This window comes from Streptomyces sp. NBC_01428 (assembly GCF_036231965.1).
Classification (GTDB): Bacteria; Actinomycetota; Actinomycetes; order Streptomycetales; family Streptomycetaceae; genus Streptomyces.
Map to the genome: position 1 here is coordinate 5,031,762 of NZ_CP109499.1, position 229,276 is coordinate 5,261,037.

The 229,276-nt window shown below is 72.4% G+C and carries 201 protein-coding genes, 1 tRNA gene and 1 riboswitch (2 of these 203 only partly in view); of the genes, 100 read left to right on the forward strand and 102 right to left on the reverse strand.

Features of this window, described 5'->3' with window-relative positions; all coding sequences use genetic code 11:
- Positions 1–1,457 carry the 3' portion of a glycosyl hydrolase family 28-related protein gene (locus OG406_RS21885; RefSeq protein ID WP_329187311.1) on the forward strand. It extends 238 nt beyond the left edge of the window, so the window shows 1,457 of its 1,695 coding nt (coding positions 239–1,695); its start codon lies off the left edge, out of view; its stop codon occupies positions 1,455–1,457.
- 38 nt (positions 1,458–1,495) lie between these two features.
- Here OG406_RS21885 and OG406_RS21890 read toward each other — a convergent pair whose 3' ends face one another.
- A complete protein-coding gene (locus OG406_RS21890) occupies positions 1,496–2,287 on the reverse strand; it encodes a helix-turn-helix transcriptional regulator (RefSeq protein WP_329187313.1) in 792 nt (263 codons plus the stop codon).
- 184 nt (positions 2,288–2,471) lie between these two features.
- Here OG406_RS21890 and OG406_RS21895 point away from each other — a divergent pair, with 184 nt between their 5' ends.
- Positions 2,472–2,915: a DUF2000 domain-containing protein gene (locus OG406_RS21895; RefSeq protein ID WP_329190915.1), complete on the forward strand. Its 444-nt coding sequence runs from the start codon at positions 2,472–2,474 to the stop codon at positions 2,913–2,915.
- Between the two features lie 122 nt (positions 2,916–3,037).
- Here the strand turns inward: OG406_RS21895 and OG406_RS21900 are convergent, their stop codons facing one another.
- The gene (locus tag OG406_RS21900; protein ID WP_329187314.1) at positions 3,038–4,480 is read right to left on the reverse strand and encodes an MDR family MFS transporter; all 1,443 of its coding nucleotides are present in this window, start codon (positions 4,478–4,480) and stop codon (positions 3,038–3,040) included.
- A 198-nt stretch (positions 4,481–4,678) separates the two neighbouring features.
- On the opposite strand from OG406_RS21900, the gene OG406_RS21905 reads away from it, so the two are divergent.
- On the forward strand, positions 4,679–5,440 hold the full coding sequence (locus OG406_RS21905) for a phosphoglyceromutase (RefSeq protein ID WP_081218054.1): 762 nt from the start codon (positions 4,679–4,681) through the stop codon (positions 5,438–5,440).
- A gap of 165 nt (positions 5,441–5,605) precedes the next feature.
- Here OG406_RS21905 and OG406_RS21910 read toward each other — a convergent pair whose 3' ends face one another.
- On the reverse strand, positions 5,606–7,141 hold the full coding sequence (locus OG406_RS21910; RefSeq protein WP_329187316.1) for an ATP-binding protein: 1,536 nt from the start codon (positions 7,139–7,141) through the stop codon (positions 5,606–5,608).
- A gap of 130 nt (positions 7,142–7,271) precedes the next feature.
- The gene (locus tag OG406_RS21915; protein WP_329187317.1) at positions 7,272–7,766 is read right to left on the reverse strand and encodes a hypothetical protein; all 495 of its coding nucleotides are present in this window, start codon (positions 7,764–7,766) and stop codon (positions 7,272–7,274) included.
- Between the two features lie 238 nt (positions 7,767–8,004).
- On the opposite strand from OG406_RS21915, the gene OG406_RS21920 reads away from it, so the two are divergent.
- On the forward strand, positions 8,005–8,142 hold the full coding sequence (locus OG406_RS21920; RefSeq protein WP_329187318.1) for a hypothetical protein: 138 nt from the start codon (positions 8,005–8,007) through the stop codon (positions 8,140–8,142).
- Positions 8,143–8,203: 61 nt separating this feature from the next.
- On the opposite strand, the gene cpt is transcribed toward OG406_RS21920, so the two are convergent.
- The 4 genes from cpt to OG406_RS21940 all read right to left on the reverse strand — a co-directional run bounded on the left by cpt (position 8,204) and on the right by OG406_RS21940 (position 13,093).
- Positions 8,204–8,740, reverse strand: coding sequence for a chloramphenicol phosphotransferase CPT (gene cpt / locus OG406_RS21925; RefSeq protein ID WP_329187320.1), 537 nt, complete (start codon positions 8,738–8,740; stop codon positions 8,204–8,206).
- A gap of 104 nt (positions 8,741–8,844) precedes the next feature.
- A complete protein-coding gene (locus OG406_RS21930; protein WP_329187321.1) occupies positions 8,845–10,806 on the reverse strand; it encodes a YncE family protein in 1,962 nt (653 codons plus the stop codon).
- Positions 10,807–11,029: 223 nt separating this feature from the next.
- Positions 11,030–11,278 (reverse strand): hypothetical protein, encoded by a 249-nt coding sequence (locus tag OG406_RS21935; protein ID WP_329187322.1) that lies wholly within the window; start codon positions 11,276–11,278, stop codon positions 11,030–11,032.
- Between the two features lie 396 nt (positions 11,279–11,674).
- On the reverse strand, positions 11,675–13,093 hold the full coding sequence (locus tag OG406_RS21940; RefSeq protein WP_329187324.1) for an FG-GAP-like repeat-containing protein: 1,419 nt from the start codon (positions 13,091–13,093) through the stop codon (positions 11,675–11,677).
- 243 nt (positions 13,094–13,336) lie between these two features.
- On the opposite strand from OG406_RS21940, the gene OG406_RS21945 reads away from it, so the two are divergent.
- Entirely contained in the window at positions 13,337–13,732 is a 396-nt protein-coding gene (locus tag OG406_RS21945; protein WP_164374227.1) for a hypothetical protein, read from the forward strand.
- A gap of 31 nt (positions 13,733–13,763) precedes the next feature.
- Here OG406_RS21945 and OG406_RS21950 read toward each other — a convergent pair whose 3' ends face one another.
- From OG406_RS21950 to OG406_RS21960, 3 genes are all read right to left on the reverse strand, one after another.
- Positions 13,764–14,684 carry a hypothetical protein gene (locus OG406_RS21950; protein WP_329187328.1) on the reverse strand — a complete coding sequence of 307 codons (921 nt, stop codon included), beginning with the start codon at positions 14,682–14,684 and terminating at the stop codon, positions 13,764–13,766.
- A 271-nt stretch (positions 14,685–14,955) separates the two neighbouring features.
- On the reverse strand, positions 14,956–15,093 hold the full coding sequence (locus tag OG406_RS21955) for a DUF397 domain-containing protein (RefSeq protein WP_329187330.1): 138 nt from the start codon (positions 15,091–15,093) through the stop codon (positions 14,956–14,958).
- Positions 15,050–15,964: a helix-turn-helix domain-containing protein gene (locus OG406_RS21960; RefSeq protein WP_329190917.1), complete on the reverse strand. Its 915-nt coding sequence runs from the start codon at positions 15,962–15,964 to the stop codon at positions 15,050–15,052. Before OG406_RS21960 ends, OG406_RS21955 begins: the two co-directional genes overlap by 44 nt.
- Positions 15,965–16,119: 155 nt before the next feature.
- On the opposite strand from OG406_RS21960, the gene OG406_RS21965 reads away from it, so the two are divergent.
- From OG406_RS21965 to OG406_RS21975, 3 genes are all read left to right on the forward strand, one after another.
- The gene (locus tag OG406_RS21965; protein WP_329187332.1) at positions 16,120–16,605 is read left to right on the forward strand and encodes an ATP-binding protein; all 486 of its coding nucleotides are present in this window, start codon (positions 16,120–16,122) and stop codon (positions 16,603–16,605) included.
- Between the two features lie 98 nt (positions 16,606–16,703).
- Positions 16,704–17,171 (forward strand): VOC family protein, encoded by a 468-nt coding sequence (locus OG406_RS21970; RefSeq protein ID WP_382752217.1) that lies wholly within the window; start codon positions 16,704–16,706, stop codon positions 17,169–17,171.
- Between the two features lie 143 nt (positions 17,172–17,314).
- Complete coding sequence (locus tag OG406_RS21975) at positions 17,315–18,082, forward strand: calcium-binding protein (protein WP_329187334.1); 768 nt, start codon at positions 17,315–17,317, stop codon at positions 18,080–18,082.
- A 138-nt stretch (positions 18,083–18,220) separates the two neighbouring features.
- On the opposite strand, the gene OG406_RS21980 is transcribed toward OG406_RS21975, so the two are convergent.
- Both OG406_RS21980 and phoU read right to left on the reverse strand, forming a co-directional pair.
- Complete coding sequence (locus OG406_RS21980) at positions 18,221–18,373, reverse strand: hypothetical protein (protein WP_203661146.1); 153 nt, start codon at positions 18,371–18,373, stop codon at positions 18,221–18,223.
- Between the two features lie 151 nt (positions 18,374–18,524).
- Positions 18,525–19,226: a phosphate signaling complex protein PhoU gene (gene phoU / locus OG406_RS21985; protein WP_081218029.1), complete on the reverse strand. Its 702-nt coding sequence runs from the start codon at positions 19,224–19,226 to the stop codon at positions 18,525–18,527.
- Between the two features lie 246 nt (positions 19,227–19,472).
- On the opposite strand from phoU, the gene OG406_RS21990 reads away from it, so the two are divergent.
- Positions 19,473–20,750, forward strand: coding sequence for a sensor histidine kinase (locus OG406_RS21990; protein WP_081218027.1), 1,278 nt, complete (start codon positions 19,473–19,475; stop codon positions 20,748–20,750).
- Entirely contained in the window at positions 20,747–21,427 is a 681-nt protein-coding gene (locus OG406_RS21995) for a response regulator transcription factor (protein ID WP_009340348.1), read from the forward strand. The genes OG406_RS21990 and OG406_RS21995 overlap by 4 nt, the downstream gene beginning before the upstream one ends.
- Before the next feature lie 132 nt (positions 21,428–21,559).
- Here the strand turns inward: OG406_RS21995 and OG406_RS22000 are convergent, their stop codons facing one another.
- Positions 21,560–22,234, reverse strand: a complete 675-nt coding sequence (locus OG406_RS22000) for a DUF461 domain-containing protein (RefSeq protein WP_267051196.1) — start codon at positions 22,232–22,234, stop codon at positions 21,560–21,562.
- Between the two features lie 724 nt (positions 22,235–22,958).
- On the opposite strand from OG406_RS22000, the gene OG406_RS22005 reads away from it, so the two are divergent.
- The 6 genes from OG406_RS22005 (at position 22,959) to OG406_RS22030 (ending at position 29,592) form a co-directional block, all read left to right on the forward strand.
- Positions 22,959–23,441 (forward strand): CarD family transcriptional regulator, encoded by a 483-nt coding sequence (locus OG406_RS22005; protein ID WP_003953493.1) that lies wholly within the window; start codon positions 22,959–22,961, stop codon positions 23,439–23,441.
- 380 nt (positions 23,442–23,821) lie between these two features.
- Positions 23,822–24,574, forward strand: a complete 753-nt coding sequence (ispD, locus tag OG406_RS22010; RefSeq protein WP_266847848.1) for a 2-C-methyl-D-erythritol 4-phosphate cytidylyltransferase — start codon at positions 23,822–23,824, stop codon at positions 24,572–24,574.
- A complete protein-coding gene (ispF, locus tag OG406_RS22015) occupies positions 24,564–25,088 on the forward strand; it encodes a 2-C-methyl-D-erythritol 2,4-cyclodiphosphate synthase (RefSeq protein ID WP_266614753.1) in 525 nt (174 codons plus the stop codon). Before ispD ends, ispF begins: the two co-directional genes overlap by 11 nt.
- Before the next feature lie 275 nt (positions 25,089–25,363).
- Entirely contained in the window at positions 25,364–26,764 is a 1,401-nt protein-coding gene (cysS, locus tag OG406_RS22020) for a cysteine--tRNA ligase (RefSeq protein WP_164374234.1), read from the forward strand.
- A 119-nt stretch (positions 26,765–26,883) separates the two neighbouring features.
- Positions 26,884–27,828, forward strand: coding sequence for a 23S rRNA (guanosine(2251)-2'-O)-methyltransferase RlmB (gene rlmB, locus OG406_RS22025; RefSeq protein WP_164374235.1), 945 nt, complete (start codon positions 26,884–26,886; stop codon positions 27,826–27,828).
- Between the two features lie 117 nt (positions 27,829–27,945).
- Complete coding sequence (locus OG406_RS22030; RefSeq protein ID WP_267051194.1) at positions 27,946–29,592, forward strand: DoxX family protein; 1,647 nt, start codon at positions 27,946–27,948, stop codon at positions 29,590–29,592.
- A gap of 253 nt (positions 29,593–29,845) precedes the next feature.
- Here OG406_RS22030 and OG406_RS22035 read toward each other — a convergent pair whose 3' ends face one another.
- The 3 genes from OG406_RS22035 to OG406_RS22045 form a co-directional block, all read right to left on the reverse strand.
- Positions 29,846–30,577 carry a nucleotidyltransferase family protein gene (locus tag OG406_RS22035; RefSeq protein ID WP_164374237.1) on the reverse strand — a complete coding sequence of 244 codons (732 nt, stop codon included), beginning with the start codon at positions 30,575–30,577 and terminating at the stop codon, positions 29,846–29,848.
- Between the two features lie 188 nt (positions 30,578–30,765).
- Positions 30,766–31,215 carry a hypothetical protein gene (locus tag OG406_RS22040; RefSeq protein WP_081218011.1) on the reverse strand — a complete coding sequence of 150 codons (450 nt, stop codon included), beginning with the start codon at positions 31,213–31,215 and terminating at the stop codon, positions 30,766–30,768.
- A gap of 233 nt (positions 31,216–31,448) precedes the next feature.
- Complete coding sequence (locus OG406_RS22045; RefSeq protein WP_267051193.1) at positions 31,449–32,585, reverse strand: ABC transporter ATP-binding protein; 1,137 nt, start codon at positions 32,583–32,585, stop codon at positions 31,449–31,451.
- Positions 32,586–32,827: 242 nt separating this feature from the next.
- On the opposite strand from OG406_RS22045, the gene OG406_RS22050 reads away from it, so the two are divergent.
- Positions 32,828–32,901: transfer RNA gene (locus tag OG406_RS22050), tRNA-Thr, on the forward strand.
- 207 nt (positions 32,902–33,108) lie between these two features.
- Here OG406_RS22050 and OG406_RS22055 read toward each other — a convergent pair.
- Positions 33,109–34,899, reverse strand: coding sequence for a hypothetical protein (locus tag OG406_RS22055; protein ID WP_329187341.1), 1,791 nt, complete (start codon positions 34,897–34,899; stop codon positions 33,109–33,111).
- A gap of 269 nt (positions 34,900–35,168) precedes the next feature.
- Between OG406_RS22055 and OG406_RS22060 the strand changes: the two genes are divergently transcribed.
- Positions 35,169–38,105 carry an AfsR/SARP family transcriptional regulator gene (locus OG406_RS22060; protein WP_329187343.1) on the forward strand — a complete coding sequence of 979 codons (2,937 nt, stop codon included), beginning with the start codon at positions 35,169–35,171 and terminating at the stop codon, positions 38,103–38,105.
- Positions 38,106–38,213: 108 nt separating this feature from the next.
- On the opposite strand, the gene OG406_RS22065 is transcribed toward OG406_RS22060, so the two are convergent.
- The 6 genes from OG406_RS22065 to OG406_RS22090 form a co-directional block, all read right to left on the reverse strand.
- The gene (locus OG406_RS22065) at positions 38,214–39,785 is read right to left on the reverse strand and encodes a glycosyl hydrolase (protein WP_164374239.1); all 1,572 of its coding nucleotides are present in this window, start codon (positions 39,783–39,785) and stop codon (positions 38,214–38,216) included.
- A 103-nt stretch (positions 39,786–39,888) separates the two neighbouring features.
- Positions 39,889–41,217 carry a hypothetical protein gene (locus tag OG406_RS22070; protein WP_329187346.1) on the reverse strand — a complete coding sequence of 443 codons (1,329 nt, stop codon included), beginning with the start codon at positions 41,215–41,217 and terminating at the stop codon, positions 39,889–39,891.
- Positions 41,218–41,303: 86 nt separating this feature from the next.
- On the reverse strand, positions 41,304–41,522 hold the full coding sequence (locus tag OG406_RS22075) for a hypothetical protein (RefSeq protein WP_326842913.1): 219 nt from the start codon (positions 41,520–41,522) through the stop codon (positions 41,304–41,306).
- 157 nt (positions 41,523–41,679) lie between these two features.
- Positions 41,680–42,576 carry a hypothetical protein gene (locus tag OG406_RS22080; RefSeq protein ID WP_267051168.1) on the reverse strand — a complete coding sequence of 299 codons (897 nt, stop codon included), beginning with the start codon at positions 42,574–42,576 and terminating at the stop codon, positions 41,680–41,682.
- Between the two features lie 197 nt (positions 42,577–42,773).
- Positions 42,774–43,268: a DUF4913 domain-containing protein gene (locus OG406_RS22085; protein WP_164374243.1), complete on the reverse strand. Its 495-nt coding sequence runs from the start codon at positions 43,266–43,268 to the stop codon at positions 42,774–42,776.
- Between the two features lie 91 nt (positions 43,269–43,359).
- Entirely contained in the window at positions 43,360–44,406 is a 1,047-nt protein-coding gene (locus OG406_RS22090; protein ID WP_329187349.1) for a C40 family peptidase, read from the reverse strand.
- A gap of 140 nt (positions 44,407–44,546) precedes the next feature.
- On the opposite strand from OG406_RS22090, the gene OG406_RS22095 reads away from it, so the two are divergent.
- The gene (locus OG406_RS22095; protein WP_266614736.1) at positions 44,547–44,957 is read left to right on the forward strand and encodes a hypothetical protein; all 411 of its coding nucleotides are present in this window, start codon (positions 44,547–44,549) and stop codon (positions 44,955–44,957) included.
- Positions 44,954–46,186 (forward strand): DUF418 domain-containing protein, encoded by a 1,233-nt coding sequence (locus OG406_RS22100; RefSeq protein WP_329187350.1) that lies wholly within the window; start codon positions 44,954–44,956, stop codon positions 46,184–46,186. Before OG406_RS22095 ends, OG406_RS22100 begins: the two co-directional genes overlap by 4 nt.
- Here the strand turns inward: OG406_RS22100 and OG406_RS22105 are convergent.
- The 8 genes from OG406_RS22105 to OG406_RS22140 form a co-directional block, all read right to left on the reverse strand.
- Positions 46,104–47,915 carry a type IV secretory system conjugative DNA transfer family protein gene (locus OG406_RS22105; protein WP_443067098.1) on the reverse strand — a complete coding sequence of 604 codons (1,812 nt, stop codon included), beginning with the start codon at positions 47,913–47,915 and terminating at the stop codon, positions 46,104–46,106. The genes OG406_RS22100 and OG406_RS22105 overlap by 83 nt on opposite strands.
- Positions 47,903–49,393, reverse strand: a complete 1,491-nt coding sequence (locus tag OG406_RS22110; protein WP_203661194.1) for an ATP/GTP-binding protein — start codon at positions 49,391–49,393, stop codon at positions 47,903–47,905. The genes OG406_RS22105 and OG406_RS22110 overlap by 13 nt, the downstream gene beginning before the upstream one ends.
- Before the next feature lie 329 nt (positions 49,394–49,722).
- The gene (locus OG406_RS22115; RefSeq protein ID WP_081217976.1) at positions 49,723–51,216 is read right to left on the reverse strand and encodes an SCO6880 family protein; all 1,494 of its coding nucleotides are present in this window, start codon (positions 51,214–51,216) and stop codon (positions 49,723–49,725) included.
- Positions 51,217–51,387: 171 nt separating this feature from the next.
- A complete protein-coding gene (locus tag OG406_RS22120; RefSeq protein ID WP_266614731.1) occupies positions 51,388–52,626 on the reverse strand; it encodes a hypothetical protein in 1,239 nt (412 codons plus the stop codon).
- Position 52,627: 1 nt separating this feature from the next.
- Entirely contained in the window at positions 52,628–53,383 is a 756-nt protein-coding gene (locus OG406_RS22125; protein WP_266847859.1) for a hypothetical protein, read from the reverse strand.
- 13 nt (positions 53,384–53,396) lie between these two features.
- Positions 53,397–53,684, reverse strand: a complete 288-nt coding sequence (locus OG406_RS22130; RefSeq protein ID WP_329187355.1) for a hypothetical protein — start codon at positions 53,682–53,684, stop codon at positions 53,397–53,399.
- Between the two features lie 76 nt (positions 53,685–53,760).
- Positions 53,761–54,042, reverse strand: coding sequence for a hypothetical protein (locus OG406_RS22135; RefSeq protein ID WP_081217966.1), 282 nt, complete (start codon positions 54,040–54,042; stop codon positions 53,761–53,763).
- Complete coding sequence (locus OG406_RS22140; protein ID WP_326842917.1) at positions 54,039–54,674, reverse strand: hypothetical protein; 636 nt, start codon at positions 54,672–54,674, stop codon at positions 54,039–54,041. Before OG406_RS22140 ends, OG406_RS22135 begins: the two co-directional genes overlap by 4 nt.
- Before the next feature lie 842 nt (positions 54,675–55,516).
- On the opposite strand from OG406_RS22140, the gene OG406_RS22145 reads away from it, so the two are divergent.
- The 3 genes from OG406_RS22145 to OG406_RS22155 all read left to right on the forward strand — a co-directional run bounded on the left by OG406_RS22145 (position 55,517) and on the right by OG406_RS22155 (position 58,320).
- Positions 55,517–56,335: a transglycosylase SLT domain-containing protein gene (locus OG406_RS22145; RefSeq protein ID WP_081217960.1), complete on the forward strand. Its 819-nt coding sequence runs from the start codon at positions 55,517–55,519 to the stop codon at positions 56,333–56,335.
- Between the two features lie 11 nt (positions 56,336–56,346).
- Positions 56,347–57,459 carry a hypothetical protein gene (locus OG406_RS22150; RefSeq protein WP_329187357.1) on the forward strand — a complete coding sequence of 371 codons (1,113 nt, stop codon included), beginning with the start codon at positions 56,347–56,349 and terminating at the stop codon, positions 57,457–57,459.
- Positions 57,460–57,642: 183 nt separating this feature from the next.
- Entirely contained in the window at positions 57,643–58,320 is a 678-nt protein-coding gene (locus tag OG406_RS22155; protein ID WP_442813816.1) for a sigma-70 family RNA polymerase sigma factor, read from the forward strand.
- On the opposite strand, the gene OG406_RS22160 is transcribed toward OG406_RS22155, so the two are convergent.
- Positions 58,321–61,224 (reverse strand): AfsR/SARP family transcriptional regulator, encoded by a 2,904-nt coding sequence (locus OG406_RS22160; RefSeq protein ID WP_329187359.1) that lies wholly within the window; start codon positions 61,222–61,224, stop codon positions 58,321–58,323.
- Between the two features lie 255 nt (positions 61,225–61,479).
- Here OG406_RS22160 and OG406_RS22165 point away from each other — a divergent pair, with 255 nt between their 5' ends.
- Both OG406_RS22165 and OG406_RS22170 read left to right on the forward strand, forming a co-directional pair.
- Positions 61,480–62,133 (forward strand): rhomboid-like protein, encoded by a 654-nt coding sequence (locus OG406_RS22165; RefSeq protein ID WP_329187361.1) that lies wholly within the window; start codon positions 61,480–61,482, stop codon positions 62,131–62,133.
- Positions 62,134–62,143: 10 nt separating this feature from the next.
- On the forward strand, positions 62,144–63,550 hold the full coding sequence (locus OG406_RS22170) for an NAD(P)/FAD-dependent oxidoreductase (protein ID WP_329187363.1): 1,407 nt from the start codon (positions 62,144–62,146) through the stop codon (positions 63,548–63,550).
- Between the two features lie 32 nt (positions 63,551–63,582).
- On the opposite strand, the gene OG406_RS22175 is transcribed toward OG406_RS22170, so the two are convergent.
- From OG406_RS22175 to OG406_RS22185, 3 genes are all read right to left on the reverse strand, one after another.
- Complete coding sequence (locus OG406_RS22175) at positions 63,583–65,013, reverse strand: MFS transporter (RefSeq protein ID WP_382753249.1); 1,431 nt, start codon at positions 65,011–65,013, stop codon at positions 63,583–63,585.
- A 149-nt stretch (positions 65,014–65,162) separates the two neighbouring features.
- Positions 65,163–66,146: a zinc-binding dehydrogenase gene (locus tag OG406_RS22180; protein WP_329187365.1), complete on the reverse strand. Its 984-nt coding sequence runs from the start codon at positions 66,144–66,146 to the stop codon at positions 65,163–65,165.
- Positions 66,147–66,329: 183 nt separating this feature from the next.
- Positions 66,330–67,496, reverse strand: coding sequence for an NAD(P)-binding protein (locus OG406_RS22185; protein ID WP_329187367.1), 1,167 nt, complete (start codon positions 67,494–67,496; stop codon positions 66,330–66,332).
- Between the two features lie 149 nt (positions 67,497–67,645).
- On the opposite strand from OG406_RS22185, the gene OG406_RS22190 reads away from it, so the two are divergent.
- A complete protein-coding gene (locus OG406_RS22190; RefSeq protein WP_164372117.1) occupies positions 67,646–68,347 on the forward strand; it encodes a pentapeptide repeat-containing protein in 702 nt (233 codons plus the stop codon).
- On the opposite strand, the gene OG406_RS22195 is transcribed toward OG406_RS22190, so the two are convergent.
- A complete protein-coding gene (locus tag OG406_RS22195) occupies positions 68,344–68,844 on the reverse strand; it encodes a hypothetical protein (protein WP_081217946.1) in 501 nt (166 codons plus the stop codon). The two genes, OG406_RS22190 and OG406_RS22195, sit on opposite strands and share 4 nt — an antisense overlap.
- Before the next feature lie 472 nt (positions 68,845–69,316).
- On the opposite strand from OG406_RS22195, the gene OG406_RS22200 reads away from it, so the two are divergent.
- On the forward strand, positions 69,317–70,738 hold the full coding sequence (locus OG406_RS22200; RefSeq protein WP_443067099.1) for a M1 family metallopeptidase: 1,422 nt from the start codon (positions 69,317–69,319) through the stop codon (positions 70,736–70,738).
- Positions 70,739–70,802: 64 nt separating this feature from the next.
- On the opposite strand, the gene OG406_RS22205 is transcribed toward OG406_RS22200, so the two are convergent.
- Positions 70,803–71,378, reverse strand: coding sequence for a TerD family protein (locus tag OG406_RS22205; protein WP_164372115.1), 576 nt, complete (start codon positions 71,376–71,378; stop codon positions 70,803–70,805).
- Positions 71,379–71,570: 192 nt separating this feature from the next.
- On the opposite strand from OG406_RS22205, the gene arfB reads away from it, so the two are divergent.
- Positions 71,571–71,999 carry an alternative ribosome rescue aminoacyl-tRNA hydrolase ArfB gene (gene arfB / locus OG406_RS22210; RefSeq protein WP_081217943.1) on the forward strand — a complete coding sequence of 143 codons (429 nt, stop codon included), beginning with the start codon at positions 71,571–71,573 and terminating at the stop codon, positions 71,997–71,999.
- A gap of 49 nt (positions 72,000–72,048) precedes the next feature.
- Here the strand turns inward: arfB and OG406_RS22215 are convergent, their stop codons facing one another.
- Positions 72,049–72,558, reverse strand: coding sequence for a flavin reductase family protein (locus OG406_RS22215; protein WP_081217942.1), 510 nt, complete (start codon positions 72,556–72,558; stop codon positions 72,049–72,051).
- 534 nt (positions 72,559–73,092) lie between these two features.
- Here OG406_RS22215 and cdgB point away from each other — a divergent pair.
- On the forward strand, positions 73,093–74,790 hold the full coding sequence (gene cdgB, locus OG406_RS22220; RefSeq protein WP_081217941.1) for a diguanylate cyclase CdgB: 1,698 nt from the start codon (positions 73,093–73,095) through the stop codon (positions 74,788–74,790).
- Positions 74,791–74,906: 116 nt separating this feature from the next.
- Positions 74,907–75,890, forward strand: coding sequence for a carbohydrate-binding protein (locus OG406_RS22225; RefSeq protein WP_164372114.1), 984 nt, complete (start codon positions 74,907–74,909; stop codon positions 75,888–75,890).
- 62 nt (positions 75,891–75,952) lie between these two features.
- Here OG406_RS22225 and OG406_RS22230 read toward each other — a convergent pair whose 3' ends face one another.
- The 3 genes from OG406_RS22230 to OG406_RS22240 all read right to left on the reverse strand — a co-directional run bounded on the left by OG406_RS22230 (position 75,953) and on the right by OG406_RS22240 (position 79,175).
- Positions 75,953–76,882 carry a 1-phosphofructokinase family hexose kinase gene (locus OG406_RS22230; RefSeq protein ID WP_329187371.1) on the reverse strand — a complete coding sequence of 310 codons (930 nt, stop codon included), beginning with the start codon at positions 76,880–76,882 and terminating at the stop codon, positions 75,953–75,955.
- Between the two features lie 144 nt (positions 76,883–77,026).
- On the reverse strand, positions 77,027–78,172 hold the full coding sequence (gene nagA / locus OG406_RS22235) for an N-acetylglucosamine-6-phosphate deacetylase (protein ID WP_164372112.1): 1,146 nt from the start codon (positions 78,170–78,172) through the stop codon (positions 77,027–77,029).
- Between the two features lie 7 nt (positions 78,173–78,179).
- Positions 78,180–79,175 (reverse strand): ROK family protein, encoded by a 996-nt coding sequence (locus OG406_RS22240; protein WP_164372111.1) that lies wholly within the window; start codon positions 79,173–79,175, stop codon positions 78,180–78,182.
- Between the two features lie 156 nt (positions 79,176–79,331).
- Between OG406_RS22240 and OG406_RS22245 the strand changes: the two genes are divergently transcribed.
- From OG406_RS22245 to otsB, 3 genes are all read left to right on the forward strand, one after another.
- Positions 79,332–80,591 carry an ABC transporter substrate-binding protein gene (locus tag OG406_RS22245; RefSeq protein ID WP_442813818.1) on the forward strand — a complete coding sequence of 420 codons (1,260 nt, stop codon included), beginning with the start codon at positions 79,332–79,334 and terminating at the stop codon, positions 80,589–80,591.
- Between the two features lie 79 nt (positions 80,592–80,670).
- Positions 80,671–80,898, forward strand: a complete 228-nt coding sequence (locus OG406_RS22250; protein WP_081217935.1) for a DUF3263 domain-containing protein — start codon at positions 80,671–80,673, stop codon at positions 80,896–80,898.
- A gap of 91 nt (positions 80,899–80,989) precedes the next feature.
- Complete coding sequence (otsB, locus tag OG406_RS22255; protein WP_266614702.1) at positions 80,990–81,844, forward strand: trehalose-phosphatase; 855 nt, start codon at positions 80,990–80,992, stop codon at positions 81,842–81,844.
- Between the two features lie 89 nt (positions 81,845–81,933).
- Here otsB and OG406_RS22260 read toward each other — a convergent pair whose 3' ends face one another.
- Complete coding sequence (locus OG406_RS22260) at positions 81,934–83,385, reverse strand: alpha,alpha-trehalose-phosphate synthase (UDP-forming) (protein ID WP_164372109.1); 1,452 nt, start codon at positions 83,383–83,385, stop codon at positions 81,934–81,936.
- A gap of 77 nt (positions 83,386–83,462) precedes the next feature.
- The gene (locus OG406_RS22265; RefSeq protein ID WP_164372108.1) at positions 83,463–84,407 is read right to left on the reverse strand and encodes a glucosyl-3-phosphoglycerate synthase; all 945 of its coding nucleotides are present in this window, start codon (positions 84,405–84,407) and stop codon (positions 83,463–83,465) included.
- Positions 84,408–84,612: 205 nt separating this feature from the next.
- Positions 84,613–84,770: riboswitch (SAM riboswitch) on the forward strand.
- 17 nt (positions 84,771–84,787) lie between these two features.
- On the opposite strand from OG406_RS22265, the gene thrC reads away from it, so the two are divergent.
- The 4 genes from thrC to groL all read left to right on the forward strand — a co-directional run bounded on the left by thrC (position 84,788) and on the right by groL (position 89,039).
- A complete protein-coding gene (gene thrC, locus OG406_RS22270) occupies positions 84,788–86,086 on the forward strand; it encodes a threonine synthase (RefSeq protein WP_081217931.1) in 1,299 nt (432 codons plus the stop codon).
- Positions 86,083–86,358, forward strand: coding sequence for a MoaD/ThiS family protein (locus OG406_RS22275; RefSeq protein ID WP_329187378.1), 276 nt, complete (start codon positions 86,083–86,085; stop codon positions 86,356–86,358). The genes thrC and OG406_RS22275 overlap by 4 nt, the downstream gene beginning before the upstream one ends.
- 443 nt (positions 86,359–86,801) lie before the next feature.
- Positions 86,802–87,005, forward strand: a complete 204-nt coding sequence (locus OG406_RS22280) for a cold-shock protein (protein ID WP_005315736.1) — start codon at positions 86,802–86,804, stop codon at positions 87,003–87,005.
- Positions 87,006–87,413: 408 nt separating this feature from the next.
- On the forward strand, positions 87,414–89,039 hold the full coding sequence (gene groL, locus OG406_RS22285) for a chaperonin GroEL (RefSeq protein ID WP_081217929.1): 1,626 nt from the start codon (positions 87,414–87,416) through the stop codon (positions 89,037–89,039).
- 126 nt (positions 89,040–89,165) lie between these two features.
- Here the strand turns inward: groL and OG406_RS22290 are convergent, their stop codons facing one another.
- On the reverse strand, positions 89,166–91,664 hold the full coding sequence (locus OG406_RS22290) for a phospholipase D-like domain-containing protein (RefSeq protein WP_329187380.1): 2,499 nt from the start codon (positions 91,662–91,664) through the stop codon (positions 89,166–89,168).
- A gap of 301 nt (positions 91,665–91,965) precedes the next feature.
- Between OG406_RS22290 and OG406_RS22295 the strand changes: the two genes are divergently transcribed.
- Positions 91,966–93,084, forward strand: coding sequence for an NADH:flavin oxidoreductase (locus OG406_RS22295; RefSeq protein ID WP_329187381.1), 1,119 nt, complete (start codon positions 91,966–91,968; stop codon positions 93,082–93,084).
- 71 nt (positions 93,085–93,155) lie between these two features.
- Here the strand turns inward: OG406_RS22295 and OG406_RS22300 are convergent, their stop codons facing one another.
- Together OG406_RS22300 and OG406_RS22305 are read right to left on the reverse strand one after the other, a co-directional pair.
- Positions 93,156–93,362, reverse strand: coding sequence for a DUF397 domain-containing protein (locus tag OG406_RS22300; protein WP_266614693.1), 207 nt, complete (start codon positions 93,360–93,362; stop codon positions 93,156–93,158).
- Positions 93,346–94,185: a helix-turn-helix domain-containing protein gene (locus tag OG406_RS22305; RefSeq protein WP_329187383.1), complete on the reverse strand. Its 840-nt coding sequence runs from the start codon at positions 94,183–94,185 to the stop codon at positions 93,346–93,348. The genes OG406_RS22300 and OG406_RS22305 overlap by 17 nt, the downstream gene beginning before the upstream one ends.
- A 115-nt stretch (positions 94,186–94,300) precedes the next feature.
- Here OG406_RS22305 and OG406_RS22310 point away from each other — a divergent pair, with 115 nt between their 5' ends.
- A complete protein-coding gene (locus OG406_RS22310) occupies positions 94,301–94,537 on the forward strand; it encodes a hypothetical protein (protein WP_329187386.1) in 237 nt (78 codons plus the stop codon).
- Positions 94,534–94,734, forward strand: a complete 201-nt coding sequence (locus OG406_RS22315; RefSeq protein ID WP_329191118.1) for a hypothetical protein — start codon at positions 94,534–94,536, stop codon at positions 94,732–94,734. The genes OG406_RS22310 and OG406_RS22315 overlap by 4 nt, the downstream gene beginning before the upstream one ends.
- A 54-nt stretch (positions 94,735–94,788) precedes the next feature.
- Here OG406_RS22315 and OG406_RS22320 read toward each other — a convergent pair whose 3' ends face one another.
- The 4 genes from OG406_RS22320 to OG406_RS22335 form a co-directional block, all read right to left on the reverse strand.
- Positions 94,789–95,376: a hypothetical protein gene (locus tag OG406_RS22320; RefSeq protein ID WP_266847871.1), complete on the reverse strand. Its 588-nt coding sequence runs from the start codon at positions 95,374–95,376 to the stop codon at positions 94,789–94,791.
- Between the two features lie 34 nt (positions 95,377–95,410).
- Positions 95,411–96,811, reverse strand: coding sequence for a PTS transporter subunit EIIC (locus OG406_RS22325; RefSeq protein WP_329187388.1), 1,401 nt, complete (start codon positions 96,809–96,811; stop codon positions 95,411–95,413).
- Positions 96,812–96,827: 16 nt separating this feature from the next.
- Entirely contained in the window at positions 96,828–97,763 is a 936-nt protein-coding gene (gene murQ / locus OG406_RS22330) for an N-acetylmuramic acid 6-phosphate etherase (RefSeq protein WP_164372100.1), read from the reverse strand.
- Positions 97,764–97,921: 158 nt separating this feature from the next.
- Positions 97,922–98,842, reverse strand: a complete 921-nt coding sequence (locus OG406_RS22335; RefSeq protein WP_164372099.1) for a MurR/RpiR family transcriptional regulator — start codon at positions 98,840–98,842, stop codon at positions 97,922–97,924.
- A gap of 57 nt (positions 98,843–98,899) precedes the next feature.
- Here OG406_RS22335 and OG406_RS22340 point away from each other — a divergent pair, with 57 nt between their 5' ends.
- Both OG406_RS22340 and OG406_RS22345 read left to right on the forward strand, forming a co-directional pair.
- Complete coding sequence (locus OG406_RS22340) at positions 98,900–99,292, forward strand: hypothetical protein (protein ID WP_164372098.1); 393 nt, start codon at positions 98,900–98,902, stop codon at positions 99,290–99,292.
- Positions 99,289–99,555: a DUF4031 domain-containing protein gene (locus tag OG406_RS22345; RefSeq protein ID WP_081217919.1), complete on the forward strand. Its 267-nt coding sequence runs from the start codon at positions 99,289–99,291 to the stop codon at positions 99,553–99,555. The genes OG406_RS22340 and OG406_RS22345 overlap by 4 nt, the downstream gene beginning before the upstream one ends.
- 69 nt (positions 99,556–99,624) lie before the next feature.
- On the opposite strand, the gene OG406_RS22350 is transcribed toward OG406_RS22345, so the two are convergent.
- The 3 genes from OG406_RS22350 to OG406_RS22360 all read right to left on the reverse strand — a co-directional run bounded on the left by OG406_RS22350 (position 99,625) and on the right by OG406_RS22360 (position 102,808).
- Complete coding sequence (locus tag OG406_RS22350) at positions 99,625–100,728, reverse strand: GNAT family N-acetyltransferase (RefSeq protein ID WP_329187392.1); 1,104 nt, start codon at positions 100,726–100,728, stop codon at positions 99,625–99,627.
- A 20-nt stretch (positions 100,729–100,748) separates the two neighbouring features.
- Positions 100,749–101,957 (reverse strand): Cmx/CmrA family chloramphenicol efflux MFS transporter, encoded by a 1,209-nt coding sequence (locus OG406_RS22355; protein ID WP_329190924.1) that lies wholly within the window; start codon positions 101,955–101,957, stop codon positions 100,749–100,751.
- Between the two features lie 140 nt (positions 101,958–102,097).
- Positions 102,098–102,808, reverse strand: coding sequence for an HD domain-containing protein (locus OG406_RS22360; RefSeq protein WP_267051148.1), 711 nt, complete (start codon positions 102,806–102,808; stop codon positions 102,098–102,100).
- Positions 102,809–102,856: 48 nt separating this feature from the next.
- Between OG406_RS22360 and OG406_RS22365 the strand changes: the two genes are divergently transcribed.
- Positions 102,857–103,534, forward strand: coding sequence for a maleylpyruvate isomerase family mycothiol-dependent enzyme (locus OG406_RS22365; protein WP_267051147.1), 678 nt, complete (start codon positions 102,857–102,859; stop codon positions 103,532–103,534).
- Between the two features lie 170 nt (positions 103,535–103,704).
- Positions 103,705–104,427, forward strand: a complete 723-nt coding sequence (locus OG406_RS22370) for a copper homeostasis protein CutC (protein ID WP_081217915.1) — start codon at positions 103,705–103,707, stop codon at positions 104,425–104,427.
- 68 nt (positions 104,428–104,495) lie between these two features.
- On the opposite strand, the gene OG406_RS22375 is transcribed toward OG406_RS22370, so the two are convergent.
- On the reverse strand, positions 104,496–106,463 hold the full coding sequence (locus OG406_RS22375; RefSeq protein ID WP_443067146.1) for a HelD family protein: 1,968 nt from the start codon (positions 106,461–106,463) through the stop codon (positions 104,496–104,498).
- Between the two features lie 507 nt (positions 106,464–106,970).
- Here OG406_RS22375 and OG406_RS22380 point away from each other — a divergent pair.
- Positions 106,971–107,165, forward strand: coding sequence for a hypothetical protein (locus OG406_RS22380; protein WP_081217913.1), 195 nt, complete (start codon positions 106,971–106,973; stop codon positions 107,163–107,165).
- 72 nt (positions 107,166–107,237) lie between these two features.
- Here OG406_RS22380 and OG406_RS22385 read toward each other — a convergent pair whose 3' ends face one another.
- Positions 107,238–108,887 (reverse strand): DNA repair helicase XPB, encoded by a 1,650-nt coding sequence (locus OG406_RS22385; protein ID WP_164372094.1) that lies wholly within the window; start codon positions 108,885–108,887, stop codon positions 107,238–107,240.
- A 128-nt stretch (positions 108,888–109,015) separates the two neighbouring features.
- Positions 109,016–111,568: a helicase C-terminal domain-containing protein gene (locus OG406_RS22390; RefSeq protein WP_164372093.1), complete on the reverse strand. Its 2,553-nt coding sequence runs from the start codon at positions 111,566–111,568 to the stop codon at positions 109,016–109,018.
- Between the two features lie 163 nt (positions 111,569–111,731).
- Here OG406_RS22390 and OG406_RS22395 point away from each other — a divergent pair, with 163 nt between their 5' ends.
- A complete protein-coding gene (locus OG406_RS22395; protein ID WP_329187401.1) occupies positions 111,732–112,832 on the forward strand; it encodes a hypothetical protein in 1,101 nt (366 codons plus the stop codon).
- A gap of 81 nt (positions 112,833–112,913) precedes the next feature.
- On the forward strand, positions 112,914–113,534 hold the full coding sequence (locus tag OG406_RS22400) for an HAD family hydrolase (RefSeq protein ID WP_164372091.1): 621 nt from the start codon (positions 112,914–112,916) through the stop codon (positions 113,532–113,534).
- Positions 113,535–113,589: 55 nt separating this feature from the next.
- Here OG406_RS22400 and OG406_RS22405 read toward each other — a convergent pair whose 3' ends face one another.
- Entirely contained in the window at positions 113,590–113,841 is a 252-nt protein-coding gene (locus OG406_RS22405) for a hypothetical protein (protein WP_081217908.1), read from the reverse strand.
- A 271-nt stretch (positions 113,842–114,112) separates the two neighbouring features.
- On the opposite strand from OG406_RS22405, the gene OG406_RS22410 reads away from it, so the two are divergent.
- From OG406_RS22410 to OG406_RS22420, 3 genes are all read left to right on the forward strand, one after another.
- The gene (locus OG406_RS22410) at positions 114,113–115,729 is read left to right on the forward strand and encodes a recombinase family protein (protein WP_327409516.1); all 1,617 of its coding nucleotides are present in this window, start codon (positions 114,113–114,115) and stop codon (positions 115,727–115,729) included.
- 126 nt (positions 115,730–115,855) lie between these two features.
- Positions 115,856–116,137: a hypothetical protein gene (locus OG406_RS22415; protein ID WP_327409517.1), complete on the forward strand. Its 282-nt coding sequence runs from the start codon at positions 115,856–115,858 to the stop codon at positions 116,135–116,137.
- Positions 116,138–116,303: 166 nt separating this feature from the next.
- Positions 116,304–116,687 (forward strand): cold-shock protein, encoded by a 384-nt coding sequence (locus tag OG406_RS22420; protein ID WP_081217907.1) that lies wholly within the window; start codon positions 116,304–116,306, stop codon positions 116,685–116,687.
- Between the two features lie 42 nt (positions 116,688–116,729).
- Here the strand turns inward: OG406_RS22420 and OG406_RS22425 are convergent, their stop codons facing one another.
- The 4 genes from OG406_RS22425 to OG406_RS22440 all read right to left on the reverse strand — a co-directional run bounded on the left by OG406_RS22425 (position 116,730) and on the right by OG406_RS22440 (position 120,319).
- Positions 116,730–117,593 carry a 1,4-dihydroxy-6-naphthoate synthase gene (locus OG406_RS22425; protein WP_081217906.1) on the reverse strand — a complete coding sequence of 288 codons (864 nt, stop codon included), beginning with the start codon at positions 117,591–117,593 and terminating at the stop codon, positions 116,730–116,732.
- A complete protein-coding gene (locus OG406_RS22430) occupies positions 117,577–118,275 on the reverse strand; it encodes a futalosine hydrolase (protein WP_329187405.1) in 699 nt (232 codons plus the stop codon). Before OG406_RS22430 ends, OG406_RS22425 begins: the two co-directional genes overlap by 17 nt.
- Positions 118,276–118,301: 26 nt before the next feature.
- Positions 118,302–118,799: a DUF2771 domain-containing protein gene (locus tag OG406_RS22435; protein ID WP_164372088.1), complete on the reverse strand. Its 498-nt coding sequence runs from the start codon at positions 118,797–118,799 to the stop codon at positions 118,302–118,304.
- A gap of 95 nt (positions 118,800–118,894) precedes the next feature.
- Positions 118,895–120,319 carry an MFS transporter gene (locus OG406_RS22440; RefSeq protein ID WP_081217904.1) on the reverse strand — a complete coding sequence of 475 codons (1,425 nt, stop codon included), beginning with the start codon at positions 120,317–120,319 and terminating at the stop codon, positions 118,895–118,897.
- Between the two features lie 415 nt (positions 120,320–120,734).
- Here OG406_RS22440 and OG406_RS22445 point away from each other — a divergent pair, with 415 nt between their 5' ends.
- From OG406_RS22445 to OG406_RS22455, 3 genes are all read left to right on the forward strand, one after another.
- Positions 120,735–121,661, forward strand: a complete 927-nt coding sequence (locus tag OG406_RS22445) for a DUF3027 domain-containing protein (RefSeq protein WP_329187408.1) — start codon at positions 120,735–120,737, stop codon at positions 121,659–121,661.
- 250 nt (positions 121,662–121,911) lie between these two features.
- On the forward strand, positions 121,912–125,166 hold the full coding sequence (locus OG406_RS22450; protein WP_329187410.1) for a sacsin N-terminal ATP-binding-like domain-containing protein: 3,255 nt from the start codon (positions 121,912–121,914) through the stop codon (positions 125,164–125,166).
- A gap of 222 nt (positions 125,167–125,388) precedes the next feature.
- Complete coding sequence (locus tag OG406_RS22455; RefSeq protein ID WP_329187412.1) at positions 125,389–126,246, forward strand: DUF5707 domain-containing protein; 858 nt, start codon at positions 125,389–125,391, stop codon at positions 126,244–126,246.
- 25 nt (positions 126,247–126,271) lie between these two features.
- On the opposite strand, the gene OG406_RS22460 is transcribed toward OG406_RS22455, so the two are convergent.
- Positions 126,272–128,671, reverse strand: a complete 2,400-nt coding sequence (locus OG406_RS22460) for a cation-translocating P-type ATPase (protein ID WP_266847879.1) — start codon at positions 128,669–128,671, stop codon at positions 126,272–126,274.
- Between the two features lie 132 nt (positions 128,672–128,803).
- Complete coding sequence (locus OG406_RS22465; RefSeq protein ID WP_164372083.1) at positions 128,804–129,076, reverse strand: DUF2530 domain-containing protein; 273 nt, start codon at positions 129,074–129,076, stop codon at positions 128,804–128,806.
- Positions 129,077–129,316: 240 nt separating this feature from the next.
- Here OG406_RS22465 and OG406_RS22470 point away from each other — a divergent pair, with 240 nt between their 5' ends.
- A complete protein-coding gene (locus OG406_RS22470) occupies positions 129,317–130,768 on the forward strand; it encodes an NCS2 family permease (RefSeq protein ID WP_081217898.1) in 1,452 nt (483 codons plus the stop codon).
- 33 nt (positions 130,769–130,801) lie between these two features.
- On the opposite strand, the gene OG406_RS22475 is transcribed toward OG406_RS22470, so the two are convergent.
- Entirely contained in the window at positions 130,802–130,984 is a 183-nt protein-coding gene (locus OG406_RS22475) for a ribbon-helix-helix protein, CopG family (RefSeq protein ID WP_081217897.1), read from the reverse strand.
- Positions 130,985–131,128: 144 nt separating this feature from the next.
- On the opposite strand from OG406_RS22475, the gene OG406_RS22480 reads away from it, so the two are divergent.
- From OG406_RS22480 to thpR, 3 genes are all read left to right on the forward strand, one after another.
- Entirely contained in the window at positions 131,129–131,566 is a 438-nt protein-coding gene (locus OG406_RS22480) for a MarR family winged helix-turn-helix transcriptional regulator (RefSeq protein ID WP_081217896.1), read from the forward strand.
- A gap of 344 nt (positions 131,567–131,910) precedes the next feature.
- Positions 131,911–133,185 carry an MFS transporter gene (locus OG406_RS22485; RefSeq protein ID WP_164372124.1) on the forward strand — a complete coding sequence of 425 codons (1,275 nt, stop codon included), beginning with the start codon at positions 131,911–131,913 and terminating at the stop codon, positions 133,183–133,185.
- A gap of 146 nt (positions 133,186–133,331) precedes the next feature.
- Positions 133,332–133,922 carry an RNA 2',3'-cyclic phosphodiesterase gene (gene thpR, locus OG406_RS22490; protein WP_164372082.1) on the forward strand — a complete coding sequence of 197 codons (591 nt, stop codon included), beginning with the start codon at positions 133,332–133,334 and terminating at the stop codon, positions 133,920–133,922.
- A 139-nt stretch (positions 133,923–134,061) separates the two neighbouring features.
- On the opposite strand, the gene OG406_RS22495 is transcribed toward thpR, so the two are convergent.
- A complete protein-coding gene (locus tag OG406_RS22495; RefSeq protein WP_164372081.1) occupies positions 134,062–135,054 on the reverse strand; it encodes an aldo/keto reductase in 993 nt (330 codons plus the stop codon).
- Between the two features lie 135 nt (positions 135,055–135,189).
- Between OG406_RS22495 and OG406_RS22500 the strand changes: the two genes are divergently transcribed.
- Positions 135,190–135,708 (forward strand): nuclear transport factor 2 family protein, encoded by a 519-nt coding sequence (locus OG406_RS22500; protein WP_329187415.1) that lies wholly within the window; start codon positions 135,190–135,192, stop codon positions 135,706–135,708.
- On the opposite strand, the gene OG406_RS22505 is transcribed toward OG406_RS22500, so the two are convergent.
- Complete coding sequence (locus OG406_RS22505; protein WP_329187417.1) at positions 135,698–136,381, reverse strand: SGNH/GDSL hydrolase family protein; 684 nt, start codon at positions 136,379–136,381, stop codon at positions 135,698–135,700. The two genes, OG406_RS22500 and OG406_RS22505, sit on opposite strands and share 11 nt — an antisense overlap.
- A 177-nt stretch (positions 136,382–136,558) precedes the next feature.
- Here OG406_RS22505 and OG406_RS22510 point away from each other — a divergent pair, with 177 nt between their 5' ends.
- Positions 136,559–137,569, forward strand: coding sequence for a WD40 repeat domain-containing protein (locus OG406_RS22510; RefSeq protein ID WP_267051136.1), 1,011 nt, complete (start codon positions 136,559–136,561; stop codon positions 137,567–137,569).
- 127 nt (positions 137,570–137,696) lie between these two features.
- Here the strand turns inward: OG406_RS22510 and serC are convergent, their stop codons facing one another.
- From serC to OG406_RS22545, 7 genes are all read right to left on the reverse strand, one after another.
- Positions 137,697–138,815: a phosphoserine transaminase gene (gene serC, locus OG406_RS22515; RefSeq protein WP_164372077.1), complete on the reverse strand. Its 1,119-nt coding sequence runs from the start codon at positions 138,813–138,815 to the stop codon at positions 137,697–137,699.
- A gap of 215 nt (positions 138,816–139,030) precedes the next feature.
- A complete protein-coding gene (locus OG406_RS22520; protein WP_081217891.1) occupies positions 139,031–140,263 on the reverse strand; it encodes a cytochrome P450 family protein in 1,233 nt (410 codons plus the stop codon).
- Positions 140,264–140,363: 100 nt separating this feature from the next.
- A complete protein-coding gene (locus OG406_RS22525; RefSeq protein ID WP_164372076.1) occupies positions 140,364–141,578 on the reverse strand; it encodes a cytochrome P450 in 1,215 nt (404 codons plus the stop codon).
- Positions 141,575–142,213 carry a GTP-binding protein gene (locus OG406_RS22530; RefSeq protein ID WP_239155265.1) on the reverse strand — a complete coding sequence of 213 codons (639 nt, stop codon included), beginning with the start codon at positions 142,211–142,213 and terminating at the stop codon, positions 141,575–141,577. Before OG406_RS22530 ends, OG406_RS22525 begins: the two co-directional genes overlap by 4 nt.
- On the reverse strand, positions 142,194–142,550 hold the full coding sequence (locus OG406_RS22535) for a DUF742 domain-containing protein (RefSeq protein ID WP_164372075.1): 357 nt from the start codon (positions 142,548–142,550) through the stop codon (positions 142,194–142,196). Before OG406_RS22535 ends, OG406_RS22530 begins: the two co-directional genes overlap by 20 nt.
- Entirely contained in the window at positions 142,547–142,954 is a 408-nt protein-coding gene (locus OG406_RS22540) for a roadblock/LC7 domain-containing protein (RefSeq protein ID WP_081217889.1), read from the reverse strand. Before OG406_RS22540 ends, OG406_RS22535 begins: the two co-directional genes overlap by 4 nt.
- A complete protein-coding gene (locus tag OG406_RS22545) occupies positions 142,951–144,918 on the reverse strand; it encodes an ATP-binding protein (protein ID WP_329187420.1) in 1,968 nt (655 codons plus the stop codon). Before OG406_RS22545 ends, OG406_RS22540 begins: the two co-directional genes overlap by 4 nt.
- 229 nt (positions 144,919–145,147) lie before the next feature.
- Between OG406_RS22545 and OG406_RS22550 the strand changes: the two genes are divergently transcribed.
- The 11 genes from OG406_RS22550 (at position 145,148) to OG406_RS22600 (ending at position 161,228) form a co-directional block, all read left to right on the forward strand.
- Positions 145,148–148,348 carry an FAD-binding and (Fe-S)-binding domain-containing protein gene (locus OG406_RS22550; RefSeq protein ID WP_443067100.1) on the forward strand — a complete coding sequence of 1,067 codons (3,201 nt, stop codon included), beginning with the start codon at positions 145,148–145,150 and terminating at the stop codon, positions 148,346–148,348.
- An 80-nt stretch (positions 148,349–148,428) separates the two neighbouring features.
- The gene (locus tag OG406_RS22555) at positions 148,429–149,553 is read left to right on the forward strand and encodes a lipid II:glycine glycyltransferase FemX (protein WP_164369279.1); all 1,125 of its coding nucleotides are present in this window, start codon (positions 148,429–148,431) and stop codon (positions 149,551–149,553) included.
- Positions 149,554–149,760: 207 nt separating this feature from the next.
- Positions 149,761–150,723, forward strand: a complete 963-nt coding sequence (locus OG406_RS22560; RefSeq protein ID WP_266847886.1) for an EamA family transporter — start codon at positions 149,761–149,763, stop codon at positions 150,721–150,723.
- Positions 150,724–151,073: 350 nt separating this feature from the next.
- On the forward strand, positions 151,074–151,877 hold the full coding sequence (locus tag OG406_RS22565; RefSeq protein ID WP_329187425.1) for a TIGR03084 family metal-binding protein: 804 nt from the start codon (positions 151,074–151,076) through the stop codon (positions 151,875–151,877).
- Positions 151,874–153,592, forward strand: coding sequence for an acyclic terpene utilization AtuA family protein (locus tag OG406_RS22570; RefSeq protein WP_329187427.1), 1,719 nt, complete (start codon positions 151,874–151,876; stop codon positions 153,590–153,592). The genes OG406_RS22565 and OG406_RS22570 overlap by 4 nt, the downstream gene beginning before the upstream one ends.
- On the forward strand, positions 153,589–155,187 hold the full coding sequence (locus tag OG406_RS22575; RefSeq protein WP_164369283.1) for an acyl-CoA carboxylase subunit beta: 1,599 nt from the start codon (positions 153,589–153,591) through the stop codon (positions 155,185–155,187). Before OG406_RS22570 ends, OG406_RS22575 begins: the two co-directional genes overlap by 4 nt.
- Before the next feature lie 8 nt (positions 155,188–155,195).
- Positions 155,196–157,067 carry an ATP-binding protein gene (locus OG406_RS22580; RefSeq protein ID WP_329187429.1) on the forward strand — a complete coding sequence of 624 codons (1,872 nt, stop codon included), beginning with the start codon at positions 155,196–155,198 and terminating at the stop codon, positions 157,065–157,067.
- Positions 157,068–157,145: 78 nt separating this feature from the next.
- Positions 157,146–158,309, forward strand: a complete 1,164-nt coding sequence (locus tag OG406_RS22585; RefSeq protein WP_164369285.1) for an acyl-CoA dehydrogenase family protein — start codon at positions 157,146–157,148, stop codon at positions 158,307–158,309.
- Between the two features lie 17 nt (positions 158,310–158,326).
- On the forward strand, positions 158,327–159,892 hold the full coding sequence (locus OG406_RS22590; RefSeq protein WP_164369286.1) for a 4-coumarate--CoA ligase family protein: 1,566 nt from the start codon (positions 158,327–158,329) through the stop codon (positions 159,890–159,892).
- Positions 159,889–160,623, forward strand: coding sequence for an enoyl-CoA hydratase family protein (locus OG406_RS22595; protein ID WP_329187432.1), 735 nt, complete (start codon positions 159,889–159,891; stop codon positions 160,621–160,623). Before OG406_RS22590 ends, OG406_RS22595 begins: the two co-directional genes overlap by 4 nt.
- Positions 160,611–161,228: a TetR/AcrR family transcriptional regulator gene (locus tag OG406_RS22600; protein ID WP_081217877.1), complete on the forward strand. Its 618-nt coding sequence runs from the start codon at positions 160,611–160,613 to the stop codon at positions 161,226–161,228. Before OG406_RS22595 ends, OG406_RS22600 begins: the two co-directional genes overlap by 13 nt.
- A 171-nt stretch (positions 161,229–161,399) precedes the next feature.
- Here the strand turns inward: OG406_RS22600 and pdxH are convergent, their stop codons facing one another.
- Positions 161,400–162,038: a pyridoxamine 5'-phosphate oxidase gene (pdxH, locus tag OG406_RS22605; RefSeq protein ID WP_329190926.1), complete on the reverse strand. Its 639-nt coding sequence runs from the start codon at positions 162,036–162,038 to the stop codon at positions 161,400–161,402.
- 444 nt (positions 162,039–162,482) lie between these two features.
- On the opposite strand from pdxH, the gene OG406_RS22610 reads away from it, so the two are divergent.
- The gene (locus OG406_RS22610; RefSeq protein ID WP_266847891.1) at positions 162,483–163,583 is read left to right on the forward strand and encodes a citrate synthase 2; all 1,101 of its coding nucleotides are present in this window, start codon (positions 162,483–162,485) and stop codon (positions 163,581–163,583) included.
- A 39-nt stretch (positions 163,584–163,622) separates the two neighbouring features.
- Here OG406_RS22610 and OG406_RS22615 read toward each other — a convergent pair whose 3' ends face one another.
- Positions 163,623–164,687 (reverse strand): isopenicillin N synthase family dioxygenase, encoded by a 1,065-nt coding sequence (locus OG406_RS22615; RefSeq protein WP_329187435.1) that lies wholly within the window; start codon positions 164,685–164,687, stop codon positions 163,623–163,625.
- Between the two features lie 903 nt (positions 164,688–165,590).
- Here OG406_RS22615 and OG406_RS22620 point away from each other — a divergent pair.
- The gene (locus tag OG406_RS22620) at positions 165,591–166,973 is read left to right on the forward strand and encodes a PAS domain-containing protein (RefSeq protein WP_266614629.1); all 1,383 of its coding nucleotides are present in this window, start codon (positions 165,591–165,593) and stop codon (positions 166,971–166,973) included.
- Positions 166,974–167,056: 83 nt separating this feature from the next.
- Here the strand turns inward: OG406_RS22620 and OG406_RS22625 are convergent, their stop codons facing one another.
- The gene (locus OG406_RS22625; RefSeq protein WP_329187437.1) at positions 167,057–167,812 is read right to left on the reverse strand and encodes an SIS domain-containing protein; all 756 of its coding nucleotides are present in this window, start codon (positions 167,810–167,812) and stop codon (positions 167,057–167,059) included.
- 383 nt (positions 167,813–168,195) lie between these two features.
- Here OG406_RS22625 and OG406_RS22630 point away from each other — a divergent pair, with 383 nt between their 5' ends.
- Together OG406_RS22630 and OG406_RS22635 are read left to right on the forward strand one after the other, a co-directional pair.
- Complete coding sequence (locus OG406_RS22630; RefSeq protein WP_081217872.1) at positions 168,196–168,888, forward strand: metal-dependent transcriptional regulator; 693 nt, start codon at positions 168,196–168,198, stop codon at positions 168,886–168,888.
- A 776-nt stretch (positions 168,889–169,664) separates the two neighbouring features.
- Positions 169,665–170,531 carry an alpha/beta fold hydrolase gene (locus tag OG406_RS22635; RefSeq protein ID WP_266847894.1) on the forward strand — a complete coding sequence of 289 codons (867 nt, stop codon included), beginning with the start codon at positions 169,665–169,667 and terminating at the stop codon, positions 170,529–170,531.
- Positions 170,532–170,582: 51 nt separating this feature from the next.
- Here OG406_RS22635 and OG406_RS22640 read toward each other — a convergent pair whose 3' ends face one another.
- From OG406_RS22640 to OG406_RS22650, 3 genes are all read right to left on the reverse strand, one after another.
- Positions 170,583–172,196: a transporter gene (locus OG406_RS22640; protein ID WP_267051128.1), complete on the reverse strand. Its 1,614-nt coding sequence runs from the start codon at positions 172,194–172,196 to the stop codon at positions 170,583–170,585.
- Positions 172,193–172,990 (reverse strand): ABC transporter ATP-binding protein, encoded by a 798-nt coding sequence (locus OG406_RS22645; RefSeq protein WP_266614619.1) that lies wholly within the window; start codon positions 172,988–172,990, stop codon positions 172,193–172,195. Before OG406_RS22645 ends, OG406_RS22640 begins: the two co-directional genes overlap by 4 nt.
- Positions 172,991–173,123: 133 nt before the next feature.
- The gene (locus tag OG406_RS22650; RefSeq protein ID WP_329187441.1) at positions 173,124–173,777 is read right to left on the reverse strand and encodes a bifunctional DNA primase/polymerase; all 654 of its coding nucleotides are present in this window, start codon (positions 173,775–173,777) and stop codon (positions 173,124–173,126) included.
- A 306-nt stretch (positions 173,778–174,083) separates the two neighbouring features.
- On the opposite strand from OG406_RS22650, the gene OG406_RS22655 reads away from it, so the two are divergent.
- Together OG406_RS22655 and OG406_RS22660 are read left to right on the forward strand one after the other, a co-directional pair.
- Complete coding sequence (locus OG406_RS22655; RefSeq protein WP_266614616.1) at positions 174,084–175,469, forward strand: transcriptional regulator; 1,386 nt, start codon at positions 174,084–174,086, stop codon at positions 175,467–175,469.
- A 368-nt stretch (positions 175,470–175,837) separates the two neighbouring features.
- Positions 175,838–177,550, forward strand: a complete 1,713-nt coding sequence (locus tag OG406_RS22660; protein ID WP_329187443.1) for a hypothetical protein — start codon at positions 175,838–175,840, stop codon at positions 177,548–177,550.
- 161 nt (positions 177,551–177,711) lie between these two features.
- Here the strand turns inward: OG406_RS22660 and OG406_RS22665 are convergent, their stop codons facing one another.
- Positions 177,712–179,013: an ABC transporter substrate-binding protein gene (locus OG406_RS22665; protein WP_329190927.1), complete on the reverse strand. Its 1,302-nt coding sequence runs from the start codon at positions 179,011–179,013 to the stop codon at positions 177,712–177,714.
- A 117-nt stretch (positions 179,014–179,130) separates the two neighbouring features.
- Here OG406_RS22665 and OG406_RS22670 point away from each other — a divergent pair, with 117 nt between their 5' ends.
- A complete protein-coding gene (locus OG406_RS22670; RefSeq protein ID WP_081217865.1) occupies positions 179,131–179,631 on the forward strand; it encodes an SCO4402 family protein in 501 nt (166 codons plus the stop codon).
- 102 nt (positions 179,632–179,733) lie between these two features.
- Entirely contained in the window at positions 179,734–180,618 is an 885-nt protein-coding gene (purU, locus tag OG406_RS22675; protein ID WP_164371529.1) for a formyltetrahydrofolate deformylase, read from the forward strand.
- A gap of 167 nt (positions 180,619–180,785) precedes the next feature.
- Here the strand turns inward: purU and OG406_RS22680 are convergent, their stop codons facing one another.
- Together OG406_RS22680 and OG406_RS22685 are read right to left on the reverse strand one after the other, a co-directional pair.
- Positions 180,786–182,165, reverse strand: a complete 1,380-nt coding sequence (locus OG406_RS22680) for a zf-HC2 domain-containing protein (RefSeq protein ID WP_267051126.1) — start codon at positions 182,163–182,165, stop codon at positions 180,786–180,788.
- Positions 182,162–182,743, reverse strand: coding sequence for an RNA polymerase sigma factor (locus OG406_RS22685; RefSeq protein WP_081217862.1), 582 nt, complete (start codon positions 182,741–182,743; stop codon positions 182,162–182,164). Before OG406_RS22685 ends, OG406_RS22680 begins: the two co-directional genes overlap by 4 nt.
- Before the next feature lie 539 nt (positions 182,744–183,282).
- On the opposite strand from OG406_RS22685, the gene OG406_RS22690 reads away from it, so the two are divergent.
- Together OG406_RS22690 and OG406_RS22695 are read left to right on the forward strand one after the other, a co-directional pair.
- Positions 183,283–183,651, forward strand: a complete 369-nt coding sequence (locus OG406_RS22690; protein WP_081221637.1) for an STAS domain-containing protein — start codon at positions 183,283–183,285, stop codon at positions 183,649–183,651.
- A 226-nt stretch (positions 183,652–183,877) separates the two neighbouring features.
- A complete protein-coding gene (locus OG406_RS22695; RefSeq protein ID WP_267051125.1) occupies positions 183,878–184,390 on the forward strand; it encodes an EF-hand domain-containing protein in 513 nt (170 codons plus the stop codon).
- A gap of 105 nt (positions 184,391–184,495) precedes the next feature.
- Here OG406_RS22695 and OG406_RS22700 read toward each other — a convergent pair whose 3' ends face one another.
- Positions 184,496–186,028 carry a class I adenylate-forming enzyme family protein gene (locus tag OG406_RS22700; protein ID WP_164371532.1) on the reverse strand — a complete coding sequence of 511 codons (1,533 nt, stop codon included), beginning with the start codon at positions 186,026–186,028 and terminating at the stop codon, positions 184,496–184,498.
- A 208-nt stretch (positions 186,029–186,236) separates the two neighbouring features.
- Between OG406_RS22700 and OG406_RS22705 the strand changes: the two genes are divergently transcribed.
- The 4 genes from OG406_RS22705 to OG406_RS22720 all read left to right on the forward strand — a co-directional run bounded on the left by OG406_RS22705 (position 186,237) and on the right by OG406_RS22720 (position 190,438).
- Positions 186,237–187,424 (forward strand): amidohydrolase family protein, encoded by a 1,188-nt coding sequence (locus OG406_RS22705; protein WP_164371533.1) that lies wholly within the window; start codon positions 186,237–186,239, stop codon positions 187,422–187,424.
- Positions 187,424–188,578 (forward strand): acyl-CoA dehydrogenase family protein, encoded by a 1,155-nt coding sequence (locus tag OG406_RS22710; protein ID WP_164371534.1) that lies wholly within the window; start codon positions 187,424–187,426, stop codon positions 188,576–188,578. Before OG406_RS22705 ends, OG406_RS22710 begins: the two co-directional genes overlap by 1 nt.
- A 7-nt stretch (positions 188,579–188,585) precedes the next feature.
- Positions 188,586–189,497, forward strand: coding sequence for an acyl-CoA dehydrogenase family protein (locus tag OG406_RS22715; protein WP_329187448.1), 912 nt, complete (start codon positions 188,586–188,588; stop codon positions 189,495–189,497).
- 479 nt (positions 189,498–189,976) lie between these two features.
- Entirely contained in the window at positions 189,977–190,438 is a 462-nt protein-coding gene (locus tag OG406_RS22720; RefSeq protein WP_164371536.1) for an ATP-binding protein, read from the forward strand.
- Positions 190,439–190,901: 463 nt separating this feature from the next.
- Here OG406_RS22720 and OG406_RS22725 read toward each other — a convergent pair whose 3' ends face one another.
- Complete coding sequence (locus tag OG406_RS22725) at positions 190,902–191,828, reverse strand: cyclase family protein (RefSeq protein ID WP_164371537.1); 927 nt, start codon at positions 191,826–191,828, stop codon at positions 190,902–190,904.
- A gap of 95 nt (positions 191,829–191,923) precedes the next feature.
- On the opposite strand from OG406_RS22725, the gene OG406_RS22730 reads away from it, so the two are divergent.
- The 3 genes from OG406_RS22730 (at position 191,924) to OG406_RS22740 (ending at position 195,236) form a co-directional block, all read left to right on the forward strand.
- Positions 191,924–192,835 carry an SDR family NAD(P)-dependent oxidoreductase gene (locus OG406_RS22730; RefSeq protein ID WP_164371538.1) on the forward strand — a complete coding sequence of 304 codons (912 nt, stop codon included), beginning with the start codon at positions 191,924–191,926 and terminating at the stop codon, positions 192,833–192,835.
- Between the two features lie 44 nt (positions 192,836–192,879).
- Complete coding sequence (locus OG406_RS22735) at positions 192,880–194,115, forward strand: acyl-CoA dehydrogenase family protein (protein WP_329187453.1); 1,236 nt, start codon at positions 192,880–192,882, stop codon at positions 194,113–194,115.
- A 71-nt stretch (positions 194,116–194,186) separates the two neighbouring features.
- Entirely contained in the window at positions 194,187–195,236 is a 1,050-nt protein-coding gene (locus OG406_RS22740; RefSeq protein WP_329187455.1) for a Zn-dependent alcohol dehydrogenase, read from the forward strand.
- 81 nt (positions 195,237–195,317) lie between these two features.
- On the opposite strand, the gene OG406_RS22745 is transcribed toward OG406_RS22740, so the two are convergent.
- On the reverse strand, positions 195,318–196,361 hold the full coding sequence (locus OG406_RS22745; protein WP_329187457.1) for a GlxA family transcriptional regulator: 1,044 nt from the start codon (positions 196,359–196,361) through the stop codon (positions 195,318–195,320).
- Positions 196,362–196,432: 71 nt separating this feature from the next.
- Between OG406_RS22745 and OG406_RS22750 the strand changes: the two genes are divergently transcribed.
- Positions 196,433–197,767, forward strand: a complete 1,335-nt coding sequence (locus tag OG406_RS22750; RefSeq protein WP_329187459.1) for an MFS transporter — start codon at positions 196,433–196,435, stop codon at positions 197,765–197,767.
- Between the two features lie 29 nt (positions 197,768–197,796).
- On the opposite strand, the gene OG406_RS22755 is transcribed toward OG406_RS22750, so the two are convergent.
- Positions 197,797–198,408, reverse strand: coding sequence for a flavin reductase family protein (locus tag OG406_RS22755; protein ID WP_329187461.1), 612 nt, complete (start codon positions 198,406–198,408; stop codon positions 197,797–197,799).
- 157 nt (positions 198,409–198,565) lie between these two features.
- Between OG406_RS22755 and OG406_RS22760 the strand changes: the two genes are divergently transcribed.
- Entirely contained in the window at positions 198,566–199,534 is a 969-nt protein-coding gene (locus tag OG406_RS22760; RefSeq protein ID WP_329187463.1) for a hypothetical protein, read from the forward strand.
- 122 nt (positions 199,535–199,656) lie between these two features.
- Here OG406_RS22760 and OG406_RS22765 read toward each other — a convergent pair whose 3' ends face one another.
- From OG406_RS22765 to OG406_RS22800, 8 genes are all read right to left on the reverse strand, one after another.
- Positions 199,657–200,592 (reverse strand): enoyl-CoA hydratase/isomerase family protein, encoded by a 936-nt coding sequence (locus tag OG406_RS22765; RefSeq protein ID WP_267051114.1) that lies wholly within the window; start codon positions 200,590–200,592, stop codon positions 199,657–199,659.
- A 58-nt stretch (positions 200,593–200,650) separates the two neighbouring features.
- Entirely contained in the window at positions 200,651–202,876 is a 2,226-nt protein-coding gene (locus OG406_RS22770; protein WP_329187465.1) for an acetate--CoA ligase family protein, read from the reverse strand.
- Between the two features lie 110 nt (positions 202,877–202,986).
- Positions 202,987–203,433, reverse strand: coding sequence for a profilin (locus tag OG406_RS22775; RefSeq protein ID WP_267051113.1), 447 nt, complete (start codon positions 203,431–203,433; stop codon positions 202,987–202,989).
- 64 nt (positions 203,434–203,497) lie between these two features.
- Positions 203,498–205,207: a HoxN/HupN/NixA family nickel/cobalt transporter gene (locus tag OG406_RS22780; protein ID WP_329187467.1), complete on the reverse strand. Its 1,710-nt coding sequence runs from the start codon at positions 205,205–205,207 to the stop codon at positions 203,498–203,500.
- Positions 205,204–206,535 carry a tetratricopeptide repeat protein gene (locus OG406_RS22785; protein ID WP_329187469.1) on the reverse strand — a complete coding sequence of 444 codons (1,332 nt, stop codon included), beginning with the start codon at positions 206,533–206,535 and terminating at the stop codon, positions 205,204–205,206. Before OG406_RS22785 ends, OG406_RS22780 begins: the two co-directional genes overlap by 4 nt.
- Before the next feature lie 79 nt (positions 206,536–206,614).
- Positions 206,615–208,177: a DUF4331 domain-containing protein gene (locus OG406_RS22790; RefSeq protein WP_329187471.1), complete on the reverse strand. Its 1,563-nt coding sequence runs from the start codon at positions 208,175–208,177 to the stop codon at positions 206,615–206,617.
- Between the two features lie 937 nt (positions 208,178–209,114).
- The gene (locus OG406_RS22795) at positions 209,115–210,548 is read right to left on the reverse strand and encodes a flotillin family protein (protein WP_164371550.1); all 1,434 of its coding nucleotides are present in this window, start codon (positions 210,546–210,548) and stop codon (positions 209,115–209,117) included.
- A gap of 99 nt (positions 210,549–210,647) precedes the next feature.
- Positions 210,648–211,163 (reverse strand): hypothetical protein, encoded by a 516-nt coding sequence (locus OG406_RS22800; RefSeq protein WP_329187473.1) that lies wholly within the window; start codon positions 211,161–211,163, stop codon positions 210,648–210,650.
- Positions 211,164–211,373: 210 nt separating this feature from the next.
- On the opposite strand from OG406_RS22800, the gene OG406_RS22805 reads away from it, so the two are divergent.
- Positions 211,374–211,799, forward strand: a complete 426-nt coding sequence (locus tag OG406_RS22805; protein WP_329187475.1) for an SRPBCC family protein — start codon at positions 211,374–211,376, stop codon at positions 211,797–211,799.
- Between the two features lie 140 nt (positions 211,800–211,939).
- Here OG406_RS22805 and OG406_RS22810 read toward each other — a convergent pair whose 3' ends face one another.
- Positions 211,940–213,154, reverse strand: coding sequence for a flavin-containing monooxygenase (locus OG406_RS22810; protein ID WP_329187477.1), 1,215 nt, complete (start codon positions 213,152–213,154; stop codon positions 211,940–211,942).
- A gap of 427 nt (positions 213,155–213,581) precedes the next feature.
- Here OG406_RS22810 and OG406_RS22815 point away from each other — a divergent pair, with 427 nt between their 5' ends.
- The 4 genes from OG406_RS22815 (at position 213,582) to OG406_RS22830 (ending at position 216,139) form a co-directional block, all read left to right on the forward strand.
- On the forward strand, positions 213,582–214,034 hold the full coding sequence (locus OG406_RS22815; RefSeq protein ID WP_081217843.1) for a DoxX family protein: 453 nt from the start codon (positions 213,582–213,584) through the stop codon (positions 214,032–214,034).
- Positions 214,035–214,042: 8 nt separating this feature from the next.
- A complete protein-coding gene (locus OG406_RS22820; RefSeq protein ID WP_329187479.1) occupies positions 214,043–214,489 on the forward strand; it encodes a Zn-ribbon domain-containing OB-fold protein in 447 nt (148 codons plus the stop codon).
- 31 nt (positions 214,490–214,520) lie between these two features.
- Positions 214,521–215,126 (forward strand): GNAT family N-acetyltransferase, encoded by a 606-nt coding sequence (locus OG406_RS22825; protein WP_164371554.1) that lies wholly within the window; start codon positions 214,521–214,523, stop codon positions 215,124–215,126.
- 104 nt (positions 215,127–215,230) lie between these two features.
- Positions 215,231–216,139 carry a GNAT family N-acetyltransferase gene (locus OG406_RS22830; RefSeq protein ID WP_329187482.1) on the forward strand — a complete coding sequence of 303 codons (909 nt, stop codon included), beginning with the start codon at positions 215,231–215,233 and terminating at the stop codon, positions 216,137–216,139.
- A 27-nt stretch (positions 216,140–216,166) separates the two neighbouring features.
- Here OG406_RS22830 and OG406_RS22835 read toward each other — a convergent pair whose 3' ends face one another.
- Entirely contained in the window at positions 216,167–216,823 is a 657-nt protein-coding gene (locus tag OG406_RS22835; RefSeq protein ID WP_329187484.1) for a pyridoxine/pyridoxamine 5'-phosphate oxidase, read from the reverse strand.
- Positions 216,824–216,889: 66 nt separating this feature from the next.
- Positions 216,890–218,083 (reverse strand): thiolase C-terminal domain-containing protein, encoded by a 1,194-nt coding sequence (locus OG406_RS22840; RefSeq protein WP_164371557.1) that lies wholly within the window; start codon positions 218,081–218,083, stop codon positions 216,890–216,892.
- Between the two features lie 143 nt (positions 218,084–218,226).
- On the opposite strand from OG406_RS22840, the gene OG406_RS22845 reads away from it, so the two are divergent.
- Together OG406_RS22845 and OG406_RS22850 are read left to right on the forward strand one after the other, a co-directional pair.
- Positions 218,227–219,414 carry an acyl-CoA dehydrogenase family protein gene (locus tag OG406_RS22845; protein ID WP_329187486.1) on the forward strand — a complete coding sequence of 396 codons (1,188 nt, stop codon included), beginning with the start codon at positions 218,227–218,229 and terminating at the stop codon, positions 219,412–219,414.
- A 473-nt stretch (positions 219,415–219,887) separates the two neighbouring features.
- On the forward strand, positions 219,888–220,544 hold the full coding sequence (locus tag OG406_RS22850; protein ID WP_329187487.1) for a nitroreductase/quinone reductase family protein: 657 nt from the start codon (positions 219,888–219,890) through the stop codon (positions 220,542–220,544).
- A 179-nt stretch (positions 220,545–220,723) separates the two neighbouring features.
- On the opposite strand, the gene OG406_RS22855 is transcribed toward OG406_RS22850, so the two are convergent.
- Positions 220,724–221,371 (reverse strand): TetR family transcriptional regulator, encoded by a 648-nt coding sequence (locus OG406_RS22855; protein WP_081217837.1) that lies wholly within the window; start codon positions 221,369–221,371, stop codon positions 220,724–220,726.
- Positions 221,372–221,529: 158 nt separating this feature from the next.
- Here OG406_RS22855 and OG406_RS22860 point away from each other — a divergent pair, with 158 nt between their 5' ends.
- The 3 genes from OG406_RS22860 (at position 221,530) to OG406_RS22870 (ending at position 225,580) form a co-directional block, all read left to right on the forward strand.
- Complete coding sequence (locus tag OG406_RS22860; protein ID WP_267051100.1) at positions 221,530–222,285, forward strand: VOC family protein; 756 nt, start codon at positions 221,530–221,532, stop codon at positions 222,283–222,285.
- A gap of 264 nt (positions 222,286–222,549) precedes the next feature.
- Entirely contained in the window at positions 222,550–224,877 is a 2,328-nt protein-coding gene (locus OG406_RS22865; protein ID WP_266847919.1) for a serine/threonine-protein kinase, read from the forward strand.
- A 61-nt stretch (positions 224,878–224,938) separates the two neighbouring features.
- Positions 224,939–225,580: a hypothetical protein gene (locus tag OG406_RS22870; RefSeq protein ID WP_164371737.1), complete on the forward strand. Its 642-nt coding sequence runs from the start codon at positions 224,939–224,941 to the stop codon at positions 225,578–225,580.
- Between the two features lie 13 nt (positions 225,581–225,593).
- On the opposite strand, the gene OG406_RS22875 is transcribed toward OG406_RS22870, so the two are convergent.
- The 3 genes from OG406_RS22875 to OG406_RS22885 are packed head-to-tail and all read right to left on the reverse strand — an operon-like array spanning position 225,594 to position 228,005.
- On the reverse strand, positions 225,594–226,421 hold the full coding sequence (locus tag OG406_RS22875) for an enoyl-CoA hydratase/isomerase family protein (protein ID WP_329187490.1): 828 nt from the start codon (positions 226,419–226,421) through the stop codon (positions 225,594–225,596).
- A complete protein-coding gene (locus OG406_RS22880) occupies positions 226,418–226,855 on the reverse strand; it encodes a Zn-ribbon domain-containing OB-fold protein (protein WP_164371735.1) in 438 nt (145 codons plus the stop codon). The genes OG406_RS22875 and OG406_RS22880 overlap by 4 nt, the downstream gene beginning before the upstream one ends.
- Position 226,856: 1 nt before the next feature.
- Complete coding sequence (locus OG406_RS22885) at positions 226,857–228,005, reverse strand: lipid-transfer protein (protein ID WP_266614551.1); 1,149 nt, start codon at positions 228,003–228,005, stop codon at positions 226,857–226,859.
- Positions 228,006–228,104: 99 nt separating this feature from the next.
- Between OG406_RS22885 and OG406_RS22890 the strand changes: the two genes are divergently transcribed.
- Positions 228,105–229,276, forward strand: partial view of a FadD3 family acyl-CoA ligase gene (locus tag OG406_RS22890; protein ID WP_267051097.1) — the 5' portion only. It continues 427 nt past the right edge of the window; only the first 1,172 of its 1,599 coding nucleotides appear in the window; it begins with the start codon at positions 228,105–228,107; its stop codon lies beyond the right edge, outside the window.

The following is a 229,276-nucleotide window of genomic DNA, read 5'->3' on the forward strand; positions in this document are numbered from 1 at the left end:
TGCCCCGGCACCGTGTCGTGACCGACGTCCGCCACCACGGGGCCTTCGCCGCCGACGGGACGACCGACTGCGCCCCCGCGATCAACCGTGCCATCGCCGCCGCCGGAAGGGCCGGCGGTGGCACGGTCACCATCCCGCCCGGGACCTACCGCATCGACGACCTGATCCGCATCGGTCACTCGAACGTGGTCCTCCGGGGCGCCGGCAGCGGCCGGACGACGCTGTACGCGACGAAGAACCTCACGGAGCTGATCGGCGCCTACGGATCCCGCTACGGAGGCGACAAGTCCTCCTGGTCCTGGGCCGGCGGCCTCATCTGGCTGGCACCCACCGCCCGCCTGGACTCCCTCGTCGACGCCATCAGGGCGAAGGCGTGGCCCTTCGAGGGCTGGACCGGCAACACGCGCGACGCCTGGCAGACCCTCACCACCGTCGAGCCCGCCCGCCAGGGCTCCTGGACGGTGACCGTCGCGGACGCCTCCGGGCTGCGCCCGGGCGCCCTCGTCCTGCTCCGCCTCGCCGACGACGCGGACCACACCCTCCTGGAGCACATGTCCGGCGGCGGCCCCGGCCCGGAGGCGTACTACTGGGACGACAAGACGAAACTGACGTCGTACGTCCCCTACGAGTGGCCCGTCCGCGTGGCCCGCGTCAGGGGCCGCAGGGTGACGCTCGAACGGCCCCTGCCGCTCGACGTCCGCACCGAGTGGGACCCCCGGCTGACCACCCACGTCGAGGAACTGACCGGCTCCGGCGTGGAGGGCCTGACCCTGGAGGCCGTCGAGACACCGCAGTCCCCGCACCTCCTCGACAAGGGGTACAACGGCGTCGTCCTCCAGTGCGCCTACGACTGCTGGGTCGACGACGTCACCGTGCGCCACGTCGACAACGGCTTCGGCCTCGTCGCCGCCTCCGCCTGCACCCTGCGCCGTACCCGGGTCGCGGGCCGCGGCTCCCACCACCCGTACTTCTGCCGCGAGGGCTCGCACGACAACCTGATCGAGGACTTCACCATCGAGGAGCGCACCGTCCCGGCACCCGCCGGGACCCAGCTGCACGGCATCAATGTCGAGGGCCTGTCCTCCTACAATGTCTGGTCGCGCGGTGACATGCGGATGGGCACCTTCGACTCGCACCGCGGGCTGCCGTTCGCCAACGTCCGCACCGACATCACCGTGGACAACGACGGCCGGCACGGTGGCGACGCCTCCGCCGGACCGCTCTTCGGCGCCCGCTTCACCCACTGGAACATCCGGGTCGCCAACGGCCGCGCCGGCCTGATGAAGATCGACGGACTCGCCCCCTACAGCGCCACCGTCGGCGTCAACGAGGTCACCGAGTTCGACCAGATCGACGTCCCCGACTTCACCGGCGACCTGCACGCCCGCCTGGAGCTGTACGGGACGACCGACGCCGTACGCCCGCGCAACCTGTACGAGGCCCAACGCGGCCTCTAGAGAGGGAAGTCGGCCCCTCGGGTGGTCTGCGGCGGGTTTCACGACCGCGCGTACCGTCCCGGGGTCACCCCCACCAACCGCCGGAAATGACGGGTGAGATGGGACTGGTCGTAGAAACCGGTCGCCGCGGCCACCTCGCCCGGCGGGCGCCCGTCGAGCAGCAGCCGGCGGGCGCGGTCCACCCGGCGGGACATCAGGTACTGGTGCGGGGCGATGCCGAACGCGCCGCTGAACGCCCGTACGAGATGGGCGGGATGGGCGTGCACGAGCCGCGCCGCCTCGTCCAGGGCGACCCCCTCGACGAGGCGCGCGTCGAGGAGTTCGCGCAGCCGGTACGCGAGCGGCCGGTCGGGGCGCGCGAGGCCGGCCGCCGCCGCCGGACGCAGTCGGCCGTGCAGCCGCTCCGCGATCAGCGTCAGCCTGCTGTCGGCCTCCAGCTCGTCCCCGGGATGCGCGAGGGCGGTGTGCAGCTGACCGACGCGGTGGCGCAGCGCCGGGTCCACCAGGTCGGGTCCGTCCACGGCGGGCCCGATGAGGTCGTCGCCCAGGCGTGAGCTGTCGAGATAGAGGACCCGCTTGCGGAAACCGTCCGCGGTGGCCGGCGCGCCGTTGTGCGGGATGTGCGGGGGGAGCAGCGACACCGTGTCGTGCGGGGTGCCGTGCTCGTGCCGGTCCAGGTCGTACCGGACGGCGCCGTCGTCGACGATCAGCAGGGTCCAGGCCTCGTGCACGTGCATCGGGTACGCGTACTCGGTGTAGTGGGCGTGGAAGACCTCGACGACACCCGGGACACCCGGGCGCCACGCGGAGATCTCCCGTTGCGGGGCCATGCAAAGAACGTACAAGACCGCGGCGGACCCCGGTCGGCAGTCTCAGTGCATGAGCAGCGTGAGCAGCACGAACACCGCGAACGGCGACACCGAGATCACCGACACCGCGAACACCGAGAACACCGCGAACACCGAGAACACCGAGAACACCGCGAACACCGAGAACACCGGGAACAGCGGCACCGTGGACACCGCGAGCGTCTCCGGCGACGCACCCGTCCGTTTCGACACCAAGATCGTCGTCGTCCTGCGCGACGACCTGGAGCCCTGGCAGCGGCTCAACGTGACCGCCTTCCTCGTCAGCGGCCTGGGCACGGCCGTCCCCGAGGTGGTCGGCGAGCCCTACGAGGACGCGGACGCGGTCGCCTACCTGCCGATGTTCCGCCAGCCCGTCATGGTCTTCGAGGCGTCCAAGGAGACGCTGACCGCCGCCCACGGCCGCGCGCTCTCGCGGGCCCTGCCCAGGGCGATCTTCACGTCCGACCTGTTCGCCACGGGCAACGACCGGGACAACCGCGCGGCCGTCCGGGCGGTGCCGACCGGCGCCCTGGACCTGGTGGGCCTCGCGGTGCACGGGCCGCGGAACGCTGTGGACAAGGTGGTGAAGGGGGCACGGATGCATCCGTGAGGAGGCCGGGGCGGTCCCGGCCCGAGGATGCGGCGAGCCGCGAGCCGGTGTCGGCGCCCCGATGTCCGCGAAGGTCGCCCGCGCGGACCGGGGTCCGGGGTCCGCGACCCGCTGTCCGGCTCTCAGGCCGGGGCGGACTCCGTACGGGAAGCCGACGCCGACGCCGGAACCTGAGCGGGAGCGGGGACGGGGACGGGCGCGGCCTCCAGGGCGGGGCCGCAGCCCACGGCGGCGGGACCGACCTCGACGGTCACGTCGTCCGCGAGGGAGGCCGGCCGGGCCCCCGGCACGGACGCACGTGCGGAGTCCCGTACGGCCGGTGCCACGGAGTCCCGCGGGGAGTCCCGTACGGGCGCCAGGACGGAGTCCTCCGTGGGGAGCCGGCGCATGAGCAGCGCGTAGCCGAGGCCGGCCACCGTGCCGACCACCGCGCACAGGCCCCAGAGGTAGGCGGCGCCGAAACGGTCGATGACGAGGCCGGACATCACCGGGGCGACGAGCGAGGCGAGCGCCCAGGACAGGGTGTACATGCCCTGGTAGCGGCCGCGGCCGTGGACGGGGGAGAGGCGGACGACGAGCCCGGTCTGCGTCGGGGCGTTGACGATCTCGGCGAGGGTCCACACACAGACGGTCAGGGTGAAGACGCCCACGGACCCGGCGAAGGCGGTGAGCCCGAACCCGTACCCGGCGAGGATCGACGAGACGACGAGCAGCCGCCGGGGGTCCCGGTGCTCGATGAAACGGGTCACCGGGATCTGGAGCACGACGATCATCACGCCGTTGACCGCCATCGCCGTGCCGTAGTCCGCCGGGGTGAAACCGGCCTCGCCCATCGCGATCGGCAGTCCGACCGAGCCCTGCTGGAACACGAGCGCGACGAGGAACGACAGGCCGACGACGCTCATGAACCGTCCGTCGCGCAGCACCGTCCCGAGCCCGACGGCGGGCGCCGTCTCCTTGGCGACCTGCACCGGCTTCGACTCCGGGAGCTTCGCGAAGACGACGAACGCGCAGACCAGGGTCATGCCGGCCTCGATGAGGAAGCCCGCGAGGTAGCTGAACTCGGCGATGAAGCCGGCGCCGATCGAGGAGACGGCGAAGCCGAGGTTGACGGCCCAGTAGTTCAGGGAGAAGGCGCGGACACGGTCCTCGGGCCGGACGATGTCCGCCATCATCGCCTGCACGGCGGGCCGGGAGGCGTTGCTGGCCATGCCCACCAGGAAGGCGACCCCGGCGATGGCCACCGGGTCCTGCATGAAGCCGAGCAGCGCGACCGAGCCGGCCGTCGACACCTGGGCGACGAGCAGCGTGGGGCGGCGCCCGAACCGGTCGGTCATGACGCCGGCGACGAGCGAGGAGACGACCCCGCCGAGGCCGTGCAGGGACGCGACGAGACCGGCGTACGAGGCGGAGTAGCCCCGGTCGAGGGTCAGGTACAGGGCCATGAACGTGGCGACGAAGGCGCCGAGCCGGTTGATGAGGGTGCTGGTCCACAGCCACCAGAACTCGCGGGGGAGCCCGGACACGGTCTCCCGGACGGCACGTCTGACGACGGCGACAGGCATGGAAAATCCCCCACGGACGTAAGCGGCTCTGGCGGTGAGCACAACTTACGAGGGCCCGGCCCCGGAGAGCCACTCGATTAACAGATGCCGTCAACTGACGGGCGGCGGGGAGGGCGCGGGACGGCGAAGCGGGGGCGCGGGTGTCCGACTGGCGACCGAGCGCGCGAGCGGTCGGGGGGTTCGATTACGCTCGGAGGCATGGCCGACGCACCGTACAAGCTGATCCTCCTCCGCCACGGCGAGAGCGAATGGAACGCGAAGAACCTGTTCACCGGTTGGGTGGACGTCAACCTCAACGAGAAGGGCGAGAAGGAGGCAGTACGCGGCGGTGAGCTGCTCAAGGACGCCGGCCTGCTGCCCGACGTGGTCCACACCTCGCTCCAGAAGCGCGCGATCCGCACCGCGCAGCTGGCGCTGGAGTCCGCGGACCGCCTCTGGATCCCGGTCCACCGCAGCTGGCGCCTGAACGAGCGTCACTACGGCGCCCTGCAGGGCAAGGACAAGGCGCAGACGCTCGCCGAGTTCGGCGAGGAGCAGTTCATGCTCTGGCGCCGCTCGTACGACACCCCGCCGCCGCCGCTCGACCGCGACGCCGAGTACTCGCAGTTCGACGACCCGCGCTACGCCACGCTCCCGCCCGAGCTGCGCCCGCAGACGGAGTGCCTGAAGGACGTCGTCGTCCGCATGCTGCCGTACTGGTTCGACGGCATCGTCCCCGACCTGCTGACCGGCCGCACGGTCCTGGTCGCGGCCCACGGCAACAGCCTCCGCGCCCTGGTCAAGCACCTCGACGGCATCTCCGACGCCGACATCGCGGGCCTGAACATCCCGACGGGCATCCCGCTCTCCTACGAGCTGGACGCGGACTTCAAGCCCCTCAAGCCGGGCGGCACCTACCTCGACCCGGACGCGGCAGCGGCAGCGATCGAGGCGGTCAAGAACCAGGGCAAGAAGAAGTAACGCGACGTCAGTAAGCCCCCTGCCTGCGGGTTCTCCGCGGGCAGGGGGCCTTTTTGGTGGGTGTTGGGGTCGACAGCTCTTGGGCCGTGGAACCTAGATGCGGTCGTTTCTCGCTCGACGCTGTCTGGCGCGCTACCCAGCCTCATCCCAATCCATCCACTGACGTCAGGCTGTGTTCACACCTGTATGCCGGCCGAGTGCTTCCAGATCGAGTACAGGAGATCGTCGCAACTCGTCTCGGAATAGAGTGCTCTTCAATTTCTTCAAGGTATTAGCCTTCCCGCTCAACCTGAAAGTCCATTTTCCGTCCTCGAGGTCAAGCACGCGCAACCCCCGCTTCAGGCGTACGTCCGAGTATTGACTCAGGTCGAGAATGTACGCTTCGTACTTGACTCCCTGGCGGTGCTGGTCCGAGAGGGTAGCTTGAATTAGGTGCGCAAACCGGAGATCAACTAGCCGTGCAAGTGTCTCGTAGGCCGGGACGGACTTTTGAGAGACATCGACGCGGAAGTAGGTGTATCCCGCTCCCCGAACATGCGACGAAATGTACTCGAGGGCAGAGGTCAATGAATCGGCGTTATCTGCGGAGACGTCCTGTTCTAGATCTCTCAACTTTCCTCGCGCAGCCTTACCTGCAGCATCTGCGACGTCTTCCTGTCCGACTTCCCGAGCGTTTGTGCGAGATCTAGCTGCCACGATCGAAGAGGCGAAAAGGTTCAGGTAATCCCTGGGTACACCACCTGAACCGAGAATCAGTCTGCCAAGTGCTGCCTCACGAGTGATGGATGACGGCTTAGAAATTCCTACGGTTTCGGTGTAATTCGTAAGTACGGACTCCAGGAATTTCTGCGTGGCCTCGGGGTCTTCTAGGGTCACGTCCAGGTCAATCTTGGATGCGTCGTGTGGAATTTCAATACCGATATGCGAAGAAGGCTCGAAAGGTCGCGTCAAGCGTTCGATGCTCGCCACTTTTAGCCAGCCGTCGCAATCTCGAAGCATACTGGTCAAGTAGTCGAGTAGATGAGGTTGCGCGGAAATGGGGAAAAGATAGAAGTCGTCGAGATATAGGTAGAGGCGAACGATTCCCGTTCGCAGAACCGTACGCAATCCTCTATTCAAGTCGGCGATAGTTTCGCCGAGCCCCTCATCTCCGTCAGCAGCTCGGAGAGATGTGACTTTCTCGACGAGTTCCTTAAGGCGAGCGAAGGAATCAGCCTGAGAAGTGCCCGCGTGCTGAATCAAGGAGGTTAGTACGGTTTCCGCCACCATGAGGAAAGCGGAAGCCGGATTCATTAGGCGCAGCGTGTGCGCATTCATCCATGCCGTAACATGCCCTTCCCTCTCAGCGAGACGCTTAGCCTCAAGCAAGAGCGCAGTCTTCCCTACGCCGCGTCGACCGTAGACAAGGTGGTGACGTGAGGCACCGATAGCGGCCAGACTTGCCCTGGGATCTTCCATGTACTTGAGGCTGGGAAGTGCGTCAGATGTGCGCGACCTGGCTTCCAATAGCTGGATCAGCTGGTCAACTTTTGAAGAAGCGAGGGCGCTTTTTGGCGTCGAGCTCAGGGGTTTTTCGGTCTCGGTGCGATGCGGCCTAAAGGTGACAGCGAGAGACTCGTTCTCCATATCGTGGATGGAGTTTAGTTCCTGCTCGATAGTCCCAGCCAGACTCTGCGCTGCTGCTATCGTGTCTTCGTCCACCCAAACAAGAAACCATCGTTCGCCAGGGAATGACCTTTCCTCGACACGCACGATGTGGATGTCTGCATCGTCAAGCACCCGAGCGATACGGGATTCATAATCACTTGCCGACATCAGATATATCCGTTCGTCAGGGCGAAAGATTCACACATCTGGACAAAGTTGGCCGCCGTTGCTGAAAGAGCCCGAGCATCGGGTTCTCCCAATCAGATTCGTTGATTGGGTAGATGTCATAGTCGGCCTGATTGCGCAGCAAGCGAGCATCCATGAGTTCAGCCTCGCGTACGACCGGACTATCGATGCCCGGCGGGAGATTGCGCGGAAGAATGTTATGGCGCTCGTGATCGTCCCCTTTTGTTTCTGCAAAAGCGATGGCGCGTGCCGCTTGATACATTGCGTAATAGAAACGGCTGATGGCGGATCTGTATTGTGTCGCGAAAAGTAGCGCATCGCCGGCTCGGAGATGCCCACCTGAAAGGAGTAGTCGATCCGATACGATCTGCTGGAGCAGTTGAGCGGTGGGGAAAGGATATTTACTGCCACCTACTGGAAGTGCCGATATCGTCGCACTCTTGCTGGTGGAAATATGCAATAGCATTTGATCGGTGAGCGTGACTGTTGGCATGTAATCTGCGCTACCCCCCTGCGGAACCCTGGCCAGTGCCACAAGATTCGTCGGACCCGACGACCCCCCACAGTACCTACCAAGCGAGTGGCTCATCCGGTGTTTCCGGGATGGTTGGCAGGTGGGTGTGTCACAACTATCGCAATGCGTACAACGAGGGCGACTGGCCTTCGGCTTCCCTGGAGAGTCTCTGGGCTGGAAGCTCGGCGTCGACGGCGAGGGCATGGAGAGGTTCGGCATGATCGCCCTCGACGTGCCGCCCACCGCCGATCTCGCCAAGGTGCGACACCTCCTCGACCGCGGCATTGCCGAGGAGTGGTGGGACGTGGAGGAGGGGTGCGTCACCTCGGAGTGGTGTGCCGCTGGCGCCAGTTGATGCTGTCGACGGTGCCGCGCGCTTCACCGCACCTCGGTGCGGCCGACGGGCTCGGCGTTTGTCATCCGACCACTCGCCCCGCAATCACCCGCGCGCACTCGATCGACTCGGTGTGTGTGGTGTCGATCTCCAGGTCGTAGGTCACGCCCCGGTGGACCGCGGTTGCCTGGGATGCGGCCATGCCGATGGGTCGGTCGCCTCGGGCGAGTTCGCGGCCTGCTGCGACCGTGGCGTCGCAGTGGACGCCGATCCAGAGCACGGGCAGGTCGTGCAGGGCGTCGTGCCATCGACGTTGTGAGGCCGGGCCGCCGAGGAAGACCTCGTCGACGATGATCCTGGCCCCCGCGCGCGCCATCGCGGCGATCCCCTCGATCCACGCGGCTTCCAGCGTCCGGAACTCCGGCCCGACGATCACCTCGCCGTCCGGGGCGAACTCGATCCCCGTGTCCGAGGCCCGCATGGCCGCCGGCATCGCGTCGACGAGGGTGTCGGTCCCGAGCGCCAGCCACGGGTCCGGCAGGACCGCCTGCAGACACCGGGCGATCCCGGACTTGCCCGAGCTGGAACCACCGTTGAGAACGATCACCGCAGTCGTCACCCCGTCACCGTAGACACCGAACGGCCCCCCTCTCCACGGGTTTTCCCGGGAGAGAGGGGCCGGTGCTCAGTATCGGGCGTCGTTCTTCGACGCCTCCGCCGGGGCTAGTTGGAGAAGTACAGGTACTTCCACGAGCCGTACGTCGTCGAGTTGACGTTGTCGCCCGAGGAGTTGTTGATGTACGAGGAGCGCATGCGCACCTTGATGCCGGAGGTGCCGGGGGCCTCCAGGCGCACGCCGGACGTGCCGTTCGAGGCGAGCTTGAAGTACTGCGGGCTGCCGTCGGTGGTGTACCACGAACCGGCGTAGTAGACCTGCATGTCCATGCGCTGCTTGCGGCCCGGGTAGTACGTCATCGTCGTGGTGAGCACCGGGTCGGTGTTCTTGTGGAACCAGTAGTACGAGTGCGAGCCGATCTTGGCCGTCTTGTACTGCTTCGTCACCGCGGTGGAGTTCTTCACCTTGGCGTAGCCCGTGACCTTGACGGTCTTCGACTTGTAGCGGGCGTCGCCCTTGAAGATCGCGGTGACCTCGGTGTCGCGGGTCATGTCGATCTTCGCGGAGATGTTGCCGCCGGAGCTGACCGTCCCGGTCCTGACCAGCTTGTTGGGCTTGTCGCCGCCGTAGGGGTTGGCCCAGATCTCGACCGTGCGGTTCTTGTACGTCGTACCGAGGTGCGCCGTGAACGTCACGTCGGTGCCGTACGAGTACACCTTGCCGTTGTTGTTCAGGCTCAGCGAGGCCGAGGCGCGCGAGACGTCGACCTTGTCGCTCGCGGTGACGGCGGAGTGCCCGGCGTCGCCCGCGTACGCCACCTTGTAGGTGACCGTGCCGCCGGCGGGCGGGGTGTCGGAGAAGGAGTACGTGCCGTCCGACTTCACCGTGACGGTGGGCAGCGCCTTGCCGCTCGGGGAGTCCAGGTCGGTCCGGGTGACCTGGAGCTTCGCGCCGGACGGCAGCGGGACCGTCGCCGTGAGCTTGCCGGTGACCGTGAGCTTCTTGGCGCGGGTCGCGCTCGACGGGGCGTTGACCGTCAGGGTCGGGCTGTTCAGCGTCGGGCCGGTGAGCACCTTGAGGCCGTAGCCGCCGTCCGCGCTGACGAGCGCGAAGACCCGGGAGTCGTCCGGCGCCCAGGCGAGGTCGGCGGTCTGGGCCGTGCCCTGGTCGTACGTGTGCAGCGGCAGGGTCGCGTTGGGCTGGTACGTGAGGATCTTGGAGCCGTTGACCTGGGCGAGGAAGCCGTTGGAGGCGACGTCGGCGAACTGGCCGTTGGGGTAGGAGCCGGCGGCCTTGAACGCGCCGTCCGCGTAGGCGTCGCGGTCCTTGCCGTTGACCAGCACCTGCTTGCCGCCGGGCACCAGGTCGATGTCGCCGATGCCGCTGTTCAGCGAGTAGTCGCCGTTGTGCCAGGCGACCAGGGAGGGCTTGCCGCTGGAGACGTCGAGCACGGCCATCGAGGCAGTGGACAGCCCGGTCTCGCCGACGGCGAGGATGCCCGGCTGGGTCGGATCGGTGTCCAGCAGGGCCTGGCCCCAGATGCCGACGGAGGTGCCCTCGGTCGGTACCTGCTCCATGGTCACCGGGTCGGTGCCGCTCGCGGGGTCGACCGTCGGGTCGACGGAGCCGATGTTGCCGTCCCACTGGTCGCCGTAGGAGAACCACACCTTGCCGCCGCTGAACGCGACATGGCGCGGGCCGGTGGTGGTGGGGACGGTGTAGCGGGCCTTGAGGCCGAGCGTGCTCGCGTCGATGGCCCAGATCTCGTGGATCTCGGGCGCGGCCGCGTACACGGTGGCCCCGTCGTCCGAGACCGCGAGGTCGCTGACGCCCGTGACGCCCTTGATCGAGCCGAGGACCGCACCGGAGTAGTCGGCGGCCACGACGGTGCCGTTGGCGCTGTCGCCGACGAACACCCGCTTCACGACGCCGTCCACGGCCAGGCCGCCGGGCGTGGTGACCCGGGCGGCCGGAGCGGCCGAGGCGGTGGCCGCGGTACCGAGACTCAGAGCGGCCGAACCGAAGAGGACCGCGACAGCCGTCGCGATCGAGATGCTGCGCGTACGCACAGTGCTGTTACCCCCACGTGGAACCCGGTACGAGGCCGGGGAGACGAGTGCGCCGCGCAGCACCCGGACATGACCACGGGACTGCGGTGATGTGCGGGGCGCGGCTGCTGGGAGCAGCGTATGGCATGTCTGTGACAGTTGAGGAGGGGGTTTTCGGGAAGTGGGGAGATCGCGTGTATGCGCTTGCTTTCCCTACCCGGAGCGGGGCGGAGTCGACCGGCGGTCAGACCCTGTTGATCCGCCAGGTGATCATGCCGGTCGCGCTCGGCTTCCCCTGAACGTCCAGGCGCACTGAACTCTTGCCCGTGAACCGCTCGAAGGTCACCGAGCCGTCGCAGGGGACCGACTTGGTCGAACCTGCGTCATGCGGAGTGAACGCGATCTCGGCGGCACCGTCGCCGGCACACACCACGGTCAGTTTGTATGGGGTGCCATCCGCCAGGTCGGGCTGAGTGTGCACGCCGTCGGACACCCGCTCGGCACCTGACTCGACCATCGATCCGTCCGCCTTCGTGACGGCGTCGAGAGCCGCTTGGGCCTGCGCCGTCAGCTGCCTCTCGGAGTGTGAGTCGACGTTCCGCCGAGGGGCGGAGGCTGAGGGGTGGCCGGCGGGTACGGAACCGTGGGATGTGCAGCCTGTCAGGCAGAGGACCGTCAGCAGCGCGCGGCAGAGAGACCGGCGGGTCCCGCCCTTCACGGGAGGACGCGAACTGCGCTGAGCACGACGACAGTTCGGCGTACAGCCGGTGCCCATGGTCGATCCCCCTCGTGATGAAACGCCTGGCCGGCGATCGCAGTCCCGACACTGTGAGTGCGTGAACGACCCCGGCGGATGCCTGACCCGCCGGGGTCTGAGTGTGGCCTCGGGTCAGGGGCGGGTCGTTGCGCCCAGGGCCGAGCCGAACGCTGCCTTCAGGGTCGGGTGGTCCAGGTACTCCGGGTTGACCAGGATGGAGTTCGTGCCGGTCGGGCCCGTGGTGGAGCCCGGGAGGACGCTGACCGCGCCGGTGCCCAGGTACTTGCCCGGGACGCCCACCGTCAGGTCGGCCTTGCCGTCCGCGTCGTAGTCGCCCGCCGCCACCGCCCGGCCGAACAGGTCGTTGCCCTCGCTCGCGCCCGCCACCCCCGGTGTGTCCAGGGTGATCGTCTGCTGGTGCGCCGCGTCCAGACCCGAGCCGGTGCCCTTCACGACCGTCACCGCGCCTGCGTTGTTGAAGCCGTCCGGGTCGGGCGCGCCGGTGTCCGAGGTGACCAGGTCGGCGTGGCCGTCGCCGTCGAAGTCCGCGAGGCCGGTCACGCTGCCGGGCCGCGCCGACCCTCCGTAGGCCACGCCCGCGCCGAGGCCCGCCGTGGTGCCCGGGTACAGCCGGAGCAGGTAGTCGTCCGGGCCGTCCTCGAAGCTGGTGTCGATGACGATGTCGTCCTTGCCGTCGCCGGTGACGTCGCCCGCGACGATGCTGTACCCCTCGAACGGCAGCCCGGTCTTGCCCAGCGTCTTCGTGGTGAGCCCCGACGCCGAGCCGGCGAGGACGCCGAGCGTGCCCTCGTCCGCCGGGTCGTCGAAGGAGGCGACGGTGGCGAGGTCGGTGTACCCGTCGCCGTTCACGTCCGCCGCCGCGATCTGGCCGGTCGCGACGCCGCCGCCGGGCGGGGTGTACGCCTTCATGGCGGGCTTCGCCGTGTCGCGCAGCTTGGCCGCGCCCTTCACGACCTGCACCTTGGTCCCCGCGACGACCGCGATGTCGTCCCGGCCGTCGTGGTCGAAGTCGCCGACCGTGATCCTGTCGCCGAAGCCCTGACGGGCCGTCGGGGTCGGTGCGTTGAAGGCGATGGCCTTGTTGCCCAGTCCGCCCTTGGCGCCGAACACGACGGTGACCGAACCGGCGCCCTTCACCGTGCCGATCGCCTCGCCGCCCGCGCCGATGACGAGGTCCGCGTACCCGTCGCCGTCCACGTCGCCGACGGCCACCGCGGAGCCGAACCGGTCGCCCGCCTCGGGCGTGCCGGGGATGCCCGACGTCTGCTGGGTTATGCCCTTGTGCCGGGTGGTGCGTACGCCCTGCGCGGTGCCGTACATCACCGAGACATAGCCGGCCTTCGCGTACCCCGCGATCGTGCCGCTGGGCGAGCCGACGGCGAGGTCGCCGAAACCGTCGCCGTCGAGGTCACCGGCGCGGGCGGCGGCCGATCCACTGCTGGGTGCCGCGTGCGCGGGCATCATGCCCAAGGCCCCGCCCGTCACCGCCAGTGCCGTCGCACACGCCGCGAGGATCCGTCGCCGTCCCATGCCGTTCACCACTCCCGTGTCGTCCCGCTTCGTCCTGTGCCGTCTGCCTACGAGCCCGCCGGTACGCGTACGGTCCGTGCGCTGTACGCCGTACGGGCGTCACCACTCCAGACCCTCGGGACACATGAACGGTTGCCCATGTACGGGTAGAGAACGTGTGAACCCTGCTCGGTCCAGCGGCAGGCGAACGTCCGGCCCGAGCGGTGTTCAGTCGCCTCACCTGGGCGGATAGCATCCCCGTTCATGAAGCGTTCGATGATCGCGCTGCTCGGCGCGGCGGCCATGACCGTGGCCATAGGCGGGTACGCCGTCGGGGTCACGCGGCACGACACCGGCTCGGAGCGGTCGGCGAGCTGCGCACGGACCGGCCGGGACTTCGCCGACCGTGCCGCACAGCTCCGGAAGCAACTCCGGGAGACGGACGGCGACGAGACCGCTCTCACCGCCCGGGCCGCCTTCGCGACCACCCGGGTGAAGATCCTCAGCGCCGTGGTGGTGCAGAACCCCGCCTGCTTCGACGCCGGGACGCGTGCCACCGCCTCCTTCCTGCGGCAGCACCCCGCCGAGGACGAAAAGGAAGCGGCCACCTGTGATTTCGTCGGCGTCGCCGTCAAGGACTGCTACGTCTCCGAGGGCTGACGTCGGACCCGGGACCGGCGGCCCGTGCGACTCAACTCGCCGCGCTCAGACGGCCTCTCGCCCGGCAGTCCCGGCAGTGGCCCGCTGTCGGTGCACGGAAGACGCGTTCGCAGCCGTCGCAGGTCTGGAAGGGGTGAACCGACCGGTTCTCCAAGGGGAGTTCCGGCGCCCTGCGCGGAACCGGCAAGGGTGTCTCGCGCAGCCGGAACGCCAGGAGTCCCGACGGGCGGCCCAGGAAGTGGTCCGGGAGCCCCGTGGTCAGCAACTCCGTGACTCTGTACGGCTCCACGCCCGCCGCGAGCCACTCCGTCACCGCCGGAGCCAGGCGGCACGCCTCGGACTCCGAGAGGATCAGGCGCGGGTCGACCCTGCGCAGGGCGGCCAGTACGGCGACGGCCCCGGGGTCGGCGTCGGCGAGAGAGGCCCGGTCCCGCTGTACCGGCTCACCGGCCCCCTCCGGGTCCTCTGTGCCGTCCGGCCGCCCGGGCCGCTGCTTCGGCGTTGTCCGTACGGTCGCTCGCGCCGCCCCTGCCGTCGGCGTCCGCCGCCTCAAGGGACGCCGCGGGCGCGGTGGTTGGGGCGTGTCGTCCGGTTCCGGTTCGCCGCCGGGGACCGTGTAGAAGTACGTCCGGGTGCGGATCTGCCCGGTGGAGATCCGTTCGCGGCGACGCTCCAAGTACCCGGCGCTCTCCAGCTCCCTGAGGGCCCGTGAGATCAGGATCTCGCCCTCCGTGAAGTGCTCGCACAGTGCGGCGATGCTCACGGGGGAGCCGTCCGGCAGGGAGAGGATGTACGCCGCGACACCGATCGTGACCGCGCTGCCGCGACGCTGCGCGAGGGCGTTCGCGATCACGGTGAAGTCAGCGGTGAGGCGGGTGCGTACGTGGATCACGCCGGAGGTCGGAGCTCCGGCGTCGGCGCGCAGGCGCGCGTTAGACTGGGATTCAGCCATCGGGAAGTTCTGCTCTTCCTGATTGGTCAGGCCCTCGTTCGGGATTGCCGTCCCGGCCGGGGGCCGTATTCGTTTGCGGTTGTCGCGGCGAACGTAACGGTCCGTATCCCTCCGCCGCAAGCGCGTCACTCGGACGGGTGACATGCGCGGGAGGGTGGGTGGGCGGGTAGTTCTTTCTCCCGGTTCTTGGGGAGGTCAGCGGGCCGCCGGTCCCTCGCGGACAAGGATCCGGCGGAGCCGAAAGGCGGAGGGCGACCGGGGCCCGGTTCGCTCAGAGGTGGTGGTCACCGGCCTTCAACTCGCCTATGAACAGCGCCCATACGCCGGTATCGAAGGCGAGCGCGGGTCTGTGCGGCGCCTTGCTGTCACGCACGGGGACGATGCCGGGGACTCCGTCCTGCACCTCCACGCAGTCGCCGCCCGCCTGATTGCTGTAGCTGCTCCTGCGCCAGCCTGCGTCGTTCCGTTCGGGACGGGATATTCGCGCCACGGTAGGTGCCCTCCATCGCGGACCGGATCATGTCGAGCGACATGAGCGGAGGCAGAGCCGCCGCCCGCAGCCGATCGTAAATCACCGCGTAGCGGCTGACATGGGCCGTTTCTTCGGTGAGTTGGCCGTAGTCCGCTCCCTCCGTGTAGGCCGCCGATGTCCCGTCCGGAAGCGTCAGGATGGTGAGCGATCCGCCCATCGCTTCGTGCCCGCCCTGGTCGAACGGCAGGACCTGCACACCGAAGTGGGACGTGCCGGCGGCGTCGAGAAGTTGGGTCAACTGTTCACGCATCACCTGCGGTCCGCCGATCGGGCGCCGGAGCACGGCCTCGTCGAGAACGACCCAGAGGCTGGGCCGGTCCGGCGACCGCAGACGTTCCTGCCTGCCGAGCCGGGCGGCCACACGCTCCTCCAACTGCGCCTCACCGCTGAGGAGTACGTCGAGACTCAGGACCGCCCGTGCGTATGCCTCGGTCTGCAACAGGCCCGGGACCACGTGGGCCGCGTACTGGCTGATGGAGACCGCTCGCCCGGACAGCTCGATGAACTTCCTGGACCAGTCCGGAAACGCCTCCCGATACACGTAGGGCCACAGCTCGACGAGCAACTGGTCCGCGCCGAGCGCCTCGTCGAGGGCCCGCGTCAGCTGCAGCGTGGGCTTCGCGCCGGAGGCCCGCTCGATCTGGGTGATCCGGGTGCTCACCACGTGGGTCCTGCGGCCCAGTTCCGCCTGGGTCAGCCCCGCTTCCGTACGCAGGCGGCGCACCCGTGAGCCGAAGAGCGCCGCCATCGACGTACTGGGGTCGATTCCGTTGGCCAAGGCGTCACTTCCGTTCCTTACGAACCGAAAGGTAAGGCTCCGTCACCTACCGAGCGTAGGGGTGCCCGTCGATTCTTGAGTACGGAACGTGACGACTCGGGGACGACGGCAAGGACGGACACACCGTGCTGACAGGAACGACCACCTCGGACGACGAACCTCCGACGGAAGCGGAGACGGCGGATACCGGGGCACCGACCGCACCGACCACACCGTTCGCCTCCTCGCCGCGAGGCGCCCGGTTCGCCCGGCGTCGCGCCGTGCGGTGGATGGAGGACTGGGGGTATCCGCCGGAGTCGGACGCCTCCTGCGCGGTCGCCCTCGTCGTCGGGGAACTCACCGCGAACGCCGTACGGCACGGCCATGTCCCGGGGCACGGCTGCCGCATCCGGCTCGGTCTCGACGAGGAGGCCGGACTCGTCCGGATCGAGGTCTGCGACGCGGCCGCCGCGAAACGGCCGCCCGCTGCCCCGCCCCTGACCTGTCCCGACGGGGAGTCCGGGCGGGGTCTGCTCCTGGTGGACGTCCTGGCCGTGCGCTGGGGCTGGACTCCTCGACAGCCCGTGGGCAAGACCGTCTGGGCCGAGGTGTCGACGGAGCCGGCGACCTGACCGGGAAGCCGTACCCCTACCTCTGCCCGTGCCCCTACCCCTGCCCGTGCCCGTACCGCCTCCGGGCGAGCCGGCGCGGTGCGCGGCACAGTGGAGCCATGGACGCAGACAGCGCGCACAGCGGGGACGACAGGAGCGGGACCGGCGGCGGGGACGATCTGGGGGCCCGCGCGCGGGGCGTGGCGACGCGGTTGCCCGCTCAGGATCTGGAGCGGGCCCGGCGCTTCTACTCCGAGGTGCTCGGGCTCGACCCCGTGGACGAGCGGCCCGGCGGGCTGCTGTACCGGTGCGGGGACGGCGAGTTCGTGTTGTTCGCGTCGACCGGGGCCTCGCCGGGGACCTTCACGCAGATGGCGTTGGGCGTCGACGACATCGAGGCGGTCGTCGCGGAGCTGCGGCGGCGCGGGGTGGTGTTCGAGGAGGTCGACCTGCCGGCGTTGCGGACGCGGGGCGGGATCGCCGAGGTCGAGGGAAACTACCCGAGCAAGGGGGCCCGCGGCGAACGCGGAGCCTGGTTCCACGACAGCGAGGGCAACCTCATCGGCGTCGGGGAGCCCGTCGTCTGAGCCGAGCGGCCTCAGGCGAGCGCCCTCAGGAGCCGCCGCACCGGCGTACACGCAGGTCGCCGCCCTTTCCCGTACAACCAACCGGGCTCCCCAGGTGTCTCTCCCCTACCCGGACCACGATCCGGCCGAGTTCCTGGAGAACCATGCGCATACGTACCGCCGCGGCCGCCACCGCCGGCACCCTCGCCCTGCTGTCGTTCGTGACGCCCGCGGCGCACGCCGACACCAAGAAGGGCGACACCGTCTTCAGCTCTCTGTCCTTCAGCAGGACGACCGTCAACGTCGGCGTGAGCAAGACACAGGCGGTGACCGTCACGGCCACCGCCAAGGACGGGTCCGGGATCAAGGACATCTACGGCGCGAAGCTGGTCAGCCCCGACAGCCGGATCGTCCACCCCGACTCCGTCTCCTGCACCCGGCCCTCGTCGACGAGCCTGAAGTGCAGCTACAAGTACGCCCTCGACGCGAACCGCACCGACTACTACGACCTCAAGAACAGTTCGGCGGGGACCTGGCACTTCACCGCGGAGGCAGCGGCCAAGGACGGAGACTTCTACGACCTGGAGACCAGCGCCCCGATCAAGGTCAAGCGCTTCGCCGAGCTGGCGAACACCCAGGCCTCACCCGAGCCCGTCGCCAAGGGCCACACCCTCACGGTCACCGGGAAGCTGACCCGGGCCAACTGGGACACCAACGTGTACGCCGGGTACACCGGCCAGTCCGTCGCGCTCCAGTTCAAGAAGTCCGGGTCGTCCTCCTACAGCACGGTCAAGACCGTCAAGAGCGACAGCAGCGGGAAGCTGAAGGCCACGGTCACCGCGCAGTCCGCCGGCACCTGGCGCTGGAGCTTCGCCGCCACCGGCACCACGAGCGGGGGGACCGCCTACGGGGACGGCGTCGCCCTCAAGTAGGGAGTCGCCTTCCAGCGGGGAGCCGACGCGTCAGGGAGCCGACGTGTGAGGAAGCCGACGCTGCCTCCGCCGCGCTCGCCGGACGAACGCGAAGGGCCCCGTCACGACGACGGGGCCCTTCGCTTCGTACGGACACGATCAGCCGCACTGGCACGGATTGCCCGACTGACAGCCGCAGCCGCAGCCGGAACCGCAGCCGCAGGCGCCGACCAGCGGAAGACTCCTGACCTCTGCGGGCTGCTGCGTGTCGCGGTCCTGCGTGGGATCGGGCGTGCTGGGGGATTCGGCCATGGGACCCTCCTTCAGGCACGGAGGCGTGCGAGGCGGACCGCGCCGCACAGCTCCTGTTCGCCCATCTCATGCCCACTCGGCCCGGCGCATCAACAGCGCACTGGGGCTTCTCGTGCGCCCCGGGCGCGAATCCCACGCCCCGCCCGGAGGCTCAGACCCCCTCCACTCCAGCGGCCGGCTGGATGTCGGGCTGGATGTCCGGCTGCAGCTCGTCCGCGTGCTCGCCGGTGACCAGGTAGACGACCCGCTTGGCGACGGAGACCGCGTGGTCGGCGAAGCGCTCGTAGTAGCGGCCGAGCAGCGTGACGTCGACAGCCGTCTCGATGCCGTGCTTCCACTTGTCGTCCAGCAGGTGCTGGAACAGCGTGCGGTGCAGGAGGTCCATCTCGTCGTCGTCCTGCTCCAGCTGCATCGCCAGGTCGACGTCCTTGGTGATGATGACCTCGGCGGCCTTCGCCATCAGGCGCTGGGCGAGCTGGCCCATCTCCAGGATCGTGGCGTGCAGGTCGTGCGGGATCGCCTTGTCCGGGAACCGCAGCCGCGCCAGCTTGGCCACGTGCTGGGCCAGGTCGCCGGACCGCTCCAGGTCGGCCGACATCCGCAGCGAGGTGACGACGATGCGCAGGTCGGTGGCGACCGGCTGCTGGCGGGCCAGCAGGGCTATCGCGCGGGCCTCCAGCTCGTGCTGGAGATCGTCGACCTTCTGGTCGGCCGCGATGACGGTCTCGGCCAGCTTCAGGTCGGAGTCGAGGATGGCAGTCGTGGCGCGCCCGATCGCCGACCCGACGAGCCGGGCCATCTCGACCAGGCCGTCGCCGATCGAGTCAAGTTCCTCGTGATACGCGTCACGCATGTGGTTGTCCCTCTCTTACGTCAGCTTCCGGGGGGTCCGGGGTCCGGGACCGGCCTGTTCCGGCCACCTGGAGGACGGCGGACGGGACCCGTGAACCCCACGCTCCCACGATCCGGCTCGTACGCGTCCGTTTCCGGCACCCCAAATGAACCAACACTGGCTCCTGGGTGAACTCTGGGCGACGAGTGTTCGAGGTCGCACTCGGATGGCTGTGGCCAGGAGCGACGGCATGCCTAACCTGGGTGCATGGACGTGAACGCGGCGGTCGCCGCAGCGGCAGCGATCGCCGGAGTACTTACCGGTGTCATCGCCATGCTGGCGTTCCGCTGGAGCGAGCGCGACCAGAAACGCCCGACCCGCACTTCTCTGCACACGGACCCGGTGCTTCCGCCGGGTGTCGACACCGTGCTCTCCGTGCTCAGGTCATCGGCAGTGGTACTCGACGAAGCGGACGCCGTGGTCAAGGCCAGTTCGGCGGCGTACGCCCTCGGACTGGTGCGGGGCGGCAAACTCGCCGTCGAACCGATGCTCCAGATGGCGCGTGACACCCGGCGTGACGGGGAGATACGCCAGGTGGAGCTGGACCTGCCCCGAAGGGGGACGGGAAGGGGAGAGGCCCTCGCCGTCTCCGCGCGGGTGGCCCCCCTCGGGTCACGCCTGGTGCTGCTCCTCGTGGAGGACCTGACGGAGGCCCGCCGCATCGAAGCGGTACGGCGTGACTTCGTCGCGAACGTGAGCCACGAGCTGAAGACCCCGGTCGGCGCCCTCTCCCTGCTCTCCGAGGCCGTCATGGACGCCTCGGACGACCCGGAGGCCGTCGAGCGCTTCGCCGGACGCATGCAGATAGAGGCCACACGCCTCACCAACCTCGTCCAGGAGCTCATCGACCTGTCGCGGGTGCAGAACGACGATCCCCTGGAGGACGCCGAACCCGTCCGGGTCGACGAACTCGTCGCCGAGGCGATCGACCGCTGCCGCCACCAGGCCGGCACCAAGCAGATCACCATGGCGGCCGGCGGAACCGCCGACCTCAGCCTGTGGGGGAACCGGGGCCAGCTGGCCGCCGCCCTCGGCAACCTCGTCGAGAACGCCGTCAACTACTCGCCCGCCCGCACCCGCGTCGGCATAGCCGTCCGCCGGGTGACGGCGCCCGGCGGGGAACACATCGAGATCGCCGTGACCGACCAGGGCATCGGCATCTCGGAGAAGGACAAGGAGCGCGTCTTCGAGCGCTTCTACCGAGTCGACCCGGCCCGCTCCCGTGCCACCGGTGGTACGGGGCTCGGGCTGGCCATCGTCAAGCACGTGGCCGCCTCGCACGGCGGGGAGGTCACGGTGTGGAGCTCCGAGGGTCAGGGCTCCACGTTCACCCTGCGGCTGCCGGAGGCGGGTGCGGCCCGCGACCGCGTGACCGATCACCACATGCCCGGCCTCGACGAAGAGGACGAGACCGAGCAGCCCGACGGGACGACCACCGTCACATCCCCGTACGAACCGCTTCCTGCCCCGGAGGTCCTTCCGTGACCCGTGTGCTCGTCGTCGAGGACGAGGAGTCCTTCTCCGACGCCCTGTCGTACATGCTCCGCAAGGAGGGCTTCGAGGTCGCCATCGCGACCACCGGGCCCGACGGACTCGACGAGTTCGAGCGCAACGGCGCCGACCTCGTCCTCCTCGACCTGATGCTGCCGGGGCTGCCCGGCACCGAGGTGTGCCGCCAGCTGCGCGGCCGCTCCAACGTCCCGGTGATCATGGTGACCGCCAAGGACAGCGAGATCGACAAGGTCGTGGGCCTCGAAATAGGAGCCGACGACTACGTCACCAAGCCCTTCTCCTCCCGGGAGCTGGTCGCCCGTATCCGGGCCGTCCTGCGCCGCCGCGGGGAGCCCGAGGAGGTCACCCCGGCCGCCCTGGAGGCCGGCCCCGTCCGCATGGACGTCGACCGTCACGTGGTCACCGTCTCCGGCTCCAAGGTCGACCTGCCGCTGAAGGAGTTCGACCTCCTGGAGATGCTGCTGCGCAACGCGGGCCGGGTGCTGACCCGTATGCAGCTCATCGACCGGGTCTGGGGCGCCGACTACGTCGGTGACACCAAGACCCTCGACGTCCACGTCAAGCGCCTGCGCGCGAAGATCGAGCCGGACCCGGGCGCGCCCCGGTACCTGGTGACGGTGCGCGGTCTCGGCTACAAGTTCGAGCCGTAGACCGGCCCCACGCTCCCCTGAGCACGACGAAGGGCGGGACCCCCGGGAGGGGTCCCGCCCTTCGTGCGTGTCAGCTGCGTGCCCGCGGGCGGCCCGGAGTGCCCGAGGCACTCCCGGACGCCCGGTGCCGGGTCACTGTCCGCCGGACGCCGAGGAGGTGGCCGTGGCCGTACCCGTGGCGGACGACGACGCGCCGCCCGACGGCTTGCCCGACGTGGACGCGGACGGGGAGCCCGTGGCCGAACCGGACGGCGAGACGGAGGTGTCCGCCGACGCGCCGGGCGCGGACGGCATGTCGCTCGGACCCCACTTGGTGAAGTAGCTCTGGGCCGGGACGACGAAGGCGCGCAGGCTCACGTCACCGGTCTCGCTGAAGCTGAAGGTGACCTTGCGGGCACTGCCGTCCATGAGCGCCTGGCTGGGGCTGGCCAGCGCCGCCGAGGCGTTGTCCTTGCCGCCGATGACGACGGAGCCGCCGGCCGGGACGGTCAGCGGGCCGCCCTTGCCCCCGGCGGGCGTGATCTTGATGGCTCCCTCGCCGTTCAGACCGATCGAGTCGAGGGTCTGCGCGGTGGTGCCGCTGTTGAACAGCGTCGCGGAGATCACCGCCGGCCCGGTCGCCTTGACGTCGGGCTGGGTGATGACGAGCGCGTTCTGGATCTTGATGTTGCCCACGGAGGTGGCCGCGTTGTCCGGCTTGACCTCCAACGTCTGGGCATCGCTGCCCGCACCGCACGCGGCGAGCGAGGCGATCGAGAACGCGATGACGGCGGCGGCGGAGGCGCCGCGTCGAAGGCTGCTGCTCACGGCGGCGGCAACTCCTTGAACGTGGGCGAAGCAGGGCGACTCCTGTGTAAAGCCGCCCTAAGGGTCTGTCAGCGGCCTTAGGTTACCGATCCGTTCCCACGCGACCGCACCCGACCCTCCCCAAGAGCCGGACTTTGCTCGACGGAAGGGTGCCGGGGCCCGGCCGCCGCGGCCGACACGCGCCCGCGGGGCTCCGGTGCGCCGTGTGTGCGCCCCGTTCTTCCCGACCCGCCCGGGCGGGTCGTCGGCTACTTTGATCGCGCCCTCGTCCGCCATTCACATAAGTTCCGCGAGGCCGGCCTTGCGCATTTCGGGGAATGAATGCCCGGCCGCCCGGAAAATCGATCACGGTGCCGGAACACCAGGTCATCGCGAGCCGATCATCACGTCATCACGCACGTGATCACCGATCGTCTTGATCAATTCCGGAATCGTTCCGCGCCCGGCCGCGCTCATCGAACGGAGTAGCGGAAGTCGCGCTCCTGGCGGCGGACAAATCGGGATGTTCGGACCCTGGTCAGGGCTTCCGGGTGTGTGTAACGTACGCGTTTCACTCCGCCTGGACAGCCGCTCCCACCTGCGAATACCCTCTTCCGCTCGCCTCCCGCAGCACGTTCCTGTTGCGGTTGTCAAGCCCCGAGATGTGCCCTGACCTGCGAAAACGCCATTCAGAAGACGCCGTTTCCGTGTTATCCTGGATAGCCACGGAAGGGGTACCTGTCACATGACGTTCAAGGTTGGCGACACCGTGGTCTATCCCCATCACGGGGCCGCGCTGATCGAGGCTATCGAAACTCGCCAGATCAAAGGCGTGGACAAGACCTACTTGGTGCTGAAGGTCGCCCAGGGCGATCTGACGGTACGTGTGCCAGCGGACAATGCGGAGTTCGTCGGCGTGCGTGATGTGGTCGGTCAGGACGGGCTGGACCGGGTCTTCGAGGTGCTGCGCGCGCCGTACGCCGAGGAGCCCACGAACTGGTCCCGTCGTTACAAGGCAAATCTGGAGAAGCTCGCCTCCGGCGATGTCATCAAGGTCGCGGAAGTCGTGCGTGACCTGTGGCGTCGTGAGCGCGAGCGCGGACTCTCCGCCGGTGAGAAGCGCATGCTCGCCAAGGCGCGCCAGATTCTGGTGAGCGAGCTCGCTCTCGCGGAGAACACCAACGAGGACAAGGCCGAGGCCCTGCTGGACGAGGTCCTCGCGTCCTGACGCCGGCTCAGTCGCCAGGACACAGGCCGTCCTGACGTACGTACCAGCCCGCGCAGCTGCGCAATGAATGCCGCGGTGCCCGATGACGCAATTGCTGTCGCCGGGCGCTGCGGCATGTTCGTACCCGCACGCGCCCCGCATGCTTGACCTGCGCGCTTGACGCGGTTCACCCGGATCCACCGGATGTTCACCCGGCATCGACTGTCCCCCGCCGTACCGGCATGTCCGATACTCGATGTGCCCGGCGGCCGACTCGACCGGATGTCACGGAAGGGTCCCCGGTCAGGGCGTCACGCCCGGCACTCCCCCCGCTCACCGAGCAGGGGGTACTCACCAGGCCATACCCATACCGGTCGAGCACACAAACCTGACAGGAACCGATGTCTGACGTTTCGCTTCCCGCGCCGTCGGGGCCCCGTACCGCAGCCGTGATTCCGGCCGCCGGCCGAGGCGTACGCCTCGGCCCGGGCGCCCCGAAGGCACTGCGCGCGCTCAACGGAACGCCCATGCTCATCCACGCGGCCCGCGCGATGGCCGCGTCCCGCGCGGTCTCCCTGGTCGTCGTCGTGGCCCCGCCGGACGGCGCGGCCGAGGTGAAGTCGCTGCTGGACGTGCACGCGCTGCCGGACCGCACCGACTTCCTCGTCGTCCCCGGCGGTGAGAGCCGCCAGGAGTCCGTGAAGTACGGGCTCGACGCGTTGCCGCCCGGCATCGACATCGTCCTCGTGCACGACGCGGCCCGCCCGCTCGTGCCCGTCGACACCGTGGACGCCGTCATCGAGGCCGTACGGGACGGCGCCCCCGCCGTCGTGCCGGCGCTGCCGCTCGCCGACACCGTCAAGGAGGTCGAGCCGGCCGCCGTCGCCGGGGAGCCCGAGCCGGTCGTGGCCACACCCGTCCGGGCGCGGCTGCGGGCCGTCCAGACGCCCCAGGGCTTCGACCGCGCCACGCTCGTACGCGCCCACGAGACCGTCGGCGACGACGTGACGGACGACGCGAGCATGGTCGAGCGGCTGGGCCTGCAGGTCGTGGTCGTACCCGGCCACGAGGAGGCGTTCAAGGTGACCCGCCCGCTGGACCTGGTCCTCGCGGAGGCGGTCCTGGCGCGACGGAGGCTGAACGATGGGTTCTGAGACGACCGGCCAGGCCGCACCGCAGGCTCCGGCACCCGTGCTCCCGCTCGTCGGGATCGGTACCGACATCCACGCCTTCGAGGAGGGCCGGGACCTGTGGTGCGCCGGTCTGAAGTGGGAGGGCGAGGGACCCGGGCTCGCCGGGCACTCGGACGCGGACGTCGTCGCGCACGCCGCCTGCAACGCCCTGTTCTCCGCCGCCGGCCTCGGTGACCTCGGTGCCCACTTCGGCACCGGGCGGCCCGAGTGGTCGGGGGCGTCGGGCGTCGTCCTGCTGACGGAGGCGGCCCGGATCGTCCGCGAGGCCGGCTTCACCGTCGGCAACGTCGCGGTCCAGGTCGTCGGACCCCGCCCGAAGATCGGCAAGCGCCGGGACGAGGCCCAGAAGATCCTCTCGGACGCGGTGGGCGCCCCGGTGTCGGTGTCCGGCGCCACGACGGACGGGCTCGGCTTCCCCGGCCGGGACGAGGGACTGATGGCGGTCGCCACCGCTCTGGTCGTCCGGACGCACTGAACGTCCGGACGGACGCACTCAACCGTCCGGACGCCCTGAACCGATCACCCTCCTCCGAGGGGGACGGTTCACCCTTTCCGGTAGGTTTCCACCCGTTCGGGACGATCCGTCCGCTCTTCTCCCTCTCCTGACGGCCCCGCGATCCACCCCCACCCGCCCCGAAGGCACCCTCTCCGGAGCCCGACGGGACGGGCGGCCCGTCGTATGTGACGAATCCGTTGCCCTTGCGGGGGAAGGGTCGCGGGGCACTACCCGGGGCCCACTACCCTGGAGTGGTGACCATTCGCCTGTACGACACCAGCGCCCGGCAGATCCGTGACTTCACCCCGCTCGTGCCGGGTTGCGTCTCGATCTACCTCTGCGGTGCCACCGTGCAGGCCGCACCGCACATCGGGCACATCCGCTCGGGCCTGAACTTCGACATCATGCGCCGCTGGTTCGAGTACCGCGGCTACGACGTCACGTTCATCCGGAACGTCACGGACATCGACGACAAGATCATCACCAAGTCGGCGGACCAGGGCCGCCCCTGGTGGTCCATCGGCTACGAGAACGAGCGCGCGTTCAACGACGGCTACGCCGCGCTCGGCTGCCTGCCGCCCACCTACGAACCGCGGGCGACCGGGCACATCCCCGAGATGATCGAGATGATGCGCGGGCTCATCGAGCGCGGTCACGCGTACGCCTCCGACGGGAACGTCTACTTCGACGTCCGGTCCTTCCCGGGCTACCTCCAGCTCTCCAACCAGGAGCTCGACAACCTGCTCCAGCCGTCGGGCGAGGGCGAGACCGGCAAGCGCGACCCGCGTGACTTCGCCATGTGGAAGGCCGTCAAGCCGGGCGAGCCGAGCTGGGACACGCCCTGGGGACGGGGCCGTCCGGGCTGGCACCTGGAGTGCTCGGCCATGGCCCACAAGTACCTCGGCAGCGCCTTCGACATCCACGGCGGCGGGATCGACCTGATCTTCCCCCACCACGAGAACGAGATCGCGCAGGCCAAGGGCTTCGGCGACGAGTTCGCGAAGTACTGGGTGCACAACGCCTGGGTCACCATGAGCGGCGAGAAGATGTCGAAGTCCCTCGGGAACTCGGTCCTCGTCTCCGAGATGGTCAAGGCGTGGCGCCCCATCGTGCTGCGCTACTACCTCGGCACCCCGCACTACCGCTCGATGATCGAGTACAGCGAAGAGGCCCTGCGCGAGGCCGAGTCGGCGTTCGCGCGCATCGAGGGCTTCGTGCAGCGGGTCGTCGAGAAGGCGGGGGGCGTCGTCGAGCCGTCCGCCGAGGTGCCGCCGGCCTTCGCCGAGGCCATGGACGACGACCTCGGCGTCCCGCAGGCACTCGCCGTCGTGCACACGACGGTCCGCCAGGGGAACTCCGCGCTGGCCGCCGACGACAAGGAGGCCGCCGTCGCCCGCCTCGCCGAGGTGCGCGCCATGCTCGGCGTCCTCGGCCTCGACCCGCTCGACCCGCACTGGGCCGGCGAGGGCGACCGCGGCGACGACCTGCACGGCGCCGTCGACACCCTCGTCCGGATGGTCCTCGACCAGCGCGAGGCCGCCCGCACCCGCAAGGACTGGGCCACCGCGGACGCCATCCGCGACCAGCTGAACCAGTCCGGCCTGGTCATCGAGGACAGCCCGCAGGGGCCCCGGTGGACGCTCGGACCACGCTGAGCACCCGCTCCGCCGGCCCCCGCCGATCACCCTCGACCTTGATCGATTGTGCCGCCCGGGCCTCCGGGCGGCACACTTCATATACGTACGTACGCACGCCTCACACAGACAGGTAGGTCATGGCCGCTAACAACCGCCGCATGTCCGGCAAGAAGGGCGCGCAGGTCGGCAGTGGCGGCCAGCGACGCCGGGGCCTCGAAGGCAAGGGTCCGACCCCGCCCGCCGAAGCGCGCAAGGGACACAAGAAGAACCGCGTTGCCAACGCCAAGGCGAAGCAGATCGTCCGCCGACCCGCCCACCCCAAGGGCCGTGGCGGCAAGGGCACGTCCGAGATGGTCGTCGGGCGCAACTCCGTCGTCGAGGCGCTGCGCGAGGGCGTCCCCGCGATGACGCTGTACGTGCAGCAGTTCATCGACAACGACGAGCGGGTCCGTGAGGCCCTCCAGCTCGTCGCCGAGCGCGGCGGCATCCACCTGATGGAGGCCCCGCGTCCCGAGCTGGACCGCATGACCAACGGGCTCAACCACCAGGGCCTCGTCCTCCAGGTCCCGCCGTACGAGTACGCGCACCCCGAGGACCTCGCCGCCGCCGCGTACGACCAGGGCCAGGACCCGCTGATCGTCGCCCTCGACGGGGTGACCGACCCGCGCAACCTGGGCGCCGTCGTCCGCTCCGCCTCCGCCTTCGGTGGCCACGGCGTCGTCGTGCCCGAGCGGCGCGCGGCCGGCATGACCGCCGGTGCCTGGAAGACGTCGGCCGGTGCCGCCGCCCGTACGCCCGTCGCCCGCGCCGCCAACCTGACGCGTGCCCTGGAGTCGTACAAGAAGGCCGGGCTCGTCGTCGTCGGTCTCGCCGCGGACGGCGAGGTCGAGGTCGGTGAACTGGAGGCCCTCGGCGGTCCCGTCGTCATCGTCGTCGGCAGCGAGGGCAAGGGACTGTCCCGACTGGTGGGCGAGACCTGCGACTTCCGCGTGCGGATCCCGATGCCCGGTGGCGGCGAGTCGCTGAACGCGGGTGTCGCGGCGGGAGTTGTGCTCTACGAGGCCTCCCGGCGACGCGCCTGAACAAACGTCCCAGTGGTCACCCCCGTGGGGTAATCGGGATGTTCGGGACGACCTTGACGCGGTCCGGACAGATCGACGCGGTCAAAGCAGTGTCCTAAACACACGTCACTCGGTTAGATGAGTGTGGACACCAGAACACCCCGCACACCCACGGGGGACCGCTCGTCTGGATTCGACGACGTTCCCGCGCTGAGCATGGTGAAGGTGCCGAGCGATCCGGCGCAGGTCATCGTCAATCATGCGAGCTTCCGCGTCCAGCTAGGAGCTGCGTCGCGGGGGCAATCCGCGCGCGTCGCGCGGCACTTGAGCCCCGACGTCGGTACGCCGGGCAGAGCGGGCGGGGCCGGCCCGGCCGGCGGTGGCCGCCGCCGCGCCCCCGTCGTCTGGAGCGGGAAGTCCGCGCCCGACGACACCGGCGCCCACCGGCTGCTCCAGGCGGTCCGGAGCGCGGGCGTCGGTCACGGCGGCGGCAGCGTGCCGACCGCCGACGCCGGCGCGACGCAGGTCATCCCGCGCATCGGCGAACAGCCCGGCTACGCGGGCGATCTGACCGTCGACACCGTCGAGACGCCCCTCGTCGGCAGCCAGCGCAGCCCCGTCGGCGACGAGCAGCGCCTGCTTCCGCAGATGCGCACCGTCGGCAGCGCCTACGACGAACCGGCCTTCACGGACACCGACTTCGAGGACGACGACCTCGACGGCCCGGGCACCGCCCCTCCCGTCAAACGCGGCGAGTCCGACCCGGCCCGGCACGCCTACCACCCCGGCCGCCGGATGAACCTCGGCGTCGTGCTGCTCCCGCTGCGCGTCTTCCTCGGCTTCATCTCCATCTACGCCGGCATGGGCAAGCTCTGCGACCCCGTCTACTTCGACGGCGGCAAGCGCGGCTCCATGATGAAGTGGCTGAACACGCTGCACCCGTGGGAAGTCGCCGAGCCGCTGCGGCAGTTCGCCCTCCAGCACCCCGTCGGCTCCGGCCTCGTCATCGCCTTCTTCCAGGTCATCGTCGGCGTCCTCACGGTCCTCGGACTGTGGCAGCGGGTGGCCGCCGTGGTCGGCGCGATGCTGTCGGCCGCGCTCATCGTCACGGTCAGCTGGAAGACGGTCCCCGCGTACGACGCGCCCGACATCATCTACCTCGCCGCCTGGTCCCCGCTGATCATCGCGGGCGCCCCGGTCTACTCCGTCGACGGCCGGCTCGCCGGCGAGGCGTGGCGCACGCTCGGACCGCGCGCCGACATCTGGGACCTGCGCGGGCGCGTGCTGCGCCGCGGCGCGCTCGCCACCGCCATCGTCATCGGTCTCACCCTGCTCGTGGGATCGCTGCTCGGCGGCGCCGTCCGCGACTCCGACCGCGTCGTCGTCCCCGGTCCCGGCGAGGCCCCGCGGAACGAACTGCCCGGCTCCCCGCTCCCGGAGACGCCCGGCAAGCGGCACCAGAAGGCCACCCCTTCGGCCTCCGAGGCGCCCACGCAGCGCAGTTCGTCGACGCCCTCGCAGGCGGCCACGACGCCCGGCGCGACCCGGGAGACCGGTTCCGCCGCAGGCGGCCAGCAGCCGAGCCAGACGCAGGGCAGCAGCGGCCAGGCGCCGCCGCAGCAGTCCTCGCCCGCCGACCAGGCCCCGAGCACCACCGCGGGCCCGACCAGCAGCGGCGGCACGTCGACCGGCGGTACGGGCTCCACGGGCGGTGGCACCGCTCCCGGCGGTGGCGGCAACTCGTCCACCGGGCAGCCGGGTCTGGTCGGAGGCCTGCTGGGCTGACCCACCCGGCCGCGCGGATCGCGGAGAACGACGTCAGGGCCCCGCACGGGATCGTGCGGGGCCCTGACGCGTACGGACCGTGTCGGACCGGCTACGGGGCCCCGAGTGGCTTCCTGGGCCGCTTCCCGGGTGGCACGGCGCGGTTCCCGGGGGCTCTCTGCGGTCCTCGGCGGTCCTCGGCGGCGGGGCCGGGTGGCCTAAGGCGGTCCTGCGGTTGTTGCCCGTCCGGCTCGACGGCTCGGGCCGCGGGATCTCAACGGCCCAGGGCCGCAAGCTCCTTCGCCGCTTCGGTGAGGTCCTTGGCGGTGTCGATGGCCCGCCAGTAGGCACCCTGCGGGATCGGGAAGCCGGCCAGCCGGTTCTCGCGGGCCAGCCGCGGGAAGGTGGTCCGCTCGTGGTCGCCGCGCTCGGGGAGCAGGCCGGTGAACTCGGGGGAGAAGACGTACACGCCCGCGTTGATCTCGAACGTGGAGGGCGGCGCCTCGATGAAGTCCGTGACGTGTCCGAAGCCGTCCGTCTGCACGGCGCCCCAGGGGATGCGGGGGCGGGCCAGCGCGAGGGTGGCGACCGCGTCGCGCTCGGCGTGGAAGTCGGCCATGTCGCGCAGCGAGAAACGGGTCCAGATGTCACCGTTCGTCGCGTACCAGGGGCGGTCCGGGTGCGGGAGACTGGCCGCCGCGTACCGGAGGCCGCCGCCACGGCCGAGGGGTTCCGACTCGACGACCGTCGTCACCTTGACCGGGAGATCGGCCGAGTCCAGCCACGTCTGCAGGACCCCGGCGAGGTGGCCGCAGGAGATGACGACGTCGGTGACGCCCTCCTCGGCGAGCCAGGTCAGCTGGTGGCCGATGATCGGTGTCCCGGTACCGGGGATCTCGACCATGGGCTTCGGCCGGTCGTCGGTGTAGGGCCGCAGCCGGGAGCCCTGGCCGCCGGCCAGGACGACGGCTTGAACGGGGCGCGCCTCGGCGTTCGGATCGGTCATGACCGAACTGTACGTGGCGGTGTCCGAGGGCTTTCGGGAGCCCGGTCGGAGGGGGCGGCGGGGGCCGCGGCCCGATGGGGACGGGTGGGGACGGCGGTGGAGCGGGAGTCCGGCGGTGCTGTGCCCCTCGGAGAGCGCTCGGTGGCCTCCGAGGGGCGATGCCGTCCCCGGAGCGGGGACGGGGGACCTCAGAAATGGGTGTTCGCCACCCCCGAGGCGAACGCCGTGTCGCAGACGGGCCGCGCGAACGACTGGGCGCGCGTGGGTCCGTAGGCACGGACCGCGGCGCGCCCCAGGGCGCGGGCGATGGACACGCAGTGCTTCGCGAGCGACGGACGCCCGTTCACCGCCTGCTGGAGGTGGGTGAGGGCGACGCCCGGGTTCTTCTCCTGGAGCTCCAGGAGGAGTTTGTCGCGCAGGACGTCCTGCGGGGCGCGGGAGACGGCTCGCGAGGAGACGTCTTCGGAGGACGCGGTGAGCACCGAGTTCGAGGGATTCCCCGACCAGTTGACTCGGGTGACCGCGAGAGTCCCGGAGAGCACCAGGACGACAGGCAGAACGAGGGCGAGGGTGCGGCCGATCCGGCGGGCGGGGCCACGGCCACGCCGGGTCGATTGGTTAGAGGTGGAGTGCTTCACGCGAGTGAGGGTAGCGCGGGGTGATGATTTGGCGACATTTAGTCACCGGTTCGGGGGATGGGCAATCGACGTTTTCGAGGTAGTGGGTTGACGCACAGATATCGAAATGCCCGGTCTGCCGGGGTATTTGTCGACAACGAAGAAGGCCCCGCAGCAGGCTGCGGGGCCTTCTTCGTCAACTTGGGTGAATTCACCCTCTACGGGGTGTGCGTTCGGCCCGGACGACGCGGACGTCAGTCGGACAGACGCTCGCCCGTCGAGGTGGAGAAGACGTGGATCTCGCCCGGACGCGGCACGACGTGCAGCGTGGCGCCCTTGTCCGGGACGGCGCGGCCGCTGACGCGGACGACGAGGTCCTTGAGCTCGCCGTCGACCTTGGCGGAGCCGTAGACGTAACCGTCGGCGCCGAGCTCCTCGACGACGTTCACCGAGACGGCGAGGCCGGCCGGGGCGTCCTCGGTGTCCTTGGAGAGCGACTTGGCGGCCTCGCCGTTGTGCTCGACGACGTCGAAGTGCTCCGGGCGGATGCCGACGGTGACCGTGCGGTCGCCCTTGTCGGCGGCGGCCGAGAGGGCCTCGCGGTTGACCGGGACGACGCTGTTGCCGAACTTCACGCCACCGTCGGTGATCGGGACCTCGACCAGGTTCATGGCCGGGGAGCCGATGAAGCCGGCGACGAAGAGGTTGGCCGGGCGGTCGTACATGTTGCGCGGCGAGTCGACCTGCTGGAGCAGACCGTCCTTGAGCACGGCCACGCGGTCGCCCATGGTCATGGCCTCGACCTGGTCGTGGGTGACGTACACCGTGGTGATGCCGAGGCGGCGCTGCAGCGAGGCGATCTGCGTACGGGTGGAGACACGGAGCTTGGCGTCGAGGTTCGACAGCGGCTCGTCCATGAGGAAGACCTGGGGCTCCCGCACGATCGCGCGGCCCATCGCGACACGCTGGCGCTGACCGCCGGAGAGGGCCTTCGGCTTGCGGCCGAGGTACTCGGTGAGGTCGAGGATCTTCGCCGCGTCCTCGACCTTCTGGCGGATCTCGGCCTTGTTGACGCCGGCGATCTTGAGCGCGAAGCCCATGTTGTCGGCGACGGTCATGTGCGGGTACAGCGCGTAGTTCTGGAACACCATGGCGATGTCCCGGTCCTTGGGCGGCAGGTGCGTGACGTCACGGTCACCGATGTGGATCGAACCGCCGTTGACGTCCTCGAGACCCGCGAGCATGCGCAGGGAGGTGGACTTTCCGCAGCCGGAGGGACCGACGAGGACGAGGAACTCGCCGTCCGCGACGTCGAGCTCGAGCTGGTCGACGGCGGGCTTGTCGCCACCCGGGTAGATGCGGGTCGCCTTGTTGAACGAGACAGTGGCCATGGTGAGGGGCCCCCTTCACCGGCAGGAACGTGCCGGACGATCCGTTGTAAAGGTGGTGATCCACTACGAACGGGTCCGTAGTGGTGTAGTCCACATGGGTGAACTGGTTCAGGACGCTACCTGCCGTTCACGTGTTCTGTCAGTACTCCGGGACCGGTGAAGTTCGCGGAAATTTTCGACAGGGGCCCCTGGTGACGTGGGTACACTGCACGGGCACGTACACAGCGCACGCGCGCGTGCAGGCCTCCTTAGCTCAGATGGCCAGAGCAACGCACTTGTAATGCGTAGGTCGTCGGTTCGAATCCGACAGGGGGCTCTTTTTGAGTTCAAGCCCAGCTCGGACGGTGTCCGAGCTGGGCTTTTGCGTGGGGTCGGTCGGCACGGCGGGTCCCGGCGTTCTCGGGACGCCTCTGGTGTCCGAAGGGGCAGTCGGCAGGGCAGCCGGAGGGGGCCGTCGGGGCACAGTGTTTCGCCCCTCGGCCCCACAACCCCCGGCTCCGCGACGTTCGCCGCCCCGGGGCCGTCAGACGGTGAACTTGACCGCTTCGAGGTAGCGGTCGTTCTCCAGGGCGCCGCCGAAGATGTAGCCGGGCCGGGCGTCCGCGCAGCCCTGGCCGCCCCAGTCGAACGAGTGGACCTTGGCCAGCTGGCAGACGCGTCCGGTGCCGACGTTGATGGCGAAGCCGGACATGTTCGGCGCGCCCTTCTTCGTGCTGCCGATGTAGTTGTTCGCGCCGTCCGCCCTGACCGGCGTCCACTGCGGCATCCACTTGCCCCGGCCGTCCTTGGAGGCGGAGTTGTGGACGAAGGCGTTGGCGGAGGATCCCCCGCTGCCCGACACCGCGATGTTGAGGGCCTTGATCGGGCGGTTCTGGTTGGTCGTGCCGGCCATCGTCCCGTCGCACACGGGCTTCTGCCAGCCCTGTCCGGAGACGTAGGCGCGGTAGCAGATGTGCCGCCCCGACGGGTCGTTCCTGGCGAGCCGCTTCACGGCGCTCGCCGCCGTGTCCTGCGCGGGCTTCGCGGGCTTCGCGGTCACCGTGGCCTGCGGCGGCCTCGCCGTGATGGTGACGACGACCCCTCCGCCGCCTCCCGGCTTCTTCGTCTCCTTCTTCGCGTCCTTCGACTTCTTCGGCTTCGGAGACGGGGACGCCGAGACGCTGGGCGGCGGCGGGAGACTCGGCGACGAGGTCGATATCGGCCCCGGCTTCCCGGCCTGCGGGCTCTTGCTCGTCTCCTCGCTCGACCGGGCGGCCTCCTTGCGGTGCCCGCCGTCGTCCGAGCCCCCGCTGCCCAGGATCACCAGCGGAACGATCACAAGGGCAGCCACGACGAGGCCCACCGGCCCGACGACCATCGGCCGGTGCAGCAGGCCCGGACCCCGGTACTCGTCGTCCGACTGGCGCGACCCCGGCCTGCGGACGAGCTGCGGCGCGGGGCGTGCGGCGGCGGCCCCGGCGACCGGGAATCCCTCCTCCCGGCCCGAGTCCGCCCCGAAGTCCGCGGCCTCGTCGTCATCGTCATCGGCATCGTCGTCCGCGTACGAGGGTGCCGACGCGTACGAGGAGGACGGCGCGTTGGGGGCCGGTGGCGGCGGAGGCAGCGGGGCCGCCTCCCGCAGCCTCTGCTGCTCCAGCGCGTACGCCTCTACGTCGTAACCGTCGTCATCGTCATCGTCATCGTCGGCTTCGGCTTCGGCTTCGGCGGCTTCGGCGTCGTGATCTTCTTCGTCGTCGTCCTCGTATGCGCCGGCGGCGTCACCGTCGTACGGGTCGTCGTCGTAGTCGTCGTCGGCGTCCTCGGCGTAGGCGCCGTGGCCGTCCCCCTCGGCCGCCCGCTCCTCGGCGAAGTCCTCGGTTCCGTCGGCGAGTTCGGCTTCGGCCGGCGGCGGCCCCGTGTGCTCAGGTGCCGGTACCGGCAGCGGTACGGGAGCCGGCGGCGGGGTCGGTTCCTGCTGCGGTTCCTGCTGCTCCTGCTGGTCCAGCAGGCTGCTCGAACCGTCGGGCGCCACCTCGACGAACGCCACGTAGCCCGCCGACGGGTCGGAGATGGTGGCGGTCACCGTGGTGTTCAGGTCGCGGGCGTACCCGTGCAGGACGTCGAGGATCGCGGCGTCGACCGTCGTTCCCGCCGACGCGGGCACGGGCTCGCCGTCGATGGCGGCCGAGCCGTCGCCCGAGATGACCACCGCGAAGCGGGGTGCCGGTTCGGACGCCTCGCCCACGGTGTCCGGCTTGCCGAGATCCATCGGCTTCCCGGGCACGGCAGGGTCGCCTCCCGTGTTCGGCTCGTCGGTCTCTTCGCCCCGGCTCATCGCGTTTCCTTCCTGACGTTCCCCGCCGCACGGCTCCGGCAGGGCCCGTCGCGTCGGTCCCCGCGTAGCGCAACGGGTGCCGGCCGGAAACGGTTCAATCCCGCGGGGGTACGGAACGGACCCTGTGCGTCCGTGCGTTCCCGTCCGCCGTTCGCTGCCCCCGAGGGCGGGGGCGGGCGGACCGGGAGGGCAGCGTGCCCCGGGGCCGGCAGCGGTCCGGAACCGTCAAGACCCCTTGTGTGAAACAGGTGTTCAGTACAGTCCGAAGAGTGAAGGCCTACGAGGAATCCGTGCGTTTCGCCGTGCTGGGGCCGGTCCGGGCATGGCACGGCGAACAGGAGGTGGACGTCGGTTCCCCGCAGCAGCGGGCGGTGCTGGCGGCCCTCCTGCTGCGCCGTGGACGCCCCGTCATGCTCGGTGAACTCCTCGACGCGGTCTGGGGCGAACAGCCGCCGGCGGCCGCCGTGTCCGTCCTGCGGACCTATGTGTCCCGGCTGCGCAAGGCGCTGGAACCGGAACGGGACACCACCGACGCACCCCGGGTGGTCGTGTCCGTCGGCGACGGCTACCTTCTCCGGCTCCCCGAAGGCGCCCTGGACCTCGACGTGTTCGAGCGGCGGACCGCCGAGGCCCGCCGGCTGCGCGCCGCCGGCGAACCGGCCGCCGCGGCCGATCTGCTGCGCGCGGCCCTCGCGGGCTGGCAGGGCGCGGCGCTGGCCGGAGTCCCCGGCCCGCTCGCCGAGTCCGAGGCGTCCCGGCTGAACGAACAGCGGCTCGCCGCCCTGGAGGCCCGGCTCGACGTGGACGTGGAGCTGGGACGGGACGGCGAGGTGATCGCCGAACTCCTCGCGCTGACCGGCAGGTTCCCGCTGCGCGAGCAACTGTGCCGGCTGCTCATGCTGGCGCTGTACCGGTCCGGTCGGCAGGCCGAGGCACTCGCCACCTATCGCAGGACGCGGGCCACACTGGTGGCCGAGCTGGGTATCGAACCCGGCGCCGCACTGCAGGATCTGCACGACCGCATCCTCGCCGCCGACGTGTCCCTCGGTGCCGGGCCGCCCGCGACGCCCGAGCAGACCGGGAAGGCGGAGCCGCCGGAGGTGTCGGCCGAACCGGCGCCGCCGGTCGTCGCGCACCCGGCGCGTCCCGCACAACTCCCCGCCGACCTGCCGACGTTCGCCGGACGCTCCGCCGAACTGGAGCGCGCCCGCGCCCTGTTGCCCGAGGGTGGCAGCACCCCGGCCTCGGTGGTCATCAGCGCGATCGGCGGCATGGCCGGCATCGGCAAGACGACCCTCGCCGTGCACTGGGCCCACGAGATCGCCGACCGCTTCTCCGACGGGCAGCTCTACGTCAATCTGCGCGGCTTCGACCCGACCGGTGTCGTCGTGACGCCGGAGGAGGCCATCCGTACGTTCCTCGACGCGCTCGGTGTCCCCCCGATGCGGATCCCCGCAGGCCTCGACGCCCAGGCGGCGCTGTACCGCAGCCTCCTCGCCCGGCGTCGGGTGCTCGTCCTGCTCGACAACGCACGGGACACCGAACAGGTCCGGCCGCTGCTGCCCGGCTCTCCGGGCTGCCTGGTCATCGTGACCAGCCGCAACCAGCTCACCGGACTGGTCGCCGGGGAGGGCGCCCACCCGCTGACGCTGGACCAGCTGTCGCCCGCCGAGGCGCACGACCTCCTGGCGCGCCGCCTCGGCACCGAACGGCTCGCGGCGGAACCGCAGGCGACGGACGAGATCATCACCCGGTGCGCCCGGCTGCCGCTCGCCCTGTCCATCGTCGCCGCGCACGCCGCCGCGTACCCCGGCTTCCCGCTCAGCGCGATCGTCGACGAACTGCGGGAGACCCACGGCAGTCTCGACGCCTTCGCCGGCGGCGACGACATCACCACCGACGTACGGGCGGTCTTCTCCTGGTCGTACAAGGTGCTGTCGGCGCCGGCCGCGCGCCTCTTCCATCTGCTGAGCCTGCACTCCGGGCCCGACATCTCCGCGCCCGCCGCCGCGGCGCTCACCGGCCTGCCGTCCCGGGAGGCCCGCGGGCTGCTCGTCGAACTGACCCGGGCCCATCTGCTCACCGAGCACTTCCCCGGCCGCTACACCCTGCACGACCTGCTGCGGGTGTACGCCGCCGAACGGGTCCGCGCCGAGGAGACGCCCGAGGAGCGGGACCTGGCGGTGGAACGGCTGCTCTCCTGGTACCTGCACACCGCCGAGGCCGCCTATCCGCACATCACCCCGCACCGGCGCCGGATCCCGCTCGATCCGCTGCCCCCGCTGTGCCGGCCGCTGGACTTCGGCACGCAGGACGAGGCGGTGCGCTGGTGCGAGAAGGAGCGCGGCAATCTCGTCAGCGCCGTCCACCAGGCCGCCGCGTCCGGGCACCCCGGGATCGCGTGGCGGCTGCCCGCCGTGCTGTGGGGCTTCTTCTACCTGCGCAGCCACATCCACGACTGGCTCGACACCGCGAAGGCCGGCCTGGCCGCCGCGCGCGGCGCCCACGACCGCGACGGCGTGGCGCAGGGACTCGCGGACGTGGCCGCCGCGCTGCGCAGTTCGGGGCGGCTCGACGAGACGATCGACCACCTGCACCAGGCGATGACCGCCTACCGCGACCTCGGCGACCACGACGGCCGCGCCTCGGCGGTCGCCAATCTCGGCGACGCCTACCTCCAGTCGGGGCAGCTCGACAAGGCCATCGAGTACACCCGGCGCGGCCTGGCCATCGAACGGGTCATCGGCGGCGCCTGGGGCGAGGGCATCGCCCTCAGCAACCTGGGCGACGCCTACCAGAAGCTCGGCCGCTTCGACGAGGCCGTCGCCTGCCTGGACCAGGCACTGACGGTCCTGCGCGCGGGCGGCAACCGCTGGGTCGAGGGCGTGACCCTCGACATCCTCGGCACCGTCCACCGCCGTCTCCGGCGCCACGACGCCGCCGTCGAGTACCACCTCCAGGCCCTCAAGACCCACCGGGACATCGGCAACCGGTGGGGCGAGGGCCACACGCTCGGCAACCTCGGGGACGTCCACCTGGACGCCCAGGAGCCGGAGGCGGCGCGCGACAGCTGGCGCCAGGCCCTGGCGATCTTCGTGGAGTTCGACCATCCGGACGCCGAGAAGGTCCGCGTGCGGCTCGGCCGCCTCGAGGACGGGCCGTCCGACGCCCGTGCCCCGAGGGCCGAGCCGGGACGGACCGCCTGACATGTGTCTCCTTCGACGAGGGGCCGGCCGCGGCCCGGGGGAGGGCCGCGACCGGGTTCCCCCCGCACAACGGGGCGCGGGGGCGGACGGTTCAACCGCCGGGGCAGGTCAGCCTGCGTCGTGGTAGACCCGGCCGCTCGCGTTGGCGGTCGCCCCGTCGTACAGACCGGTCGGGCTGGTCACCGTGGAGAGCGTGAACCACGCGTACCGCTCCATGAAGTCCAGGCCGTCCAGCATCTGCGTCGAGGAGCGGATGAAGTCGGTCTGCTCCTGCTGGCTCGGGTAGCGGGGCGTGCCCTTGGAGAAGTCGATCAGGCCGTACTCCGTCAGCCAGACCGGCTTGTGATAGCGGTCGTGCACCGCCTGGAGGTAGCCGCGGAGCTGGTTGGCGGCGTCGGGTCCGAAGTCGGCGCCGTACCAGTGCACCGGGATGAAGTCGACGCGCAGCCCCCGCTGGGCGGCCCCCTGCATGAACCGGTCCAGCCAGCCGCCAGCCACGTCGGCGCCGGTGGCGACCGCGGGAGCGCCGAGCCGCAGACCGGTCGCCTCCAGCCGGGGCCACTGGTCGAGCGCCTGCTCGGGCGTCATGTTCGCCTGGGTCGGCGAGTCCGGCTCGTTGAAGCCGAGGAGTTCCTTGCCCTCCTTGGCGGCCTGGCCGAGTTCGGTGTCGGTGACCGAGCCGGGACCCCAGATCATCGGGACGTAGTCGACGCCGTTCGGCCTGGTCACCGCGCCCGTCGAGGAAGCCCAGTTGAAGTACCAGGAGGCGCCGGAGTCGGCGAGCGCCTGGGAGGCGCCGTCGACGGGGTTGAGGCTGACGCCCTTGCGTCCGGCGGCCGGGGTCTTGTTCTCCGGGGCCGGCTGTGTGGCGGCGGGCTCGGCCGGGGCCGCGCTGCCGGTGCCGAACGCGACGGTCAGGCCGGTGCACTTGGTGCACTGGTACATGACCTTGTTGCCCGGCTCGGCGTCCTGCTTCGACCAGGCGTACGCGGTCGGGCACTTCTGGTTGACCATGTCGCTGTAGCCGGTCTTCGCGTCCCGGTTCGGGTTGACGCACACCAGCGGCGCGCCCGTGCCCTGGTCCTTGACGAGGTTGTCGGCCGGGCACGCGGACAGCAGGTCCTCCGCGCAGCCCGCCACCGCGCACTCGCCGCTCGCGGGCGGTGCCACGTCGTTCGGGGTGATGGTGACCGGTGCGGCGACGGCGTTGACGTAGCTCACGTCGTACCAGGGGGCGAGTGAGTCGGCCGGGTCGAAGTTGAACTCGGCCAGCCCCGTGGGCTGTTCACCGGTCGAGCAGCGATCGGCGTGCGGTCCGCAGTCGCCGACGGCACAGTGGAACGTACTGCCGTCCTCGCCGCCGCAGCCCTGGCGCGCGAAGAAGGTGCCGCGCCAGTGCCCGGCGCCCGCGCGCTCGGGGACGGTGACCGTGGCGGACTGGCCGGGGTCGAGCACCGGCAGGCCGGTGAGCGCGGTCGAGCCGTCGGCGTTGACCGTGCTGCCGACCCAGATACGGCTGCCCGTCCTGTTCTGCAGGGTGACGGTGTGCTCGGCGACGTCGGCGGCCGGTGTGCCCTGGATGCTCCGGCCGGAACGGTGGGACTGCACCGCGAAGGCGGTGCCGGTCACACCGACGATGACGAGGAGCAGGGCGAGGAGTAAGGGGGTGCGTCTGCGCATAGGGCGTGCCTCTCCGTGGGGGATGCGCTGGTACGGCGATCGGGTGGCGTCGCCGCAGGCACGACGGATGGGCGGGGGTGGATGGTTCACCTGGCGGGGGATGTCAGGCCCGGCGGGCGGTCGAGACGGTGGAGGTCTTCCTGACCGGCGGTGTGCCGGCCGGCCTCGTGGGGGTGCCGGCGTCTCTGGACGTGGAGGCCGGTGACACGGAGGCGATCGAGTCGCGCAGGGCCGCGTGTCCCTCGCTGCCGAGCAGGGACTGCTGCCCGTTCGCCGCGGGGAGCGTGGAGGGGAGCAGGGGGGACACCGGCGACAGGGGATTCGGGGGAGCGAAGGACAGGGTGGTGCCGTCCCCCGACAGCCGGCTGTTCTCGGACGCGAGGAAGGCGTTCCCGTCGCTCATGGGCTCGCGGGCCGGGTGGGTGAAGTCGGCCTGGTTCCACGCCTGGTGGGCCTGTTCCGCCTCCTGGGCCGGGGTAGGGGTCGGGCCCGGGGGGTTGCCCGTGATCCTTTCCAGCCTCGCCTCCTCGGCCGCCCGGAATCCGACGGCGTCGCTCGCCTGGTCCTGGCCAGGGTTGCGGGAGTTGTCGGTGCTCCAGGCGTACTGCGCCCGCTGGGCCTCCTGGAAGGCGTTCCCGTCGCTCATCTCGCTCTCGCCGGGATACCCGAAGCTGCTCCTGGCCGACGTCGTGGCGGAGTCCTCCGGAGCGGGGGCCGGGCGTTCCCAGCGGGCGCGCAGCCGGTCGAACTGCACCTGGTCCTGGGCCATGATGGCGGTCCCGGCGCCGGTCATGGCCTCCGAGGCCGTCACCGTGGGAGGGGAGTCGACCCCCGGCCTGCCCTGCTCTCGCGTCGGCGCATCGACCCCGGGGGGAGCGTCGCGGCGGAGTTCCCGCAGATACGCGTTGTTGGCGTACATCGCGACACTCGGCATGCCGGCGGGCGCCTTGTCGTAGGCCTTCTTCCACTTCTTCTCGGTCCGGACCAGATGCAGGACCGCGTCCTCGAAGGCCTCGCGCGCGGAGGGCGGAAGCTGGTCGATCGTCCCTTCGAAGGCCGCCCTCGACGAGAGCATCGACCCTGCGGAGAGCGGCTGTTGCGGCGGCCCGCTCCGCATCGCCTGCGCCGCGTGCGGCTCGGCCTGTCCGACTCCGCCGGTGTCCCCTCCGCCACCCCCGCCGGGGGCTCCTCCGGCGGACGGCGACCGGCCTCTGAGACGGTCGATGAAGCGGGCGAGTTCGTCCGCGAGCTGGTCCCAGGCGCTCTGCCCCTTCCCCGAACGGGCCTCGCTGCCGGGCCGGGCGCCCCGCACGGCGTACTCGGTCGTGAGGAGACTGCGTGCCAGGGCGACCTCGGGCGGGTCGGGCTGCTTGGGCGGTGTCTTCCTGGTCAGCCGCTTCCTGGCCGAGGAAGCCGCGCTGTCGTTCGCCACGGTTGCCCCTCAATCAGGTCGGAGGTGCTGTCGGGGGCCACAACGGGCCCCCGGCGCCCACGGTTCAGATCCCGGCGGCGGGCGGGTCAGGAGGCGACCGTGGCCGGGACCGACGGGATCGCCAAGGTGAATCCCACGGGCAGGGGCAGCAGGCCGGGCGGGAGCGGGGCCACGGGGTACCACGGAGCACCGTGGACCGGGCGGGCCGGGACCTGACGTTCGTAGAAGCAGTTCACGCCGGCCGCGGGCCGACGGCGCTCCAGCAGGCCTTGCGACGCGAACCGCCTGGCGTGGGAAGCGGGCATGTGCGTACCTCCTCGACCTGTGGGTGTTCCGCCGGCCTGATGGCGCCGCCGGCTCAAGAAGCACAACGGATCCCGTACTCCGCCCGGTTCAGCATCCGGTACGACGGCACACGGCCGCGCCTGGCGAGCGCGACCGTGTGGGACGGGCCGGTGGCGGTCAGCCGCTGCCTCGGGCGTTGGACTGGACGACCTTCTTCTTGCCTTCCCGGACCTGGCGCCGGTGGGCTTCCTGGCTGCCCTCGGGCTGGCCGCGGCGCGCGTTCGCGGGCGGGTTGAAGGTTCCGGCCGACGCGTTGGTCGGGTTCTGCGTCTGGAAGGAGGAGGTGGAGGACGGGGGCTGCGTCGGAGGGTTGTATCCGGGCGGGAACTGCCCCGGCTGGTTTCCGAGCTGCGGGTTGTTGTGCAAGCCGTACATCTGGTTCTCGGCGTCGCCCGGCGCCAGGTCGCCCTGGTTGGTGTGGGCGTGGTGCGTGAGGTCGGTGGCGGTCGCCGCGCCGGCCACCCACGATCCCGCACCGCCGATCATCTTGGTGGTCGAGGACTCCTGGTCGCCGACGGCCCCGTACGTGTTGAGTCCCGTGGACACCAGCCGGCCGATGCTCGCGCCCACCTGGACGCCGTCGACGACACCGCCCGCGCGATGCTGCTGGAACTGGCCGTAGAGCTCCTGGCCGGCCACCGCGCCCTGAGCGGCGATTCCCACTCCGTTGACGATCGTGCCGGCCCTACCGGGGATGAACGTCGAAGCACCCTGGATGAGAGTGGGAGCGACGTCGACCAAGGCCTTGGCGAGCTTCGCCTTGTTCGACTTCATCCACTCCCATGCCTTGTTGCTGCTGCTCCAGCGGGCCGCCGCCTGCTGCTGTGTGTCGACCGCGTAGAACTGCCGTGCGCCTTGGTCGTACATGCCTGTCGCGCCCGCGAAGAGTTCCGGTGCGCTCTCCGGGACGGCCGACCTCGACCGTTCGACGGCTCCGCTGCTGCGTACCCTGACGGAGTGGTACGAACTGGCGTTGGAGTGGTCGCTGTCGCTCGAATTGCCTGAGCCTGGCATTTTCACCCTTCTTTCTGGGGTGGGTCCTTGCTCCGTACGGAGCCTGTGGCGGCGTCCCGTTCGACGCGCCGACCGGGTACGTACTCCGCTCGACAGACACAACGCGGGTGCGGGGGAGCGCGGTTCAGCGCACTCCGCCACAAGTCCGAGGACCCGACCGCGCCTGACGCGGCAGGGGGCGGGGCTCGGGAGGTCCGTCAGACCGGCGGGGGAGGCGGGCCGGGCGGGGGAGGCGCCGACTGCGGCTGCCGGGGCGGCGGGGCGAACGGGTCCATGGCGGCCACCGTGGGTGTCTCCTTCGGGCGGTGCATGCCGGGCTTGCAGCCGGCGAACGGGCCTTGCGGGTTCCGCAGGGTGTCCATGACCGACGACAGGTAGTCGCGGTGCCAACTGGCGGGACCGGTCATCGTGGAACCCGGCCCCGTCAGGTCGCCCCAGGCCAGCCACAGGCCGTGGAGCTGGGCGACCGCCTCAGGGTGCTCCCACCAACGGGGACACCAAGGGGACCCCGAGGTCACCTCCCTGCCGTAGACAGGCAGCAGGACGTGGTGCACCCACAGGGTGAGCTGGCGCAGGGTGCTCGCGTAGGCGGGGCCCTCCATGTAGAGGATGAACAGCGGTGCCGACGCGGGTTTCTCCGCGGCGGCGGGCGCCTCCGGCGCAGTGGGCTCCTCCGTTGGCAAGGTCGACATGGCCCTCCTGGTGACTCTCGGCGGCTCGGATGTGGCCCGGAGTGGTTCGGCACCCGGACGTGGAGCACAACGGGCACCGTCCCCGCCGGGTTCACGCGTCCGGCCGGACCACCCCGAGGATCTCCATCGACGCCGCCGGGGAGACGTACACCCAGCGGCCGGGGCGCGGGGCCTGGATGATCTTGCCGTCGCCTATGTAGAGGGCGACGTGGCTGGCGTCGGCGAAGTAGATGATGAGGTCGCCGGGGCGCATGTCCTCGACGGCGACGTGCTTCAGGCGGCGCCACTGCTCCTCCGAGGTGCGGGGGATGACGTGGCCGGCCGCGAGCCAGGCCTGCGAGGTGAGGCCCGAGCAGTCGAAGGAGTCGGGGCCCTCGGCGCCCCACACGTAGGGCTTGCCGAGCTGGCGGGTGGCGAACGCGATGGCCTTCCGGCCGGCGGGGGTCGCGTCGGTGCCGACCTTGTCGAGGACGCCCGTCCCCACCCACTTCGCCTGGGCTTCGTCCGCGTCCTTCTTGTCCAGCGCGGCGAGCCGCTCGACCTCCTTCTTCTCCAGCGTCGACTCGATCTTCTTCGCGTCGTCGATGTGCTTCTCGACCGACCGTCGCTCGGTGTCCTTGGCGCGGCGGTTCGCCCGCAGGCTCTTCAGGGTGGCGGTGGCCTTGTCGGTCCGGGTTCCCAGGTCCTTGCGGGTGGCGGTCAGCGCGGTCAGCACCCCCTGCGTCGCCTGTTGCGCCTGGCGGGCCAACGACGCGTTGTCCAGGGCGTGTTCGGGGTTCTCCGCGAGGGCGAACTGCATCTCGGCGGGGAGGCTGTCGCCCCGGTACTGGGCGCGGGCCGCCGCGCCCGCCAGCCGGGTGAGCCGGCCCAGCTTCGTCTCGGCCGTCTCGATCTGGCCTCGGAGCGTGTGGACGCGCTTCTCCTGCTCGGTCACCTTCTCGTCGGCGGCGTTGTACTTGTCGGTGGCCACCTCCGCGTCGTGATAGAGCCGTTCGAGTTCGGCGCGCACCTCGGTGAGGGTGCCGGGCACAGGCGCGGGCTCGGCCCGGGCCGACTGCTGGGCCGTCGCCGTCAGCGCGAGGGCCAGAGCCAGGGTCGCGGCCGTCCGGTGGCCGGGTGCGCGCGGGGTCCGTCTCATCTGGGCCGAAGCTCCTTTCGTAGCCGCCGTATGGGAGAGAGCCGGGGGTCGTCCCCACAACGGGGCGACGGCGGGCGGTGGTTCAAAGCGACGGTGTGAACCGGTCGGACACCACCGGACGTTGTGCCTCGAAGGCGGTCGTGGACGAAGGGAGTGGAATGGTCGCGGAGTTGGTGCCGCTGGCGCTGTGCACGGGGTTCGGCCTCGGGTTCCTGACGCTGGCGGCACGGTCGGTGCTGGGAGCCGTACGGCTGTGGCTGCGCGGTCTGCGGGTGATGGGCCAGGTCACGCCCCGCAAGGTCGCCGACCGGAGGCCCGGCGGGCTCGTGGTGTTCTCCGACCACCTGGGACGCGGTCTCGTCTTCGATCCGGGGTGGCGCGGGCCGTTGTGCGGGCTGCCGCCGGTCGGCGGCAGCGTGCCCGTGGTCTACGCGCAGAACCGGCCCGCCGCGGCCCGGCTGTGGACGCTGCGCTACCTGCTGGCGCCATCGTTCGGCTGGTTCCTGTCCTCGACCCTGGCCTTCGGTACCGGGGTCATGGTCTCGTCGTGAGCGGGGACGCGGCCGGGGCGGCCGGTGCCGGCGCGCGGGGCGGCCGGGTCGTCGAGGTCGATGTGCTCCGCGGGTTCGCCCTGTTCGGCATCCTGCTCGTCAACGCCCAGCTGATGGCGGACCCGTACACGGCGTTCGGCGGCGGGCCCGGCGCCTCGGCCCTGGACCGGGCGGCCGCCTGGGGCGTGACCGCGACCACCACCGCCTACCAGCTCTTCTCCTTCCTCCTCGGCTACAGCTTCGTCCTCGACCGCCACGCGGCCGGCCCGTCGGACACCGGCTCCGCACCACGTCATCTGCGGCGCACCGCAGGGCTGTTCGGACTCGGACTCGCACACGCCGTGCTGCTCTACCCCGGCGACATCCTGATGACGTACGCCGCTCTCGGCCTCGTCCTGTACGCGCTGCGCGACCTCACCCCCCGGGCCGCCGTACGGGTCGCGGTCTGTCTGGTGGCGGGCCTGGCCGTGCTGCTCCTCGCCTACGGGCTGCTGACCGTCGCGCTGACCGGACCGGTCACGCCCGCCCAGTACGCGCCGCGGGTCGCGGACACCGTGGCCGCCTACCGCGGCGGGTTCGGGTCGGTGATCGGGGCCCATCTGAGGGAGCTGCCGTCGGCGCTCGGCGCCAACCTGATGTACACCCCCGACATGCTGGCCGCGTTCCTCGCGGGCCTCGCGGCGGCCAAGGCCGGACTCGTGGAGCGACGTGGCCGGGACCGGGCGTGGCTGCGGCGGACCGCCCTGCGGTGGCTGCCCGTCGGCCTGGCGGGCGGCGCGGTCACCGCCGTCTGCGCGGACGGCCCGCTCGACAGCCGCTGGTTCCTGGTCGGGCACGCGGTGTCCCTGCTGACCGCGCCCGCCCTCACGGCGTCGTACGCGTGCGGGGTGCTGCTGCTGGCCGACGCCGTGCGCCCGGCGGCGGACGTGCTCGCCGCCGCCGGGCGCATGGCGCTCAGCCACTACCTCACCCAGTCGCTCGTCCTCGCCTGCGTGTTCACCGGCTACGGCTTCGGGCTGTACGACCGCGTCGGCACCGCCGCCGTCCTCGCGGGCTGCGTGCTGCTCTACGGCCTCCAGCTCGCCTACGGGTACCGGCTGATGGGCCGGTACCGGTACGGGCCCGCCGAGCTGGTGCTCAGGACGGTCACGCTGGCGCGGCGTCCCGGCCGGGCTCCGGCTTGTGCAGGGTCACGCCGGGCAGCAGACGGCTCGCCGCGCGTTCGGTGATCGCCGCCGTCTCCGCCTTCGCCGCGGCGGAGATGGCACCGGCGCCGGGCTCCTTGTACCAGGGGCGGAGCCGGATCAGCGCCGGCCTGACCCCGGTGGCGAGGAGCAGTGCCGTGCCCTTCGGCAGGGCGCGGATCCGGTCCGGCGGCAGGACGGCCTCCTGGCGGTAGGAGTACGACCGTGACGTGCCGTCCTTGCTCCGCGAGATGCTCGGCGTCTTCACGTCGTGCTGGCCGACCAGGGTGGAGATCTTCTGGACGAAGTCGGCGTCGTCGAGGCCGGCGCCGAGCAGTTTGATGGTCGCCGCGCTCCACAGGGCGTCCATGCCGACCTCGCCCCACACGCGGGCGCCCTGCCGGTAACTCTGGAGCAGCGTAACGACGTTGATGCCCCGGGAGCCGAAGTGCGAGTACAGGTCGGGCAGATCGGAGATGCGGCACACGTTCGCCGCCTCGTCGAGGACGGCGGTCAGCGGCGGGTCGAGGCGGCCCCCCATGCGCTCGGCGGCCACGACGCCCGCCCGCATCGTCGCGTCCGCGAGCCCCGCGATGACGCCGGCGGCCGAACCGCCGCCGTCCTTCGACAGCAGGTAGAGCGTGTCGTGGCCGAGGACGTGCCGGTCGGGCCGGAACTCCGGGAGGTCGGGGTCCGGGGTGACCCAGGCGAGGATCTCCGGGTCGAGGAGGCAGGACACGGTCTGCCGCGCCGTCTCGTAGATGCCGTCCCGGGTCTCCACCGCGCCCCGCACCGTTCCCTGCAACTGCTCGGCCATCGCGACGAGTCCGACCTCGCGCAGCAGGTCGATCGGGGTGCGGTCGGCGGGGTCGGCGAGCCAGGCGAGGAGCTCGGTCAGCGGGGCCCGGCCGCGCGCGGCGGCGAGGAACAGCGCGGTCAGGGTGTTCTGGGCGGCCGAGATCCAGAAGTCCTTCTTCGCCGTGTCGTCGTTGACGGAGGCGACGAAGTGCCCGGCCATCCGGCGGGCGCCCTCGATGGTGTGGCACTCGCCGAGGATGTTCCACCACAGGGCGCGCGGGGTGTGCGCGATGCCCTGCGGGTCGAACGTCCAGACCGTCCCCGCCTTCGCGCGCTCGGCGCGGGTCACGGCGTACACGTCGGCCTTGTTGGAGGTGAGCAGCACCGCGCCCTGGGCGCGCAGCACCCGGGGCACCGCGATCCCGGTGGACTTGCCGGCGCGGGGCGCCATGAGGTCGAGCTCGACGTCCTCGTAACTGCTGCGCAGCTCGGGGCCCTTGGGTTCCAGGTCGCCGAGGAGGTTGCCCGTCTCGTCCGGGTGCACCTGGTCGCGGCCCTTGAGCCCGGGGCGCAGCTCGCGGGCGCGGGACTCGATGCCCTTGGGGCACATGGCGGCGAGTTCACGCCGTCCGGCCAGGCCCTTGGGCCGTGCCGACCGGTCCATGAGGAGGCGGACGACCAGGGCGAGGGGGACCGCGATGAGGACCAGCAGGCCCAGCATGCCCGCGTAGACGGCGGCGGGCGGCGCGGCCGGCCACAGGGCGCCGGGTCCGTCGGAGACCAGGTGGGAGATGGTGGACAGCGCGAACGGCGGGGCGTCCCAGCCGTTGCCGGACAGGCCGGCGCCGAGGGTGCCGCCGGACCAGGCGACGGTGAACATCACCATGCCGGTGCCGGCGACCGCGACGATCGCCCACGGAAGCAGGTCGTGCAGGTCGCCGCCGCCTCCGCCGCGGGGAGCGCTCACGCGGTCCACCTCCCCGCCGCCTCGGTGCCGGGCCCGCCGGGCAGCACACCCTCCTGGGCGGCCCGGGCGACCTGCTGCGCGGCGCGTGCCGCCGCCTGCTCGACGGCGTCCTCGTTGGGCGTCCAGCGGGTGTTGGTGTTGTGCAGGTGGCGCTCCGCGTCGGTGATGGCGACCTTGATGGGGATGCCGGGCCGTCCGCCGACCTTGATGAGGAAGCGGCCGCGGCCGGGCGGCTCCTCGTTGTCGCCGTTCACGCCCCAGCCGGGCGGCGACGACCAGGACGACACGAGTTCGATCTCGCGCCGGGACAGACCGACGACCTTGCCCAGGTCCTCCATCTCGGTCCGCGGGAGCCCCGCGCACACAACCATCCCGGCGCGTTCGACGAAGCCGCGCGCCTTGGCGCGGTCCGCGTCGGTGCCGAGGGCCTCGGCGTCCTTGAGGGTGTGGGTGATCTTCGCGTCGCCGAGGCCGAGCGAGCGGTTGAGGCGGGTCAGCGCGTCGATGCGGTCGACGATGCCGGAGGCCGCGCGCAGCGGGCGCCACAGTTCGTCGAGGACGGTGAAGAACCAGCGCCTGGGCGCCAGTCCGGCGTCCGCGAGGGCGTGCGAGGCGGCGACCGTGCCGAGCCCGTCGGACCAGGCGGCGAGCATCGCGGCGGCGGTCAGCTGGGTGTCGGCCTCGCCGATGCCGGAGATGTCGATGCACACGGCGGGCGCGTTCGGGTCGATCCGGGTGGACGTCTCGGAGGCGAAGGTGTCGCCGAGCGGGCCGTCGAGGATGCCGAGCAGCGAGCGGTGCAACGGGTCGACGGCGTCCCGGTAGCGGGCGTCGTCGCCCCGGTCGAGCGTGACGGCACGGACCCGGGGCGGACCCTCGGTGAGGACCCGCAGCACGTCGGGCAGCAGCACCGTACGGCCTTGCGGGGTGCGTTCGCGCAGGTGGTGCAGGACGGCGGAGAGCACGGACTGCTCGTGGTCGTCCATCGGCCGGCCGCGGACGATGGTGACGAGCGCGGCGACCATGTTCAGGACACGGCCGTGAGCCTCGGCCTTCAGCACCTCGCCGGCCTCGCCGCCGATCTTCGCGGCGGCCGCGCCCATCGCCCCCGGGTCCAGGACGTTGATGCCGCCCCGGCCGCGTCCGATGGAGATGACCTGGCCGCCGAGGGCGCGCACGGTGTCGGCGTAGTCCGGCTTCAGGTCGCCGAGGACCAGCGGGACGACACCGGTGGCGGCGAGCCCGATCAGCATCCGGTTGACCAGCGTGGACTTGCCCAGACCCGGCATGCCGAGCATGAACAGGGAGGGGTTGGAGATGTAGCGGGCCCGGGTGAACCAGTTCAGCGGGTCGCCGCACACGGTGGCGCCGGTGAACAGGTGCTGCCCGAGCGGCACTCCGGTCATCGGTGAGCCGGAACCGGCGGCGAAGGGCCACATGCCGCAGGCCTGCACGGTGGTCGCGCGCCACATGGTGGGCGGGTCCATGTAGCCGACCCGGCCGCCGCCCACGCCGTACCAGCCGCGGTGCGGGACGAACAGCTCCTTGGTCCTCCCGGGAGCCTTCTCCTTCCCGGACTTCGCGGCCTTGCCGGACTTCCCCGCTCCGGCCGCCCTGCCGTTCCTGTCGGACGGGGCCGGAGCGCCGGTGGGGACGGCGTCGGGGGCGAGGTGCGCCCCGACGTCCTCGACCGCCTTGGCCTTCCTCTTCCGTCCGGGCTTCTCCACGCCGGACCCGCCCGGGGCCGCGGCTCTGAACGCCTGCTCCTCGGCGAGCCGGTCGGCCCGCTCGGCCAGCTTCTCCTCGCGGCGGCGGCTCACAGCGCCTCCTGCAGCTCGTGCGGGATGAGGGTCTGCTCCCAGGGGAGGATGCCGGCGGGCAGGGTGCAGCTGAACGCCGCCGCCTGCATCCGGTCCGCGGGCCGCATCAGCACGCGGGACGCCGCGGTCAGGTTGCGTACGGTCACGCTCGCGTCCGCCAGCTCCTCCATGGTGTCCACGGTGACCGTCAGCATCAGCGAGAACTCCACGAGCCCGGCGCCCGACGCCTCCTCGGCCGCGGTCTGCTCCGCCGCCCGCACCTCGGAGGCCGCGCGGGCCTGGACCATGCCCTTGCCGGACGTCGCCATGAACTGGGCGCTGCGGCGGTCCGCCTCCACGATGCGGGCCGAGGTGGCCGGGTCGATGGGGCGGTAGACCAGGGCGACCCGCTTGCGCCGGGTGCCGGGGGCGGCCTCCAGCATGCCGCGCAGCACCGAGGAGCGGATCGTGCCGCGCGGCGCGAGGGTCAGCAGCCAGGTCCGTGAGACGCCGGAGTCGTGCTGGTAGCTGTTCACGGTCTCGACGGCGGCGGCGGGACCCGCGTCGTCCCACTCCAGGCCCGTTCCGCCCTGCTGGGCACGGGCGTTGAGGACGTCGGCGGCGACCGCCGGGTCGTAGGCGACCCGGACGACCTCGGCGATCCGTTCCGCGGACAGCGGGTACGCGGCACCGCCGCCGGCCGCGACGAGTCCGCTGAGCAGACCCGGGATGCGGATGGCGAGGTCGGTGATCACGTCGTCCTTCTTGCGCCGCTGGCCCGGCGGGACGCCGTAGGTCAGGGTGATGTACGTGTGCATCTCCGAGGACGCGCTCGGGTACCGCTCCACGACCTCCTCCATCACGGCACGGGCGGCCGGCGGGGCGTCGGGGTGGATGCGCGGGAGTACCTCGTGGGCGAGGCGGGTGCCCGGGTCGGGGGCGGTCTCCACGATCACGGAGGCGCCGCGCAGGCCGGGTTCGTGGGACAGCCGGGCCAGCCACTCGCCCCACAGCGCGACCCAGACGTCGACCTGGTCCGGGTCGATGAGCGAACCGCCGTCCGGGTCGCAGCCGAGGACGATCGTGTACAGGTTGCGGACCGGGTGGTGCAGGACGCCGAAAGGGCGGTCGTAGGCGTCCCGGCCCTCGGTCGCGGTGACCTTGTTGAGCAGGCCCGGCGGACGGAACCGGCCGCCGGGACGGGCGGACAGCGGACCGGAGACGTACAGGTGCGCGCCCTTCGCCTTGCGGCGCCACCAGCCGACGCGCAGCGTGATCAGCTGGTACACATTGCGGCCGTCCTGGGTGCGGATGGACAGCGGCACCAGGAAGACGACGATCGGGACGAGCACGACCAGCGCCGCGTACAGCGAGATCAGCGACGCGAGCAGGGTGACGATGAGACCGCCGAACACCCCGAAGGTGCCGACGAGTCCGAGCGGTCCGAGCCCCGGTCGCCGTGGCCTGCGCCAGTTTCCGTAGGTCGGATGGGTGGCGGCTTCCGTGGACATGAGTCCGGTTCCCTTCGTGAAGTCATGGGGAGTACGGCAGGCGGTGGGGCGGGTGGTGAGGAGGAGACCGCCGGACTCCCAGGGGGGAAGGGAGCCCGGCGGCCGGTCGTGGGGGAGACGCGGGGCGGACGCGTCAGAGGCGTGGTCCGGCCGCCGTCGGCTCCCCGCGCGTCACTTGTTGTTGCCCAGCTCGCCGTCGGCGCCCTCCACGGCGCCGGAGACCGTCGAGCTGGCCACCTGGGCCGCGGCCACCGCCGCGAGCACCGCGACCCCCGCGGGTCCTGCCGCCGCCGCGGCACCGCTGCCCGCGGCTCCGGCACCCGAGGCACCGCCGGCCCGGCCCGCGGCAGCCGCGCCGTTCGCGCCGCCCGATCCGGTCGCGCCGGCCTCGCCGCCCGCGCCGGAGGAACCGCCCGAGCCGGACGAACCGCCGGACCCGTTCGCGCCGCCCGTGCCGGACGCACCGCTCGGGCCCACCTGCGCGCCGCCGCCGGAGCTGCCGCCCCGGCCGCCGAGCTGCACCGCGCCACTGGCCAGGTTGGAACCCGCCTGCCCCATGCTGGACATCGGGTTGCCGGTGCCCATGGCGGCGGTGGCGGGCACGATCAGCTTCAGCAGGGCGGGCAGCGCGATGGCCGAGAGCAGCATCACGCCGATACCGGCGATACGGGTGTTGATGGTGGCCGCGTCGCCCGAGCCGCTGTTCTGGCCCGAATTGATCATCGCCATGCCCGCGTTGAGGACGAGGGCGACCGCCGGTTTGTAGAGCAGCCAGGCGATCATCCAGCCGACGTGCTTGCGCCACCAGCCGGCGCCCCAGTCCGTCATCGAGGCCGCGGCGGCCAGCGGAAGGGTGCCCAGCAGCAGCATCATGACGCCGAGCCGGATGTACATCAGGATCGTGTGGATGATCCCGGAGATCAGCAGCAGGAAGGCGAGGACCAGCAGCAGGAACGACTGGATGCCACTGCCGTCCGAACAGGCCCCCACGTTGTTCAGCGAATCGCGTACGGCGTTGTTGAACAGGTAGTTGGAGTAGCTGTCGCCCACGGACGCGGCGGCCACGACGACGGTGGTGGCGGCGCCCGAGACGAGCACCACCCGCATGATGCCCTTGAGCGCCGTGCGGCCCGCGTCCCCCTTGCGTTCGATGGCCATGCGGCAGGCGGCGAAGAGCAGCGAGCCGACGGCCAGGTAGACGACGATCCACTGCGTGTCGGCGCTGATGCCCTTCGACGTGTCGGTCTGTTCCAGCGTCGGGACGTTGGTGGTCAGCGCCGCGAACACGGCGACCGCGCCCGCGAGAATGGTCTTCGCGATCAGGTCGACGATGGTGCCGATGGGGTCGCCGAGAAAGCTGAAGAAACCCTTCACCAGGTCGATGACCGGATTTCCGGACGTGCAGTTCACGTCAGACCCCCCAGAGGGTGAAGCCGTTGGTGGTCTGGACCGAGGACACCGGGGAGTGCAGGGACCCGTTGTCGTCGGGCCGCACCTTCCAGTCGCCGCCGCTCCAGCGCAGGGAGATGGTGGTCGCCGCGTATCCCTGGGCGCTCTTCAGGAGCAGCCGCACGGTCGCCGCCGACTCCGTGTAGGCGGTCACCGAGAAGCCGACGTACGAGGCGACGGCCGTGCCGTCGCTCTGCCCGTCCGTGTTCGCGACGGTGGCCCGCTGGAACTCGAACATCTCGCGTCCCTGCCCGGCCACCACCTGCTGCTCGGTGACGGTGCGCCAGTGCGATCCGCTCATCTGCGACGGGATGATGTGCGCGGCCAGCGCGGCCCCGGCGGGCGTGTGCGCGTAGCACCACCACAGCGGCCCCTGGATCAGGGTGGGGCCCGCCGAGGCGGAGATCGGCACCCGCGCGACACCGAGGGTGCGCCAGGTCACGTCCTTGGGCGCGGCCTTGGGCAGGGCGGAACCGGCGCTGTCGTCGGTGCTGCAGCCCTTGGGCCGGCCGTCCTTCGCGGCGGAGACCTGGGACAGGGGCCCTTCGGAGGCCGCGGTGTTCGTACCGTCCGCGCTCGCGCCCGGGCCGGACAACAGGCTGACGATCCCGCCCACCACGACCACGATGCCGATGAACCCCGCTGACAGCTGCCAGCTGCGCTGCTTGTAGTACGGCCCGGTCTCCGCGAGCCGGCGCTCCCTGCGTGTGAACTTCACGACCGGCGCCCGCTTACGCGAAGACGAAGCTGATCAGCGGGCCCGCGGTGGCGACGAGGACACAGCCGCCGAGGACCATGCCGAGCCGGCTCATGTGCTCCGAGCTCTCGCCGCGCTTCACCGAGACGGCCATCATCGCGCCGGTGATGAGCACGCCGGCGACACCGGCGGCGGTGCCGGCCCAGGCGGCTATGCCGAGGACCTTGTCGACCTTGGTGGTCAGCGCAGGGGGGGCGTTGCGGGCCGGGTTGGGGACAGCGGCGGCGAGGATGTTGGAGGCTTCGTAGAGCAGAGAGGACATGGGGATCTCCGAGGAATCGGCGCCCGGCACGAGCGGTGGGCGACTGGGTGACTGGTGTTGCGCGAGGGTGGTGCGGTCAGGGACCGAGGAGCTGGAGGCTGCCGAGGGCCGCGACGAGCGGCCCGGCGCAGGTCGCGACCAGGCAGCTGAGGGTGACGAAGAAGACACCGCGGAAGTGCTCGCCGCCCTCGCCGGGGTCGCCGCGGCGCAGCTGGAGCGCCATCTGGATGCCGACGATGATCAGTCCGCCGACCCCGCACGCCGAGGCGCACCAGGCGAGCAGGCCGAGGATCGTGTCGGCACCCACGGGCGGGGTGTACGCGGCGAGGAACCGCGCGTCGAGGAGGGGTGGGGTCATGACACGGCTCCCTCGCCGTAGAGCTCGCCGCCCACCAGCTTGGAGAGCGTGGCGAGTTGCCTGGGGACGGACCTCGGCCGGCCGCCGGTGCGCCAGGCCGGGATCCACGGCACGCGGTGCACGCGGGCGACCGAGCGGAGCACGCGGATACGGCGGAGCAGACTGAGCGGCAGCCGTCCGGGGGCGTCGGCGACGAGGACGACGCCGAGCAGTTCGAGACCCTGCGGGGCGTTGCCGTCCTTCAGCGCGCCGAGTGCCTGGGAGACGGACTGGAGTCCGCGCGCGCTGGTGCGGCCCACGAGCACGACCCGGCGCGGTTCGCCGCGGGCCGGGTCGGGCCAGCGGGCTCCCACGTCGACGCCGCCGAAGGCCTCGACCATCGAGGTCGCGCCGGATCCGCCGTGGGCCTTCACCCAGCCGACGTCGTCGCGCGACTTCCCGCGGACGGGCCGGGGCTTCTTGGGCCGGCCCCAGCCGGGCTCGGCGTCGGCGGCCGGAGCAGGCCGCCGCCCGCCGGCCGCCCGCGCCGGGGCGGCCGCGGCCTTGGGGCGCGCGGCGGCCTTCCGGGGTGCGGGGGCGACGGGGGCGGTCGGCTGCGGGGCCACGGGGGCGGCGGGCCGAGCCTGCGCCACCGCCTGTGGCGCAGGCGCCGGTTGCGGGGCGGGGGCGACGTACTGGGCGCCTGCCTGCTGGTACGCGGCCTGAGGCGCGGCCTGTTGAGGATGCGCCGGCTGAACAGGGGCCGATGCGACCGGGGTTGCCGGCGCCTGCGGGACACCGGGCTGGACCGGAGCCGCCGGGGCGGGGGCCGCCTGCACAGGGGCTGCCTGCACGGGGGCCGCCTGCACGGGAGCCGCCTGCACGGGAGCCTGCTGTGCCTGCGGTGCCACGTAGTGAACGGGGGGCGCCTGAACGGGCTGCGCGTGACCGGGCGCCGCCTGAACGGGGGGCGCCTGGACCGGAGTCACCTGCGCCGGGGAAGCCTGTACCGGAGCCGCCTGGGCCTGCGGGGCGGCGGGCCCGACGGGGGCCTGCGCGGCGGGAACCTGAGGTGCCCCGTGCGGACCGGCCGGAGCCGCCTGCTGCCCGGCGCCGGGTATCTGCTGCGGGGCCGGGGATGCCGGGTGTGCCGGGGCGGCCGGGTTTCCGGCCGGTGCCGGCGGGGCAGCCGGGGATCCGGCGGGCTCCGCGGCGGTCCCGTCGGCCTCGGGAGCGGGCCGCGCTTCCGGAGGCGTCGGCTGTGGGTTCTTCGGTCCCCGTACCCATGACCCCGGGCCCGACGGCAGTGCCGAAGGAGTGCCCATGTGTGCCCCGCCCCCCTCTTCGCTCGTGAATCCGCTGCTCTGGCTCATCTGGTTTCCACTGGTTTGAACTTATTTGCTCCGGGCGCCGTTTGGATCTGTCGAGCCCGTCGGACAGCACAACGGGTCATGTGGCCACAGCGGTTCAAGGTGTGGGGAAGAAGGCGGGCGCCATGAGTGGAGAAGGCGGAGAAGGCGGTGCGTCGACCGCCGTCCGGAACGGCATCATCGCGGGCACCGGTTGCGGCTGCCTGCTGTCGCCGCTCGCCCTGGCCGGCACGCTGGTCGTCGTCGTGATCCTGGGCGGGTTCGGCGTCCTGCTCGCCCCGCTCATCGCGCTCTACCTGCTGTTCCACGGCGGCGGCGGCGATCCCCCCAGCGAGGACACCGCGGACCAGACCCTGAGCATCTTCCAGGGCGACGGCAAGGGGCAGTTGGACACCTCGACGGTGCCCGAGGACCTGGTGGACCCGATCCAGAACGCCGGTGAACTGTGCGGCGCGATCGGCCCGATCGTCATCGCCTCGCAGATCGAGAAGGAGTCCGGCTTCAACAAGACCCTCGTCGGCCCGAACGGCGAGGAGGGCATCTCCCAGCTGCCGCCCGAGATCTTCAAGCAGTACGGCAAGGACGACGACGACAACGGCAAGACCTCCGCCCTGGACGCGGAGGACTCGATCATGGCGCAGGGCCGCTACCTGTGCGAGCTGGCCAAACAGGGCCAGCAGTTGATCGACGACGGCGTGATCCAGGAGACCGGCGAGGACGGGACGAGCAACACCTCGCTCGACCTCGCGCTGGCCGCGTACGACGTCGGGATGGACGCGGTCAAGGCGGCGAAGGGCGTTCCGCAGACCAACGAGGCCCAGGGCTATGTCCTCGCGATCCGCGCCCAGTTCGCGAAGTACCAGGGCATCGGCGCACCGCCCTCGGGCGCCACCCCCGGCGTCACCCCCGACCCGGACGCCACCACGACCGGCCCCGCCGCATGAGGAGGACAGCGATGGCCCACTTCGACGTGTACATCTCCGGTGAGGGGATCGCCGAGATCGACGGACACACCCTGGTCCCCGCGCCGGGCCAGTCCGTGCACGAGGCGGTGCTCGACCGGCTGCAGGCCCACGCGGAGGAGCGCGGCGGCGCCGTCGAGGCGACGGTGTTCGACGGCCCGGACGCGGCCCGGTTCGTCCTCCGGGTCCTCCCGGACGGCTCCAGCCTCGTCCTCGACCCGGACGAGGCCCCCGCACCGGCCCCGGCCACCGACCTCGGCCCCTCCCCGCACGACCCCCCGGCCGCAACGGCGGTTCCGGCCCCGGCACCCGCCCAGGCCGAGCCGGCGCCCGTGGCACAGGCCCCGGCACCTGCACCGGCGCCGGCGGAGTCCGCCCCCGCGATTCCGGCCCCGGCGCCCGCACCGGCCGCGTTCGCACCCCCGGCGCCCGTCCCGGCACCCGCGCCGGTTGTCGCCCCCGTCGACCTGGTGGCGCCCGCGCCCCTTCCGGTCGCCGTCCCCGAGCGGGCATCCGCTCCCGCGGCCGTCGTCGTGCCGCCGTCCGCCGCGGCCACCGCCTCCGCCGTCGCGACCGCGGTGGCCCGGGCGCGGGCCACCGCCGCCGCGCGGGCGGAGGTGCCGGACCCGGCGGCCGTGACCGCGCGCGCCGTACGCACCGACTTCCCGGACTGGCTCACCGAGCGGATCGGCCGGATCAACGGGCTCGCCGCCGCGGGCATGCTCGACGAGGCCTTCGACGACGCGACCGAGCTGCGCGAGGGCCTCACCGAGTCGCTGGGCGCCGAGCATCCGCACGCCGTGGAGGCACGGGCCGTCGAGGCCTACCTTGCCCACCTGCGCGGCGACCACCGGGAGGCCATCGTGCTGGCCCTCGCGGTGGCCCGGATCCGGTGCCGCGCCCGGGACGGCCGGGCCCCGGCGGAGGTGGCGCGGGCGGCGGCCGCCTGGCAGCAGCTCGACGACGACCGGGCGGTGGTCGCGCACGGCCGTGAACTGCTGCACATGTGGGCCACGTTGGAGCGCAACGGCCTGCTGCCCCCGGGATACGCGGCGCTCGTCGGCCAGGTCCGCAAGCAGGTGGAGGCACTGGCGGCCTACGTCTGAGTCACGGAGCGCAAACCTCATCCGTACCTCTGGTCACACCCGTCCCGACCAGCTCGTCCATCGATCCGTACAACCGACGTCAAACGAACGTGGAACACCCCTCGGAACACTCCGTTCCCCGGAAGGACCCGGCTCCTCGTACCCCCCACGGGGCCGGCCATTCCCAAGGAACAGGAGCACACCATGAACGTGACGGTCATCGGATCGGCGAGCGCGGTCTCCGCCGAGGAACGGGCGCTGCGCGACCTGTATCTGGAACACGGTCCGGCGCTCTACACGTACGTGCTGCGCATGCTCGGCGGTGACACGCACCGTACCGAGGACGTCATCCAGGAGACGCTGCTGCGCTGCTGGAACAAGCGGAACCTGGTCGACGACGAGGGGATGGCGGTGCGCCCCTGGATGTTCCGGGTGGCGCGCAACCTCGTCATCGACGGGCACCGGACGCGGATGGCGCGGCCGTTGGAGATCGGCGGTGCCACCTGGCTGAGCGAACTGGGCGCCGAGGTCGACGACATCGAGCAGATGCTGTCGTCGATCGTGGTGCAGGAGGCGCTGGAGACGCTCACGCCCGCCCACCGTGACGTCATCCGGGCGACGTTCTTCGCGGACCGCACCACCCAGGAGGCCGCGGACGCCCTCGGCATCCCCCAGGGCACGGTCAAGTCCCGGGTGTACTACGCCCTGCGCAGTCTGCGGCTGGCCCTGCGCGACCACGGCGTCGTCGTCGAGGACACGGACCGGGAGCCGGCGCGGACGGAGCGGCGGAGCACCCGGCAGGCACAGGACCCGGGGGCCGAGGACCGGCAGGCACAGGACCGGCAGGCACCGTCCGGACGACCGGAGCGCGCCGCCGCCTGATCACGCACCTCCGCTCCCGCTCGTGCCCCCGTCATCGCGGCCCGAGTCGTCCAGACCGCGCAGGGTCTCCCGCAGGTCCGGTGCCTCCGGGTGGCCGGTCTCCTCCAGGAGGGCGAGCGCCCTCCGGAACGCGGCGACCGCCGTGTCCCGGTCGCCCGCGGCGAGGTGCGCGTCCCCCGCGTGCCGCAGGGTGTCGGCCTCCAGGTAGTGGTCGCCGATCTCCCGGTAGAGCGTCACCGCCCGCTCGAAGCGTTCGACCGCCGCGCCGTACTGGCCCAGCTGGTGAAGCGCGTATCCGACACTGTCCTGCGCGGCGGCCTCCCCGACCGGGTCGCCGATCTCCTGATGCAGGGCGACGGCCTTCTCGCAGTGCTCCAGCGCCTTGTCGTGCTCGCCGAGCAGGATGTACGTCCAGCCGACCTCGTTCAGGACGATCGCCTCACTGCTCGTGCTGCCCTTCCTCCGGTACAGCTCGCGGGCGTGCGCGTAGTGGTCGAGCGAGACGGCGAACCTGCCCTCGCCGTTGGCCTGGTAGGCGAGGCAGCGCCGGGTGCGGGCCTCGCCGAACGCGTCGCCCTCCGCCCGGAACAGCTCCAGCGCGCGGCCGAGGTCGCGGCGGGCCTCCGCGGAGTGCGCGAACCGTGTGTGGAAGAAGCCCAGTCCTCGCAACGCGTGCGCCTCGCCGGTCCGGTCGCCGACGGCACGGGCGGCGCGCAGCGCGGCACTGTTGATCTCCATCAGGTCGTGCCAGAAGCCGAGCCGGTCGAAGTAGAGGTCGAGGCCCACCGCGGTGCGCCAGGCGTGGTCCTCGTGGCCGTGCGCGGCGGCCTGCTCGACGACCGCGCGCAGCACGTGCCGCTCGGCGCGCAGCCAGTTCATGGCCTGCTTGCGGCCGGTGAACCGCAGGGGCCCGCTGTCCGTTGTGCTGGACGGCAGGGGGAGGGTCTCGCGCAGCGGACCGATGGTCGCGGAGGCGTTGTGGGTGGTGTGCAGATAGTGGTCGTGCAGGCGCAGCAGCGCCGCCGCGCGCCGCTCCGCGCCGTCCTCGGCGTCGGCCAGTTCCCCCGCGTAGGCGCGCAGCAGGTCGTGGAAGGCGTAGCGGCCGGGCGCGTGCTCTCCGAGCAGGCTGGCCCCGGTGAGTTCGCCCAGCCGGGCGCGGACCGTGCGGGCCGGCTCGGCGGCCAGGGCCGCGGCCGCGGCGGTGCCGATGTCGGGCCCCGGGTGCAGGGAGAGCCGGCGGAAGAGCGCCGCCGCCGGCTGCGACAGCGCGTGGTACGACCAGGAGAAGACGGCGCGTACGTCCGTGCGGGCGTCGCCGCCGGTGAAGGCGTCCAGGCTGCCGTGGTTCTCGCGGAGTTCCCCGGCGATGTCCGCGAGCCGGAACCCGGGGTGGTGGGCGGCCCGCGCGGCCACGATGGCGAGGGCGAGCGGCAGCCGGGCGCACAGCTCGACGATGGCGTCGGCGGCCTGCGGTTCCGCCTCCACCCGCGAGGGGCCGAGGCGGCGGGCCAGCATGGCGCGTGCCTCGTCGCCGGTGAGCGGACCGAGGGTCAGCGGGTGGGCGCCGTGTCCCGCCACCAGGCCGGTCAGCCGACTGCGGCTGGTGACGATGACCAGGCAGCCCGGTGTGCCGGGCAGCAGCGGCCGTATCTGCTCGGTGTCGCGGGCGTTGTCGAGCACGATCAGCACGCGGCGGCGGGCGAGGACGCTGCGGTAGAGGGCGGCCTGCGCGTCGAGTCCTTCGGGGACGGCCTGCGGGGCCACGCCGAGCGCCACGAGGAAGGTCTCCAGCGCCTCGGAGGGGTGCATCACGGAGCCGCCCTGGGTGTATCCGCGCAGGTTGACGTAGAGGCTGCCGTCGGGGAAGCGGTGGGCGGCCCGGTGCGCCCAGTGCACGGCCAGCGTGGTCTTGCCGGCCCCCGCCATGCCGTTGATGAGGCCGATCACGGCCTTGTCGGGGTGGTCGTCGGCGGGCAGCAGCGCCTCCACGAGCCCGAGTTCGGCCTCCCGTCCGGTGAACAGGGCGAGATCGGCCGGGAGTTGGGACGGATGGACGTCTCCCCTGGCTCGTACGGGCTCGGCCCCTTCGCGGTCGTCCGCGGGTCCCGTGTCCGCGCGTGCCTCGTCGGCGGAGGTCGCCGAGGTCGCCGAGGTCGCGGTGACGGAGGTGGCGGGGGCCGGGACCGGCACGGGCGGCGGCGACAGGTCCGGCTCGCCGGTCAGCAGCCGTGCGTGGGCGGCGCGCAGGGACGGGCCGGGTTCGATGCCGAGTTCGTCCACGAGGGTGCGGCGGGTGCGTGCGTAGACCTCCAGGGCCTCGGCCCGCCGACCGCACCGGTACAGGGCGACCAGCAGCAGTTCGCACACCGCCTCGCGCAGCGGCTGCGCGTCGCGCAGCGCCTTCAGCTCCGGCAACACCGCCTCGTGGCGGCCGAGTTCGAGTTCCACGCGCAGCCGGTACTCCTGGGCGCCCAGCCGCCGTTCGGCCAGCCGTGTCCGTTCGGCACGGGCGAAGGGGCCGGGGACACCGCCCAGCGCCGGGCCCTGCCACGCGGCGAGCGCGCCGCCGAGCAGCCGGGCCGCCGCACGGCTGTCGCCCGCGGCACGGCGCCGTTCGGCCTGCGCGAGGCTCTCCTCGAACACGCCGAGGTCGCTGGTGATCTCCTCGGTGCGCAGGGCGTATCCGTCGCCGACGGACACCAGGAGCCGGGGTGGAGCGCCCGCGGGCCGGGCGGGCTCCAGCACCTTGCGCAGCCGGGACGCGTAGGTGCGCAGCATGGGGACGGCGCCCGACGGCGGGGTGTGACCCCAGACGCCGTCGACGAGTTCACCGACGCCGGCCGCGCGTCCGCCGCGCAGCAGCAGCACCGCCAGCACCGCCCGCTGCTGCGGCGGACCGAGCACCAGCTCCGTCCCGCCCCGCCAGGCCCGCAGCGGGCCCAGTAAGGAAAAACGCAGAACTTCCGCACCACCAGTAACGCTCACACCACCGGAGAGTAGCGAGCCGCTGTTACGAACACTCTTACGAGCATGAGATTCGTTTGTTCGAGGCATGTACGGGGCGCGACGCCGGGGCCGTGGGATCCGGAGCGGCTGGTTCCCGATGGCGCCGGAACGCCGGTCACATAAGGGACACTACTGACATGGCTGAAGCTGACCATGCGCGGTGAGCGAGTTGTCCACAGGGTGTGGACATATGTGCGCGGCGCCCCCGGCACGTACATCTGGCTGGCGATCCTGTTCATCACCACGGTCGCGATGCATCACATGTCTCCGGATTTCGAAGCGGACTTCCTGCGGCAGCGCTCGACGAACCTGCACGAGCTGTCGAGCAACCCGGTGCGCGTGCTGATCGCCAGCGCGATGTGGATCGACGGCGGACGCTGGCTGCCGTACGCCGTGCTCTACACCGTCTTCCAGGCACCCGCCGAACGCTGGCTCGGCACCGCGCGCTGGCTCGCCGTGAACGCCGCCGCGCACGTGCTGTCCACGCTGATCAGCGAGGGTGCGCTGCTCTGGGCGATCCGGCACGGCGTGGCACCGCACTCCGAGGCCGACACCCTCGACATCGGGGTGAGCTACGCCCTCGCGGGCGTCGTCGGCGTGCTCACCTACCGGATCGCGGTCCCCTGGCGGTACGCGTACCTGGTGATCGTCCTGGCCGTCTACGGGGTCCCCTTCGCCACCGGGCGCACCTTCACCGATCTCGGGCATTTCACCTCCGTACTCATCGGTCTCGCCTGTTATCCGCTGGTCAGAGGGCGGGGAAAAGCATGGAATCCGAAGGAGACAGTGAGCGCGTTCAGGGGTTAACGTCCCGCTCATGAGCAGCTCGGCAGGCAACGCCGTGAACGGCGGCATCTCCTTCTGGTACGCGGACGACGGCTTCCCCGCCCCCCGGGAACCACTGCCCGGCGACGCGACCGCCGACGTCGTCGTGGTCGGCGGCGGCTACACCGGACTGTGGACCGCGTACTACCTGAAGAAGGCCGCGCCCTTCCTGCGGGTGACCGTCCTGGAGCAGAAGTTCTGCGGCTACGGCGCCTCCGGGCGCAACGGCGGCTGGCTCTACAACGGCATCGCGGGCCGTGACCGCTACGCGAAGCTGCACGGCAAGGAGGCGGCCACCCGTCTCCAGCAGGCCATGAACGACACCGTGGACGAGGTCGTCCGGGTGGCCGCCGAGGAGGGCGTCGAGGCGGACGTCCACCAGGGCGGTGTCCTCGAAGTGGCCTACACGCCGGCCCAGTTGGCCCGGCTCAAGGCCTTCCACGCGCACGAGCTGTCGTACGGCGAGAAGGACCGCGAGCTGTACGGCGCGAAGGAGACGGCCGAGCGGATCCGGGTCGCCGACGCGGTCGGCTCGACCTGGACACCGCACGGCGCCCGGCTCCACCCGGTCAAACTGGTCAAGGGCCTCGCCGCCGCGGCCGAGGCCCTCGGCGTGACCATCCACGAGCAGACCCCCGTGACGGAGATCCGCCCCAAGCACGCGGTCACGCCCTACGGCACCGTCCGCGCCCCCTACATCCTGCGCTGCACCGAGGGGTTCACCGCGAACCTCAAGGGCCAGAAGCGCACCTGGCTGCCGATGAACTCCTCGATGATCGCGACGGAGCCGCTGACCGACGAGCAGTGGGCGGCCATCGGGTGGGAGGGCCGGGAGACCCTCGGCGACATGGCGCACGCGTACATGTACGCCCAGCGCACCGCCGACGGCCGCATCGCGCTCGGCGGACGCGGCGTCCCGTACCGCTTCGGCTCGCGCACCGACAACGACGGCCGCACGCAGCAGGCCACCATCGACGCCCTGTACGAGATCCTCGTGCGGCTCTTCCCGCCGCTGACCGGCGTGCGCGTGGCCCATGCCTGGTCCGGCGTCCTCGGTGTCCCGCGCGACTGGTGCGCCACGGTCACCCTGGACCGCTCGACGGGCCTCGGCTGGGCCGGCGGATACGTCGGCTCCGGCGTCGCCACCACCAACCTGGCCGCCCGCACCCTGCGCGACCTCGTGCAGCAGGACTCCGGCCAGGCGGGTGCCACCGAGCTGACCGGCCTGCCCTGGGTCAACCACGCGGTCCGCAAGTGGGAGCCGGAACCGTTCCGCTGGATCGGCGTGCACGGCATGTACGCCACCTACCGCACCGCCGACCGGCGCGAACGGACCACCCACAGCGCGGAGTCGTCCCGGCTCGCACAACTGGCGGACCGGGTGGCCGGCCGGCACTGAGACCCGGTCCGACCGCCGACCCGCGCCGGCGGTCAGACGACGGGCTCCGGGACCGGCGCGTCCGTGGTGGTGTGCTTCGGCGGCTTGGCCGTCACCATGAGGCCCGCGATCAGGCCCGCCGCCAGCATGATGCCGACGGCCCACCAGATGGCCACCGTGTAGCCGTGCACGACGCCCTCGCGCACGATCAGGTCCTTCTGGGCGGGGTTGCCGAGATGGGCGGCGACGTAGGCCGTGGTGCTGGTGGTGGCGATGGTGTTCAGCAGGGCCGTACCGATGGAACCGCCCACCTGCTGCGAGGTGTTGACCGTCGCGGAGGTCACGCCCGAGTCCTGGGGGGCGACCCCGGCGGTGGCCGTGGCGAAGACCGGCATGAAGGTCAGGCCCATCCCGAGACCCAGCAGGAGCAGGCCCGGCAGCACTTCTCCGGTGTAGTCGGACTCCACGGTGAGCTGGGTGAAGAACAGCATCCCGCCCGCCGCGAGGATCATGCCCGGCACCATCAGCATCCGCGGCGCCAGATGCGGCAGCAGCCGCGCCGAGATCTGCGTCGAGCCGATGATGATGGCGACGGTCAGCGGCAGGAACGCGAGACCGGTCTTCACCGGCGAGTACCCGAGGATGACCTGGAGGTAGTAGGTCATGAAGAGGAACACGCCGAACATGCCGATGACCGCCAGGCCCATCGTCAGGAAGCAGCCCGCGCGGTTGCGGTCCTTGATGATGTGCAGCGGCAGCAGCGGGCTCGGGGCCCTCTTCTGCCACCACACGAACGCGGCCAGCATCGCGACACCGCCGATGAGCAGGGTCAGCACCACCGGGTCCGACCAGCCGCGCGGCTCCGCCTCGCTGAACCCGTAGACGATCGCGACCAGTCCGCCGCAGCCGAGGATCGCGCCGGGCACGTCCAGCCGGACGTTCTTGTGGCCGGGCCGGTCGTGCAGCAGCCCGAGGGCGCCGAACACCGCGATGATCGCGATGGGGATGTTGACGTAGAGGCACCAGCGCCAGTTCAGGTACTCCGTCAGCAGACCGCCCGCGATGAAGCCGATCGCCGACCCCGAGCCGGCCAGCGCACCGTAGATGCCGAAGGCCTTGCCGCGCTCCTTCGGGTCGGTGAACGTCGTCGTCAGCAGCGAGAGCGCGGAGGGCGCCAGCAGCGCCGCGAACGCGCCCTGGAGCGCGCGGGCACCGAAGAGCATGGCGGACGTCGTCGCCGCGCCGCCGAGCGCCGAGGCACCGGCGAAGCCGATCAGGCCGATGATGAACGTCCGTTTGCGGCCGACGAGGTCCGCGACCCGTCCGCCGAGCAGCAGCAGACCGCCGAACGCCAGCGTGTAGGCCGTGATGACCCACTGCCGGTTGCCGTCGGACATGTGCAGGGCGCTCTGCGCCGAGGGAAGCGCGATGTTCACGATCGTCGCGTCCAGCACGACCATCAGCTGCGCGAGAGCGATGATCACCAACGCCCACCAACGGTGGGTGTCCTGACCTGCGGGGACACTGGGTTCGCCTGTCCGGGTGGCACTCACCCGCTCAGAAGACCATGGATCGGCACGGGTCGCATCTCCGGACGAGACGGCCTCGGACGACGCCTTTCCCGGGCTCGTCGTCATGGCTCCAGCACCACCTTCCCGATCGTCGCCCTGCTTTCCAGGGCACGGTGTGCGGCCGCCGCCTCCGCCAGCGGGAAGCGGGTCACGGCCGGGCTGAGCCGCCCGGACGCGGCCTGCGCGAGAGCCCGCAGTTCCAGGGTCCGTACGGGATCGGGGCCGCCCGCCCGCCGCATCATCACGGGCCCGAGCACCTGCTCGGACACCCCCTCGACCAGGTACGGGGAGCCGTCCCGGATGCCCTCGCCCGACCAGCCGAAGACCACGTGCCGGCCACCCGGTCCGAGCAGCGCGACGGCCTCCCGGGCGACCTCGCCGCCGACGCCGTCGAACACGACCGTCGCCGGCCGGCCGCCGAGCTGTGCGCGGACCTTCTCCGACCAGCTCGGTTCGGTGTAGTCGACGGCGTGGTCCGCGCCGTTCGCGCGGACCCGGGCCACCTTCTCGGGGGCGCCCGCGAGACCGATCACGGTCGCGCCCCGGTGGTGCGCGTACTGCACGAGCAGCGTGCCGATGCCGCCGGCCGCCGCGGGCACGACGACCACGTCGGCGGGCCCCGGCTCGGCGAACTGCACGATCCCCATGGCGGTGCGGCCGGTTCCGATCATGGCGACGGCCTGCGCGAAGTCCAGGTTCTCCGGGATGTCGTGGACGCGGTCGACGTCGGTGACGGCCAGTTCGGCGTAGCCCCCGGGCGCGAAGCCGAGGTGGGCGACGACCCGGCGGCCGAGCCAGAGCGCCGCGACGCCCTCGCCGAGGGACTCCACGGTCCCGGCCACCTCCCGCCCGGGGATCGTCGGCAGGACGGTCGGACCGGGCGCCGGACCGCCCCGCATGCCCTCGCGCAGGGCCGCGTCCAGGAGATGGACCCCCGCGGCGGCCACGGCGATCCGCACCTGCCCCGGCCCCGGCACGGGGTCGTCGACGCGCTCGTGGACAAGGTGATCGGCGGGCCCGAAGGTGTGCAGTCGGATGGCGTGCATCGGGGACTCCTCAAGAAGGTCGCAGAGGCGGACGAGGGCGGGCACGGCGTGTCCGTGCCGGGCCGGGCCGTGCCGCCCGATGGGGGTTCGACAGCCCGGAAGCTCGGACCGACAACCCGGAGGCGACAACCGGGAAGGCGTCTGCCGTCTGCCGTCTGTCGTCGGGTTCACCACTCTCCGACCTCAAGCGCGCTTGAGGTCAAGACGCTCGCGGATGCGCAGGGCCAGCGCCACCGCCTCCAGCGCACTGTTGAAGGACACCTCGGAGAGCACACCGGGGGCGGCCACCTGGTCGCCGACGAGGTAGACGCCGTCCCCGCGGTCGATGGAGGGCCGGTCCCGCCAGCTCGTGCCGGGCGGATCGACCGCGCCCGTACGGCCGCTCGCCACCGACTCGCGCCGCCAGGTGACCCGTTCGCGCCAGCCCTCGAAGGCGAGGTCGAGCAGGTGCTCGGCGCGCGCCACCCCGTCGGCCCCCGACTCCTCCGGCGCGATCGGGATCTGCCCCTGGAGGAGCTGCTCGCCGGCCGGGGCGAGCGTGCGGTCCCGCGCCGTGAACCGTTCGATCCAGCCCGGCGCGTCCAGGTCGGAGACGGCGAACGCGTCACCGCGCCGGCTCGTCAGCGCCAGGTCGATCAGCGCGGTACGGCCGCTCGGCCAGGTCAGCGACGCGTCCCCGAGCAGGCGCCGGGCGGAGGCGAGCGAGGTGGCGACGACGACCGGTCCCTTGCCCACCGGCAGCCGGTCCACCCGGGCCAGCGTCTCCATCCGCACCCCGAGGTTCCAGGCCCGGCCCGCCATCCGGTCGATGACGTTGGCCCAGCCGCCCCGCGGGCAGTTCGCCTCCGGGGGCAGCCGCATGGCCCGGCGCAGCCGCTCCTGCACGAACGCGGCGGACAGCGATCCGGGGTCGTGGTGGAAGAGGGCGACGGCCGCGTAGTTGGCGGCGGCCCGCGCACCCTCCGCTCCGGCCTGCCCGGTCGCCCAGGTCATGAAGTCCACGTCCTCCGGCGCCTGTTGGCAGGAGCGCCGGAGCAGCTTGAGCATCGCGAAGGGCGGAGTGCGGCGCAGCGCGCCCTTGTGGTGCAGCCGCAGCCGGGCGGCCTCGCGGGCCGGTACCGGCGCGAGCGGTCCGATCAGGTCCCGCTGCTTCAGCCACGTCCAGTGCGGGCCCGCGCTGTACAGGGCGTGCGGGCCCTCGTTGGTCCGGTAGGGGCCCTCGGCGGTCCGGGCCCGCCCGCCGAGGGTGTGGTGGGCCTCGTGGACGGTGACGCTCGCGCCGGCCTCCGCCGCGGTGATCGCGGCGGTCAGTCCGGCGAAGCCGCCGCCGATGACGGTGATGCGGTCCATGGCTGGAGGTCTCCTCGTGCTCGGGGTCCGAGAGGGCTCTGACAGCGGGCCTTTCTGTGAAGAGGACCGATCGGAGGCCCCGGAATGTGACATGGGCCGGGTTCGCGCAGGCCAGGGCGTTTGTCAGTGGGGGAGGGCAGGATGGGGGCATGGCGAGGAGAGTTGCGGGCGGGTCCGGTGCGAAGGCGTCCGGCGGGGGAGTCAAGGCGGCCAGGCGGCCCGAGCTGCGGCTGCCCGCGCTGGAGCCGTTCGAAGGCGGGGAGTTGGAGCCGGACGGCGACTATGACGGGCTGGAGTTCAAGGACACGGACTTCGCCGGGCAGGACGGCGGGGGAGCCCGCTTCATGGACTGCGCGCTGACGGGCTGCGCGCTGGACGAGACACGGCTGCACCACGCGCGCGTGCTGGACTCGGTCCTGACGGGGATAAGGGGTGTGGGCACCGACCTCGCCGAGGCGATGCTGCGGGACGTCGAGGTGATCGACGCGCGCCTCGGGGGCGTGCAGCTGCACGGCTCCGTGCTGGAGCGGGTGGTGGTGCGCGGCGGGAAGATCGACTATCTGAACCTGCGCACGGCGCGGCTGAAGGACGTCGTCTTCGAGGGCTGCGTCCTGGTCGAGCCGGACTTCGGGGGCGCGCGCCTGGAGCGGGTGGAGTTCGTCGACTGCGTCCTGAAGGGCGCGGACCTCACCGGGGCGACGCTGACGGACGTGGATCTGCGGTCCGCGGCGGAGCTGGACATCGCACGGGGCGTGGACCGGCTGGCGGGCGCGGTCATCGGCACGGCCCAGCTGCTGGACCTGGCACCGGTACTGGCCGCCGCACTGGGCGTCCGGGTGGAAGGTCCCTAGGAGACGCGGGGGAAGCGGGCCTGGAGGGTCCAGATCGCCGGGTTCTCGGCGAGGTCGTCGTGCAGGTCGGTCAGGTCGGCCAGCAGGTCGTGCAGGAAGTCACGGGCCTCGCGGCGCAGCGCGGTGAACGAGAAGGTCAGCGGCTCCTCCTCGCGCCGCATCCAGTCGGCCTCGATGTCCACCCAGCCGAAGCGGCGCTCGAAGAGCATGCGGTCGGTCGACTCGGTGAAGTCCAGCTCCGCCTGCTGGGGCCGGGAGGCCCGGCTGCCGAGCGGGTCGCGGTCGAGCTGCTCGACGATGTCGCACAACGCCCAGGCGAAGTCGAGCACCGGCACCCATCCCCACGCCGTGGACACCTCGCGGTCCGCCTTGGTGTCGGCGAGGTAGACGTCCCCGCAGAAAAGGTCGTGCCGCAGCGCACGGACGTCCGCGCGGCGGTAGTCGGTCTGCGGCGGATCGGGAAAGCGGTTGGACAGGGCATAACCAATGTCGAGCACGTAGAAGATGGTGCCACGCCCCCCAGCCCCCGAACGCCGGTGATGTTTCAGGGCCACGGGGAACGGCGCCCCCGCCCCCCACCGGCGGGGCGCAGCCCCGGGAACGCGGGGAGCTGTAAAGGGGCGCGGGGAACGGCGCGACAAGCCCCCACCGGCGGCCGGGCGATTCGACGACGCTGCGCAGGGGCGGGGGCGCAGCCCCGGGAACGCGGGGAGCTGTAAAGGGGCGCGGGGAACGGCGCGCCCGGCCCCCACTGGCGGTCGGGCGATTCGACGACGGTGCGCAGGGGTGGGGGCGCAGCCCCGGAACGCCGGGGGTTGCAAAGGGGCGCGGGGAACGGCGCGACAAGCCCCCACCGGCGGCCGGACGAATCGACGACGGGGCGCAGGGGCGGGGGCGCAGCCCCGGGGACGTCGGTTGCCGCTCAGGCCCCCCGACCCCCCGACCCCCCGGCCCCCTAGGATCACGAACGTGCCCCGACCCCCCGGCATCACCCCCCTCACCCTGGCCCGCTCCCTCTGCCTCACCCTCGTCCTCGGCCTCACCGCCTGCGGCGGAGAAGGCGTGCACGGCAAGCCCGGCGCGGCCGGCGTCCACGACCCGTACTTCCCGAAGTCGGGCAACGGCGGCTACGACGTCACGCACTACGGCCTGACCCTGTCCTACGACCCCCGCGGCAAGCGCCTCACGGGGACGGCCGACATCACCGCGCGGGCCCTCCAGAACCTCAGCGCCTTCCACCTCGACCTGCTGGGAATGAACGTCTCCGACGTCACCGTCGAGGGGCGGAAGGCCCGTTGGAGCCGCGCCGGCCAGGAACTGACCGTGCGCCCCGCCGACGACCTCGACAAGGGGCGCACCTTCCGGGCGACCGTCCGCTTCTCCGGCAGCCCCCGGACGATCACCGACCCGGACGGTTCCAAGGAAGGCTGGCTGCGCACCGCCGACGGCGCCCTCGGCCTCGGCGAGCCGACGGGTTCGATGGCCTGGTTCCCCGGCGACCACCACCCCTCCGACAAGGCGTCCTACGACGTCCGCGTCAGCGTCCCCGAGGGCCTCCAGGCCGTCTCCAACGGGGAGTTGAGGAGCGAGACGACCAGCGGGGGCCGTACCACCTACGCCTGGCACACGGCCGAACCGATGGCGAGCTATGTCGCCACCCTCGCGATCGGCCACTACGACATCACCCGCTCCACGACGAAGAAGGGGCTGCCCGTCTACGTGGCGGTCGACCCCACCCAGGCCAAGGCGAGCAGAAAGGTGCTCGCGGGCATCCCCGGGATCATCGACTGGGAGGCGTACAACTTCGGCCCGTACCCCTTTTCGTCCACCGGCGCGATCGTGGACCGCGCCGACGACGCCGGCTACGCCCTGGAGACCCAGAACCGCCCCGTCTTCCCCGGCGCCCCCGACACCGCGACCCTCGTCCACGAACTGGCCCACCAGTGGTTCGGCGACTCGGTCACCCCGAAGTCCTGGCGCGACATGTGGCTCAACGAGGGCTTCGCCACGTACGCCGAGTGGCTGTGGCAGGAGGACCACGACGGCGAGAGCGCCGACGAGATCTTCCACGCGCTCTACAAGGGCGACTACTACGAACCGGCCGACAACAGCGAGATCTGGGCCTTCCCGCCCGCCGACCCGCCGGACGCCGCGCACATCTCCGACCCGCCCGTCTACTACCGGGGAGCGATGGTCCTGCACAAGATCCGCCGGCTGGTCGGCGACGACGCCTTCTACGACATCGTCCAGGGCTGGGCCGCCACGCACCGCCACCGGAACGCCGACACCGCCGACTTCACCGCCTACGTCGAGAAGTCGGCGCCGGACAAGGACTTCAGCGGGATCTGGGACCACTGGCTGCACGGCGAGGGCCGGCCGGACCACCCGTGAGCGCGGCGGACACGCGAGGAGCCCCCGGCCGCCGGCCGGGGGCTCCTCGCGTCGTGCGTCGGGATCAGACGTTGACGCCGAAGTCCTGCGCGATGCCGACGAGGCCCGAGGCGTAGCCCTGGCCGACCGCGCGGAACTTCCACTCCGCGCCGTTGCGGTAGAGCTCGCCGAAGACCATGGCGGTCTCGGTCGCCGCGTCCTCGGAGAGGTCGTAGCGGGCGATCTCGGCGCCGCCGGCCTGGTTCACGATGCGGATGTACGCGTTGCGGACCTGGCCGAAGTTCTGCGAGCGGGTCTCCGCGTCGTAGATCGAGACCGGGAAGACGATCTTCTCGACGTCGGCGGGCAGGCCCGCCAGGTTGACGTTGATCGCCTCGTCGTCGCCCGCGCCCTCGCCCGTCCGGTTGTCACCGGTGTGGACGATGGTCTGGTCCGGGGTCTGCTTGTTGTTGAAGAAGATGAAGTGGCCCTCTGAGTAGACCTTGCCCTCGGGGTTGACCGCGATGGCCGAGGCGTCGAGGTCGAAGTCGGTGCCCGTGGTGGTGCGGACATCCCAGCCGAGGCCCACGGTGACGGCGGTCAGGCCCGGAGCCTCCTTGGTGAGCGAGACGTTGCCACCCTTGGACAGGCTTACAGCCATTGTTGGGAGTCCCTTCCCTCGTTGCGTACGGGCTTCGTACTGAGGACGAAGCTACCGTCACCTCTATGAACGCCAAGGGGGGTCCCATAGGTTCCGCCTGTCTTTACTTTCTTTGCCAAAGTGTTCCGGGGCACTCGAACGGCCGCTGAAAACGGGGTGACGCGGACCGGCCGGGCACGGGACCATGGACCCATGTCCGGTCCCTATGTCATCCGCGGCTCCGTCTCCCTGCCCGAGGCCGAGCTGATGTGGCGTTTCTCGCGCTCCGGCGGCCCGGGCGGGCAGCACGTCAACACCAGCGACTCGCAGGTCGAGCTGCGCTTCGACCTAGCGAACACCGAGGCGCTGCCGCCTGTCTGGAAGGACCGCGCGCTCGCCAGGCTGGAGGGGCGCCTCGTGGACGGGGTCGTCAGCGTCCGGTCCTCCGAGCACCGCTCCCAGTGGCGCAACCGCGAGACGGCCGCCGTGCGCCTCGCGTCGCTGCTCGCCGAGGCGACCGCCCCGCCGCCCAAGCCGCGCCGCGCCACCCGCATCCCGCGGGGCATCAACGAACGGCGGCTGCGCGAGAAGAAGCAGCGCTCCGACACCAAGCGCGGCCGCACCGGCCGCGACTGGGGATGACTGAGGACGACTGGGATAGGGCCGGGGCCGCGCGGGCTCGCCGGGGCCGTCAGCCCAGGTGCCGGTAGCGGCCCTTGAAGTAGGTCAGCGGGCCGCCGTCCTCGCTCGGCACCCGGGCGGTCAGGACGCGGCCGATGACGAGGACGTGGTCGCCCGCGGTCACCCGCTGCTCGGTGCGGCACTCCAGGGTCGCCAGCGAACCGCCCACCAGCAGGGCCCCGGACGCCTCGCCGCGCACGTACGGGATGTCCTCGAACAGGAGCCGGTCGCTGATGCGGCCCTTCATCGCGAAGCGGCCCGCGATGTGACGCTGGCTCTCCGAGAGGACGGACACCCCCCACAGGGGCTGTTCGTCGAGCAGATCGTCCATCCGGGAGCCCTCGCGCAGGCTGACCATGACGAGCGGCGGGTCCAGGGACACGGACATGAAGGCCGTCGCGGTCATGCCGACGTCCTCGCCGCGCGGCCCGTCGGCGGCCAGCGCGGGCTCGTACGCGGTCACCAGGACCACACCCGCGGCCAGCCGGGACATGGCGGCGCGGAACTCGTCGTTGCTCACCCCCTCAGCATGCACGGGCGGGGTGGGCGGAGCGGCAGCGGGAGTCGTGAGCACGCCGAAACGCTAGTCTCCGCACCTGGGACCGCACATCGGACCTCTGCCCGAACCGGGACCTAGGTCCGGGGGCGGAGGGGAGCGGAGGGGAGGGGGCGTGCGAGGGGAAGACGGGGCCTGGAGGCCGTACGCTCAGGCCTGTTCATCCAGCGGGCACAAGCGTGCACAGGGTCTGCACACCAGACCGACAATGCGGTCGATAAACGGGCGCTGAAATGCAGAAACTCCACTCAATTGCTCATCTTCCGCTGTGACTTGAGTCACAGGAGCCATATTTTGTTGACCCTGTGTACCGAGTGGGGAGCGCGCTGTGATTCAGTGGCGGAGACGCCATGCAGGAAGCTACCAAGCAGTACGCCGTGAGGGTCCTCACGGCGAGCACCGCCCGGTCGCCAAGGCCGTAGTCAGCAGAGCACCGAAGAGCACCTGGGTACGCCGAGAGAACCCTGGAGTTGCTGCGAGGTCTCGAGGGGAGGGCGAATGGAGACCGAGTCGGAGCCCTACGTCCGTCTTGCGACCCTGCGGCAGCTGCACCAGGTGATGGCGGACATGAACACCGCCCGCAGCCTGGCCGACACGCTGCAGACCGTCGCCGACGGCGTGGTCACCGGGCTCGGCTACGAGCTGGCCTGCGTCAACCTCGTACGCCCCGACGGCGACCTCGTCGTCGCCGCCCTGGCGGGCAACTCCGCCGCCGAGGCCCTCATCACCGGCCGCGTCGGCTCCCGCACCTCCTGGGAGCGCCGGCTCACCATGGGCGAGGGCTGGGGCGACCTGCGGTTCATACCGCACACCGAGGGCTGGGTCCTGGACGAGGACGACGTGCCCCAGTGGTACACGGACGGTCCCGCACCGCGCTTCGAGGACGAGTGGCACCCCTCCGACCGCCTCTTCGCGCCGATGTACACCCCGAGCGTCTCCGGCGGCCACGGCGAGCTGATCGGCGTCCTGTCCGTGGACCGGCCGCGCAACGGCCGGCGGCCCGGCGCCTGGGGCCGCGAGGCCCTCCAGATGTACGCCTTCCAGGCCGCCATCGCGATCAGCAACGCACGGCTGCGCGCCAACATGCAGCGCGCCCTGGTCCGCCTGGAGCGCGAGCAGCAGGCCCTGCGCGCCAGCGAGGAGTCCTTCCGGCAGGCTTTCGAGTACGCGCCCTCCGGCATGGCGATCGCCGAGATGGGCGGTGACCAGCACGGGCGCATCCTGCGCACCAACGACGCCCTGTGCCGGCTGCTCGGGCGGCCCGCCTCCGCGATGCGCCGCTACTCCTTCTCCGACCTCGTGCACCCCGAGGACATCGGCACCCTGCTGCGCACCTCCGCCGAGGGCGGCCGGGCCGAGCTGCGGCTCGGGCGCCGCGACGGCACCTATGTCTGGGTCCACCTGCGCAACTCCGTCGTCGCGGACGCCGCCGACGGCCCGCGCTTCCTGCTCACCCACGTCGAGGACATAGAGGAGCGCAAGCGCCGGGAGCTCCAGCTCGCGCACCGCGCCTCGCACGACGCGCTGACCGGTCTGCCCAACTCCGCCGAACTGCGCTCCCGGCTCAGCTCCCGTCTCTGCGCCCGCCCGCAGTCCCTGCCGCCCGGCGCGGTCGCCTCACTGGACGCGGCCTACGGGCACGGGGACTTCGCGGAGCTGCCGGGCGCCGCCCACGACGGCCACCCCGCCTTCGACGGGAACGGGCACGGTTTCGACTTCCGGTCCGCCTCCGAGGCCTTCGACGCCTTCGACCACCACGTGCACACCATCGCCCCCGAGGGGGAGACGGACGACGGCACGAAGGGTCTCGCGGTGCTCTTCTGCGACCTCGACGGCTTCAAGTCGATCAACGACCGGTTCGGGCACAACGCGGGGGACGAGGTGCTCATCGAGGTCGCCCGCCGGCTGACCCACGGCGTCCGTGACGGCGACACGGTGGCCCGGCTCGGCGGCGACGAGTTCGTGGTCCTCGCCGACGGTCTCGGCCGGGCGGACGCCCAGGACCTCGCGGTCCGGCTGCGGAACGCGATCATCCCGCCCATCAGGGTCGACGGGCGGGCCGTGCGGGTCGGCGCCAGCTTCGGCATCGGGTGGGCACACTGCGGCATGACGGCGGACGAAGTGTTGAAATCCGCTGACGAGCGGATGTACGTCGAGAAACGATCACGTCCGAAACAACACAGGCGCGCGGGATAGCCCCAGGTCAGTGAGTCGGTGTGGTGAAGGCCCCCCGTTTGGCCCAGCGGGAGCGGGTAGGCTCGCCATTCATTCACGTACCGCATCTGAACCGCACCCGCTGAGGAGACCAAGGGATGACGCCCGGCAACAACGGCGCGAGCACGCCCGAGGACGACGACCCGTTCGGCTATCTGTACGCCGACGGTCAGGCCAACGGAGCCACCCCGCCGTCCGGAGGAGGTGGTGGCTACGGCTACCCCGGTTCGGTCAACCGGGTGCGGGCCGTCGGCGAGCGCCAGTACGGCCAGCAGCAGACCGCCCAGGGCCCCTACGGCCAGCCGAACGCCCCGACCGCCCCGTACGGCCAGGTGCCGCAGCAGCAGGGCTACAACCAGCCGAACGCGCACTACGCGGCCCCCGAGACCGTTCCGGGCGGACCCGTCACGACGCGCTCGCCCATGCCCGGTCACGGTGACGGCGGCGGGCGCGCCGGCGGCCCGAACACCAAGGGCCTCCTCATCGGCGCGATCGCCGTGGTCGCCGCCGTCGTGATCGGCATCGGCGTCGCCATGCTCGGTGGCGGCGGGGACGACGACAAGAACGACGCGGCGGCGGACCCCACCTCCACGGCCTCGCAGAGCGCCTCTCCGAGCCAGTCGGCGTCCAAGGCGCCGGGCGGTGCCATGGACCCGAAGGAGATCGACGCCAAGGCGTTGAACCTCGGCACCGGCGTGAGCACCGCCTCCGACGTCAAGGGCGCCCAGTCCGACGGCGGGGTCTACGTGGCCGGCCTGAACAGCCCGGGTGCCTCGGTCACCTGGACGGTCGACGGCGTCCCCAGCGACGGCGTCTACACCCTCTTCGCGCGCTACAGCGTGCCCGGCGCCGACCAGTCGATGACACTCACCGTCAATGGCAAGACCTTCGGCTCCAAGCTCAGCATGAAGAACTACGCGGACGCCGCCGACGGCGACTTCGCCAAGGGCTGGACGAAGACGTACGCCTGGCCCAGCCTCAACAAGGGCACCAACACGATCACCCTCTCCTGCGGGGACGGCGACAGCTGCAACGTGCTGCTCGACCAGTTCTCGCTGAAGAAGGGCCAGGTCAAGGACTAGGTTCCGGCCCGGACACCCGGGCCGCGAGCACCGGCCCCTGGGCCGCAGGAGAGGCCGCGCGGCTACGCCGCCGCGGCCTCCGTCGTGACCGTGACCCTGTCCAGCAGGCTCTCGTACAGCGGGCGGTCGAACTCGCCCGCCGTGGGGGCCGCGACCGTCGCCGCCGACAGGGCGACCGCGCGGGCCAGCCGGTCCGGCCAGGGCAACTTCTCGACCAGACCCGACAGCAGGCCCGCGACCGCCGAGTCGCCCGCGCCGGTCGGGTTCCCGTGGGCGCGCACGGGCGGCCTGGCCCGCCAGTGGCCGTCCGGGGTGTGCGCCAGGAGGCCCTCCGGGCCGAGGGAGGCCACCACCGCGTACGCGCCGCGCCTGCGGACGTTGCGGGCGGCCTGCAACGGCTCGTGGGAGCCGGTGAGTTCGGCGAGCTCGTCGGCGTTCGGCTTGACGATGTCGGGGCGGGCCGCGACGCCCCGGCGCAGCGGCTCGCCGCTCGTGTCGAGGAGCACCGGGACGGCCAGGGCGCGTGCGGTGCGCACGAGTTGGGCGTAGGCGCCGACCGGGACCCCGGGCGGCAGGCTGCCGCACAGGGCCACCGCGGAGGCCGAGCGCAGCAGCCGCTCGTACGTCTCCTGGAGGGCCGCCCACTCGGCGGGGGTGATCTCCGGTCCCGGTTCGTTGAGCTGAGTCGTGTCACCGGTCGTCGTGTCGACCACGGCTATGGTGCGGCGCGTCGCTCCGGCGACCGGGACGAGCGCGTCCTCGACCCGGGGTGTCCCGGCGAGCAGCTCGCCCACCTGACGGCCGGTCGCGCCGCCCGTGAACCCGGTGACCGTCACCTCGTGGCCGAGCGCGGCGAGCACGCGGCCGACGTTCAGGCCCTTGCCGCCCGGGCGTTCGGTCACCTCGCTCACCCGGTGCGAGGCGTGCGGGCGCAGGGACCGCACCTTGTAGGTGATGTCGAGAGCGGTGTTCAGCGTGACCGTGAGGATCACCTGCGACGACCTCCCCCGAGAGTGGTGTGACGTGGGCGCGCCGGCTGGGCGCCCGCCGGTGGTTCCGGAGGCACGATCATGCCAAAGACAACGGCGGTCGGCCCAGTCCCCGGGCCGACCGCCGTGCCACAACAAAGGGGCGAATCACCCCAGTTGGGGATCGACCACCCACGCGCCGCCGCGCATCACGCCCTTGAGCGCGAAGTCCGCGTCGAGCACCACGAGGTCCGCGTCCTTGCCGGGCTCCAGGGACCCCTTGCGGTCGTACAGGCCCAGCAGGCGGGCCGGGTTGGCCGAGATGGCCTCCACGACGTCGTCGACCGGCAGCCGGTCGACGGTGACCGCGCGCTGGAAGGCGCGGTCGAGGGTAAGCGTGGAGCCCGCGATCGAACCGCCCTCCACCAGGCGGGCGACGCCGTCCGCGACCTCGACCTCCAGCGGGCCGAGCATGTAGCGCCCGTCGCCGAAGCCGGCCGCGTCCATCGCGTCGGTGATCAACGCGACCCGTCCGGCGCCCGCGTGGTGGAACGCCAGCTCCAGCGAGGCGGGGTGCAGGTGCGTGCCGTCGTTGATCAGCTCGACGGTGACCCGCTCGTCCTCCAGGAGGGCGGCGATCGGGCCCGGCGCGCGGTGCCCGAGCGGCGGCATCGCGTTGAACAGGTGGGTCGCCACGGTCGCGCCCGCGTCGATGGCCGCCTGCGTCTGCTCGTACGTCGCGTCGGTGTGGCCGATCGCCGCGATCACGCCGTGCTCGGCGAGCAGCCGCACGGAGTCGAGGCCGCCCGGCAGCTCGGTGGCGAGGGTGACCATCTTGGCGTGGCCGCGGGCCGCGTCGATCAGCTTGCGGACGTCGGCGGGGTCCGGGTCGCGCAGCAGTTCCTCGGAGTGCGCGCCCTTGCGGCACGGCGAGATGAACGGCCCCTCGAAGTGGATGCCCGCGAGGTCGCCCTGCTCGGCCAGCTCGGAGAGCAGTCCGGCGCGCTGGGCGAGGCCGTCCATGTCTCCGGTGACGGTGGAGGCGACGACGGTGGTGGTGCCGTGCAGACGGTGGGTGTGGATGCCCTTCAGGACGTCCTCGACCGTGCCCGAGGTGAAGGACGCGCCGCCACCGCCGTGGTTGTGGATGTCGACGAAGCCGGGGACCAGCCAGTGGCCGGACAGGTCGACGACGTCGGCGTCCGCGGGAGCGCTCCCGCCGATGCGCGCACCGTCGACGATGACGCGGCCTTCGGGCACGGTCCCGGTGGGCAGGACCACCCGGGCACCGGCGAGAACCTTGCTAGGAGCCATCAGGTGGTTACCTCCGGGGAGTCGTTGACGTGGTGTTCAGGAGGTCCCGGGCGAGGAGCCCGGCACCGAGGCAGCCAGCCGTGTCCCCGAGGGCGGCGGGGACGATGGACGGCAGTTTCTGGAAGGTGACGCGGCGCTCGACCGCGGCCCGCAGCGGTGTGAACAAGGTTTCCCCGGCCTCCGCGAGCCCGCCACCGATGATCAGGGTGCGCGGGTCCAGGAGGGTGAGCGCGGTGACCAGCCCGTCGGCGAGCGCGTCGACGGCGTCCTGCCACACGGCCCGCGCCCGCGGGTCGCCCGACTCGACGGCCTTGGCGCAGTCCGCCGCGTCCGCGTCCGGGTCGCCGGACACCTCGGCCCAGGCCTGGCTGACGGCCGCCGCCGAGGCGAACCGTTCCAGACAGCCGTACTGCCCGCAGGGACACGCGGTCCCGCCGGGCCGTACGACGATGTGGCCGATCTCCCCGGCGAAACCGTGCGCGCCCTCCTCGACGCTGCCGTTGATGCCGATGGCCCCCGCTATGCCGGTGCCCAGCGGCACGAACAGGAAGCGGTCCGCCCCCTGGCCGGCGCCGATCCGGCCCTCCGCGAGACCGCCGGTGCGCACGTCGTGCCCGAGGGCCACGGGGACGCCGCCGAGCCGTTCGCCGAGCAGCCGGCGCAGCGGGACGTCGCGCCAGCCGAGGTTGGCGGCGTAGACGGCGATGCCGTGTTCGGCGTCGACGATGCCGGGCACGGCGACGCCGGCCGCCAGGGCGCTCTGGCCGAAGTGCTTCTCGCCGTGGGCGCGCAGCTCGGCGGCGAAGTCGAGGATGTCGTCGACGACGGCCTCGGGCCCGCGCTCGCGGCCGGTGGCCCGGCGGGCCTGGTGCAGCAGCACGGGGTGCTCGGGGGCCTGCGGCGGCGGCGCGTCGGGGCGGCCGGCGGCGGGTTCGGGGTCGACCCCGACGAGGGCCGCCTTCATCCCGGTGCCGCCCACATCGAGGGCGATGACATGTCTCACGGGGGACAGTGTCGCCCCTTACCCCAGGAGAGGTCTAGTCCACTCACGTGGTGTAGACCTTGGATCCGCATTCCGAGACGGATGCAACGGACGCACAAGCAAATGAAGCAGCCGATACGGCTCAGGGGTTGGGGAGAGCAAGCGGTGCAGCGGCGTATGACGGGAATGACGGCGGCGGTCTCGGTCCTGGGCATGGCGGCGACCCTCGCGGGGTGCGGCGGCTCGGAGGAATCCTCGGACGTGACGCTCAGACTCGTGGCCGCGGACTACGGCGACTCGAAGGCCAACACCTCGCGCACGTACTGGGACGGTCTCGCGAAGGCCTACGAGTCCGCGCACCCGGGGACCAGGGTCGAGGTCAGCGTCTACCCCTGGACCGACGTCGACCGCAAGGTCAAGGAGATGGTCGCGGCGGGCCACGCGCCCGACATGGCGCAGATCGGCGCGTACGCCGACTACGCGGCGAAAGGCCAGCTCTACCGGGCCGACGACCTGGTCTCCATACCCGTGCAGGCCAACTTCGTCTCCCAGCTCGCCGACGCCGGGCAGATCGACCAGACGCAGTACGGGCTGCCGTTCGCCTCGTCCACGCGGCTCCTCTTCTTCAACAAGACGCTGTTCTCCGAGGCCGGCATCACCCCGCCCACGACCTGGAGCGAGCTCGCGGCCGACGCGAGGGCGCTCAAGGCGAAGGGCGTGAAGTTCCCCTACGCGCTGCCGCTCGGTCCCGAGGAGGCCCAGGCGGAGACGATGCAGTGGCTGCTGAGCGGCGGCGGCACCGGCTACACGGACGACGTCGGCACGTACTCCATAGATTCCGTGCAGAACGTCCACACGTTCTCCTGGATCAAGGAGGAACTGGTCGCCAAGGGCCTCACCGGACCCGTCGCACCTGCCAAGCTGAACCGTGCGGCCGCCTTCTCGGCGTTCACCCGCGGTGACGTCGGCATGCTCGTCGGACACCCCACCCTGATGCAGCAGGCCGCGAGCAAGGGCGTGAAGTTCGGCATGGTGCCGATGCCCGGCATCGACGGCAGGGCGAAGGCGACCATGGGCGTCGCCGACTGGATGATGGCCTTCAAGAAGAACGGCAACGCCGAGCAGGTCGGCGACTTCCTCGACTTCGTCTACCAGGACAAGAACGTCCTGGCCTTCTCCCACAAGTACGACCTGCTGCCCGTCACCGCGTCCGCGTCCGAGGCCATGGCCGTGGACAAGGACGACAAGGACCTGGAGCCCTTCCTCGCCCAGCTCCCCTCCTCCCAGCTCTACCCGGTCGGCAAGACCTCCTGGGCCGGGGTCAGCGCCGACGTGAAGAGCAGCATCGCCAAGGCCGTCAGCCCGGGCGGCGACCCGGCCGAGGTGCTCGGCTCGCTCCAGACCAGCGCGACCATGGCGGACAGCAGGGCGGGCTAGCCCTCCGGGCAGGACGAGGGCCAGGGGCCAGGACGAGGGGCACGGGCCGCTGTCGGTGGTGGGGGTTACCGTGCTGTCCATGGAAGAGCTGCCGGCGCGGGAACAGCGCGTCCTCGCCCTGGAGCGCCGTGGCTTCGCGGGCCCCGGCGCCAAGGAGCGCGCGATACGGGAACAGCTGGGTCTGGCCCCGGTCCGCTACTACCAGCTGCTCAACGCCCTGCTGGACGACCCGAGGGCCCTCGCGCACGACCCGGTGACGGTGAACCGGCTGCGCCGGGTGCGGGAGGCCCGCCGCTCGGAGCGCTGACCGGCCGGGCCCCGGCGCATTCCGGCCGCACGGTCCCCCGCGCGGCCACGAGCCGGGGGTGCGCCCGCCCGGACCCGGATAGGGTCGCCCCATGGGCAGCCACCCCGAATCCAAGGACCCCTTGCCGGCCCCGGTGACCCCCGCCGGGCGCGACGGTCTGGAAGCGATCCTCTCCCGCCCCACCCGGACGGTCGTCGCACTCGACTTCGACGGGACCCTCGCCCCCATCGTCGCCGACCCCGACCGGGCCCGCGCACATCCGGACGCGGTCCCCGCCCTCGCGGCACTGGCCCCGAAGGTCGCCTCCGTCGCCGTGATCACCGGCCGTCCGCCCGGCGTCGCCGTCCGGCACGGCGGCTTCGCGGGCGTCCCCGGACTGGAGCACCTCGTCGTCCTCGGCCACTACGGCGCCGAACGCTGGGACGCCGTCAGCGGCGACGTCACCGCCCCCGCCCCGCACCCCGGCGTCGCCGCCGTCCGCGCCGAACTGCCGGGCTTCCTGGACAAGATCGGCGCCTGGCAGGGCACCTGGATCGAGGAGAAGGGCCGCGCGCTCGCCGTGCACACGCGCCGCGCCGAGGACCCGCAGGCCGCCTTCGAAGCGCTCCGTGAACCGCTCGCCGACCTCGCCACCCGGCACGGACTGATCGTCGAACCCGGCCGGATGGTCCTGGAGCTGCGCCCGCCCGGCATGGACAAGGGGGTCGCCCTCCTCGACTACATCCGCGAGACCGGCGCCGAGGCCGTCCTGTACGCCGGTGACGACCTGGGCGACCTGCCCGCGTTCGCCGCCGTGGACAAGCTCCGCTCCGACGGCGTCCCCGGGCTCCTGGTGTGCAGCGGCACCCCCGAGGTCGGTGAACTCGCCGAGCGCGCCGACCTGGTGGTCGACGGGCCGGCCGGAGTCGTCCGGCTGCTCGCCGCGCTCGCCGCGCGACTGGCCTGAGAACGAAGGCCGTTGCCCGCCGGGTCACGACAACCCGGCTGCGGCAACGGCCTTGTTGGACGGTGGCCGGTGGACGGCCGGTCGCCGGGTCAGGCCTCCAGCGCGTGCAGCTGGTCCAGGAACCACTGGGCCGGCGGCAGCGCGGTGGCCGCGGCGGTCAGCCGCTTGGTCCGCTCGGCGCGTTCGCCCGGCTGCATGGTCAGCGCCTCGTGCAGGGCCCGCGCGGTGCCGATGATGTCGTACGGGTTCACCGAGACGGCGTCCTCGCCCAGCTCCTCGTACGCCCCCGCCTCCCGCGACAGGACCAGGACGCAGCCCTCGTCCGAGACGACCGGGACCTCCTTGGCGACGAGGTTCATGCCGTCCCTGATGGGGTTCACCAGGGCCACGTCCGCCAGCCGGTACGCGGCGAGCGAGCGGGCGAAGTCGTCCTTGACGTGCAGCACGACCGGGGTCCAACCGGGCGTCCCGTAGCTGGAGTTGATCTCGTCGGCGACGCGCTGCACCTCGGCCGTGTAGTCCCGGTAGATCGCGAGGTCCTGCCGCGAGGGGTAGGCGAACGCCACGTGGACGACGCGCTCGCGCCACTCCGGGTGGTCGTCGAGGAGCTGCCGGTAGGCCAGCATGCCGCGCACGATGTTCTTCGACAGCTCGGTCCGGTCGACGCGCACGATCGTCCGGCGCCCCTCGCCGATCTCCTCGCGCAGCGCGACGATCCGCTCCTCGACGTCGGCCTCGTGCGAGCGGGCGCGCAGGAACTCGGCGTCCGCGCCGAGCCCGTGCACGCCGACGAGGGTCCGGGCGGGCGCGGCGCCGTCGAGGTGCTCGACCGACCGCGACGCCTCCGAGGCGGGCGGCACGCGGTAGCGCTCCGGGTCGATCTCCGCCGCGCAGTCCAGGAAGGCCGTCGCCCAGCGCCAGGTCAGGAACGCCAGCCGGTCCGCGCCGAGCATGCCGTCCAGCAGCTCCGCGCGGATGTCGTCGGGCAGCATCCGGAAGTAGTCCACGGGCGCCCACGGCGTGTGGGAGAAGTGGCCGATGCGCAGGTCGGGCCGGAGCGCGCGGAGCAGCCCCGGCACCAGGCACAGGTGGTAGTCCTGGACCAGCACCGAGGCGCCCTCGGCGGCCTCCTCGGCCAGCGCCTCGGCGAAGGCCTGGTTGTAGGCGCGGTACGCGTCCCACTGGCGCCGGAACTCCGCGTCGAAGACCGGCTCCAGCGGGGTCTGGTACAGCATGTGGTGGACGAACCACAGCACGGAGTTGGCGATGCCGTTGTACGCGTCGGCGTGCACCTCGGCGTCGATGTCCAGCATCCGCACGCCGTCCTCCCCGACCCCCCGGCGCACGGCCTCCCGGTCGCCGTCGCCGAGGGCCGCGCACACCCACAGGGCGTCCGCGTCCGGCCCGATCGCCGACAGCCCGGAGACGAGCCCGCCGCCGCCCCGCTTGGCCTGCAGCGAGCCGTCGTCCTGGGTCTGGTAGGTGATCGGGCCGCGGTTGGACGCGACGAGGATGCCGTGGGCACCGTGCGTGGAAGCCATGCCTCGAAACCTAGCCCCGTCCGGAAACGCTCAAACGTTCCCGTCGGCCGTATGCGATCCCCGGCCGACGGGAACGCTCACGCGGCTTTGCGCTGCTGGTACTCGGCGATTTCGGACATGGGGGGCCTTTCCTCCGTGTCCACCGAGTACGTGCGCGGCTCGAAACCGTCCCGGGTGCGCTCGAACTGGGTGATCGCGGGGCGGATCAGGTGGCCGCGGGCCAGCCGCAACTGGGCGGTGCGGTAGATCGCGGCGGCCATGCGGCCCAGGGCCTGGCCGTCCTGGTGGCGGTGCTTGCGCACCCCCACGTCGACCTGGGCGAGGGCGTCCAGGCCCACCAGGTGCAGCGCGTCGACGAGCATGCCCAGCTCCACGCCGTACCCGACCGGGAACGGCAGCTGTTCGAGCAGCGAGCGCCGGGCCGCGTACTCCCCGCCGAGCGGCTGCACGAAGCCCGCGAGCTGCGGCCAGTGCATGTTCAGCAGGGGGCGGGCCATCAGCTCGGTGACCCGGCCGCCCTGCCCGGCGGCGCCGCCCAGCGGACGGTCGTACATCGCCTTGACGAGATCGACGCCCGGGTCCGTGAGCAGGGGGCCCACGATCCCGAGGACGAAGTCGGACGAGAACTCCTTGAGGTCCGCGTCGATGAAACAGACGATGTCGCCGCTCGTCACGAGCAGCGACCGCCACAGCACCTCGCCCTTGCCGGGCACGGCCGGCAGGCTGGGCAGGATGTCGTCGCGGTGCACCACTCTGGCGCCCGCGGCGGCGGCGACCGCGGACGTGCGGTCCGTGGAGCCCGAGTCGACGACGACGATCTCGTCGACGAGGGGCACCTGCTGCATCAGGTCGTGGCGGATGATCGAGACGATCTCGCCGACGGTCTCCTCCTCGTTGAGCGCGGGCAGCACCACGCTGACCGTCGACCCGGAGGTGCGTTTCGCGGCCATGATCTTGTGGAGCGGGCGGTCGGTCAGGGACCAGGAGCGTGTGCTCAGCCAGCGGTCGACTTCATTCAGCACGGTCTGCGGCTCCTCACTGTCTGATCACACGCTCTCATCAGCGTGCCCGCTGCGGCCAGCGGCTGATCGCTTGCCGTCGTCTCGCGGTTCGGACGACTGCTTCAACTGTCCTGGCCTTCGGTTACAGTCTTGAACAACGCTGATGACCATCGCATGTCCTGGATCATCGGCACGCAATATGCTCAACAGTTCAACAATCGAATACCGCTCATCCAGAGGGGCAGAGGGATACGGCCCGTTGAAGCCCCGGCAACCCTCCAGCCGGTCTCGTACCGATCGCCAGACGATCGCGTCGCGAGGCTCCCGGCTAGGGAAGGTGCCAAATCCGTCTCACGGCGAAGTGCGTCGTGAGGAAGATGAGGAGAAAGGGCCTCGCCTCCATGGCTGCGCAGACAGTTGCAAGCACCACGAACTCCGCAGAAGCGGTCGATCTCGGCCCGGCCGCGGCGCTTTCCTGCCGCGAGTGCGGACACCGCGTCCCCCTCGGTCCGGTCTTCGCCTGCGAGGAGTGTTTCGGCCCGCTGGAGATCGCGTACGACTTCTCGGCCTACGAAACCGAAGAACTCCGCAAGCGCATCGAAGCGGGACCCGCGAACATCTGGCGCTACGCGCCGCTGCTGCCCGTCCCCGCGGACGTGGCGGACAAGCCGAACATCAACCCGGGCTGGACCAAGCTCGTGCAGGCCGACAACCTGGCCCGCGAGCTCGGCGTCGAGACCGGCAAGCTGTTCGTCAAGGACGACTCCGGCAACCCGACGCACTCCTTCAAGGACCGCGTCGTCGCCCAGGCCATCGAAGCGGCCCGCGTCTTCGGCTTCACCACCCTCTCCTGCTCCTCCACGGGCAACCTCGCCGGCGCCGTCGGCGCGGCGGCGGCCCGCGCCGGCTTCCGCTCCTGCGTGTTCATCCCGCACGACCTGGAGCAGGGCAAGGTCGTCATGGCCGCGGTCTACGGCGGCGAGCTGGTCGGCATCCAGGGCAACTACGACGACGTGAACCGCTTCTGCTCCGAGCTGATCGGCGACCCGGCCGGCGAGGGCTGGGGCTTCGTCAACGTCAACCTCCGCCCGTACTACGCCGAGGGCTCCAAGACGCTGGCGTACGAGATCTGCGAGCAGCTCGGCTGGAAGCTGCCGGACCAGCTCGTCGTGCCGATCGCCTCCGGCTCCCAGCTCACGAAGATCGACAAGGGCCTCCAGGAGCTGATCAAGCTCGGACTCGTCGAGGACAGGCCCTACAAGATCTTCGGCGCCCAGGCCGAGGGCTGCTCGCCGGTCTCCGTCGCCTACAAGGCCGGCCACGACGTGGTCCGTCCGCAGAAGCCGGACACCATCGCCAAGTCGCTCGCCATCGGCAACCCCGCCGACGGGCCCTACGTGCTCGACATCGCGCGGCGCACCGGCGGTGCCGTGGAGGACGTGAACGACGCGCAGATCGTCGACGCGATCAAGCTGCTCGCGCGCACCGAGGGCATCTTCGCGGAGACCGCGGGCGGGGTGACCGTCGGCGTCACCCGCAAGCTGATCGAGAGCGGTCTGCTCGACCCGTCCCTGACCACCGTCGTCCTCAACACCGGCGACGGCCTGAAGACTCTGGACGCGGTGGCCTCGGACACCGGGCTGACCGCGACCATCCGCCCGAACCTCGACTCCTTCCGAGAGGCTGGCCTCGCATCATGAGCGTCAACGTCCGCATCCCCACCATCCTGCGCACCTACACGGGGGGCGCCGCCGAGGTGACGGCCGAGGGTGCGACCCTCGCCGAGGTCATCGCCGACCTGGAGAAGAACCACACGGGTATCAGCGCGCGCGTCCTGGACGACCAGGGCAAGCTGCGCCGCTTCGTCAACGTGTACGTGAACGACGACGACGTGCGCTTCGAGCAGGGCCTGGAGACGGCGATCCCGGACGGTGGGGGCGTGTCGATCATTCCGGCCGTCGCCGGAGGCTGATCGTTACCCTCGGTAATACCGAACACGAAGAGTTCATCGAATTGCCCCCTCCGTGAGAGAAGTGGAGGGGGTAATTCCATAGGGTTGACCGGGGTAGGGTTGGGGAAGTCGCCCCGTTCTGGATGTTGGTTTCATGCCGGACGCATATGAGTTCTTTCCCGGCAGCCGACAAGAAGTAGCCAAAGTGCCCGGCCTTTTTGAGCCGTTTATGGCATTTACGGGGCCCGACTTGCCCTGGATCTCCGCGAATTATCCCCATACCGGCGATCGGTCGTGCCCAGAATTCTCGTCCGATTGACCTGTTGCAGACGGCAGTTGGACAGATACATTCAGCCGCGGTCGACGCGTTCCGGCGCACACCCCCAACCCGTTGGGGGGTGGAGGTCTGACCCGGATCCGCGAAGTGCGGGTCTGTGCAAGGGCCAGTAATAGGGGAGTTAGGCATGGCTCAGGGCACCGTCAAGTGGTTCAACGCGGAGAAGGGGTACGGCTTCATCGCGGTCGACGGTGGTGCGGACGTCTTCGTGCACTACAGCGCGATTCAGATGGACGGCTACCGCACCCTCGAAGAGGGTCAGCGAGTGGAGTTCGAGATCTCGCAGGGCCAGAAGGGTCCGCAGGCGGACATGGTCAAACTCGCCGTCTGATCGGGCGCGAACGACCACCGACGCAACTCACGCCGAGGGGCTCGCATCCCACCAGGGATGCGGGCCCCTCGTGCGTCTTCCCTCTGCTTGCCTCCGCGCGCGCGGGCGCGCGAGCGCGCGCCTGTCGGAGGCTTCGCGCAGGGGCCGGTTTTGTGGGAGGCGCTTGCGCCCGCCCGTCGCCCGACCGCCACCCCTCAACGAGCTCGCTTCGCGAGCGCACCTTGCACTCGGCGGGGTCGAGTGCTAATCATTGGCGTTAGCACTCTCCCAGTGAGAGTGACAGAACTTGGATCGGGCCAGCGAGGTCCGCAGGCCGGTGGGGCAAGGAACCACAGGGCATGCAGGCCGTCCGTCGCGGGCGCCGGCGCGATCCGGAGCAATCCACCCCGTCCGGGAGGACCACTTCACATGGCCAAGATCATCGCGTTCGACGAGGAGGCACGGCGCGGTCTCGAGCGCGGGATGAACCAGCTCGCCGACGCCGTCAAGGTCACCCTCGGCCCCAAGGGCCGTAACGTCGTCCTCGAGAAGAAGTGGGGCGCGCCCACGATCACCAACGATGGTGTTTCCATCGCCAAGGAGATCGAGCTCGAGGACCCGTACGAGAAGATCGGCGCCGAGCTGGTCAAGGAAGTCGCCAAGAAGACGGACGACGTCGCCGGTGACGGTACGACCACCGCGACCGTCCTGGCCCAGGCACTCGTCCGCGAGGGCCTGCGCAACGTCGCCGCCGGCGCCAACCCGATGGCCCTCAAGCGCGGTATCGAGAAGGCCGTCGAGGCCGTCTCCGGTGCCCTGCTCGAGCAGGCCAAGGATGTCGAGACCAAGGAGCAGATCGCTTCCACGGCCTCCATCTCCGCCGCCGACACCCAGATCGGCGAGCTCATCGCCGAGGCGATGGACAAGGTCGGCAAGGAAGGCGTCATCACCGTCGAGGAGTCCCAGACCTTCGGTCTGGAGCTGGAGCTCACCGAGGGTATGCGCTTCGACAAGGGCTACATCTCGGCGTACTTCGCCACCGACATGGAGCGTATGGAGGCCGTCCTCGACGACCCGTACATCCTGATCGCGAACTCCAAGATCGCGAACGTCAAGGACCTGCTCCCGCTCCTCGAGAAGGTCATGCAGGGCGGCAAGCCGCTGCTGATCATCGCCGAGGACGTCGAGGGCGAGGCCCTGTCGACCCTGGTCGTCAACAAGATCCGTGGCACCTTCAAGTCCGTCGCCGTCAAGGCTCCGGGCTTCGGTGACCGCCGCAAGGCCATGCTCGGCGACATCGCCATCCTCACGGGCGGCGAGGTCATCTCCGAGGAGGTCGGCCTCAAGCTGGAGAACGCGGGTCTGGACCTGCTGGGCCGTGCCCGCAAGGTCGTCATCACCAAGGACGAGACCACGATCGTCGACGGCTCCGGCTCTGCCGACCAGGTCGCCGGCCGGGTCAACCAGATCCGTGCCGAGATCGAGAACTCGGACTCGGACTACGACCGCGAGAAGCTCCAGGAGCGTCTGGCGAAGCTGGCCGGCGGCGTGGCCGTCATCAAGGCCGGTGCCGCCACCGAGGTCGAGCTCAAGGAGCGCAAGCACCGCATCGAGGACGCCGTTCGCAACGCGAAGGCGGCCGTCGAGGAGGGCATCGTCGCCGGTGGTGGCGTGGCTCTGCTCCAGGCTTCCTCGGTCTTCGAGAAGCTCGAGCTCACCGGTGACGAGGCGACCGGCGCCAACGCCGTGAAGCTCGCGCTGGAGGCCCCGCTCAAGCAGATCGCCGTCAACGGTGGTCTCGAGGGTGGCGTCATCGTCGAGAAGGTGCGCAACCTTCCCGTCGGCCACGGCCTGAACGCCGCGACCGGTGAGTACGTCGACATGATCGCCGAAGGCATCATCGACCCGGCGAAGGTCACGCGCTCTGCCCTGCAGAACGCCGCCTCCATCGCCGCGCTGTTCCTCACCACCGAGGCCGTCATCGCCGACAAGCCGGAGAAGGCGGGCGCTGCCCCGGCCGGCGGCGGCATGCCGGGCGGTGACATGGACTTCTGATCCCCTCGCGGATCAGCGGTTCGTCGCAGTACGACACCGAGGGCGGCACCCCTGAAGGGGGGTGCCGCCCTCGGGCGTTCCCGCTCTCCCGCCGCGCCCGTCACGGCGGCGGCGGGAGAGGGGTGATCAGGAGTTGGAGAACGCGTCGCGCAGCCGCATCTCGTTGAAGCCGTTGGCGTCGTAGTCGTCCGAGTACGTCAGCGCGAGCCGGCCGTTCGAGGCCGTGGCCACGGCCGGGCCGCCCTGCCCGCCGCCGGTCACCACGTTCATGCGGGTGGCCGGAAGCCTGCCGGTCGTCGTGCCGTCCGCGTTGAAGCCGCGGGCCCACACGTCGTCCTGGCCCGCGTACCGGGTGGCCGGGTTGCCGACGATCACGTCGAAGGCCTCCTTCCACGCGACGACGAAGGTGCCGTCGTCGGCGACCGCGACATCGGCGTCCGCCTGGTCGGAGACCGGCCGCTTGCCGTCGACGTAGGGGCCGGTGTCGGTGCCGTCCTCGGCGGTCCGCCGGTCCGCCGCCGCGGGAGTGCCGGTCGCCGAGAAGAAGCGCTGGTTGATCCGCTGCGGCCGCACCAGTGTGCCGGTGCCGGTGGTGTACTCGTCGGTCCAGGCGACGACGAACCGGCCGTCACCGGTGGAGGCCACCGCGGGCTTGGTCTGCTGCCCGTCGGCGAGGGAGTTGCCCACCTTGCGGGCCACGGAGAAGCCGCCGGAGGTGTTCAGCTTGGCGACACCGATGTTGAGGCCGCCGTTGCCGTCCGCGTCCTCCTCCCAGGCGATCACGGTGTTCCCGGCGTCGTCGATCGCCGCGTCGGGCCGGCGGTTCGAGCCGGCGACACCGGAGTTGACGGTGCTGACCTGCACGTCCTGGTAGCGCAGCGCGCCGGTCGGGGACCAGCTGCTCGCGTAGACCTGGTTGAGGGTCGAGCCGTCGGCCGTGCTCTCCCAGGCGACGCTGTACGAGCCGTCGCCGGCCACCGCGACCGCCGGCCGCAGCTGGTCCCCGTCACCGGAGGCGTGCGGGCGCGGCAGCGTGGTGACGGTGCCGCCCGGGGTCACCTTGCGGACCGCGATGTCGGCGTACTTGTTGCCGTCGTCGTCCTTGGCCCACACGACGATCGCGTTGCCCTGGTCGTCCACGCCCACGTCGGGCTTCTGGTGCGACCAGGTCGTCCCGGTGCCGGTGTTGCCGTTGCTCAGCAGCTTCTCGTCCCACAGCGGCACCCCGTCCTTGTACAGGCGCAGGTACACGTCGGTGCCCAGCTCGCTGTCCGAGGCGTCGTGCCGGTCGCCCTGCTCGTAGGCCACCGCGGTGTAGACGGACGAGGTGCCGCCGGAGGCGACGGCGCTGTAGTGCTGGTCGCCGTTCGTACCCACGTTGACCCGGGAGTAGTGCTGGGACGTCGAGCCGTACTTCGCGGCGTCGAGGTCGACCGCGCTCGCGCGCACCTTGTTGAAGTTGGCGACGTACGCCTGGTAGGTGCCCGCGTCGTCGATGCGCAGAATCGTCTCGTCGTTCGTCTTCAGCGAGCCCGCGGTCCAGTTGTGGGAGCCCGTGTACACGTGCTGGACCTGGGTGCCGTCGCTCTTCTTCCACTCCGTCAGCAGGTACTTGGAGTGGGTGGTGCCGTGGTTGCAGGAGGCGCCCGCCGAGGTCTTGTAGCGGCAGCCGCCGGGGCGGTTGCCGTAGGCCGCGATGTCGAGGGCGGTCAGGTCGTTGATGCCCTTGTTGCCGCCGCCGTCACTGAGGTCGCGCGCGTTCGCGTCGACGCTGCATCCCTCGGACCGCTTCGTCGCCAGGGCGTCGTAGACGGCCGGGCGGGTGGTCCGCTGGTCGAGTTCGGCGGCGGAGATCCGGATCCTCCCGTCCATCGAGCAGTCGACCTGGTCGATGAACGAGGCCAGGATGTCGGCGTTGCCGTAGTGGGCGGCGTCCGAGGCGGTGTTGCGCGGCGAGAAGTACGCCTCGACCGGGGAGGCGGGGTCGCCGGTGGTGTAGTCGTACGTCGTGTGCAGGCTGTCGCCGGCGTGCTTGACCTGGTCGTTGAAGTGCGCGCGGTAGCGGGAGGCCAGGGTCGCGTTGCCGGACACGACGACCGCGTTGTTGATCTCGCCGTCCTGGCCGCCCGCGAGGTTCTGCGAGGCCTGCCAGACGACGTTCTTGCGTCCGTCGGTCAGCGAGTCGAGCACGAGGTACTTGTCGTGGTCGATCGCGTTCGCGTCGCCCGAGCCGTTGCCCAGGCACCCGCGGGAGCACCAGGTGAGGGTGGAGCCGCCGGTGAGCGCGAGGCTGTCCAGGTCGCTGCTGGGCCGGTTGGCCGACTCCGAGATGATGCGCAGCGTGACGCCGCGGCTCTGGGCGGCGGTGAGCTTCGCCCGCAGGTCCGCGCTGTTGAACCAGTACATGCCCATGTACAGGGTCGAGCCGGGAGCCGCGAGGTCGATCAGGTCGCCGACCGAGACGTTGATCGAGGAGTCGTAGGTCGTGGGCTTGGGATAGTTGAAGACCGACGTGTAGTTCCCGGAGACCACGGTCTCGGCCCGGGCGGTGGCCGGAGCTAAGAGGGTCGCGCCGAGAGCCAGAGGCGCGACGAGCGCGGCCGCCCGTCGTATGTGTCTGCCCATCAGTTTCCTTTTGTTCGGAGCCTGTTCGAATCGATCACATCCTAGGGACAGGCGCGGGCCCCTCTTCGCCCGCTGCCGGAGGCGCGTGATCCTCCCCGCCGCCCGCCCGTGGCCGAGCGGGCCCGCGGCGGTGCGGGCGTGGCCCGGATCACACGGGCCCGCGCGGGCCCGCCGGAATGCGGTGCCGGATGTCGTGGTTGACGCTGACGGGCAGTCGATGCACGCGCACATACCGTGTGGGATCCTCCGCCCCCGCAGAACGCCCGACGTGCCACCGACGAGCTCTCCGAGGAGCCCCCACATGACAGACGCCGCGTCCCGCGCCGCCGACATCCTTGCCCGCCCCGTGTCCGTGAACGGTCTGACCGTCCCGAACCGGATCGCGATGGCCCCGATGACCCGGATGTTCTCGCCGGGCGGCGTACCGGGGGAGGACGTCGTCGGCTACTACGCGCGGCGTGCCGCGGCGGGTGTCGGCCTCATCGTCACCGAGGGCACCTACGTGGGCCACGACTCGGCGGGCCAGAGCGACAGCGTGCCGCGCTTCCACGGCGAGGACCAGCTCGCCGGCTGGAAGAACGTCGCCGACGCCGTGCACGCGGCCGGCGGCACGATCGTCCCGCAGCTCTGGCACATCGGCATGGTCCGCAAGGCCGGTGAGCCGCCCTTCGCCGACGCCCCCGCCGTCGGTCCCTCCGGCGTCACCTCCGAGGGTGCCGAGGTCACCGGCAAGGCCATGACCCAGCAGGACCTCGACGACGTCATCGAGGCGTTCGCCAAGGCTGCCGCCGAGGCCGAGCGCATCGGCTTCGACGGAGTCGAGCTGCACGGCGCCCACGGCTACCTGCTCGACCAGTTCTTCTGGGCCGGCACCAACCGCCGCACCGACGCCTACGGCGGCGACCCGGTCGCCCGCACCAAGTTCTCCGCCGAGATCGTCGCCGCGGTCCGCGCCGCCGTCTCGCCCGAGTTCCCCGTCCTCTTCCGCTACTCGCAGTGGAAGCAGCAGGCGTACGACGCCCGCCTCGCGGAGACCCCGGAGGAGCTGGAGGCGATCCTCGCCCCGCTCGCCGCGGCCGGAGTCGACGCCTTCCACGCCTCCACCCGCCGCTACTGGGTGCCCGAGTTCGACGGCTCGGAGCTGAACCTCGCCGGCTGGACGAAGAAGATCACCGGCAAGCCCGCCATCAGCGTCGGCTCCGTCGGCCTGGACGGCGAGTTCCTCAAGGCCTTCCAGGGCGAGGGTTCGTCGGTGCGCGGCATCGACGACCTCCTCGACCGCCTGGAGCGCGACGAGTTCGACCTCGTCGCCATCGGCCGCGCGCTGCTCCAGGACCCGGAGTGGGCCGCCAAGGTGCTGGCCGGCCGCTTCGACGAGCTGAAGCCGTACGACGCCGCTGCGCTGAAGACGCTCAGCTAGTCCGAGCCTGCCTGAAGGGGCGGCGCCCGCTGTGACGCGGGCGCCGCCTCTTTTTCTTTGGCCCGCTCCGGTCAGCCCTCGGCGCCGACGTGCCCGACGAACACGGCCCACGCGGAGGCGCCGAAGGCGATCACGGGGCCCAGGTTCTTGGAATCCCGCACGGGGACGAGGGTGGGGTGACCTTCGGCGACCTCCAGGCAGTCCCCGCCGCTGGCTCCGCTGTACGTGGACTTCTGCCAAGTGGCGTGGCTCAGGTCGTATTCAGGGCTGTTCCTCATGCGCGTAATCCTCCGCCACCGAGTCGATCAGGGCCAGCGATTCCTGCGGTGAGAGGGCGTCGGCCGCGAGCAGGTGGAAGGTCAGATCGTGGTGGGCCACCGTGGCCGAGTCGTCCTCCAACCGGCCTGTGCCCAGCCCCTGTAGGTAGGCCAGGGGCGGTGCCGCGTCGAAGGTCATCAGCTTGAGGGAGCCCTCCATGGCCATGTGCGCTCCAGCTGTGAACGGCAGCACTTGCACGATGACCCGGTGCTCCCTGGCGAGCGTGGCGATGTGACACAGGGCCTCAGCCATGATCGGCCCCGCTCCCACCATCCGGCGAAGTACAGCCTCGTCAAGGACCGTCCACAACAACGGGCTTGTTGGATCGTCGAGGAGGTGTGCGCGCTCCAGCCGAGCGGCGACCAGCTCTTCGATGACCTCTTCCTTTGCCGTCGGTCGCCCTCGGCGGAACATCGCCTGCGCATACGCCCTGGTTTGCAACAAGCCGGGAATCAGCGTCGGCGCGTACTCCCTGATCGCCGAAGCAACCGCCTCCGCCTCCGCCGCCTCTGCGAAGTGGTCCGGGTACTTGGACCGGGCCAGCGCCCGGCAGTTGCGCTCGAAGAACCCCTTCGTGTTCAGGATCTCGTCTATCTGGACCGCGTATTCGAGATGCAGCCGCCGCGTCCCCGCCTCCAGCTGGCCGATGAACGAGCCGCTCACGAAGAGGGGTTCGCCCAGCTCCGCCTGGGAGAGCCCCGCGTTCTCGCGGGCGTACCGCAACTCCGCGCCGATCATCGCGCGGGGCGAGGAGGAGGGGTCGAGGTCCTTCGGTCCGGGCATGGCAACTCCCTGTCACACAGGTGGGGTTGTTGAGACGCAGACTCTGGCCAGGTTAGAGGGGTGATGGCCACGCTGGGTGGTGAAAGCGAACACTCAGCGTGGAGGGAACGGTCCGATGGAGATGACTCCGGGTACCCGGGTACGGCCGACGGAGGAGATCGTGGCGGAGCTGAAGGCGGCGCTGACCGGCGTCGGCGTGGTGCTGCCGTCGCTGCGGGTCGATCCGGTGACCGGGGCGAGCGACGAGCCGTTCGCCCTGGTCGCGCTCGGCCGCTGCAACGTCGGCACCGCGCAGAAGCTGACCGCGGTGCTGCGCGCGTGCGGCGGCACGGGCGAGGGCGGCGGCGCGTGAGCGAGGAGTACGCGGTCGACGAGCGGGACGGCCGGCTCGGGCAGGTGATGGGACGCGAGGGCGGGCTGGTCCAGCTGCGGCCGCCGGGCGGCGGGCGCGAGTGGGACTGTCCGCCGGAGTGCCTCGGGGAGCCGTCGCCGGGGGACCTGCTGCGGGCACGGGTGCGGCGGCTCAACGCGGAGACGCGGCTGCCGTGAGGGACCGGCCCGGGTGGTCACCGGTGAGGGGACCTCCGGGCCCGTCGCCGGACGCTAGAGGTTGCCCATGGGCTCGATGTCGACCTTCACCGGGGTGCCCCAGATGCGGAGCACCTCGTAGTCGGTGAACTCGTGGACGAGGCGGTAGGCCATGCCGGGGCGGGGGGTGCGGCGCTCGGCGGCGAGGTAGCGCTCGGCCTCGTGCCGGTCGCGGCGCGGGGTGCCGCACAGGTGCCACTCCTGGCCGGTCCACACCTCGGGGAGCCAGCGCTGCTGCGGCTGGGGGCGGTCGCCCCGGACCCCGTACCGGGACATGGCCCGCTCGGGCATCTCGTCCGGCGCGGGCGTCCGGACGTGCGTGTACGCGTCGTTGACCTCGGTGCGGCGGGCGGCGCGGCGGCGGGTCTCGCAGAGCAGGCAGCGGTCGGGTGCGCTCTCGTCCACGGGGCCGTTCGGATGCTCCGAGCAGCGGGTGGTCGGCGCCGCCGTCGTCACCGTCTCCTCCAGCAGGTCCAGGGCCCGCTTCAGGTCCGCCTTGACCTCGTGCAGCTTGGCGTCGGGGGTGTCGGCGTTCAGGGCGTCGCCGTGCTCCCCGAGCACCCGCAGGGCGCGCCCGAGGGCGGTCAGCTGTGCGTGGTTCATGGTCCCAGCGTCGCACGCGCCGCCGACAGTACGGCTACGCGGCGGCCGGTTCCGGGCTCGGGACGCGTGTCCTGTGGTCCAGGCCGAAGAAGTAGGTGGCCGCGAAGCCGACGGCGTACCCGGTCAGCAGGCCGCCCGCGTAGATCGCCGCGGTCAGGCCGAGCCCGCGGTTGCCGGACAGCAGCGGGAACAGGGCCCAGCCGGAGGGGCCGATGGCGGTCGAGCCGACCCGGTCGCCGAGCATCGAGAAGAAGCCGATGAAGGCGCCGCCCGCCGCTCCGCCCGCGCAGGCGGTGAGGAAGGGGCGGCCGAGGGGGAGCGAGACGCCGTAGATGAGGGGCTCGCCGACGCCGAGGAGACCGGCGGGCAGCGCGGAGCGGATCGTCGTGCGCAGCGAGGTGTCGTGGCGCAGCCGCACGTACACGGCGAGGGCGGCGCCCACCTGGCCCGCGCCCGCCATGGCGAGGACGGGCAGCAGCACGGTGTACCCCTGCTGCTCGATGAGCGTGGTGTGGATGGGGATGAGGGCTTGGTGCAGGCCGAGCATCACCAGCGGCAGGAACAGGGCGCCGAGGACGAGGCCGGCGAACGCGCCGGTGGTGGAGAGGAGCCAGTTCGCGGCCGTCCCGATGGCGGAGGACAGCTCACCGGCCGCGTACATCAGGGCGTACAGCGTCACCAGGCCGGTCAGCAGCACGGTCAGGGTCGGGGTGACGAGGACGTCCAGGGCGGTCGGGACCCAGCGGCGGCACCACTTCTCGACGTACGTGCCGAGGACGGCGGCGGCCAGTGCCCCTAGGACGCCGCCCTGGCCGGGGGCGAGGGTCATGCCGAACACGGTCACCTTGGCGACGCCCGCGTAGACGACGACCGCCGCCACCGCGCCGCCCAGGATCGGGGTCCCGCCGAACTCCTTGGCGGTGTTGTAGCCGACGAAGACGGCGATCAGCGCCATGAAGCCGCCGGCGATCGCGGCGAGGGCGGGCGTGATGCCGGTCAGCACACCGAGGTTGACGAGCAGGCCGTTCAGGCCCGCGATCACCCCGCAGCCGATCAGCGCCGGGATCAGCGGCACGAAGATGTCCGCGACCCGGCGCAGCAGCAGCTTGAGGGGCGTCGCGTTGCGCCGGGTCCGGTCGGCCTTCAGTTCGGCGCCGCGCAGCGCGAGACGCTCGGCCATGGGGGTCAGCAGTGCCTCGAACTCCGGGGTCACCCGGGCGACCGTGCCGGGGCCCAGCACGATCTGGTAGCTGTCGTCGTCCGCGACGACGCCGAGGACGGCGGGCAGCGCCCGCAGGGCGCCCTCGTCGACCAGGCCCCGGTCCCGCAGACCCAGCCGGAGCCGGGTCATGCAGTGGGCGACGGTGAGGACGTTCGCGGGGCCGCCCACCAGGGGGAGGATCGCGGCGGCTGTGGTGGAGTCCGGTGTACGCACTCCCCGAGCGTGCTGCTCAGCCGGACGCCTTCGCCAGCGCGGCACGCAGATGGCCCTGGCTCTCCTCCAGAAGGCGGGCGGCGGTCGGCCCGTCCACCGCGCCGAGGATCGTCAGGATCGCGTTCTTCACCTCGCCGTCGGTGGCGGCGAGCGCCTGCTCGATCTCCTCGTCCGAGGCACCGGTCGCGAGCGCGACGATCCGCCGGGAGCGGGCCCGCAGCTTCTCGTTCGAGGCCCGTACGTCGACCATCAGGTTCCCGTACGTCTTGCCGAGCCGGATCATCGTGATCGTCGACAGCATGTTCAGCACGAGCTTCTGGGCGGTGCCCGACTTCAGCCGGGTGGAACCGGTGAGCAGTTCGGGGCCCACCACGACCTCGATGCCGTGGTCGGCGGCGGCCGCGAGCGGGCTGTGCGCGTTGCACGACAGGCCGACCGTCAGCGCGCCGTGCGAGCGGGCGTGCTCGACCGCGCCCACCGCGTAGGGGGTGCGGCCGGAGGCGGAGACGCCGACCACCGTGTCGTCGGCGGTCAGCGCGAGCGCGTCGAGGTCGGCGGCGGCCAGCTCCTTGGAGTCCTCGGCGCCCTCGATCGAGGTGGACAGGGCGGTGGGGCCGCCCGCGATCAGGCCGACGACCCGGGTGGGGTCGGTGTTGAAGGTGGGCGGGCACTCGGAGGCGTCGAGCACACCGAGGCGGCCCGCGGTACCGGCGCCGGCGTAGACCAGGCGCCCACCGCGGGCCATGCGCTCCGCGATGCCGTCGATCGCGGCGGCGATGAGGGGGAGCTGCGCGGCGACGGCGGTCGGCACCGTCGCGTCCTCCCCGTTCATCAGCCGGGCGATCTCCAGCGTGGGCAGCCGGTCGATCTCGGACAGTTCGGGGCGGAACGCCTCGGTGGTCAGCGTCTCCAACTCTGCTCGAAGATCGCCGTAGTTGGGCAGGGAGGTCATGACGGGAGCGGCTCTTTCCGGTGAGGTGTCGTACCGCGCCCGGAGAGGGGCGCGGGCGGGACGACGTACGGCACCGTCACGCGGGTGGCGTCAGGCCGCCCACGGACCGCAGTCTCCCTGCTGAATCAAGTCCCCCGGTTTTGTGTCCCGCGAGGCGGCTATCGGCCGCCGCGCGGAGTATGGCGGTGCGCCAGGGCCTCGTAGGAGGCGGACAGCGCGGGTGCCGCCGTCTCGTAGGTGCGCTGGGCGACCCCCACGAACAGGCAGTCCACCACGAGGAGCTGGCTGGTGCGCGACGACATGGCCGCGGGCCGCAGCTCGCTCTCGCGGGCGGTGGAGGTGGTGAGGATGTGGTCGGCGTACTGCGTGACCGGTCCGCCGGGACGCCCGGTGATCGCGATCGTCGTCGCCCCGTGCTCGAAGGCGACCCGGAGCGGTTCGATGACGTCGCCGGTCGAACCGGAGTGGGTGATGGCGATCGCCACGTCCTTCGCGCGCAGCTGCACCGCGTTGGTCACCGCGAGGTGCGGGTCGCTGTGCGCGTTGGCTATCAGCCCGATCCGCATGAGCTTCTGGAAGAGGTCCTGCGCGACCAGGCCGGAGGCGCCGACGCCGTAGATGTCGATGCGGCGGGCGGCCGCGATGGCGGCGACGGCCGCGCCGAGCTGCACGGTGTCCAGCGAGGCGGCGGTGTCGGCGAGGGTCTGCTGCTCGTCGTAGGCGAGCTTCGCGACGACGTCGGCGATGGGGTCGTCGACCGCGATGTCGGCGGTGACCGCAGGAGCCCGGCCCGACTGCTGCTGGGCGGCGAGCCCGGCGAGCGCGAGGCGTAGGTCCCGGTAGCCCGGATAGCCGAGGAGGCGGGCCGTGCGCACGACGGTCGCCTCGCTGGTGCCGGTGAGTTCGGCGAGCCCGGTGACCGTGAGGGCCGCGCAGCCGGCCGGATCACCGGCGACGGCCTCGGCGACCCGCTGCATGGAGCGCGTCATCGAGGGCGCGAGGGTCCGCACCTTGGCCGCGAGGGCGGCAGGGGCGGGCGGAGCCTCGCCCGCGAAAATTTCCTTCACGTTCTGGGTCACATGATGAAAGATATTTTCCTTTGGGGCATACGGTCAAGGGTGCGCACAATGGGGGGCATGGACCCCAGCGACAGCCCCCTCAGCCCTCTGGAACAGGCGCTCCACGCGGCCCGTGCCCGTGTGCTCGCCGACCTGATCGCGGGCCAGGTCGCCCAGGCGGACGTCGTCTCCCTCGTCGAGGACTCGGTCGTGCAGCGCCGCTGGTGGGTCGAGCAGTGGCCGGAGGGCGCCGGATTCGTCGCCGGGCTCGTCGCCCAGGACGTGCAGGACGCGCTCCTGGAGCGGCACGGGCGCTGGCCGCTCTGCCCGGTCTGCGGCAGCGGCGACCCGCACGCCCTGGAGGTCGAGCCCGAGCTGGGACCCGACCCGCACTGGGTGTGCCACCAGGCGGGCGTGAAGGTCTCCCCGGTGGGATCGCTCGGTTCGGCGACCGGCACGGCCCCCGCGTGACCGTCTACATCGACCCGCCCACCTGGCCGGGCCACGGCCGGGTGTGGTCCCACCTGATCAGCGACGTCTCCTACGACGAACTCCACGCCTTCGCCGCGACGCTGGGCGCACCCCGCCGCGCCTTCGAGCGCGACCACTACGACATCCCCTCGCACCGCTACGCCGCCGCCGTGGACGCGGGGGCCGTCGAGGTCAGCAGCCGCGAGGTGGTGCGGCTGCTGCACGGGGCGGGACTGCGGCGGCGCAAGCACCCGGCCGGCTGACCGGTCCCGGCCCGCTCCGGCCGGGAGTGCCGCCCGCCGCGTCCCACCGCCGTGGAGCGAGCGGCCCGGTCAGCTCTCGCGGACGTACAGCCGCAACGACGCCTCCAGGTCGTGCAGTTCGTACGCCGCCCGTTCCTCGTCCTCGCTCACCCGGGTGAACCCGGCCCGCGCGATCACCCGCTGGGAGGGGGCGTTGTCCTGCTCGATGGCCGCGAACAGGAGCTTCACGTCGTCGCGGGCCAGGGCGTGCTCCGCGAGGGCGCACAGCGCCTCGGTCGCGTAACCCCGGCCGCGCGCGGTCTCCGCGAGGTCGTAGCCCACCTCGGCGCGCCCCTCCTCGTCGGGCACCCCGTGGAAGCCGATCCCTCCGACCGCCAGCCCGTCCTCGCGCCGCACGAGCACGAACATGCCCCACTCGGGCCGGTGCGTCCCCGCCTCGTACGCCTTCACCACCATGCCCGCGGCGTCCCGCGTGCCCTCGAACGGGCCGCCCTCGATCCACGCGAAGCCGCCGGTGCCGCCCGCGCGGAGGTCGGCGGCGGCCGCCGGGGTGACGCCCTGGAGCGTGAGCCGCTCGGCGTCGATGACCAGGTTGTTGCGCCAGCGCCACTCGGCGACCGGGGCGCGGCCGGGCAGGTCGGCCCGTCCGGTGGCCCACAGGAGGGTGTTCCAGGGGGCGCCCGGTTCGGGCCGGACGTGCGGGAAGATCCGGGTCAGGACCCAGGTGCACAGCTCGGCCGGCGGCCGGTAGGCGAGGGCGAGGCCCTCGGCGATGTCGTGGGTGTGCAGCAGGACCTCCGCGACGCCCATCGCGGCGAAGCCCTCGCGGTTCGCGCTGCGGAACGGGAACGGGTGGAAGGCCCGCACCTCGCGCGGGGTCGTGCGCACGGCGGCGGCGAGCAGCCCGCCGGTCGCCTCGATCACGTCGACGGCCCCCGCGTTGTCGGTGCCGTCGTCCAGCGTGATCTCGAACGGCACGTAGGCCGTCGTGGCCCGGCCCGCCAACTGCCCCGCGTACGCCACGAGATCACTCGCGATGTGCTCGGCGGTCCGCCGGCAGCTCCACTCCAGACCTCCCGCCCCGACCTCCCAGTCCAGTCCGGCCGCCGGCCGCAGCAGCGCGGCACAGTCCCGGACGGCTGCCTCCACCTGGTCCCCACCCGTGTCTCCCATGCGGCCGAGGATAGGACGGATCACGCTTCGGAACACACGGGATCGGCCGTCGCGCCCCCGGTTCCGACGATCCGTGATCCCGGCGTCCGGCGCTGCAGGCGCAGCGAGACGACGGCCAGGGCGATGGCCGCCGTGGTCAGGGCCGCGCCCGCCCAGGCGGTCGCCCCGTAGCCGAGGCCCGCGTCGATGACCGCCCCGCCGAGCCAGGGCCCGGCGGTGTTGCCCAGGTTGAAGGCGGCGGTGGTGGTGGCCGCGGCCAGGGTCGGAGCGGCGGCGGCCACGTTGAACATCCGCGCGTTCAGGGCCGGGGCGGTGCAGAAGCAGGCGACGCCGAGGAGGAAGGAGAGCAGGACCGCCGCGACGGCGTACCGCCCGAGGAGGGCGAACGCGACGAGCACGACCGTGTCCGCCGCCATCCCGGTGATCAGCACCCGGAACAGGTGCGCGTCGGCGAACCGCCCGCCGATCGCCGTCCCGAGGAGCGCGCCCACCCCGAACAGCGCCAGCACGGTCGGCACCCAGCCGTCGTCGAGGCCGGCGACATCGGTGAGCAGCGGGGCGAGGTAGCTGAACGCGCAGAAGACACCGGCCGCGGCGAGTGCGATCGTGCCGATGGACAGCCAGACCCGCCGGTCGCGGTAGATGCCCATCTCCCGTGTCAGGCGCGGCCGTTCGGCCGGGCGGGGAAGGGCCGGCACCAGGGTCACGATGCCGGCGAGGGCGATCGCGGACGCGGCGCCGACGGCCCAGAACGCGGCCCGCCAGCCCAGCCCCTCGCCGAGGAACGCCCCGGCGGGCACGCCGAGGACGTTCGCGACCGACAGACCGCCGATCATCACGGCGAGCGCCCGGGCCCGTGAGGTCGCCGGCACCATCGCGACGGCGACGGCCGCTCCGACCGCCCAGAAACCGGCGCAGGCCAGCGCGCTGACCACCCGGGAGGCGAACAGCACGGCGTACGTGGGCGCGAGGGCACCGGCGACCTGCCCGAGCCCGAACACCGCGATCAGCGCGACCAGGGTGGCCCGGCGCGGCAGCCGCAGGGTCGCGACGGCGAGCAGCGGCGCCCCGACGACCATGCCGATCGCGAACGCCGAGATCAGCAGACCGGCCTGCGGGATGGTCACGCCCAGGTCCTCCGCGACGGGCGGCAGCAGCCCGGACAGCATGAACTCGCTGGTGCCGAGGGCGAAGACGGACAGGGCGAGGATGTAGACGGACAGCGGCATACGGGGGCGGGCACCGGCGGGACCGGTGGCGGGTATGTCCGGCTTCAGGGAACCGCGGCTCGGAGGCATGCCTCCTTCGTACGGCTTCCGGCGCCCGCCGTCGAACCCGTTTCCCGCACGTTCCGGATGGCGGGACGGGGTCAGGGCGCCTTCGTCAGTGCCGCCAGCTCGTCCGTGAGGTTCCGCCGGGCGGGCCCGGCCCACACCCGCTCGCCGTACGACGTCCTGAACAGCCTGGGCAGGTCGAGGAGTTGACGCAGGACGGCCGCCCGGCCCGCCCGGAAGGCGTCGTCGGGGACGAAGCCGTACTCCTCACGGACGGCCGCGGCGTAGGCGGCGTACGCGGCCGGCGGTGAGGCCAGGATCGCCAGGTCGGCGTCGCACAGCACGGCGCCGTCGCCGTCGCCGTCGGCGGGGTCGTGCGAGACGGTCAGCCGGACCAGCCGGACCACCTCGGCGGTGCGCTCGGCGCCGACGCCCAGCTCGGCCAGAGCGCGCTCGGCCAGCCGCGCCGACCGCTCCTCGTTCTCGGAGCGGTCCGGCAGGTACACGGCGTCGTGGAACCACGCCGCGAGGCGCACCGCGGCCGGGTCCGCCGGCCGCTCCCCGTGCGCCTCCAGCACGTCGACGCGGTCGAGGACCGCGAGGAGGTGGTCCGTGGTGTGGTACCTGCGCTGCGGCTCGGCCCACCGGTCCAGGAGGTTCTCCGCGTAGGGCTCCGGGGAGGGTCCCGGACCGTCCGCGCCGTCGCGGGCGGCCCGTACGGTCTCCGCCCAGCGCCGCGCCAGGTCCGCACGGGCCGGATGCCTGTGGCTCTCGTGTCCCGCCCCGCGGTTGCTCTCTGCCGTCATCCCGCCATTCTCCTCGCCCCGCGCCCCGTCCCTTCCTACGGTGGACCCATGATTCCTGGAGACGCACACGACGTACGGGACCCGGACCTGCCCGGCCTGCTCCTGCGCACCGAGCGCGACGCGCTGATCCCGCTGCTGCGGGCCAGGCCCGAAGGGGACTTCGCGCTGCCGACCGCGGGGTGCCCGGCCTGGACGGTGCGGGACGTGCTGGCGCACTGCTCGGCCGCGCTGTCCCGGGTCGTCGAGAGCCGTTTCGAACGGGGGGTGTTCAGCCCCGAGGCCAACGACCGTGACATCGCCGAGCGCGGCGACTGGCCGACCGCCCGGGTCCTCGACGAGCTGGAGCGCGGGATGACCGAGGCGGGCGCGGCGATCGCCCGGTCCGACGGCGCCCTCGACGCGGTCGCGCTCGGAGAGTGGGTGCACGCCGGGGACGTACGGGAGGCCCTCGGCGAACCGGGCGCCTACGAGGGCGCGGGACTTCCGCACGCCCTCACCCTCCTCGCCCGGGTCAGCCGGGACCGGGACCGGCTGCCGCTGCACGCCGACCTCGACCACCTCGACGACCCGCTGCGCCTGGGCGGTGTCCCCGGCGACCGGCCCCCGGCCCGCTACATCGGCGACGCGGCGACGCTCGTACGGCTGTACGCGGGCCGTCCGGTTCCCCGGGCGGACGCGTACGAGCTGGTCGGGGCCGAGGAGGCGGAGCTGAACCTGTTCGGGTGAGCGGCGGGTGAGTGACGGGCGGCGCGCGGGGTGCGGGGCGGTGCGTGGGCGGGCACGGACCGGGCGGAGGGGGAAAACCCTCGGACCGGGCAGGGCTTCTCGCGCCCCCGCGCCCGCGCGCGTACTCTTGGGATTGGACTAGACCTGTAGCCGCCCAAGGAAGAGGTCCGATGAGCGAGCGGAAGAGCGCACTCCTGGAGGTGATCGCCCTCGGCGTGGAGGACGCGGTCGCCGCTCAGGACGGCGGAGCCGACCGGCTGGAGCTGGTCACGGACATGGCCGCCGACGGGCTGACGCCCCCGGTGGAGACCTTCGCCGGGATCCGTGCCTCCGTCGACATCTCGCTGCGCGTGATGCTGCGCCTGTCGGACGGCTTCGCCTCGGGGGGCGAGCGGGGCGTCGAGGCGCTGGTGCGGGCCGCGGGCGAGCTGCGGGCGGCGGGCGCCGACGAGTTCGTGCTCGGCTTCCTGGACCAGCGCGGGGGTCCCGACCTGGACGCCGTCGAGCGGATCGTCGCCGAACTCGACGGCTGCCGTTGGACGTTCCACCGCGCGATCGACCGGGCGGGCGACCGGGACGCCCTGCGCAAGCGGCTCGCCGGCCTTCCGGGCCTCGACGGGTATCTGACCGCCGGGTCCGCGACCGGGGTCGACGACGGACTCTCCGTTCTCGTCGCCGAGGCGGCACGGTGCGGTGAACCGGGGTACGAGCAGCGGATCATGGTCGGCGGCGGGCTCCGGCTCGACCATGTTCCCCAGTTGCTCGCCGCCGGGGTCGACGCCTTCCACATCGGCGGCGCCGCGCGGCCGTTGGGCTGGACCGGGCCCGTCTCCGCCGTCGCCGTCCGGGAGTGGCGGGCCGCCGTCGACGCGCGGGCGGCGCTGCACGCGTAGCCCCGGGGCGGGGGGAGTCCTTCACCCCCTCCGCCCCTGCCCTTCCCCTACCGGGGGCCGCGCCCCGGCTAGGCGGTCAGCTCTGCCGGCAGCGGGGTCGCGTGTGTCACGATCAGGCCCGAGACCGCTCGGGTGAGGGAGACGTACAGGCGGCGCAGGCCGGTGCGTTCGTCGGGTTCGCCGTCGACGACGGCCCGCGGCTCGTCGAGCACCACGTAGTCGTACTCCAGGCCCTTGGCGAGCGAGGCGGGCACCAGGGTCAGCCGGGTCTCGGCCGTGGTCTCCTCGCCGGGACCGAGATACGTCCGCCCGGCCGCTGTCAGCGCCTGCGCGAGCGCCGGGATCCGGGCGTCCGCGGCGATCAGCCCCGTGGAGCCCTCACGGCTCAGCAACTCCTCGACCGCGTCCATCACTTCACCGTCCCCGGTGGCCGCCCGGACCTCGAAGAAGCCGGGGTTCTCCCGCACGGAGGCGACCGGCGCGAGACCGGGCGCGATGTGCGGCAGCAGCCGGGACGCGTACGTGATGACGTCCGTGGGGACACGGAAACCCGCCGTCAGCTCCTCCACCACGGCGTCCCCCTTGCCCAGATGCCCGAGCGCCTCCGCCCAGCTGCGGGTCGCCCACGGAGTGGTCCCCTGCGCCAGGTCGCCCAGCACGGTCGCCGAGCCCGTCGTGCAGCGCCGGCCCACCGCCCGGTACTGCATCGGGGAGAGGTCCTGCGCCTCGTCGAGCACCACGTGGCCGAGCGAGTGCGTGCGCCGCACCAGGTCGGTGGCCTCGTCGACGAGCACGGCGTCGGCCGCCGACCACTTCGCGGACTTCACGCTGCGCACCGGCTTCGCCCAGAGGATCTCCTTCTGCTCGGCCTCGTCGAGCAGCCCCTCCGCGTGCGCGGCGAGGAAGTCCGCGTCGCTCAGCAGCCGCAGCACCAGCTTGGCCGGGTCGACCTGCGGCCAGATCGCCTTGACCGCCGCCTTCACCGCGGCATTGCGGGCGACGGCGTCCTGCACCCGGTCGTCCGGCGCCTCCCCGGAGCGCTCCATCTGGACCAGCACGGCGTGCGCGATGCGCTGCGGAAGGGCCTCGTGCGCGGCGCCGTACCGGATGTCCCGGGCGAGCAACTCCCGGACGATCTCATCCAGTTCGTACGCCGCAACCCGCCAGCGCCGGGAGCCCCGGACGACCATCACCGGCTCGGTCGGCAGCGTCACGTGCGAGCGGACGGCCCGGCGCAGCACCTCCGCCATCCGCGCGTCGCCCTTGATCACCGCGGCCGGCGCGTCGTCGCCGCCGCGCACCTCGACATGGGCCACGAGGTCGTCGACGGTCGCCTGCCGGACCTCCAGCTCGCCGAGCGCGGGCAGCACCTGCTCGATGTAGTGCAGGAAGGACTTGTTCGGGCCGATCACCAGGGTGCCGGTGCGGGCCAGCCGGTCCCGGTGCGCGTACAGCAGATACGCGACCCGGTGCAGGCCGACGGCGGTCTTCCCGGTGCCGGGGCCGCCCTGCACACAGACCGAGCCGGACAGCCCGGATCGTACGATCTCGTCCTGCTCGGGCTGGATGGTCGCCACGATGTCGCGCATCGGGCCGACGCGCGGGCGCTCGATCTCCTGCTGGAGCAGCTTGCTGGTGGCCGCCGCCTCGGCCGGGTCGGAGAGGTGCTCGTCCTCGTAGGCGGTGAGGTCGCCGCCGGTGTAGCCGAAGCGGCGGCGCAGCCCGACGTCCATCGGGTCCTTCTTCGAGGCCCGGTAGAACGGCTGCGAGACCGGCGCGCGCCAGTCGATGACCATCGGGTCGCCCTCGGCGTCGTGCACGTGCCGGCGCCCGATGTAGAACCGCTCGCCCTCCGCGCCCTCGGCCCGGTCGGCGCCCGGCGCGTGCAGGTAGTCGAGGCGCCCGAAGAAGAGCGGGGTGTGGCTGAGGTCGGCGAGGGCTTTGATGCGCTCGCCGATCTGCCGGTGCAGGACCTCGGCGTTCACCCAGTTCGCGGTGACGTCGCGGATGTCGAGGTTCTCCGCGTCCTCGCGCATCGCGCGGAGCGCCGAACGGGACAGGCCGAGGTGGGAACGTTCGCGGGAGAGGGGATCGCCGGCTTCGGACGGTGCGCCGGACGGACCGTCGGACAGGGTGGACACAGGGAATTGCCTCCGGGGACCTGCTGCGGGAGTGATGCGGCTGACTCGGACCAGACGATCCGGGCGGTTCGGGCCTGGATCTCTGCGGAATCCGTGCGCGATTCCGGATGCCGTCCGGTTTCCGGCCGGACGGCGGCACTCCGCGAAGGGAGGCGGGCAAGAGCGGAGATTCTAGATGAGGGACGGATGCCCGTGCCAATGGGTTTTTCCGGCTCCCGGTGTCCCGCCGCGGTGGCGGACGGCCGGCGGCTCGTCTCGCGTCAGGGTCGGGGCCCGCCGCCCCTAGGGGTCGGTGTCCGTCGTGAGGTGTACGGCGGGCGGCACCGGGGGTGGACCCGGGGGGCGCCCAGGTTCGGTCGGAAGACCGACGCCGTTCGGGGCCGGGGATCGCACCATGGAGATATGAGTGCAGCCACTTTCACCCCAGGCCCTGCCCGTCCCGGCGCCGCCGCCCGCGGGGCGACGGCCGTCACCTCCGCCCACCACCGCCACCGCTTCGGCGACGCCCTGCGGGCCGTGAAGGTCTTCGCGGGCGCCGCGTTCGACGTCGTCCTGCTCGGCGAGTACGGCGAGGAAGCCGGCGTCCGCCGCCGCTGACCCCGCCGCACCCCGCCCGGCCGTGCCCGACCCCCGTGACCGCCGGTCGCGGGCGCCGCCGGCCGGCCGCCGTCAGCTTCCGCTGTCGGTCAGCAGATCGTCGGCGTCCAGGATCCGGTACGCGTACCCCTGCTCCGCCAGGAAGCGCTGGCGGTGCGCCGCGAAGTCCTGGTCGATGGTGTCCCGGGCGACCACGGAGTAGAAGTGCGCCTGGTGGCCGTCGGCCTTCGGCCGCAGGACCCGGCCGAGGCGCTGCGCCTCCTCCTGGCGGGACCCGAAGGTGCCCGAGACCTGGATGGCGACCGTGGCCTCCGGCAGGTCGATGGAGAAGTTCGCGACCTTGGACACCACGAGCACACTGATCTCGCCCTGACGGAACGCGTCGAACAGCTTCTCCCGCTGCGCGTTGCTGGTCTCACCCTTGATGACGGGCGCGTTCAGGTGCTCACCCAGCTCGTCGAGCTGGTCGATGTACTGGCCGATCACCAGGATCTGCTGGCCCGCGAACTTCCGGACCAGCGCCTCCGTCACCTTCCGCTTGGTCGCCGTGGTGGCGCAGAAGCGGTACTTCTCCTCCGTCTCGGCCGTCGCGTACGCGATGCGCTCCGCGTCCGTGAGGTTCACCCGCACCTCGACGCAGTCGGCGGGCGCGATGTAGCCCTGCGCCTCGATCTCCTTCCACGGAGCGTCGAACCGCTTGGGGCCGATGAGGGAGAACACGTCCGACTCGCGGCCGTCCTCCCGGACGAGGGTCGCGGTCAGTCCCAGCCGGCGCCGGGCCTGGAGGTCGGCGGTGAACTTGAAGACGGGCGCGGGCAGCAGGTGCACCTCGTCGTAGACGATGAGCCCCCAGTCGCGGGAGTCGAAGAGTTCGAGGTGCGGGTAGACACCCTTCCGCCGGGTCGTCAGCACCTGGTAGGTGGCGATGGTGACCGGGCGGATCTCCTTGCGCGTACCGCTGTACTCGCCGATCTCCTCCTCGGTCAGCGACGTCCGCTTCACCAGCTCGTGCTTCCACTGCCGGGCGGAGACGGTGTTCGTGACGAGGATGAGCGTGGTCGCCTTGGCCTGCGCCATGGCACCCGCCCCGACCAGCGTCTTGCCCGCGCCGCAGGGCAGGACGACGACACCGGAGCCGCCGTGCCAGAAGTTCTCCACGGCCTGCTTCTGGTACGGCCGCAGCGCCCAGCCGTCCTCCGCGAGGTCGATGGCGTGGGCCTCGCCGTCGACGTACCCCGCGAGGTCCTCGGCCGGCCAGCCGAGCTTCAGCAGCGTCTGCTTGATCTGCCCGCGCTCGGAGGGGTGCACGGCGACCGTGTCGGCGTCGATCCGCCGGCCGACGAGCGGGGCGACGCGCTTGGAGCGCAGCACCTCTTCGAGGACGGGCCGGTCGGTGGTGGTCAGGACGAGACCGTGCGCGGGGTGCTTGCTGAGCGTGAGCCGGCCGTAGCGGTCCATCGTCTCGGCGATGTCCACGAGCAGGGCGTGCGGGACCGGATACCGGCTGAACTCGACGAGCGCGTCCACGACCTGCTCCGCGTCGTGCCCGGCGGCCCGCGCGTTCCACAGGCCGAGAGGGGTGACGCGGTAGGTGTGGATGTGCTCGGGAGCCCGCTCCAGCTCGGCGAAGGGCGCGATCACACGGCGGCAGGCGTCGGCCAGCTCGTGATCGACTTCGAGCAGGAGCGTCTTGTCGGACTGGACGATGAGGGGTCCGTTCACACCCGTCCCTTTCTGCGTGGCGGCACCCGGCGCGGATGCTCGGCCAAACGTCCAGTGTGCCTTACCGGCGGGTGATCACGGCTGGTCGTCGGCCCGCCCCGGTACCGCCCGGGCCACGACCCGCCCCCTCACGGCTGGTCGTCGAGTTCCGCCACCCCCGTGACCCGGTGCAGCGGGTACGTGCGGACCTCGTCGGCCGTGTGGTCGTACGCGGTGACGAAGCCGCCCTCGACGCGGATGGGGGCGATGACACGCTGGCTGGCGGAGCCCTCGGCGTTGACGTAGCCGATCCACAGGGCCTCGCCGGTGAGGACGGCGGCCTGCATGGTGGCGAGGGTCTCGGCGGAGCTGGTGCGGGGCAGCTCCCCGGTGGCCGGGCCGTCGCCGGCCGGGTCGTCCTTGCGCGGGGCCGTCGAGGCGAGGTCCCCGGCCCGGATGGCACGGACCGCCGCGCCCAGGAGCGTCGCGTCGGGCACCGGCGGGCCGTCCGGGACGGGCTCGGGGGCGGTGCGCGGCGGCGTGCGGTGGGCGTGGGCCCGGGTGATCAGGACGTCGCCCTCGGCCGACTCCGCGGCCGGCGCGAAGCCCATCGACCGCAGCCCCTCCAGGAGAGCCGCCGGATCGGCCTGCGCGGCCAGCACCGTCGGCGCGAGCCGGCGCAGCCGGAACCCCTGCGACCGCTTGTCGGCGAGGATCTCGCTGAGCATGGCGTCGTCGTCGCAGCGCACGTACGCCGACGCGGCCCCGATCCGCAGGTGCCCGTGCCGGCGCGCCACGTCGTCGATCAGATAGGCGAGCGGCTGCGGAACCGGCGTACGGGAGTGGGCGCCGAGGAAGGCGTGCAGGTCGGAGGCAGAACGCCCGGCGTCCAGGGCCCGGCGTACGGAGCCGGGGGTGAAGCGGTAGACCGTCGCGCCGCCCTTGGACTCGACGTCCGCGAGCACCCCGAGCGTGTCGGCCAGCGGACGCTGCAGCGGGCCGGGCGCGACCGCCGTCAGGTCCGCCTGGAGCAGCACGTGGTCGAGCGGCTCGGGCAGCAGCGGCGCGACCAGCCGGGCCGCGCGCTCCGCCGCCGCGGCCTGCTCGGCGGGGGAGCGGGGCACGGCACCGGCCGCGGCACGGTCCGCCGGGTGGTGCCGCTTGTGCGCGGGCAGCTTGGCGCCGGGACCCGACGCCTCCGCCTCCGGTACGGCGGCCGACGGCGGCAGACCCAGCAGCGCCCGCCCCTGCGCGGACAGCGCGCCCCGGCCGGTCACCCCGAGCAGTTCCGCCTCGGACAGCGTCCACCGGGCCAGCCGGGTCCGCAGATCGTCGGTGGGGGTCCGGGCACCGCGCGGCGGACGCTCCCAGTACAGCCGGGCGAGCAGGGAGTCCGGGGCGGGCGAGGAGCCCTCGGGCAGGGTGCCGAGGAGCGCGAGGACACGGTGGCGGACCTCGGGCGCCGCCGAACGGTCGAGGTTCGGGCCGAGCGCGGACAGGGTCCGGTCCTTCGCGTCCCGGCCGCCGACCAGCCCCGCCGTACGGGTCGCCGCCAGCCACGCCGAGGCGAGCCGCGCCCAGCGCTCGGCGGCGGGCAGCTCCAGCCACTCGTCGTAGGCCGGGGTCGCCGCGTACCGCTCGTCGGCCTCGCCGTCGGACGCCACCAGGCCCGCCGCGTGGGCGAGTTCCACCCAGAACGCGGCGACGGGCTCGGAGACGTCGAGCGCCACCGCCGTCCGCTTCAGGTCCCGCACGCTCAGCCCGCCCGCGCGCAGCACGGGGGGACCGCCCTCGTGCCAGTCCTTCAGGAGTTCCTCGACCGTCGCCAGCGTCGTGTAGGCCTGGCCGGCCGCGGCGGCGTCCACAACCTGTGGACGGTGCGTCGTCGCGGCCTCGACCGCGGGCGCCACCGGTTCCGTCACCCGGTGCGCCCGGCCCGCCCGCAGATGCAGGGCCACCTCACGCGGCAGGACGACCGTGCCGGGCGCCGTCGGCAGCAGCAGGCCCCGGGCGATCAGCCACCGCAGATGCGCCGCCGGTTCCGCCGTCACCTGCCCGTACGGCGGCCCCCACACCAGCCGCGACAGCACCTCCACCGCTTCGGCGGGCGCCTCGTCGAGCAGGGCGGACATCCGGCGCCGGTCGGCGAACAGGCCGCCGAGCGACGCCACCGCCGACACCGAGTCGTGCGTCGTCGCGAGCCCCGCAGCGGCCACGATCTCCTGGATACGGCCCGGTGACATGCCTGTGGTGGCCTCGGCGACCGTCGGCCCGAGCCCGGTGGGGGAGGGGTGCTGCGGTGACGGCGCGAGCAGCTCGCGGGCCGTCCGTACGAGCCGCAGCCGGTCGTCGGGCCCCCACACCAGCGCCTGCTCGCGGAGCGTCCCGAGCGCGTGCGGGAAGGCCGCCGTCACCGCGGGGTCGGCGTCGTCCCCCGCCAGCAGCCCGAGCAGTTCGCCGTACGCGGCCGGTTCCGGGGCCACGGCCAGGGCCTCGGCCGTCTGGAGCGCGAACCGGTCGAGCCGCTCCAGGGCGCGCACCACCGACGCCCGGGTGCCCGCCCGGGTGGCGAGCTGGGTGAGATCCGTGGGGACGGGCGTGATCAGGTCGGGACGGGAACGCAGCAAAGCGGTCAGCGAGGCGTCGTCCCGCGCCCGGAGTGCTTCCGCCAGGGACCGCGGGGCGGTCGTCTCGGGGCTCATCCTGTCAACGGTAGCGGGTGACATGTCCCCGAGGGCCGCCGCAGGGCTGGACGCGCACCCGGCGGGAGCGTTCCACGGACGGGGCGGCCGCCTCCCCGGTGGGGAAAAACCGGTACCTTCGTCACCACGGGGAATCCAACGCACCCGCCCCGGAGGGGACTTCGTGGGGATCGAGAGCGACCAGCTGGTCTTCGACTACCTGAGCCGGGTCGGAGACCTGGCCCAGCAGCGGCAGTTGCCGTCGGCGACCCGGATGCGCCTGGTCACGGAACTGCGCGGCGCGATCGACCGCAGCAGGGCCGAGGAGACCGCGGACAGCCCCGCCGCCGTCCGCCGCCTCCTCGAACGGCTCGGCACCCCCGACGCCGTCGTCTCCGCGGCCGGAGCGGGCCGCGCACCGGGCTCCGGCACCCCCTCGGCCATCACCCCCGAAGCGGCCACCGACACCCGGGCCGCCGTACCGGGCCGGCGCTCCGACAGCACGCGGGACCGGCCCAAGGGACTGCGCCGCGTCGTCCCGCGCCCGCGCCCCGCCGAGCCCCCGCCCGCCGCGGACAGCGGGCCCGACGTCCCCTCACCGCCCCATCTGGCCGGCGCGTACGAACTGGGGGACAGCGCGACCCGGCCCGACTGGTGGCGGGTCACCGGCAGCCCCTTCGGACTCGGCGACAGCGTGCCCGGGTTCACCGGCGGCGTGGAGATCCCCGAGCTGCTCAGGCCGCCGCCCGCACAGAAGGACCGCACGGCGCAGGAGGCGGCCGAGGCGGCGGAGAAGGCCGCGCGCACCGACCCGACGGACAAGGGCAAGGGCCGGAGCGGGCGCTGGACCCGGTTTCGGAGGAAGAACCCCGGGAAGACGCCAGCACCCGGCGCCGCGGACACGACGGTCGTCGCCCCCGTCGTCGTCCGCCGCCGTTCCCTCCTCGCCGCCTCCGCCAACCCGCTCCTGCTGCTCGCCGCCGCCCTCCTGGTCGCCGGCGCCGTGCTCGGCAACTGGTTCGCCCTCGGCCTCGGCTGGCTGATCGCCTACGGATCCCGCCGGCTGACCCCCGCCGAGTCCAAGTGGGCGGTCCTCGTGCTGCCCGGCCTCGCGGTCACGGGCGGCCTCGTCTGGCTCTGGGGCCGGCAGAACGGCCGCTGGGGCGACCCCGTCGCGGACGGGCACATGAGCGACGCGATGGCCGAGACATGGCCCTGGGTCGTCCGCGCCGCAGCGGTGGCCTCCGCCCTGTACCTGGTCTGGCGCTCCCAGCGCCGCCGCTGAACCCGACGGCCCGCCCCTGCGTCCTCCGGCGGTCGCCCCCGGTCAGGGGTGCCCCGACCGGCCCGGGACGGCCTGGGCACAATGGCGCACATGACTGCCCCAGCGCTGACCGTCGGGTTCGACCTCGACATGACCCTGATCGACTCCCGCCCCGGGATCCACGCCTGCTACACCGCGATGGCGGCCAGGACGGGGACGTACATCGACGCCGATCTCGTGGTGACCCGGCTCGGTCCGCCGCTGGAGGACGAACTGGCCAACTGGTTCCCGGCCGCGGACGTCGCGACGATCGCCGACCTCTACCGCGAGATGTACCCGGCGCACGCCATCACCGGGACGCTCGCGATGCCCGGCGCCCGCGAGGCCGTCGAGGCGGTCCGGGCGGCGGGCGGGCGCACGGTCGTCGTCACCGCGAAGTGGGAGCCCAACGCCCGGCTGCACCTGGACCACCTCGGCATCGCGGCCGACGAACTCGTCGGCAACCTGTGGGCCGAACAGAAGGCGGTGGCCCTGCGCGAGCACGGCGCGAGCGTGTACGTCGGCGACCACACCGGCGACGTACGCGGCGCGCACACGGCGCAGGCGTACGCGGTGGGCGTGGCGACCGGCCCGTGCGACGCGGACGAACTGCGTGCCGCCGGCGCCGACGTCGTCCTCGCCGACCTCACCGAGTTCCCGGCCTGGCTGAAGAACCACCGCTAGCGGGAGCCGGCCGGAGCCGGGTGGAGCCCGGCGGGATCCCCGGGCGCGCCGCCGGTCAGGAGCTCGCGGCGCGCGCCCTGCGGCGGCCCTCCGCGGCGGATCGCAGCACGCCGGCGGCCGCCAGTAGGAAGCCGACCCCCATGAGCATGCTCAGCCCGAACATGTAGGTCGGAAAAGGATTCGTGCCGAGGAACAGCGGTGCCACCGTGACCAGTGTGGCCACGGCTCCGATGAAGAACACGATGGCACCGGCACGGATCAGCCGGTCTCCGGCTTCGCGGGAATTCGCTTGGGTTTTGTCACGCACTCGACCAGGGTAGTTCCCTGCGCGAAGGAACAATCCGGCGACGTCTTGTCACCGGCCGCCGGACCATTAGCCTTGGTACCGGCGGGTCGGGCGACCCGCTGTCGTGCTATCCGGGGCCGTTTCACGGGCAGTTGCCCCTGCAACGACCCGAGCGGTCTCCCGACGATTCTCCCGAGCAGTTCCCGACGAGTACGAGGACGAGGACAGACGGTGCCAACGGGCAAGCTGAAGCCGGTCACCTAGGCACACAAACTCCGCTAGCCTCCCCGCCATGACACCTGGTCTGCGATACCTCTCGTGCCTGCGCCTGTCTGCGGACTCGGACGGCTCCACGTCCATCGAGTGGCAACGGGGCGTCATCCGACACCACGTCAGTTCCCCGCTCCTGTCCGGCGTCCTGGTGGGTGAGGCGGAGGACACAGACGTCTCAGGGTCCATCTCCCCGTTCAAGCGTCCCAAGCTGGGCATGTGGCTTACTGCCCGCGCCAATGAGTTCGACGTGATCATCGCGGCCAGGATGGACAGGCTCACCCGTCGCTCAATGCACTTCAATGAGCTACTTGAATGGGCGCAGCAGAACGGCAAGTTCATTGTCTGCGTAGAGGAAGGGTTCGACCTTTCCACCCCTCAGGGCAAGATGATGGCTCGCATGACTGCCGTCTTTGCTGAGGCTGAGTGGGACACGATCCAGGCACGCATCCTGAACGGAGTGCAGAGCCGTTTGGAGAACCGTTCATGGCTCGTTGGGGCTCCGCCTACCGGCTACCGCATCAAAGCCGTAGAGGGAGGCAAGAGGAAGATTCTGGAGATTGACCAGGACTTCTATCCCTACGTGGAAGAGATCTTCTCTCGTGTCCGTGAGGGACAGTCCACACACCGAATCTCCCGTGACTTCAACTCCCGTGGCGTACCCACATGGGGAGACCATCTGAGGAAGTTGAAAGGTGAGGAAACCAAGGGGACTCAGTGGCAGTCAACCATCATCAACAAGTTCATCCGCTCCTCTTGGGTCCCTGGTATCTACGCCTACAAGGGAGAGGCTGTATTGGATGACCAGGGAGAGCCTGTGATTCTCCCTGAGAAGTCCTTGGCAACGATGGACGAGTGGACAGACCTGGTTGACAGGATCAAACCGGGCCCCAAAGCCTATACAGAGGGAACGCGAGTCAGCGCTAAGAGCCTTCTCTCTGGTATTGCGCGCTGTGGTAACTGCGGAGCTGTCGTTACGTCTCTTCTGAACTCCGGCCACGTCAGGAAGGATGGACAGAAGATCCCTGGACACAGGTATTACCGCTGCTCCAACAAGTTCAAGGGCGGAGCATGCACAACGGGTCTTTACGTACGTGCTGACACCCTGGACACGTGGGTTGAACAGGCAGTACGGGACAGCGTGGGTACGTGGGACATCTACGAGCGTGCCGGAACGGGACCCTCTCAAGCAAGGGAACTCCAGGAAACCAGAGCGCGCCTTGAAAATCTGGAAGCAAAATACATTGCAGGGGAGTACGACGGAGAGGGACAGGAAGAGTCATACATGCGCATGCACAAGTCCCTTTCCGGAAAGGTCGCTCTACTGGCTAAACAGGAAGAAGGGAGGGCTGTATCCGCTCTCAATGCAACGGGTAATAAGTACGGGGAAGTCTGGGAGGCCAAAGACCAGGAAGACCGAAGGGAATTCCTCCGCACCTACCAAGTAAAGATCTGGGCGTGGGATAAGGGAACGGACGAGAGTGAAAGGGGAATGGTCATGGATCTGGGAGATATCCAGGTCATGGCCAATGAACTTGCGCTCTCGCGTCCTGGAAGGAAGAAAATGCAAAGAATGCTGATTAGCCACAACGTATCGGAAGGGCACCGCTTGAAGGCATTGAAATTTGCCAGCAAGTGAAAGGAGCGAAGAAATGACCCATCATTTGAGGGGATCCATTTCTTTATCTGTTCAATTGTGAATTCACTCCCTCTGTATTTAAGGCTCGAATTATGTCAGGGGGCGGCCCGCGCTGCAGTGCAGGACTTGAGGCGACAGCTTGACTGGCTGGCTTCTCAGGGTGTGCCGGCTGAGCACAGCTACGCCGACAAGAAGACCGCCACTGACTTCGAGCGTGAGGGACTGGCCTCTGTGCTCACCCAGCTCCGTTCGGTCAACGGCAAGAGTTGGGGACGTCCCAGGGAGATTGACCGTACGGCTGTCCTGGAAGACCTCAAGGGCGGGATGAACGTCATGAATGGTGCTGCGAAGCACAGCGTTGGGCGAGCAACGGTCTTCCGTGTCAAGGCTGAAGCCAGGGAAGGCTGAGTCCCTGCACTGTCTCTGCGTCTCTGCCCTAACGGGTCGGGGCGCAGTCTCGTTTCCGGGCGTGATTAAGGCCGTGTGTGGCTGGGGAGACCCCGGATAAGGTGGGTTGAACAGCTAGTTCAGGAGTGTCCGGCCCCGTCCGGGACCGATCGAGGGAAGGTGTGCTTTGCCGACTGGCAAGGTCAAGTGGTTCAACAGTGAGAAGGGCTTCGGCTTTCTCTCCCGCGACGACGGCGGCGACGTCTTCGTCCATTCCTCGGTCCTGCCCGCCGGAGTCGAAGCTCTCAAGCCCGGCCAGCGGGTGGAGTTCGGAGTCGTCGCAGGTCAGCGCGGCGACCAGGCGCTCTCGGTGACCATCCTCGACCCCACCCCGTCGGTCGCGGCGGCCCAGCGCCGCAAGCCCGACGAACTGGCGTCCATCGTCCAGGACCTGACGACCCTCCTGGAGAACATCACGCCGATGCTCGAGAAGGGCCGCTACCCCGACAAGGCCTCCGGCTCCAAGATCGCGGGCCTGCTGCGCGCGGTCGCCGACCAGCTCGACGTCTGACCGGGGGGATCCGGACGGCCCGAGGGCTCCGGATCCCCCCGGTCAGGGGAAGTCGAGCGCGTCCGGCCCGAGGGGCGGTACCAGCCCCTCGGCCGCCGCACGCGTGAGCAGTCCGCGGATCGCCGCGTACCCGTCCTCGCCGAGATCGGCCGTGAACTCGTTCACGTACAGGCCGATGTGCTGGTCCGCGACCTTCGGGTCCATCTCCTGGGCGTGCTCCAGGACGTAACCGCGGGACGCCTCCGGGTCGTCCCAGGCGGCGCGGACCGAGGCCCGGGTGGCGTCGGCGAGGGCCCGCAGCCGTTCCGCGCCCAGCGAGCGCCGCGCGATGATCGCGCCCAGCGGGATCGGCAGTCCGGTCGTCCGCTCCCAGTGCTCGCCCATGTCGGCCAGCTTGTGCAGCCCGTAGTTCTGGTACGTGAAACGCGCCTCGTGGATGACGAGACCCGCGTCGACCTTCCCGTCCCGCACCGCCGGCATGATCTCGTGGAACGGCATGACGACGATCTCGCCGACCCCGCCGGGCACGGTGTCCGCCGCCCACAGCCGGAACAGCAGATACGCCGTCGACCTCTCGCTCGGCACCGCGACCGTACGGCCCGTCAGGTCGGCGCCCGCCTCCCGCGTCAGCACCAGCGGCCCGCAGCCCCGGCCCAGTGCACCGCCGCACGGCAGCAGCGCGTAGTCGTCGAGGACGTACGGCAGGACGGCGTACGACACCTTCAGCACGTCCAGTTCGCCGCGCTCGGCCATGCCGTTGGTGATGTCGATGTCCGCGAAGGTCACGTCGAGCGGGGGCGCCCCCGGGATCCGGCCGTGCGCCCAGGCGTCGAAGACGAAGGTGTCGTTCGGGCAGGGCGAGTAGGCGATCCGCAGGTCTTCGGAAGGTTCAGTGCGTACGGTCATGTCCGTTCCAACTCTCCAGGAGGGGCGTCAGCTTCCCGAACGCCCCGGCGAGTGCGGCGAGCGCGTCGCCGATGCGCCACGCGGCGCGGTCACGCGGGCCGACGGGGTTGGACACCGCGCGGATCTCCAGCACCGGCACCCCGTGCGCGCCGGCCGCCTCGGCGACGCCGAAGCCCTCCATCGCCTCGGCGAGGGCCAGCGGATGCCGGGCGCGCAGTTCGGCGGCGCGCGCCGCGCTGCCGGTCACGGTCGACACGGTGAGCACCGTCCCGACCTGCGCGCCCGTGGCGGCCGCGACCTCTCGTACGAGTGAATCCGGCGGCCGGTGACTGACGGTCCCGAAGCCCAGGTCGGTGACCGGGAGGAAGCCCTCGGGGGACTCGGCGCCCAGGTCGGCCGCGACGATGTCGTCGGCGACCACCAGCGATCCGACCGGCGCGCCGGGCTGGAAACCGCCCGCGACTCCGGCGCAGACGACGAGCCCGTACGGCGTGCCCGCGAGGGCCGCCGCGGTGAGCGCGGCGGAGACGGAGGAGGCGGCGAGGGCCGGCCCCACACCGGCGGCCAGCAGATCGAGTCCGCCGGTCCGGAGCAGGGTCGCGCCGGGCAGCCGTGTCTCACGGCCGGGGCCGGGGGACACCCCGGCCACCGCGTCCCGCTCGGCGGGGACGGCGGTGGCCACGAGCACCCTGGGCCCAGCGGCAGTGATCAGGCGTCCTTCTGGAGCTTGAAGGACCACAGGCCCGACACGTCCTTCTCGCCCTCCTTGATGGAGACGACCGTCGAGTTGCCCTTGGCGCCGTACTGCTCGTTGAAGAACACGCTGCCCGGGATGGTGCGGTACGTCTTCGTGCTGGAGTCGGTCAGCGGCTGACCGTTCATCAGGATCGTCCAGCCCTTGTCCGCGATCTTCGGGTCCACACCGAAGCGCACGGTCGCGTCGGGATCGACCTTGATGGACTTGATGTCCTTGGACTGCAGGCACTTCGCCAGGTCGGCGGTCTTCACCGCGTCGCCGTCGTTGTAGCAGTCGGTCTCGGAACTCACCGAGTTGTCGCCGACCGTGATGGTGGCCAACGGGGTCGGCTTGTCGCAGGCGGACAGGGCGAGGAGTCCGGCGGAAACGGCGCCGACGGCGGCGACGGCGCGGCGGCTGCGGGCGGCGCGTCGTCCATTAGCGGCTCTGCCGCGGGGCAGGGAGGTCATGGGCGAAGGCTATCGGGCAGGCCCACCAGTCCCCCCACGTGGGGTACGGCGTGCCGTACCCGGACCCGCGCGGCCCGGACACCGTCCCGCGCGGCTCAGGACACCCGTGAGCGCCCCGAACCCCCGCGCCGGGCCACGGAAAGCAGCCCCCGCACGGTCGTCAGCCAGCCGAGGGCGACGATCCCCGCGGCCACCGACAGGCCGAGCGACCCGTTCAGCGGCATCGCGATACCGATGGCACCGCCGAGGACCCAGGCCATCTGGAGCAGCGTCTCGGAGCGGGCGAACGCGGAGTTGCGGACCAGTTCGGGGACGTCGCGCTGGATCATCGCGTCCAGGGACAGCTTCGCGAGGGCCTGCGCGAACCCCGCGACGGCCGCCAGGCAGGCCACCAGCGCGGTGCTGAAGAAGACCGCCGCCGTGATCGCGGCGCCCAGCACGAACGCCACCACCGTCACGACGATGAGCTCCGGGGCGCGCTGCTTCAGCCAGGCTCCGACCGCCGTGCCGAGCGCGTTGCCCACACCCGCGGAGACGGCCACCAGGCCCAGTGAGACCGCCGCGCTCTTGCCGCTCAGCGGGTGCTCGCGCAGCAGGAACGCGAGGAAGAAGATCAGGAAGCCGGACAGGCAGCGCAGCGAGGCGTTCGCGGCGAGCGCGTGCGTGACGGCCGTGCCCACCGTCCGCAGCCCCGGACGCGGCGGCTTCTTCAGGTGCGGGCCGTGCAGATGCCCCTCGTCGGCGGCGAGCAGCGCCTTGTCCTCGCCCTTGGCGGAGTCGACCTTCGGCGGCAGCGAGAAGGACAGGAACGTACCCGCGATGAAGATCACGAAGGCGCCGTAGAGCGGATAGCGGGCACCCAGCGACTGGAGGAGCGCCCCGATGGGCGCGGCCACACCGGTGGCCAGGAGCCCGCCCAGGGTGACCCGTGAGTTGGCCTTGACCAGGGAGAAGTTCGGCGGCAGCAGGCGGGGCACCACGGCGCTGCGCACCACGCCGTACGCCTTGGAGGCCACCAGGACCCCGAGCGCCGCCGGATACAGCTCGAACGTGCCGCTCACCACCGCGCCCGCCAGCATCAGCGCGAGCATGGCCCGGGCGAGCATGGAGCCCGCCATCGCGGCGCGCCGGCCGTGCGGCAGCCGGTCCAGGAGCGGGCCGATCACCGGGGCGAGCAGCGCGAAGGGGGCCATCGTGATGCCCAGGTAGAGGGCCACCCGGCCGCGCGCCTCGTCGGTCGGCACCGAGAAGAACACCGTGGACGCCAGCGCCACGGTGATCATGACGTCGCCCGCGCCGTTCACCGCGTGCAGTTCGATGAGTTTTCCGAGGCCCGACTCGCCCGCCCCGTGCGCGTGCGTCGCCCGGCGGATGCCGCGCGCCGTCTTCGTCACGGGGAAGTTCAGGGCACGCCCCACCGCACGGACGGAACCGCTCACCCGGCCCGATCCGCCGCCTTCGTTGCTCCCCTTGGCGCCACCGACACCGGTGGCTCCCTGGGGCGACCTCGCGGATGCCACCCCGTCATAGTGCCCCGAGATCGGGGTTTGTAGTGCGGTTACCGCGCGGATGGGGGGCGGCGGCTTGTGGGGGAGCGGGGCGCGCCGGGGGGTGCGGGAGCCGTGGCGCGGGCCGCCGGATCGGTGGCGTCCGGCGGTCCGGCGGCGCGCCGTGGAGCGGCCCGGATACCGGCGCGGAGCGCCGAAGACGCCCGCCGGTGTGGGCCCAGGGGCCAGGAGAAGGTAGCGTGCGTAACGCGCATGCGGCGATTGTTCTCGGCCGCGCGCCTCTCGGCCATCCCGCAGAATGGATGGCGTAGGTGCGCCCGAGTGCGATCGGGCGCGGACGTCGACGCGGCCCACCGGTCCGCTCCGTCCGCACCCCCGCCGGAGGAATGGCGCACCCGTGAGACGGCGTAGGAGAGAAGCGATACCTGTGAGCGCAGCGACAACGCGAAGCCGCACCCCTGACCGCCTGTGCGCCGAGGCGATCGATCTCGCCCGGACGGCTGCCGAGGAGGTCGCGTATCCCGGCATCGTCGGCGAGCACCTCGGGATGGTCTCCGAGGGGGACCGCGTTGTCACGCACTACTTCGAGTGCAAGGAACCGGGATACCGCGGCTGGCGCTGGGCGTCCACCGTGGCCCGCGCCTCCCGCGCGAAGCTCGTCACCCTCGACGAGACGGTGCTCCTCCCGGGGACCGACGCGCTGCTGGCCCCCGAGTGGGTGCCGTGGAGCGAGCGGCTCCGCCCCGGCGACATGGGCCCCGGCGACCTGCTGCCCACGGACGCCGAGGACCTGCGGCTCGAACCCGGCTTCTCGGGCGAGGACGAGCCCGCGCCGAACTCGGCGGTCTCGGACGACATGGCCGAGCTGGTGGAGGCCGAGGACATCGAGGTGACCGCGGGCACCCCCGCGAACCTTCCGATGGCCCCGCGCCGCGGTTCGATCGCCGCGGTGGCCGAGGAACTCGGCCTGCGCCGGGCCCGGGTCCTGTCCCGCTACGGCCTGCACGTCGCCGCCGACCGCTGGGAAGAGTCGTACGGGCCCCAGACCGCGATGGCGCAGGCCGCGCCCGCGACCTGCGTCAGCTGTGGCTTCCTGAACCGGATCGGCGGGACGCTCGGACAGGCGTTCGGGGTCTGCGCGAACGAGTTCTCGCCCGCCGACGGGCATGTGGTGTCCCTCGCGTACGGGTGCGGAGGGCATTCCGAGGCTGCCGTCATGCCGGCGCCTCCGCGGCCGCCTCAGCCGGTGATCGACGAGACCCAGGTGGACCCGTTCCCGCTGCGGCCGTCCCCGGACTCCGGGTCGGTCTCCGTCGCCCCCGACGAGTCCACCGCCGAGCTCGGCCACTCGTAGCCGTAGCGGCACGCCGTCCCGGGCGGGGGCCGATTCCGGCCCCTTTCCCCGGGACGGGTCACCGCTTTCTCGCCCCCTCCGCCCCCTGCCCGTCCCGTACTCGGGGCTCCGCCCCGTACCCCGCTCCCCAAACGCCGGAGAGGCCGGTTCCGGCCGCCGCCCCCGGCGGGAGCACGGGAGGGCGCGGGGTACCTTCGAGCCGCGACCCGCCGCCCGCGCGGACGCGTCACCCGAGAGGGAGAGTGAATCCGTGAGTAAGCTCGTGCGGCCCGCGGCCGAGGGCGCGGACCCGTTCGGCACGGCGCGCCTGCGCCGTGGCGTGCTCGACGCCTGGGCGGCCAGCCCCGCCCGGTTCCGCGAGGACGCCAACGCGGAGGAGGACCTCGTCCTCGGCGGGTACCGCGACCGGCTCGTCGTGGAGCTGGCCCAGAACGCCGCCGACGCCGCCGCCCGCGCCGGCACCCCCGGACGCCTCCGGCTGACCCTGCGCGACGGCGTCCTGATCGCGGCCAACACCGGCGCGGCCCTCGACGCGGCAGGCGTCGAGTCGCTCTCCACACTGCGCGCCTCCTCGAAACGGGACGCCCACGACACGGCCGTCGGCCGGTTCGGCGTCGGCTTCGCCGCGGTCCTCGCGGTCACGGACGAACCCGCCGTCGTCGGCCGGCACGGCGGCGTCCGCTGGGCCCTCGCCGAGGCCCGCGACCTCGCCGCCGGCACCGCCGGGGACAGTGCGGGCCTCGGCGACGAGATCCGCCGCCGCGACGGCCATGTGCCGCTGCTCCGGCTGCCGTTCGCCGCCGAGGGCACCGCCCCGGACCCGTACGACACGGCTGTGATCCTCCCGCTGCGCGACTCCGCGGCGCAGGACCTCGCCGAGCGCCTCCTGCGCACCGTGGACGACGCCCTCCTGCTGGCCCTGCCCGGCCTGGAGGAAGTGGTCGTCGAGACGGGCGAGGGAGAGGTCCGCACCCTGCGCCGCACCCGCCCCGGCGACGACGCGGACGCAGGTCACACCCCCGCACCGGCAGCCACCGGCACCCCGCACGGCACCGGCGCGGGCGACCCACAGGCCGCCGCCGGTCACGGCCTCGTCACCATCGACGACTCCCGCGACGGCGCCACCCGCTACCGCACCGTCTCCCACCACGGCTCCCTCGACGCCGCCCTGCTCGCCGACCGCCCGGTCGAGGAGCGGCTGCGACCGCACTGGTCCGTGACCTGGGCCGTCCCCGTCGACGCGGACGGCACCCCGGCCCGGCCCCGGACCAGCCCCGTCGTCCACGCGCCGACCCCCAGCGACGAGGCACTCGGCGTGCCCGCGCTGCTCATCGCGTCCCTCCCGCTGGACACCACCCGGCGCCACGCGGCCCCCGGCCCGCTGACCGACTTCCTGGTGGAGCGCGCGGCGGACGCGTACGCGGAACTGCTCGCCGCGTGGCGGCCGGTGGACACCGGGATCATCGACCTGGTGCCCGGACCGCTCGGCAAGGGCGAACTGGACGGCGCGCTGCGCCGGGCCGTCCTGGACCGGCTCCCGCGCACCGCGTTCCTGCCGCCCGCCGCCCCGCCGGACGAGACACCGGCCGCGGACGACCCCGTCGACTGGCCCGGCAGCGGCCCGGCCGAGCAGCCGGCCGCGCTGCGGCCGCGCGACGCGGAGGTGGTGGAGGGAGCGGGCGCCGAGACGGTGCGGGTCCTCGCCGAGGTCCTGCCGAGCCTGCTGCCCGCCGGGCTGGAACGGCGCGCCGAGCTGCGCACCCTGGGCGTCGCCCGGGTCCCGCTCACGGAGGCCGTGGACCGGCTCGCCGGTCTGGAGAAGGAACCGGGCTGGTGGCACCGCCTCTACGACAGCCTCGCCGGGGTCGACCCGGACCGGCTGTCGGGGCTGCCCGTGCCGCTGGCCGACGGCCGGACGACGATCGGGCCGCGCCAGGTGCTGCTGCCCACCGCCGACGGTTCGCCGGTCGCGCCGGACACCCTCGCCCGGCTCGGTCTGAAGGTCGCGCACCCGGACGCCGCGCATCCGCTGCTGGAGAAGCTGGGCGCGCTGCCCGCGACACCGCGCGCGGTGCTCACCACCCCGCAGGTGCGGGCCGCGGTGGCCGCCTCGCTGGACGACGACGGCGGGGCCTGGGACGAGGACACCCCGGACGCGGAGGAACTGGCGGACACCGTGCTCGCGCTGGTGCGCGACGCCGGGCTCGAACCCGGTGACGAACCCTGGCTCGGCGCGCTGGCCCTGCCGGACGAGGAGGGCGACATCGCGCCCGCCGGTGAACTCGTGCTGCCGGGAAGCCCGTTCGCCCAGGTGATGCGCGAGGACGAACTCGCCTTCGTCGACACGGAGCTGGCGGACCGCTGGGGCGGGCAGCCGCTCGCCGCCTGCGGGGTGCTCGCCGGTTTCGCCCTGGTGCGGGCCACCGACGTCGTCCTCGACCCGGACGAACTGGAGCCCCGCGAGGGGGACTTCGCCCAGCCCGACGACGCGGGTCTGCTCGACGCGGTGGACGTGTGGTGCGAGGACGTCCTGGACCGGCTGCCGGACTCCCCGGTGCCGCCCGTCGCGACCGAGATCGTCGCCGTACGGGACCTGGACCTCATCGACGACGACCGGTGGCCGCAGGCGCTCGCCCTGCTCGCGCAGCCGCCGCTGCGGGACGCGATCACCCAGCAGATGCGCATCCTGCTGCCCGACGGCACCCACGAGGTCGTCCGGCCCTACACGGCGTGGTGGCTGCGCGGACATCCGGTGCTCGACGGGCGCCGGCCGGCCGGTCTGCTCGCGGCCGGCGGCGATCCGCTGCTGCGCGGCCTGTACGACGAGGCGGACGCGACCGGCTTCGACGACGAACAGGTGCTGCGGGCCCTCGGCGTCCGGACGTCGGTGGCCGCCCTGCTCGACGAGCCCGGTGGCGCCGCCGAACTCCTCGACCGGCTCGCCGACCCGGACCGCGAGGTCTCCGGTGCCCAGCTGCACGCCCTCTACGGCGCGCTGGCCGACCTCGACCCCGAGCAGGTGACGCTGCCGGACGAGCTGCGGGCCGTCGTGGACGGCGAGGTGCGGGTGGTGGACGCGGCCGACGCCGTGGTCGTCGACTCGCCCGACCTGCTGGCCTTCACCGACGGGGTGCCGCTGCTGCCGGTGCGTCCGGCGCGGGCCGCGGAGCTCGCCGAGCTGTTCCAGGTGCGGCGGCTCAGCGAGTCCGTCACCGGCGAGGTCACCTCCGAGGGCACCGAGCACGACGTCCCGGACTCCGTACGGCTGCTGCTGGGGCCGGCGACGCCCGCCTCGTACCTGGAGCACGAGGAACTCGTCGTGGACGGGACGGAGTTGGACTGGCGCGTCACCCGCGACGGTGTGCTGCACGCCGCCACCGTGGAGGGGGTGGCCGCCGGGCTCGCCTGGTCGGCGGGCCAGTGGCCGCGCCGTTTCGAGGTCGCCGCGCTCCTGGAGGACCCGTCCCGCACCGAGGAACTGGCCCGGGACCGCTGGTTCGACTGAGCCGTCCGGGACCGATCGCGTACGGGGTGGGCGGTTTGTCCGCCCGCCCCGCTGCGATCTTGGTAACGCGTGCACAAAATCTTCATCACCCGTACAACTATTCGCCTGCGTCGCTGATCTGATCACCGGAGTCAACAGACTCCACGATCACTTGGGCCCCCGGTGTCGACGAACCGCGAGGAACGACCACCGGCCGGGCCCCTTTCTCCACTTGGGGATCGCATGCGTATACGTGCCACCGTGGCCGCCGTCTCCGGCGCCTTGGCCCTCTCCGCCCTCGCCGTGCCGGCCGCGCAGGCCGACGGTCACGGGAGTCTCGCCTCGAAGGCGCCCTCCACCTCCAAGATCACGCCGTTCACCGGGTCCTCTCCGGCCGACGAGAAGGTGGGCGACACCAAGATCACGAGCGTCACCGTCAACGGTGGCGACGACATCGTGGTCGGCATCAGCAACAAGAAGATCTTCACCGTCACCGTGACGGCCAGCGACCCGTCCGGTATCAACGACGGCTATGCCATGCTCTGGCACGGCTCGAACATCGACGACGACGTCGATGGTGCCATCGTCCCGGACGCGGAGACGGGCACCTGCACGGCCTCCGGCGCCACCACTGCGACCTGCAAGGTGACGCTTGTCGCCGACCCGAAGGAAAACATCTACAGCAACATCCTCGCCGGCACGTGGAAGGTGTGGGCCGGGGCTCAGGGCAACGACGGCGACTACGTCATCACCGATGCCTACAAGACCGCCCGGGTCCAGCGCTACGCCCGACTGACGGTCAACGCCTCGCCGGAGCCGGTCAAGAAGGGCAAGACCATCACGGTCACCGGCCTGCTGTCGCGCGCCAACTGGGACACCCACGCGTACGCGGGCTACACCGTCCAGCCGGTCGGGCTCCAGTTCCGCAAGAAGTCCGTCTCCACCTACACGTCCACCCTCAAGACGGTGAAGTCGGACTCCAAGGGCAACCTGAAGACGACCACGACGGCCACCGTCGACGGCTACTTCCGCTACAACTTCGCGGGCACCTCGACCACCCCGGCCGTCAAGGCCACGGGTGACTACGTCGACGTGCAGTAACCCACCCGGTAGCCGGTAACACCGCTCACGCGGGGACGCGGCGGTCGACCAGCCTCCACAGGGCTTCGAGGACGGCCGCCGCGATCACCGAGATCAGCACCGCGATCCACGGCATCGTCGTGCCGACCAGCTTCAGCGCGAAGAAGTGCTGGAGCCACGGCACGACGAGCACCAGCAGGAACGCCCCGCCCATCGAGGCGACGAGGCAGATCCGCCACCAGGTGTAGGGCCGGGCGATGATCGCGAGCACCCACATCGAGATCAGGAACAGCGTCAGCGTCGCGGCGCTCGTCTCGGCGTCCAGCGAGCCGCTCCCGCTGTAGTGGTGCCGGGCGATCAGATAGGTCACGAAGGTGGCGACGCCCGCGACGACCCCGCCGGGGATCGAGTACCGCATCACCCGCCGCACGAAATGGGGCTTCGCCCGCTCCGTGTTGGGCGCGAGGGCGAGGAAGAACGCCGGAATACCGATCGTCAGCGTTGACAGCAGGGTCAGGTGGCGCGGCAGGAAGGGGTATTCGACCTGCCAGCACACCACGAGGACGGCCAGCAGCACCGAGTACACCGTCTTCACCAGGAACAGCGTCGCCACCCGGGTGATGTTCCCGATGACCCGGCGGCCCTCCCCGACCACCGAGGGCAGCGTCGAGAAGCTGTTGTTGAGCAGCACGATCTGCGCCACCGCGCGGGTCGCCTCGGACCCCGAGCCCATACTGACGCCGATGTCGGCGTCCTTGAGGGCCAGCACGTCGTTCACCCCGTCGCCGGTCATCGCGACGGTGTGCCCGCGCGACTGGAGGGCGCCGACCATGTCCCGCTTCTGCTGCGGGGTGACCCGGCCGAACACCGTGCCCTTCTCCAGGGACTTCGCCATCTCGTCCTGCTCCGAGGGCAGCCGGCGCGCGTCCACGACCTCGCCCTTGAGACCCAGCTTGTCGGCGACGGCGCCCACCGACACCGCGTTGTCGCCGGAGATGACCTTGGCCTCGACGTTCTGCTCCGCGAAGTAGCGCAGGGTCTCCGCCGCGTCCGGCCGCAGCCGCTGCTCCAGGACGACGAGCGCGGTGGGCCGCGCGGCCTCCTTCGCGCCGGGGTCCTCCAGGTCCTTGGTGGTCCGGGCGAGCAGCAGCACCCGCAGTCCCGCCTCGTTGAGCCGCTCGGTCTCGGCGAGCGCCGGGTCGCCCTCGGCCAGCAGCACGTCGGGGGCGCCGAGCAGCCAGGTGCTCGCCCCGCCGTCGCTCTCGCTGAACCCGGCGCCGCTGTACTTGCGGGCGGAGGAAAACGGCAGGGACTCGGTGCAGCGCCACCCCTCGCTGTCGGGGTAGGCGGCGATGATCGCCTGGAGGGAGGCGTTGGGCCGCGGGTCGGACGCGCCGAGCGCGCCGAGCACCGTGCGCACGTACCCCTCGTCGGCGCCGTCCAGGGGCCGCAGCTCGGTGACGTCCATGCCGCCCTCGGTGAGGGTGCCGGTCTTGTCGAGGCAGACGGTGTCGACGCGGGCGAGGCCCTCGATGGCGGGCAGCTCCTGCACGAGGCACTGTTTCCGGCCGAGCCGGACGACGCCGATGGCGAAGGCCACGGAGGTGAGCAGGACGAGCCCCTCGGGGACCATCGGCACGATGCCGCCGACGGTGCGCGCGACCGAGTCCTTGAAGCCGTGCTGCTTGACGACGAGCTGGCTGATGATCAGGCCGATGGCGGTCGGGATCATCATCCACGTCACGTACTTGAGGATCGTGGAGATACCGGTGCGCAGTTCGGACTGGACGAGTGTGAAGCGGGAGGCCTCCTCCGCGAGCTGCGCCGCGTACGCCTCCCGGCCGACCTTCGTCGCGGTGAACGCGCCGCCGCCGGCGACCACGAAGCTGCCCGACATCACCTCGTCCCCGGGATGCTTGACCACCGGGTCCGCCTCGCCGGTGAGCAGCGACTCGTCGATCTCCAGCCCGTCGGCCTCCGCGCAGGTGCCGTCGACGACGACCTTGTCGCCCGGCCCGATCTCGATGAGGTCGCCGAGCACGATCTGCGAGGTGCCGACCTCGGTGGCCTCCCCGTCCCTGCGGACCGTCGGTTTCACCTCGCCGATCACCGCGAGGGAGTCGAGGGTCTTCTTGGCCCGCCACTCCTGGACGATGCCGATGCCGGTGTTGGCGATGATCACGTAGCCGAACAGGCTGTCCTGGAACGGCGCGACGGCCAGCATGATCAGCCAGAGGACCCCGATGATCGCGTTGAACCGGGTGAAGACGTTGGCCCGGACGATCTCGCCGATGGAGCGGCTGCTGCGGACGGGGACGTCGTTGACCTCGCCGCGCGCGACCCGCTCGGCCACCTCGGCGGCGGTCAGCCCCTTCGCCCGCCGGGACGCGGGTATGGGCACGGGGTGAACGGGATCGAGTCCGGCGCCCGCGTCGATGTGGGTCATGCATTCGACGGTACGTGCGGATATACGGCTTCACCCGCCGAGCGCCCGAAAGATCCGACCTGGGGAGGACGGGGGCGGCGGGTAATGCTGCCGTGGACGTAGGGGAGGGCCCGAGGGGCCCGGGGGTGGCCGTTACTCCGTCACGGGGGAGGCGGCGTCCGCGGCGAGGGAGCGCTTGATGGCGGCGTCGCGCCTGCGGACGTACCAGATGCCGATCAGGCCGAGGCCCGCGCCGGCCAGGCAGGTCCACACCCACCACAGGTGTCCGTGGTCGTCGAACCAGCCGTAGAACGGCAGCTGCACCAGGAAGAGGACGAACCAGAGGATCGTGCCGCCCGTGATGGTGGCGACGACGGGGCCCTCCAGGGGCTCCGGCGCCTCGTGCTTGGGGGTCCACTTCGCCATGTGCACAGCTTACGAGGAGTGCTATCCGGCCGACGCCCGCACCCTCGCTTCCCTTGTATACCAACGGTCTACGCGCGGAGATAGCGATTTCGGACTCATATGTTCATACTGAAACCGTCCAACTCTGGCCGGTTGTATTCGTACGAAACACCAACGGAAACCTGGGGGAAACCCGTCGGTGACCGGACACTGGCCAGACTTGATCATGTTCCCCATTCCCCTGCTCGTTTGAGGACCCGCATGTCCACCTCGGCCGCCACCCAGGCCCCCGCCCCGCAGGAGCCGGAGTCCCGGCCCGCGCAGAGCGCCCTCGACCGCTACTTCAAGATCTCCGAGCGGGGCTCCAGTATCCCGCGCGAGATCCGCGGCGGTTTCGCCACCTTCTTCGCGATGGCGTACATCATCGTGCTGAACCCGATCATCCTGGGCAGCGCGAAGGACATGTACGGGCACCACCTCGACGGCGGGCAGCTGGTCACCGCCACCGTCCTGACCGCCGCGTTCACCACGCTCCTCATGGGCGTCATCGGCAACGTGCCGATCGCGCTCGCGGCGGGCCTCGGCGTCAACACGGTCGTCGCCCTCCAGCTCGCCCCGCGGATGTCCTGGCCGGACGCCATGGGCATGGTGGTCCTCGCCGGCTTCGTCGTGATGCTGCTGGTCGCCACCGGGCTGCGCGAGCGCGTGATGAACGCCGTGCCGCTCGGCCTGCGCAAGGGCATCGCCATCGGCATCGGCCTGTTCATCATGCTGATCGGCCTGGTCGACTCCGGCTTCGTCTCCCGCATCCCGGACGTCGCCCAGACCACCGTCCCGCTCCAGCTCGGCGGCGACGGACACCTCACCGGCTGGCCGGTCCTGGTCTTCATCCTCGGCACGCTCTTCACGCTGGCCCTGATGGTCCGCAAGGTGCCCGGCGCGATCCTCATCTCGATCGTCACCATGACCGTCGTCGCGGTGATCATCAACGCCGTCGCCACCGTCCCGTCCTGGGGCCTGACCACGCCCAAGTGGCCCGGCAACCCGGTCGCCTCCCCGGACTTCGGCCTCGTCGGCAAGGTCAGCCTCTTCGGCGGCTTCGACAAGGTCGGCGTGCTGACCGGCATCCTCTTCGTCTTCACCGTGCTGCTGTCGTGCTTCTTCGACGCGATGGGCACGATCATGGGCATCGGCGACGAGGCCAAGCTGACCGACGCCCACGGCAACATGCCCGGCATCAACAAGGTCCTCTTCGTCGACGGCATCGCCGTCGCCGCGGGCGGCGCGTCCTCCTCCTCCGCCACCACCTGCTTCGTGGAGTCCACGGCCGGTGTCGGCGAAGGCGCCCGCACGGGCTTCGCGAACGTGGTCACCGGCGCGCTCTTCGCCGTCGCCCTCTTCCTGACCCCCGTCGCCACGATGGTCCCGTCCCAGGCCGCCACCCCCGCGCTCATCGCGGTCGGCTTCCTGATCCTGTCCCACTCGATCAAGGAGATCGACTGGGCGGACTACACGATCGCCATCCCGGCCTTCGTGACGATGATGCTGATGCCGTTCACCTACTCGATCACGAACGGCATCGGCATGGGCTTCATCACCTTCGTGGTGCTGCGCCTGGCGGCGGGCCGCGGGCGGGACGTCCCGGTCGCGATGTACGTGGTGTCGGCGGTGTTCACCTTCTACTACCTGATGCCGGCCCTCGGCCTGACCTGAGCCGGCCGGGGACGGTGACACGGGCACGCGGCCTCACGTGACCCCGTAGAACTTCTCCGTCTCGTCGACGGCGGTCTGGAACCGCTCGTCGAAGTCGTCGCGAATGAGCGTCCGGACCACATAGTCCTGGACGCTCATTCCGCGTTTGGCGGCATGGTGGCGGAGCCGGTCGAGCAGCTCCCCGTCTATACGCAGGCTGAGCACGCTGGTCCCCATGGAGTCGAGGGTCGCCGCATGCCGGGCGGCACCGGGACGCTTTCCGGATCCGGCTCACTCATATGAGTGACCCCGGGGTTCGGTGGCGCGCTTCACGGGCACCCCGTTGGTCTTTAGCGAGAGTAATGAGTTACGCTAAAGAACATGCCTGACCTCACCCAGGGCGACGACGAGGCCGCCGTGAACGCCTTGCGATCCGCAGTGATGCGGTTGTCGCGTCGACTCAAGCACCAGCGGGTCGACGAGTCGCTGAGCCCGACCGAGATGTCGGTGCTCGGCACCCTCGCCCGCTGCGGCACCGCCACGCCCGGCGAACTGGCCCGCAAGGAGCACGTGCAGCCGCCGTCCATGACGCGCATCGTCGCGCTCCTGGAGGCCAAGGGGCTCGTCAGGCTGGAGCCGCACCCCGAGGACCGGCGCCAGAAGGTCGTCACGCAGACCGACAAGGCGGAGGCCATGCTCGAAGAGAGCCGCCGCAAGCGGAACGCGTTCCTGGCCGGGCTGGTCGAGGCCCTCGACGAGGACGAGTGGGCCAAGCTCCGCGAGGCCGCCCCCGTCCTGGAGAAGCTCGCCCACATCTGACCCGCACCACCGGCCCCCACCGATCCCCGATCGGCGGGGGCCGCCCCCAGCAAGCGCCGACGCCCCCCATGACGCCGACGTCCACGACTCCCCGGAGGCGAGCCCTTTTGAGTACGGGACCCGGAGCACACTCCGCCCCCGCACCAGCCACCCACGACTCCTCAGCCGCCCACGACTCCCCGGCCACGGCCGGAACCTCCCCGGCCGGCGCGGAACCCGCACCGGTCGTGGACCCCGCACCGGTGGAGGACCCCGCGCAGGCCGCGCCCGCGACCCCCTCGGCCGCCGCCGGGACCGCGCCGGCCACCGCCGGATCCTCCCCCCGCACCCCGCGCTCCTCCTCGATGTTCAGCTCGCTGAAGGTCCGCAACTACCGGCTGTTCTTCCTGGGCCAGGTCGTCTCCAACACCGGCACCTGGATGCAGCGCATCGCCCAGGACTGGCTGGTGCTGAGCCTGACCGGCTCCTCCGCCGCCGTCGGCATCACCACCGCCCTGCAGTTCCTGCCGATGCTGCTCTTCGGCCTGTACGGCGGCGTCCTCGTCGACCGGCTCCCCAAGCGCCCCACGCTGCTCGTCACGCAGGCGGCGATGGCCCTCACCGGCCTGGCGCTCGCCTTCCTCACCCTCTCCGGACACGTCCAGGTCTGGCACGTCTACCTCGCCGCGTTCGCCGTCGGTCTCGCCACCGTCGTCGACAACCCGGCCCGCCAGTCCTTCGTCTCCGAGATGGTCGGACCCGGCCAGCTGCAGAACGCGGTCAGCCTGAACTCGGCCAACTTCCAGTCCGCCCGCCTGGTCGGCCCCGCCGTCGCCGGACTCCTGATCACCGGCGTCGGCACCGGATGGGCCTTCCTCCTGAACGGACTGTCGTTCGTGGCCCCCATCGCGGGCCTGCTCCTGATGCGCGCCCGGGAACTCCACGTCGTCCAGCGGACCCCGCGCGGCAAGGGCCAGCTCCGCGAAGGCCTGCGCTACGTCGCCGGCCGCCCCGACCTGATCTGGCCGATCGTCCTCGTCGGCTTCATCGGCACCTTCGGGTTCAACTTCCCCGTCTGGCTGTCGGCGTACGCGGACGACACCTTCCACGCCGGCGCGGGCGCCTACAGCCTCTTCAACACGCTGATGGCGCTCGGCTCACTGGCCGGCGCGCTGCTCGCCGCCCGGCGCGGCACCGCACGGCTGCGCGTGCTCATCGCGGCGGCCATCGCCTTCGGCGCGCTCGAAGTGGTCGCCGCGACGGCACCCTCACTGTGGCTGTTCGCCCTGCTGATGGTCCCGATCGGCATCGCAGGCCTGACGGTGAACGTCACCGCGAACACCTCGGTCCAGATGGCCACCGACCCGGCCATGCGCGGCCGCGTCATGGCCCTGTTCATGATGGTCTTCATGGGCGGCTCACCGCTGGGCGCCCCGCTGGTCGGCTGGGTCACCGACGCCTACGGTCCCCGGATCGGCTTCGCGCTCGGCGGCCTCGTCTCGATGGCCGCGGCGACGACGATCGGCCTGGTCCTGGCGCGCCTCGGCGGTCTGCGCGTCTCCCTCGGCTGGCACCGCGGCGCACCCCGGGTCCGCTTCGTGCCCCGCACCCGCACCGAGGAGCACCTGGCCACGGTGTGAGACCCCGCCGGCGCACCGCCGGCCCGACGCCACGGCCGGCCCCCCGCACGCGACGGCCGGCCCCTCGCGTGCGGGGGAGCGGGCGCCGGGCGGGATTCCCTCCACTTCCCTCCACGCGGCCGCGTGGAGGCTGGGAAAGTGGCCGCATGAGACTCTTCGCGGCCGTGCTGCCGCCCGCCGACGCGGTGCGTGAACTCGCCACGGAGGCCGACCTGCTGCGGCGGACACCGGGCGCCGACGCGCTGCGCTGGACGGGCCGCCCCGGCTGGCACTTCACCCTCGCCTTCTACGGCGAGGTCGCCGACACCACCGTCCCGGACCTGACCGAGCGGCTCACCCGCGCCGCCCACCGCACCGCGCCCTTCCCGCTGGCCCTGCGCGGCGGCGGCCACTTCGGCGGCCGCGCCCTGTGGGCGGGCGCCACCGGGGACCTCGACAGCCTGCGCCTGCTGGCCGCCCGCGCGGAGGCCGCCGGACGCAAGGCGGGCATCGCCATGGAGGAACACCGCCCCTACCGGCCCCACCTCACCTTGGCCCGCAGCCGCGACTCCGCCGACTTCACCCCGTACCTCACCGCCCTCGACGGCTTCGCCGGACGCACCTGGACCGTGGGCGAGCTGTGCCTGGTCCGCAGCAACCTGCCGGACTCCGGGATCCCCGGAGAACGGCCCCGCTACGAGACACTGGCCGCCCGGCCGCTGGGGGCGGGCGACGGGACCGGGCAGGCGGACCGTTAACCTCGATGGCGTGAACCCGAAGACCCGTAACCGGATCATGGCCGGTGTGCTCGTGCTGATGTTCGCCGTCGTGGCACTGGCGGCGGCGGTCAGGTAGCGACCGCCACCGCCCGACCCCGGGCGCGCCCCGGGGCCCGCCCTACCAGGCGAACGCCTCCGGAGAGGGACCCGGACCCGGGAAGATCTCGTCGAGACCGTCCAGGACCTCCTGCGACAGCTCCAGCTCCACGGCGCGCAGCGCCGACTCCAGCTGCTCCGCGGTGCGCGGGCCGACGATCGGACCGGTCACCCCGGGACGGGTCAGCAGCCACGCCAGGGCCGCCTCACCGGGCTCCAGACCGTGCTTGTCGAGCAGGTCCTCGTAGGCCTGGATCCGGTCGCGTACGGCCGTGTCGGCGAGGGCGTCCGCGGCCCGGCCGCTCGCCCGGCGGCCGCCCTCGACCTGCTTCCTGATGACCCCGCCCAGCAGCCCGCCGTTCAGCGGCGACCAGGGGATGACCCCGAGCCCGTACTCCTGAGCCGCCGGGATGACCTCCATCTCGGCGCGCCGCTCGGCGAGGTTGTAGAGGCACTGCTCACTGACCAGGCCGATGGTGCCGCCGCGGCGCGCGGCGATCTCGTTGGCCTGCGCGATCTTGTATCCGGGGAAGTTGCTCGATCCCACGTAGAGGATCTTGCCCTGCCGCACCAGGACGTCGATCGCCTGCCAGATCTCGTCGAACGGCGTCGTCCGGTCGACGTGGTGGAACTGGTAGATGTCGATGTGGTCGGTCCGCAGCCGCTTCAGGCTGGCGTCGACGGCCCGCCGGATGTTCAGGGCGGACAGCTTGTCCTGGTTGGGCCACGGCTCGCCCTCGGCGCCCATGTTCCCGTAGACCTTGGTCGCGAGAACCGTCCGCTCGCGCCGGTCGCCGCCCTGGGCGAACCAGTTCCCGATGATCTCTTCCGTACGGCCCTTGTTCTCGCCCCAGCCGTACACGTTCGCCGTGTCGAAATAGTTGATGCCCGCGTCCAGCGCCGCGTCCATGATGGCGTGGCTGTCGCCTTCGTCGGTCTGCGGTCCGAAGTTCATGGTGCCGAGGACGATCCGGCTGACCTTGAGCCCCGTGCGTCCGAGCTGTGTGTACTTCATGAGGCCTCAGCCAACGCCTTCGAGCCCGCTCGAAGCAAGGGCGCCACCCGGCTCCCGACGGTGTTCCCACCCGGCCTCCCGACGGTGCCCCCGGAGCCTTGACCTCGACCTTGGTTCAGGTCGCAGCCTGGAGGCATGACGACCTTCACCGAACAGGACCACGGCGACCTCGCCCGGCTCGTCGGCCGGTTCTTCCGCTCCCTCGACGAACGGCACTTCGACGAGGACTGGGCCCGCGCCTTCTTCACCGACGACATACGGGGCCGGAGCCCCGTCGGGGACTCCCGGGGACGGCCGGCGATGCTCCGGCAGACCGCCGAGGCGGTCGGCCGGTTCGACCGCACCCAGCACATGGCCACCGACGTCCTCACCGACTCGGCGCCCGACGGCCGCACGGCCACGGTCACCTGGAACGCGCTGATGACCCACGTGCACCGCGACACCACCCTGAAGACCCGCGGTCCGGACGCCGACCCCGTGTTCACGGTGGGCGGCCACTGGCGGGCCACCGTGCGGCGCACCCCGGACGGCTGGCGCTTCCAGGAGACGTCCGTCGACGCCGTCTGGACCCGCGGCGAACCCCCGCTCCTCGGACCGGCCGCGGACGGACGCCGAGAGCCTCCGGACGGACGGCCGGACCCCGCTAGGGGGTGACCGCCGCGTACGGCTCGCCCAGGCCCCACGCCTGGTGCATCGCCTCGGCGAACCCCTCCGCGATCCTGTGCTCGCCGCGCGCGTTCGGATGCGTGCCGTCGTAGGTGTCGAAGGCGATGTCGTACGACGGCGGCGGGGACGCCAGGAGCAGCGGGGAGCGCGGCTCGTCCAGGTCGGCGACCGTCTTGGCGAGCAGCTCGTTGAACGCGGCGACCTCGGCGGCGAAGGGGGCGTCGGACTCGGCCCGCACGTTCGGTATCACCGGGAGCAGCACCATCCGCACCCGCGGGTTCGCGGCCCGCGCCTCCGCCACGAACAGCCGGACGTTGTCGGCCGTCTGCACCGCGTTGGTGTAGAAACCCAGGTCGATCAGGCCGAGGGACACCAGCAGGACGTCGGCACGCTGCGCGCGGACCGTCTCGCGGACGACCGGCGCCATGTGCTGCCAGCCCTCGCCCCAGCCAGCCAGATGACCGCGCGGGAAGTCGGGGTCGGCGTACTCGTAGGAGTCGGCGGCGCCCGTCGCCATGTCGTAGAGCGTCTCGCGCGGACCGACGATCTCGAACGGGCCCCCGTAGGTCGCCCGCAGGTGCTGCCACATCCGGTAGCGCCATGTGTGTTCGCCCGCGCTACCGATCGTCATGGAGTCCCCGACGGGCATGAACCTGAGCATCCGCTCATCATGAACGATCGGCGGGGGCCCGATGAGCCCTCCCGATGTGAGGCCTGCCACTGTGCGCACGGCCCACCGCCCCTCCACGGCCCGCGGTTGGCGGACCCGCGGCCGGTACGGGACCGTTCGGCGGGCGCCGCCGACGCGAACGCCGGGGCGGGGTGGCAGGCTTGGGCCATGCGCCGATCGCCCTCGTTCCGTACCGGGACCGCCGCCGGAGCCCTCGCCGGAGCCCTTGTCGTAGCCGTCGCCTCCATCGCCTTCGCGGCACCGGCCCTCGCCGACGGAGGGGACGACGGATTCACCATCAAGGACCCCCGCATCACCGAGTCCAGCGGCCTCGCCGCCTCCCGCATCCACCCCGGCGTGTACTGGACCCACAACGACAGCGACGACGGCGCCTACCTGTACGCCGTCGACAGCCGGACGGGCCGCACCGTCGCGACGGTCACCCTGAGCGGCGTCGGCGCGCCCCGCGACGTCGAGGCGATCTCCCTGGGCCCCGACGGCGACCTGTACGTCGGCGACATCGGCGACAACCTCGGCGGCAAGTGGGACCACGTGTGGATCTACAAACTGCCCGAGCCGAAGGTCCTCAAGGACCAGACGATCCGCGCCACCCAGTACGTCGTGAAGTACTCCGACGGCGCCCGCAACGCCGAAGCCCTGATGGTCCACCCCAAGACGGGCCGCGTGTACATCGCCGACAAGGACGAGGACGGCGGCCACCTCTACGAAGGCCCCGCCCGGCTCTCCCCGACCGGCACCAACGTCTTCAAGCCCGTCGCCACCGTCGACCTGTGGGTCACCGACGGCGCGTTCTCCCCCGACGGCCGCCACCTCGCCGTACGCGGCTACTTCGGCGGCATCCTCTACGACTGGAACGGCGGCGCCATCAAACGCGAGAGCCGCCTGAACGTGCCCCTCCAGGGCCAGGGCGAGTCCGTCACCTACACCACCGACGGAACGAAACTCATGTACGGCAGCGAGGGCGCGAACAGCCCCGTCCAGCCGGAGGACGCCCCCGGCGCGTCCGCATCCGACGGCAAGTCCCCCTCACAGGGCGGCGGTTCCGCCTCCGGTGACGACGGCGGCCCGATGAGCGGCAGCCTCAAGGTCGGCGCCGTCGCGGTCGCCGCGCTGCTCGCCGTGGTCTTCGGCCTGCGGCGGCTGCTGCGCCGCGACTGACCCGGACAGGCCGGACCTCGAGTCCGGGACGAGAACCGGCACACGACGGCGCGAGGGGCGCCCGGCACGTTCCCGTGCCGGGCGCCCCTCGCCCGTACCGCCCGAAGTCCCCGTGGGGGAGCGGTGGTTACAGCTTCTCGATCACGTAGTCGATGCACTGCGTGAGCGCCTCGACGTCCGCCGGGTCGATCGCCGGGAACATGGCGACGCGCAGCTGGTTGCGGCCGAGCTTGCGGTAGGGCTCGGTGTCGACGATGCCGTTGGCGCGCAGGGCCTTGGCGACGGCGGCGGCGTCGATCTCGTCGGCGAAGTCGATCGTGCCGATGACCTGCGAGCGCTTCGCCGCGTCGGTGACGAACGGGGTCGCGTACTTGCTGTCCTCGGCCCAGCGGTACAGACGCGAGGAGGAGTCCTTCGTACGGGCCGTCGACCAGGCGAGGCCGCCCTGGCCGTTGATCCACTCCAGCTGCTCGTTGAGCAGGAAGAGCGTCGCGAGGGCCGGGGTGTTGTACGTCTGGTTCTTGCGGGAGTTGTCGATCGCGGTGGGCAGCGAGAAGAACTCCGGGACGTGCCGCCCCGAGGCGTGGATCCGCTCGGCGCGCTCGACGGCGGCCGGGGAGAACACGCCGATCCACAGGCCGCCGTCGGAGGCGAAGGACTTCTGCGGGGCGAAGTAGTAGACGTCGGTCTCGGCGATGTCGACGGGCAGGCCGCCGGCGCCGGAGGTGGCGTCCACCAGCACGAGGGAGCCCTCGTCGGCGCCCGCGACCCGCTTGATCGGGGCGGCGACACCGGTCGAGGTCTCGTTGTGGGTGAAGGCGTAGACGTCGACGCCCGCCTCGGCGGCCGGCTCGGGGTGGGTGCCCGGGTCGGAGGAGACGACGGTCGGGTCGGCGAGCCACGGCGCGAGCTTGGCGGCCTTCGCGAACTTCGAGGAGAACTCGCCGAACGTGAGGTGCTGCGACTTGTTGTCGATCAGTCCGTGCGTCGCGACGTCCCAGAACGCGGTGGAGCCGCCGTTTCCGAGGACCACCTCGTATCCGTCGGGCAGCGAGAACAGCTCACGCACGCCCTCGCGGACCGTGCCGACCAGGTTCTTGACCGGGGCCTGGCGGTGGGAGGTGCCGAGCAGGGAACTGCCGGTCGCGGCCAGCGCGTCGAGCGCCTCCGTCCGCACCTTGGAGGGGCCAGCGCCGAATCGTCCGTCGGCGGGCTTGATGTCAGCGGGGATCTGGATATCAGCCACGCGGGGAGCCTAGCCGGTCGGGGAAACCTGGTCGAAACGTCGTCCGGCGGCTGAGACGGGAGGAGGACGCGACGGAGAGAACGGGAAGAGCCGGGGAGATGCCCGGGTGAGGCAGGGAGAGGCGAGGAGAGGCGGGGGAGGAGAGGGGCGGCCCGCCGGCCCCGGGCCGGCGGGCACTGCCGGGGGCGTCCTCCGGGGAGGACACCCCCGGCACCTCATCCGGCGATCAGCCGCACCGGCAGTTCGAACAGGTCGTTCTGCGTCACCACCGGCTTGTTCCGCAGCTCCGACGCCGGCACCGCGAGGTCCAGGCCGGGGAAACGCGCGTACAGGGCGGGCAGCGCGACGCCCGCCTCCAGGCGGGACAGGGCGGCACCGGGGCAGACGTGCGGGCCGTGCCCGAAGGAGATGTGCCGGGGACCCTCCGAGCGGCCGATGTCGAAGGCGCCCGCCGTCGGGCCGTGCGCGTTCTCGTCCCGGCCGATCGCCCCGTACGACACGATCAGCGCGTCGCCCGCCGGGATCACCTTGTCGCCGACCGGGACGTCCTCGGTCGCGAAACGGATCAGGACGTGCGAGGTCGGGGTGGAGTGACGCAGCGTCTCCTCGACGACCGCGGACCAGTCGGCCTCGCCGGACAGGACGCGGGCGCGCTGCTCGGGGTGGGCGGACAGGTTGACGACCGCGTTGACGATCAGGGAGATCGTCGTCTCGTGGCCTGCGGCGACCATCAGCTGCAGGGTGGAGACGATCTCCTCGTCGGTGAGGTGGTCGCCGTCCTCGGAGGCCAGGATCAGCGCGCTGGTCAGGTCGTCGCCCGGCGCCGCCCGCTTCGCCGCGACCGTGTCCGCCATGATCCCGGCCAGCTCGGTGAGCGTCGCGATGACCTCGGCGGGCGGCGTCTGCGTGGAGAAGAACTTCTCGAACAGCTCCTTGAGCCGCGGCAGCCGCGCCTCCTCGATGCCCATGAGGTCGGCGACGACGTACATGGGCAGCGGGTACGCGAAGTCGGCCTTCAGGTCGACGACGTCGCCGTCGAGCCCGTCGAGGTCGTCGAGCAGACCCTCCGTCAGCTTCGCTATCCGCTCCCGCATCTGCTCCACCCGCCGCGGGGTGAGCGCCTGCGCGACCAGCGTGCGCATCCTGCGGTGGTCGGCGCCGTCCACGGTGAGCATGGAGCGGCCCGGGTTGGCGAGTCCGATCAGCGGCCAGTCGGGGGCGATCTCCCCGCGCTGCCAGGCACCCCACACGTTGATGTCCTTGACCAGGCGGGGGTCGGTGAGCAGGGCGCGCGCCTCGGCGTGGTGCGTGACCGCCCACACGGGGACGCCGCCGGGCAGCTCGACGGCGGCGAGGGGGCCCGCGGCGCGCAGCGCCTCGCTCTCGCCGTCCAGGTCGGTGACGAAGGGGTCCAGGACGATGCGGGTCTCTTCGGTACCGGTGCTCATGCGGGGGTCCCTCCAGGGGGCGGGGTAGGAGTACGGCGTCTTCCCGGGGGCAGCCCCCGGAGCCCGGCCGGCGGATGGGCCGGCCGGGTGCGTCGGGGTCTCAGAGGACGGGCACGGGCGTGAACGTGACGGGCAGTTCGTCCAGGCCCCGCAGCCACGGGGAGGGGCGCCGGGTGAGGGACTCGGCGGGCACGGCCAGGTCGATGTCGGGCAGCCGGTCCAGGACGACCTCGATACCGGTCCGCGCGATGACCTCGGCGACCTCCTGCGCGGGGAACGGGCAGCGGTGCTCGCCGTGCCCGAACGAGAAGTGGGCGTTGTTCCCGCCGGTGAGCGCGGAGCTGTCGGTGCGGACCTGCGGGTCGGAGTTGGCGCCCTGCAGGCCGAGGAGCACGAGGTCGCCGGTGCGGATGCGGCGCCCGCCGAGCTGGGTGTCGCGCGAGGCCCACCGTCCGGCGACGTTCTGGGTGGGGGTGTCCTCCCACAGGACCTCGTTCATGGCCTCGGCGACACTGTGCCGGCCGCCGAAGAGGGAGGCGGCGAAGCGGTCGTCGGTGAGCATCAGGCGCAGCGAGTTGCCGATCCAGTCGGCGGTGGGCTGGTGCCCGGCGGCCATCATGACCATCAGGTCCTGGGCGATCTCCTCGTCGGTGAACCCGGAGGGGTCGGCGAGCATCCGGGACACGACGTCGTTCGCCGGCGTCTCCTTGCGGTCGGCGAGCAACCGCGCCATGGAGGCGGCGAGATGACGCTGCCCGTCGAGCGCCCCCTCCCGCCCGTTGATCATGTCGTTGAGTGCGGTGACCAGGCCGGGGCCCTGCTCGTCGGAGAAGCCGTAGAGCGTGGCGAGGACCCGGACCGGGAGCAGGGCCGCGTAGTCGCCGACGATGTCCGTCTCGCCCTTGGCGCAGACGGCGTCGATGAGTTCGTCGGCGAACTTCTCGGCGTGCGACCGCAGTTCGAAGGGGTCGACGGCTTCGAGGGCGTCACTGATCATCGCGGCACGTTCGCGGTGCCGTTCACCGACCGTGTACAGGATGGACGGCTGCTTGCGGCCGATCATCGGCAGCAGCGGCCAGTCGTCGGGGATGCGGTCCCACTGGTTCCACAGGTCCGAGTCGCGGCTGAACAACTGCGGGTCGCCGGTCACCTGGTGGAGTTCGCGGTAGCCGACGACGAGGAACGCGGGGATGTCGCCGTCGAGGACGACGGGCACGACCGATCCGTGGTCGCGCCGCATCTCCCGGTACAGCTCCGCCGGTTCGGTCTGGAACCGGGGGCCGCTGAGCGGGACGGGGGCGGGGGTGGGGCTCACAGCGCGGGCTCCGGTGCGGTCAGGGCGTCCTCCGCGGTGGCGGCGCCGTGGCGGGCGTGCAGGGACTGGAGGTGTTCCACGAGCGTGATCAGCACGCGCTTGCTGGACTCCCGGGAACGGGCGTCGCAGTCGAGGAGCGGCACGTGCGGGTCGAGGTCGAGGGCCTCCCGGATCTGCGCCGGGGTGTGCGTGGGTCCGCCGAAGTCGTTGCACGCCACGATGAACGGGGTGCCGTGGTGCTCCAGCCGGTCGATGGCGTACCAGGAGTCGTCGATACGGCGGGTGTCGACGAGGACGACGGCGCCGAGCGTGCCGGAGAACAGCCGGTCCCACAGGAACCAGAACCGTTCCTGGCCGGGCGCCCCGAACAGGTACAGCACGTTGCGGGCGTCGAGCGTGATGCGGCCGAAGTCGAAGGCGACGGTGGTCGCGGACTTGCCGCGCACCTCGCTGATGTCGTCGACGGCCTCGCCGGCCTGCGTCATCGTCTCCTCGGTGTTGAGGGGACGTATCTCGCTGACCGAGCGGACCAGGGTCGTCTTGCCGACGCCGAAGCCGCCCACGACCACGATCTTCAGGCCGTTGTCGGCCGACGCCGACAGGGGCGCACGAGCGTCAGAGGTTACGGAGTCCAACGAGCACCTGCTCCAGGATGTCGGGATCGGGAAGACCGGAGGGAACGGTGGTGTGCGGGTGACGGGCACTGACCCGGCCCGCGGAGAGCAGGTCGGACAGCAGGATGCGGGTGATCGACACCGGCAGCGCGAGTTCCGCCGCGATCTCCACGACGGCGGTGGGCCGTTCGCACATCCGCAGGATCGCGGTGTGCTCGGACTGCATTCCCGTCACCGGCTCGCACTCGGCGACCACCAGGGTCACGAGGTCGAAGGGGGTGTCGGGACCGGACCGGCTGCGGCCTCCGGTGAGGGTGTACAGCCGGTCGGGTGCGTCGTCCCTGCCGGGACGGCTCATGACGTCCGCGGCGGCGCGCTCAGGTACTCGCCCAGCTGTTCCACGAGCTCGCTCATGTTGTGCCCGACGAGCCCGGCGTCCGCGTCCTCCGCGGTGACGACGGCGAGATGCGCGCCGTCGCCGGCCTCCACGATGAACAGCACCCCGCCGTAGAACTCGGCCATCGCCGAGCGCACGCCTCCGGAGCCGTCGCCGAACTCGACGGACGCGCCGTGCGACAGCGACTGGATACCGGCGGCGATCGCGGCGAGCTGGTCGGCCTGGTCGACCGACAGTTCGGGGGTGCGGCACAGCTTCAGGCCGTCGCGGGAGAGCACGAGCGCGTGCCGGGCGCCCGGGGTGCGCTCGAGGAGGCCCTCGATGAGCCAGGAGAGCTTCTCGTCGGCGGTGATGGTGCCGGTCATGAGGTGGTGTCGCCTTCCGGGAGCGCGTGCTGGGTGGGGGTGTTCGTCGAAAGGGGCGCGGGCGGAGCGCCCTGCGCGCCGGCCTCGCCGCGGGGGCCGTCCGTGCCGTTCGTGCCGCGGGCGCGGTCCGCGTCGGGTGCGGTCCGCTGTCCGGGGACCTGGTCCTCGGCGCGGGCCCGCGCGGGCTCCTCGCCCTGCGCCTCCTCGGCCCGTACGGCCTCGGGGGCGTCCGGCGCGGTGCCGCGCACCGCCTGCCGGAAGCTGCCGAAGCGGGCCGCGGACCGGGTCCTCGGATCCTCCCCGCCACGGGCTTCGGGGGCGGGCTGCGGTGTCGTGTGGGAGCGGCTGCGCTCGGCGTGGGCGAGGGTGCGGCCCCGGCGCCGCTTGGGCAGTCCGCCGGTGGCGGAGGGCCCCGGTTCGTGCCGGGGCGAGTCGTGTGCCGGTACGGGGTCGGGGTCGAGGTCACCGGCCGCTCGGCCCGCCGCGTACGACACGGGGGCGGTGGGGGAGTCCTCGGCGGGCCGGGAGGCGCGGTCGTCGTCGCCCCCGTCCGGACCGGCCGTCTCCCGCCGCTCGCCGGGGCCGTGCTGCGCCTCGGGCTCCCGGTGGGCGCGGGTGCCGGGCGCCGAGCTGTGGCCGGCGACGGCGACGGCGGCGGGCGCGGGCGTGGCCGCCGTGCCGGCCTCGGGGGTCGTGCCGGGTGTGGCGTCGGGCGCGGTGCCCGGCACGGTGCTCGGCGGGGTGAGGAGGTCCTGCGGGATGAGGACGAGGACGCCGGTGCCGCCGCGCGCGGAGGGCCGGAACGACACCTTCAGACCGTGCTTGCGGGCGAGCCTGCCGACCACCGCGAGGCCGAGGCGGGTGCCGGTGAGGCCACCGAGGCCGCCGGTGTCCGCGGCCTCGCCGGAGACGGCGCGCTCCGCGCGGCGCAGCTGGACGTCGCCCATCACCAGGCCGCTGTCCTCGACGGAGACGATGACGCCGGCCGGGACCTCCTCCACGTACACGTGGACCTCGGCGGTCGGCGGGGAGAACGTGGCGGCGTTGTCGAGGAGTTCGGCGAGCGCGTGCATGACGCCCTCGGCGGCGTGCCCGGCGACGGCGGCCTCGCTCGCGGAGTGCACGCGCACCCGCTGGTAACCGCCGATGCGGCCCATGGCGCCGCGCAGGATCGACTCCATGACGATGGGGCGGGCCCAGCGGCGTCCGGAGCGGGCGCCCGCCAGGACGGCGACGGAGTCGGCGAGCCGGCCGGCCTGCGCGGTGCGGTGGTCGAGGTGGAGGAGGTCGGCGAGGACGTCCTCGTCGGAGTGCTTCTCCTCCATGGCCCGCAGGTCGGCGAGCATGCCGGTGGACAGTGCCTGCATGCGTCCGGCCGCGTTGGCGGTCGCGGAGATCGCGGCGGCACGCTCGCCGGCGGCCTGCCGGGCGCGGGTGTCGAGTTCGGCGTTGCGGGCGGTCAGGCGGGCGCGGTCGGCGGCGAACCGGTCGCGTTCCGCGGCGGACTCCTCGGCGAGACGGTCGCGTTCGGCGGTGAATTCCGCGGTGAGGCGGTCGCGTTCGCGCGCGGCGTCCTCGGTCAGCCGGGTCCGTTCACGGTCGGCGTTCTCGGCGGCGTGCACGCGGTCGCGGGCGGCCTCGTCCGCGAGCCGGGCCCGTTCCTGGCCGAACTCCTCGGCCTGTCGGGCCCGTTCGTGCAGGAGCCGGCCCGTGTCCTGGGTCACCGACTCGAGCCGGCCGCGCAGGAGTCGCGCGGCCCGGACGGATCGGGCGGCCACCGCGACGGCCGCGCACAGCAGCACGGCGGCGGTGCCGAGACCCCAGGCGAGCGGGGCCCGGGCGGTCGCGGGGGCGAGCAGGACGGCGGCCACCACGGCGATCGCGGCCAGTGCGACGGCGGTCAGCACGGGGGGTGCGATGGCGCGCAGGGCGGGTCGTTCGCCGGAGGGCAGGGGCGGGGTCATCAATCGGTCCTCGGTCGTGTTCCTGGGGGAAGAACGTGTCCTCGGTCGTGTCCTCGGTCGGGTCCTGGGCGAGAAGCGACACCTGGTGCTCAACTGGCGGTCACTATATGAGAGTTCGTGATCGGATTGGGAAGGTTCGGAAAGCGGTCTCATGATCGGCCCGGCAAAACGGGGCCATTCGGATACCCGCCGGGCAGCCCGCGCGGACACCCGGCGGCATCCTGGACCCATGACGGATCTCGGCGGACGGCCCCACGGACAGCCGGAACGACGACCGGAACGACGACCGGAACCACACCCCCGGGCACACCCCGCACGACCGCCCGGCACCTCCCCGGACGCACCCGAAGCCACCCCCGACCTACGGGCCGCCCTCACCCGCGCCGTCCGCGGCGACGTCGCCTTCGACACCACCGCCCGCGCCCTCACCACCATGGACGCCTCCAACTACCGCCGCGTCCCCCTCGGCGTCGTCTCCCCCTACGACGCCGACGACATCGCCGCCACCCTCGCCGTCTGCCGCGACCACGCGATCCCCGTCGTCCCCCGCGGCGGCGGCACCTCCATCGCCGGACAGGCCACCGGCACCGGCATCGTCCTCGACCTCACCCGCCACATGAACCGCGTCCTCGACCTCGACCCCACCACCCGCACCGCCCGCGTCCAGCCCGGCACCGTCCTCGACCGCCTCCAGGAAACCGCCGCCCCGCACGGCCTGCGCTTCGGCCCCGACCCCTCCACCCACAGCCGCTGCACCCTCGGCGGCATGATCGGCAACAACTCCTGCGGCACCCACTCCGTCGCCTGGGGCACCACCGCCGACAACGTCCACACCCTCACCGTCATCGACTCCACCGGCCGCACCGCCCACCTCGGCCGCCACGGAGCCGGCGCCCCCGACGGCCTCCTCGACCTCGTCACCGGCGAACTCGCCCTGCTGCGCACCGGATACCCCGACCTCCCCCGCCGCATCTCCGGCTACGCCCTCGACGCCCTCCTGCCCGAACGCGGCACCGACGTCGCCCGCGCCTACTGCGGCACCGAAGGCACCTGGGGCATCCTCACCGAAGCCGAGATCCGCCTCGTCGAGACACCCCCCGCCCGCGCCCTCGCCGTCCTCGGCTACCCCGACGAGAGCGCCGCCGCCGACGCCGCCGCCGGCCTCCTCCCGCACCGGCCCCTCACCGTCGAAGGCATGGCCGCCGACCTCGTCCCCACCCCCACCGCCCTGCCCCGCGGCGGAGCCTGGCTGTTCGTCGAGACCGGCGGCACCACCCCCGCCGAAGCCCGCGCCCACGCCGACACCATCGTCCGCGCCGCCGACGTCACCGACGCCCTCGTCGTCACCGACCCCGCCGCCCAACACGCCCTGTGGCGACTGCGCGAGGACGCCTCCGGCACCGCCACCCGCATCCCCGCCACCACCGGCCCCGCAGCCGAGGCCTGGCCCGGCTGGGAGGACTGCGCCGTACCCCCCGCCCGCCTCGGCGCCTACCTCCGCGACTTCCGCGCCCTCCTCGCCGACCACCACCTCCGCGGCACCCCCTACGGACACTTCGGCGACGGCTGCATCCACGTCCGCATCGACTTCGACCTCCTCACCACCCCCGGCATCGCCCGCTTCCGCCGCTTCTCCCAGGACGTCGCCCACCTCGTCGTCTCCCACGGCGGCTCCCTCTCCGGCGAACACGGCGACGGACAGGCCCGCGCCGAACTCCTCCCCGCCATGTACGGCCCCGACCTCGTCCACCTCTTCGAACGCGCCAAAGACCTCTGGGACCCCCACAACCTCCTCAACCCCGGCATCCTCGTCCGCCCCCACCGCCTCGACGAGAACCTCCGCTTCGCCCCCCTCCCGCACCACCCCGTCGACGTCGCCTTCGGCTACCCCGCCGACGACGGCGACTTCACCGCCGCCGTCCGCCGCTGCGTCGGCGTCGCCAAATGCCGCACCACCACCCCACCCGGCCACGACGTCATGTGCCCCTCCTACCGCGCCACCGGCGACGACACCCACTCCACCCGCGGCCGCGCCCGCCTCCTCCACGAAATGCTCGCCGGCGAGATCATCACCGACGGATGGCGCTCCACCGAGGTCCGCGACGCACTCGACCTGTGCCTCTCCTGCAAGGGCTGCCGCTCCGACTGCCCCGTCGGCGTCGACATGGCCACCTACAAGGCCGAATTCCTCCACCACCACTACGCCGGCCGCCGCCGCCCCCGCAGCCACTACACCCTCGGACGCTTCCCCGGCTGGCTCGCCACCGTCACCCGCACCCGCACCGCCCGCATCGTCAACACCCTCGCCGCCCTGCCCCCCGCCGCCGCGCTCGCCAAACACCTCGCCGGCATCGCCCCCGACCGCACCATCCCCCGCCTCGCACCCCGGACCTTCACCCAGTGGTGGACCGAACGCCTCCGCGACCGGGCCCGCACCCACGAACAACCCGGCCACACCACACCCCCACCCGCCCCCCTCACCCCCGGCCCCGCCGCCCCCACGTCCGACGGCCCGGCCCCCGCCCCCGCCGGCTCCACCCCCGCCGGCCCGGCCCCCGCCCCCGCCGGCTCCACCCCCGCCGGCCCGGCCCCCGCCCCCGCCGGCCCCACCGTCCTCCTCTGGCCCGACACCTTCACCGAACACCTCACCCCCTCCGTCGGACGCGCCGCCGTCCACGTCCTGGAAGCCGCCGGACTCACCGTCCTCCTCCCCCCACGCACCTCCCCACGCCACGGACCCGTCGGCGACGGCACCACCCGAGGCCCCCTCCACCCCCGCCACCTCCTGCCCCACCCCACCCGACGCACCTGCTGCGGACTCACCTACATCAGCACCGGCCAGCTCGACCACGCCCGCACCGTCCTGCGCCACACCCTCGACCTCATCGAGCCCCAGCTCGCCATCGACGGCCTCCCCGTCGTCGTCCTCGAACCCAGCTGCGCCGCCACCCTGCGCACCGACCTCCCCGAACTCCTCCCCGACGACCCCCGCGCCCACCGCCTCGCCACCGCCGTCGTCACCTTCGCCGAAGCACTCGAACGCCACGCCCCCCACTGGACACCACCCCGCCTCGACCGCCCCGTCGCCGGCCAGACCCACTGCCACCAGCACGCCGTACTCGGCGACGACGCCGAACAACGCCTACGCGCCGCCGCCGGCCTCACCGGCACCCTCTCCGGCGGCTGCTGCGGCCTCGCCGGCAACTTCGGCTTCGAAAAAGGCCACGAAGACGTGTCGACCGCCTGCGCCGAAGAACAACTCCTGCCCGCCGTACGCGCCGCAGCCCCCGACGCCGTGATCCTCACCGACGGCTACTCCTGCCGCACCCAACTGGCCCACCACAGCGACCGCACCGGCCGCCACCTGGCGGAGGTCCTCGCCGAGGCCCTGCGGACCCGCGCCCGGGACACCGGCTCAGGCACCCCCTGATCAGTACGCTGACCACGGCCGACCACGGCCGTCACACCACCGGGCCCCGCCGGACCGAGGACCACGAGGAGCACACCCGCATGACCCTCCGCCTCCAGACGATCACCCGAGACGACCATCTCGCCTTCGTCCGATCCCGCCCCTCGGCCAGCCACATGCAGGTCCCGTCCTGGGGCGACGTGAAACCCGACTGGCAGACCGAGAGCCTCGGCTGGTTCGACGAACACGGACACCTCCAGGGCGCCGGACTCGTCCTCCTGCGCCCCCTCCCCAGGATCAAGCGCTACCTCGCCTACCTCCCCGAGGGCCCCGTCATCGACTGGCACGCCCCCGACCTCGCCGAACGCTGGCTCCGCCCCCTGCTCACGCACCTCAAGTCACGCGGTGCGTTCACCGTCAAGATGGGACCGCCCGTCGTCGCCCGCCGCTGGAGCGCCGACACCGTCAAAACCGCCATCGCCGACCCCGCCGCACGACGCCTCGCCGACGTACCCCCCACCTCCGAGGACCCCGCGGCCGCCGACATCGCCGACCGGCTGCGCGCCATGGGCTGGCAGCGGACCGAACCCGGCGGCGAGGACGGCTTCGCCGCCGGCCAGCCCCGCTACGTCTTCCAGACCCCCCTCGCCGGCCGCACCCTCGACCAGGTCCACCAGGGCCTCAACCAGCAGTGGCGGCGCAACATCAAGAAAGCCGACAAGGCCGGTGTCAAAGTCGTCCGCGGCGGCTACGACGACCTCCCCGCCTTCTACGAGCTGTACGCGGAGACCGCCGAACGCGACCGCTTCATCCCCCGCCCCCTGCCCTACTTCCAGCGCATGTGGACCGCCCTCACCACCGAGGACCCCGACCGCATGCGCCTCTACCTCGCCCACCACGACGGCGACATCCTCGCCGCCGCCACCATGCTCACCGTCGGCACCCACGTCTGGTACTCCTACGGCGCCTCCACCAGCCGCCGCCGCGAGGTCCAGCCCAACAACGCCATCCAGTGGCGCATGATGACCGACGCCCACGAACTCGGCGCCACCGTCTACGACTTCCGCGGCATCACCGACACCCTCGACGAGACCGACCACCTCGTCGGCCTCCTCCGCTTCAAGGCGGGCGCGGGCGGCGAAGCCGCCGAATACCTCGGCGAATGGGACTTCCCCCTCAACCGCCTCCTCCACAAGGCCCTCGACCTCTACATGACCCGCCGCTGACCCGCCGCCGACCCGTAGCCCGCCCGCCCCCGAACGGTGCCGCGCGGCAGCACCCGCCCCCACCGCGCGACACCGCCCCCGGCAAGCACCTCCCGGACACTTCTGCGACAGTTGCATAACGGGTTCACACGCCTGACCCGGTCCACTACTCTGGACCAGCAGGTACAGCACGATGCACGAACCCGAGTCGAACCCCAGGAAGGCCCCGTGAACACCCCCAGCGCCGCCCCCACCACCCCGGCCCCGGCCGCCCCGGCCACCGCACCCGCGGCCGGCGCACCCACCGGACCCGGCCGGCGCGGCGCCCTCGGACCCGTCGGCCTCGTCCTCGCGGGCGGCATCTCCGTCCAGTTCGGCGGCGCCCTCGCCGTCAGCCTCATGCCCCGCGTCGGCGCCCTCGGCGTCGTCAGCCTGCGCCTGCTCGTCGCCGCCATCGTGCTGATCGCCATCTGCCGCCCCAGCGTCCGCGGACACTCCCGCGCCGACTGGAACACCGTCATCGTCTTCGGCCTCACCATGGCCGCCATGAACGGCCTCTTCTACCAAGCCGTCGCCCGCATCCCCCTCGGCCCCGCCGTCACCCTCGAAGTGCTCGGCCCCCTCGCCCTCTCCGTCGTCACCTCCCGCCGCGCCGTCAACCTCCTCTGGGCCGGCCTCGCCCTCGGCGGCGTCTTCCTCCTCGGCGGCGGAGGCTTCAGCAGCCTCGACCCCGCAGGCGTCGCCTTCGCCCTCGGCGCCGGCGCCATGTGGGCCGCCTACATCGTCTTCAGCGCCCGCACCGGCCGACGCTTCCCCCAGGCCGACGGCCTCGCCCTCGCCATGGTCGTCGCCGCCGTCGCCTTCCTCCCCCTCGGCATCGCCGGATCCGGCACCCGCCTCCTCGTCCCCACCACCATCGCCCTCGGCGCGGCCGTCGCCGTCCTCTCCTCCGTCCTCCCCTACACCCTCGAACTCCTCGCCCTGCGCCGCCTCCCCGCCTCCACCTTCGCCATCCTCATGAGCCTCGAACCCGCCGTCGCCGCCACCGCCGGCTTCCTCGTCCTCGACCAGTCCCTCTCCCTCCCCGAATCCCTCGCCATCGCCCTCGTCATCGCCGCGAGCATGGGCGCCGTCCGCACCCAGATCGGCCGAGGAAAAGCCACGACCCTCCAGCCCGCCCCGGACGCGTAAACCCCCGCCGGCACGACCACCGCGAGCGACCACCGGGACGACCGCGAGCGACGACCCGGACCCGTGAACCGGCCCGGACCCGTGAACCGGCCCGGACCCGTGAACCGGACCGTGAACCGGACACGCGATCGGAACCCGCGACGCCGACCCGACGAGGGTCCCCGCCTCGACGTACGGCACAGGCCGCCGTGCACATCCCAGCGGCCCACCCGAGGTGCCCCCGGCCGCCCCCCCCGGGCCACGAACCGGCCGCACCGCAACGGCCTGAATTAATGCAAGCATGCTTGCTTGTTTCTCCGGACGCTGCCATGCTCCCAGCCACACACCGCCGTGTCCCGAGGGAGCGCACCGTGTCCGACCCGACGCCCGTGGCCGCCGTCATCGACGACCTGCACCACGAGAGCGAGGAACTCGACCAGCTCGTCGCCGACCTCGACGACACCCACTGGGCCCGCGACACCCCCGCCCCCCGCTGGACGATCGCCCACCAGATCGCCCACCTCACCTGGACCGACCGGGCCGCCCTCCTCGCCGTCACCGACACCGACGCCTTCGCCGACGAAGTCACCAAAGCACTCGCCGCCCCCGACACCTTCGTCGACCAAGGCGCCGACGAAGGCGCCACCCAACCCCCCGCACACCTCCTCACCACCTGGCGCACCGGACGCATCGCCCTCGAAAACGCCCTCCGCGCCGCGCCGCCCGGCACCCGCCTCCCCTGGTACGGACCCCCCATGTCCGTCGCCTCCATGGCCACCGCCCGCCTCATGGAAACCTGGGCCCACGGCCAGGACATCGCCGACACCCTCGGCGTACGACGGCAACCCACCGACCGCCTCCGCCACGTCGCCCGCATCGGCGTCCGCGCCCGCGACTTCGCCTTCGCCGTCCGAGGCCTCCCCGCACCCACCGAAGAATTCCGCGTCGAACTCCAGAGCCCCACCGGCGACCTCTGGACCCACGGACCCGCCGACGCACCCCAACGCGTCACCGGACCCGCCCTCGACTTCTGCCTCCTCGTCACCCAACGAGCCCACCGCACCGACCTCGCCGTCCACGCCCAAGGCCCCGACGCCGACCACTGGCTCGACATCGCCCAAGCCTTCGCAGGCCCACCCGGCCCCGGACGCCGACCCGAGGAAACCCACCGGTGACCCCCGCCGCACCGGCAGCGACCCGAAGCCCCCTGCGCATCGGCAACGCCTCCGGCTTCTACGGCGACCGCTTCGACGCCCTGCGCGACATGCTCACCGGCGGCCCCCTCGACATCCTCACCGGCGACTACCTCGCCGAACTCACCATGCTCATCCTCGGCCGCGACCGCCTCAAAGACCCCCGCCGCGGCTACGCCAAGACCTTCCTGCGCCAACTCGAGGAATGCCTCGGCCTCGCCCACGACCACGGCGTACGCATCGTCACCAACGCCGGCGGCCTCAACCCCGCCGCCCTCGCCGACGCCGTCCGCGACCTCGCCGACCGCCTCGGCATCCCCACCCGCGTCGCCCACGTCGAAGGCGACGACCGCACCAGCCACCACCCCGGCACCCTCGCCGCGCACGCCTACCTCGGCGGCGCCGGCATCGCCACCTGCCTCCGCGAAGGCGCCCACATCGTCATCACCGGACGCGTCACCGACGCCGCCCTCGTCACCGGACCCGCCGTCGCCCATTTCGGCTGGACACCCCACGACCACGACCGCCTCGCCGGAGCCGTCGTCGCCGGACACGTCCTCGAATGCGGCACCCAGGCCACCGGCGGCAACTACGCCTTCTTCACCGACCACGACCCCGCCCGCCTGCACCGCCCCGGCTTCCCCCTCGCCGAACTCCACGAGGACGGCACCAGCGTCATCACTAAACACGACGGCACCGGCGGCGTCATCGACCTCGGCACCGTCACCGCCCAACTCCTCTACGAGACCCAGGGCGCCCGCTACGCAGGACCCGACGTCACCGCCCGCCTCGACACCGTCACCCTCACCCAGGACGGCCCCGACCGCGTCCGCGTCACCGGCACCCGCGGCGAGCCCCCACCCCCCACACTCAAAGTCGGCCTCAACAAACTCGGCGGCTTCCGCAACGAGGTCGCCTTCGTCCTCACCGGCCTCGACATCGAAGCCAAGGCCGACCTCGTCCGCGACCAGATGGAAACCGCCCTCGACGCCGCCAAGACCCGCCCCGCCGACATCCGCTGGGATCTCGCCCGCACCGACCACCCCGACGCCCCCACCGAGGAGACCGCCAGCGCCCTGCTCCGCCTCGTCGTCCGCGACCAGGACCAGGCCGCCGTCGGCCGCACCCTCAGCGGCGCCGCCATCGAACTGGCGCTCGCCAGCTATCCGGGATTCCACGTCCTGGCACCTCCGGGGGCAGGGGCGCCCTACGGTGTCTTCGAGGACGCGTACATCCCGCAGGCCGCGGTCGACCACGTCGCCGTCCTCGACGACGGGCGCCGGATCCCGGTGACACCGCCCGGCGAGACCCTCGTACTGGAGACGCCGGAAGAACCGTCCCTTCCCGTGCCGCTGCCCGAGGGGCCGACCCGGCGGGCACCGTTGGGACGGGTCGCGGGAGCGCGCAGCGGGGACAAGGGCGGGAACGCGAACGTCGGAGTCTGGGCCCGCACGGACGACGCCTGGCGATGGCTGGTCCACGAACTGACAGCTGACAGATTTCAGACTCTGGTATCTGAAAGCCGCCATCTGTCAGTTGTCAGACATGTGCTGCCCAACCTCCGCGCCCTCAATTTCGTCGTCGAGGGCATCCTCGGCGAGGGCGTCGCCTCGCAGGCCCGCTTCGATCCGCAGGCCAAGGCTCTCGGCGAATGGCTTCGTTCCCGTCACATGGATATCCCGGAGGTCCTGTTGTGACTGTGCTTTCCTCCGCGCTCGATCCGACGAGTGCCGAGTACGCGGAGTACCGGGCGGGCATGCTCGGCAAGCTCGCGGAGTTGGATGCCGAGCATGGGAAGGCGTTGGCGGGGGGTGGTGAGAAGTATGTGGAGCGGCATCGGAAGCGGGGGAAGCTGACCGCCCGTGAGCGGATCGAGCTCCTTCTCGATGATGACACCCCCTTCCTCGAATTGTCGCCGCTTGCCGCATGGGGCAGCGAATACACCGTAGGAGCCTCGCTCGTCACCGGTATCGGGGTCGTGGAGGGCGTCGAGTGCCTGATCACGGCGAACGATCCGACGGTGCGTGGTGGTGCGAGCAATCCGTGGAGTCTGAAGAAGGCGCTGCGCGCGAACGACATCGCGCTCGCGAACCGGCTGCCGTGTATCAGTCTGGTGGAGTCGGGGGGTGCGGATCTGCCGTCGCAGAAGGAGATCTTCATTCCGGGTGGCGCCATTTTCCGTGACATCACGCGGTTGTCGGCGGCGGGGATTCCCACGGTGGCCGTCGTGTTCGGGAATTCGACGGCCGGCGGTGCGTATGTCCCCGGGATGTCGGACCACGTGATCATGGTGAAGGACCGGGCGAAGGTCTTTCTGGGCGGGCCGCCGCTGGTGAAGATGGCGACGGGTGAGGAGAGCGACGACGAGTCGCTGGGCGGTGCCGAGATGCACGCCCGCGTGTCGGGGCTGGCGGACTATTTCGCCGTCGACGAGCGGGACGCGCTGCGGCAGGCACGCCGGGTGGTGGCACGGCTCAATCACCGCAAGGCGTACGCGGATCCGGGGGTGGTGGAGCCGCCCAAGTACGACGTGGAGGAGCTGCTCGGGATCGTTCCGGGGGATCTGCGGCATCCGTTCGATCCGCGGGAGGTGATCGCGCGGGTGGTGGACGGTTCGGACTTCGACGAGTTCAAGCCGCTGTACGGGACGAGCCTGGTGACCGGGTGGGCGTCGCTGCACGGTTATCCGGTGGGGGTGCTGGCGAACGCGCAGGGGGTGTTGTTCAGCGCGGAGTCGCAGAAGGCGGCGCAGTTCATCCAGTTGGCGAATCAGCGGGACATTCCGCTGGTGTTCCTGCACAACACGACGGGCTACATGGTGGGCCGGGAGTACGAGCAGGGCGGGATCATCAAGCACGGCGCGATGATGATCAACGCGGTGAGCAATTCGCGGGTTCCGCATCTGTCGGTGCTGATGGGCGCTTCGTACGGGGCGGGGCATTACGGGATGTGCGGGCGTGCCTATGATCCGCGGTTCCTGTTCGCGTGGCCGAGTGCGAAGTCGGCGGTGATGGGGCCGCAGCAGTTGGCGGGTGTGCTGTCGATCGTGGCGCGGCAGTCGGCGGTGGCGAAGGGGCGTCCGTACGACGACGACGCGGATGCCGCGTTGCGGGCGATGGTGGAGCAGCAGATCGAGTCGGAGTCGTTGCCGATGTTCTTGTCGGGGCGGTTGTACGACGACGGGGTGATCGATCCGCGGGACACCCGCACGGTGCTGGGTCTGTGTCTGTCCGCGATCCACTCGGCGCCTTTCGAGGGTGCGCGGGGTGGTTTCGGCGTCTTCCGGATGTGAGGGTTCCCGTGATTTCGAGTCTGTTGGTGGCGAACCGGGGCGAGATCGCCTGTCGGGTGTTCCGTACGTGCCGTGAGCTGGGGGTGCGGACGGTGGCGGTGTGTTCGGACGCCGATGAGGGTGCGTTGCATGCGCGGGATGCGGATGTGGTGGTGCGGTTGCCGGGTGCTTCGCCTGCGGAGACGTATCTGCGGGGGGATCTGATCGTGGCGGCGGCGTTGCGTGCGGGGGCGGACGCGGTGCATCCGGGGTACGGGTTCCTGTCGGAGAACGCCGGCTTTGCGCGGGCGGTGCTCGACGCGGGTCTGGTGTGGGTGGGTCCGTCGCCGGAGGCGATCGAGTCGATGGCGTCGAAGACGCGGGCGAAGAAGCTGATGGGGCTCGCGCCGTTGGAGCGGGTGACGGCGGGGGATCTGCCGGTGCTGGTGAAGGCGGCGGCGGGGGGTGGCGGGCGGGGGATGCGGGTCGTCCGTGATCTTGCGGAGCTGGACGGTGCGTTGGAGGGGGCGCGGGCGGAGGCGCTGAGCGCGTTCGGGGACGGTGAGGTGTTCGTCGAGCCGTTCGTGGAGGGCGGCCGGCATGTGGAGGTGCAGATCCTGGCGGACGCGCACGGGACGGTGTGGCCGCTCGGGACGCGGGACTGTTCGTTGCAGCGGCGGCATCAGAAGGTGATCGAGGAGGCGCCGGCGCCGGGTCTGGGTGGTCTGACGGAGTCGTTGTACGCGTTGGCGGTGCGGGCGGCGCGTGCGGTGGACTACGTGGGTGCGGGGACGGTGGAGTTCCTGGTCGCGGACGGGCGGGCGCATTTTCTGGAGATGAACACGCGGCTCCAGGTGGAGCATCCGGTGACGGAGGCGGTGTTCGGGGTCGATCTGGTGGCGTTGCAGTTGCGGGTGGCGGAGGGGGAGCGGCTGGAGGGTGATCCGCCGGTGGCGCGGGGTCATGCGGTGGAGGCCCGGTTGTACGCGGAGGATCCGGCGGCGGGTTGGGCGCCGCAGACGGGTCGGCTGCACCGGTTCGGGGTCCCGGAGGGTGTGCGGCTGGACACGGGTGTCGTCGACGGTGATGTGGTGGGGGTGCATTACGACCCGATGCTGGCGAAGGTCGTCGCGCATGCCGGGTCGCGTGCGGCGGCGGTGCGGAAGCTGGCGGGTGCGCTGGAGCGGGCGTTGGTGCACGGGCCGGTGACGAACCGGGATCTGCTGGTGCGGTCGTTGCGGCACGAGGAGTTCGTGGGGGCCCGGATGGACACGGGGTTCTACGACCGTCATCTGGAGGCGTTGACGGAGCCGGTGGTGGACCGGCTGGCGCCGCTCGCGGCGGCGCTGGCGGACGGGTTCGGGCGGTCGCGGTTCGGTGGCTGGCGGAACGTGGCGTCGCAGCCGTTGGTGAAGCGGTACCGGATGGCGGGTGTCGAGCACGAGGCGGCGTACCGGTACACGCGGCGGGGTCCGGTGGCGGACGGGGTGCGGGTGCTGCACGTCGACGCGGGTCGGGTGGTGCTCGAAGTGGACGGTGTGCGGCGGACGTTCGCGGTCGCGGCGTACGGGGACGGCCGGGTGTTCGTGAACGACGTGGTGCTGACGGTGGTCCCGCGTTTCCCGGACGCGGCGGCGGACCGGGCGCCGGGGTCGTTGCTGGCGCCGATGCCGGGGACGGTGGTCCGGGTGGCGGAGGGTCTCGCGGTGGGGTCCGAAGTCCGTGCGGGTGAGCCGTTGTTGTGGCTGGAGGCGATGAAGATGGAGCACCGGATCTCGGCGCCCGCGGCGGGGACACTGACGGCGTTGCGGGTCGTGGTCGGGCAGCAGGTGGAGGTGGGTGCCCTGCTGGCCGTGGTGCGGGAGGCGGGGGACGAGGGGCCGCCGGAGTCGGTCTCGTAACTCACCTGCAGGGCAGGCGCGTTCAGAAGTTCTCTCCGTTTCTCCGTTTCTCCGTTCCGATCGTTCTGAGGAGCCCTCATGAGTGCTGCTGTCACCGAGACCGATGAACACAAGGCGCTTCGATCGGCCGTCGCCGCGCTGGGCAGGCGGTACGGCCGGGAGTATCTGGCGAAGGTCGTCGCGGAGGGGGGACATCCGGACGAGCTGTGGTCGGAGGCGGGGAAGCTCGGCTATCTGGGGGTGAACCTGCCGGAGGAGTACGGCGGTGGGGGCGGTGGGATAGCGGAGCTGTCGATCGTCCTGGAGGAGCTGGGGGCGGCGGGGTGTCCGCTGCTGATGATGGTGGTGTCGCCGGCGATCTGCGGGACGGTGATCGCCCGGTTCGGTACGGAGGAGCAGAAGCGGGCGTGGCTGCCGGGGTTGTCGGACGGTTCGCGGACGATGGCGTTCGGGATCACGGAGCCGGACGCGGGGTCGAACTCGCACCGGATCACGACGACGGCCCGTCGGGACGGTACGGACTGGGTGCTGAGCGGGCGGAAGGTGTTCATCTCGGGGGTGGACATCGCGGACGCGACGCTGATCGTGGGGCGTACGGAGGATGCGCGGACGGGGAGCCTGAAGCCGTGCCTGTTCATCGTGCCGCGGGACGCTGAGGGGTTCGGGCGGCGGCAGATCGACATGGAACTGCACGGCGCGGAGAAGCAGTTCGAGCTGACCCTGGACGAGGTGCGGCTGCCGGCGGGCGCGCTGGTGGGTCATGAGGACGCGGGGCTGCTGCAGTTGTTCGCGGGGCTGAATCCGGAGCGGGTGATGACGGCGGCGTTCGCGATCGGCATGGGCCGGTACGCGCTGGCGCGGGCGGTGGAGTACGCGCGGGAGCGGACGGTGTGGAAGGCGCCGATCGGGGCGCATCAGGCGATCGCGCATCCGTTGGCGCAGGCGCACATCGAGGTGGAGCTGGCGCGGCTGATGATGCAGAAGGCGGCGTTCCTGTACGACGAAGGGGACGACGTGGGGGCGGGTGAGGCGGCGAACATGGCGAAGTACGCGGCGGGTGAGGCGTGTGTGCGGGCGGTGGACCAGGCGGTGCACACGCTGGGCGGGAACGGTCTGACGCGGGAGTTCGGTCTGGCGTCGCTGATTACGGCGTCGCGCGTGTCTCGTATCGCGCCGGTGAGCCGGGAGATGATTCTGAACTACGTCTCCCATCAGACCCTGGGTCTGCCCAAGTCGTACTGAGCGTCTTAGGAGGAACTGTGTTCCGCAGCGAGTACGCAGATGTTCCGGCGGTCGAGGAGCCGATCCACGAGGCGGTGCTCGGTCGTGCCGGTGAGTGGGGTGAGGTGCCGGCGCTGGTCGACGGTGTGGACGGCACGACGCTCACGTACGGGCAACTCGACCTGTTCCATCGTCGGTTGGCGGCCGCTCTGGTGGAGGCGGGGCTGCGCAAGGGGGATGTGCTGGCGTTGCACAGTCCGAACACGATCGCGTTCCCGACGGTGTTCTACGGGGCGACGCGGGCGGGCGCGTCGGTGACGACGGTGCATCCGCTGGCGACGCCGGAGGAGTTCGCGAAGCAGTTGCGGGACTGTTCGGCGCGGTGGGTGGTGACGGTGTCGCCGTTGCTGGAGGTGGCGCGGCGGGCGGCCGAACTGGCGGGCGGGGTGCGGGAGATCTTCGTGTGCGACCGGGCGCCGGGGGTGCGTTCGCTGGCGGAGCTGCTGGGTGGTTCGGCGCCGGAGCCGGAGGTGGTCATCGACGCGGCGGTGGACGTGGCGGCGTTGCCGTACTCGTCGGGGACGACGGGGGTGCCGAAGGGGGTGATGCTCACGCACCGTTCGATCGGGACGAATCTGGCGCAGTTGTCGCCGCTGATCCCGATGGAGGCGGGGGAGCGGGTGCTGGCGGTGCTGCCGTTCTTCCACATCTATGGTCTGACGGCGTTGATGAACGCGCCTTTGCGGCAGGGCGCGACGGTGGTGGTGCTGCCGCGGTTCGAGCTGGACCAGTTCCTGCGGGCGATCCAGGAGCATCGGATCACGGCGTTGTACGTGGCGCCGCCGATCGTGCTGGCGCTGGCGAAGCATCCGGCGGTCGCGGAGTACGACCTGTCGTCGTTGCGGTACATCATCTGTTCGGCGGCTCCGCTGGACGCGGGTCTGGCGGCGGCGTGTTCGGCGCGGCTGGGGCTGCCGCCGGTGGGTCAGGCGTACGGGATGACGGAGTTGTCGCCGGGGACGCATGTCGTTCCGCTGGACGCGGTGGATCCTCCGGCGGGGACGGTGGGGAAGCTGATCGCGGGTACGGAGATGCGGATCGTGTCGCTGGAGGAGCCGGGCCGGGATCTGGGGGTCGGTGAGGCGGGGGAGATCGTGATCCGGGGTCCGCAGGTGATGAAGGGCTATCTGGGGCGGCCGGACGCGACGGCGGCGATGATCGACGCGGACGGCTGGCTGCACACCGGGGATGTCGGTCATGTGGACGCGGACGGCTGGCTGTTCGTGGTGGACCGGGTGAAGGAACTGATCAAGTACAAGGGCTTCCAGGTCGCTCCGGCGGAGCTGGAGGCACTGCTGCTGACGCATCCGGGGATAGCGGACGCGGCGGTGGTGGGGGCCTACAACGAGGACCACAACGAGGTGCCGCACGCGTTCGTGGTGCGGCAGCCGTCGGCGCCGGACCTGTCGGAGGGCGAGGTGATGATGTACGTCGCGGAGCGGGTGGCGCCGTACAAGCGGGTGCGGCGGGTGACGTTCCTCGACGGGGTGCCGCGGGCGGCGTCGGGGAAGATCCTGCGCCGTGAGCTGCGGGGGCGGTCGTGACGGTGGTCGTGGTGGGGTACGAGCGTGCGGTGGCGACGCTGACGCTGGACGCGCCGGCGAACCGGAACGCGCTGTCGGCGGTGCTGGTGGGTGAGCTGGCCGGGGCGCTGGTGGCGTGCGAGAAGGACGACGCGGTGCGCGCGGTGGTGCTGACGCACACCGGGAACACGTTCTGTGCGGGCGCCGATCTGCGGGACCCGCCGGATCCGGACGCCCTGGTGGGGCTGCTGCGGCGGATCGTGGCGCTGCGCAAGCCGGTGGTGGCGCGGGTGGCGGGTCATGTGCGGGCGGGTGGTCTGGGGCTGCTCGGTGCGTGTGATCTGGCGGTGGCGGGCGGGGCGGCGACGTTCGCGTTCACGGAAGTGCGGATCGGGGTCGCCCCGGCGGTCATCTCGTTGCCGCTGCTGCCGCGCTGCGATCCGCGGGTGCTGGCCCGCTACTACCTGACGGGGGAGCGGTTCGACGGGGCGGAGGCGGTCCGTGCGGGGCTGCTGACGGCGGCCGGTGACGAGGTGGACGCCGTGCTGGCGCCGCTGCTGGACGGGCTGCGCCGGTCGTCGCCGCAGGGTCTCGCGGAGACGAAGGCGCTGCTCACGGCTAAGGTGCTGGAGGCCTTCGACCGGGACGCGGCGGATCTGACCGCGCTCTCGGCCCGGCTGTTCTCCTCGGCCGAGGCGCGCGAGGGGATGTCGGCCTTCCTCGAACGACGGGATCCCGCATGGGTGGTGTGAGCGCGGCGGAGCCCGCGGCTCGGGTGCCGCACGAGCCGAAGCAGGACCGCAGCCGGGCGACCCGGCAGCGGCTGCTGGCCGCCGCGGTGGCGTGTCTGGCCGAGTACGGCTGGGCGGGTTCCACGGTGTCCGTCGTCGCGGAGCGGGCCGGTGTGTCGCGGGGGGCGGCGCAGCATCACTTCCCGACGCGGGAGGACCTGTTCACGGCGGCGGTGGAGTATGTCGCGGAGGAGCGGTCGACGGCGTTGCGCGCCCTGTTCCCGGAGGGCGCGGCCGACCGGCGGGCCGTGGTCGCGGCGCTGGTCGGTCTCTATACGGGGCCGTTGTTCCGGGCGGCGCTGCATCTGTGGGTGGCGGCGTCCGACGAGGAGCAGTTGCGGGCGCGGGTCACCGAGCTGGAGGCCCGGGTCGGCCGGGAGAGTCACCGGATCGCGGTGGATCTGCTGGGCGCGGACGAGTCGCGGCCGGGGGTGCGGGAGACGGTGCAGGGTCTGCTGGACATGGCGCGGGGTCTGGGCCTGGCGAACCTGCTCACGGACGACGGGGCGCGCCGGGAGCGGGTGGTGGCGCAGTGGGGCGTGATCGTGGACGAGGCCCTGGGCTGACGGCCCGCGGCCTCGCGGCATCTCCGTGGACCGGAGCCGGCGTGCCGGTCGTCGGACCCGTCCGTGGTCCGGGCTTGTCCGTCGTCCGGCCCCGCCGGTCGCAGGGGCCCGTCCGTCGTCCGGTCCCGTCCGCTCGCAGGGACCCGTCCGGTCGTACGGGTTCAGGGGCGTTCAGGGGCTGAGGCGTTCGCGGCGCCAGCTGCCGTCGGTCTCGGCGACGTAGCGGAGCCGGTCGTGGAGGCGGTTCTCGCGGCCCTGCCAGAACTCCACGCTCTGCGGCGCGATCCGGAATCCGCCCCAGTGCGGCGGCACCGGCACCTGTTCGCCCTCGGGGTAGCGGGCGCTCAACTCCTCGTAGGTGGAGTCGAGTTCGCTGCGCGAGTCGATGACGGTGGACTGGGTGCTGGCCCAGGCGCCGAGCTGGGAGCCGTGCGGGCGGGTGCGGAAGTAGGCGGCGGTCTCGTCGCGTCCGGTGCGGCGGGCCGTTCCGGTGACGATGACCTGCCGGGCGAGCGGGTGCCAGGGGAACAGCAGCGAGATGTACGGGTTCTCGGCCAGTTCGCGGGCCTTGCGGGAGCCGTAGTTGGTGTAGAAGACGAAGCCGTGTTCGTCGTACTGCTTGAGCAGGACGGTGCGGGAGCTGGGGCGGCCGTCGGCGTCGGCGGTGGAGACGACCATCGCGTTGGGTTCGTGGACGAAGCCGCGCAGGGCCGCCTGGGCGGCCTGCCGGAACCAGCGGGCGAACTGCTCCATGGGGTGCGGGGCGAGGTCGCTCTCGTCGAGGCCCTCGGCGCGGTAGTGGGCGCGCATCGCGGCGGGGTCCGGGGCGAGGTCGCTCTCGTCGAGGCCCTCGGCCGTCTCGGCGGCGCGGCGGATGAGGGGTTCGGCTGCGGATTCGTCCGGGAAACGATCGTTCACGCCGCCATCCTGCCGTATGCGGGGCGGCTCCCGGGGGCGGGTGTGCTTCGTCACGTGGTGGCACTGAGTGCCGCGGGCTCTCCCCAAAGCAGGCACCCGGAGATATCGTGCTGGGGCCGTTCCGGTTGGATGACCGGCCGCACGGGGCATGACCGGGGTGTCCGCTTCGGACCGCGAGTCGGCGAGGGTTCTTCGAAGAGCATTCGAGAGTCTTCGGAAACGACCGTGGATCCGCTGTGCGGACCGCACGACCGCCGACCGGCACCCACCCGGTGGGACAGGGGCGTGCGCGCCCCGACAACACCATCTGCCGAACACGTCACGAGGAGCCGCCTGATGTCCGACTTCGTACCCGGACTCGAAGGAGTCGTCGCGTTCGAGACGGAGATCGCCGAACCGGACAAGGAGGGCGGCGCACTCCGGTACCGGGGCGTCGACATCGAGGACCTGGTCGGCCACGTCTCCTTCGGGAACGTGTGGGGGCTCCTCGTCGACGGGGCCTTCAACCCCGGCCTGCCGCCCGCCGAGCCGTTCCCGATCCCCGTCCACTCCGGCGACATCCGTGTCGACGTGCAGTCCGCGCTCGCCATGCTCGCGCCCGTCTGGGGCCTCAAACCGCTCCTCGACATCGACGAGCGGCAGGCCCGCGAGGACCTCGCGCGCGCCGCCGTGATGGCGCTGTCCTACGTCGCCCAGTCCGCCCGCGGGCAGGGCCACGCGATGGTTCCGCAGAGCGAGATCGACAAGGCGCAGTCCGTCGTCGAGCGGTTCATGATCCGCTGGCGCGGCGAGCCCGACCCGAAGCACGTCGCCGCGGTCGACGCGTACTGGACGTCGGCCGCCGAGCACGGCATGAACGCGTCGACGTTCACCGCGCGGGTGATCGCCTCGACGGGCGCGGACGTGGCGGCGGCGCTGTCCGGTGCGGTGGGGGCCATGTCGGGTCCGCTGCACGGCGGCGCGCCCTCCCGGGTCCTCGGCATGATCGAGGAGATCGAGCGCACCGGTGACGCCGAGGCCTACGTCCGCCAGGCCCTCGACAAGGGCGAGCGTCTGATGGGCTTCGGGCACCGCGTGTACCGGGCGGAGGACCCGCGGGCCCGCGTCCTGCGCCGGACGGCCCGTGAGCTGGGCGCGCCCCGTTTCGAGGTGGCCGAGGCGCTGGAGAAGGCCGCCCTGGCCGAGCTGCACGCCCGCCGCCCGGACCGGGTCCTGGCGACGAACGTGGAGTTCTGGGCGGCCATCGTCCTGGACTTCGCGGAGGTCCCGGCGCACATGTTCACGTCGATGTTCACGTGCGCCCGTACCGCGGGCTGGTCGGCGCACATCCTGGAGCAGAAGCGCACCGGCCGCCTGGTGCGGCCCTCCGCCACCTACGTGGGCCCCGGCACGCGCGGCCCGCAGGAGATCGAGGGCTACGGGGACATCGCCCGCTGACCGGCTCCCGCGGGAGCCGGTCCACGGTGCCGTCGGCCGTCACGCGGGGGTGAGGAGCTCCGCGTGATGGCGGGCGGCGGCCAGCGGGTGCGCGCGCAGCTTGCCCTTGAGCTCGTTGAAGCCGTACTCGGCGAAGAGCGGGTTCGCGGGGTCGTCGGTGACGCCGGGGGCGGCGGAGGCGTGCGGGAAGGGCAGCGGTTCGACGCGCGCGTCGAGGCGCGGGTTGTAGAAGAACGGCACGGAGAACCGTTCGGTGGCGCCGGGCGGGCTGACCACGCGGTGGTTGGTGGCGAGCAGATAGCCGTCGGTGGCGACCTCGAGGAGTTCGCCGAGGTTGACGACGAAGGCTCCCGGCAGGGGCGGCACCTCGTGGAAGAGGCCGTCCGCCCGCTGCACCTGGAGGCCGCCGACCTGGTCCTGGAGGAGCAGGGTCAGGAACCCGTAGTCCTTGTGGGCGCCCACGCCCTGGTCGGCGCCGTCGGAAGCGCTGCCGGGGTAGCGGACGAGCTTCAGGTGCGGGTGGGCGTGGTCGCCGAACACCGGGTCGTAGAAGCCGGCGGGGGCGCCGATCGCGGTGAGCAGTTCGCGCAGCAGGCGTTCGGCGACGGCGCTGAGCCGGTCGATCCAGGCGAGAGCGGCGGTGCGCAGCTCCGGGAGGGCGGCGGGCCACTGGTTGGGGCCCTCCAGCCACCAGTACGCGGGCTCGCCGGGCCCGGGCGCGCGGGCGGGCCGCTCGGCGCCGATGTCGAGCTGGTCGCGCCAGTCGCGGCTCCCGCCGGTGCGTTCGTCGCCGGTGCGGGTGTAGCCGCGGAAGTGCGGGGAGCCGGTGTTGTCCAGGGCGAGCCGGTCGGCTTCGGGCAGGGCGAAGAACCGGTGCATGGCGTCGAGCAGCGCACGCGTCTCGGCGTCGGTGACACCGTGCCCGGTGAGCTGGAAGAAGCCCACGTCGTGGGCGGCGCTGTGGAGTTGGGCGTGCAGCAGGGCCCGGGCCTGCGGGCCGCGGTCGGCGGCGGACAGGTCGATGATCGGGAGCTGCTGGTAGGAGGGGAACGCCGGCCGGCTGAGGCGGGGCGTCGGGTTCGGCAGAGACGTGTTCGTCGTCATGGGATGCGTCCGCGGGGGTGTACGGGTGCCCGGGCGGCCGCCGGGGGTGGGGCGGGGGCCACGGGTGCCAGGTGGAGGAAGAGGCGGTGCGAGCAGCGCAAGCGGCGCGGCGAAAACGGGGGCTGGGTCAGGCGGAAGGCCGACAGCCCATGCTCGTGACGCGCACGTAGTCCACGTGTCGGCGTCGGACGAGCATCGGAAGCATGCGCACAGCGTACTGCGCCCCACCCGATCCACCAGTGGCCCGCGTCACTCCGCCTGCCCGTACGCGCGGAACCGGGCGCGGCCCCGGCCGAAGGCGTCATCCCGGGAACGCGAACGACCCGCGAACTCGGGTTCCCTGCGCCTGACGGCGGGGGAGCCGGGCCGGACGTACCGGCGAGTTCGCGGGTCGGGTGACTGCGTTGGATTGGGCCGGCTGCATGCACAACACACATGCGGGTCCGGCGCCGAACCGAGTCCGACAACGGGCCGCTAGCCCGCAGCCACCTCGTCTGTCCGGGTTTCCGTCATGAGCCGAACCACCTCCTCTCCTACGTGCAGATCACTTTAGGAACACATCGGGGGACGCTCAACCCATTTATCGGAACAGGTCCGGGACGGCCCCGTTAGCCGCCGGCGCGGTGGGTAGGCGGCGGGAACGTCGAGGAGGGTGACGGTGGTGACAGAGCGTGCTGCGCAACGTGCTGAGCTGGGCGTCCAGGGTCGTGAGCCCGGTGGGCCGGGGCTGTCCCGCGAGGTGGGCCGGGGGCTGCTGGGACGGGCGGGACGGGAATCCGGGGTGCAACGATTTCGTCCAATCTTCGGGGAAGTAGCTGTGGGCTGGGTCACGTTCGAGTTGAATGAGAGTCGGCGAGCGAACTGTCGAGCCGTACACGCGGACGCAGCCTGCAGGGGGTCCAGGTGAGTGCTTCCCGGCGTAGTGGGACCACCGACGAGCTGGGGCCCGACGAGCCCGAGCGGGACGGTTCGGATCTCCTGGCCGCGCTGCTGGACGGCATGGACGCGGCCCTGTGCGCGTTCGACGCCGACGGAGTCGTGACGCACTGGAACCGCGAGGCCGAACGCATCCTGGGCTGGACCGCCGCCGAGGCGGTCGGGCGGCACGGGTTCGCGGGCTGGGCGGTGCGGACCGCGGACGCCGAGGAGGTCGAGACCCGGCTGCTGTCCGCGATGGAGGCGCCGGGCCGGCAGGTCCACGAGTTCGCGCTGCTCACCAAGGACGGCGGCCGCGTCCTCGTGCGCACCCAGTCCGCCGCCGTACGCGGCCCGGACGGCAAGCCCGCCGGGGTGTACTGCGCCTTCAGCGAGGTCCACGCGCAGATCGACCTGGAACGGTCCATAGCCCTGAGCGAGGCCCTGTTCGAGAACGCCAGCTGGGGCGTCGTCCTCGTCGACGCCGACCTGCGGCCCGCCGTGGTCAACGCGCACGCCGCGCAGGCTCTCGGCACCGGCCGCACCTCCGTCCTCGGCCGCCCCCTCGGGGAACTGCTCTCCCAGGGCGTGGAGGAGCTGGAGAGCGCCCTCACGCACGTCCTGGCCGAGGGCGCGCCCCCGGCCCCCGCCGAGATGTGGGTGAGCGTGCGGACCCCGGAGGGCGACACCCGCAGGTGCTGGCGCAGCGGCTTCCTGCGGCTCTCCTCGCCGCTCGCGGAGGAGCCCGTGCCGCTCGGTGTCGGCTGGCTCTTCCAGGACGTGACGGAGGCCAAGCAGACCGAGCAGGAGGCGGCGCTGCTGCGCTTCCGCTCCAACCAACTGCACCGTGCCGCGCGCGCCGCCGCCGAGTGCGAGGACCCCGGCGAGGCCGCCACCGTCCACCTCGACTTCTCCCTCGCGGGCTTCGCCGACCACGCCCTGGTCGACCGGGTGGCGGGCGGATTCCTCCAGGACGACGACGTGCCGGTGCGGCTCGTCCGCGCCGCCGCGACCCCCGCCGGTGCCCCCGGGCCGAGCCTGCTGACCGGCAAGGCCGGGCTGCCGGTCAGGTACGCGGACGGGCACCCGGCGTTGCAGTGCGCGGAGCGCTCCGGATCGGTGCGGGCCAGCGCGGGCACGACCGACGCCGAGCAGGCGCGCGGCTGGGCGCTCGCCCGGCAGTGGCCGCCGGACGCGGTGCACTCCCTGTGCACGGTGCTGCGCAGCCGCGGGCGGACGCTGGGCGTCGTGACGTTCCTGCGCGGCGCGGGCCGCGGCCGCTTCGAACGCGCCGACGCGCGGTACGCGGAGGACGTGGCCGTACGGATCGCGTCCGCCCTGGACCTGGCGGACCGGATCGCACGGCCCTGAGCCGCCGGGCCCGGCCCCGGCGGGCCCTTCCGGGCGGCTCCGGCCTCTCGGGAGCCGGGGCCGCGCGGGCCGCGGGCGCCGGGTCAGCGGCGGTAGAAGATCCGGTCGCCGTACTCGGTCATGACCCGGCCGTTCCACTCGTGGCCGCCGTCGACGTTGCCCGAGCGCAGCAGCGGCGGCTCGATGCCCCGGTCGGCGAGGGCGCCGGCGGCGGTGGCCATGACGGCCTGGAGGAGAGCGGTGGTGACGACGGTGGAGGCGGGCGCGAACGGTGCCTCGATGGTGTCCAGGGTCAGCTCCGCGTCCCCGACGGGGATCCGCGAGTCGAGGACGATGTCGCAGTGGTCCTTGAGGTAGGTGCCCGAGACGTGCCGTGACGTCGTCTCGGTGGTGTAGGCGACGGAGGTGACACCGATGACCTTCACCCCGAGGGCGCGGGCGTTCATCGCCATCTCCACGGGCAGCGCGTTGCGCCCGGACAGCGAGATGATCACCAGCAGGTCGCCGGAGCGCAGCGGGCTGGAGTCGAGGACGGCGCCGGCCAGCCCGTCGACCCGCTCCAGGGCGGAGCCCAGCGTGGCGGGCATGACGTCGACGCCGACGACGCCCGGCACGGTCAGCAGGTTCATCAGGGCGAGACCGCCGGCCCGGTAGACGATGTCCTGGGCGGCGAGCGAGGAGTGGCCCGCGCCGAACGCGAAGAGCCGGCCGCCCTCGGTGACGGTGTCGGCGACGAGCGTCCCGGCCGCCTCGATGTCGGCGGCGCCCTCGTCGCGCACCCGCTGCAGCAGACCGATCGCGGCGTCGAAGAACTGCCCGGCCAGCTTGCTGTCGCTCATCGGCGAAGCCCCTTAGAAGTCTCGTCGGCTCGGAAGTCCCGGACGTCCCGCCGGCGTCGGCCCGGTGCCGGGCGGTGTCGGCTCCGGGCGGGCGCGCGGCCGGACCGGTGCGCCGGTGCGGCCGTACTCCCGTCGTGTCGCGGATCACGTTGCGGTCTGGACCAGTGCCCTGTCAATACGGCCTGCGGGGCGGGCCGGGGCGCCGCGGCCGGGGTGCGGACGGGCGTCCGGATGCCGGGACGGCGGCCCGCGCGGGGCATCCGGCAGCGTGCGGTTGCGACGGCGAGGCACGCTTGTCAGTGCTATGCGTCAGAATTGAGTTCAGGGCCAGCGCACACGCCGGTGGATGTCGAGTCTCCGGCAGAGCTAATCAAGGGGCATGAATGTCCGGACTGATCGACACCACGGAGATGTATCTCCGCACCATCCTCGAGCTGGAGGAGGAAGGTGTGGTCCCCATGCGCGCCCGCATCGCGGAGCGGCTCGACCAGAGCGGCCCGACGGTGAGCCAGACGGTGGCGCGCATGGAGCGCGACGGCCTGGTGGCGGTCGCCAGCGACCGGCACCTGGAGTTCACCGACGAGGGCCGGCGGCTGGCCACGCGCGTCATGCGCAAGCACCGGCTCGCCGAGTGTCTCCTCGTCGACGTGATCGGCCTGGAGTGGGAGCAGGTGCACGCCGAGGCCTGCCGCTGGGAGCACGTGATGAGCGAGGCGGTGGAGCGCCGCGTCCTGGAGCTGCTGCGCCACCCGACCGAGTCGCCGTACGGGAACCCGATCCCGGGCCTGGAGGAGCTGGGCGAGAAGGACGGCGCGGACCCGTTCCTGGACGCCGGCATGGTCTCGCTGGCCGAGCTGGACCCGGGTCTTGACGGCAAGACGGTCGTCGTCCGGCGGATCGGTGAGCCGATCCAGACGGACGCCCAGCTGATGTACACGCTGCGGCGGGCGGGCGTGCAGCCCGGTTCCGTGGTCAGCGTGACCGAGTCGGCGGGCGGTGTGCTGGTGGGCAGCGGCGGCGAGGCCGCGGAGCTGGAGTCCGAGGTCGCCTCGCACGTGTTCGTCGCCAAGCGCTGACACCCCGCCCGCGCAGGCGCCGGCCTCCGGGCCGGCCCACCGCCCTCCCGGGCCGCGCCGCTCCCTTCGGCGCTCCCGGGCCTCCGGTACCCGCGAGGGGCAGGTCCCGGGTGCCGGCCGACGGACCGGCGTGCGCCGGTCCCGACGCCGGCACCCGGGTGCCCGCCGCGCGACGCGTCAGGCCGCCGTCCTGCCCGCCACCGGACACGCCAACTGCTGGGACGCCAGAGGCAGTTGTGACGCCCGGGAGAGCTGGCCGAAACCAAGATTCAGTGTGCGGAATCGCAGCGCCGGGACCGTTTGCGTGCGAGGCTGTCGCGTGAGGCATATGACCTGAGGGCTCTTGACCGTGTCCGGGAGCGACGGTGTGCGGTCGGGGAGGGGGCGCAAGGATGTGCCGCAGACGTGGAGAGGGCCCCGGCGCCGCATGGCGCCGGGGCCTGTCCTCCCCCGTCATGACCCGGAGCCCCGAGCTCCCAGGGTCATTCCCTTCGGACCGGTTTCCCCGAGCGGTCCGCCCCCCGCTGAAGATCTCCCCGCGAGGGCGGCGGCCAATCCCCCGGGGTGGTCACTCGAACGAGGGGTGTTGTGGCCGGAAAGGCCAGTTTCGAAACCCCATTCGATAACGTGGCGTCGTGGCGGGAGGACCGGGAGAGACCCCAGGGACACACCGAGCAGCAGACCAGCAGGAGCAGCGGCAGGAAGCGGTACGAGTGGACCGGCCGGGTCGAGCGGGAGCGGGCGGGTCCGAGCGAGCCAGGGGGGTGCCATTACCGATGGTGCGGCGCATCGACGTGACGGGAGCGGGCGGTGTACGCCTCGCTGCCTGGGAGTTCGCCGATCCTCCCAAGACCGACCAGCCGAGGGCCTCCGAGGCGCCCGGCGTGCTGTTACTGCACGGCCTGATGGGCCGCGCCTCGCACTGGGCGTCCACCGCCCGCTGGCTCTCCGAGCGGCACCGCGCCGTCGCGCTCGACCAGCGCGGACACGGCCAGAGCGACAAGGCCCCGGAGGCCGAGTACACCCGTGAGGCCTACGTGGAGGACGCCGAGGCCGCCCTCGACCAGCTCGGTCTCGGACCGGCGGTCGTCATCGGCCACGCGATGGGCGCCCTGACCGGCTGGCAGCTCGCCGCCAAGCGCCCCGACCTGGTCCGCGCCCTGATCATCTGCGACATGCGGGCCTCGGCACTGGGTGCCGCCTCGCAGCGCGAGTGGGAGGACTGGTTCAGAGCCTGGCCCGCCCCCTTCGCCACCCTCGCCGACGTCCGGAAGTGGTTCGGCGAGGACGACCCCTGGGTGGAGCGCCGCACCCCCTCCCGCGGCGAGTTCTACGCCGAGGTGATGCACGAGTCCCCCGACGGCTGGCGCCCCGTCTTCGAACCCCGCCAGATGCTCAAGTCCCGCCAGACGTGGGTGTACGACGCGCACTGGGAGGAGCTCGCGCAGGTCCGGTGCCCCGCGCTGGTCGTGCGCGGCCTCGACGGCGAGCTGGGCCGCGCCGAGGCCCAGGAGATGGTCCGCGTCCTGCCCCGCGGCCAGTACGCGGAGGTCGCCGACGCCGGCCACCTCGTGCACTACGACCAGCCCGAGGCGTGGCGCGTCGCGATCGAGCCGTTCCTGGACGGCGTCCTCACCGGCTAGCCCGTGTCCGCGACGTCCCGCCTGCCCGGACCCGCACGTCCGGACCGGCGGCTACCCCTTGCTGACCGCGGCCAGGATCTCCGGCAGCCGGCGGGCCGTCCGGGGCGCCGCCAGACGCAGCCCCAGCAGGGTGATCAGGGCGCCGTAGAGGGCCCCCAGGGGCAGCAGCAGCCAGTTCCACCGGTCCCCGTCCGCGCTCACGTTCAGCCAGATCGTCAGGGCGATGACGGGAGCGGACAGCAGGGCGGCCGAGACCATCCCGCCGAAGATGGCGATCCAGGCGAGACCGGCCTGCCCGGGCGCCACGTTCTTGTAGCCCTCCTGCGGGATGGAGTACGGGAAACGGGCCGAGGACCAGGCCCCGGTCGCCAGCATCGCCCCGAGCAGCGCGAACGACAGGCCGAGTACCTCCGGCAGCTGCCGCCAGGCGCCGAGCAGCGCGGTCGTCAGCACGCTCACCAGCGTCGCGTACGGCAGGGTGATCAGCAGCAGGGCCAGCGCCCGCCCGCGCAGTTCGACGTAGGCGTCCCGGGACGAGGAGATCGTCATCGCGACGATCCAGAACGCGGACGTGTCCTGCCCGAACTGGTTGTACATCTGGATCCCGAGCATGCCCGCCGCGAAGCACGCGAAGTAGGCCGAGCCGGTGCCCTGCAGGGCGTTGAACACCGGCACGATCAGCCCGATGGCCAGCGACGTCACCCAGGCCGCCTTGGTCTTCGGGTCGCGCCACACGTAGCGGAGGCTGCGTTCCATGACCGTGCCCGTGCGCCCGGCCGGCAGCAGCCGCCCGAGCCCCGAGGACCCCCGCTCCCGCGCGGCGGGCTCCGCGGCCTGGAGCGTCGACCCGTCCGGGGAGGTCATCAGCCGCGTCAGATGGCGGGACCACAGGGCCAGCAGCCCCGCCAGGGCGGCCCCGCACAGCGCCAGCTGCACGACCGCGCTCCCGTACGACCCCTCGCTCGCCGAGTCCACCGCGCCGATCGCCGAGGCGGGCGGCACCCAGCGCAGCACATCCGCCGCCGGATCGAGGGCCGACAGTCCGCCCGACGAACCGAGGCGCTGGGCGCCGAAGTTGACCAGCTGCGCCCCGACCGCGACGACCAGGCCGCTGAGCACCGCCAGGTCACGGCCCTTGCGGCTCGACAGCAGCCGGATGTTGGCCGCCGCGACCGCCCGTGCGAGGGCCACGCAGACCAGCAGGGCGAGGACGACCCCGACGACCGCCGTCACCCAGGCCGTGGCCCCGTGCGCGACCGAGATCACCGAACCGGTCAGCAGACACAGCGTGAACAGCGGTCCGACGCCGACCAGGGACGCGACCAGCAGCGCCCGGACCAGTGGCTGCGGGCGCAGCGGCAGCATCACCAGACGCGTCGGGTCGAGGGTCTCGTCGCCGCTGGGGAAGAACAGCGGCATCACGGCCCAGCCGAGCGCCAGCACCGCGACCAGCGGCAGCGAGACGGCGGCGGCGTGCGCGTTGCCGCGCAGCGCGATCAGGCCGAGCAGCTGGAGCGCCGCGACCAGCAGGGCGACGACGACGGAGACGATGTACGCGGCCCGCCGCCCCCCGGACTGGCGCAGCCCGTTGCGCAGCAGGGAGAGTTTCAGACGGACGACGACCGGGGTGATCGACGCGGCGGAGACGTCCGGGACGGTGGTCATCGCGCGGCCCCGCCGCCCAGCCAGTCCAGATCGGTCACCGTGTCGCGGCCGTGGGCGCCGACCAGCTCCAGGAACGCCTGCTGGAGCGAGGGCGCGTCGCCGCGCACCTGCGCGAGAGGGCCGTGCGCGCGGATGCGGCCGGCGGCCATGACGGCGACCCAGTCGCACAGCGACTCGACGAGTTCCATCACATGGGAGGAGAAGACGACGGTCGCGCCGGAGGCGGTGTACCGCTCCAGGACACCGCGGATGGTCTGCGCGGACACCGGGTCGACGCCCTCGAACGGCTCGTCCAGGAAGAGGACTTCGGGGTTGTGCAGCAGGGCGCAGGCCAGACCGATCTTCTTGCGCATGCCGGTCGAGTAGTCGACGACGAGTTTGTGCTGGGCGCCCGCCAGGTCGAGGACGTCGAGGAGCTGCCCCGCGCGCTTGTCGACCTCGGCGCCCGGCAGTCCCCGCAACCGGCCGGTGTACGCGAGGAGTTCGCGTCCGGAGAGCCGCTCGAAGAGCCGCAGCCCCTCCGGCAGCACACCGATCCGCGCCTTCACCGCCACCGGGTCGCGCCACACGTCGTGCCCGACGACCTCGACGACGCCCTGATCGGGCCGCAGCAGCCCCGTCACCATCGACAGGGTGGTCGTCTTGCCCGCCCCGTTCGGCCCGACGAGCCCGATGAACTGTCCGGCGGGCAGGTCCAGATCGATGCCGGCGACGGCGATCTGCTCCCCGAACCGCTTCCAGAGCCCGCGCACCCGCACGGCGGGCACCCCGTCGTCCTTCGCTCCCTCGCTCATACACGCACCCTAGGGCCCATCCGCCCCAACGGGGACTACGAGAGGCGGGCAGCCCGGCCGCTCGGGAGAGACGGCGTGCCGAAGTCGCCGGAACGTTCGTCCCGGCGTCCCGGACGCTGCCGCTTCGCCGGGCCTACCGGTCCCGGCCGCAGGCGTAGGCGAGGGGGGAGATCAGCTCCTCCGCGTCGGGCAGCCACCGGTTCGCCGGCGTCGGACGGCACGCCCACTGCACGGCGCCCCGCGAACCGAAGCGGGTGGGCGGCGCCGCCACGTACGCGCCCTCGCCGAGCGCGACCAGGTCCAGGGAGGCGGGCGGCCAGCCCAGCCGGCGGACGAGGTCGGGGACCTTCGCCGTGGCACCGGGAAGGACGAAGAAGTGCATCCGCCGGTCCGGGGTGCACGTCACGGGCCCGAGGGTGAGCTCCATCCGCTCCATCCGGGCGAGCGCCAGGAACCCGGCCGACTCCGGCACGTCGATCGCGTCGAACGTACGCCCCGTGGGCAGCAGGATCGACGCCGTCGGCTGCTTCGACCACAGCCGCCGCGCCACGGTCGCGCTGCCCGTCGCCTGGGTCGCCCAGTCGTCGCGCGCCGGATGCGCCCCCGGCACGGCACAGGTCGGCTCGCCGCAGGAGCAGCGCTGCACCCCGTCGACTGCTTCCAGCCAAGTGCCGGGGAACACGTCCCAGTGGCGCTCCTCGGCATAGCGCACGGCGGTTTCCTGCAGCGACTCGCCACGCTGCTGGGGGATCTGCGCGGTCTCGGTGCCTGCGATGGTCTCTTCCACGTGGAACTCAACTCCCCGGCCCACCTCGGGTTACGGGGGACACGCGCGCGAGGGCGGGGCATCGATTCCCCGCCCGGGGCGCATGGATGCACGTGCGGGGGCGCGCGGGAGGAACGGCAGCCGGGAGTGGGTAACCAGGGGTGGGGTTCGGGCAACCGTCCTTACCCCGGCAATCCTCACATGTCCCGCATCTTCGGCATGTCCGCGGGGCATTGATCTTCCCGGCCGACTTCTTTCGGTGGGTGGGCCGGCGAAGACACGTCAACTCGGTGCGTGGGCAGGCACCGCAGCCACAGGGGGTACGCCATGGCCGCAAGGCCGCTCATCGCCAGGCAGCCGAACGAACGGCTCCAGGCGCTCATCCAGGAGGCGGGCTGCTCGAACGCCGGGCTGGCCCGCCGCGTCAACATGTGCGGTGCCGAACACGGGCTCGACCTGCGGTACGACAAGACGTCGGTGGCGCGCTGGCTGCGCGGCCAGCAGCCGCGGGGGCGGGCTCCGGCGATCATCGCCGAGGCCCTGGGACGCAAACTCGGCCGGACGGTCACGATCGACGAGATCGGCATGGCCAACGGCAAGAACCTGGCGTCCGGCGTCGGCCTCCAGTTCTCGCCGACCGTGCTGGGCGCCATCGAGCAGGTCTGCGAGCTGTGGCGCAGCGACGTCGGGCGGCGCGACTTCCTGTCCGGGTCGTCCGTCGCCGCCTCCGCGCTCGTCGAGCCGAGCCGCGACTGGCTGATCTCCGGTCCGGACGCGCAGGTCGCGCGCTCGGCGGGCCCGCGCGTCGGGCACTCCGACGTGGCGGCGGTCCGCGCGATGACCCAGGCGCTCGTCGAACTCGACCACCAGTACGGCAGCGGACACGTGCGCCCGGTCGTCGTGCACTACCTGAACAGCGTCGTCTCCGGGCTGCTGGCCGGCTCCTACCGTGAGGCGGTCGGCCGCGAACTGTTCGCAGCCGTGTCCCGGTTGACCGAACTCGCCGGCTACATGGCGGTCGACACCGGCCAACCCGGTCTCGCCCAGCGGTACTACATCCAGGCGCTGCGGCTCGCGCAGGCCGCCGGCGACCGCGGCTACGGCGGTTACGTGCTGGCCGCGTCCATGAGCCACCTGGCCGCCCAGCTCGGCAACCCGCGGGAGATCGCGCAGTTGGCGCGCGCGGCCCAGGAGGGTGCGCGCGGTCGGGTGACGCCGCGCGCCGAGGCGATGTTCCTCGCCGCCGAGGCGCGCGGGCACGCGCTGATGGGCGACGCGCGGGCCGCGCAGTCGGCGTCCGGACGGGCCGTCACCGCGCTGGAGGGCGCCGACGCGGCCTCCGGGGACGACCCGACGTGGATCGCGCACTTCGACGAGGCCTACCTGGCCGACGAGTTGGCCCACTGCCACCGCGACCTCGGGCAGGCCGAGGCCGCCGCGCGGTGCGCCGAGCAGTCCCTCGCCGGGCACCCCGAGTCGCGAGCCCGCCGCCGCGCCATCGGCTACGTCCTGCTGGCCTCGGCACAGGTCCAGCAGCGCGAGATCGAGCAGGCCTGCACCACCGGACTGCGGGCCGTCGAACTCCTCGGCACCCTCCGCTCCAACCGCGGCGCCGAGTACCTGGACGACCTCCAGCAGCGCCTGGAGCCGTTCCGGGACGAGGCGGTGGTGCGGGAGTTCGGGGCGCGCATGGAGTTGCAGTCGGCGGCCTGAACGGACGCGTGGGGCGCGTGGGTTGAGTGGTGCGCCCCGAAGGGCGGGTGCCGCGCGGGACGGGGTGGGGGCGCACGGCGTGTGCGCCCCCGGTCCGGTGCGCCGGTGCCGCCCCCGTGCGGTGCGGTGTGCGTCACGCCGCCTGCCGTGCGGGGCCCGCCGGTGAACTTTCGGCCGGTGTCCGCGTGAACACCGGGAGAACGCGGGCGCCGTGGGGGAACGGGGTGAGATACAGCGCATTCGGGGGCGGTTTCGTTACCCGTGTCACAGGGTGCCCGGGTCGCGTCCGGTGCTGCGTGGCACCGGCCTGTTGGGACCCGGTAGCGTGAGCCGACGATTCCGAAGGTCCCCCATTCGTAGGAGTCCCGGTGACGCAGAGTGGACAGGGCGAGGAGCCCTCGGCGCGGCCCGCGCGCGAAGGCATCGTGCTGCCCTCGGACGGTGGCGAACCGCTGCTGCCGGGCACCACGGGTGACCGTGCCGTCCCGGCGGGCGGCCAGGCCTGGGGCCGCCCGTGGGGCCCCGACCAGCCGGCCGGCCCGCCCCCGCAGTCCGGCGACGGCTGGGGAGCGCAGGGCCAGGGCGGCCAGACCTGGGCGGCCCCCGAGCAGTCCGGCTCCGCACCCTCCGCCCAGGAGTGGGGCACCGCCACGCAGGCGGGCTCCCACGGAGCGCAGGGCTGGCAGCAGCCGTCCGGCGCGGGCCCGCTGCCGCCCGAGGGCGCGCAGTCCTCGTACGGCGGGCAGGACGGCTACGGCCACGGCACGCACGGTGCGCACGGCGCCGGGGCGACCGGGGGCTACGACGCGTACGACGGGTACGGCGCCGCGGACGGGCAGCAGGGCTCGCACGCCCGGCACGGCCGGTCCGACGCGCAGCCCGCGCCGCTGCCGCCGGCCGCGGACGAGGGTGCCACCCAGTACATTCCGTACATACCGGCCGGGCCGGGTGGTGACGAGGGGGCGACCCAGTTCATCCCGCCCGTCCCCGCGGCGCCGGACGAGGGCGCCACGCAGTACATACCGCCCGTCGGACCGGGCGCGCTGCCGCCCGAGGTCCAGGGCGCCGACGCGACGCGCTACCTCGGACGCACTCCGCAGGACGGCTCCGGCTCGCTGCCCCCGGCAGGAGGCTCCGACGCCGATCCCACCCAGTTCATGGCTCCCGTGCCGGCCCAGCCCGCCGACTCCTACGGGGTGCGCCAGGGCGCACCCGAGGAGCGGCAGCCCCCCGCGGAGTTCGACAACCTCTTCCGCAGCGAACCGGACGCGCCCCCCTCGACGCAGCAGCTGCCGCGCTTCGACCCCGCGGCGCCGGCCCCGCACGGCGCGCACGACCCGTACGGCACCCCTTCCGCTCCGGACGCGCCCGGCGCGTACGCCCCAGCCGGCCGGGCGGCCGCCCGTCGTGGCGGCCCCTCGGACCACGACGGCCAGGGCGGCGGTGGCAGGAGCCGTTCGCGTGTCCCGCTGATCGCCGCGGTCGGCATCGGCATCGTGGTCCTCGGGATCGGCGCGGGCGCCCTGCTCAGCGGCGGCGGGGACGACGACGCGAAGGGCGACACCGGCAAGACGGTGTCCGCGACCGCGCCGGCGTCGGAGGGGTCCTCGGCCCCGGCCGCCGACCCGGTGAAGGCGCAGGCGGTCGAGCTCGACAAGCTCCTCGCCGACAGCACCAGCAGCCGCGACTCCGTGATCAAGGCCGTCGGCGACGTGAAGGCGTGCCGGAACCTCGACCAGGCCGCGGGCAGTCTGCGCGACGCCGCCAAGCAGCGCGGCGAGCTGGTCACCCGGCTCTCCGGCCTCACCGTCGACAAGCTCCCGGACCACGCCGGACTGACCGCCGCGCTCACCAGCGGCTGGAAGGCCTCCGCGTCGGCCGACAACCACTACGCGGCCTGGGCCGACCAGGCCAAGGGCCGCAAGGGCTGCCACAAGAACCAGGCCCGCACCACCGGGCAGACCCTGGCGGGCAACCAGGCCAGCGGCACGGCCTCCGCCCAGAAGGAGAAGGCCGCGCGGCTCTGGAACTCCATCGCCTCGAAGTACGGGCTGACCCAGCGCACCCGCACCCAGCTCTGACGGCCCGCACCCAGCTCTGACGGCCCGCACCCGGTGCCGACGGCCCGCGCCCCGCTCCGGCGGGACCCGCGGGACCGGGCCCCGTGACCGAGACGCCGGCCCGGCCCCCCGTTCGTTCGGAGGGGCCGGGCCGGCGTTCGTCGTGACGGGACCGCTGGTTCCTACTCGGCGCTCTCCAGCGTCTTCGACATGTTCACGAACCCGCGGCGTGCGGGTGTCAGCCGGCCGTCGCGGACGACCTGGAAGGTGACGTCCCCGTTGACCAGGCGCGGAAAGTCGATGGCGCCGATCAGGTCCTCGAAGCGCCAGCGCAGCGTCGGCGTGAGGCCGCCGGTGTTCACCTTGAGGCCGTTGTCGAGCGTCCGCCGGATGGCCAGCGGGGTGATCTCGCCCGAACCGAGCGACTCGATCGCCTTCCTCAGCACGGTGTAGGCGATCCAGGTGGTCTGCACGCCGACGTCGGCCGGGTCGATCCGGTTGTCGCCGAACGCCTGCTCCTTGATCACCGAGCGCATCTCGTTCCAGCGCGCGTCGTCGGCGGCCGGGTACCAGCCGGTGACGTACGAACCCTCGTACGGCCCCGACCTGCCGCCGGCGGCGTCGATCCGCGACTGGTCGACGCTGCCGAGGACCGTGCCGGTGCGGACCTTCGGGTACTTCGTGCTGTCCCGCCGGAAGGAGTCCATGAACGTGTCGGTGCGGTTGCCGAGGGCGGGCACCACACAGCCGCGCCTGGCCAGGTCGGAGGTCGCGTGCCGGAGCGCCTGCTGCGTCGGACGGGAGTACTCCGTGGCGTCCTCGGCGGCCCGCTGGTCGGCCGCCTGCGGGTGGCCCTCCGCCTTGAGGCCCGAGTCGAGCAGCACCGGGAGCTGGTCACCGGCCGTGGTGTCCGGGCGGATCAGCGACACGGGACCGCAGTTCTTGGCGAGCTGCTCGCCGAGGCCGGCCAGCAGCGCGGGCTGGCCGCCGTTGACCGGATAGGAGAGCGGACTGGTGAACTCGGCGTCGGTGACGCCGTAGCCGCCGATGAAGGGGATGCCAGCGCTCTCCAGCGGCGAGAAGAACGACGTGCTGTGCTGGCTGTAGGAGCCGACCACCGCGACGACGTCCTCGTCCACGGCCCGCTCGGCGCAGTGCGCGGCGTCGATGGAGTCGTTGTGGTCGTTGCAGGTGAGGACCTCCAGCTTGTGGCCGTCGATGCCGCCGTGGGCGTTGACCCAGCGGGCGTAGGTCCGGGCCATCGCGGGCATCCCGGGCTGGTTGGTCGCGGCCGTCTTCTCCGGCGCCCAGGTCATCACCTTGATCGAGCCGTCCCCGGAGCCCCCCGTGACACCGGGGACGGCCCCGCACCCGACGGCGATCGACGCACACGCCCCCAGCGCGCACGTGGACAGCAGTACGGCCTTCAGGGGCCGACGGCGCTGGACGGGGGAGGTGGTGCGCGTACGTCGCCTACCGGTCATGGACATGCACGATTCCCTCACACGGCGAACCCTTGAGTGACTCGTGGTCAAGAGGAGATGACGCAGAGGTGAAGGAAGGGGGCCGGTGATGTGTTTTTCACAGGGAACGTACGATCGGTGACCGTGCAAGGTTCGGAGAACTCTTCCCGTCGCGGCCGTCACTCATCCACCATGGGCGGCATGCCACTGAACGACATGCCGTGGTGGCGCTGGCGCAGCAATGTGCGTTCCGCGCTGCACATGCTCTCCGACCCCGCCTTCCAGCGCGACGTCTGGCTCGCCGGCGTCGACGGGTACGGGGACGTCACCGACGCCGTGTACCGGCTGGTCGAGGACACCTGGCTCGACAACTGGTCCGCCGAGAAGTACGTCGGCACGATCTTCCGCGACTCCGAGGAGGCGGTCCTCGTGGACACCGCCGTCCTGCGCGTCCTGCGGATCATGCACCAGGTCGGCCCCGACGCCCCCGTCTCCGCCTACGTCGACCACCAGGCGTGGCCGGACGCCGTGCACGCCGCGCGCGCCGCCCACGTCCGGCTCGCGACCAGTGACGGCGAGGACCCCGACGTGCCGCCGCGCACGCTGGAAGTCCTGCGCATCCTCACGCGCTCCGCGTAGCGGCCCCGGCCGGCACTCCCCCCCGGTCCCGCCGGACCGGGGGACGTCCGCGCTGCGGGACGCCCGTGCCCCGCGGGGGCCCGGTATGGGAACCTGTCCGGCATGAATGAGCCGTCCGTCCGCGGGAGCGCGCCCGCCGCCGAGCAGTACGTCCTGACCCTGTCCTGCCCCGACAAGCAGGGCATCGTGCACGCCGTGTCCAGCTATCTGTTCATGACCGGCTGCAACATCGAGGACAGTCAGCAGTTCGGCGACCACGACACCGGCCTGTTCTTCATGCGCGTGCACTTCTCCGCGGAGTCCCCGGTGACGGTCGAGAAACTGCGGGCGAGCTTCGCGGCGATCGGCGACGCCTTCCACATGGACTGGCAGATCCACCGGGCCGAGGACCGGATGCGGATCGTCCTCCTGGTCAGCAAGTTCGGTCACTGCCTGAACGACCTGCTCTTCCGCGCCCGGATCGGCGCCCTGCCCGTCGACATCGCGGCCGTCGTGTCCAACCACACGGACTTCGCCGAACTGGTCGGCTCCTACGACATCCCCTTCCACCACATCGCGGTGACGAAGGACACCAAGGCGGACGCCGAGGCGCAGCTGCTGGAGCTGGTGCGCGAGCAGGGTGTCGAACTGGTCGTCCTCGCCCGCTACATGCAGGTCCTCTCGGACGACCTGTGCAAGCAGCTCAGCGGCCGCATCATCAACATCCACCACTCGTTCCTGCCGAGCTTCAAGGGCGCGAAGCCGTACCACCAGGCGCACGCCCGGGGTGTGAAGCTGATCGGCGCCACCGCGCACTACGTGACCGCGGACCTCGACGAGGGCCCGATCATCGAGCAGGAGGTCGAGCGCGTCGGCCACGACGTGACCCCCGACCAGCTCGTCGCCATCGGCCGGGACGTCGAGTGCCAGGCGCTCGCCCGCGCGGTGAAGTGGCACGCTGAACGCCGCATCCTGCTCAACGGCCGCCGCACGGTCATCTTCGCGTAGCGCGGCGGACCGGCCCCGGCGGACGCGGGTCCGGTGGCCGACGGGTCGTGGGCGCAGCGGGCATGGGCGCAGGGGTCACGGGCCGTGCGACCGGCCACGGACACCGGCCCGCCCGCACACGTCTCAGGCGCGTACGGGCCGTCGCGGCGCGGGCGGTCCGGGCGCGGTCACATCCGGCTCAGTGACGCCGCCGCGAACAGGACGTCCCTGATGGCCTCGCGGTCGCCGTCCTGTCCCGCGGCCGCCTCCTCCGGGGAGACGTGACCCGCCGCGAGCCGGCAGAACTCCACGCCGTCCAGAGCGACATGGGCCACCGCGTGCTCGGCGGACCCGACGGCGCCGGGGGAGTCCAGCGGGATCAGCCACTCGCCGCCCCCGGATCCCTCGATCTCCAGGCGCAGGCTGCGTCCCCCGGTGCCCGCGGCGACCAGATGCCGTACCGGCGGGGCCGAGAGCCCCGCCCTGCGCCGCTCGGCCAGCGAACCGGGCAGCATCCGCGCGGCCAGGTCGATCATCCGGTGGAGGTGCCGGGCGGCGGGCGGCTCGTACGGGTAGTCCACCGCCTCCGCGATGTCCCAGGCGTGCACCCAGCACTCGAAGGCCCGGTCCAGCAGCGAGTCGCTCAGCGGCAGTTCGAACCCGCCGTACGGCACGGTCAGGCCGCCGGAACCGTCCTTGCCCGAGCGGGAGGAGCCGCCGCCGTCCACGAACGACACCGTCCGCACGATGTCGTGGCTCTGCGCCCGCCAGGGCCCGCGCACGGACCGGGTGGGCGGGAAGTGCGAGGCGCGCCAGTACGTCTCGGTGCGCCCCTGCGGGGTCTGTCCGGGCGAGCCCGCGTCGCCGAGCGGGTCGTCCAGGCCCAGCGCGACGGCCACCAGGCCGTCGACGCTCAGCAGATGGGCGATGACGCCCGCCACCGTCGTCCGGCGGCTGGTGGGAGCGTCGCCGTCGAACCAGCGCAGCCGCACCGGGGCGTGCCACTCGGCGCCGCCGATGTCCTGCAGCAGCGCGTCGAGCCGAGCGCTCTCCGCGTCGTAGGGAGCGGCCCACTCGGGGACCGGGATACGCGGCGGACGCCGGTCGAGGCAGCCCGCGAGGACCCGGGTGCGCAGCGTCGGGTCCAGGTCGAGGCTCTCCGCCGGGTGCAGCAGGCCGACCGCCCCGCGCAGCCGCAGCGCCTCGTCCGCGCACGCGCCGCACTCCCCGAGGTGCTCCTCGACGGCGGTCGTCTCGTCCGCCGAGCAGGCGGCCAGCGCCCACGCGCCGAGCAGTGACTTCAGGACACGGTGCTCCAGGACGAGCGGCGCGGGGACGGGCACGGCGAGGGACGCTGCGGCCGCTTCGGGCAGCGGCAGTCCGGTGTCCTCCACGGAGGAACGCGGCAGGGGTATCCCCGCCTCCGGGTGCCCGGGGTGCTCCGGATACGCCGGGTACTCCTCCGGCTTCTCCGGATCCCTGTGCTCCCGGTGGCGTCCGTGGCCGTCCGGGCCGTCGGGTCCGTCACCGTGGCCGAGCGGCCCGGAGCGGTCCGCCTCTCCGCTCACCGCGCACCCCCGTACGGCGACGGCGGCCCGGTGGGTCCCGCGTCGTGGGCGGTGGACAGGAGCTGGAGGCCCAGCCGGAGCCGGCGGCGGGCCTCGTCCTCGGTCACGCCGAGGTCGGCCGCCGCCTGGCGGTAGTCCCGCCGCTGGAGGTAGGCGAGGTCCAGCGCGGCCCGCAGCGGGGCCGGCATGGAGGTGACGATGTAGTCCGCGCGGGCCGCCACGGAGGCGCTGCGGACCTTGCGCTCCAGCTCCTCGGCCGTGCCGTGGCCGCCCTGCGCGAGGGCCGCGGTCTCGGTGGCACGCAGCCGCTGCACGGCCAGGCGGTGGGTCAGACCGGCCACCCAGGAACGCAGCGGCCCCTGCCGGGGGTCGTACGCGTCGGGGTTCTCCCAGACATGGGTGAAGACCTCGCGGGTGATGCCGTCGGCGGCCCGCTCGTCGCCCAGCACGCGGTGGGCGAGGCCGTGCACGAGCGAGGCGAACCGGTCGTAGAACTCGCCGAGCGCGGCCGCCTCCCCGCGGGCGAGCCGCTGCTGCATCTTGCGGTCCCAGCGGGGCGGTGCGTCCTGCTTGGTCATGCGGCCCCCTGACCCCTCGTCGTGCGCTGTCGTGCGCGGCGCCTGTCCGTGCGACCGGCCTGTGTACGGACGTGTCCCCATTCGCCGGGCAGCCATGCGGTCCGCCGTCCAGCCTGTGCGCTCCTGCTGTCCTGAATGTAGTCGGCACGTCCGACAGCGCACGCCCCTTTGCGTCAATGTGCGCCCCCGAACCAGCCACGGATGGTAGAAGCGCGCCGCTTCCACCCCCGGGCGCGACCGTATGAGTCCGTACACGACCGAAACAGGCCCCTCGTCGAGCATTTTCGACCGTAGACCGGCGTTTCTTCCGAGCCGGATCCGTGTTTGATGGAAGGCCGATTCACGCAACCACGAATCGGTGTTTCGCGTCATGAGGGCTGGGCAGCCGCGCTGGAAGGAAGCGTACGGACGGCTTCCGTTTCTGCGGGACGAGGCGAGCGAGAGGCGTGGCGGTGACGCTCAAGGTGACCGAGGTGACCGACGTGACCGACAGCGAGGGCGGCGTGCGCGGCAGAGCGGGTACGGGCCGCGCGGACGGCCTGAACGCGGTGAGCCGCGACGTGGGCGACTGGGCCGTGCTGCGGGTGTCGGGCGAGCTCGACCTCGTGACGGCGCCCGTGCTGCGCCAGGGCGTGCACGACGTGGTGGCGGAGGGGCGGCACAGCATCGTCCTGGACCTCTCCGAGGTGCTGTTCTGCGACTCCAGCGGTGTCGGCGTCCTGATCGCCACGCGCCGTCTGATGCGGTCCTGCCAGGGCCGGCTGCGGCTGATCCTGCCCGCCCAGGGCGCGGTGGAGGGCTCCCACGTCAACCGTGTCCTCGCGGCGCTCGGCGTGCGCCGCCTCTTCGACGTGTACCCGGACGTCGACGAGGCGCTCGACGAGGAGTCCCGCCCGCTGTCCGCCTGATCACCGCGGCGGGTGCGCTCCGTCACCGTCGCGTCCGGGCCTCGCCCACCGTGACGTCCCCGGCGCACCGCGCGACGCAGTGCCACACCGTTGTCCCGTAATTCCCGCGGTCTTGGCACAACCGTCGTTTTCGCCTCCCGCCGCGGCCCGCGCGTCGTACGCTCCGTGCCAGATGAACCGCAGTCCGGCCACGGCCGGCTGAGCAGTGAGGCGGTCCGAACACACCATGGTCAGCAGCGAGTACGAACACAGGATTGCCGCCCGGTTCGCCGGATTCGACCAGGACGGCAACGGCTACATCGACCGGGAGGACTTCAACGCCGCGGCCAAGGCCGTGCTCTCCGCGTTCGGTACGGCGGCCCGGTCGGACAAGGGCCAGGCCCTCTACATCGGCGCCGAGGCGTTCTGGCAGGGCATGGCCGGCATAGCGGACCGGGACGGTGACCAGCGCATCACCCGCGAGGAGTTCGTGAGCGGCGCGGTGAAGCGGCTGCGGGACAACCCCGAGCGGTTCGCCGAGATCGCCCGCCCCTTCCTGCACGCGGCCCTCGCGGTGGCGGACACCGACGGGGACGGCACGGCCACGCTCGACGAGACCCGGCGCGTCCTCGCCGCCCTCGGCGCGGACGAGGACACCGCCGCGGCGGCGGCCACCGCCCTCGACGCCGACACCGACGGACGGATCGGCGAGACGGAGGTCGTCGCCGCGTTCGCCCGCTACTTCACGGTGCCGGAGTAGCCCGCCGCGCCCACGGAGTCCACGGCACCCGCGCGGCGGCCCGACCGCGCGGCGCCGCACCCGCCCGCACGGGACGGCCCGGACGACGGGGTCCCGGCCTCCTCCTCACGCCGAGAACCGCTCCCTGAGCCGGTACTTGAGCACCTTGCGCAGCGTCTCGTTGCGCGGCAGGGCGTCGACGACCTCCAGCTGCTCCGGCAGCTTGTGCACGGAGAGCCCCTCGCCGCGCAGATACGAGGTCAGCGCGGCCAGCGTCAACCCCGGTGACCCCGGGGGCTGTTCGACCACCGCGCAGACCCGCTCCCCGCGCTCGGCGTCGGGCAGGCCGATCACCGCGACGTCCCCGACGGCCGGATGCCGGTGCAGCAGGTCCTCGATCTCCTTCGCGGAGATGTTCTCGCCCTTGCGGATGATGATGTCCTTCACCCGCCCGGTGAGCACCAGATGCCCGCTCTCCGTCAGATGCCCGACGTCCCCGGTGACCAGGAACCCGTCCGCGTCGAAGGCCTCCGCCGTCTGCGCCGGGTCCAGATAGCCCCGGCACACCGCCTCGCCCCGCAGCCGCACGTCCCCGTCGACGCCGGCCGGCCGGGGCGCTCCCGCCGCGTCCACGATCCGTATCTCCATGCCGTCCGGCGGCCGGCCCTCCGTGGTCGCGAGGTTCTCCGCCGTGTCGTCCGGCGCGCCCATCGTGATCATCGGGACCTCGGTCATCCCGTACCCGTGGGTGAGCTGCACGCCCATCTCCCGGACCACCGCGTGGTAGACCTCGGGCGGTTTCGGCGCCCCGCCGCCGGCGAGCAGCCGCAGCGCGGGCAGTACCGGTTCGCCGGGCCGTTTGCGCTGCTCGGCGAGGAACATCGCGTAGAAGGCGGTCGACCCGCCCGCCACCGTCACGCCGTGCCTGCGGTACTCCTCCAGTGCCGCGGGCAGCGCGAAGTGCTCGAACATCACGGCGGGGAAGCCGTACAGCAGCAGCATCACCGTGTAGTCGGGACCGGCGATGTGCGCGTACGGGAAGGCCATCGAGCCCACGTCGTCGGCGGAGAGGTGCAGGGCGTGCGCGAGGCAGGAACCGCCCGCGATCAGGGAACGGTCGGTGTGCAGCACGCCCTTGGGGTCCGAGGTGGTGCCCGAGGTCCAGTAGATCCAGCGGACGGTGGTGCCGTCGGAGGGCGGCGGGGGCAGCACGGCGGGATCGCCGTCGGGCAGGTCGTCGTACGCCTCGAAGACGTTCCGCGCGCCGAGCCGGTGCGCCATCGCCGTGTGGTCGAAGCCGCGCCACTCGCCCGGCACGGCGAAGTGGGCCGCCTTCGACTCGCGCAGCGCGAAGCCCACCTCGCGGTCCCGGTAGAAGGGGATGACGGGGGTCTGCACCGCGCCGACGCGGGCCAGCGCGAAGGACAGCAGAGCGGTCTCGATCCGGGTGGGCAGCTGCCAGGCGACGACCGTGCCGGGGCGCACGCCCCGCTCGTACAGGCCGGCCGCCACCCGCTCGGAACGCTCGCGCAACGCGCCGAAGGTCAGCGAGCGGTCGCCCTGGAGCAGGACGGGCCGGTCGGGGGTGAGCCGGGCGCGGCGCTCGACCAGTTCCCACAGCGTGCGGGCGGAACTCAGGGCGTGTGCGGTGTCGTTCACTTCGACCCCCCGGGGGCGTTCGCCACGGCGTCCGTGTCGCACGGGCCAGAGCTGACGGTCTGTCAGATCGTGCGCAGAGCGTAGGGCTCACCGCCTTGTCGGTCCATAGGCGCGGGGTTAGCCTGCTTGTGGACAGCGATCTGACGACCCATCAGATATGTCGGTGGGGAGACCCGCGGACGAACTCGTACGCCAGGCGGAGGGGACCATGACCGAACTGCCCCGCATCATCAGCGTCGACGACCACGTGATCGAGCCCGCGCACCTCTTCGAGACCTGGCTGCCGCGGAAGTACCGGGAACGCGGGCCGCAGCCGCTCACGGCCGGCATCGGTGAACTCGCCTACGTCGCCGGCAAGTACCAGATCACCATGGACCCGGCGGGACCGCCGACCGACTGGTGGATCTACGAGGACCTCAAGTTCCCGTACAAGCGCAACATCGCCGCCGTCGGCTTCGACCGCGACGAGATGACGCTGGAGGGCATCACCCGCGCCGAGATGCGGCCCGGCTGCTGGGACCCCGCCGAGCGGCTCCGGGACATGGACCTCAACCACGTCGAGGCCAGCCTCTGCTTCCCCACCTTCCCGCGCTTCTGCGGCCAGACCTTCGCCGAGGCCCACGACAAGGAGGTCGCCCTCGCCTGCGTGCGGGCCTACAACGACTGGATGGTCGAGGAGTGGTGTGGCGACAGCGGCGGCCGGCTGATCCCGCTGTGCCTGATCCCGCTGTGGGACATCGACCTCGCGGTCGCCGAGATCCGCCGCAACGCGGCCCGCGGCGTGAAGGCCGTCACCTTCTCCGAGATCCCCACCTACCTGGGCCTGCCGTCCATCCACTCCGGCTACTGGGACCCGTTCTTCGCGGTCTGCCAGGAGACCGGCACGGTCGTGAACATGCACATCGGCTCGTCCTCGCAGATGCCCGCCGCCTCCCCCGACGCCCCGCCCGCGGTCCAGGCCTCGCTGTCCTTCAACAACGCCATGGCCTCGATGATGGACTTCCTGTTCAGTGGCGTCCTGGTGAAGTTCCCGCGCCTCAAACTCGCCTACTCCGAAGGCCAGATGGGCTGGATCCCGTACGCCCTGGAGCGCGCCGACGACGTCTGGTCCGAGCACCGCGCCTGGGGCGGCGTGAAGGACCTGATCCCGGAGCCGCCCTCCACGTACTACTACCGGCAGATCTTCTGCTGCTTCTTCCGCGACAAGCACGGCGTCGCGTCCCTGGACGTCGTCGGCCGCGACAACGCCACCTTCGAGACCGACTACCCGCACGTCGACTCGACCTTCCCGCACACCAAGGAGGTCGCCCTCGACCACGTGAAGGGCCTCGACGACGAGACGATCCACAAGCTGATGCGCGGCAACGCCATCCGCATGCTGGACCTGGACCTGTAGTGGACCTGACGTACACGCCCGAGGAGGAGGAGTTCCGCGCCCGCCTGCGCGCCTGGCTCGCCGGAGCCCTCCCCGCCCTGCCGCCGAGACCGTCCCCCGGCGACTGGCCCGCCCGCCGCGCCTACGACCTCGGCTGGCAGCGCAGGCTGTACGACGCCGGGTACGCGGGCCTGCACTGGCCCGTCGACGCCGGCGGGCAGGGCGCGACCCCGACCCAGCACCTCATCTACCTGGAGGAGACGGAGAAGGCGGGCGCCCCCTACGTCGGTGCCAACTTCGTCGGGCTGCTGCACGCGGGCCCGACCATCGCCTCCGAGGGGGACGCGGGACAGCGGGCCCGCTGGCTGCCGCCCGTACTGCGCGGCGAGGAGGTCTGGTGCCAGGGCTTCAGCGAGCCGGGTGCCGGCTCCGACCTCGCGGCGCTGCGCACCCGCGCGTGGCGGGACGGCGACGACTACGTGGTGAGCGGGTCGAAGATCTGGACCTCCCACGCCGAGGTCGCCGACTGGTGCGAACTGCTGGTGCGCACCGACCCCGACGCCCCCCGGCACCGCGGGATCACCTGGCTCGCGATGCCCATGGACGCGCCGGGCATCACCGTCCGCCCGCTGCGCACCCTCGCCGGCTCCACCGAGTTCGCGGAGGTCTTCCTCGACGAGGTGCGCGTCCCGGTCACCCACCGCGTCGGCGCGGAGAACGACGGCTGGCGCGTGACCATGGTGACCCTGTCCTACGAACGCGGCACCGCCTTCGTCGGCGAAGTCGTCGCCTGCCGACGCGTGTTGGCCGAGGTGGCGCGCGAGGCGCGGAAGAACGGCCGCTGGGACGACGCCGTACTGCGCCGCCGCCTCGGCCGGCTGAACGCCGAGTTCCGCGCGCTGTGGCGGCTGACCCAGTGGAACGTCGGCGAGGCCCAGCGGACCGGGGGAGTGCCCGGCGTCGGCGGCTCGGTCTTCAAGCTCCGCTACTCCCACGCACGCCAGGAGCTGTACGACGCCGCCGCCGAGGTGCTCGGCCCCGAGTCCCTCGACCCCGGCCGCGAGTGGACCCTGGACCGGCTGTCGTCCCTGTCGTACACCATCGCGGCCGGCACCTCGCAGATCCAGCGGAACATCGTGGCCGAGCGGATCCTCGGCCTCCCCCGGGGAAGGTGAGCCGGCCATGGACTTCCAACTCGGCCCGGACCAGAAGGCCTTGCGACAGGGTGTACGGGAACTGCTGGAGGGCCGGTTCGGGCGGGACGCGCTGCGCGCGGCGGCCGACCGGGCCGAGACGCCGGGCGAGCACGTCCTCGACCGGACCCTGTGGCGCGAACTGGGGGCCGCGGGATTCTTCGCCCTGCGCCTGCCCGAGGCGGCCGGCGGCGTCGGACAGGGGCTCCCCGAGGCCGTGCTGGCCTTCGAGGAGGCGGGCCGCGTCCTGCTGCCCGGCCCCCTGATCGCCACCCACCTCGCCGCGGGCACCGTGCCCGGCGCCGCCACCGGGGAGACCGTCGTCACGGCCGCCGGCCCCGGCCTCGTCGAATGGCTGGACGAGTCCGACGTCGTCCACGGGGACACCACCGGCGCCGAACCCCTCGCCGTGCTGGACCCGCTGACCCCCCTGCACCGGCTGCCCGCCGCCCCGGACCGGCCACCCACGGACACCCGCCACACCCTCCTCGTCTCCCTGCTCACCGCCGCCGAACAACTCGGCAGCGCCGCCCGGACCTGTGAGACGGCCGTGCAACACGCCCGGACCCGCGAACAGTTCGGTCGGCCGATCGGGGCCTTCCAGGCGGTCCAGCACCTGTGCGCGGGCATGCTCGTCCGGGTCGAGCTGGCCCGCGCCGCCGTCTACGCCGCCGCCGTCACCGCCGACCCCACCGACGTCGCGGCCGCCCGGCTGCTCGCCGACGAGGCCGCCGTGCGCGGCGCCCGGGACTGCCTCCAGGTGCACGGCGGCATGGGCTTCACCTGGGAGTCCGACATCCACCTGCACCTGAAGAGGGCGTGGATCCGGACCCACCGTGCGGGCGGCGGCACACAGAGTGAGGAGGCGCTCGCGGACGATCTGGTCGTCGGGCCGGCCTGACGGGCCCCTGTCCTGCGGCGCCGCGAAATCGGCGGAGCGGGATGTCGCGGAACGTGGCACACCGGAATCACGGAGCGTCGATACCGGGTTGTGTCCTACGCGTGACTCGTCACGGCCCGGAGTCGGCGTCGTGCTCCGGTACCTTGTGTGGGATGCGAGTGGTTCCGAGGCTGAGCCAGCCCGGTGTTGCCCCAGGGGCGGCGCCGGAGACGGCGATGCGCGCCGCTCGCGAGGCAGGACGAATCCCCGTACCTGCCTGTTCGACTCCCCGTGGCGAGCGTCGCACAGTATGCCGCACGCGTACTCCTTCGCGCTGGAATATGCCCGAAGCGCTTGTTGGGGTGACTGTACGTCAACCATGCTGTCTCGCAAGGGAATCACGTTCCGTGATCCTTGTTCTGGCCATGCAGAAAATGGCTACGATCGTGGCCCTTGTGAGGCGCGAGGCGATGTGTCCGCCGGTTCGGATGGTGTGAGCGGTGCAGGTGCTTCAAGTGCAGCTGGAGATCCGGCCCGACCCCGCAGAGGTGGGGCGAGCCCGGCGGTGGGCTCGTTCGCGGCTCGCGGGTTCCGGGATAGAGGCCGACGAACCGCTCGCCGAGACGCTGATCCTGCTCGTCTCCGAGCTCGTCACCAACGCCGTGGTGCACACCGGCTGTCCGGCCGTACTGCGGCTGTGCCTGCCGGGTGGCGGTGACGCCGCCACGGTGCGCCTGGAGGTCGCCGACTCCTGTGCCCGGCCTCCGATCCCCCGGCACGCCGAGGGCGACGAGACCAACGGCCGCGGCCTGGAACTCGTCGACGGCCTCGCGGACCGCTGGGGCTGGAATCCCGAAGGCGCCGGCAAGCGCATCTGGTGCGAGGTGGACCGCTGCGCCGCGGGCGCCCCGGCCGGGCCCGCGTACCCGGCCTACGAGGACTTCGCGTACGAGGCGGTCTAGGGCGCCCTCCCCCCGCGCGCTTTCGTGCATGTATGCAGGAAAGCGCTGTACATGGCCACGGTGGCGGCCGAATGCGCCGGGCCGTGCTTCCGTACGCGCTGCCTCATAAGGGATGTACGGGGCAATTCGCCGATCCGGTGTTGACGTGGCGTGTCCGTTTGATCACGCTTGTGTTCAGCGATTCGCCGCGAGGGGACGGCGAGGGCTCCGGTGACGGGGGTCCTCGGCGAGTGCGGGTCGCGATTCGGTGTCGGCTTCTCAGGGGGCTGAGGAGCGGGGCGAGTACGCCGGAGGCGGATGGCGGCGCGCGTGCCGTGCCCGGAGCGGGGTGGGGACCTCGCGGACGGGCGCAGTCGAGAGTGGGGGAAGCGCGCCGCCAGCCGGACCTCGCACCGGTATCGGGTGCGGGGAGGGGTGTGCGTCCCCTGCCCCGCGTCCCGTCGTGCGACCCGGACGGCAGGACCTAGAGGAGGGCCACCGGGGCCACGGGGGTGCCGGTGCCCCCCACGAAGGGTTCCGGCATCGCCGACAGCAGGAAGGCGTACCGCCCTTCTTGTCCACAGGCTGTGGACAACTCTTCGAGATTCCAGTTCTGGCCCTGCAGCATCCCCATCTCCACCAGGTCGAGCGCGTGGACGGGCAGCCAGAGGTCCTCGATCTCGGGCGGGAAGATCTCGAAGGTGAGGGTGTCGTTGGCGACCGCGGCCACGTCGCGCGCGTGGAACCACTCCGGGGTGCGCACCGACAGGCCCGGCGAGGGATACCCGTACCCGTGCTTGTCGCCCGCGAGATACACCTGGATCTGCCCGGTCCGTACGAGCACGATGTCGCCCGCCCGCACCCGCGTGCCCGCCAACTCCTCGGCGGCCTCCAGGTCCTCCGGGGTGACCGCGTGTCCGCCGGCCAGCCGGTCCACGCCGCGCGCCCGCGCCACGTCGAGCAGGACACCGCGCGAGACGATGTGCCGCGGCTTGTCGATCCCGCCGAACTCGGCGCCGCCGTGCGGGGTGACCGTGCCGGCCGGGCGGCCGTTGTAGAGCTTCCCCGAGTGCGAGACATGGGTCAGCGCGTCCCAATGGGTGCCCGCCTGAAGCCCCATGGTCACCGCGTCGTCGCTGCACGCCACCGTGCCGGGCCCGAAGATCTCCTGGTTGATCTGCACCATCACGTGCAGCGGGTTGACCCGTCCCGGGATCATCCCGGTCTGCACGCCGTCCTGCCGGAGCGGCAGCGCGAGCGGCACGCGGCGTCCGCTGCGCACGGTCGCCGCCGCCCGCCGGACCACCTCGTCGGTGATGAGGTTCAGTGTCCCGATCTCGTCGTCGGCCCCCCAGCGCCCCCAGTTGTTCACGCGCTTGGCGATCTCGTGGAACTCGGCAGGCAGTGACATGAGTGCTCCCCGGGGCTTGTCTCCAGGTATCTGACGGGTCGTAGAATCCGAGTTGAATCTAACGGACCGTCAGAAACTGCGGGAAGGGGCCGGGTGTGGGGAACTTCTTGGCGGGCAAGGTCGTCGCCGTCACGGGCGCGGGGCGGGGGATAGGCCGGGCGGTCGCCCTCGCGGCGGCCGCCGAGGGAGCACGCGTGGTCGTCAACGACTACGGGGTGTCCGTCGAGGGCGCGGAGCCGACGAGTTCGGTCGCCGACACCGTCGTCAAGGAGGTCGAGGCGGCGGGTGGCGAGGCGGTCGCGGTCGCCGACGACATCTCGACGATGGCGGGCGGGCAACGGGTCGTCGACACCGCGCTGGCCGCGTACGGACGGATCGACGGCGTGGTCTGCGTGGCCGGCATCCTGCGCGAACGGATGCTCTTCAACATGTCGGAACAGGAGTGGGACCCGGTCGTCGCCACCCACCTCAAAGGAACCTTCACCCTGTTCCGGGCCGCCTCGGCGGTGATGCGCAAACAGGGGTCCGGCACGCTCATCGGGTTCACCAGCGGCAACCACCAGGGGTCCGTCGCCCAGGCCAACTACAGCGCCGCCAAGGGCGGCATCATCTCGCTGGTGCGCAGCGCGGCCCTCGGGCTGCACAAGTACGGGGTCACCGCCAACGCGGTCGCACCGGTGGCCCGTACGCGCATGTCGGCGAACGTGCCCATGGAGCTCAAGGAGATCGGCGAGCCGGAGGACGTGGCCGCGCTCGTGGTCTACCTGCTGTCGGAACGGGCCCGCGCGGAACGCATCACCGGGCAGGTCTACACGATCGCCGGACCCAAGATCGCCGTCTGGGCCCAGCCCCGCGAACTGCGCGCCGGATACGCCGAGGGCGCCTGGACCCCGGAGCGGATCGCCGACTTCCTGCCCGGCACCGTCGGCGTCGATCCGATGCCCCTGCTGGAACAGGTGGAGGCGATGGCGCGCGCGGCCGCGGACCAGGCCCGCCCCAACGCGTGAGTGCGCCCGCGGACACGATCCGCGGCCCGGTGGGAGGAGAGCGCGTGGATTTCGCATTCGGCCCCGAGGACGAGGAGTTCCGGCGTGAGGCGCGGGCCTGGCTCGCGGAGCACGTCACCGGTGCGCGGGGGCGCCGCGACTGGGAGCGGGAGCTCGGGCGGGCCGGCTGGATCGGACTCGGCTGGGCGGAGGACGGGTACGGGAACCGGCGCGCCGGTCTGACCCGGCAGGTCGTGTGGGCCGAGGAGTACGCCCGCTCCAAGGCGCCCCCGCGGTCCGGACACATCGGTGAGAACCTCCTCGCCCCGACCCTCCTGGCGCACGGGACACCGGAACAGAAGCGCCGCTTCCTGCCGCCGGTCGCCCAGGGCCGGGAGCTGTGGTGCCAGGGGTACAGCGAACCCGGGGCGGGCTCCGACCTGGCGGGGATCCGGACGACCGCGGTGCACGGCGCGGACGACGCGGCGACTTCCGGGTCCCCGCCCGTCGCCGGGGGCTCCGCGCCGCCGTCCGCCGTGCGGGACGCGGGGGCACCCTCGGGCGTGTACCGCGTCACGGGGCAGAAGATCTGGACCTCGCTCGCCCACGAGGCGGACTGGTGCTTCGTGCTCGCCCGGACCGAAGGGGCCTCCACCCGCCACCACGGCCTGTCCTTCCTCCTCCTGCCCATGGACCAGCCGGGCCGCGTCGAGGTCCGGCCGATCCGCCAGCTGACCGGCACCAGCGAGTTCAACGAGGTGTTCTTCGACGGCGCCGTCGCCCGCGCCGAGCACGTGGTGGGCGGGGCCGGCAACGGCTGGCGCGTCGCCATGAGCCTGCTCGGCTTCGAGCGCGGGGTCTCCACCCTCGCCCAGCAGATCGGTTTCGCCGAGGAGCTGGGGACCGTCCTGCGGACCGCCGTCGCGACCGGCGCCGCCACGGACCCCGTGGTGCGCGACCAGCTCGTACGCCTGTGGGCCGAGTTGCGCACCATGCGCTGGAACGCCCTGCGCACGCTGGGTGGTTCGGGTGATCCGGCGGACACGGCGGCGCCCAGCGCGGCGAAGCTCCTGTGGGGCGGCTGGCATCGCCGGCTCGGTGAACTGGCCGTGCGGGTACGGGGTGCGGGCGCGGCGGCCGGTCCCTCGGACTGGTCACCCGAAGCGCCCTACGAACTGGACGCCGCACAGCACCTGTTCCTGTTCAGCCGAGCCGACACGATCTACGGCGGCTCGGACGAGATCCAGCGCACGATCATCGCCGAGCGCGCGCTCGGCCTGCCGAAGGAACCCAGGGGCTAGCCATGGCGCACCCCGCACGGCCCAGGAACGGCACAGCCCGGGGACGGCCCGGGAAGAGGGGAGCTGGCGCGATGCGAGGCGTGATCTTCGACGGCAGGCGGACCGAGGTCGTGGACGACCTGGAGCTGCGGGACCCGGGGCCCGGAGAGGTGCGGGTGGCGGTCTCCGCGGCGGGACTCTGCCACAGCGACCTGTCCGTGGTGGACGGCACCATCCCCTTCCCCGTCCCGGTGGTCCTCGGCCACGAGGGTGCGGGCGTGGTGGAGGCCGTGGGCGCGGGCGTCACCCATGTCGGGCCCGGCGACCACGTGGCGCTGTCCACGCTCGCCAACTGCGGGGCCTGCGCCGAGTGCGACCGGGGCCGGCCCACGATGTGCCGCAAGGCGATCGGCATGCCGCAGCGGCCGTTCAGCCGGGCCGGGCAGCCGCTGTACCAGTTCGCCGCCAACTCCTCCTTCGCCGAACGGACGGTGGTGAAGGCGGTGCAGGCGGTCCGGATCCCCGAGGACATCCCGCTCACGTCCGCCGCGCTCATCGGCTGCGGGGTCCTCACCGGGGTCGGGGCCGTGCTCAACCGGGCCCGCGTGGACCGCGGCGACACCGTCCTCGTCATCGGCACCGGCGGCATCGGCCTCAACGTCATCCAGGGCGCGCGGATCGCGGGCGCCCTGCGGATCGTCGCCGTCGACTCCAACCCGGCGAAGGAGGCGATGGCCCGGCAGTTCGGCGCCACCGACTTCCTGACCTCCACCGACGGGGTGAAGGACATCCTGCCCACCGGCGCCCAGCACGCCTTCGAGTGCGTGGGCCGCGTGGAACTGATCCGGCAGGCGATCGACCTGCTCGACCGGCACGGCCAGGCCGTCCTCCTTGGAGTGCCCCCGGCGACCGCCGAGGCGTCCTTCCTCGTCTCCTCCATGTACCTGGACAAGTCCATCCTGGGCTGCCGCTACGGCTCGTCCCGCCCGCAGCGCGACATCGCCCTGTACGCCGACCTGTACCGCGCGGGGCACCTGCTGCTCGACGAGCTGGTGACCGCGACCTACCCCGTCGAGGACTTCGAGCGGGCCGCCGAGGACGCGCACGCCGGAAAGGTGGCGCGCGCGGTGCTCACGTTCTGACCGGCGCCCCGCCGGGGGCGTCCGGACCTCGTACCCGCGCGGGCGCGACGCCGGGACGCCCGCCCGGCCGCGGGGCGCGCCTCACACCCGGGCCGCCGCGGCGGCGCTCTCCGCGCCCCCGTCCCCGCTCCCGCTCCCGGCGCCCGACCGGAACGTGCGCCGGTAGGCGGTGGGGGTGACACCGAGGACGGCCTGGAGGTGCTGGCGCATCGACTGGGCCGTGCCGAACCCGGCGTCGCGGGCCACCTGGTCGATGGACAGACCGCTCGACTCCAGCAGGTGCCGGGCGTGTTCGACGCGCTGCCGGGTCAGCCACTGGCCCGGACTCACCCCGACCTCCTCGCGGAACCGCCGGGTGAAGGTGCGCACCGACATGGACTCCTGCTCGGCCATGTCGCGGAGCTGGATCGGCTCGTGGAGACGGCCGAGCGCCCAGGCGCGCGCGGTCGTCGTGCCGGCCGACTGCGCCTCCGGGACGGGCCGCCGGACGAACTGCGCCTGGCCGCCGTCCCGGTGCGGGGGGACGACGGTGCGGCGGGCCACGTCGTTGGCGACGGCCGCGCCGTGGTCGCGGCGCACGATGTGCAGGCACAGGTCGATGCCGGCGGCGACCCCGGCCGAGGTCAGCACGTCCCCGTCGTCGATGAACAGCACGTCCGCGTCCACGCGGATCTTCGGGAAGAGCCGCTGGAAGTGCTCGGCGTGCATCCAGTGCGTGGTGGCCGGCCGGCCGTCGAGAAGGCCTGCCGCGCCCAGGACGTAGCCGCCGGTGCAGATGGAGACCAGGCGGGTGCCGGGGCGGAGGTGGGCGAGGGCGGCGGCCAGCTCCGGCGTCAGGACGCCCTCCTGCTCGACGGGGCCGAGTTCGTACGACGCCGGGATCACCACCGTGTCGGCGGTGGCGAGCGCCTCGGGGCCGTGCGCGACCAGCACCTCGAAGTCGGCGTCCGTGGTGACCGGCCCCGGCGGCCGGGCCGAGCAGGTGACCACCTCGTACAGCGACGTCCCGGCACTGTCCCGCGCCTTGCCGAAGATGCGCTGGGGGATGCCCAGCTCGAAGGGGAGCAGGCCGTCGAGGGCGAGGACGACGACACGGTGCGGGCGGAACGTTCCCGAAGGGGCCATGGCCCGATCCTAACGAATGCTGTCCTCCGGGCCAGTGGTTCGGCCGGTTCCGTTGCCCGAAGCTCGATGACGTGACCGAGACAAGCGAAGCCGCACCCGCCGCGGAGGACGCCCGGCCCGTCCCGCCCGCCGCCCAGCACCGCATCCACCGCGCGTGGTTCGTCGCCGCCGTCACCTTCGTGACGATCATCGGAGCGGCCGCCTTCCGGTCGCTGCCGGGACTGCTGATCGACCCGCTGCACGCCGAGTTCCAGTGGTCGCGCGGCACGATCGGACTCGCCGTCTCCGTCAACCTCGCGCTCTACGGCCTCACCGCGCCGTTCGCCGCGGCCCTGATGGACCGCTTCGGCATCCGCCGTGTCGTCGCCGTCGCCCTGACCGTGATCGCCGTCGGCTCCGGGCTCACCGTGTGGATGACGGCGGCCTGGCAACTGCTGCTCTGCTGGGGCCTGCTCGTGGGCCTCGGCTCCGGCTCGATGGCGCTCGCCTTCGCCGCGACGGTCACCAACCGCTGGTTCACCGAACGCAAGGGCCTGGTGACGGGCATCCTCACAGCGGCCTCGGCCTCCGGCCAGCTGATCTTCCTGCCGGTGCTCTCCTGGATCGTCACCGAGCACAGCTGGCGCCCGGCCGCGGTCACCGTGGCGCTCGCCGCCCTCGCGGTCGTCCCCTTCGTCTGGCTGCTGCTGCGCGACCATCCGGCCGACGTCGGCCAGAAGCCGTACGGCGCCGCGGAGTTCGTGCCGAAGCCCGAGCCGGTGCGCGGAGCCGCCCGGCGCACCATCGGCGTGCTGGCCTCGGCCGTCCGCACCGGCCCCTTCTGGCTCCTCGCCGGCACGTTCGCGATCTGCGGCGCCTCGACCAACGGCCTCGTCCAGACCCACTTCGTGCCCGCCGCCCACGACCACGGCATGCCCATCACGGCCGCCGCCTCGCTCCTCGCGGTCATCGGCGTCTTCGACGTGGTCGGCACGATCGCCTCGGGCTGGTTCACCGACCGCTTCGAGCCGCGCCGCCTGCTGGCCGTGTACTACGCCCTGCGCGGCGTCTCGCTGCTCTTCCTGCCGATGCTGCTGGCCCCGAACGTGCACCCGCCGATGATCTTCTTCATCGTCTTCTACGGCCTCGACTGGGTCGCCACCGTCCCGCCCACCCTGGCCCTGTGCCGTGAGCAGTACGGCGAGGACAGCGCCATCGTCTTCGGCTGGGTCCTCGCCTCCCACCAGGTCGGCGCCGCCCTCGTCGCCTTCCTCGGCGGCGTCGCCCGCGACCACTTCGGCTCCTACGACGTGGTCTGGTACGCCTCGGGCGCGCTGTGCGCGGTGGCGGCCCTGATGGCCCTGGTGATCCGGCGCAACCGCCCGGCCGCCGCGCGCAAGGTGAGGGTGGCGCCCGCGACCGCCTGACCGGGCGGGCGAGACGTCGCGGACAGGCCCTAGGCCAGGAACCGCCCCTTGTGGAACAGCAGGGGCGGTACGCCGTCGCCGTCACCGCCCGTGCCGAGCGCGTCCACCCGGCCCACCACGATCAGATGGTCCCCGCCGGTGTGCACCGCGTGGACCGTGCAGTCGATCCACGCGGCGGCGCCCGCGAGGCGCGGGGAGCCGGAGACGGGGGCCGGGTCGTGGTCGACCCCGGCGAACTTGTCGGAGCCGCTCACCGCGAAGCCCCGGCACAGGTCGCCCTGGTGCGCACCGAGGACGTTCACGCAGAAGACGCCGGCGCGGGCGATGCGCGGCCAGGTCGACGACGTACGGCCGACCATGAAGCAGACCAGCGGCGGATCGAGGGAGAGGGACGCGAAGGACTGGCAGGCGAAGCCCGCCGGGTCCCCGTCGCCGGCGGCCGGTGCCGTCACCACCGTGACGCCCGTCGCGAAGTGGCCGAGGACCCGCCGGAACTCCGCCGGGTCGACGGGCGCGCGTTCGTCGTCGCCGACCGCGCGCAGATCCGGGCGTGGCAACGCCTCGACGGGCCCCGCGACGGTGGGGGCCCCGGCCGACCTGAGGTAGCGGACGGCCGCCGCGGCCATCCCTGCGTGTCCCATCACACCCGCCATTGAAGCTGACGGTGCGTCAGATGGGAAGGGGTGCGGAGCCGCGATGCCGGGGCGCGGCGGGGCCGTCTCCGCCGGTGCGGGCGAGGCGGCCCGGGGCCAGGCCCACCCGTCGCCCGCGCCCCCGCCGCCCCGTATCTTTCGCCCCATGGGGTGGGCAGAGTCCGGGGCGCCCGCGCGTGCCCGGCCGCGATGGGACGGCACCGAGGTGAACCTCGCCGCGGCGGTCTGCGCGGCGCAGGCCGCGGCCGTCACCGCGGTGTTCTGGGTCGGCACGTTCGACGACGACGACCACGGCGCCGGGTCCGGCGGCAGCCTCGCCGCCGTCGGTCTGCTCTGCGTGCTGGTGTTCGGTCCCGCGCTCCTCGCCGCCCTGGGGGCCCTGCACGCCGCGGTCGTCACGATGCCGGCCGCCTCCGCCGCCCGGCTCGCGGCCCGCCGTACCCCCGTCCCGGAAGTCGCCTGGCAGCTGGCGTCCGCGCTCTCGCTCGGCGCGCTCTGGGCCGTGCTCGCCGTCGCCCTGTGCGGCCTCTCCCCCAGCGGCGCCCCGGCGCTGCTGCTCGCCGCGTCCGGTGTCCTGCCCTCCCTGGCCGTCGCCCACGTGCGGCGGCGCGAGCGGCGCACCGGACGCCCGCCCGGCGACCGCCGCGTCTGGCTCCGTGCCGCACTCGCCGCCCTCGGGGCGTGCGTCCTGATCGCCGGTGCGGGCGCGGTGGGCCTGGCCACCGGACTCATCCGGGAGTACGAGCCCCCGAGGCTCGGCGCCGACCGGCTCACCGGTGTCTGGCGCGGCGACCACGGGGCCGTCCTGCGACTGGACCCCGGCGGCCGGGCCCAGCTCACAGAGGTGCCCGCCCAGCCCGAGTTCGGGGACGTCGCCACCCGGGAGTTCACCCGCTGCGACGGACCCGGCCACTGGTCCCTCGACACCGGGGGCCGCTACGACCCGTACGCCGACGGGGGCACCTCCGGGCAGCGGGCCGGCGTCGTCGTCCGCGTCGCCGACTGCGGCCACGACACGTACTGGACGATCGGCGGCACCGCCGACCGCCCCGAACTCTTCGTCCTCTTCGGCGACCCCGACTCGGGGGACCTGCGCATCCTGCGACGGGACTGACGGGACTGACGGGACTGACGGGACTGACGGGACTGACGGGACTGACGGGACTGACGGGACTGACGGGGCCGACGGGACTGGCGAGCACCGGTCGGAGACCGGGTGCGGGGCGTCGGGTCGGGTCAGTGGCCCTCGTAGCGCGGGGTCCGTCGTTCCACGAAGCTCGCGACGCCCTCGTGGGCGTCCGTCGTCGTCATGTTGATCTCCTGGGCCGCGGCCTCGGCGGCGAAGGCGGCGGCGCGGTCGGTGTCGAGGGAGGCGTTGACGAGCTGCTTCGTCAGCGCCAGGGCGCGGGTCGGCCCGGCGGCGAGCCGCTCGGCCCACGCGCGCGCGGTCTTCTCCAACTCCTCCGCCGGTACGACCCTGTTGACCAGCCCGATCCGTTCCGCGTCCACGGCGCTCAGCGCGTCGCCGAAGAACATCAGCTCCTTGGCCCGCTGCGGCCCGATCAGCCGGGGCAGCAGGTAGGCGCCGCCGCCGTCCGGTACGAGGCCCCGGCGGGCGAACACCTCGATGAACCGGGCCGGTTCGGCCGCCAGGACGAGGTCGCACGCGAAGGCGAGGTGCGCGCCGATCCCGGCCGCCGTGCCGTTGACCGCGGCGATCACCGGCTTCTCGCAGTCGAGGACGGCGCCGATCAGGCGCTGCGCGCCCAGCCGGATGGTGCGGGCGACGTCGCCCGCGACCCGGGCACCCGACGGCGGACCACCCCGCAGGTCGGCGCCCGCGCAGAAGCCGCGGCCGGTCGCGGTGATCACCACCGCCCGCACCTCCGGGTCGGCGGACGCCTCCGCGAGCAGGGCGATCACCCGTTCCCGCTGGTCCCAGGTGAGCGCGTTCATCGCCTCGGGCCGGTCCAGCGTGATCCACGAGACGGCGTTGTCAGTGCTGTGCCGTATCAAGGAGTCGAGGGGCTTTTCGGCCGGTTCGGGGGAATCGGCCGGTTCGGTGGCGCCCGCGGACTCCGTGGAGGCACGGGACGCGGCGTCGGACGCACGGGGGGAGACGGGCGTGGGGGAAGCGGGGGTCCGGGGGTCGGGCGTACGGGAGTCGGTCATGGGGCTGCTCCGTTTCGTACGGGGGTGTTCGCGCGGTCGGCCGGCGCCGCGGTGGCGGTCAGCTGCACACCACCAGGGCGTCCAGGGCCACCGCCCCCTGTCCGCGGGGCAGCACCATCAGCGGGTTGATGTCCAGTTCGGAGATCTCGTCCCCGAGTTCGAGCGCCATCCGCTGCACCCGGACGACGACTTCGACCAGCGCGTCCACATCCGCCGGCGGCGCCCCGCGCACCCCGTCGAGCAGGGCCCGGCCGCGCAGTTCCGACAGCATGGCCCGCGCCTCGTCGTCGCCGAAGGGCGGCACGCGTACGGCCGCGTCGCGCAGCACCTCGACGAGCACCCCGCCGAGCCCGACGGTCACGGTCGGCCCGAAGAGCTGGTCGTGCGTCACCCCGATCACCATCTCGACGCCCCGCTCCACCATCTGGCACACGAGGACACCGTCCAGCGGCAGTCCCTCGTAGCGGGCGATGTCGGTCAGTTCGCGGTAGGCGTCGCGGACCTGGCTGGCGGAGGTCAGCCCGATCTTCACGAGGCCGAGTTCCGTCTTGTGGGCGAGCTGCGCGCCGGACGCCTTCATGACCACCGGGTAGCCCACCTGGCTCGCCGCGCGCACGGCCGCCGCCGCGCTGGTCACCAACTGCTCGCGCGGCACCCGGATCCCGTACGCGCGCAGCAGTTGCTTGGCCGCGTGTTCGCTCAGCTGGTGACCCGGGCGCATCAGCGCCTGTGCCTTGCGGAACGAGGGAGAGGGGGTGCGCGGGGCCTCGTCGAAGGGCGAGCGGTAGGCGGCGGTGAACCGCGCGTGGTCCAGGTGGGCGCGGACGGCGGTGATGCAGTTGGCGAAGGTGCGGAAGGTCGCGACCCGGGAGGAGCCGAGCAGCGTCGTGCGGTAGGCCTCCTCGGTTCCGACCGGCGACCCCCACACCACGCACACCAGCTTGTCCGTCCGCTCAGCCGCGTCCACCAGGTCCTGCGCCAGCTTGTCGCTCATCGGCGGGAAGGGCCCGGTGATGGGGCAGATCAGCACGCCGACGGCCGGGTCGGCGAGGAGCGCGTCGATGATCTTCCGGCCGCGCCAGTCGCCGACGGGGTGGCCGCCGTTGTCGACGGGATTGGCGACGTTCAGGTAGTCCGGTATCCACGTGTGCAGTTCGGCCTGCTTGGCGTCGGACAGCACGGGCAGGTCGAGGCCCGCCGCGCCGGCCAGGTCCGCGAAGTGCGCCCCCGTGCCGCCGGAGATCGAATAGACCACGACGCCGTCGGCCTGCGGAGCCCGGGCGCGGGCCAGCAGGGCGGCGGTGTCCTGGAGTTCGTCGAGTCCGTCGACGCGGATCACGCCGTACTGCCGCATCGCCGCGTCCACCACCGCGTCGGCGCCGGTCAGTTTGCCGGTGTGCGAGGCGGCGGTGCGTGAGCCGGTCTCGGTGCGGCCGACCTTGACCGCGACGACGGGCACCTTGCGCCGGGCGGCACGGTCGGCGGCGAGCAGAAAGGAACGGCCGTCCTTGAGGCCCTCGATGTAGCAGGCGATGGCGCCTACCTCGGGCCGTTCGGCGAAGTAGGAGATGAAGTCGGCGGTCTCCAGGTCGGCCTCGTTGCCGGTGGGAGCCCAGTGGGAGAGGCGGACGCCGAGCTGCTGCATGGCGAACACCGGGCGCCCCTGGTGCCCGGACTGGGTGATCAGCGCGACCGCGGGGCCCTCCAGGTCGTCGCGGAAGTGCTCGAAGGCGTTGAGGTTGGTGTTGGGCCCGAGCAGCCGCAGGCCCGAGCGGCGCACGGCGTCGGCGAGCCGGGTCTGCGCCGCGGCGCCCTCGGCCCCCGTCTCGGCGAACCCGGAGGCGAAGGCGACCGCGAACCGCACCTTCGCCTCGGCGAGTTCCTCGATCACGGGGAGGGGGTCCGCCACCAGCAGTACGGCCAGGTCGACCTGTTCGGGCAGGTCCGCGACGGAGGGGAGGCAGGGCAGGCCGAAGACGGACGCCCGGGTGGGGTGCACGGGGTGCAGCCGGGCGCCGACCCGCTCGGCCCAGCCGATCAGCTGCCGGGTGATCCCGGTGTTCGGCCGCCCCTCCGCGTCGGAGGCGCCGATCACGGCCACCGACCCGGGCCGGAAGAACCGGTCCAGGTCGGGTGCGTCGGCGTACAGCGGGCGCCCGCTGACGTCCAGGTCGTCGACCTCGGCCGGCCGTCCGTGCACGACCGGCGAAGGTTGCTCGCCGCAGGCGATGACCCGGGCCCGGCGGGAGTCGGTGGTGAGGGTGCCGTGGGTTGATCCAAGCATCGGTCCGCCCGCTCCTGTGTGACAGCCAACTGATAACTGACGCACTGTCAGATTACGTAACTGACGCCGTGTCAGGAATAGTTGTGCAGGCAAAGGCTAAGGAGCGCGGATCAGTCGGGAGTTCCCGGCCGGCCGTTCCCGCGGGGATCCCCGTCGCCCGGGTGCGGTCGGTCGTGTTGTTCCCCCAGGTGGCCGGCGAGCCGCTCCACGGCGCTCGTGGCCGCCCCGGGGGTGATGGTGTTCGTGTAGACGCCGACGACGATCGCGCCGCCGGCCCGGGCCGCGACCACGCCGTCAGGGCCCTTCCTGCCGTGGAGGGACCGGGCGTCCGCCTTGATCGTCAGATGGGTCCCGCCGTTGACGCCGATCCCCGAGGCGAAGGCGGACGCCGGGTCCTCGAAGCCGTTGAGCAGGGTCTCCCGCTCGGCGTCCGAGACCGTGAAGCCCGGGGTGGCGGCCCGGATCGACCACGCGGCGCGGTCCGTCCCGAGGATGGCTCCCTGCGTCAGACCGGCTCCGAGGAGGTCCCTGTCCACGTACGACTGCCACGTATCCATAGGTCTCCTTGTGAACGGGCCGGGACGCGCGGCGACGACCGGCGTCCCGTCACCCCGCGCGGGGTCAGGCGGAGACCGCGCGCAGGGTGAGGCCGAAGCCGACGATCACGACCAGGAGAGCGGTCGCCGCCGGGCCGAGGCGGGTGAGCGCGCGGACGGCGCGGTGGCGGCTGCCGGACGGGGACTTCAGACGGCTTTCGAGACGTTCGCGCAGTCGCACGAGGAGGAGGCCGACGAGGGTGAGGGTCGCGGCCATGCCGAGGCCGTAGGCGAAGACCAGGAGCACGCCGAAGGCGGTCCGGCCGAGGGCGACGGCGCCGAGCAGGACGACGAGGGCGGACGGGCTGGGGACGAGGCCGCCCGCGATGCCCATCCCGATGAGGCCGCCCCGTCCGGTGCGACGCGCGGCGGCGGGGTGGTGGGCCGTGCCGGAGGACGGGGTGGCCTCCGGTTCGACGAGCGTGGCCACCCCCGTGCCCGCCGGCCGCGGCGCGCGACGCCGGGGGATCCTGGGGAGCCGTGTTCCGAGGCCGTCGGTGGGGGAGGGGCGACCGTGGTCGTGGTCGTCGCCGGGGGACCCGTGATCGTCGTGACCGTGACCATGACCGTCGTGGCTGTGGCTGTGGCCGTGGCCGTGGTGGTGACCGCCGGTCGCGTCGCCGTGGTGGTGATGGCCGTGGGCCGCGCCGTGATGGTGGTGGTGACCGTGCCGGGGCTTGTCGCGGAGGGCGGAGGTGAGGAGCCACAGTCCGATGCCGGTGACGATCAGACCGCTCGCCCCTCCGAGCACGTTCAGGACGGTCTCACCGGCCAGATGCGTGGCGGCCGGGAGGGCCAGGCCCAGGACGAGCACGCCCGCGGTGTGGGTCAGGGTGACGGTGGCGCCGACGGTGACCGCGTCCCGTCGGGTTCCGCGGCGGCCCGCGAGGTACGAGGCCATGATCGTCTTGCCGTGCCCCGGCAGGACGGCGTGCGAGGCGCCGAGCACGAACGCCAGCAGCAGGGCCAGCAGCCCGACGGGGACGGTGAGTTCGCGGCTGCCGACCAGCGAGTCGAAGACGGACGAGGTCGCCCCGAGGGCCTGGCCGAACCAGCCGGTTCCCGGCAGGACGGTGCTGCCGGGGCCCGCGGCGGTGCTCTCGCCGGGGGTGGTGCGCATCCGGGCGGTGCGCTGGTCGAGCGGAGCGGCCGCCGGGTCGCGGGGGTAGTGGCGCAGTTCGTCGGTCGGGGAGACGGCGGGCAGACCGGTGCCGGTGGCCCGGACGCCGTGGCCCCGGACGGTCATCTCGCGCCAGCCGATGCGCCGGCTGTCGTAGGCGGTGCGGACGTCGACGTCGGTGGGGCGGGAGAGATCGGCGGCCGTGGTGAAGGCGCAGGTGAGACGGCTGGTCCTGAGGCCGGCCTCGCCGGGTTCGTACGTCATCCCGGCGGAGACCCTTCCCCAGCGGACGGGGGTTCCCGCCACGGAGGTGTGGAGCTGCCGGCCGAGCGACGTGCAGGAGGCCTCGGCGTACGAGCGTCTCTCGCCGGGGGAGACGGCGCCGTCGTGGTCGGCGTCGACCTCGGCGCGTTCCTGGAGCGTCGAGATCTCCGCGCGGTCGACGACCACCTCGGCGTCGAGACGGTCGGGGCGCAGGCTGAGCCCCGTGTGGTAGTTGACGGTGAAGTTGCCCAGGGGGTGGGCCGGCGCGGCGCTCGCCGAAGGGAGACCGCCCGCGCTCGCCAGGGCGACAAGGGCTGCTGTGAGCGCGGCGCGCCGCAGGGTGTGGGTCATGGAGTCTCGTCGATCCGCTGGAGCAGGGCACGCGCGGTGGCCGCGTGCAGGGGATGGAAGCGCGGTTCGGTGCGCAGGGCCGCTTCGAGGTCCGAGCGGGCCGCGGTGTCGTCGCCGAGGGCGTGCCGGACGACCCCGCGGTGGTACCGGAAGAGCGCGCTGCGGGTGCCGAGGGCGAGAGCCTGATCGGCCTGTCGGAGTGCTTCCCGGTCACGGCCCGCCCGGTGCAGGGCCCAGGCGTACGCGTCGTGCACCGCGATGAACGGCCGTGTCCGCAGGGCCTCCTGAGCCATCGCGACGGCGCGTGCGGGGCTGCCGTGGTCGGCTTCGAAGAGGATCGCGTCCGTGTCGGCGGGGGTGCGGCCGGTCCGGCGGACGGTCTCCTGCCCGCGCAGGACGGCGTACTGGGCCTCGGCCTGTTCCCGGTGCCCGAGCGACTGCTCGAGTTCGCCGAGTCCGAGGAGGTAGTGCGGGAGCGGGGCGACGGCGATCGCGGCACGGTAGTCGGCGACGGCCCGCCGTGTCTGCCCGAGGGCCGCCCGGGCACGCGCGCGGGCTTCGAGGAGGGCCGAGTCGCCCGGCGCGTTCCGCAGCCCCGTCTCGGCCTCCCGCAGTGCCCCGCGGGTGTCGCCGGTCTGCAGGGCCAGCCCGGACAGGACGCTGTGGGCGAAGGAGCGTTCACCGGTGGTCGAGGCGGCGTCCAGCGACCGCCGCATGAGGGCGGCGGCCTCGTCGGTCCTGCCGCGCAGCTCGAAGGTGTACGAGGCGCGGGCGAGGGCGGGCGCGTCGGGGCGCAGGTCGTTCATGCGCTGGACGGCCCGGTAGGAGGCGGGGTACCGGCCGAGCTGTGTGTAGGCGTCGGCGAGGACTCCTTGGGCGACGGAGCTGTACGGGTCCGTCGTGGTGGCCCGCCGGGCCCAGTCGAGCGCGGTGGGGAAGTCGTGGCGGGCCGCCGCGAGGGCGCCCATGCCGATCTGCGCGCCGGTGTTGTCGTCGCGCCGCACGGCCAACGAGCGCCGCAGGGCCTTCTCGGCGCGCTCGTAGGTCGCCGGGTCGGCGGTGGTGCGGGCCTGCTGGACGTAGGACATGCCCAGGGCCGCCCACGCGTCCGCGTCCTGCGGCATCTTGCGCACCCGGGCCTGGAGGGCGCCGAGCGAGCCCCTGGCCGGTGCGGCGTGCGGGCCGGACCGCGCGGTGGTGCTTCCGTCCGGGGCCAGTCCGATGGCGCCGGCGGTGAACAGGGCCGCGCCGAGCGTCAGTGCGACGACGGCGCTGCGGACCCGGCTGCCGGACCGTGCCGGGCCGGGGGTGGAGGTGTGGTCGTGCATGAGGGCTCCCTGCTGATGAGCCGGTGCCCGGCCCGCGTGGCGGGACGGGCACCGGCGAGATGCCTCGTGTCGGGAGGCGTCAGCTGGTCTTGTTCCGGCGACGCAGTCGCCAGCCGCCGACGCCCAGCATCAGGGAGCCCAGAACGCCGGCACCGGCCGCGCTGGGGGTCTTCAGCGACGACTGCCGCGTCTCGCTGCCACCGGGGCCGCTGTTCACGGACTTGGTGTGCGGAAGCGCCAGGTAGGGGAACGACGAGCCGAACGGCACCTCGTTGGCGTTCACCTTGTCCCCGTCGGCCAGCGCGGGGACGAGCGTCCCGGTCTGGGCCGCGCCCTCGACGGCCTGCAGCGAGATGTCGATGACGTCGTCGGTGAGGCGACGGCCGTTGGGGAAGCCGGCCAGGTCACCCGCGAGGACCCCGTACCGCTGGGGGTTCGCGGTGGCGGGCACGCCCATGTTCAGGCGCAGTTCCTCGGCGGGCACGATCCGCCGCGGGCTCGCGTCCTTGTTCAGCCGGTGCGCGTTGAGGTCGGCCTTGATCGGGCCGCACGCCTTGCAGATGCCGGTCAGGTAGATCTCGGCGAGGTCGTTGCGGGGCGTGGCGGGCGCCGGGATCCCGTAGACCTTCTGGATCAGCTTCGGCAGGATCGGGTCGTAGACCTTGTCCACGACCGGCTTGACGGTGCGGTCCTGGTCAGGGTTGAGGGTGTTGAAGGCGTCCTTGTACTTCAGCGGGACGACGACCTCGTTGACCAGCGGGTTGCCCAGGCGGGAGACCTGGCGCCACTTGTCGTGATGGCGGCGGGAGTCGGAGATCTGCACGCCCTTGCGGTCGGTCGTGGACCAGACGCCGATCACCGGGTTGCGGGAGCTGTTGCCCCGGAGGGCGAGGTCCTTCTTGGGGATCTGCAGGGCGACGGAGTTCACGTTGTACCCGGCCAGGGTGTCCTGGCCGCGCTCGGACAGGTTGCCGCCGTAGAGGAGGTCGAAGACCCGCAGGTCCGCGAAGAACGGGTCGTCGGCCTGGCCGGCGAACGTCTTGCCGCCGCCGGCGAGCGGGCTGACCGCCTGGTTCCGCAGCGTGCCGTAGTTCGGCATGGAGGCCGGACCCACCCGCGACGGCGCCACCGGCACGTTGGACTTGATGGTCCGGCTCCGGCCGTTCTTGGTGAGGACCAGGTCGTAGACCTGGCGGAAGTTCAGGTCCGGGTCGTTCAGCGAGGTGACCTGGCCGGTGTTGTACAGGAACTGGTTGGCCGCGTCCCGGACCTGGTTGCGGAAGTGCCAGGTGTAGGTGACGTCGGCCTTGCCGTCACCGTCGTTGTCGATCTTGATGTTGTAGCGGGCGTCGTCCGCGAAGGCGTAGAAGTTCGGGCCGCCGTTGGGCTCCTCGAACGGGATCCAGTTCGCGACGAAGGTGACGCTGTCGGACTTGTCGCGGCTGGTGAACGCGTAGACGTCGGTGTTGTCGGCGCGGGGGTCGCCGGCGATGAGCGGCGCCTCACGGTGGCTGGACGCCTCACTGACGCCGGGCGCCAGGCTCAGGATGCTCACCGCGCACGCCAGGGCGCCGGTGCCGAGCACGAGCAGGGAGTGGTCCAGGACGCGTCGCGAACGCGGCCCGGTGGTCGTTGCCTTCACAGAGTTCCTTCCGGACACAAGCCCCCGCCTCCCGCCGTGCGGCGGAACGGGGGTCATGGGTGAGGTGGCACTGACGGTCGGCACCGCGGCGAGAGAACTCGCACTGTCCAGGACGGCAGGAAAGGCAACGGGGACTGCCGGCCGGGGACACACCACCACGCATCGCTGCGCAAGCCGCAGATAAGCACGCCGAGCGCCCCGGAAGTTCGCGCCGCCCTGCCCGACATCGCGTCACCCGCGCCGCTCCCACAGAGAATTCACAGGTGGGAGCGGTGTCGGCAGGCCGGGAACCGTCCGGGATTCCGATGCCGACACGGGGGCGGCCCTTAGGCCGTTCGGGGAGGCGCGCCGTTGTTGCCATCGATGCGCAAGTGGCGTGCGGGGCGGGTCGGTTGCAGCGGGGAAGGCGCCCCGGCGGGCGAGAACCGGCCGCTCAGGACGCGGCGGAGTCCTTCCGCGTGACGGAGCGCGGCGGAGTCCTTGCGCGCGTCGGATCGCGGCGGAGTGCTTGCGCGCGTCGGATCGCGGTGGGGACGTTGCGGGTGGCGGTGCCGATTCCGCCACCCGCACGAGTCCCCGTGAACGCGGCCCCGGCCCGGGCGGCGTACTGCGCCGCCCGGGCCGGGACCACGGGGACCGTCCGGTCCGCGCCACCCCGTCAGCGGCGTCGGGCCGGAGATCTCGGGCCTTCACCGGAGATACCGACGTGCGGCGTGCGAAGTCTGGGCACGGCCGACGGGCCCCACCTTCGACGGGCCCTCATCGATGACTCCGGTACGGCACGCGCCGGGGATTGGCCGGAGACCCGTGATTCCCCCGTTCGGACGACAGCCCACCGTCCGACCTGCGCGGGGACCCCGACCTGCGCGGGGACCCGGGGAACGCGACGGGCCCGGGCGGCTCGGCAGCCGCCCGGGCCCGTGACGTCCTGGCCGCGTCAGCCGGCGATCTCGATCCTGCCGTTCGCCTCGGCGGACGCCGTGTTCGCGGGCTGCTCGCCGTCCGTCCGCCGGGTGATGCCCTTGAGCAGCGCGGCCAGGTCGACCCCGGTGGTGGAGTTGAGGAGTTCCATGCCCTGGGCGACGTTGTCGGCGACCGTGCGGGAGAGCTGCGAGGCGCCGTCGGTCGAGATGACCGTCATCTTGTCGATGGCGCTCAGCGGCTCGGAGGCCTTGGCGACGACCTGCGGCAGCACCTCGACCAGCATCTGCAGCACGGCCGCGTCACCGTACTGGGCGAAGGCGTCGGCCTTCTTGCGCATCGCCTCGGCCTCGGCGGCCCCCTTGGCGCCGATCGCGGCGGCCTCGGCCTCGCCCTCGATCCGGACCGCGTCGGCGAGCGCGGCGCGGTGCGCCTTCTCGCCCTCACCCGTCAGCCGGGAGCGCTGGGCGTCCGCCTCGGCCTGCTTGACCAGGGCGATGCGGCGGGCCTCGGCCTCCTGCTCCGCCTGGTAGCGGGCGGCGTCGGCGGGCTTGCGGACCTTGGTGTCCAGCTCGCGGTCGGTCAGGGCGGCCTGACGCTCGGCCACCTTCTCCTGCTCGCCGAGCACCTCCTGGCGGCGCGCCGCCTCGGCCAGCGGGCCCGCGGCCGCGGCCCGCGCGGAGGCCTCGTCCGTCTCCGCCTTGATCTCCGCCTGCTTCAGCGCGAACGTCCGCTGCGCGACCGCGATCTCCTCCTCCGCCTTCAGCCGGGCCTGCTCGGCGGCGCGGCGGGCCACGGCCTCGGCGATGTCGGCCTCCTGCCGGGCGCGCGCGGCCTCCGGGCGGCCGAGGTCCTCCAGATAGGAGCCCTCGGTGGTGATGTCCTGGATCTGGAAGGCGTCCAGCACCAGGCCCTGCCCCGACAGGCTGGCCTCGGCCTCCTCGGCGACCTGCCCGGCGAACGCGGCCCGGTCACGGATGATGTCCTCCACCGACATCCGGCCGACGATCGCGCGCAGCGCACCCGACAGCACTTCCTGGGTGAAGCCGACGATCCCGTCCTGCTGCATCAGGAACCGCTGCGCGGCCGCGCGGATCGAGTCCTCGGTGCCGCCGACCTTGACGATGGCGACGCCTTCGAGGTGGGCCTTGACGCCGCGCAGGGTGACCGCGCCCCGCACCGCGACGGGGATGTGCCGGGAGGACAGGTCGAGGGTGAACTTCTGCTGCACGAACGGCACGACGAACACGCCGCCGCCCACCACGACCTTCTGCCCGCTGTTGTCGGTGAAGATCCGGCCGGTCTCCGGGTCCGTGGACTTCTTGCCGCGCCGGCCGGTGACGATGAACGCCTCGCTCGGACCCGCCACCTTGTAGCGGGTGACGACGACCAGCGCGAGGAGGACGAGGAGCACGACGGCTCCGACGACGGCGATCGCTACTGAACTCATGATGTTCCCCTCAGCCCCCCACGGGACGGCAGATCGGTACAGAACGTGCGGAAAACGGGTGTGCGGGCGCCGCGCGCCCGGTCGGAGCGGGGCGGTCGCTCAGCGTTCGACGGGGCGGACGGCGACGGCTGTCTGCGACAGCGCCGCCTCCACCCAGACCTCGGCGCCCCGGGCGACGGGCACCCGGCTTCGGGCCGCGAGCTTCACCGGCTGCCCGGCCAGGCGCACCAGCACCTCGCCGTAGCCGTCGGCCGGGATGGCGGTCACCACCGAGCCGGCGGCGCCGATCACGTCGTCACCGCGCGGTGCCGCGCCCGACCCGTCACGCATCAGGGCACGGCTGAGGCGGTACGCCGGCCAGCCCGTCGCGCCCCCGGCCGGCACGCCGATCGCGACGGCTCCCACCGCGCCCCAGCCGGTCGTCCCCAGCGCGATGGCGCCGGCGAAGCCGAACATGGACAGGAACCCGGCGATCACCGGGAGCGACAGCAGCCCGTCGAGGAAGCCGTCGCCGAGGCCGACGGCGTCGAAGAGGCCCTCCAGGACACCGTCGAGGACCAGGGACAGGACGAGGAGCACGATCCCCGCGCCACCGAAACCAAGGAACCAGGCCACGCGTCCTCACCGCCCTCCGTTGCCGCATCCGCCGCGACGGACGCATCGTCACACGGCGGCGACGGCCGGATCACTGCCTGGTTCCGGCAATCCTTTACCTGGATTTGGTGCCGGTCTCCGCACAGCCCGGTCCGCATGCGTGGTCCCGGTGCGGGTACTCGGAACCGCCGGAACGCTCCGTCCGGAGCCCGGAATCTGTGAGGAGTCGCCTTGTCCGCCTCTCTGGTCGAAACCGTCGATGTCCAGGCCCCCGTCTCCGTCTCCTGGGCACTGTGGAGCGACGTCACCCGGTGGCCGGCCTTCCTGAGTCACGTGCGCCGGGTCGACAGGCTGGACGGACAGCGCTTCGCCTGGCAGCTCCAACTGCCGGGCGCCGACAAGAACTTCGTCGCGGAGCTCACCGAGGTGATCCCGGAGGACCGCATCGCCTGGCACACCGTGGAGGGCGTCGAACACGCCGGAGTGGTCACCTTCCACCGGCTGACCGACACGACCAGCCGCGTCACCGTGCAGATCGAGTACGACCCCAAGGGCTTCGTCGAGCGGCTCGGCGCGCTCACGAACCTCGACTCGACGCTCGCCAACTACGACCTCGGCGAGTTCCAGAAGCTGGCGGAACTGACGGCGGCCTCCTGACCGGGGCCGCATGACAGCGGCGCCCCGCCCGTGCACGGGGCGGGGCGCCGCGGGCCGTCGCAGCGCGGCCGGCTCCTCCTCCGCGACGCGTTCGCCGGAGGCGACGGCGCCTTCCATGAAGGGCGGAGAAGGGGAGCGGTTCAGCTCGTGGTGGCCGCGGTGTCCCGGCGGGCGGAACGGGTGTGCCGGGCGACCGCCTTCGCGATCTTCTCGGCGTCCAGGGCGAGTTCGCGGAACATGCCGCTGATCGGGTTGGTGAACCCGGTGAAGTACAGGCCGGGCGCGTTCTTCGGGGTGCGCGCGCCGTGCACGGCCGGACGGCCACGGCCGTCGAGCACGCCGAGGTGCCCGACGAGACCCTCCAGGGCGCGGTCGTAGCCGGTCGCGGCGATCACGGTGTCCGGGCCGATCCGGTCGCCGTCCGCGAGGACCACCTTGCCGTCCTCGAATCCCTCCACCGCGGCCACGACCTCGACCTTCCCCTTGCGGACGGCGTCGATGAGGCCGACGTCCTGCACGGGGATGGACCCCTCGTTGACCCGGGAGTAGAGCCCGGTGCCGGGCCGGGGCAGGCCCTGCGCGGCCAGGTCGGGCACGCTCAGCTTCGCCATCGGTCCGGCGAGCGCGTCCACCAGACGGACCGGGAGGCGCCGTACGGCGATCCCCGTGAACTGCGCCGCCCAGCCGGCCGTGGAGCGCCGGACGATGTGCGGCGCGGTGCGCACCGAGAGCCGTACGCGCGCGGCCCCGCCCTCGACGAGGTCCACGGCGATCTCGGCACCCGTGTTGCCCACGCCGACGACGAGGACGTCGCGGCCGGTGTGTGGCGCGGGGTTGCGGTACTCGCCGGCGTGCAGCAGCTCACCGGTGTACGTGTCGCGGCCGGGCCAGTCGGGGATGCGCGGGGTGTGGTTGTAGCCGGTCGCCACGACCACGGCGCTGCCGGTCAGCTCCCGCCCGCCGGTGGCGTGCAGCAGCCAGCCGTCGCCGCCCGGGGCGGGCTCGACGCGCGAGACCTCGACGCCGGTGACGATCTCCAACTGGTGGTGCTCGGCGTACTTCTCCAGGTAGCGCACCACGTTGTCGCGTGACACCCAGCGTCCGAACCTGCGCGGCATCGGGAGTCCCGGAAGCGCCGAGAGGCGCCGGGTGGTGTGCAGGTGGAGCCGGTCGTAGTGCCGCCGCCAGGAAGCCCCGACCTGGTCCGACTTCTCCAGCACGACGGCCCGTACACCCCGGGCGCGCAGCGCGTGCGCCGCGGCGAGTCCGCCGGGGCCGCCCCCGATCACGTACACGGGGCGGTCCTCGTGGGACGGCACCGGGCGGGATGTCGTGGAAGCAGTCGAGTCGGCCATGTGCGCGAGCGTAATCACGACTTCGGTTGATAGGTCTCGGTCAAGACCGGAATCGGTTGCGAACTGATCACGGCTGGTGGAGGAGGGGTGCGGCCGGTGGCGTAGGTCACCTCATCGGGGTGGAGGAGGGCGGGAAGGGGGTGATCGTGGCAGGTGGGGGGTGGGTCCACGGGTCGGCCGGGGGGCGAGGGGCTGTGGCGTCCGAGGCCCCTTCGCCGGAGCGCGGGTGCGTCGCGCGCGGGTGACTCCGCACGGGCGGCCAACCGTGCGGCCCAACTCGCCCCGCCCACACGGGCGTCCACGCCCGACCCGCAAGGGCGTCCACGCCCCACCCCTTGCGCGCGCCCACCCGGAGCATCGAAACTGACGTACCGTCAGATAAGGCTTCGGCCGGCTGCACCCACGGCGTTCCCCGGGAGGTTGCTCCATGGACACGATCTGGCTCGGCGGTGCGGAGTGGCTGGCCGTGCTGCGGATCGGCCTCGGACTGTGGTGGCTGGAGAGCTGGCGGCACAAGGACAAGAAGGGCTGGTTCGAGCGGGGGACCGGGATCGCGTGGGCGGCGGACGTCGCGCACAAGCACCGGTGGGGAGCGGTGCGTTCGGGCTTCGACACCGTCGTCGCCCCGCGCCCGCGAGCGATGGCGTACGTCGTCGTGTACGCCGAACTGGCCCTCGGGCTCGGCCTGGTGGCCGGATTCCTCACCCCCGTCGCCCTGATCGCCGGCCTGCTCCTCAACCTCCTCTACTTCACGCTGATGATCCACGACTGGGCGGAGCAGGGGCAGAACGCGATGATGGCGCTGATCTCGGCCGTCGCGCTGTTCGGGATGGCCTGGCAGACCTGGTCGCTGGACGACGCGCTCGGACTGTTCCGGTGAGCGGAGCGGTGGGCGGAGCAGTGGGCGGGCCGGGGACGGAGCACGGCCTCGACGTGCCGGACGTGGACGCGTTCACCCGCCCCTACTGGGACGCCGCGGCCGAGGGACGGCTGCTGATCCGGCACTGCGCGGCCTGCGACCGCGTCCACCACTACCCCCGGGAGTTCTGCCCGCTCTGCTGGAGCGAGGACGTGGGCTGGCGGCCCGCGAGTGGCCGGGCCACGCTCTACACCTGGTCCGTCGTCCACCGGAACGACCTGCCGCCGTTCGGGAGCCGTGTGCCGTACGTCGCCGCCGTCGTCGACCTGGCGGAGGGGCCCCGGATGATGACCGAGGTCGTCGGATGCGAGCAGGCGGAGCTGCGGATCGGGATGGATCTGGAGGTCGCGTTCCGGTCCGGGATCCCCGTCTTCCGGCCGGCCGGGGCGGGCGGGCCGGGACGGCCCCGGACGTGACCCCGGTGGCCGAAGGGGTTTCAATGGCTGGATGGCCGAGGTCCACGAACAGTTCGCCGTCCACCCGTTTCCCGAGCTGAACGGGCTCGGTCTTCGGCTGCGCCCCTGGGACGCGGAGTCGGACGCCGACGTCTCGGCGTTTCTGCGCGGGCTGACCGATCCGGAGTTCCAGCGCTGGAACACCCCGCTCCGGTTCGTCCGGGACATCGACGGCGCCCGGGAGGCACTGCGGTCCCGGATCGCGAGCGCCACGAACGGCACCAACGTCTCGTTCTGCGTCACGGACGCGGAGAGCGGCGAGATCCTGGGCCACATCGGCGTCAACGAGATCGACCACGTCATGAGCTGCGCCCGCGTCGGCTACTGGGTCCTCCCGGACGCGCGGGGCCGCCGGGTCGCCACCCGCGCCCTGACCCTCGCCGCCCGCCACGGCTTCGACGACCTCGCCCTGAACCGCCTGGAACTCGGCCACGCCCTGGGCCACGAGGTCTCCTGCCACGTCGCCGAACGCTGCGGCTTCCGAGCCGAGGGAACCCTGCGCGGCGCCATGTTCGAGGCAGGCCGCCACGACGCGTTCCGCGACGTCCACCTGCACGGCCGCGTCACGGAGGACCCGGAGCCGGCGGCCGGGGGGTGAGGCCGGCCGGCGGCCTCCCGGAGACCGGCGGGAGCGGGCCCCGGGGGCGGACGACCGCCGAAAAACCCGAGGCGTCCGGCCGCGGGCTCACGGGATCATCGCGTATGACATCCGTGGCGTACGACTGGCAGCTCACCCGCGACCTCGACGAGTTCCTCGGCCGGGCCGGGGACTTCCTGCGGTCGAGGCCCGCGCGGCACACGGTGCCGCTGACGGTGACGGACGCCCTGCGCAGGCGGGGGATGGGCGGGTACGGCGAGGACCCGCCGCTCTTCGGCGTGCTGGAGCGGGGCGGTGCCGTTCGTGGGGCGTTCTTCCGTACGCCGCCGTACCGGCTGAACCTCACGGCCGTGGACGAGCGGGACGCGGACGCCCTCGCCGCGCAGCTCGCGGACTTGGACGGCGCGCTGCCCGGCGTCATGGCGGAGCCGGACACGGGCGGCGCCTTCGCCGAGGCCTGGCGGCGGCGCACGGGGGCCACAGCGGTACGGGACCGCAGCGAACGGCTGTACCGGCTCGCGGACCTGACGCCTCCCGGCCCCGTGCCCGCCGGGCGGGCCAGGGTGGCGAACGCAGCCGACCGGGGGCTGCTCGCCCGCTGGTACCGGGACTTCGCCGACGCCATCGGCGGGACCGCGCAGCGCGACGGAGGGAAGTGGGCCGACGACCGGATCTCCTACGGCGGTGTCTCCCTCTGGGAGACGCCCGACGGCACCCCGGTCGCGATGGCGGGCGCGACACCCCCGGTCGCCGGCCAGGTGCGTGTCGGCCCCGTCTACACCCCGGCCTCCCTGCGCGGCCGCGGCTACGCCGGTGCCGTCACCGTCGAGGTGAGCCGGGCCGCGCGGGCGGCCGGAGCCCAGGAGGTCCTGCTCTTCGCCGACCTCGCCCATGCCACGAGCAACGGCCTCTACCGGCGTATCGGCTACCGCCCGGTCGCGGACTTCGCCGACTACGCCTTCACGGGAGGCCGGGGACGGGACAGCGGGACCGCCGGCGCGGGCCGGAGCTAGCGCGGCCCAGGGGTCGCCCCGGGGGTCTCAGGGCCACAGCAGGTCCGTTGCCCAGCCCTCGGGCGTGCGGTGGTAGGTGAGGCGTACGTGGCGGCGGCGGGGGTCGCCCTGGAAGAACTCCGCCTCCGTGGGGTGGAGGCGGTAGAGGGTCCAGGTGGGTGCCGGGGTGTCCGGGGATCGCTCGGCCTGCTGCCAGGCCGCGTCCGACGCGCGGTCCAGGTCCGCCAGGGAGGGCAGGACGTCGCTCTGCCGGCCCACCAGGGCCGCGGCCAGCGCGCCCGTGGAGCGGGCGTGCAGGTCCGCCCGGCTCTCCTCGGCCGAGGCGACGGTGACCGGGCCCCGGAGCCGGACCTGGCGCCCCTGCGCCGGCCAGTAGAAGCCGAGGGCCGCGTGCGGGTGGGCGGCGAGCTGGCGGCCCTTGCGGCTGGTCACGTGGGTGGCGAACGCCCAGCCCCGGTCGTCCGCGCCGTGCAGCATCACCGTGCGGACGTCGGGCAGCCCGTCCTCGTCCGCCGTGGCCAGCGACATCGTGTGCGGCTCGGTCTGCCCCGCGGCCGCGGCCTCCGCGAGCCACCGGGCGAACAGGGTCAGCGGGTCCGCCGGTGCGCTCTCCGGCTCGAAGCCCGGCAGCTCCGTGTCCCACACCCGCAGCGATCTCAGCAGCTCATGAAGATCCGGTTCCATGCCGTCGAGTATCGCCCCGGAGCGCGGACGCCCGCCGTCGCCGGACGGACGGCCGCACACGCCGTCTCACCCCCGGCCCAGCACCACCGTGCCCGACGAGCAGAACCAGCCGCCCGTCCCCGACGCCACCGCCAACTGCGGAAGAGTGCCGTCGGCCCGGCGCACCTGGCGGGCCTCCGGTACCTCGCCGCGCAGTTGCCGTACGGCCTCCACCAGGAGGAACAGGCCCCGCATGCCCGGGTGCTGGGCCGACAGCCCGCCCCCGTCGGTGTTCACCGGCAGTTCCCCGCCGACCAGGAGCCGCCCCTTCGCCGCCTCCACGAACGCGCCTCCCTCGCCCTTCGCGCAGAAGCCGAGGTCCTCCAGCGTCACCAGGGTCATGTAGGTGAAGGCGTCGTAGATCTCCGCGACGTCGATCTCCTCGGGCCGCACCCCGGCGCGCTCGAAGGCGAGCCGGCCGCTCACCGCCGCCGGGGACACGGTGAAGTCCGCCCACTCCGACATGCTCGTGTGCGAGACGTGCTCCCCCGCGCCGAGCACCCACACCGGCGCCGTACGGCAGTCGCGTACGTACTCCTCGGCCGCCAGCAGCACCGCCGCGCCCCCGTCGGAGCGCAGACAGCAGTGCAGCTTGGTGAAGGGGTCCGCGATCATCGGCCCCGACAGGACGTCGTCGACGGTGACGGGGGAGCGGAACATCGCCTCCGGGTTGTGGGCGGCGTTCGCGCGGGCCTGGACGGCGACCGAGGCGAGCTGTTCGAGCGTTGTGCCGTAGGTGTGCATGTGACGGCGGGCGGCCATCGCGTACTTGGCGATCAGGGTGTGCCCGTACGGGACCTCGAACTGGAGCGGTCCCCGGGCGCCGAACGACAGGTTCCCGGTGCGCCGCCCCGCCTTGATGTCGGCGCGGGCGGTGGAGCCGTAGACGAGCAGGACCGCGTTGGCGTGGCCCGCCGCGATGGCCTCGGCCGCGTGGGCCGCCATGACCTCCCAGGTGGACCCGCCGACGGAGGTCGAGTCGATCCAGGTCGGCCGCAGCCCCAGGTACTCGGCCACCTCGGCGGGGGCGAGGGTGCCGAGGCCCGCCGACGCCAGCCCGTCGATCACCGAGCGGTCCAGGCCCGAGTCGGCGAGCGCGCGCCGGGCCGCCTGGGCGTGCAGCGCGTAGGGAGTCGCCTCGTCCACGCGACCGCAGTCGGAGAGGGATATGCCGACGACGGCGACCTTGCGACCGCTCCGGCCCGGGGTGGCATGCGTCATGAATCTGACGGTACATCAGATAACCGGGTCGCCGGGAGGTGCCCGCACCCCTGTGCATCTGGAACCGGCCGACCTAACATGACGGCCCGTCAGATCTGCGGGATCGGCGGATCCCGCAGGCTGCCCCAGGGAGGAGCTCGCCCATGGACGCCCGTCTCACCGCGGAGCAGGAGGAGGTCCGGCGCACCCTGCGGGAGGTGCTGGTCAAACGGTGCGACCCGGACGACCTCCGGGCCGCCGCGCGCAGCCCCGAGGGCCACGACCGGGCGCTCTGGGAGACCCTCGCCCAGCAGCTCGGGCTGCCCGGCCTCGCGCTGCCCGAGCGCTACGGCGGGATCGGCTGCTCGGTGACCGAACTCGCCCTGGCCTGCGAGGAGTCGGGCCGCGCCCTCGCCCCCACGCCGCTGTTCGCCACCGCCGCCCTCGCCGCCCCGCTGATCCTGGCCCTCGGCGGTGAGGCGCAGCGTGCCGCCCTGCTGCCGCGCCTGGCCTCCGGTGAGCTGACCGCCGCCCTCGCCGTGCCGGGCGCGGGCCTGGCCACCGCGCTCGCACTGGTCGACGACAACCGCGGCGACTGGGCGGGCGACGGCCGCGCCGGAGGCGTCCAGGCCCGTCGCGCGGACGGCGGGTGGCGGCTCTACGGGCAGGCGGCGCAGGTCCTGGACGGACACAGCGCCGGGCTGCTGGTGGTGGCCGCGCACACCGGCGGCTTCGCCCGTTCCCGGACCCTGCTCTTCCTGGTGCGGGCCGAGGCGGCGGGCATGGTCCGCGCACGGCAGACCGCGCTCGACGCGACCCGCCCCCAGGCGCGGATCGAACTCCGCGACGTGCGGGCCGAGTTGCTGGGCGACGAAGGCGCCGACGTGCCCGCCGCCCTCGCCGCGACCGGCGACGCGGCGGCCGCCGTCCTCGCGGTCGAGGCCGTGGGAGCCGCCGACCGGGCGCTGGAGCGCACCGTCGAACACGTGCGGACGCGCGAGCAGTTCGGCCGCCCGATCGGCTCCTTCCAGGCGGTCAAGCACCGGCTCGCCGACGTGTACGTGGGCGTGCGGGCGGCCCGCTCGGCGGCGTACTACGCGGCCTGGGCCGCGGGAACGGGCGCGGAGCGGGTGGGCGGACTCGCACTGGCCCAGGCGCTGGAGGCCCTGCGCACCGCCGCCTCCGAGGGCATCCAGTTGCACGGCGGCATCGGCTTCACCTGGGAGCACGACGCCCACCTCTCCTTCAAGCGCGCCGCCGGCGACGAACTCCTCTTCGGCCCCGTCCACCGCCTGCGCGCCCACGCCGCCGACACCGCCCGCCTCTTCGACGCCGGAGAGGTGAGGGTCTGATGCCGCCGGCCGGGCGCCCGGGGAGCCCCGGGGAGGACGAGGCGGAGGTCGACGCGAGCGCTACGGAATCCGGTGCGGACGAGGCGAGTGGTGACGGGGCGGAGGGCGACGAAGTGAACAGTGCGGGGAGTCGGGACAGCGGACGGTCCGGTGGCGGGGCGGCCGGGGCGAGCGGTGACGGGGGCCCGGGCGCAGGGTCACCCGGGGTGACCGGTGACAGGGGGCCGGCCGGAGGGGCGCCGGGGGTGAAGGGCGGCGAAAGCCCGGGCGGGGGATCGCCCGGGGTGGGCGCCGGCGAAGGGCCGGCCGGGGGCTCGTCCCGGGTGGCGGGCGCAGGGGGGACGAACGGAGGGTCGCCCGGGGCGACCGGTGACGGGGGTACGAGTGGAGAGGGGGCCGGGGCGCGTGGAGGGGGAGCTCCGGTCGGAGGGGCGCCCGGTGCCGCCGTCGGGACCGGGACCGGGGCGCGGAGGATGCCCGGGGTCCGGCTGGTGCAGCGGGTCTCCTCGACGCGGGCCTTCGCCAAGGTGGCACCCCACCTCATCCCGGCCCTCGACCGGGCCGTGCACCGCCTGACCCGGGGAAAGGTGCTGCTCAGCGCCCAGATGCTGCCGGGGATCGTCCTCACCGCCCGCGGCGCCCGCAGCGGGCTGGAACGCCGCACACCCCTGGCCTGCATGCCGGAGGCCGGGGCGGCGCGGGTCCCGGACGAGACGGGTGCCGGAGGGGCCGTGGCCACCGGGGGGACCAGGGGGACCAGCGGAACCGTCGACGCCGGGGGGACACCGGACACCGGGGGGACGCCGGACGCCGAGGGGGTCGCGGGCGCTCCGGAGAGCGGCTGGATCCTCGTCGGTTCCAACTTCGGCCGTACGGGCCACCCCGCCTGGACCGCCAACCTCCTCGCGCACCCCGACGCGGTCATCAGCTGGAAGGGCGAGGACATCCCCGTGACGGCGCGGCTCCTCACGGGGGAGGAACGGGCCGCGGTGTGGCGGACCGCGCTGGCCTTCTGGCCGCCCTACGCCACCTACCAGGCGCGGGTGGACCGGGAGATCCGGCTCTTCAGGATCGTCCGGCGACAGGCGACCGTCACCCCGGACGCCGTGGACGGACCACCGCCCGCGTAGCCGCCCCCGCCCGGTGCCCGGACGCCGTGGACGGAGCGCCGCCGTGTGCTCCCGTGCCCGGACCGCCGCCGTGTGCTCCCGTCACCGCACAGCGCAGCGGGCGGCAGTCCGCCGGAGTGTGCCTCCGAGATGAACTGCCGCCCGCATGACAGGAGTTGGGGCGAAAAAGGTCGGGTAAGTTACTTCGTCGGCTTCTTCCCGGTCACGCCCAGATGCACCAACAGCGCGAGGTTCGGCTTGAGTTCAGCCTGCTTGACGCCCCACGTCTGGAAGCCCCTCTGGTGCGAGGCGACCGCGGCGAGCATGGCGACGAGGGAACCGGCCATGGCGGCCGGGTTCACGTCCTTGTCGACCTTGCCCTTGGCCTGGAGGTCGGCCACCGAGTCCGTGAGCGAGTTGTTCACGGAGTTCAGGATCTTCATGCGGATCTTGTAGAAGCGCTTGTCGCCCTCGGCCGCGCCGAGGTCGACCACGCGCAGGATCGCGTCGTTCTTCCGCCAGAACTCCAGGAAACCGTCCACGAGTTCCTGTGCGGTCTGCCAGCCGGCTTTGCCGACCCACGAGCGCCCTTCGAGCAGCTGGGTCAGCCCGGCGCCCTCGGCGGCCATGTGTTCCGCGATCTCCAGGACGGCGCCTTCGACGTCCGGGAAGTACTGGTAGAAGGTCGCCGGCGACGTGCCCGCCTTCCTGGCGACGTCGATGACTTTGACATCCCGGTAGGGCGACGAGCTGAGCATCTCGCTGAGGCAGTCGAGCAGCTTCTGCCGGGTCGCCTGCCCACGCCGTCCGGCCACGCGGCCGTCGACGGTACGCACTTGTCCTGTCATGCCGTCAGCTTACCGAGGGGTGATCGGAGCGCGATTCGGCCGACTGCAAATGGGGTGCGGCCGTCCGTCACAGGGGTTGTGGACGCCCTTCGCAGGGGTGTCACCGGTGCGGATGCGCCCGCTCTGCGCGATGAGCGCGTGGCCGTTAGCTTGATCGCATGGCCGAATCTGCCGTTGTCGCCGGGTTCTCCGAGGGTGTGCCCTGCTGGGTCGACGCCCAGTTGCCCGACGTGCGGGCGGGCAAGCGCTTCTACGGCGAACTGTTCGGCTGGACGTTCCCGGAGGCCGCCGACGAGACCGCGGGGGCCGGCCCGATGATTCCGGCGGAGCTGGACGGTGCGCCGGTCGCGGGCCTCACGCCCAAGCGGGACGGCCGTATGCCCACGGTGTGGACGGTGTACTTCGCGACGCCGGACGCGCGGGCGCTGACCCGGCGGATCGCGGCGGCGGGCGGACACGTCATCACCGCGCCGACCGAACTGCCCGGACCCTCCGGCGGCCTCGGCAGCGCCGCCCTCGTCACGGACCCCGAGGGTGCCGTGTTCGGCCTGTGGCAGCCCGGCAGCCACGCCGGGTTCGGCCGCCGCCACGAACGCCGCACCTTCTGCTGGGCGGAGTTGTACGCGCGGGACACCGCGACCGTCGACCGCTTCTACGGCACTCTGTTCCACGACGCCCTCTTCGGGCCCGACGCGACCCCCGACTTCGGCCGCGTCCCCGTCACCGGCGTCTTCCCGGCCGAGATGCCGCCCCACTTCCTCGTGCACTTCGGGGTCGGCGACTGCGACGAGGCGCTCGGGAGGGTGACCCGGCTCGGCGGCCGCGTCCAGGTGCCGCCCTTCGACGCCTCGTACGGACGGGTGGCCGTGGTCACGGACAATCAGGGTGCGTCGTTCGCCGTCCTCGAACGCTGAGACGGGACATCCGGCACCGGGGGACCGGGTACATCCCGGACGAGGGGCGCCATTCGGCCGTGAACGGCCGGGCCGGACCGCCCGTACTCCTCCTGGAGCGGGTGTTTTGTCATGAGACACCCCGATCCGCGTCCGGGTTCGCAACCTGTGGCTCGGCCAGGAAGAATCGGGGTGCGTGCCGCCACGGCGGTGCGGTGGTGAGACGCTGCACTGGGCCGCGTTCACACGTGGATGACGCGACCCGTACGGGGAGGTGGCAGGCAAGTGGTGGATCAGCTGACGCAGCACGATCCGCGGCGGATCGGGCCGTTCGAGGTGCTGGGACGGCTGGGTGCCGGCGGCATGGGGCTGGTCTATCTCGCGCGCTCGGCCTCCGGCCGGCGCGTGGCGATCAAGACGGTCAGGACGGAACTCGCCGAGGACCAGCTGTTCCGGGTCCGCTTCTCGCGCGAGGTCGAGGCGGCCCGCGCCGTGTCGGGCTTCTACACGGCGGCCGTGGTCGACGCCGACGCGCGCGCCGCGGTGCCCTGGCTCGCCACCGCCTACGTCCCCGCCCCCTCGCTCGAGGAAATAGTGAACGAGTGCGGGCCGCTCCCGGCCCAGGCGGTGCGCTGGCTCGCTGCGGGCGTCGCGGAGGCGCTCCAGTCGATCCACGGCGCCGGTCTCGTCCACCGCGACCTGAAGCCGTCGAACGTCCTGGTGGTCGAGGACGGACCGCGGGTGATCGACTTCGGCATCGCGTCCGGCGTTTCGAACACCCGTCTGACCATGACGAACGTCGCGGTCGGCACCCCCGCGTACATGTCGCCCGAGCAGGCGAAGGACTCGCGCAGCGTGACCGGCGCCAGCGACGTCTTCTCGCTCGGCTCGATGCTGGTCTTCGCCGCGACCGGACACGCGCCCTTCCACGGCGCCAACCCCGTCGAGACGGTGTTCATGCTGCTCCGCGAGGGACCGAACCTCGAAGGGCTCCCCGAGGAGCTGCGCCCGCTCATCGAGTCCTGCATGAAGATGGACGCCACGGCCCGCCCCAACCCCGCCGACCTCCAGGCCCAGCTCGCCCCGCACCTCTTCGGCTCCGGCTCCGACGACAGCGGTACGGCGTCGGCGTGGCTGCCCGAGCGGGCGGTGGGCCTCATCGAGACGCGCCGCGGCGGCCGTCCGCCGGTGAAGCCCGCGTCCGTCGGCGCGCGCAGCGGCGGCGGACGCCCCGCGCTGCCGCCGCCCCCGTCGCACGCCCCGGTCGTGGTCGGAGCGCCCGACACCGGTCCGGTGCGCCTCGCGGGCGCCAAGGTGCCCATCGGGCCCGGCCCGCGCGTCGCCGACGCTCGCGCCGCCGCCGTCAAGGCGCCGCCGCCGGAGGCCGGTCTCGCGGCCTCCTGGTCCCGGCCGCGCGCGGGGGTGAACGGCGCCGACCTGGCGCCCACGGTCGCTCCGCCGGCCCCCTCGCCCGACGCTCCCGCCGGCTGGCGCCCCTGGCGTTTCCGCATGTCGAACGACGTGTGGGGTACGCCCTCGGTCGCCGGTGACCTGGTCTACGTCACCTCCTTCGAGGTGCACGCCCTCGACGTGGCGACCGGCCGCCGCCGCTTCAAGACCCGGGACGTCGCCTGGTCGATGGCCGTCGCGGACGGCCGGATCCACGCCTCCGACGGGCCGACCCTGTTCGCGCTCGACGCCCGCGAGGGCGCAGACCTGTGGCGGCTGTCCACGGACGGCTGGGTGTACTCGCTCAAGGCCGACCGCGGAACGGTCGTCACCGGCACGCGCGGCGGCGGCGTCCAGGCCTGGGAGGCCTCGAACGGCCAGAGACTCTGGGAGATCAGCGGGGCCCAGACGGACTTCGAGTCGCCGGAGGCGGGCCCTTCCGTCCACGACGGCACGGTGTACGTCTGGAAGGACGCCCGGCTGCGCGCCCTGGACGCCCGGACCGGCGAGGAGCGCTGGTCCTACCCGATCGGTGACGCGGCCTCCTGCGGCGGCGTACCGGTGCGGATCACCCACGCACCCGACGGCTACGTGTACATCTCCGCCGGCACCCGCGTCCTCGCCGTCGACGTGGCGAGCGGCCGGGTCCGCTGGCACTTCGAGGCCCCGGCCGTCTTCCTCAGCCCGCCCACCTTCGCGCCGGGTCCGGCCGTGACGGGCGGCGGGGTCTACCTCGCCGACTACCTGGGCACCGTGTACGCCCTCGACGCCACCGACGGCCGCGACCGCTGGCGCATCGCCACCGAGTCCCGCGCCTCCGTGGAGCCGGTCCTCGTCGCCGCCGGCCACGTCCACGTGGGCAGCGGCAAGGGTCTGTACACGCTGGACGCGGTGACCGGCACCCCCAAGTGGCGCTTCCAGGCCGGCGGCGACCTGGTCGGCGCCCCCGCGGTCGCCGAGGGCCGCATCCACTTCGGCTCGACGGACCACCTGCTCTACACGCTGAAGGCCGACGACGGCCGGCTGCGCTGGAAGCTGGCGACCGGGGGCGAGATCACCGGCGCCCCCGTCGTCAAGGACGGTGTGGTCTACGCGTGCAGCAAGGACCGCTGCGTGTACGCGCTGGACGCGGAGAAGGGGACCGGCACGGCGCGAACGACCTGAGGCCCCGCGCCGGTGCGTCCCTCGGCGGAGTGCGTTCGGCCGTCCTGGGTAGGGTGACGTCATGTACACGCGGGGGCGCACACTCAGGTTCACAGCGGTGTCGGTGATGGTCGTGCTGGCTCTGACCGGCTTTTCGACAGGCCGTCACGGGAGCCGCAGTCATCACAGCAGCGGCGGCGGGTGCAGCAGTTCCCGTCAGGACCACGACAGTTCGTCGTCGACATCGACGTCGGGCGGCGGTTCGTACGGCGGCGGCTCGTCCAGCAGCGACCCGTACGGTGGTTCGTCCAGCGACCCGTACGGCGGCTCGTCCGACGACACGTACGGCTCCGGGACCAGCACCAGCGGCGGCACGGGCGGCACGTACCGGTCGCGGCCCACCCACCGTTCCACTCCCACCGCGACCTCGTCCGGCACCTCCCGGCCGCTGAAGGACGGCACCGCGGTGCTCAAGCGGTGCGCGAGCACGGACGACCCGTTCACGACCGTCGAGGTCAGGAATCCGAACGGCCGCGAGGCTCTCTTCACCGTGAAGGTCGGTTACAAGGACGACACCGGCTTCACCATGGCCGACAGCACCGACCAGGTGTCGGTGCCCGCGAACGGCAAGGCGACCCTCCGGGTGGCCGCCGCCGGTACAGGGGCTTTGGACCGGCTCGACCACTGCGACGTCGATCGACGCGCCACTGTCGACCGGTACTGACCCTCGACGCGGCTCACCGCGTCCGGAATCCGCCCGGGCGTCGCCCCGCGAACAGCTCCGCCTGACGGGCGCCCGGCAGGTTGCCGAGCGAGACGAACTGCGGGGCGTGCGCGAGGGCTGCCGCCCGGGTCGCCTCCTGCGCCTGCCAGAGCGCCCGCACGGTGCCCTGGACGGCGTCGGCCGGATAGGACGCGATGACGGCCGCGCACGCCACGGCCGCCGCCACCGCGCCTCCCGGGGGCGTGAGTTCGGAGACCAGACCGACCTCGTACGCGCGCCGGGCGGAGATGCGTTCGGCGGTCCCCATCAGCGCCATCCGGGCCACCTCCCCGAACGGCATGCGCTGGGCGAGGTAGACCGACTCGTACGCGCTGACCATGCCGTACGTCGTGTGCGGGTCGAAGAAGGACGCCGTCTCGTCGGCGACCACGAACTCCGCCTCGCCGAGCAGGTAGAAGGCGCCGCCGCACGCCATCCCGTGCACGGCGGCGATCACCGGCTTCCACAGGTCGTTGGCCTTCGGGCCGATCGTGGCGAGCGGGTCGTCCACCATGTACGGCGAGGAGGGCTGCGGCACCTGCGCGTCCCGGTCGATGCCGGTGCAGAAGGCGCGCTGCCCGGCGCCCGTGACGACGACCGCCCGCACGGTGTCGTCGAACCGGAACGCCCGCCAGGTGTCCGCCAGTTCGGCGGCCGTGGCCAGGTCGACGGCGTTCAGCCGGTGCGGCCGGTCGAGGGTGAGGACGGCAACGCCGGTGTCCTCGTCGACGGCGACCGCGAGACCCCGGCCGCCTTCGCCGCCCCCGGGGCCCCCGGCGTCGGTGGTCCCGTCCGCGCTCACGCCCGCTCCAGGACCCAGCGCGGCACGGTCACGCCGTTCACCTCGGTGAACACCACCTGCACCCGGGCCCCGATGCGGATCCGGTCCGGGGAGACGGAGTTGAGGGCCGCGTCCGGACCGCTCACCAGGTTCCCGACCAGCCGGATCCGTGGCGCGTCGGCCAGTTCCACCACGATCGCGTTGTAGCCGGGCAGCTCCGCGTAGGCGGGCAGGAGCGGCGGATGCGGGACGACGTACGACCAGATCCTGCCCCGCCCGGTCATCCTGCGCCACGCGCTCGCGAAGGAGTGGCAGTGCGGGCAGCAGGGCCGGGGCGGGAAGCGCAGCTCGCCGCAGCCGGCGCAGCCCTGGACCCGCAGTTCGCCCTGCGCGGCGTACTCCCAGAAGGGCGCGCCGTCGTCGTCGAGGACGGGGGAGAGCAGGGACTCGTCCATCTCAACTCCTCAGCAGAAGAGCGGAGGTGGGGACCCCTTCCCCCGCCGTGACCAGACAGGTCGCCGCACCCGGCACCTGCGCCGTGCTCGTGCCGCGCAACTGCTTCACGCCCTCGTTGATGAGGTTGAAGCCGTGCACGTAGGCCTCGCTGAGCCCGCCGCCCCCGGTGTTCAGGGGCAGCCGGCCGCCGATCTCCAGCGCGCCGCCCTCCGTGAAGGCCGCGCCCTCGCCCCGGCCGCAGAAGCCGTAGCCCTCCAGGGACAGGGGGATGAGCGGGGTGAACGCGTCGTAGATCTGCGCGACGTCCACGTCGTCCGGGGTGAAGTCGGCGTGTTTCCAGAGGTGTCGGGCGGCGGCCCAGGCGGGGCCGGTGAGCGGGTCGTCGTTCCAGTAGTTGACCATGCCGTGGTGCTGGGCGGGCAGGCCCTGGGCGGCGGAGTGGACGTACACGGGCCGCTGTCGGCAGTCGCGGGCGCGTTCGGCGGAGACGATCACGCAGGCCAGCGCGCCGTCCGTCTCCAGGCAGTTGTCGAAGAGGCAGAGGGGCTCGCTGATCCAGCGGGAGGTCATGTACATCTCGCGGGTCAGCGGGCGCTCGTACATCATCGCGGCCGGGTTCTGGTTGGCGCGGTTGCGGCAGGCCAGTGCCACGTTGAACAGGTGGTCGCGGGTCGCGCCGAACTCGTGCAGATAGCGGCGGGCGAGCATGCCGATCTCGTCGGCGGGCCGCAGCAGTCCGAAGGGCCGCGTCCACTGGGCCGGGGTGGGGAGCTGCACGGCGGTGTTCTTCCACGGCCGGGGTCCCGAACCCCGCTTCCGCGACCGCCAGGCCACCCCCACCGTCGCCTGGCCGGCGGCTATCGCACCGGCGAGATGCGCGACGGTGGCGCACGAACCGCCGCCGCCGTACCCCACCTTGCTGAAGAAACTGAGGTCGCCGAACCCGACGGCCTTGGCGACCTCCACCTCGTCGGTCTCCTCCATGGTGTACGAGGCGAGGCCGTCGACCTCGGCGGGCGCGATGCCGGCGTCGTCGAGCGCGGCGAGGATCGCCCGGCAGGCCAGGGTCTTCTCGGAGTCGGGGAGTTGCTTGGCGAAGGGGGTCTGGCCGATGCCGACGACTGCTGTGGCGTCCTTGATCCCTGGCATGGGTGCACCTCCGCGACCGGTCCCGGCTGCTGACAGGCCGTCAGGCTACAGCTAATCTGACGGTCAGTCAGCTAGTGGTGCTGCAGCGGGAGGTGCGCGATGCGCGGTGACCTGGAGTGGGGAAGCGTCCCGGGGCTGGTGCGGTCGGCGGCCACACGCTTCGCCGGCCGCGAGGCGGTCGTCGAGGGCCGGACCCGCGTCTCCTACGAGGAGCTGGGCGCCCGGGTGGAGCGGGCGGCGGCGGCCTGCATGGCGAGCGGTGTCCGGCTCGGCGACCGGGTGGCCATCTGGGCCCCGAACACGCTCGACTGGATCGTCTCCGCCCTCGGCGCGGTGTCGGCGGGCGCGGTCCTCGTGCCGCTCAACACCCGCTTCAAGGGCGCGGAGGCGGCGTACGTGCTGGACCGGAGCCGGGCGAAGCTGCTGTTCGTCACCGGCACGTTCCTCGGCACCTCGTACGTGGCCTCGCTGCGGCGGGCGGCCGGCGAGGGGCCCGGTCCCGGCCCGCTGCCCGGGCTCCCGCACCTGGAACAGGTCGTGGTCCTCGCGGACGACGCCCCCGCCGACTTCCGCACCTGGAAGGACTTCCTCGCGGCGGGGGAGGGGGTGGGCGGCGACGCGGTCCGCCGCAGGGCCGCCACGGTGTCGGGCTCCAGCCCCTCGGACATCGTCTTCACCTCGGGCACCACCGGCCGTCCCAAGGGCGCCCTGATCACCCACGCGCAGACCCTGCGCGGCTACGAGATCTGGAGCGACCTCGCCGGCCTGCGCGAGGGCGACCGCTATCTGATCGTGAACCCGTTCTTCCACACCTTCGGCTACAAGGCCGGGATCATCGCCTGCCTGATGCGCGGGGCGACGATGATCCCGCAGCCGGTGTTCGACGTGGACACGGTCCTCGCGAACGTGGCGGCGGAACGCGTCTCCGTCCTGCCCGGCCCGCCCACGCTCCACCAGTCGCTGCTCGACCACCCCTCCCGGGACGCCCACGACCTCTCCGCGCTGCGCCTGGTCGTCACCGGTGCGGCGGTGGTGCCGTTGCGCCTGGTGGAACGCCTGCGCACGGAACTCGGGGTGGCCACGGTCCTGACGGCGTACGGCCTCTCCGAGGCGAGCGGCATCGTCACGATGTGCCGCAGGGGGGACCCGCCGGAGGTGATCGCCACGACCTCGGGCCGGGCCGTCCCGGACACCGAGGTACGGGTGGTGGACACCACGGGCGCCGACGCGCCGCCCGGCACGCCCGGCGAGGTGCTGGTGCGCGGATTCAA

Excerpts from the sequence above, each read along its gene's own strand:
- OG406_RS21940 (WP_329187324.1), bottom strand. The coding sequence starts at position 13,093 with ATGGGACGGCGACGGATCCTCGCGGCGTGTGCGACGGCACTGGCGGTG.
- OG406_RS22365 (WP_267051147.1), top strand. The coding sequence starts at position 102,857 with ATGATTCCTGGAGACGCACACGACGTACGGGACCCGGACCTGCCCGGC.
- OG406_RS22810 (WP_329187477.1), bottom strand. The coding sequence starts at position 213,154 with ATGGCCGACTCGACTGCTTCCACGACATCCCGCCCGGTGCCGTCCCAC.
- OG406_RS22075 (WP_326842913.1), bottom strand. The coding sequence starts at position 41,522 with ATGCCCGCTTCCCACGCCAGGCGGTTCGCGTCGCAAGGCCTGCTGGAG.
- OG406_RS22375 (WP_443067146.1), bottom strand. The coding sequence starts at position 106,463 with ATGCGCGAGGACGCGGAGAACCTCGACATCCGCGACGTCACCGCGAAC.
- OG406_RS22080 (WP_267051168.1), bottom strand. The coding sequence starts at position 42,576 with ATGCCAGGCTCAGGCAATTCGAGCGACAGCGACCACTCCAACGCCAGT.
- OG406_RS22495 (WP_164372081.1), bottom strand. The coding sequence starts at position 135,054 with ATGAAGTACACACAGCTCGGACGCACGGGGCTCAAGGTCAGCCGGATC.
- OG406_RS22630 (WP_081217872.1), top strand. The coding sequence starts at position 168,196 with ATGTCCGGACTGATCGACACCACGGAGATGTATCTCCGCACCATCCTC.
- OG406_RS22870 (WP_164371737.1), top strand. The coding sequence starts at position 224,939 with ATGTACACGCGGGGGCGCACACTCAGGTTCACAGCGGTGTCGGTGATG.
- OG406_RS22880 (WP_164371735.1), bottom strand. The coding sequence starts at position 226,855 with ATGGACGAGTCCCTGCTCTCCCCCGTCCTCGACGACGACGGCGCGCCC.
- pdxH (WP_329190926.1), bottom strand. The coding sequence starts at position 162,038 with ATGCGCGCCCACTACCGCGCCGAGGGCCTCGACGAGAGCGACCTCGCC.
- OG406_RS22135 (WP_081217966.1), bottom strand. The coding sequence starts at position 54,042 with ATGACCCCACCCCTCCTCGACGCGCGGTTCCTCGCCGCGTACACCCCG.
- OG406_RS22320 (WP_266847871.1), bottom strand. The coding sequence starts at position 95,376 with ATGAACCACGCACAGCTGACCGCCCTCGGGCGCGCCCTGCGGGTGCTC.
- OG406_RS22115 (WP_081217976.1), bottom strand. The coding sequence starts at position 51,216 with ATGTCCACGGAAGCCGCCACCCATCCGACCTACGGAAACTGGCGCAGG.
- OG406_RS22460 (WP_266847879.1), bottom strand. The coding sequence starts at position 128,671 with ATGACCCACATCGACGCGGGCGCCGGACTCGATCCCGTTCACCCCGTG.
- OG406_RS21980 (WP_203661146.1), bottom strand. The coding sequence starts at position 18,373 with ATGGCCGAATCCCCCAGCACGCCCGATCCCACGCAGGACCGCGACACG.
- OG406_RS21900 (WP_329187314.1), bottom strand. The coding sequence starts at position 4,480 with ATGCCTGTCGCCGTCGTCAGACGTGCCGTCCGGGAGACCGTGTCCGGG.
- OG406_RS22165 (WP_329187361.1), top strand. The coding sequence starts at position 61,480 with ATGCGCGGTGAGCGAGTTGTCCACAGGGTGTGGACATATGTGCGCGGC.
- OG406_RS22380 (WP_081217913.1), top strand. The coding sequence starts at position 106,971 with ATGAGTGCAGCCACTTTCACCCCAGGCCCTGCCCGTCCCGGCGCCGCC.
- OG406_RS22705 (WP_164371533.1), top strand. The coding sequence starts at position 186,237 with ATGACCGAACTGCCCCGCATCATCAGCGTCGACGACCACGTGATCGAG.
- OG406_RS21975 (WP_329187334.1), top strand. The coding sequence starts at position 17,315 with ATGCGCATACGTACCGCCGCGGCCGCCACCGCCGGCACCCTCGCCCTG.
- OG406_RS22840 (WP_164371557.1), bottom strand. The coding sequence starts at position 218,083 with ATGACGCATGCCACCCCGGGCCGGAGCGGTCGCAAGGTCGCCGTCGTC.
- OG406_RS22350 (WP_329187392.1), bottom strand. The coding sequence starts at position 100,728 with ATGGGAGACACGGGTGGGGACCAGGTGGAGGCAGCCGTCCGGGACTGT.
- OG406_RS22130 (WP_329187355.1), bottom strand. The coding sequence starts at position 53,684 with ATGTCCTCTCTGCTCTACGAAGCCTCCAACATCCTCGCCGCCGCTGTC.
- OG406_RS22030 (WP_267051194.1), top strand. The coding sequence starts at position 27,946 with ATGAGTGTGGACACCAGAACACCCCGCACACCCACGGGGGACCGCTCG.
- cdgB (WP_081217941.1), top strand. The coding sequence starts at position 73,093 with ATGGAGACCGAGTCGGAGCCCTACGTCCGTCTTGCGACCCTGCGGCAG.
- OG406_RS22520 (WP_081217891.1), bottom strand. The coding sequence starts at position 140,263 with ATGAGCACCGGTACCGAAGAGACCCGCATCGTCCTGGACCCCTTCGTC.
- ispF (WP_266614753.1), top strand. The coding sequence starts at position 24,564 with ATGGGTTCTGAGACGACCGGCCAGGCCGCACCGCAGGCTCCGGCACCC.
- OG406_RS22180 (WP_329187365.1), bottom strand. The coding sequence starts at position 66,146 with ATGCACGCCATCCGACTGCACACCTTCGGGCCCGCCGATCACCTTGTC.
- OG406_RS22695 (WP_267051125.1), top strand. The coding sequence starts at position 183,878 with ATGGTCAGCAGCGAGTACGAACACAGGATTGCCGCCCGGTTCGCCGGA.
- OG406_RS21960 (WP_329190917.1), bottom strand. The coding sequence starts at position 15,964 with ATGGCGGCGCTCTTCGGCTCACGGGTGCGCCGCCTGCGTACGGAAGCG.
- OG406_RS22600 (WP_081217877.1), top strand. The coding sequence starts at position 160,611 with ATGGGTGGTGTGAGCGCGGCGGAGCCCGCGGCTCGGGTGCCGCACGAG.
- OG406_RS22300 (WP_266614693.1), bottom strand. The coding sequence starts at position 93,362 with ATGAGGAACAGCCCTGAATACGACCTGAGCCACGCCACTTGGCAGAAG.
- OG406_RS22185 (WP_329187367.1), bottom strand. The coding sequence starts at position 67,496 with ATGGACCGCATCACCGTCATCGGCGGCGGCTTCGCCGGACTGACCGCC.
- OG406_RS22435 (WP_164372088.1), bottom strand. The coding sequence starts at position 118,799 with ATGACCTCCCTGCCCCGCGGCAGAGCCGCTAATGGACGACGCGCCGCC.
- OG406_RS22170 (WP_329187363.1), top strand. The coding sequence starts at position 62,144 with ATGAGCAGCTCGGCAGGCAACGCCGTGAACGGCGGCATCTCCTTCTGG.
- OG406_RS22410 (WP_327409516.1), top strand. The coding sequence starts at position 114,113 with ATGACACCTGGTCTGCGATACCTCTCGTGCCTGCGCCTGTCTGCGGAC.
- OG406_RS22340 (WP_164372098.1), top strand. The coding sequence starts at position 98,900 with ATGGACCCCAGCGACAGCCCCCTCAGCCCTCTGGAACAGGCGCTCCAC.
- OG406_RS22260 (WP_164372109.1), bottom strand. The coding sequence starts at position 83,385 with ATGGCTTCCACGCACGGTGCCCACGGCATCCTCGTCGCGTCCAACCGC.
- OG406_RS21990 (WP_081218027.1), top strand. The coding sequence starts at position 19,473 with ATGGACGTGAACGCGGCGGTCGCCGCAGCGGCAGCGATCGCCGGAGTA.
- purU (WP_164371529.1), top strand. The coding sequence starts at position 179,734 with ATGAATGAGCCGTCCGTCCGCGGGAGCGCGCCCGCCGCCGAGCAGTAC.
- OG406_RS22425 (WP_081217906.1), bottom strand. The coding sequence starts at position 117,593 with ATGACCGTACGCACTGAACCTTCCGAAGACCTGCGGATCGCCTACTCG.
- OG406_RS22885 (WP_266614551.1), bottom strand. The coding sequence starts at position 228,005 with ATGCCAGGGATCAAGGACGCCACAGCAGTCGTCGGCATCGGCCAGACC.
- arfB (WP_081217943.1), top strand. The coding sequence starts at position 71,571 with ATGTCCGGTCCCTATGTCATCCGCGGCTCCGTCTCCCTGCCCGAGGCC.
- OG406_RS22760 (WP_329187463.1), top strand. The coding sequence starts at position 198,566 with ATGGGGTGGGCAGAGTCCGGGGCGCCCGCGCGTGCCCGGCCGCGATGG.
- OG406_RS22485 (WP_164372124.1), top strand. The coding sequence starts at position 131,911 with ATGTTCAGCTCGCTGAAGGTCCGCAACTACCGGCTGTTCTTCCTGGGC.
- OG406_RS22505 (WP_329187417.1), bottom strand. The coding sequence starts at position 136,381 with ATGCTCAGGTTCATGCCCGTCGGGGACTCCATGACGATCGGTAGCGCG.
- OG406_RS22860 (WP_267051100.1), top strand. The coding sequence starts at position 221,530 with ATGGCCGAATCTGCCGTTGTCGCCGGGTTCTCCGAGGGTGTGCCCTGC.
- OG406_RS22500 (WP_329187415.1), top strand. The coding sequence starts at position 135,190 with ATGACGACCTTCACCGAACAGGACCACGGCGACCTCGCCCGGCTCGTC.
- OG406_RS22610 (WP_266847891.1), top strand. The coding sequence starts at position 162,483 with ATGTCCGACTTCGTACCCGGACTCGAAGGAGTCGTCGCGTTCGAGACG.
- OG406_RS22585 (WP_164369285.1), top strand. The coding sequence starts at position 157,146 with ATGAGTGCTGCTGTCACCGAGACCGATGAACACAAGGCGCTTCGATCG.
- OG406_RS22470 (WP_081217898.1), top strand. The coding sequence starts at position 129,317 with ATGTCCACCTCGGCCGCCACCCAGGCCCCCGCCCCGCAGGAGCCGGAG.
- otsB (WP_266614702.1), top strand. The coding sequence starts at position 80,990 with ATGGGCAGCCACCCCGAATCCAAGGACCCCTTGCCGGCCCCGGTGACC.
- rlmB (WP_164374235.1), top strand. The coding sequence starts at position 26,884 with ATGGCCGCTAACAACCGCCGCATGTCCGGCAAGAAGGGCGCGCAGGTC.
- OG406_RS22390 (WP_164372093.1), bottom strand. The coding sequence starts at position 111,568 with ATGAGCCCCGAGACGACCGCCCCGCGGTCCCTGGCGGAAGCACTCCGG.
- OG406_RS22480 (WP_081217896.1), top strand. The coding sequence starts at position 131,129 with ATGCCTGACCTCACCCAGGGCGACGACGAGGCCGCCGTGAACGCCTTG.
- OG406_RS22355 (WP_329190924.1), bottom strand. The coding sequence starts at position 101,957 with ATGCCGCTGTCCGTCTACATCCTCGCCCTGTCCGTCTTCGCCCTCGGC.
- OG406_RS22205 (WP_164372115.1), bottom strand. The coding sequence starts at position 71,378 with ATGGCTGTAAGCCTGTCCAAGGGTGGCAACGTCTCGCTCACCAAGGAG.
- thpR (WP_164372082.1), top strand. The coding sequence starts at position 133,332 with ATGAGACTCTTCGCGGCCGTGCTGCCGCCCGCCGACGCGGTGCGTGAA.
- OG406_RS22110 (WP_203661194.1), bottom strand. The coding sequence starts at position 49,393 with ATGGACCCGCCCACCATGTGGCGCGCGACCACCGTGCAGGCCTGCGGC.
- OG406_RS22780 (WP_329187467.1), bottom strand. The coding sequence starts at position 205,207 with ATGACCCACACCCTGCGGCGCGCCGCGCTCACAGCAGCCCTTGTCGCC.
- OG406_RS22615 (WP_329187435.1), bottom strand. The coding sequence starts at position 164,687 with ATGACGACGAACACGTCTCTGCCGAACCCGACGCCCCGCCTCAGCCGG.
- OG406_RS22645 (WP_266614619.1), bottom strand. The coding sequence starts at position 172,990 with ATGAGCGAGGGAGCGAAGGACGACGGGGTGCCCGCCGTGCGGGTGCGC.
- OG406_RS22715 (WP_329187448.1), top strand. The coding sequence starts at position 188,586 with ATGGACTTCCAACTCGGCCCGGACCAGAAGGCCTTGCGACAGGGTGTA.
- OG406_RS22370 (WP_081217915.1), top strand. The coding sequence starts at position 103,705 with ATGAGCGAGCGGAAGAGCGCACTCCTGGAGGTGATCGCCCTCGGCGTG.
- phoU (WP_081218029.1), bottom strand. The coding sequence starts at position 19,226 with ATGCGTGACGCGTATCACGAGGAACTTGACTCGATCGGCGACGGCCTG.
- OG406_RS21915 (WP_329187317.1), bottom strand. The coding sequence starts at position 7,766 with ATGCCAACAGTCACGCTCACCGATCAAATGCTATTGCATATTTCCACC.
- nagA (WP_164372112.1), bottom strand. The coding sequence starts at position 78,172 with ATGGCTCCTAGCAAGGTTCTCGCCGGTGCCCGGGTGGTCCTGCCCACC.
- OG406_RS22310 (WP_329187386.1), top strand. The coding sequence starts at position 94,301 with ATGGAGATGACTCCGGGTACCCGGGTACGGCCGACGGAGGAGATCGTG.
- OG406_RS22035 (WP_164374237.1), bottom strand. The coding sequence starts at position 30,577 with ATGACCGATCCGAACGCCGAGGCGCGCCCCGTTCAAGCCGTCGTCCTG.
- OG406_RS22625 (WP_329187437.1), bottom strand. The coding sequence starts at position 167,812 with ATGAGCGACAGCAAGCTGGCCGGGCAGTTCTTCGACGCCGCGATCGGT.
- OG406_RS22535 (WP_164372075.1), bottom strand. The coding sequence starts at position 142,550 with ATGAGCCGTCCCGGCAGGGACGACGCACCCGACCGGCTGTACACCCTC.
- OG406_RS22640 (WP_267051128.1), bottom strand. The coding sequence starts at position 172,196 with ATGACCACCGTCCCGGACGTCTCCGCCGCGTCGATCACCCCGGTCGTC.
- OG406_RS22745 (WP_329187457.1), bottom strand. The coding sequence starts at position 196,361 with ATGGCCCCTTCGGGAACGTTCCGCCCGCACCGTGTCGTCGTCCTCGCC.
- OG406_RS22655 (WP_266614616.1), top strand. The coding sequence starts at position 174,084 with ATGGCCGCAAGGCCGCTCATCGCCAGGCAGCCGAACGAACGGCTCCAG.
- ispD (WP_266847848.1), top strand. The coding sequence starts at position 23,822 with ATGTCTGACGTTTCGCTTCCCGCGCCGTCGGGGCCCCGTACCGCAGCC.
- OG406_RS22155 (WP_442813816.1), top strand. The coding sequence starts at position 57,643 with ATGAACGTGACGGTCATCGGATCGGCGAGCGCGGTCTCCGCCGAGGAA.
- thrC (WP_081217931.1), top strand. The coding sequence starts at position 84,788 with ATGGCTGCGCAGACAGTTGCAAGCACCACGAACTCCGCAGAAGCGGTC.
- OG406_RS22005 (WP_003953493.1), top strand. The coding sequence starts at position 22,959 with ATGACGTTCAAGGTTGGCGACACCGTGGTCTATCCCCATCACGGGGCC.
- OG406_RS22815 (WP_081217843.1), top strand. The coding sequence starts at position 213,582 with ATGGACACGATCTGGCTCGGCGGTGCGGAGTGGCTGGCCGTGCTGCGG.
- OG406_RS22775 (WP_267051113.1), bottom strand. The coding sequence starts at position 203,433 with ATGGATACGTGGCAGTCGTACGTGGACAGGGACCTCCTCGGAGCCGGT.
- OG406_RS22145 (WP_081217960.1), top strand. The coding sequence starts at position 55,517 with ATGAGTGGAGAAGGCGGAGAAGGCGGTGCGTCGACCGCCGTCCGGAAC.
- OG406_RS22845 (WP_329187486.1), top strand. The coding sequence starts at position 218,227 with ATGGACGCCCGTCTCACCGCGGAGCAGGAGGAGGTCCGGCGCACCCTG.
- OG406_RS22550 (WP_443067100.1), top strand. The coding sequence starts at position 145,148 with ATGACGGATCTCGGCGGACGGCCCCACGGACAGCCGGAACGACGACCG.
- OG406_RS22475 (WP_081217897.1), bottom strand. The coding sequence starts at position 130,984 with ATGGGGACCAGCGTGCTCAGCCTGCGTATAGACGGGGAGCTGCTCGAC.
- OG406_RS22770 (WP_329187465.1), bottom strand. The coding sequence starts at position 202,876 with ATGCTTGGATCAACCCACGGCACCCTCACCACCGACTCCCGCCGGGCC.
- OG406_RS21970 (WP_382752217.1), top strand. The coding sequence starts at position 16,704 with ATGGACGCAGACAGCGCGCACAGCGGGGACGACAGGAGCGGGACCGGC.
- OG406_RS22855 (WP_081217837.1), bottom strand. The coding sequence starts at position 221,371 with ATGACAGGACAAGTGCGTACCGTCGACGGCCGCGTGGCCGGACGGCGT.
- OG406_RS21905 (WP_081218054.1), top strand. The coding sequence starts at position 4,679 with ATGGCCGACGCACCGTACAAGCTGATCCTCCTCCGCCACGGCGAGAGC.
- OG406_RS22400 (WP_164372091.1), top strand. The coding sequence starts at position 112,914 with ATGGCGCACATGACTGCCCCAGCGCTGACCGTCGGGTTCGACCTCGAC.
- OG406_RS22725 (WP_164371537.1), bottom strand. The coding sequence starts at position 191,828 with ATGTCACTGCCTGCCGAGTTCCACGAGATCGCCAAGCGCGTGAACAAC.
- OG406_RS21920 (WP_329187318.1), top strand. The coding sequence starts at position 8,005 with ATGATCGCCCTCGACGTGCCGCCCACCGCCGATCTCGCCAAGGTGCGA.
- OG406_RS22290 (WP_329187380.1), bottom strand. The coding sequence starts at position 91,664 with ATGGGCAGACACATACGACGGGCGGCCGCGCTCGTCGCGCCTCTGGCT.
- OG406_RS22740 (WP_329187455.1), top strand. The coding sequence starts at position 194,187 with ATGCGAGGCGTGATCTTCGACGGCAGGCGGACCGAGGTCGTGGACGAC.
- OG406_RS22685 (WP_081217862.1), bottom strand. The coding sequence starts at position 182,743 with ATGACCAAGCAGGACGCACCGCCCCGCTGGGACCGCAAGATGCAGCAG.
- OG406_RS22835 (WP_329187484.1), bottom strand. The coding sequence starts at position 216,823 with ATGGAACCGGATCTTCATGAGCTGCTGAGATCGCTGCGGGTGTGGGAC.
- OG406_RS22545 (WP_329187420.1), bottom strand. The coding sequence starts at position 144,918 with ATGACCCCGCCCCTGCCCTCCGGCGAACGACCCGCCCTGCGCGCCATC.
- OG406_RS22510 (WP_267051136.1), top strand. The coding sequence starts at position 136,559 with ATGCGCCGATCGCCCTCGTTCCGTACCGGGACCGCCGCCGGAGCCCTC.
- OG406_RS22635 (WP_266847894.1), top strand. The coding sequence starts at position 169,665 with ATGGTGCGGCGCATCGACGTGACGGGAGCGGGCGGTGTACGCCTCGCT.
- OG406_RS22465 (WP_164372083.1), bottom strand. The coding sequence starts at position 129,076 with ATGGCGAAGTGGACCCCCAAGCACGAGGCGCCGGAGCCCCTGGAGGGC.
- OG406_RS21890 (WP_329187313.1), bottom strand. The coding sequence starts at position 2,287 with ATGGCCCCGCAACGGGAGATCTCCGCGTGGCGCCCGGGTGTCCCGGGT.
- OG406_RS22295 (WP_329187381.1), top strand. The coding sequence starts at position 91,966 with ATGACAGACGCCGCGTCCCGCGCCGCCGACATCCTTGCCCGCCCCGTG.
- OG406_RS22225 (WP_164372114.1), top strand. The coding sequence starts at position 74,907 with ATGACGCCCGGCAACAACGGCGCGAGCACGCCCGAGGACGACGACCCG.
- OG406_RS22850 (WP_329187487.1), top strand. The coding sequence starts at position 219,888 with ATGCCCGGGGTCCGGCTGGTGCAGCGGGTCTCCTCGACGCGGGCCTTC.
- OG406_RS22190 (WP_164372117.1), top strand. The coding sequence starts at position 67,646 with ATGGCGAGGAGAGTTGCGGGCGGGTCCGGTGCGAAGGCGTCCGGCGGG.
- OG406_RS22540 (WP_081217889.1), bottom strand. The coding sequence starts at position 142,954 with ATGACCGGCACCATCACCGCCGACGAGAAGCTCTCCTGGCTCATCGAG.
- murQ (WP_164372100.1), bottom strand. The coding sequence starts at position 97,763 with ATGACCTCCCTGCCCAACTACGGCGATCTTCGAGCAGAGTTGGAGACG.
- OG406_RS22305 (WP_329187383.1), bottom strand. The coding sequence starts at position 94,185 with ATGCCCGGACCGAAGGACCTCGACCCCTCCTCCTCGCCCCGCGCGATG.
- OG406_RS22275 (WP_329187378.1), top strand. The coding sequence starts at position 86,083 with ATGAGCGTCAACGTCCGCATCCCCACCATCCTGCGCACCTACACGGGG.
- OG406_RS22795 (WP_164371550.1), bottom strand. The coding sequence starts at position 210,548 with ATGAGTTCAGTAGCGATCGCCGTCGTCGGAGCCGTCGTGCTCCTCGTC.
- OG406_RS22065 (WP_164374239.1), bottom strand. The coding sequence starts at position 39,785 with ATGCGCAGACGCACCCCCTTACTCCTCGCCCTGCTCCTCGTCATCGTC.
- OG406_RS22455 (WP_329187412.1), top strand. The coding sequence starts at position 125,389 with ATGCGTATACGTGCCACCGTGGCCGCCGTCTCCGGCGCCTTGGCCCTC.
- OG406_RS22045 (WP_267051193.1), bottom strand. The coding sequence starts at position 32,585 with ATGGCCACTGTCTCGTTCAACAAGGCGACCCGCATCTACCCGGGTGGC.
- OG406_RS21945 (WP_164374227.1), top strand. The coding sequence starts at position 13,337 with ATGAAGCGTTCGATGATCGCGCTGCTCGGCGCGGCGGCCATGACCGTG.
- OG406_RS22085 (WP_164374243.1), bottom strand. The coding sequence starts at position 43,268 with ATGTCGACCTTGCCAACGGAGGAGCCCACTGCGCCGGAGGCGCCCGCC.
- OG406_RS22090 (WP_329187349.1), bottom strand. The coding sequence starts at position 44,406 with ATGAGACGGACCCCGCGCGCACCCGGCCACCGGACGGCCGCGACCCTG.
- OG406_RS22830 (WP_329187482.1), top strand. The coding sequence starts at position 215,231 with ATGACATCCGTGGCGTACGACTGGCAGCTCACCCGCGACCTCGACGAG.
- OG406_RS22150 (WP_329187357.1), top strand. The coding sequence starts at position 56,347 with ATGGCCCACTTCGACGTGTACATCTCCGGTGAGGGGATCGCCGAGATC.
- OG406_RS22825 (WP_164371554.1), top strand. The coding sequence starts at position 214,521 with ATGGCCGAGGTCCACGAACAGTTCGCCGTCCACCCGTTTCCCGAGCTG.
- groL (WP_081217929.1), top strand. The coding sequence starts at position 87,414 with ATGGCCAAGATCATCGCGTTCGACGAGGAGGCACGGCGCGGTCTCGAG.
- OG406_RS22665 (WP_329190927.1), bottom strand. The coding sequence starts at position 179,013 with ATGACCGGTAGGCGACGTACGCGCACCACCTCCCCCGTCCAGCGCCGT.
- OG406_RS22360 (WP_267051148.1), bottom strand. The coding sequence starts at position 102,808 with ATGACGGCAGAGAGCAACCGCGGGGCGGGACACGAGAGCCACAGGCAT.
- OG406_RS22250 (WP_081217935.1), top strand. The coding sequence starts at position 80,671 with ATGGAAGAGCTGCCGGCGCGGGAACAGCGCGTCCTCGCCCTGGAGCGC.
- OG406_RS22755 (WP_329187461.1), bottom strand. The coding sequence starts at position 198,408 with ATGGGACACGCAGGGATGGCCGCGGCGGCCGTCCGCTACCTCAGGTCG.
- OG406_RS22055 (WP_329187341.1), bottom strand. The coding sequence starts at position 34,899 with ATGAGCCGGGGCGAAGAGACCGACGAGCCGAACACGGGAGGCGACCCT.
- OG406_RS22765 (WP_267051114.1), bottom strand. The coding sequence starts at position 200,592 with ATGACCGACTCCCGTACGCCCGACCCCCGGACCCCCGCTTCCCCCACG.
- OG406_RS22280 (WP_005315736.1), top strand. The coding sequence starts at position 86,802 with ATGGCTCAGGGCACCGTCAAGTGGTTCAACGCGGAGAAGGGGTACGGC.
- OG406_RS22245 (WP_442813818.1), top strand. The coding sequence starts at position 79,332 with ATGACGGGAATGACGGCGGCGGTCTCGGTCCTGGGCATGGCGGCGACC.
- OG406_RS22785 (WP_329187469.1), bottom strand. The coding sequence starts at position 206,535 with ATGCACGACCACACCTCCACCCCCGGCCCGGCACGGTCCGGCAGCCGG.
- OG406_RS22555 (WP_164369279.1), top strand. The coding sequence starts at position 148,429 with ATGACCCTCCGCCTCCAGACGATCACCCGAGACGACCATCTCGCCTTC.
- OG406_RS21950 (WP_329187328.1), bottom strand. The coding sequence starts at position 14,684 with ATGGCTGAATCCCAGTCTAACGCGCGCCTGCGCGCCGACGCCGGAGCT.